The following is a 230,686-nucleotide window of genomic DNA, read 5'->3' on the forward strand; positions in this document are numbered from 1 at the left end:
CGCCAGGCTGCGTGAGCGCCTCGCGCCCTCGCTGCCCGGGGCGACCTGGTACGAGGTGGGCGGCGGCACCCTGGACGACGCGGTCCGGCTGGCCGACGCCATGAAGTCCGGCCGCTACGACGCGGTCGTGGGCCTGGGCGGCGGCAAGGTCATCGACTGCGCGAAGTACTCCGCGGCGCGCATCGGCCTGCCCATGGTCGCCGTCGCCACCAACCTCTCCCACGACGGCATCTGCTCGCCCGTCTCCATCCTGGACAACGACGCGGGCCGCGGCTCCTACGGTGTGCCGACCCCCATCGCCCTCCTCATCGACCTGGACGTGATCCGCGAGGCGCCGATACGTTTCGTGCGCGCCGGCATCGGTGACGCCCTGTCCAACATCTCCGCGGTCGCGGACTGGGAGCTGGCCAATCGCGTCAACGGAGAACAGATCGACGGTCTGGCCGCCGCCATGGCGCGCCAGGCGGGCCAGGCCGTGTTGCGGCATCCGGGCGGATGCGGCGACGACGGGTTCCTGACCGTGCTGTCCGAGGGGCTCGTGCTCTCGGGCATCGCCATGTCGATCGCCGGACACACCCGCCCCTCCTCCGGCGCCTGCCACGAGATCAGCCACGCGCTCGACCTGCTGTACCCCAGGCGCGCCGCCGCCCACGGTGAGCAGGTGGGGCTGGGTGCCGCCTTCGCGATGCATCTGCGGGGCGACGAGGAGGGCTCCCTCCTGACGGCCGAGGCGCTCCGCCGGCACGGGCTGCCGGTGGTGGCGGAGGAGATCGGATTCAGCGACGACGAGTTCGTCCGCGCCGTGGAGTTCGCCCCGGAGACCCGGCCCGGTCGCTACACCATCCTGGAACACCTCGACCTGTCGCCGAAGGGCATCAGGAGGGCGTACGCGGCCTACACGGCCACGGTCGCCGGCTGAGCCCGGCCCGGTTTGACCCCTAGGGTCCGGGCCCGTAACCTTGACCGTCGGCGTGTCCACTGAACATGCCACATCCCCGTAAACCTCTTCCTCCCGGGCACACGGTTGGCCGGGAGAGGTCGTCCGCGTTGTTTCTGGGCGGCTGGCCTGCGGGGGTGCCGTTTCTTCGAGCGAAAGAGAGATCCGCGTGTACGCCATCGTGCGCAGCGGTGGTCGCCAGCACAAGGTTGCTGTCGGCGACATCGTTGAGGTTGACAAGATTTCCACTGCCAAGGTTGGCGACACGGTCGAGCTCTCGACCCTGCTCGTTGTCGACGGCGACTCCGTGACCAGCGACCCGTGGGTGCTGGCCGGCATCAAGGTCCAGGCCGAGGTCGTGGACCACCACAAGGGCCAGAAGATCGACATTCTGCGCTACAAGAACAAGACCGGCTACCGCCGTCGGCAGGGCCACCGCCAGCAGTACACGGCGATCAAGGTCACGTCGATCCCCGCGGCTGCGAAGTAAGGGACTGAGGAGAAATGGCACACAAGAAGGGCGCATCGTCCACCCGGAACGGTCGCGACTCCAATGCCCAGCGGCTCGGCGTGAAGCGCTTCGGCGGTCAGGTCGTGAACGCGGGTGAGATCCTGGTCCGCCAGCGCGGCACCCACTTCCACCCCGGCGCCGGTGTCGGCCGTGGCGGCGACGACACGCTGTTCGCCCTGCAGGCCGGTGCGGTGGAGTTCGGTACCCACCGTGGCCGCAAGGTCGTGAACATCGTTCCGGTCGCCTGAATCACCTGATTCGGCATCGAACGCTTTCGCGAGGCGGACCTCACTTCCCGGTCGGGAAGGCGGGTCCGCCTTTCGCGTGTTAAGAGAGAAACACCCGTACTTTCTGGAGGCACTGAATGACCACCTTCGTGGACCGCGTCGAGCTGCATGTCGCCGCGGGTAACGGAGGTCACGGCTGTGCCTCCGTCCACCGCGAGAAGTTCAAGCCGCTCGGCGGCCCGGACGGCGGCAACGGCGGGCGTGGCGGTGACGTCATCCTGACCGTCGACCAGTCGGTGACCACGCTTCTCGACTACCACCACTCCCCGCACCGCAAGGCCACCAACGGCAAGCCCGGCGAGGGCGGCAACCGCTCCGGCAAGGACGGCCAGGACCTCGTCCTGCCGGTGCCCGACGGCACGGTCGTCCTGGACAAGGCGGGCAACGTGCTCGCCGACATGGTCGGCCACGGGACGTCGTACGTCGCCGCACAGGGCGGCCGCGGCGGCCTCGGCAACGCGGCGCTGGCCTCCGCCCGCCGCAAGGCACCCGGCTTCGCGCTGCTCGGCGAGCCCGGGGACCTCCAGGACATCGTCCTGGAGCTGAAGACCGTCGCCGACGTGGCCCTGGTGGGTTACCCGAGCGCCGGCAAGTCCTCGCTGATCTCCGTGCTCAGCGCGGCCAAGCCGAAGATCGCCGACTACCCGTTCACGACGCTCGTGCCGAACCTGGGCGTGGTGACCGCCGGCTCGACCGTGTACACCGTCGCCGACGTGCCCGGCCTGATCCCCGGCGCCAGCCAGGGCAGGGGCCTCGGCCTGGAGTTCCTGCGGCACGTGGAGCGGTGCAGTGTGCTGGTGCACGTGCTGGACACCGCGACCCTGGAGTCCGACCGCGACCCCGTCTCCGACCTGGACATCATCGAGGAAGAGCTGCGGCAGTACGGCGGCCTCGACAACCGGCCCCGGATCGTCGTCCTGAACAAGGTCGACGTGCCCGACGGCAAGGACCTCGCCGAGATGGTCCGCCCCGACCTGGAGGCGCGCGGCTACCGCGTCTTCGAGGTGTCGGCCGTCGCCCACATCGGGCTGCGGGAGCTGTCCTTCGCGCTCGGCGAGCTGGTCGGCACGGCGCGTGCCGCCAAGCCGAAGGAGGAGGCGACGCGGATCGTCATCCGGCCCAAGGCCGTGGACGACGCGGGCTTCACCGTCACCCGCGAGGAGGCCGGCGGCGAGCCGCTGTTCCGAGTGCGCGGCGAGAAGCCCGAACGCTGGGTCCGCCAGACCGACTTCAACAACGACGAGGCTGTCGGCTACCTCGCCGACCGCCTCAACCGCCTCGGTGTGGAAGAGGAGTTGATGAAGGCGGGCGCCCGTTCCGGTGACGGTGTCGCCATCGGCCCGGAGGAGAACGCGGTCGTCTTCGACTGGGAGCCGACGGTCATGGCCGGCGCGGAGATGCTGGGCCGCCGAGGCGAGGACCACCGCCTGGAAGCGCCTCGGCCCGCGGCGCAACGCCGTAAGGACCGGCAGGCCGAACACGACGACGCACAGCGCGAGTTCGACGACTTCGAGCCCTTCTAGCCGCTGCGTCACGGTGGTTCGGCTGTTACAGCACCTTTACAGCACTTTGCGCCAACCGCCGTACGAGTGACATCAAGCCGACCCGGGGGCGGCGGTACGGTGACATGACGGATGAGGGTGAGGAGCGTCTGACCGGCGCTCCTCACCCCGTGTACGTCGTGTTCCATGGGGGAAAGAAATATGGGCTCCGCGCCCGGCAACCGTCCCGTCGTTTCTGTGATCGTTCCGGTCTACAACGTCGCCCGCCACCTGCCGGAATGTTTGCGATCCATAGCCGGCCAGTCGATCGGGTTCGATCGGCTGGAGATCGTCGCGGTGGACGACGGCTCCACCGACGGCAGCGGCGACCTGCTCGACGCGTGGGCGGAGCGCCACCCCGCCCGGGTCCGGGTGGTGCACCAGGAGAACTCCGGCGCGCCGGGCGGCCCGCGCAACCGGGCCATCGGGATGGCCGAGGGTGAGTTCCTGTTCTTCGCCGATCCCGACGACTATCTGGGCACCGAGGCGCTGGAACGCATGGTCGCCGCCGCCGAGCGCAACAACTCCGACGTGGTGCTGGGGAAGATCAAGGGCGTGGGGCGCAAGGCCCCGGTGACCCCGTTCCGGGCGAACGTGGACGCTGGGGACATCTTCACCTCCAAGGGCGTCTGGTCCCTCACCGCGCACAAGCTCTTCCGGCGCTCGCTGGTCGAGGAGCACGGACTGCGGTTCGCGGAGGGCATCCGGCTGGCCGAGGAACAGGTCTTCGTCGTGTCCGCCTACCTGCACGCCCGGTCGATCTCCGTGGTGTCCGACTACGACTGCTACTACCTGGTCCGCCGCGACGACTTCCCGCACCTCACGCAGGAGGTCCCGGACCCGGCCCCGTTCTACGCGAACGTCCGTGACGTGCTGAACATCGTGGTGGCGCAGGTCCCGCCCGGCGGCCGCCGCAACAAGCTGCTCTACCGGTGGCTCACCCTGGAGATCCTCGGCCGGTTCGACGGGCGCTTCGCCGACCTGCCCGAGGAGACCCGTGGTCTGCACGTGAAGCTGGCCGGGGACCTGCTGCGCGCGTACATGCCGCAGGCGCTCGTGGACCAGCTGCCGCCGCTGTCCCGGCTGCGCTGCCTGCTGATCTCCCAGGGGCTCGTCGAGGAACTCACCGCTCTCACCACGCTGGTCCCCAGACCCGAGCCGAAACCGAATCCCGACCGGCAGCCCGAGCCCGCCGCCGAACCGGCCCGGCCGGCGCCCAGGCCGCCCGGGGGGCTCGGCCGGTACACCCCCGCCAAGGTGCTCAAGGGCGTCAGACGGCGTCTGCGCCGCAGGCGTTGACGAAACTCTGCCGGACGGCGAAGGGCGGGGCCCGGAGGACACTCCTCCGGGCCCCGCCCTTTCGTGCTCGCTCAGAGCTCCTTGGCCTGCTCCAGCATCCGGTTCACGACCCGCGCCGACGCGTTGCCGTCGTCCAGGTCACAGAACAGGTGGTGGAAGCGGTCGAAGCGGTCCTGGTACTCGACGGACACCTTGTCGATGTCCCGGATCGCGTCGACCAGCTCCTTCGACGTGAAGACCAGCGGGCCGGGCGAGTCCTGCTCGAAGTCGAAGTAGAACCCGCGCAGGGTGTCCCGGTAGTGCTCCAGGTCGTAGGTGAAGAAGAGCATCGGCCGCTTCAGGTGGGCGTAGTCGAACATGACCGACGAGTAGTCCGTGATCATGATGTCGGCCGCCAGGTACAGCTCGGCGATGTCCGGGTACTCGGACACGTCCCACACGAAACCGTTGCCGGCACCGGGCACCGCGTCCACGACGTTGGAATGGCGGCGGATGAGCAGGACATGGTCGTCACCCAGACGCCGCTGCGCGTCCTCGATGTCGATCCGCAGGTCGAACAGGTACTGACCCTGGCTGTGCGCCTGGTCGTCCCGCCAGGTCGGTGCGTACAGCACGACCTTCTTGCCCTCCGGCAGACCGAGGTGCTTCTTCACCCGCTCGGCGATGGCGTCCTTGTCCGGCGAGTACAGGTAGTCGTTGCGGGGGTAACCCGCCTCCAGTATCTCCCCGTCATAGGAGAAGGCACGCTTCAGGATCGGCGTGCTGAACCGGTTGGAGGACACCACCATGCTCCACTGCTTCGCCTCCAGCGCCAGCTTCTCCTGGTAGCGGCGGTCGAAGTGCAGCGTGTCGATGTCGTGGCCGATCTTCTTCAGCATCGTGCCGTGCCAGGTCTGGACGATGACCTGGCCGGGGCGCCGCTCGATCCAGTCCGGCAGGTGGCCGTTGGTGACGATGTAGCGGCTGGAGGCCAGCGCCTCGTACCACTCGCGGCCCCACATCCGGACCCGCTCCACGCCCTCGGGCAGGACGACCTGTCCGTCGCGCACGGCCCACAGGTGCTTGAGCTGCGAGCCACGGGCCACCAGCTCCTCGTACATCGCCCGCGGGCTGTCGGAGAACTGCTTGCCGTTGTAGCTGAGGTAGAAGACCTGGTCCTTCAGCGGCTGCTGCCGCAGGGGCCCGTAGACCTCCTGGCGCAGCTGGCGCTGCCGGTACGGGCCGCGCTCCAGGTCGTCCAGCTCGGAACGGCAGTTCAGCTGCGGGAAGTCGGCCCAGCGGTTCTCCAGCCAGTAGCGGCGGCCGCCCAGTTCGGCGCGGAGCGGGAACTGTCCTGCCGCGAGGCGATCGGTGACGAAGGGGACGTCGGCGCTGCCGTCGGCCGGGCGCAGGAAGAGGTTCCAACGGCCCGCGCGCAGCGGCACGTCGCCGTTGCCGCCGAGCGTGGAGGGGTCGAAGGCGACCTCGAAGCGGCCGTCCTCGAACCAGCGCGGCTGCACGAAGCGCTCCTCGAAGCGGGCACGGGGCTTGAGCAGCAGCCGGGCACCGGTGAGCCGGGCGTCGGTGCGCGCGGTGATGGTGATCCGGCCGTCCTCCAGACCGACCCGGTCGATCACGGCCCGCCGGGTGCGGCCGGCCAGCTTCAGATAACCGTTGTGCCCGCCGATCACTGCCAGTTCACGCAGCTCGGCGTGCTCGCCCAGCGAAGCGGGCAGGTCGAACCGCCCGTCGGCCAGGCCCTCCTGCAGCACGGTGCTGAACTGGCGCTCACCGCCCTTCGGGTCCGTGGCCACCAGCACGGTGGACCAGATGCGCTTCTCCGGCTGGGCCAGGGCGTCCACACCCTCGTGGAACATCAGCGCCACGTCGGCCACCGGGACCTGGACCGAGAACCGGCGGGTGCCGCCCTCCTCGGTCACGTCGACCGGGTACTCGTGGACCTCGGCGCCCTTCTGGTTCTTCACCCGCAGTGCCACGCGCTCGCCCGCTGCCAGGGGAACCCGGATCTCGCCGGTCACGCGCAGCAGGTCGCCCTCCAGCGTCCAGCCGGTGATCAGCGCGCGGACCTTCTCGACGCGCAGCTTGAGCGCGCCGCGCTCGACCGACGGCAGCATCCGGAAGTCGGGGCTCAGCCAGCGGTACGGCGGGAAGTTGCAGGCGGCGCCGCCGCTGGACTGCACGGCGGCACGGCGCACCAGGCCGGAGGCGTACAGGCCGAGGCCCACATGCCACAGGCCCTCCTGCCATTCACCGCCCTTGCGCAGCTTCGCCGGGTCGATGGCGACCGTCCAGCCGGCCCAGTCGTAGTTGTACCGGTCCTGGCCGGAGTCGGTGGTGCGCTCGGGGGACTCCACGTTCCGGGTGGGCAGCACCATGCGGCGGCGGGACTTGTCCTTGCGCAGTTGCAGGACCTTGACGGACGAGCGCTTCGAGGGCAGGTCGATCTTGTCGATCCAGGCGTGTCCGGACAGCACCAGCTTGCCCTCGGACCAGCTGACGTCCTGCAGGGGAGCCCGCATGCGCAGGTACTGGTCGATGCGCAGCGCCTTGCGCGGGACGTCCAGGTCGGCGTCGGCCAGGGCCGGGAAGGAGGCGTACTTGCGCACCAGGCCGCTGACCTCTATGGCCTCCTTCCGCCGCTGCGACGCCAGCAGGAGGATCAGCTCGTCGAGCTGGTGCTTGCGGACCAGCAGCCACTGCACCCGCAGGTGGGTCGGCAGGGCCATGACGACCTTGGGGTCGATGTGGTCCAGGAAGCGGTTGGCCGACCGGAGGAACTCGGCGCGGTACTCCTCGTCACCGTCGGGCACCACGTTGAGGAACAGCCGCAGGTCGTCGACGAGGACCCGGGTGTCGTACTCCTGCTTGAGGCGGGCGAAGGTCTCGCCGGGCTGCCTGGCCAGGAAGTCGCTGATCTCCAGGACGGAGGTGACGCGGTCGCGCACACCCGCCGGGTCGGTACGGCGCTGCGTGATGGAGGGGGCGGACTCACCCTCGCGCAGCCGCCAGTAGTAGCAGGGCTCGGAGATCACGTCGACGGCGTCGGCGAGGTAGTGCGCCCGCATGGTGACGGGCGTGTCCTCGTACAGGCGGCCCTCGGGGAAGGCGAAGCCGTGCTTCTCCCAGAACGCCCGGCGGAACACCTTGTTGCAGGCTATTCGGTCGGCGACGAGCTTGGCGTAGTCGGCGATGTGGGTGCGCTGGCGTGCTTCGCCCGCGAGCATCCGCATCAGCGGGACCTGCCAGGTCTTCTCCCCCTTGAGGTGGAAGACGTTGCCGGTGGCGAAGTCGGAGCCGGTCTCGTCGAGGCTGCCCACCATCAGACGGTAGGCGTCCGGCGGGATGAGGTCGTCGCTGTCGACGAACGTCAGGAACTCCGCCTCGGGGGACATGTGGGAGATACCGGTGTTACGGGCGGCCCCCAGCCCTCCGTTCTCCTTGCGGATCAGCCGGAACCGCGGGTCGCGCGCCGCGTAGGACTCGGCGATCGCCGCGGAGCCGTCGGGTGAACCATCGTCCACCATCAGGACCTCGAAGTCCTGGAAGGTCTGTGCCGCCAGCGAGTCGAGACAGGCCGGCAGATAGTGCTCGACGTCGTACATGGGGACGATGACACTGAGCCGAGGGGCCATGCTTGTCGATCTCCTTCTCGGGGTCAGGCCCGCTCGACGGCTGCGAGCGCCTGGGCGGGGGTCGGTGCGTGGGAACGCTCTGCGAACGGCACGAAGGGCAACGGCCGCGTCTCGCCGAGGAAGACGCGCCGTACCACGCGTTCGGCGGCGTGCCCGTCGTCGAACTCGCAGAACCGACGGCGGAAGGCGTCGCGGCGCGCGGCCGCGTCCCGCCCGCGATACTCGTCCGATCCGAGCAGCTGGATCAGCTCGGCCTGCGAGGTGGCCACCGCGCCCGGCGACTCCTGGAGCAGGTCGAAGTAGGTGCCGCGCACGGCGGAGTAGATGTCCCAGTCAGGCGCGTAGATGATGATCGGCCGGTCCAGGACGGCGTAGTCGAACATCGCGGAGGAGTAGTCCGTGATCAGCGCGTCCGCGGCGAGATACAGCTCCTCCACCCGGGCGTGCCCCGACACGTCGACGATCCGCCCGCTGCGGCGCAGCTCGGCCACATGGGCTGAGCTGCCGTAGAAGTAGTGGCCGCGCACCAGCAGGGTCACGTCCGGCCCCAGCTCGTCGGCGAGGCGGGCGAGATCGAGGCTCGGCACGAAGCCGGGCTGGTACTCCCGGTGCGTGGGCATGTACAGGAACGCCTTGGTGCCGTCGGCGAGCCCCAGCGCCGTGCGGGCCCGGCGCACATCCTCGGACGTGCCGTTGACGAGGATGTCGTTGCGGGGGTAGCCGGTCTCCAGCGAGACATAGGAACACGGGTACACCCGCTCCCAGACGGCGGTGGAGAAGCGGTTGGAGCTGATGCTGAAGTCCCAGCGGTCGCAGCGCTCCAGGAGCTTGTCGAAGTCCATGTCCGTCGAGGCGGGGTACTTGCGCTGGTCGAGACCCATGGTCTTCAACGGAGTGCCGTGGTGGGTCTGCAGATGGACCTGGCCCTCGCGCTTGACCACGCTGTCGGCGAAGTTGACGTTGTTGACCAGGTACTTGGCGCGTGCGAGCGCGGCCCAGAACTCCTTGGAGCCGACCCGGACGTAACTCACGCCCTCGGGCACCCGGTCCACCGCGTCCGGCCGGACGGCCCAGACCCGGCGGATGTGCGGGGCGAGCCGGGCGACTTCGGCGTCGATGGCCGCCGGGTTGCAGGAGACGCTGCGGCTCCAGTAGGCGGAGAAGAGCGCCAGGTTCTCGTCGAGCGGCAGCCGGAGCTGCGACTGGTAGAAGACGCCCATCGCGCTGCGCTTGGACCGGTTGATGGCCGTGCGGGTGCGGGTCCTGACCGCCTTGCGGAGCTTCACTGCGGCGGTGGCACCGGCCATGGCGGTGTACGCGTCCTTTTCCAGCATCGCGTACTTGTGGCCGCGGCCTCCACCGGGCCGCTGGAAACCCTGGGGGAGCCGGGCGCGGTAGTCGGCGGCGGCGCGGTGGAAGAACTCCGCCCGCGCGTCCGCCGGCAGGCGGTCGGGCCGCTCCAGGATGGTCAGGAAGTGGTCGACCATCTTGCGGAACAGCGGCTCCCGCCACTTGGCGAGTTCCGGGTGGGCGTCGAGGTGGTCGAAGACGCGGCGGTACTGGTCGAAGACGTCGAAGTGCTTGCGGCTGACCGTCTTCAGGATGTTTCCGCCCTCGCGGCGCTGGCGGTACATCACGCAGACCCGGTTCAGCACCGCGATGCGCTCGGCACTGATCATGGAGCAGAACGTCCAGGGGGCGTCCTCGTAGTAACCGGGCGGGAAGGTGAGGTCGTTCCGGGTGACGAAGTCCCGGCGGTAGGCCTTGTTCCAGACGATCTGCAGCAGGTTCAGCAGCTGCGGCCGCTCGGAGAGCGGGAACACTTCCGGGCCGTCGGGCTGGAGCAGTTCGGCGCGCTGGTTGGGGCGGACCCGGCCGTCCCAGTAGCTGCGGGCGTAGTCGTAGACGAGTATCTCGGGGTCCCCGGCGGCTTCCAGCCGCTCGGATATCGCCCGCAGCGCGCCGTCCGTCAAGGTGTCGTCGCTGTCCAGGAACAGTATGTAGTCGCCCTGGGCCTTCTCCATGCCCGCGTTGCGCGCGCGTCCCAGCCCCACGTTCTCCGTGAGGTGAATCACGTGAATGCGTGGGTCACGTTCCGCGTATTCGTCGAGAATGGCGCCCGAACCGTCCGGCGAGCAGTCGTCGACCGCGATGACCTCGAAGTCCGTGTAGTCCTGCCCGAGCACCGAGTCCAGGCACTCGGTGAGGTAGCCCTGCACCTTGTAGGCAGGGATGACGAGAGAGAGTCTGGGCATCCTTACAACCTGTTCCGAGACTGATCACGAGAGCGTGGGCCGAGGCCAGAGCACGCTCCGCCCGCCGGCGGGCCTGCAGCGCGCCGTCGCATCAGCGTAAGGGATTCACTTGAAGTTTCCGTGAGCAAGGTAGCCGGGCGGTCGGGTCACGGAACAGTCGCAGAGACCATACCTCTGCTCCCTCGGGACATTCTTCCATCCGGACCGGCGGAGCAGCTTCCCCCTCATCGCCATCCCTGAGAGTTTTCGCCGCAGTTGTCCGGAATGGCCCGACTCGATTTTCCGCAGCCCATGAACGAGTCTGCTGTCCACTGACGGAGACCTAGGAGGCACGGGAATGAGCTGGCTGGTCACGGGCGGCGCCGGGTACATCGGTGCGCATGTGGTGCGCGCCATGACGGAGAACGGCGAGCACGTGGTCGTGTACGACGACCTGTCGACCGGCAGCGCCGACCGGGTGCCCAGTGGTGTCCCGCTGGTCGTGGGCAGCGTGCTGGACCAGGCTCTCCTGGAGCGGACGATTCGTGACCATGCCGTGACGGGTGTGGTGCACATCGCAGCCAAGAAGCAGGTGGGGGAGTCGGTGGAGCGGCCGCTCCATTACTACCGCGAGAACGTCACCGGTCTGCAGACCCTGCTGGAGGCGATGGCCGCCACCGGTGTCGGCCGGATCGTCTTCTCCTCGTCCGCCGCCGTCTACGGCATGCCGGACGTCGACCTCGTGACCGAGGACACCCCCTGCGCCCCCATGAGCCCCTACGGCGAGACGAAACTGATCGGCGAGTGGCTGATCGACGCCGCCGCCAAGGCCCACGGCATCCGGGCCGTGTCCCTGCGCTATTTCAACGTGGCCGGTGCGGCCGCCCCGGAGCTGTCCGACGCGGGTGTCTTCAACCTCATCCCCATGGTGTTCGAGCGGCTCGAGGCCGGCGAGGCGCCCCGGATCTTCGGCGACGACTACACGACGCCGGACGGCACCTGCGTACGTGACTACATTCACGTCCAGGACATCGCCTCCGCCCACCAGGCGGCCGCGGCACGTCTGCGTGAGGCCCCGGAGGGAACCTCCCTGGTGCTCAACATCGGCCGGGGCGAGGGCAGCTCGGTCCGGCAGATGGTGGACCGCATCCTGAAGGTGACCGGCAACGAGCACCTGGCGCCCGAGGTGACCGGCCGCCGCCCCGGAGACCCGGCGAGGGTGGTCGCATCGGCGGACCGCATCCACACGGAACTGGGCTGGACCGCTCGCCTCGGCCTGGACGACATGATCGAGTCCGCCTGGCTGGGGTGGCGTCACCGGCACGCCTGAGCGACGGGCCGCGGCAGCGGGCCGCCGACTCGGCCTGCGGCCGCCGGGCTTTCAGCGCCGGCCTGCTCCTGCCTTGCCGTGTGCCCCGTCAGGCCTTCAACTCCGCGCTGTCCCCCATCACCACGACGGGGCGCAGCTTGGGGTCGAGGGTGCGCAGCAGGTACCGCATCGCCGACTCGGACTGGCTCACACACGCCGACGTGCCGCTGCCGTGGTCCATGTGCAGCCAGATGCCGCCGCCCTTCGACTGCCCCTGCGGCCGGGTCGGGTCATTGGGCGCAGTGCCCTTGACGCGGTTGTAGTCGATGGCGATGACGTAGTCGAAGTCGTGCCAGTACGCCTTCTTCCAGTACCGGGGGGCCTGGAAGGCCGCGGACCGGGTGTACGGCAGCTTGGCCCCCGGCGCGGCGAGCACACCGCCCGCGTCGCTCAGCGTGAACACTCCCACCGGGCTGCGCAGGTCCCCCTCGTGATGGTCCGTCGTCCAGCCCTTCCGCCCGTTGTGCGCCGGCCAGGAACGCTCCTGCTTCCAGACGGAGCCGTGCTTGGTGAAGAGAGCGACGGTGGAGTCGGGGGAGTTCCTGCCCGCGCCGTACACGGCGACCACCTGGCGGGAGTCGGCCGGTACGCGTCGCCACAACCGGTCCCCGACGCCGGGTACGCGCTTCAGCACGGTCTTCCGCGGCTGGGCGTCGTCGGCCCGGTCGCGCGCGGCGGCGGTCCCGTGGTCCGAAACGCCGCACGCCGCGAGCGACATCACCAACAGCCCACCGCAGACCCCGCCCAGGGCGGCCCGTGTCGAACCTCGTTTCCGCATGGGATCCATGGTCGCAGACCACCGAACGAACGCGTGTCGCCCTGCCGCGGTCTCAGACCAGTACGTCCGTGCGGCAGATGCGGCCTTCTTGCGCGCGTCCCTGCCGGAGGTCTGGGAAGCGAGGTCGCGAAGCTCGCCGTCTCCCCGGCCGTGGCCAAGCGGAGCGAGCGCTTCACGTGCGACGAGCTGAACCGGCTCGCCCATGCGTGGACCACCGAGGCCGTCGGCGGTTGCTCGGGCGCGGCCACGCCGGACCCGGGGAGCGGCCTCGACCCGTACGGACCAGTCCTACGCGGCGACGACCTCGGCAACCTGATGTCCGGCCCTGGGGCCGCCCTCACCCTGGTCGTGTCGGGGTACGGCCGCATGCCGGTGTACGCGTTCGGCCGCGCTCTGACGGGCTGGGCCCGGCGGGACGCCGTCGCGGAGGACTGATCCGCCGCCGGGACGCCACCGTCCCGAGGGCCGGAAACGGCTTCGGGAAACGCAGCACGATCGGGCTTCCGGAGCGGCTCGGGCCCGGTCCCACCGCCGCGCTCCTCCTCGTGGCCATCGTCGCCTCGGCAGCCCGCCGACGCCGGTCCGCGTGCTGGACGAATGGGCGGGATCCGCTGCTCTTCGCGTAGATTGCCGTCGAGAGAGCCGACTGGCGAATGGGCGTGTTGCGCGAGCGAAGGGGACGAGGACCGCAGGTGGCAAGGGCAAGGCAGGCCGTGGGTGAGGCCCGCAGGATCGTCGTCAAGGTGGGGTCCTCCTCCCTGACCACCGCCGCCGGAGGCCTCGACGCCGACCGCGTCGACGCGCTCGTCGACGTGCTGGCCAAGAGCCGCAGCGGGGGAGAGAAGGAGGTCGTTCTCGTCTCCTCCGGTGCCATCGCCGCCGGTCTCGCCCCGCTGGGTCTGCGCCGTCGCCCCAAGGATCTCGCCCGGCAGCAGGCCGCCGCCAGCGTCGGCCAGGGACTGCTCGTCGCCCGCTACACCGCGTCCTTCGCCCGGTACGGCGTCCGCGTCGGCCAGGTGCTGCTCACCAGTGACGACATGAGCCGGCGCGCCCACCACCGCAACGCCTCCCGCACCCTCGACAAGCTGCTCGCGATGGGTGCCCTCCCGATCGTCAACGAGAACGACACCGTCGCCACCGACGAGATCCGCTTCGGCGACAACGACCGTCTCGCCGCCCTCGTCGCCCACCTCGTCCACGCCGACCTGCTGGTCCTCCTCTCCGACGTCGACGGCGTCTACGACGGCGACCCCGGCAAGCCCGGCACCTCACGGATAGCGGAGGTACGGGGCCCCGAGGACCTCGCCGGCGTCGAGATCGGCAGCGCGGGCAAGGCCGGCGTGGGCACCGGCGGCATGGTCACCAAGGTCGAGGCCGCCCGCATCGCGGCCGCCGCCGGTATCCCGGTGGTGCTGACCAGCGCCGTCCACGCTGCCGAGGCGCTCGCCGGCGGTGACACCGGCACCTATTTCCACCCCACCGCCAAGCGCTCCGCCGACCGGCTCCTCTGGCTCCAGCACGCCTCCACCCCGCAGGGCGCGCTGACGCTGGACGACGGCGCTGTGGACGCGGTCGTGAAACGCCGCACGTCGCTGCTGCCCGCCGGAATCGCCGCCGTGGAGGGCGAGTTCAGCGCCGGCGACCCCGTCGAACTGCGGGACGCGACGGGCCGCGCGGTGGCCAGGGGGATCGTCAACTTCGACGCCAAGGAGATCCCCCGGCTGATCGGGCGTTCGACCCGGGAGCTGGCGCGCGAGCTGGGCCCGGCGTACGAACGCGAGGTCGTACACCGGGACGACCTGGTGCTCCTGCACGTGTAACCCTTGCGGAACCGCTCGTAAAACGGGGCGTAAGGACCGCCCCCGGTGGGGGACGTTCCGTAAAACCACCACGCGGAGCCCGGCGGCCTGCTCAACTTTGTCTCGTGGACATGTTGAAGGGGCACGTTCCGTCAAGGGGCCATGCGAGGCATGCGTGAAGGAGGCCGTCGTGAGACGAGTGCGCCCTGGGGCGGCGTCCCGCGGTGCTCTGACGAGCGTCGCGGCCGGGGACACCTACGAGGATCCCAAGGACCTGCCCCGCCTGTGGCATGTCACCCTCAGCGTCTCCGGTGAGAAGGTCCCGCTGCCGGAACTGCGGCGAGCCCTGGAACAGCTCGCCAACGACCACCCCTTCCTGCTGACCAGCCGATACGCGACGGACCACGCGGAGATCCGCTACTGGGAAGAAGCCCGCGACCTGCACGACGCCGCCGCCGTGGCGCTGCGCCTGTGGGGCGAGCACAGGCAGAGCGCCGGACTGCCGGCCTGGGAGATCGTCGGCCTGGAGGTCATCGACCGGGAGACGTACCACCAGCGCATCGCCGAGGGGTACGGCCCGGCCCCCGCCACCCCCGTCGGTGTCCACCCCTTCTGACCTCCTTCCGCTCCCGCGGCGGGCCCCGGGCCCCGCGTCTGGCCCCGCCGGCCCTGCCGGTAGGTTCGGCTGGACGCATGTGGATCATGTGTCCAGCCGAACCACCGCCACACAAGGGGGACCATGCAGCAGCACACCATCGGACGCCGGGGAATCCTGCGGGCCGCGGGCGGTCTGGGGATCGCCGCGCTCGGCGTGGGGGCCACCTCGGGCACGGCGTCCGCCGCCATCGCCGGCTCGCCGCGCTTCGATCTCACCGCGCCCTCCTACGACCTGTTCCGCAACCGGCGGCTGCACGACGACACCGTGCAGCAGGGCTTCGCCTTCGACAGCGTCAACAAGCGCCTGTTCGTCGCGCAGCGACGCAACGGCAGCGGCGAGACCTCCGGCGACCTCTGCATCACCGAACTGGACCTCGCCGGCAACTACGTCTCCGCCATGCACCTGAAGGGCTTCGGCCACGGCGTCTCCTTCGGTGTCGAGCCGCGGGGCCGCGACAGCTGGCTGTGGACAGAGGTGGACGCGAACAAGCACGGTTACGGCACCCGGCTCGGCCGCTTCAAGTTCGTGCGGGGCGGCACGCTCTCCCACACCTCCTCCGCGATCAGGAAGTACCGCCCGGTGGCGAGCGCCGTGGAGTTCACCTGCTCCATCGACCACGTGCACGGCATCATGCTCGTCCGCCACCACAAGAACGGCGCCAAGTACCTCGCCGCCTACCGCATGAGCCAGGCCACCGCCGGTGACTTCAGCGAGCCGGTGGCGTACCTCAAGCAGCCTTCGATCCCGGGCACCGCGCAGGGATACACCTCCTACGGCCGCTACATGTACTACCTGACGGGCAACTCCTACTCCGCGCACAACCCCCGGCCCGGAAACACCCGCCTCACCTGCGTCGACCTGAATTCGGGCGCCGTCAAGCAGGGGCCCGTCCTCACCAAGGCGGGCGAGAGTCTCTCCTTCCGCGAGCCGGAGGGCCTGGCCGTCCACCGCACGGACTCGGGCCAGGCCCGCCTCTTCCTCGGCTTCGCCTCCGGCACCGGGGGCGACCGCCGCTCCAACCTCTTCTACAAGAAGGCCCTGGTCTGATCGCCCTGTGAGGCCGCAGCCGCCGGTGACGCCCCTGGGAGCGCATGGCCCGGGGGCGTGCCGTCTCGGCTTACGGGACGATTGCCGCGCCCCGCCTCCGGGCGCACTACCCTGCGTGTATGACCACGCTCTCGCCCTACGACTCGATGTCCCCGGTCACCCAGGCCGCCTACCGGGCCAAGGCCGCCGCCGCCGACCTCGCGCCGCTGCCGCGTGCCGTCAAGGACGACGCGCTGCTCGCCATCGCCGACGCCCTGGAGGTCCGGACCGCCGAGATCGTCGAGGCCAATGCCAGGGACGTGGCCAAGGCCCGGGAGAACGGCACCAGCGAGGCCATCGTCGACCGGCTCACCCTCACCCCCGAGCGGGTCCGCGCCATCGCCTCCGACGTCCGGGACGTCGCGAAGCTGCCCGACCCGGTCGGCGAGGTCGTCCGCGGCTCCACCCTCCCCAACGGCATCGACCTGCGCCAGGTCCGCGTCCCGCTCGGCGTCGTCGGCATCATCTACGAGGCCCGCCCCAACGTCACCGTCGACGCCGCCGCCCTCTGCCTCAAGTCCGGCAACGCCGTCCTGCTGCGTGGCTCCGCCTCCGCCTACGAGTCCAACACCGCCCTGGTCCGGGTGATCCGGGACGCCGTCGGCGGTGCCGGGCTGCCCGCCGACGCCGTCCAACTGGTGCCCGGTGAGAGCCGCGAGTCCGTGCGCGAGCTGATGCGCGCCCGCGGCCTGGTCGACGTCCTCATCCCGCGCGGCGGCGCCTCCCTGATCCAGACCGTGGTGAACGAGTCCATCGTCCCCGTCATCGAGACCGGCACGGGCAACTGCCACGTCTACGTCGACGCCCAGGCCGACATCGACACGGCGATCGAGATCCTGATCAACTCCAAGGCCCAGCGGGTCAGCGTCTGCAACGCCGCCGAGACCCTCCTGGTCCACCAGGACATCGCCGCCGCGTTCCTGCCGCGCGCCCTGGACGCCCTCGCCGAGGCCGGTGTCACCGTCCACGCTGACGAGCGGGTCATGGCCCACGCCAAGGAGTCCAAGGCCACCGTGGTCGAGGCGACCCCCGAGGACTGGGAGACCGAGTACCTCTCCCACGACATCGCCGCCGCCGTCGTCGACTCCCTGGACCGGGCCGTCGAGCACATCCGGCTGTGGACCTCCGGGCACACCGAGGCGATCGTCACCACCTCCCAGCAGGCCGCCCGCCGCTTCACCCAGCTGGTCGACTCCACCACCGTCGCCGTCAACGCCTCCACCCGCTTCACCGACGGCGGCCAGTTCGGCTTCGGCGCGGAGATCGGCATCTCCACCCAGAAGCTGCACGCCCGGGGGCCCATGGGCCTGCCGGAGCTGACCAGCACCAAGTACATCGTCACCGGCGACGGCCACATCCGCCGCTGAGGTCCACCTTTCCGGCCGCGCCGCACCGGGAACGCCCTCGGCGCGGCCGAAAGGCGTCTCATCAGGCGGATGAATTTGCGTACCGTCTGCCCAAATTGACCCCCCAGGACTACTCTGGATCCGTGCCGGAGGACGTGGGGGGCACGCCGTTCCCTGACGGCTGGGAGCCCGACGACGACCACGACCATGGGGTGTCGGACGAAGAGTTCGCCTCCGTGGTCTTCGACGAGGCCTTCATACAGGCGGCCCCGGTCCATGAGCCGACCGCCGTCGAACGCCTCCTGGCCGCCGCGCAGGCCAGAGCCGAGGCCTCCGAGGCGGAGGCCCGCCGCGCCCACGCCAGAGGCGACCGCTACGACGACGCCTACGGCCCCGAGGGGACCGGATCCGGTCAAGATCGGGACGATGCCGAACCGGACGCCACCTACGTCCTCGGCGACCACCACGGCCTCTTCGGCCCCTACGGCAAGCAGATCCGCTGGCATCGCCCCGTGGCCTGGGTGCTCGCCGTCGTGATGGGCATCGGCATGGTCGCCCTGGCCTTCGCCGCGGTCTACCGGGGAGCCTCCTCAGGCACCCGCGACCGGGTGCCCGCGCCCGCTTCGACCGGCCTGGAACAGGGGAGCGCGGCCGCTCCGTCCGTCTCCGCCGACTACTCCCGGCCGGCTGCCCCGGTCATCCCGCGCTCCCCCTGAGCGCGGCCGCCCGCGCCGGGTGAGAACCTGTCAGAACTTGTCCCGTAGCAGGGCGTTTACCCAAGGCCCCCGAGACCTACCCTGAAAGTATGGGCGGGCCTGGAGACCCACCGGAGGGGACACCCGAGGGCGGCCCCGGCGGTGCAGAGGACGAGTACCGATCCGTCGTGTTCGACGAATCGTTCGTCCGTGCTGCCCGCCTCCAGGAGTACTCGGCCCAGGAGCGGATGGCCGATCGCGCTCCCGCCGTACGCCGCCGGCCGCCCCTGCACCGCGGTCTCACCCGGCAGGTGCTGATCCTCGCCATGCTGATCGCCGTCGCCTTCGGTACAGCGATCTACATGGGCGTCCGCCACCCCTACAGCTCCCCGCAGGTCCGGCGGCTCATCGAGCCCCTGCGGATGACGGTCATCCCGCTCGCCCCGCAGGGCAAGGTGCCCGGTGCCGCCGACGCCGAGAGCCTGTTCGCGCACAGCCCCGCCGCCCAGTTCGAGATCGGTGCCGAGGGCATACCGCTGCCGGCCTCCCACAGCACCGCCCACTTCTCCCACAGCCAGGTCGTGGCCGCGCTCAGCACCGCCAAGAACTACGTCGTCCGCTCCTCGCTCTACCCCGAGGTGCTGACCGGCCGCCAGGTCGGCCCCGCCCGGTCCCTCCTCGACCCCGACCAGCTCGACCAGTTCGACCAGAGCCTCGACCACCCGGCGGCGGACGGCCGGCACGCCCCCACCGGCTGGCTGGTCCGCCTCGACCCCTCCCTCGCTCAGCTGGCCGACGACAAGATCCGCGTCCGGGGCAGCCTCCAGGCCACCGAGAGCGACTCGGCCACCCTGGAGATCACCGCCGACCACACCTTCGTCTACGCCCTGCGCCCCACCGGCGCCGCCGATGCGCCCGTGTCCCTCTTCACGGTTCGCCGGGAGGTGACCTTCCGCTTCCACCGCGACGACCTGCGCACCCACCAGGTCCAGCTCGTCACGTCCTCCGTCCAGGCAGGCCCGCTGTCCTGCGCCGAGGACGCCAGCGCCTACCTCCACCCCCTCCTGGCCGGCCAGACGGCCAAGCCGGGCGGCCCCGCGGGCACCAACCCCTACGCGCCGGACAACACCCCGGCCCTGTGCGGCACGCTGGCCACCGGAGCCCAGCCGAGAGGGTGAGCGGTGCCGAACGGGCAGGGCCTCCCGGCGGCTACTCCCCGTCCCCTCGCGGAGTGTCCGCGGGACCGCCGTCGGCCGGCGGCGGGCTCCTGAAGCCGTCGAAGCCGCGCCGGACCCGGCCTCCCAGGTCGCCCGCACCGCCCGCGAGGTCCGTGACCAGCTTCATCAGCGGGTCCTTGGAGCCCTTCACATCGCTGGCGTAGCTGGCCGCGGACTCACGGAAGGAGTCGCTGACGGAGGTGTCGTTGTCCCCGCTGCGCCGCGGGTAGTGGCCGTCCATGATCCGCTGGTGGTCCCGGGACTCGGCCCACTTCTTGAGCTCGGCCGCCCGCACGGTGGTGAACGGGTGTGAGCGGGGGAGCACGTTCAGGATCTTCAGCACCGAGTCGCGCAGGTCGCCCCCGGAGTCGTACTCCTCGGCCTGCTCCAGGAACGCGTCCACGTTCATCTCGTGCAGATGGTTGCCGCCCGCGATCTTCATCAGGCCCCGCATCGAGGCCCGGACGTCCTGGCCCACCAGCAGCCCCGCCCGGTCGGCGGACAGCTCCGACTTGCGGAACCACTCCCTGAGCGCCGTGACGATCGCCATGATCGCCAGGTTGCCCAGCGGGATCCAGGCGACCTTCAGCGCGAGACTGGTCAGGAACAGCAGGATCGTGCGGTACACCGAGTGCCCGGACAGCGCGTGTCCCACCTCGTGCCCGACGACCGCCCGCATCTCCTCCTCGTCGAGCAGCTCGACGAGCCCGGTCGTGACCACGATGATCGGCTCGTCCAGGCCGATGCACATGGCGTTCGGCTGCGGGTCCTGCGTGACGTACATCGGCGGGACCTTCTCCAGGTCCAGGATGTAACAGGCGTCCAGCAGCATGTCGTGCAGGTGCGAGAACTGCCGCTCGGAGACCCGCACCGAGTCGGACAGGAACAACAGCCTCAGGCTCCGCTCCGGCAGCAGCCCGCTGAGCGCCTTGAAGACCGTGTCGAACCCGCTCAGCTTGCGCAGCGCGACCAGGGCCGACCGGTCGGCGGGGTGCTCGTACGCACGCGAGGAGATCCCCGGAAAGCGCCTGCGCTGCCTGCTGGGCACGCGCTCGTGCCCGGTCTGCTGATGGCCGTCGTCGGACATGTCTTCCCCCATGTACGTGTGAGTGCCCACTGTGCCCCCGAGGCGGGGCCCAGCCTAAGCGGAGATACCGTGGACGGGCAGTACTGCCGAAGGAGTCCACGTCATGGAGCACCACCTCGCAGCCGCACGGCTGACCGAGGCCGCAGCGAGCGCCGTCCAGCAGCACGGATCGGGCAATCTGCTCCGCATCGTCCTCATCGTGATGGTCCTGGGCTGTGTACTGACCGCCTGGTTCCTGCTGCGCGGCTACAAGCGAAAGGACGACTGACAGGCGGCGGAAGTTCCCCGCCGGCAGGCGGTGAACGTTCCCGCCCGCGGGCGCCCTCCGGTCGCCGCCCGTCACCGACGGCGGAGTCGGCGTGATCGCCGCGCGGCCGCCCGCTTACCATGAGCCGACATCTTTATCCCGCCCACACGCGATAGGTCCTGCCGAAGATGAGCTTCCACAGCGTCGCAGCCCAGTTGGTCACCCTTGCCGCCGAGGGCGAGGAGCACGGCGGAAACCACAACAGCCTGAACCCGGCCGTCACCGGCGGCGGCGCCCTGATCATCCTGCTCCTGCTGCTGTGGATCACCACGCGCTTCAACCGCGACCGCTGAGCGGGAAGCCCGTCCCCGGCCGGACGCCCGAGGCCGGGCCGGTAGGGTCTGCACGCATGGGAGAGCAGGACATGCCTACCGGTCCGGCGCACGAGACCGCCGATGACACGGTGAAGCACCCGCAGAACCGGCCGGGCGACGGACCCGTCCACACGGGCAAGCGGCGCCTGGGCGTCATGGGCGGGACCTTCGACCCGATCCACCACGGGCACCTCGTGGCGGCCAGCGAGGTCGCCGCGCAGTTCCAGCTGGACGAGGTGGTGTTCGTGCCCACCGGCCAGCCGTGGCAGAAGTCCCACCGCAAGGTCTCCCCGGCCGAGGACCGCTACCTGATGACGGTCATCGCGACCGCCGAGAACCCCCAGTTCTCCGTCAGCCGCATCGACATCGACCGCGGCGGACCCACCTACACCGTGGACACCCTGCGTGACCTGCGCGCCCTCAACCCCGACACCGACCTGTTCTTCATCACCGGTGCCGACGCCCTCGCCCAGCTGCTGACCTGGCGCGACTCGAGGGAGCTGTTCTCCCTCGCGCACTTCATCGGCGTGACCCGCCCCGGCCACCACCTGAGCAACCCGGGCCTGCCGGAAGGTGGTGTCTCGCTCGTCGAGGTGCCGGCACTGGCCATCTCCTCCACGGACTGCCGTGCGAGAGTCGCCAAGGGAGACCCCATCTGGTACATGGTGCCGGACGGAGTCGTGCGCTACATCGACAAGCGCGAGCTGTACCGCGGCGAGTGAGCCGAGAGGGGCACCGGTGAACGACCGATACGACGCGGGGGACGCCAGCTACGGCGCGGGCCCGTACGAAGTCGTCGGCTACGACGAGTACGGCCGGCCCGTGTACCGGCATGTCCCGGCCCAGCAGTCCCCGCAGGCGGCCTACGACCCGTACGCCCAGCAGCAGGGCGGCTACGGCTACGAGCCGTACGCCACCGGCCGGCAGTCACCGGTGTCCTCCTACGGCTCCGCCCAGCAGCCGCCCGCCTACGACCCCTACGGCTCCCAGGCCCCGTACGACCCCTACGGCACCGGCGCCCACGACACCGCCTCCTACGACCCCTACGGGCAGGCCGCGAGCAGCGGGCAGCAGCCCCGGGTCGCCGAACAGACCGCCTACATCCCGCAGCAGGCCGGCCCGGCGGAGGACACGCACGCCCCGGAGGAGCCCGAGCGGCAGAGTGACTCGGGCGAACCGGACCACGGCACCGAGCAGTTCGCGTTCGTCGAGGAGCCGGACGGCGACTCCGAGGACGTCATCGACTGGCTGAAGTTCACCGAGAACCGCACCGAGCGCCGCGAGGAGGCCCGCCGCCGAGCCCGCAGCCGGATCGTCGCCCTCGTCGTCGTGTTCGCCCTCGTCGCCGTCGGCGGTGCCGGCTACCTCTGGTACGCCGGGAAACTGCCCGGTCTGTCCTCCTCCGGCGCCAAGAGCGGCACGGGCACGCCCGTCGCCGCCCAGAAACGCGACGTGATCGTCGTTCACCTGCACAACACCGGCAAGGGCGGCACCTCCACGGTGCTGCTGGTCGACAACACCACCACCCGGCAGGGCACCACCGTCCTGCTGCCCAACTCCCTCGCGCTGGCCGGGGACGACGGCTCCGCCACCACCCTCGCCAAGTCGGTCGACGTCGACGGTTCCTCCGGCACCCGCGACCAGCTCGACACCGTCCTCGGCACCGACATCCAGGGCACCTGGCGCCTCGACACCCCCTACCTGCAGAACCTCGTCGATCTCGTCGGCAGCATCGATGTCGACACCGACACCGACGTGCCGGACCCGGACACCAGGAAGAAGGGCACCGCGCCCCTCGTCCACAGGGGCACCGGCCAGACCCTCAGCGGCAAGATGGCCGTCGCCTACGCCACCTACCGCGCCGCCGGCGAGTCCCAGAACGCCCAGCTGGAGCGCTTCGGCCAGGTCATGCAGGGCGTCCTGCGCAAGATGTCCTCCGAACCGTCCTCGGCCACCACCACCGTCCAGACCCTGGCGCAGATCCTCGACCCGCCGCTCACCGACAAGGACCTCGGCGCCTTCCTCGCCAAGCTCGCCGACCTCGCCAAGGACGGCGACTACAAGACCGCCCTGCTGCCCGTTCAGGCCGACGGCACGCTGAGCGCCAAGACCAGCGACAGCGTGGTCAAGGACATCCTCGGTGGCGCCGCCAAGAGCCCCGAGGCCGGCTCCGCGGTCCGGGTCTCCGTCCAGAACGCCACCGGCGTGAAGGACGACTCCGAGAAGGCTCGCGTGGCGCTCCTCAACGGCGGCTTCACCTTCCTGGAGGGCGGCAGCGCCTCCGGCACCCAGGCCGCCTCCAAGGTGAGCTACGCGGACGCCTCCCACAAGGCCGACGCCACGGAGGTCGCCAAGACCCTCGGCCTGTCCGCCGGCTCCGTGACCAAGGGCAGCGTCTCCTCAGGCGCCGACGTCTCGGTCGTCCTCGGAGCCGACTACGAGCCCGCCGCCTCCTGAAGGCGGAGCGACGACGGCCGGGGCACCCGACGTGATGCCGTCATCACGTCGGGTGCCCCGCGCGGTCCGTGAGACCCTTGAGGTCCAGTGACCGCCGACGGAAAGCCATGTAGTGACCGCCACCGACCGTTCCCTTGAGCTCATCAACAGCGCCGCCCAGGCGGCCGCCGACAAGCTCGCCCACGACGTCATCGCCTACGACGTCAGCGACGTGCTGTCGATCACGGACGCCTTCCTGCTGGCATCCGCGCCGAACGACCGCCAGGTCAAGGCCATCGTCGACGAGATCGAGGAGCGCCTGCTGAAGGAACTCGACGCCAAGCCGGTACGCCGCGAGGGTGACCGCGAGTCCCGCTGGATCCTGCTCGACTACGTCGACATCGTCGTCCACGTCCAGCACAGCGAGGAGCGCGTCTTCTACGCCCTGGAGCGGCTGTGGAAGGACTGCCCCGAGCTGGAGCTGCCCGCCGACGCCAAGGCCACCCGTGGCAAGGCCGAGGAGCACGCCAAGCTGCAGGCCGCCGAGGCCGACCGGGAGCCGGGCGGGGAGTGGCGATGAGCGTCACCGGTGAGGTGAGCGACCCCAGGGTCCGCGGCCGCCGCGTCATCCTGTGGCGGCACGGCCAGACCTCGTGGAACGTGGAGCGCCGCTTCCAGGGCAGCACGGACGTCGAGCTGACCGAGACCGGCATCGGCCAGGCCCGCCGCGCCGCCCGGCTGCTCGCCTCCCTGGGACCCCACGCGATCATCTCCTCGGACCTGCAGCGGGCCGCGAACACGGCCGCCGAGCTGGCCGCCCTCACCGGTCTCGACGTCACCCAGGACGAGGGCCTGCGGGAGACCTACGCGGGCGTCTGGCAGGGTCTGACGCACGAGGAGATCATCGCCCGCCACGGCGAGGAGTACGCCGCCTGGAAGCGTGGTGAGCCGGTCCGCCGCGGCGGCGGCGAACTGGAGACCGAGGTCGCAGACCGCGCCGCCCCCGTCGTGCTGCGGCACGCCGAGAAGCTTCCCGAGGACGGCACCCTGGTCGTCGTCAGCCACGGCGGCACCATCCGCACCACCATCGGCCGCCTCCTCGGCCTGGAGCCCCGGCACTGGGAGAGCCTCGGCGGCCTCTCCAACTGCTGCTGGTCCGTGCTCGGCGAGGGCGCCCGCGGCTGGCGCCTGCTCGAGCACAACGCGGGCACCCTCCCGGAGCCCGTCCTCGGCGACGACGACTGAGCGTCCCGAGACCCCGGGCCCCGGATTTCACTTTCCGGCAGGTCACAGGCTAAAGTTCTTCTTGTTCGCCCCGCCGAGCGGGAAGAACACCAGGGGCTATAGCTCAGTTGGTAGAGCGCCTGCATGGCATGCAGGAGGTCAGGAGTTCAATTCTCCTTAGCTCCACTGGTCGACACTCTGTTGAGTTGTCAAAGATCGGTGATGAGGATCCCGTCCCCTTCAAGGGGGCGGGATTTCTTGTGTTCAGGCCCGGATCATCGCGTCGGCCACCATGTCCCTCGGCGGCCACACCGGCCGTCTGTGCTCCCTCAGCACCACGACCTTCCGGTGCGCCGCGTCGTCCGCCGGTCTGTAGACCACGATCCGGCACTCGGGCATCCCGTCGACGGACAGCGACTGGGAGGTCATCCGCATCTCGCCCACCGCCTCGTGCCGGAAGGTCTTCACCCGGGGCCCCGGAGGCGTCACCTCGCCGCTCGCCCACAACTCGGCGAAGTACGGGCTGGCCGCGCACAGCGCGCGTATGTACTCCTCCCACGCCGGCTCTCCCACGTGTCTGCCGTACGAGGACCGCAGCGTCGCCACCATCACCGGCAGCTCGCGTTCCCGGTGCACCATCGGGCAGGTGTCCTCCGGCATGGTGAAAAGCGTCCACAGCACGTTGGGCACGCCTGTCGCGCGGGTCTCGGGCACCACGAACAGATCACGGTAGGCCGGGTTCGTGGCCAGAACGTCGTACCGTGCGTTGTAGACCACCGCCAACAGAGGGTCCAGGGCGTCGATGATGGCCTGCACCTCCGGTCCGACCTGCCGGATCAAGCCCTCCGCGTCCGGCTCGAACGGCACCTCCGCCAGCCGGTACAGGTGCTCCCGCTCCGGCGGATCCAGTCGAAGCGTCCGCGCGACCGCGTCCAGCACCTGCGGCGAGGCGTTGATCGGCCGGCCCTGCTCAAGCCACGTGTACCAGGTCACGCCCACCCCGGAGAGCTGGGCGACCTCCTCCCGGCGCAGCCCGGGCGTGCGCCGCCGCAGCCCCGGCGGCATGCCCACGTCGGCCGGGGTCACCCGGGCCCGCCTGCTGCGCAGAAAGGCCGCCAGCTCCGGCCTGCGGCGTTGTGCCGTCGTCCCCATTCCCATGCCCCCCGTCGTCCCATCCCATCGTCGGCACCCGGGCCGCGTGCTGCCAGGTGCTGTCAGTACCAGCATCGGCGGGCACTCGGCACCCGTACCGGCTCGCCGCCAGGCTCGACGCCATGACGACGACACCTCGAACCGGGCCGAGTCCCGCGCCCGCTCCGATCCTTGCGACCAGTGAACCAGCCACCACGGACAGTGAAACATCCGCCACTGACAACCGGTCCCGGCTGCTGCTCTGGGTCCTCCTGTCCGCCCTGTTCATGGCGGCCCTCGATGTCTTCATCGTGAACGTCGCCGCCCCCACCATCGGTTCCGAGCTCCACGCCTCGGGTGCCGACCTGCAACTGGTGATCGCCGGCTACGCCATCTCCTACTCCGTCCTGCTGATCACCGGCGCGCGGCTCGGCGAGCGGCTCGGCCACGGCCGGGTCCACCTCGCCGGACTCGTCCTGTTCACCGCGGCCTCGCTCGCCTGTGGTCTGGCGCGGGGAGCGACCGGGCTGATCGTGTTCCGGCTGGTGCAGGGCGCCGGCGCTGCGCTGGCGATACCGCAGGTGCTCAGCCTGATCCAGCGCACTTTCACCGGCGAGGCACGGGCGCGGGCGCTGGGGGCCTACTCGGCGGTCCTCGCCGTCGGTGCGGCGGCCGGGCAGATCGTGGGCGGGGTGGTGGTCAGCGCCGACCTGTTCGGCACCGGCTGGCGACCGGTGTTCCTGGTCAACGTGCCGGTGGGCGTGCTCCTGCTGGTGCTGGGCAGGCGGGTCCTGCCCCTGGGGCGCGAGACAGGACCCGAGCGGGCACGCGCCCTCGACCTGCCGGGACTGGTGCTGCTCGGCGCGTCCGTGTCCCTGCTGACCGTGCCGCTCGTGCTCGGGCAGGAGGAGAACTGGCCGCTGTGGTCCTGGCTGTCGCTGGCCGCCGCCTTGGTGCTGTTCGCGGCGTTCTGCGGTTACGAGTCCCGGCTGGCCCGGCGTGGCGGCGCCCCGTTGATCGCACCGCGGGTCCTGCGTCATCCGGGGATCGGTCTGGCCGTGTTCCGCATCCTGGCCGTCATGTCGGTCAACGCCGGATTCCTCTTCGCGCTGACCCTGCACGTCCAGGGCGGTCTCGGCCACAGCGCCCTGCGGGCCGGGCTGGGTTTCGCGCCGACCGCGGTCGTCTTCGGGGCCGTCAGCGTGACCTGGCGGAGGTGGCCCGCGGCCTGGCAGCGGGCGCTCACCCCGGCCGGCTTCGCGCTCACGGCGGTGTCGGCGGCCGTCGTGGGCCTGGCCTTCCACGGCGGCGGCGACGGGGGAGTGCTGCTGTACCCGGGCTATGTCGGCATGGGCGGCGGGCTCGCGCTCGCCTTCAGCCCGACGCTGACCGGAGCGCTGGCCACCGTGCGGCCCGAGGACGCGGCGGACGCCGGCGGGCTGCTGGCCACGGTCGCCCAGCTCGGTCAGCTGATCGGGGTGGCCGCGTTCGGCACACTGTTCCTGAACCGGCTTGAGTCACTCGGGGCCCTGCGGTCGTATACCTCCGCGGAGGCGTTCTCGCTGTGTGCCTGGGCGCTGGCCGGAACGGCCATGGTGGGTGCTGTGTCCGGACTGGTACTGAGGCGTCGCTGACCGTATTGCTCCGGCCGTGGCAGAATCAAACGGCCGGAAGGGGGCGCGACCCGACGGGAGGGAGTAGCGATGCCTGCGAGCATCCTTGAGGAGGTCGGCCACCTCCTCGGTGCGGCGTTGATACGGGACACGACCCCCCGGCTCAGCTGCCCTTCCTGCGGTTCCGCGCACGTGGCCCAGGTACTCGGCGACAACGGCGGAATCTCCTACGTGTGCACGGCCTGCGGCCACAGCTGGAGCTGATCGATGGGTGCACACAGGCGAAAGTGCGACTGGTGCGGCAGTGGTACGCCGATCGTCCGTGACATGGAGCCGATCAATCCCGACTACCAGTACTGGTGCGAGGAATGCGCGCGGGCGCTGATCATAAAAGGCGATCCGATCGAGACGTACCGGGAACTGGAGGGCGAGCCGATCTACGGCCGTCTCCTCGAGGAGCACTGCACGCTCAAGAGGTTCTATTCCTTCGTCACGGCTTGACGCGGACCACACCCGGGCCGGGCCTCGGCAACGATGTCCACGCCAGCACGAGGAAGAGCGCACCGGCTCCCCCGTAGAGGGCCGAAAGCGTCAACTCCACGCTGCCCTGGTGCATTTCGGGGCGCCCGGCGCCGTGGGGAACCCACCATGGCGTGTACGAGCAGAACACCAGCAGCGAGCCCAGGGCCGCCGCCCTGTGCCCGCGTGTCCACAGCAGCAGGACCAGTGGCACGCACCACACCCAGTGGTGCGTCCAGGACACCGGGCTGATCAGCAGCGCGGTGACCGCGCAGGCGCACACCGCCCAGGGCCGCCGTCCGCGCAACTCCGCCGCCACCGCCACCGCGAGGCCCATCGCGGCCGTCACGGCCGCAAGGACGGCCCAGAGCGCTCCCGGGTCCGGTGTGTGCAGAAGGCGGGCCAGAACGCCGCGCAGGGCCTGATTGGCGGTGTCCTCGGCGTGTCCGACCCGGCCCGCGCGGAAGGCCATGTCCGTCCAGAACCGCCAGGAGTCGTACGGAAGGGCGGCCGCAGCCAGCAGCGTCGCCCCGGCGAACGCGACGGCGGCCCCGCGAGCGTGCCGCAGCCATGGCCCTCCGTCCCTGCCGCCGAGCCGGGCCGCGACGCCCGTGACGAGCAGGAACACCGGGAACAGCGCGGGTGTCAGCTTCACCGCGGCAGCCAGCCCCAGACCCACACCGGCCCAGCGATCGCGGCGGCCGGTGGGGCGGCGTGGCAGGTCCCACAGCACCAGGACGGCCAGCAGCAGATTGACCTGCCCATAGCGCAGGGTCGTCCACACCGGCTCGCACCACACCGCCGGTGCCGCGACCCACCAGACGGTCTCCACGCGCGTGTGGCCTACGAGTTTCAGCGACAGCCGCACGAACGCCACCAGCAGAGCGAGGTTGCCTGCCGTCGCCAGCGTGCGCAGGGGAGCGGTGTCCAGCAGGGACAACGGTGTGAACAGCAGGGCCGCGAACGGCGGATAGGTGGTGGGCAGGTGCGCGGCCGTCGCCCGCAGCGCGTAGAGGTCGCCGCCGGCCCGCACGGTGGCGCCCTCGGCCCGGTAGACCATCAGGTCGATCATCGACACGTGCGCGGCCCGCTGCGCGACCCAGAAGGCCGTGAACGACACCAGGCACACGCTCAGGGCGACCGGCACCCGGCGGGCTGCTGCGGAGAACGCGATCACCCTCACGAAAGCCGACATTAGCGCCCGAATGAGAGCAGAGCGGAAACCGATTTGGTACTGCACCCCCCGGACCGTGTAATGTTGGCGTCGCCGCCGGGGAAACCGGGCGGCACGGTCGAATACGCGGCTCCGCCGCAAGACCGCAAGGGGCTATAGCTCAGTTGGTAGAGCGCTTGCATGGCATGCAAGAGGTCAGGAGTTCAATTCTCCTTAGCTCCACAGAAGTCGAAGGCGGACCATCCCTACGGATGGTCCGCCTTCGGCGTGTTCCGGAACGGAACGAAACACCCGAACGGCAGCGGCGGGTCACCCGGCTCGGATGACCCGCCGTTCTCGGTTCAGCGGCCGAGAGCGCGCCGGCCGCGGCCCTGGGAGAGGACCGGCAGGTTGCGTGACGGCGCCTGCCCGCGGGTGTCCTCCTCGATGCGCAGGGCGAGCGCCGGGCAGCGGCGCACGGCGCGCAGCGCCTTCGCCTCCGCATAGCGCGGCACCTGCGCCTGCGCCACGGTCGGGAAACCGTCCGCGCCCAGTTCGAAGACCTCCGGGAGGATGTCGGCGCACAGGCCGTGGCCCCGGCACAGCGTCCAGTCGACGTAGATCTTCTGGCGGCTGGCGCCGGTCTCCTCGGGCTCTCCGCCGCCCGAGATGCCCGCAAGGGCCCTGCCCCCCTCGAAGAGCGGCAGAACGCCCTCCACGGGTCGTCCGCAGCCGTTTCCGAGGACGTGGGCGGCCAGGTCGTCGGTGAACGCCTTGATGGTCGATTCCAGGAACATCGCCGAACCGTCCGGGTGCGAACACGCCCCGCGCCGCTTGACGTTCTTCGCGACCTGCTTCAGCGCCTCCAGGGCGGCCGGTCCGCCGCCGTTCAGGATGTCCTCCAGGCCCCGCGCGGCGGCGGGCAGTCCGAGGTAGCAGGGGCCGCACTGGCCGGCGCTCTCCTCGGCCAGCCACTGCGCCACCCGCAGCGACTCGCCCAGCGGGCAGGTCTCCTGGGTGATCGGCAGGATCGCACCGGCACCCAGCGAACCGCCCACCGCGTCCAGCGAATTGCGGGAGACGATCGCCTCGTTGACGGTCGCCGCGTCGATCCACTTGCCGTGGTAGCCGCCGGTCAGCACGCCCTGTGGCACCGGCGGGGCCCCGGCCAGCTGGAGCACATAGCGCAGCGGCACGCCCGTCGGGACCTCGAGCACCATCGGGCGGGCCACCGCGCCGGAGACCGTCAGCATGACGGTCCCCGGCTCGTCGTACAGGCCGGTGTTGCCGTAGCGCTCGGGGCCGATGCGGGCGGCGATGGCCAGCTGCGCGAACGTCTCCGCGTTCGACAGCAGTGTGGGTGCGCCGCCGACGCCGCTCTGCGAGGCACTGATCTTGCGGCCGGGCGGGATCGCCGGGCCGCCGTCGATCGAGCGGATCAGCGAGGCGGCGGCACCGGTGACCATGCGCACCGGATTGCGCTGCACCCAGGCGCGTAGCGCCGATCTACGGCTGTTGCTCAGACCCCGTTCGGCGAGCGCGGCCTCCATGGAGCGTTGCGTGGACTCCCGCGTGACACCGATCACGAGCGTGCGCGCACCGAGCGCCTCGGCGCACAGCAGCGCGCCGTCCAGGATGAGGTGCGGGGCACGGTTGATGAGCACCGTGTCCTTGCGGCAGGCGGGTTCGTCCTCGCTGCCGTTGACCACGACGACCGGCCGCACCCCGCGCTTGATCGCCGACTCGGCGACCGAGCGCAGTTTCCTGTGGAAGGGGAATCCCGCACCGCCCCGGCCCTTGAGGTTGATGCGTTCGGCGAGCTGCGCGAGCTGTTCGCCGCCCAGCGGGTCGAGCGGCCCGTGCACCTTCAGGTGCATGGGCAGGTCGAGCCGTTCCACAAGGTCGAAGCCCGACGTGAGCTGCGGAAGTCCGACTACGCGGACTTCGGGGACGTCGGGCAGGGCCTCGTTCACCTATAGCCTCCGGAAGGCATGTTCCAAGGTTCGCCCGAACCCGGCGCGTCGTAGGAGGCGCCGGGGGTTGGTTCAGTGGCGGGACCGCTGTTGAACGTGTCACTCGGGTTGTACGTGCCGTAGAAGCCGTTTGTCTCACCGGTGTCGTACACGTCACTCCCGCCGTATCCGGTCGTGCCCGGATTGCCGTAGACCGGGATGGTGTATCCGGTGTCCTGGAGCGGGTCGTACGCGGACGGCGGGGCCTCGCCGACCGGCGGCGGGGACGGGATCGGCCAGCTGCCCGAGGTGCTGGAGGGGCCGTCCACGTGCGGGATGGCCTCCGTGGGCTGGAGGTCCAGCGGCAGGTCCATGCGCGCGGTCTGGCCGGCCGCGAACGGCTGCTGAGACCGGCCCGGTGTGGACACCGCGCGGTAGGCGGCAGCGAAGCCGGACGCGGGCTCCGCGGCGGGGGCGGGGGACTGGTACAGGGGTGCGGAGGAGAAAGCCGTCGAGCCGGCGGGCGACGGCTTCGGCTCCCAGCGGCCCTCGTAGCCCGGCAGGGCCGAGTCGGCCACCCGGGAACGGCTCGCGTCCAGCTCCTCGAGGCCCGGCCGCTCCGAGCTGCCGAACAGCGCCACCAGCCGGTCGGCGACCTTGCGCTTGACCGGGCGCGGGGCGGCGCGCAGTGCGAGGGCGCCCATCACGCCGAGCAAGGACAGGCTGTACAGGATCACGAAGATCGGCTTGGCCGCGCGACCCGCGTAGAGCCCGTGGATCAGCGCCGCACACCAGGCCGGGTAGGCCAGCATGTGCATGGCCCGCCAGCGGGCGGCGACCGGGGCCGGGGTGGCGAAATTGCTGCGCAGGGCGCCGGTGACGCCCACGAAGATCATCAGCAGGCCCGCCAGCGAGCCCAGGCCGATCAGGCCGGCGACTCCGGTGACACCGAGCGAGAACGGGATGATCGCCGCGATCAGCTGCGTGTGGCCGAGCGCGACCTTCGTGGTGATGTGGAGCAGCAGGAACGCGATGGAGGCGACCGCGGTCGACCGGTGCACCGCCTGGCCGATGATCCGCTGCCGCGTGTTCAGGAAGATCCGGTCCTGGGCGAACAGGCCCCAGATCACCGAGCAGCTCAGCGAGACGAGGGACAGCACGCCCGCGCCGAAGTTCAGGAACTCGCGGAACTGGCTGCCTCCGACCAGCACGACCACGGGTATGAGCAGCAGGACGACAGCGGACGCCATCCCATAGGCCGAGCGGCCCGGCTTGGGGAGCGAGCTGGTACTACGACGAGGGTTCATGGGGGCAACTCCGAGCAGTTCCGGGAAAGCGGTCCCGCTGCCGAACTCTAAGTGGCGCCATACCGATCAGTACGGGGTTTGAGTTATTGCGTTGTTATCAACGGACAATGTGACTTGAGCGATGTCCCTTGGTGGACGGTACGCGAAGTGATCGTTGACCTTGATTCAGCTCCGGGCATGGTTCCTGGCATGTCCACCACTCATACGCAAGCGCGTCGCGGCTTGCTCAAGCGCTGCGGTACCCTAACGCCATGCGTGCCGTACGCCTTCTGCTTAGCGGGCCGCGCTGAAGTACCGACCCCCGGTCCAGCCGTGAGGTCGGCATCGGCGCGGCGTCCCCTCCTGTGTGAGGGGATTTTTCGTTTCCGCAGGCAGAGACGATCGATGGAGCTTTGAGGATCATGAGCGAGACGAACCCCGCTGCCGCCGCTGCTACGTCGGCGGAGGCCGCGCCGCACCGCTACACGGCCGCCATGGCAGCCGAGATCGAGGCACGCTGGCAGGACGCCTGGGACGCCGACGGCACCTATGCGGCGCCGAACCCCACGGGTGACCTGGCCGGCGATCCGGAGCTGGTCGCCAGGCCCAAGAAGTTCATCATGGACATGTTCCCGTACCCCTCCGGTGCGGGCCTGCACGTCGGCCACCCGCTGGGCTACATCGCCACCGACGTCTACGCCCGGTTCCAGCGCATGACCGGCCACAACGTCCTGCACACCCTGGGCTTCGACGCCTTCGGCCTGCCCGCCGAGCAGTACGCCGTGCAGACCGGCACGCACCCACGTGTGTCCACCGAGGCCAACATCGAGAACATGAAAGCCCAGCTGCGCCGGCTGGGCCTGGGCCACGACAAGCGCCGGTCCTTCGCCACGATCGACCCGGACTACTACAAGTGGACCCAGTGGATCTTCCTGCAGATCTTCAACTCCTGGTACGACGAGAAGGCGCAGAAGGCCCGCCCGATCTCCGAGCTGATCGCCCGGTTCGAGTCCGGTGAGCGGCCGATCCCGGGGACCACGCGCGCGTGGAGTGAGCTGAGCGGCACCGAGCGCGCCGACATCCTGGGCGAGTACCGCCTGGCCTACGCCTCCGACGCGCCGGTCAACTGGTGCCCCGGTCTGGGCACCGTACTGGCCAACGAGGAGGTCACCGCCGACGGCCGCTCCGAGCGCGGCAACTTCCCCGTCTTCAAGGCCAAGCTGCGCCAGTGGAACATGCGCATCACCGCCTACGCCGACCGGCTGCTGGAGGACCTGGAGGAGCTGGACTGGCCCGAGGCCATCAAGCTGCAGCAGCGCAACTGGATCGGCCGCAGCGAGGGCGCCCGCGTCGACTTCCCGATCGACGGCGAGCACATCACGATCTTCACCACCCGCCAGGACACCCTGTTCGGCGCGACCTACATGGTGCTGGCGCCCGAGCACCCGCTGGTCGAGAAGTTCACCCCCGAGGCGTGGCCCGAGGGCACGCACGAGGTGTGGACCGGCGGCCACGCCACCCCGGCCGAGGCCGTCGCCGCCTACCGCGCGCAGGCCGCCTCGAAGTCCGACGTCGAGCGCCAGGCCGAGGCCAAGGACAAGACCGGCGTCTTCACCGGTGCCTTCGCGACCAACCCGGTCAACGGCGAGCAGGTCCCCGTCTTCATCGCCGACTACGTCCTGATGGGCTACGGCACCGGCGCGATCATGGCCGTCCCCGCCCACGACACCCGCGACTTCGCCTTCGCGCGCGCCTTCGAGCTGCCGATCCGCTGCGTGGTCGAGCCGGCCGACGGCCGTGGCACGGACACCTCCACCTGGGACGACGCCTTCGTGTCGCACGACGCGAAGATCGTCAACTCGCACGGCGAGGACGTCTCCCTGGACGGCCTGGGTGTGGTCGAGGCCAAAGCCCGCATCACCGAGTGGCTGCAGGCCAAGGGCATCGGCGAGGGCACCGTCAACTTCCGGCTGCGTGACTGGCTGTTCAGCCGCCAGCGCTACTGGGGCGAGCCCTTCCCGATCGTCTACGACGAGGACGGCGTCGCCCACGCGCTGCCCGAGTCGATGCTGCCGCTGGAGCTGCCGGAGGTCGAGGACTACAGCCCGCGCACCTTCGACCCGGACGACGCCGACACACAGCCCGAGACGCCGCTGTCGCGCAATGAGGAGTGGGTCAACGTCACCCTGGACCTGGGCGACGGGCCGAAGAAGTACCGCCGCGAGACCAACACCATGCCCAACTGGGCCGGTTCCTGCTGGTACGAATTCCGCTACCTGGACCCGCACAACGACCAGAAGCTGGTCGACCCCGAGATCGAGCAGTACTGGATGGGCCCGCGCGAGGGCCAGCCGCACGGCGGTGTCGACCTGTACGTCGGCGGCGCCGAGCACGCCGTCCTGCACCTGCTGTACGCGCGCTTCTGGTCCAAGGTCCTGTACGACCTGGGCCACGTCTCCTCCGCGGAGCCGTTCCACAAGCTGTTCAACCAGGGCATGATCCAGGCGTACGTCTACCGCGACAGCCGCGGTATCGCGGTGCCGGCCGCCGAGGTGGAGGAGCGCGACGGCGCCTACTACCACCAGGGCGAGAAGGTCAGCCGCCTGCTGGGCAAGATGGGCAAGTCCCTGAAGAACGCGGTGACGCCGGACGAGATCGCCGCCGAGTACGGTGCCGACACGCTGCGCCTGTACGAGATGGCCATGGGCCCGCTGGACGTCTCCCGCCCGTGGGACACGCGCGCGGTGGTCGGCCAGTTCCGTCTGCTGCAGCGGCTGTGGCGCAACATCGTCGACGAGAACACCGGCGAGGTCACCGTCAGCGACGCCGAGCCGGACGAGGAGACGCTGCGCGCCCTGCACAAGGCGATCGACGGCGTCCGCCAGGACCTGGAGGGCCTGCGGTTCAACACCGCCATCGCCAAGGTCACCGAGCTGAACAACCACCTGACCAAGGCCTATGGTGGCGGCGGGGCCGCAGGCACCTCAGCTGAGGGTGGCGGCGGGCGACGGGCGGGCGCGGTGCCGCGGTCCGTCGCCGCGCCGCTGGTGCTGCTGATCGCGCCGCTGGCCCCGCACATCGCCGAGGAGCTGTGGCGCAAGCTGGGCCACACCGACTCGGTCGTCCACCAGGACTTCCCGGTCGCCGACCCGCGGTACGTGGTGGACGAGACCGTGACCTGCGTCGTGCAGATCAAGGGCAAGGTCAAGGCCCGCCTGGAGGTGCCGCCGGCCATCTCCGAGGAGGAGCTGGAGAAGGTGGCGCTGTCCGACGAGAAGGTCGTCGCGGCACTGGACGGCGCGGGCATCCGCAAGGTGATCGTGCGGGCGCCGAAGCTGGTGAACATCGTTCCGGCGTGACGGCCGGGCACCGGCTGGATCCGGCGTCGGGGTAGTCCCCTACGGGCAGGTTCGGGGTTCTTCCGGAACTCCGGGCCTGCCCGCTGCGTTTACCGTGGAGAGCACAGCGGCTTGTGCCGTGCCGGTCGGAGGAGGAGCGTCGTGGAAGCAGTGATCGCCGTGTTCGCCCTGCTCTTCCTGCTCTTCATCGGCCTGGGCGCCTACGCCACGGTCAAGGCGGTCGCCGCCGCCAAGCGCGGGGTGGACCGGACGATCGCACAGGCCCGCCGCACGGTGGAGGACCACACGCTGCGCGCCAAGTCCTTCGCCCCGATCGGCCCGGCAGGCGAGGTCGCCCAACTGCGGCTCGCACTGCGCACCTCCATGCGCGCCACGCAGGACGCGCTGTACGCGGGCGCGGCCGAGGACGAGTCGCTCAAGGAGTCCCTCGGCCTGTTCGAGCGGCTCAGTGCGCACGGCCACGAGCTGGACGCGGACCTCAAGCGCCTGGAGTCCGAGCCGGACCGGTCCGCGCTCGCCGCGCGCCTGCCCGAGCTGCGCAGCCGCACCGAGCGCATCACCAACTCGGCCGACTCGCTGCGCTGGGCCGTCCGCGACCGGGCGCACCGCTTCGCCGACGAGGATCTGGGTTCGCTCAGCGCCCAGATAGACATCGAAGCGGACGCCCTGCGCCACTGGACGCGTACCGAGAACACCCAGACACCCCCGCGGTGGCCGGACGCCCCTCCCGCCGCCGACGGTTCGGCGGCGCGGCAGACGGGGCAGCAGACACCCGGCTCGCGCGCGGCCGAGGAACCGGCTCCCCACGCCATCACCTCACCGCCCCCGCGCCCCGCGTTCTTCTGGCAGAAGAAGCCTCGCCCCGAGAGCACCACCTGACCGAGGGCCGCTCCGGCCGGCAGGGGCCGGGCTGCCGCGCGAGCGCTACGCCAGGTAACCTCCAGCTCATGTCCCGCCATGTCGCGATCGTTACCGATTCAACGGCCTACCTGCCGCCACGGACGATGGAGCGCCACGGCATCACAGCGGTACCCCTGACCGTGGTCCTCGGCGACCAGGCGCTCGAAGAGGGCACAGAGATCTCGACCCGCTCCCTGGCCCAGGCACTGCAGAAGCGGCGTTCCGTCACCACCTCCCGGCCCAGCCCCCAGGTCTTCGCGGAGACCTACCGCAGGATCGCCGAGTCCGGCGCGACCGGCATCGTCTCCCTGCACCTGTCCGCGGAGCTGTCCGGCACCTACGACGCGGCGGTCCTCGCGGCGCGCGAGGCACCGGTGCCCGTGCGGGTGGTGGACACCGGGATGGTCGCGATGGCCCTCGGCTTCTGCGCGCTCGCCGCTGCCGAGGTGGCGGGGGCCGGCGGCACGGTGGACGAGGCCGTCGCAGCCGCCGAGAAACGGGCGGCGGGCACGTCCGCCTATTTCTACGTCGACACCCTCGACTATCTGCGCCGCGGCGGCCGCATCGGGGCCGCGCAGGCTCTCCTCGGCTCCGCACTCGCCGTCAAGCCCCTGCTGCAGCTGAACGGCGGCCGCATCGAGCTGCTCGAGAAGGTCCGTACGGCGTCCAAGGCGATCGCCCGGCTGGAGGAGATCGCCGCCGAGCGGGCGGGCAGCGCGGAGGTCGACATCGCCGTCCACCACCTCGCCGCCGCCGACCGGGCCGCCGCACTCGCCGACCGGCTGCGGGTACGGGTGCCGGGGCTGGCCGATCTGCATGTCAGTGAGATCGGAGCGGTGATCGGGGCGCACACGGGACCCGGGCTGCTGGGAGCGGTGGTCTCGCCCCGCTGACGGCGCCCGGACTTCCTCGTCCTGCTTCACTCGTGCGGGTGGCGAAGTTTTCCACAACCGGGCGGTTTCCCCCCGGAATCGACCATGATCACCGCGAGTCGGCGGGATGTTCCATCCTCGTCGCATGGCACTTCGATCACGTTCACGCACAGCCACTCCGACCAGCGGCCCCGGCCGCGGCCCCGCCTCCGACGGCCGCATCCGCAACCGCCGCGGCACCGACCACCGCCGCGCCCGTCACCGCCCGCCCGCACCCGCGGAGGAGCTGCGCCGCCGGGCGGAACTCCTCTTCGGTGAACGAGCCGTGCGCCGACGGGAATCGGGAAACGGACCGCCGGACGGGGACCGGCCCGCGAGCACGGCGACGGCGACGGTTACGGGCCCGGCCCCCGGGCTGAGCCCGGCGCGGACGGCAGCTGCGGACGCACCAGGACTGATGGTGACCGCTGAGCCCGAACCGGCCGGATCCATGGCGCCGTCGGAGCCGGACGCACCCGTCGCGCCGGACTGGCGGGAGCGGGCCGGGCTGGCGCTGCGCGAGCGGATGCCGGTGTGGTTGCAGGCGCGGTGCGGGGTGGAGCGGCGGGGGGTCGTGGCACTCGCCGTGGTGCTCGTGGCCGCCGCCGTGTTCGCCGTGCAGCACTTCTGGACCGGCCGCACCCAGTCCGTGCGCGCCCCTCAAGTGGTGCGCGCCGAGGCGTCCTACGCCCATCCGCACGAAGACGCGAAGGGTGGCGCCGCCGTGGGCGCCTCGGCGGCACCGGGCGGGGTGATCGTCGTGGACGTCAGCGGCAAGGTACGGAAACCGGGCATCCGGCGGTTGCCGGCCGGTTCCCGGGTGGCCGACGCGCTGCGGGCCGCGGGCGGCGTCCGGCCCGGCGTGAGCACCGAGGGCCTCAACCGGGCCCGCTTCCTTGCCGACGGCGAACAGGTCGTCGTCGGCACATCCGCCGGGGCGCCGGCTCCGCCCGGCCCGGTGGGCGAAGTGGCCTCCGTACCGGCGGGCACGGCCCCAACGGCCCCGGTCTCCCTCAACACGGCCACCGCGGACCAGCTCGACACCCTGCCCGGAGTCGGCCCGGTACTGGCCCAGCACATCATCGACTACCGCACCCGGCACGGCGGTTTCCGCTCGGTGGACGAACTGCGCGAGGTGAACGGCATCGGCGACCGCCGCTTCACCGACCTCCGGAACCTGGTACGGCCATGAGCCGCGCGCTCGACGAAGTCACCCCCGGTTCCGGGCCGCAGGAGCGCGTGAGTACGCGCGCGGACCGGGCGGGCCCCATGGACCTGCGCCTGGTCCCGCCCACCCTCGCGGCGTGGGCCACGGCGGCCCTGACACTGGACGCATCAGCGCGCTGGAGCGCCGGGATCGCGGTCGTCTGCTTGACCGGCGGGCTCTTCCTGCTGTCGGTGCGGTGGTCGGGACGGGGTGCGCGGGCGGCTCGGGGCCTACGGGCCGCAGGGGGCGGAGAGTTACCGCAGGGTGTACGGGTGAGGCAGGCCGAGCCTGTCGGGCAAGCCCAGGAGCACAGGCAAGCCGAGGGGGTCGGGCAAGCCGGGCGCGCCGAGCGGCCGGAGCAGGTCTGGCGGGCCAGGCCGGCCGACGGGGTCCGGCGAGCCGGGCGGGGAGAGCGGGCCGGGCGGGCGGTGCTGGTCGGGCGGAGCCGGCGAGTGGTCGGACGGAGCTCGCGCACCGCAGGACCGGAGCGTGCACGCGGCCGGTTCGCATGGGTCCGCGCGTCGGTCGCCGCGGTGCTGCTCTGCGTCGCCGCGGCCGCCGCCTCCGCCGGGCTGCACGGCGCGGACGTGCGGCGCGGCCCGGTGCCCGAGCTGGCCCGCCGGTTCGCGATCGTGACCGCCGAGGTCGAGGTGAGCGGCGACCCCTGGCTGAGCCGGCCACGGGTGCGCGGCGATCACGCGGCGCCCATGGCGGTGCTGGTCCGGGCGGAGGTGAGGCGGGTCGAGAAGAGCGATGGGACGAGTGCGCGGACCCGGACTCCCGTGCTGTTGGTCGTCGACGCGGACGTGCCGGCCCCGCGGGGGAGCGGAGTGCGGAGCGGGAGTTCCGAGGAGCAGCCGGCGACCGCTGCCCGGGGAGTGCCGGGTGGGCGTGGCATGCGGAGTGGGGCTTCCGAGGAGTCACAGGTCATGGCCGTCCGCGGGCCGCGTGGCCGTGCCGCCTGGCTCGGGCTGTTGCCGTCCACGCGGCTGCGGGTGGGCGGGCGGCTGGCACCTGCGCTGACGGGCGGTGACCGGACCGCGGCCGTGCTGCGGGTGCGCGGCCGGCCGGGGCCGCGGATCGTGGGGGGCCCGAGCGGGCCGCAACGGCTGGCGGGGCGGCTCAGGGCGGGGCTGCGAGAGGCGACCGGTGGTCTGCGGGGCGACGCGCGGGCGCTGCTTCCCGGACTGGTCGTCGGGGACACCTCACGGATCACGCCCGAACTGGACGAGGCCTTCAAGGAGACGGACCTGGCGCACACGCTCGCCGTCTCCGGCAGCAACCTCACCGTCCTGCTCACCCTGCTCATCGGGCCGCCCGGTCTGGCCCAGCGGACCGAGCGCCGCGGCCTCGCCCCGCGCCTGGGGCTCTCACTGCGAGCGACCGCCCTGGCCGCGGGAGCGCTGACGCTGGGATTCGTGGTCGTGTGCCGGCCCGACCCCAGCGTGCTGCGGGCCGCCGCGTGCGGTGCGGTCGCGCTGCTCGCCCTGGCCACCGGGCGCCGCAGATCCCTGGTGCCGGCACTGGCCACGGCCGTCCTGCTGCTGGTGCTGTACGACCCGTGGCTGGCCCGCAGTTACGGCTTCCTGCTCTCCGTACTGGCCACCGGCGCGCTGCTCGTCCTGGCACCCGGCTGGAGCGAGGCGCTGCGGCGGCGCCGGGTGCCCCCGCGGCTCGCCGAGGCGCTGGCGGCGGCCGCCGCCGCGCAGGCCGTGTGCGCGCCGGTGGTGGCGGTGCTGTCGGCCAGGGTGAGCCTGGTGGCGGTGCCGTGCAACCTGCTGGCCGAGGCGGCGGTGGCGCCGGCCACGGTACTGGGGTTCGCGGCGCTCGCGGCGGCACCGGTGGCGATGCCGGTGGCCACGGCGCTGGCATGGTGCGCGAGTTGGCCGGCCGGGTGGATCGCCGGAGTGGCCCGGAACGGGGCGGCGCTGCCCGGTGCGGGAGTGGACTGGCCGGGGAGCTGGGCTGGAGCGCTGGCACTCGCGGTGGTGACGGGAGCCGTGCTCCTGGCCGGACGGAGGCTCCTGCGGCATCGGTGGTGGTGCGGGCTGCTCGGGGCGCTGCTCCTGCTGGTGGTCGTCCGGCCGGCGCCCCTGACCCGGGTGATCACGGGGTGGCCACCACCGGGGTGGCGGTTCGCGATGTGCGATGTCGGGCAGGGCGACGCGACCGTGCTGGCGGCCGGGGAGGGCGCCGGGGTGGTCGTGGACGCCGGGCCCGATCCGGCGCCGGTCGACCGCTGCCTGCGGCAGCTGGGCATCACCCGCATCCCCCTCCTCGTCCTCACCCACTTCCACGCCGACCATGTGGCGGGCCTGCCCGGGGTGCTGCGGGGCCGCTCGGTGGCGGAGATCGAGACGACGGGCTTCGAGGAGCCCGCCGGGCAGGCCGCGTTCGTCAGAAGGGAGGCGGCCGAACGGCACATCCCGGTCACGCGGGCCGTCGCGGGGGAGGAGCGGCGCACCGGACCGCTGGCCTGGCGCGTCCTGTGGCCCCCACCGAGCGGGCGGCTGCCCACGACCGCACAAGGGCCCCCGGCATGGCCGGGCGCCTTGCCGGAGCCGGACGGTCCGAACGACGCCAGTGTCGCGCTGCTCGTCCGCACGGGCGGACTGCGGATGCTGTTGCTCGGCGACCTCGAACCACCGGCTCAGCAGGCGTTGCTGAGAACACCGGCGGCTGCCGAGCTGGCCGGTGTGGACGTCCTGAAAGTGGCCCACCACGGTTCGGCCTACCAGGACCCGGAGCTGATGAGGCTCACGGCTCCCCGGGTGGCCCTCGTCTCCGCGGGCGCCGACAATCCGTACGGTCACCCGGCTCCGTCGACCGTCGCCGCGCTGCGGGCCGGTGGTGCGGTGGTGCTGCGCACCGACCGGGACGGAGCGCTCGCGGTCGGGGGCACCGGAGGGGCGGGCGGGGAGGTGCGGGTGACGAGAGAATGAGGCGGCACGAGCCGCACGCCGCCGCGCCGGCCCGGCGCAGGTGCCAGGGCGACACTCGTCCAGACTGGAGCCATGAACTCAGCACTGGTTGATGCCTATCTCCTCCGGCTCGGGGCGGCGCGCCCGCAACGGCCCAGCAGCGAGGCCCTGCGTGAGCTGCACCTTCGTCATCTGAGGACCGTTCCCTTCGAGAACCTTTCCGTCCACCTCGGCGAGGAGATCGTGCTGGAGGAGAAGCGGCTGCTGGACAAGGTGACCGGGACCCGGCGGGGCGGCTTCTGCTACGAACTGAACGGCGCGTTCGCGGCGTTGCTCGCCGCTCTCGGTTACGAGGTGGAGCTGCTCGCGGCACGCGTGTACGACGACGAGGGGCGCCCCGGGATCCCCTACGACCATCTCGCGCTGCGGGTGCGGACGGAGGAAGGAGACACCTGGCTCGCCGACGTCGGGTTCGGGGCACACAGTCACTATCCGCTGGTGTTCGCCGAACGCGGGGAGCAGGACGACCCGGGCGGGAGGTTCCGCCTCGTGGACGCCGGTCCCGACGCGGCCGGGATACGGGGCGGGGATGACTCCTCGGGCGCCGGGGACCTGGACGTCCTACGGGACGGCAGGCCGCAGTACCGGCTGGAGACGCGGACCCGGGTGCTCGCGGATTTCGCGGCCGGTGCGTGGTGGCACAGCACCTCGCCGCTGTCGCACTTCACCCGCTCGCTGGTCTGCTCACGGATCACCGAGGACGGAGGAAGGATCACGCTCGGCGGGCGCACGCTGACGACGACGACCGCCGACGGCGTGCGCGAGAAGCGGGAGTTGGACGCGGACGAGGAGGTGCTGGCGGTGTACCGGGAGCGGTTCGGGATCGAGCTGGACCGGGTGCCGACCGTGCGAAATCGCAACCTTACTTAGCAAGAGCGTCCGCCAGTAGGTGGTTATCGGATGCGGGGTGTGCGGGGGCATGGTCTCAGCGGTGGGCGTACCACTTTCCTGACGATCACAGAGCGTGGACAACTCCATGATCATCAAGTTCGAGTCCGCGTGTCCCCCCATCCCGCCGTGTCCATGATCTACTGGCGGACGGTTCCGTTCGGTTCCGCTCAGTCGAGATGTCCTTCGAATCGCCAGGGTTGCAGGTTCCTGAGCGTCTCGCTGCCCGGGCAGCCCTTCTGGCTCACCGCGCCGACACAGCCCCAGCCGGTCCCCGGAACCCAGGTGAAGTACTGGACGGGCTGTTCCGGTACGGCCTCGGTGGTGAGGGTGCCGGTGCCGCGCGGGATGCGCTGCCTGTGGGAGCCGGACGTGTCGGTGTAGGAGGCGTCGATGTGCCAGTCACACGTCTGGGTGGACACTTCGGGCTGGATGCGCAGGGCCATGTTCGACTGGCCGTTGCCCAAGTCGACGGCGTTGCGGCGGAAGTAGAGCTGCCCCTGGGACTCGCCCTCGTCCAGGACGTACGGCCCGTGTGGCCTGTCTGCCTTCCCGCCGGTCAGGTCCCACTTGAGTCCCCGGCGGGTTTCGGATCCCGCCGGTGGGATGTCGACTACGGTCCGCGCGGTGGGCGCGCCGCACGCGTCCTTCACGGCGGTCATGTCGTTGATGGTGAGTCCGGCGTCGCGGTCGCTGTTCAGGTTCAGGTTGAACGTCTGCGCCATGCCGTTCGCGTCCCGGCGGCCGTCTTCCAAAGGCTTCCTGAGCGGCGACGTGTACTCGACCACGCGTCCGCCGAGAGGCTTCAGGAACGCCCAGACTTGCGCGTTGCCCTTCTTCGCTTTGAGGCCATCCTGTTCGCTCGCGGTCAGCGGCCGGTCGAGGAGCACGGCGATGGACCCAGGCATGTCCTGCGTGTAGTCGCGCGGGGTGACGGTGGAGACGAAGGCAGGCTGTTCGCCATCGATGCTCTTCTGCGCGTTCTTGTCCGAGCGGGCTCGGCCGACGGCCGTGCCCTGGTCGAGCGCGTAGTTCGTGAAGTAGGCGAGGACGAGACCGCCCACGACCACTACCGCCGCAATCGCCAGGTACAGCACCCGGTGTCTCGGTGAAAGCCTGCGAAGTCCGGGCAGACGCTCGTCGGCAAGGACGTGCCAGGCGGTCGGGTCCACACGTGGTGCCGAGGGCTCGGGTTCGGGGGCGCCGTTGTGGATCCGGTCCGGGGTGGCGGGCGCAGGCGCGGGGGTTGAGGTGTTTTCGCCGGGGTCCGGTGGACCGCCCGAGCTTGATGGCGGTGGAGGGGTGGGTGGAGTTGTGGCCATGGAATTCCCCCGGTCATCGGTGTGGGTGAGGCCTGGTCGTGTGGCCTGACTGTCACGTCGCCGTCCCCGTGGGCGCCGCACCGGGGGGTGAGGACGATGCCGGGATCCGTGGGCCCGCCCCCGTCGCCGCGTTCAGGGCGTACACGCTTCCGTCGTTGCTGCCCACGTACAACATCCCGCCGGCCAGCGCGGGCGACGACTGGACCTCGGCGCCGGTGGTGAAGGCCCACTTCTTCGCGCCGGTCGCCGCGTTCAGCGCGTACACGTTCTTGTCGTCGCTGCCGATGTACACCACTCCCCTGACCACCGCCGCCGACGAGAAGAGGATTTCACCACGGGTGGCAAAGGACCACTTCCTGGCGCCGGTCGCCGCGTCCAGGGCGTAGATCCTCCCGGAGCCGATGTAGACCACCCCGTCGGCCACCGTCGGCGACGCGGTCACCGCGCCGCCGATGGTGGAGGACCATCTCTTGGCGCCCGTGGCGGCGTCCAGGGCGTATACCTTTCCGTCGCGGCTGCCGACGTACACCAGGCCGTCGGCGACCGCCGGTCTCGAACCGAGGATCTCGCCGCCGGTGGCGTAGGACCACTTCCTCGCGCCGGTCGCCGCGTCCAGGGCGTACACCTTCTTGGTGAAGCCACCGATGTACACGACCCCGTCGGCCACCGTCGCCGACGAGCTGAGCCAGCCGCCGGTGGTGAAGGCCCACTTCTTGGCGCCGGTGGCTGAGTCCAAGGCGTACACGACCCCGTTGTAGCAGCCGACGTACACCACCCCGCCGACGACCGCGGGCGACGACTTGACCCAAGCGCCCGCGCTAAAGGCCCATCTCCTGGCCCCCGTGACGGCGTCCAGGGCGTACACCTTGCCGTCGTCGCTGCCGATGTACACCACTCCGTCGACCACCGCAGGCGACGACACGACCCGCTCGCGGGCGGTGAAGGCCCATTTCTCGGCGCCGGTGGCCGCGTCGAAGGCGTACACGTTCTCGCCGCGTCCGTCGCCGCCGATGAAGACCACTCCGTCGACCACCGCCGGTGACGACTGGATCCACGCGCCGATGGTGCGGCGCCATGGACGGGGTGGGGCGGTGTCCCCGCCGCTGGGGTGCCCGCCACCGCGACTGTCTCCGACGTGATCGTCGGCGCTGTCGCATCCGGCGGTGGTGAGGCCGACTCCGGCTGCGGCGGCGGTGCCGAGGCCCCATCGCAGGGCCGCGCGGCGGGTGAGGTGCGGGCGGAAGGCATCTGCAGGACGATCCACGATTCGACGATAGGGTCCCCCCTTCTGTCCGACAGTGGTTTCGGTGAACGTTCACGCCGTCTCCCCGTGCGCCAACTGCGGTTCCGAAAGCGCCAGTAGAGTCTCCGGGACCGGCGCGCCGCACCCACCTCACCCGTACGCGCTGGTTCGCGAGGCCGTGCCGCACGACGCGTCCACGCCGATCTCGCCGCGCGCGGCATCACCGGCCGGATCGCCCAACGGGGCAGCAGGGCCCGATCCAGAGGGACAGCCGCTGGTGGTGCAGCGCACGAACTCGTGGAGGGACAACTTCGGCAAGCTCCACCGCAACACCCCGGATCTGCACCGCGTTCCACGTCGTCCTCGTCCTCGTCCTCGTCACCGCCACCATCACTGTCCGTAGCCTGACTCGCAGGGCCTGTGCACCCGCACCGGCGCCTCCCCCCAGGCGCCGGGGCCCGGCGCCCCTCGGCTTCTGTCCGGTGCCGGAGAATGGGCCCGTGAGCGATGTGAGACACGTGCTGGTGCTGCCCGACCGCGATGCCGCCGAGGAGGCGGCCGAGGCGGTGAGGGAGCGCTTCGGGATCGACGAGGAGCCTCGGCTCGTTCGGGACGCGCTGGCCGGCGAGGACGACGCCGAGGACGCCCAGTGGTTGGTGGTCCTGCGTGACGAGAGGGAGCGGCTGGACCCGGCGGAGCTGGACGCGTTCGCGGGGGAGTGGGACGGCTGGCGCGAGGAGCCCTGACCCTGAGACGGACTCCGGGTGCGGCTGGGGCCCGGCCAGGGTGGCACGGCCGGTTCGTTGTCAGTGCCGCGTGGGATGCTGTAGTCGATGGCCAGGAAGACTGCGAATGACGACCCTCTCGCCCCGGTGACGCTCGCCGTGGGCCAGGAGGACCTCCTGCTCGACCGTGCCGTGCAGGAGGTGGTGGCCGCCGCCAGGGCCGCCGACGCCGACACGGACGTACGGGACCTCGCCCCGGACCAGTTGCAGCCCGGCACGCTCGCCGAGCTGACCAGTCCGTCGCTCTTCGCCGAGCGCAAGGTGGTGGTCGTACGCAACGCGCAAGACCTGTCCGCCGACACGGTCAAGGACGTGAAGGCGTATCTCGGAGCGCCCGCCGAGGAGATCACGCTCGTGCTGCTGCACGCCGGCGGCGTCAAGGGCAAGGGGCTGCTGGACGCCGCGCGCAAGGCGGGGGCGCGGGAGGTGGCCTGCCCGAAGATGACCAAGCCGGCGGACCGGCTGGCCTTCGTCCGGGGGGAGTTCCGTTCGTTCGGGCGGTCGGCCACGCCCGAGGCGTGCCAGGCGCTGTGTGACGCGATCGGCAGCGACCTGCGGGAGCTGGCCTCGGCGGTCTCGCAGCTGGTCGCCGACGTGGAAGGGACGATCGACGAGGCGATCGTCGGGCGGTACTACACCGGCCGGGCCGAGGCCTCCAGCTTCACGGTCGCCGACCGGGCCGTGGAGGGGCGGACGGCGGAGGCGCTGGAGGCGCTCAGATGGTCGCTGGCAACCGGAGTGGCACCGGTCATGATCACCAGTGCGCTGGCGCAGGGCGTGCGGGCGATCGGGAAGCTGTCCTCCGCGCGCGGGGGACGTCCGGCCGACCTGGCGCGCGAGCTGGGCATGCCGCCGTGGAAGATCGACCGGGTGCGGCAGCAGATGCGGGGCTGGACGCCCGACGGCGTCGCGATGGCGATGCGTGCGGTCGCCGAGGCCGACGCGGGCGTGAAGGGCGGCGGCGACGACCCCGGGTACGCCCTGGAGAAGGCGGTCGTGACGATCGCCCGGGCCGCGCGGTCCAGGGGCCGGGCCTGATCCGGCCGTCACCTGGGCGGTGATCGGGTCGCTGCGCGGCCCGACGAGGAGAACCGTACGTATCGGCCGTACATCGCCGGCGCCCCGGGACGCCTTCTCCCGCGGGGCCATGGAGACCCTGCGGGCTGTCGGCGGCGGATGCCACGCATGCGTCGGGGGTATCGACAGGGCCGACGAGTCTCCCGGCCGAGGCCCGGCGCATGCGGAAGGCCCCGTCGCCCACCCTGGGGAAGGGAGGGCACCGGGGCCTTCGTAACAAGCTCATGGACTCGTACCCGCGTGGCGAACGCAGGCCGCGTACGAATCCGGGGTGCCGGACGGGAGCGGATGAGAGAGGGCCCGCTCTGGGTCCTTCCGGCGGTCAGATCAAAAGGAGGTTTCAGCCCTTGAGGGACGCGACCTTGGAAGCAAGCGCCGACTTCTTGTTGGCGGCCTGGTTCTTGTGGATGACGCCCTTCGAGACGGCCTTGTCGAGCGCACGCGCGGCAGCGCGCTGCAGCTCGGTGGCCTTCTCGACGTCACCCGCGGCAGCGGCCTCACGGGCCTTGCGGATCGCGGTCTTCAGGGAGGACTTGACGGCCTTGTTGCGCAGCCGGGCCTTCTCGTTGGTCTTGATCCGCTTGATCTGGGACTTGATGTTCGCCACGAAGGAGCCTTTACAGGTTCAGGCGCGGGGCCGCACGGGTCCCGTACCGGTGATCCAAACTTTTCTGTCGCGCCTCGTGCTGAGAGGGCATGAGGCACAGCCATCTACAGTACCAGTGGCCCTCCGGACGGCCCAAAACGGCCTCCGGTCCCTGCCCGTGGGACCATGGAGACTACGTATCGATCCGACCCGAGGCATAAGGCGCCTCAAGAGACAGGACCCTGCGTGCCCGCGACCCCTAACCATGTGCCCGAGCCGAGCCGTACCGCCCCGGCTCTGATCCGCAATTTCTGCATCATCGCGCACATCGACCACGGCAAGTCCACGCTCGCCGACCGGATGCTCCAGCTGACCGGTGTGGTCGAGCAGCGGCAGATGCGTGCTCAGTACCTCGACCGGATGGACATCGAGCGCGAGCGCGGCATCACGATCAAGTCCCAGGCGGTGCGTCTGCCCTGGGCCCCGACCGAGGGCCCCGACCAGGGCACGACGCACATCCTCAACATGATCGACACTCCGGGGCACGTCGACTTCACCTACGAGGTCTCGCGGTCGCTGGCCGCCTGCGAGGGGACCATCCTCCTCGTCGACGCCGCCCAGGGCATCGAGGCGCAGACCCTCGCCAACCTCTACCTGGCGATGGAGAACGACCTCGCGATCATCCCGGTGCTCAACAAGATCGACCTGCCGGCGGCGCAGCCGGAAAAGTTCGCCGAGGAGCTGGCGAACCTGGTCGGCTGTGACCCGGAGGACGTGCTCAAGGTCTCCGCGAAGACCGGTCTCGGCGTCGACGCGCTGCTCAACAAGGTCGTGCGGGACGTCCCGGCGCCGGTCGGCGTCGCCGACGCGCCCGCCCGCGCAATGATCTTCGACTCGGTCTACGACTCCTACCGCGGTGTCGTGACGTACGTCCGTGTCATCGACGGCCAGCTCAACAAGCGCGAGCGCATCCGCATGATGTCGACGAACGCCACACACGAGCTGCTGGAGATCGGCACCAACTCGCCCGAGATGCTGCCCGCCGACGGACTCGGCGTGGGTGAGGTGGGCTACCTCATCACCGGTGTGAAGGACGTCCGCCAGTCCAAGGTCGGTGACACCATCACCAGCCAGAGCAAGGGGGCCACGGAGCCGCTCGGCGGCTACAAGGACCCCAAGCCGATGGTCTTCTCGGGCCTGTATCCGCTGGACGGCTCCGACTACCCCGAGCTGCGCGACGCCCTCGACAAGCTGCAGCTCAACGACGCCGCTCTCGTCTACGAGCCGGAGACCTCCGCCGCTCTCGGCTTCGGTTTCCGGGTCGGCTTCCTCGGCCTGCTGCACCTCGACGTGATCCGCGAGCGGCTGGAGCGCGAGTTCGGCCTCGACCTGATCGCCACCGCGCCGAACGTGGTCTACCGCGTGCTCATGGAGGACGGCAGCGAGCACACGGTCACCAACCCGAGCGAGTTCCCCGAGGGGAAGATCGGCGAGGTGTACGAGCCGGTCGTGCGCGCCACCATCCTGGCGCCCAGCGAGTTCATCGGCTCGATCATGGAGCTGTGCCAGACCCGGCGCGGCACCCTGCTCGGCATGGACTACCTCTCCGAGGACCGCGTCGAGATCCGCTACACCCTCCCGCTCGCCGAGATCGTCTTCGACTTCTTCGATCAGCTGAAGTCCAAGACCCGCGGCTATGCCTCCCTCGACTACGAGCCCACCGGCGAGCAGACGTCCAGCCTGGTGAAGGTCGACATCCTGCTGCACGGCGACAAGGTGGACGCCTTCTCCGCGATCACCCACAAGGACGCGGCCTACGCGTACGGCGTACGGCTCGTGGCCAAGCTGCGCGAGCTGATCCCGCGGCAGGCCTTCGAGGTGCCCATCCAGGCCGCCATCGGCTCCCGGGTCATCGCCCGCGAGACCATCCGCGCCATCCGCAAGGACGTCCTCGCCAAGTGCTACGGCGGTGACATCTCCCGTAAGCGGAAGCTGCTGGAGAAGCAGAAGGAAGGCAAGAAGCGGATGAAGATGGTGGGTTCCGTGGAGGTTCCGCAGGAAGCCTTCATCGCCGTCCTGTCCAGCGATGACAGCGCGGGTTCGGCCAAGGGCAAGAAGTAACCGCTGGTAACAAAGGGTTACGCCTGTAAAACGGGCACACCGGGGCCCGCCGTGCGAAAGTGCGGCGGGCCCCTACGCGTGCGTAGTGTCGCTCTGCGTGGAAAGTGACAGGCCGAGGCCCCTTACGCAGCGGCCGGTCGCGGCTTACTCTGATCCCTGCTCGATAGTTACTCGCGAGTTAAACAACAGCTGAAACCCCCACTGTGAGTTAACCCAGCCGCACCGAGTCAGCCGCGCTGCCGCGGGCCCCGGAGGATGTCGTGAGCGACACACAGACTTTGATCGAGAACCGTTCGCCCTCCGTGGCGGCCCTCTTCCTGGAGCGCGTGGCGGCCACACCGGACGCCGAGGCCTACCGCTACCCGGTCCCGCCGGTCTCCGGTCAGGGCCCCGACGACTGGAAGTCGCTCAGCTGGGCGCAGGCGGCCGACCGGGTGTACGCGATCGCGGCCGGGCTCATCGAGCTGGGCCTCCAGCCGGAGCAGCGGGTCTCACTCGCGTCCTCGACCCGCGTCGAATGGATCCTCGCCGACCTCGGCATCATGTGTGCCGGTGGCGCCACGACCACCATCTACCCGCAGACCAACGCCGACGAGTCGGCCTTCATCCTCTCCGACTCCGAGAGCCGGGTGCTGATCGCCGAGGACGCGGCCCAGGTCGCCAAGGCGGTCGAGAAGCGCGCAGAACTGCCCGACCTGACCAAGGTCGTCGTCATCGACCCGGCCGGTGTCGAGACGAACGACTGGGTGATCAGCCTCGCCGAGCTGGAGCAGCGCGGCGCCGCCTACCTGGAGAAGCACCCGCAGCTGATCAAGGAGCGGGTCGGCGCGATCACCAAGGACCAGCTCGCCACCCTCATCTACACCTCCGGGACCACCGGCCGCCCCAAGGGCGTGCGCCTGCCGCACGACAACTGGGCGTATCTGGCGAAGGCGATCACCGCGACCGGCCTGATCAGCGGCGAGGACGTCCAGTACCTGTGGCTGCCGCTCGCCCACGTCTTCGGCAAGGTGCTCACCTCCGGCCAGATCGAGGTCGGGCACGTCACCGCCGTCGACGGACGCGTCGACAAGATCATCACGAACCTTCCGGTGGTGCAGCCGACATACATGGCGGCCGTGCCGCGGATCTTCGAGAAGGTGTACAACGGCGTCGTGGCCAAGGCCCGCGAGGGCGGCGGGGCCAAGTACAAGATCTTCCAGTGGGCCGCCGAGGTCGCCCGCGAGTACGCCAAGGTCAGCCAGGACAACTTCCGGCGCACCGGCACCGCCGCCGTGCCCTTCGGCCTCGCCGCCAAGCACAAGGTCGCCGACACGCTCGTCTACGGCAAGCTCCGCGAGGCCTTCGGCGGCCGGCTGCGCGCCTGCGTCTCGGGCGCCTCCGCGCTCGCCCCGGAGATCGGCTACTTCTTCGCCGGCGCCGGCATCCACATCCTGGAGGGCTACGGCCTCACCGAGTCCTCCGCGGCCTCCTTCGTCAACCCCGGCGAGGCCTACCGCACCGGCACGGTCGGCAAGCCGCTGCCCGGCACCGAGGTCCGCATCGCCGACGACGGCGAGATCCTGCTGCGGGGCCCCGGCATCATGGAGGGCTACCACAAGCTGCCCGAGAAGACCGCCGAGGTACTGGAGTCCGACGGCTGGTTCCACACCGGCGACATCGGCGAGCTGTCGCCCGACGGCTATCTGCGCATCACCGACCGCAAGAAGGACCTCATCAAGACCTCCGGCGGCAAGTACGTCGCCCCCGCCGAGGTCGAGGGGCAGTTCAAGGCGGTGTGCCCGTACGTCTCCAACATCCTCGTGCACGGTGCCGACCGGAACTACTGCACCGCCCTCATCGCCCTGGACGAACTAGCGATCCAGGACTGGGCGAAGGACAACGGCCTGGCGGGCAAGTCGTACGCCGAGATCGTCGCGGCCCCGCAGACGGTCGAGCTGGTCGGCGGCTACGTCCAGCAGCTCAACGCCGGTCTCCAGCGCTGGCAGACCATCAAGAAGTTCCGGCTGCTGCCGCGTGACCTCGACGTGGAACACGGCGAGATCACGCCGAGCCTGAAGCTGAAGCGGCCGGTGGTGGAGCGGGAGTACAAGCACCTCATCGATGAGATGTACGCGGGGACCCGGGAGGCCTAGCGAGGTCTCGCGGAGTGGCGGGGGCGCCGGCGGCCGCGTCCGCGGCCTGTCGCGCCCGTGCGGCGCGGCCGCACAGGGACGCGGTCCCGCGCCCCGCAGCACATTGCGCTCAGCCCCGCTCGAAAATAGGCGTCTTCTGGCGCAGCCGCAGCACGGTTCTCAGCCATTGCTGCCCGCTTGGGTGACTCAGCGCTCATGGATGCACCCGGTCTGTCACCCTGGCCGCATGGACATGGCGGCCATACCGACGCAGCGCGAGAGCGAGGCCCCGGACCGTGAGGTGCGGGGGCGGGCCACGCTGCCCGGGAATCCTCTCGCACCGGGGTCGGCCCGCGCGCTGGTACGGGCGGCGCTGGCCGAGGCGCCCGGGGTGTCCGCCCGGCTCGCCGACGACGCCACGGCCGTCGTCAGCGAACTGGTCACCAACGCCGTCGTGCACGCCGGTACCGGCCTGGAGGTCGACTGGCGCCTGGAGGAGACCGGGGCGTTCGTCGTGGAGGTGTGCGACCGGCACCCCTCCCGCGCCCCGCGCGATCCCGTCGGCGGCGACGCGCCGTACGAGACGGCCGAGTACGGGCGCGGACTGCGGCTGGTCGCCACCCTCGCGGAGTCCTGGGGCGTCACCTACCGCACCGGCGCCAAGACGGTGTGGGCGCGGCTGCCTCCGGGCGGCAGCGAGACCGCGGACGGACCCGCCCCGCGCCCGGCCCTGGGGGTCGCCGAGGACCTGGCCCCGCAGCCGCACCGCGCCGACGGCGACCGGGACTGGCTCGGCCGGGGGGCCCTGTCCTTCCTCGCCGAGGCCTCCGACCTGCTCGCCGGACAGCTGGACGAGACCCTGGTCGCCGCCCTCACCGGTCAGCTGATCGTGCCCCGGCTCGCCGACTGGTGCGCGGTGTGGCTGGAGGACGAGGCGACCGTGCGCGGCGGCACGGGCGGCGGCCCGGCCCGGGTCTGGCACGCCAGCGAGGCCCGTATCGAGGAACTGCGGTGCGCCCTGGAGAAGGAGCCGCCGTGCCCGCGGGATGGGCTGCGCTCCGGCCCCGAGCCGTACCCCTGGCCCGGCGACGCGCTCGGTGAGCAGGGCGCTCACGGCACGGCGCTCGCGTACCGGCTGATCGCGGGCGGCCGGCCGCTCGGCACCCTGGTCATCGGCCGGTGCGGGCTGACCCGTTTCCCCGACGAGGTCACCGGGCTCGTCGAGGATCTCGCCCGGCGGGTCGCCCTCGCCATCGGCGCGGCCCGCCAGTACGCCCGCCAGGCCACCATCAGCGCCGTCCTGCAGCGCGGCCTGCTGCCCGGCGCGGTCGCCGAGATCCCCGGCGTGCACAGCGCGCTCGTCCACGAGCCCTGCGACAAGGGCGGCCCCAGCGGCGACTTCTACGACCTGTTCCCGGCCGGCGACGGCCGCTGGTGCTTCGCCGTGGGCGACGTCCAGGGCAAGGGCCCCGAGGCGGCGGTGGTGATCGGCCTCGCCCGCCCCTGGCTGCGCCTCCTCGCCCGCGAGGGCTACCGCGTGGCCGACGTCCTCGACCGCCTCAACCAGCTCCTGCTGGACGACGCCACCGAGGCCGCCGACGCCGCCGCCCGCGCCCTGGTCGCCGCCGGCGGCCGGCCCGTGGTGACCGGGGACGGCCCGCAGACCCGCTTCCTGTCCCTGCTCTACGGCGAGCTGGTCCCGCACGACGGCGGTGTCCGCTGCACGCTCGCCTCCGCCGGGCACCCGCTGCCGCTCGTCCTCAGCCCCGACGGCACCGTGCGCACCGCCGCCCGCCCGCAGACCCTGCTCGGCGTGGTCGAGGACGAGACCTACACCAGCGAGACCCTCGACCTGCGGCCCGGCGACACGCTGCTGTGCGTCACCGACGGGGTGACCGAGCGCCGCTCCGGCTCCCGCCAGTTCGACGACGGCGACGGGCTCGCGCGGGCCCTGTCCGGCTGCGCGGGCCTGAACGCCGAGCTGATCGCGGAAAGGATCCGCCGCATGGTGCACGACTTCGGCGGCGGTCTCCCGGAGGACGACCTGGCCCTGCTGGTGCTGCAGGCCGGGTAACCGTCGCCGTACGGGACAATGGGGGACATGCCTTCCGCACTCCCCGACGGCGAGCCCGTCCCCGCCGACGGCGCGCTGCCCGCCGCCGCGCTCGCCGGGGCCGCCGACCGCCCCCTCGGGTTCTACCTGCACGTCCCGTACTGCGCGTCCCGCTGCGGCTACTGCGACTTCAACACCTACACCGCGACCGAGCTGCGCGGCACGGGTGGGGTGCTCGCGTCCCGGGACAACTACGCGGACACACTGATCGACGAGATCCGCCTGGCCCGCAAGGTGCTCGGCGACGACCCGCGCGAGGTCCGCACGGTCTTCGTCGGCGGCGGCACGCCGACGCTGCTGGCCGCGGGCGATCTCGTACGGATGCTGGGCGCGATCCGCGACGAGTTCGGGCTGGCGCCGGACGCGGAGATCACTACGGAGGCGAACCCGGAGTCGGTGGGCCCGGCCTACCTCTCCGCTCTGCGCGAGGGCGGCTTCAACCGGATCTCCTTCGGCATGCAGAGCGCGAAGCAGCATGTGCTGAAGGTGCTGGACCGCACGCACACCCCGGGCCGCCCCGAGGCGTGCGTGGCGGAGGCGCGGGCGGCCGGCTTCGGGCACGTCAACCTCGACCTGATCTACGGCACGCCGGGGGAGAGCGACGACGACTGGCGGGCGTCCCTGGACGCGGCGATCGGCGCCGGACCCGACCACGTCAGCGCCTACGCCCTGATCGTCGAGGAGGGCACGCAGCTCGCCCGCCGCGTTCGCCGGGGCGAGGTCCCGATGACCGACGACGACGTCCACGCCGACCGCTACCTGATCGCCGAGGAGCGGCTGTCGGCGGCGGGCTTCGCCTGGTACGAGGTGTCGAACTGGGCCACGTCCGAGGCGGCCCGCTGCCTGCACAACGAGCTGTACTGGCGGGGCGCCGACTGGTGGGGCGCGGGACCGGGCGCGCACAGCCATGTGGGCGGGGTGCGCTGGTGGAACGTGAAGCATCCGGGGGCGTATGCGGCGGCGCTGGCCTCGGGGCGGTCCCCGGGTGCGGGCCGGGAGATCCTCCCGGACGAGGACCGCCGGGTGGAGCGGGTCCTGCTGGAGCTGCGGCTGCGGGAGGGCGTTTTGCTGTCACTGCTGAAGGAGGAGGGGCTCGCGGCTTCCCGGCGGGCGCTGGCGGACGGCCTGCTGGAGCCCGGTCCGTACGAGGAGGGGCGCGCGGTGCTGACGCTGCGGGGGCGGTTGCTGGCGGACGCGGTGGTGCGGGATCTGGTGGACTGATCACCCCGGCGGGTGCGTCGGGGCGGAACGCCGGCTCGCTCCCCGACCCGGTTCGTAGGCTGCCGCCCACAGGACGCGGAGGATGCGGAGGCCACGGGGATGACCGCTGTTCCGGGACTCGAGCCGGGCACCAGTGACGTCGGAACCTTCCCCGGCGTCAGACCCCACCACTGTCCGTGACGAAGTCGATCAGTTCCTCCACCCGCCCCAGCAACTCCGGCTCCAGATCCTTGTAGGACCGCACCCGCCCCAGAATCCCCTGCCAGGCCGCCCCCGTGTTCTCCGGCCACCCCAGCGCCCGGCACACCCCCGTCTTCCAGTCCTGCCCGCGCGGCACCCGCGGCCAGCCGGGAATCCCCACGGACGACGGCTTCACCGCCTCCCAGATGTCGATGTACGGGTGGCCCACCACCAGCGCGTGCTCACTCGTCACCGACTCCGCGATGCGCCACTCCTTCGTGCCCGGCACCAGGTGGTCCACGAGCACCCCCAGCCGCGCGTCCGGCCCCGGCCCGAACTCCGCCACGATCGACGGCAGGTCGTCCACGCCCTCCAGGTACTCCACGACCACGCCCTCGATGCGCAGGTCGTCACCCCACACCTTCTCGACCAGTTCGGCGTCGTGCCGGCCCTCGACGTAGATGCGTCCGGCACGGGCGACACGCGCGCGTGCGCCGGGGACGGCCACCGAACCGGATGCCGTACGGGTGGGGCGCACGGGACCCGAGGACGGACGTACGAGGGTCACGGCCCTGCCCTCCAGCAGGAAGCCGCGCGGCTCCATCGGGAACACCCGATGCTTGCCGAAGCGGTCCTCCAGGGTCACCGTGCCCGCCTCGCAGCGGATCACCGCACCGCAGAATCCGGTGCCGGGCTCCTCCACCACCAGCCCCGGCTCGGCCGGTACCTCCGGGACCGGCTTCGGCTTCTTCCACGGCGGAGTCAGGTCGGCGGAGTACTGGCGCATTCGGATGACGATAGGAGAAGCCGCACACCAAGGCTCACGACACGCCGAAACGCGTGGCCAGCTCGTCGCGCTGCCGTCGTACGAACCCCGCGTCCACCGCCGCCCCGTGCCCGGGCACGTACAGCGCGTCCTCGCCGCCCAGCGCCAGCAGCCGGTCCAGCGCGTCCGGCCAGCGGGACGGGACCGCGTCCGGGCCCGCCTGGGGCTCGCCGGACTCCTCGACCAGGTCGCCGCAGAAGACCACCTCGGGGGAGCCGGGGACCAGGACGGCAAGGTCGTGGGCGGTGTGCCCGGGTCCCACGTTGGCCAGCAGGGCCTGGCGGCCGCCGCCGAGGTCGAGGGTCCACTCGCCGGAGACCAGGTGCCGAGGGGGGCTCAGCGCGTCCACCGCCTCGTCCGCGTCGGCCACCGGCAGCCCGTTGCGGATCGCGTCCAGACGCAGCTCCTCGCGTGCGTACGCGAACACCGTGTCGATGCCCACCGCCGCGTACACCTCGGTCCCGGCGTACGCGGCCATGCCGAAGACATGGTCGAAGTGCGGGTGGGTGAGCGCGAGATGGGTCACACGCCCGCCGGACAGCTCCTCGGCCCGGGCCCGCAGCCGAGCCCCTTCGGCCGGACTCGACCCGGCGTCGACCATCAGCGCCGTACCCTCGCCGAGGACCAGGCCCACCGTGCAGTCCCAGCCGGGCAGCCGGCACCGCCCGACGCCGGCGGCCAGCCGTTCCCAGCCCAGCTCTTCCCAAGTCACCGTCATACCGCGACGCTAGCGGTACGAGCCGGGACCGGACCGGCCTTGCCCAGTGCGTACCTGACAGCCGTACACTGGGCCGGGGAACGCTGGCACTCGCATGGGAAGAGTGCCAGGCGGACGACCCGAAGGGACGAGGGGACGACGTGCTGGAGGTGCGCGCGAATGCTGAGTGAACGCAGGCTTCAGGTGCTGCGCGCCATCGTCCAGGACTATGTGGGCACCGAGGAGCCGGTGGGTTCCAAGGCGCTCACCGAGCGGCACAACCTCGGTGTCTCCCCGGCGACCGTCCGCAACGACATGGCGGCCCTGGAGGACGAGGGGTACATCGCCCAGCCGCACACCAGTGCCGGGCGCATTCCCACCGACAAGGGCTACCGCCTGTTCGTGGACAAGCTCGCGGGCGTCAAGCCGATGACCGCGCCCGAGCGGCGGGCGATCCAGAGCTTCCTGGAGGGCGCCGTCGACCTCGACGACGTCGTGGCGCGCACGGTGCGGCTGCTCGCGCAGCTGACCCGGCAGGTGGCCGTCGTGCAGTATCCGTCGCTGACCCGGTCCACCGTCCGGCACGTGGAGCTGCTCTCGCTCGCTCCCGCGCGCGTGATGCTCGTGCTGATCACGGACACCGGCCGGGTCGAGCAGCGGATGGTCGACTGTCCCGCGCCGTTCGGCGAGGCCTCGCTGGCGGATCTGCGGGCACGGCTGAACAGCCGCGTCGCGGGCCGCCGGTTCACCGACGTGCCGCGGCTGGTCGAGGACCTCCCGGAGGCCTTCGAAGCCGAGGACCGCGGTACGGTCTCCATGGTGCTCTCCACCCTCCTGGAGACACTCGTCGAGGAGAACGAGGAGCGGCTGATGATCGGCGGCACCGCCAATCTCACCCGCTTCGGGCATGACTTCCCTCTCACGATCCGGCCCGTCCTGGAGGCCCTTGAGGAGCACGTCGTGCTCCTCAAGCTCCTCGGCGAGGCGAAGGATCCGGGCGTGACCGTGCGCATCGGCCACGAGAACGCCCATGCAGGACTCAACTCCACCTCCGTGGTGTCGGTCGGTTACGGTTCGGGCGGCGAGGCGGTTGCCAAGCTCGGCGTGGTCGGACCGACCCGCATGGACTACCCGGGAACGATGGGAGCGGTACGCGCAGTGGCACGGTACGTCGGACAGATCCTGGCGGAGTCGTAAGTGGCCACGGACTACTACGCCGTTCTCGGCGTGCGCCGCGACGCGTCGCAGGATGAGATCAAGAAGGCGTTCCGCCGGCTCGCGCGCGAGCTGCACCCGGACGTCAATCCCGATCCGAAGACCCAGGAGCGGTTCAAGGAGATCAACGCCGCCTACGAGGTGCTGTCGGACCCGCAGAAGAAGCAGGTCTACGACCTCGGCGGCGACCCGCTCTCCCAGTCGGGCGGCGCCGGTGCGGGCGGTTTCGGGGCCGGTGGCTTCGGCAACTTCTCCGACATCATGGACGCGTTCTTCGGTACGGCGTCGCAGCGCGGGCCGCGCTCGCGCACCCGGCGCGGCCAGGACGCGATGATCCGCATCGAGATCGAGCTGGACGAGGCCGCCTTCGGTACGACCAAGGACATCCAGGTCGACACCGCGGTCGTCTGCAACACCTGCAACGGTGAGGGCGCGGCTCCGGGCACGTCCGCCCAGACGTGTGACATGTGCCGCGGCCGGGGTGAGGTGTCGCAGGTCACCCGGTCCTTCCTGGGCCAGGTCATGACCTCGCGGCCCTGCCCCCAGTGCCAGGGCTTCGGAACCGTGGTGCCGACACCGTGCCCGGAGTGCGCCGGCGACGGTCGCGTACGGTCGCGGCGCACCCTCACCGTGAAGATCCCGGCCGGTGTCGACAACGGCACACGGATCCAGCTCGCCGGTGAGGGCGAGGTCGGGCCGGGCGGCGGTCCGGCCGGTGACCTGTACGTCGAGATCCACGAGCTGCCGCACCACACCTTCCAGCGGCGCGGCGACGATCTGCACTGCACGGTCACGATCCCGATGACCGCGGCGGCGCTCGGTACGAAGGTGCCGCTGGAGACGCTGGACGGGGTGGAGGAGGTCGACATCCGGCCCGGCACCCAGTCCGGTCAGTCGATCCCGCTGCACGGCCGTGGCGTCACGCATCTGCGGGGCGGCGGCCGGGGTGATCTGATCGTCCACGTCGAGGTGCAGACTCCGAGCAAGCTGGACCCCGAGCAGGAGCGGTTGCTGCGGGAGCTGGCGAAGCTGAGGGGTGAGGAGCGGCCGCAGGGGCAGTTTCAGCCGGGTCAGCAGGGACTGTTCTCGCGGCTGAAGGACGCGTTCAACGGGCGGTGAGGGCAAGGGGCTCCGCCCCTGGGACCCCTCCAGGGGCTCCGCCCCCCGGGCCCCTGCCCACCACCGGCTCGGTCGGCCGGGAAGCGGCCCGTGCGCCCCGGCTCGGGCGGGTGAGAAGTGGCATGTGCCAAGGGGAAGGCCCGATTCGGTGTTGTTCGGAGGACGTGACAACATGCGGTCATGTCCTCCGCGCTGACCGATCTCGTCCCTCACCCGATCGTGCAGGCCCCCATGGCGGGCGGTGTCTCCGTCCCGCAGCTCGCCGCCGCCGTCTCCGAGGCCGGTGGTCTCGGGTTCCTCGCCGCCGGATACAAGACCGCCGACGGCATGTACCAGGAGATCAAGCAGCTGCGGGGGCTCACGAGCCGCCCCTTCGGCGTGAACGTGTTCGTGCCGCAGCCCGAGTACCCCGAGTCCGGTGCCGTGGAGGTGTACGCGCACCAGCTGGCCGGGGAGGCCGCCTGGTACGAGACCGAGCTGGGTGACCCGGACAGCGGCCGGGACGACGGCTACGACGCCAAGCTCGCCGTCCTCCTCGACAACCCGGTGCCGGTGGTCTCCTTCCACTTCGGCGTGCCGGGCCGGGAGGCGCTGGACTCGCTGCGCCGGGCCGGAACGTTCACACTGGTCACCGCCACCACCGCCGAGGAGGCCCGAGCGGTCGAGCGGGCCGGGGCGGACGCGGTGATCGCGCAGGGCGTGGAGGCCGGCGGCCACCAGGGAACACACCGGGACATCCCCGAGAACGACGGCTGCGGCATCGGACTGCTGTCGCTGATCGCGCAGATCCGCGAGGCCGTGAGCATCCCGGTCGTCGCCGCCGGCGGCATCATGCGCGGCGGCCAGATCGCCGCCGCCCTCGCGGCGGGCGCGAGCGCGGCCCAGCTGGGCACCGCCTTCCTCGCCGCCCCCGAGTCGGGGGCCCACGCCCTGCACAAGCGGGCGCTGACCGACCCCCTGTTCGCCCGTACCGAGCTGACCCGCGCCTTCTCCGGCCGCCCGGCGCGCGGACTGGTCAACCGCTTCCTGCGCGAGCACGGCCCGTACGCCCCTGCCGCCTACCCGGAGATCCACCACCTCACCTCCCCGCTGCGCAAGGCCGCCGCCAAGGCCGGGGACGCGCAGGGCATGGCCCTGTGGGCGGGCCAGGGCCACCGGCTGGCCCGGGAGCTGCCGGCCGGCCGGCTGGTGGAGGTGCTGAGGGCCGAACTCGCCGAGGCACGGACAGCGTTGTCGGACCTCGCCGGGCCCGGAGGTGACCGGCGATGACCGCGCCCGTCTTCGTCGTGGACCGACTCGACCGCGTCGGCCGGGAGTTCGTGCTCGACGGCCCCGAGGGGCGGCACGCCGTGTCCGTGAAGCGGCTGCGGCCGGGCGAGGACGTGGTCCTCACCGACGGGCGCGGCCGCTGGGCCGAGGGCGTCGTCAAGGCGGCCGAGGGCAAGGACCGGCTGGTGGTCATGGACCTGGAGTCCGTCCACGAGGAGCCCCCGGCCACCCCGCGGATCACCGTCGTCCAGGCCCTGCCCAAGGGCGACCGCGGCGAGCTGGCGGTGGAGATGATGACCGAGGTCGGTGTCGACGCCGTCGTGCCCTGGCAGGCGTCCCGCTGCATCACCCAGTGGAAGGGCGACCGCGGGCTGAAGGCCCTCGGCAAGTGGCGGGCCACCGCCCGCGAGGCCGGCAAGCAGTCCCGCCGGGTCCGCTTCCCCGAGGTCGCGGACGCCGCGACGACCAAGCAGGTTGGCGCACTTCTGGCCAAGGCGGACTTCGCGGCCGTCCTCCACGAGAGCGGCGAGGAGCGGCTCGCCACCGCCGAACTGCCCGCCCACGGCGAGATCGTGCTGGTCGTCGGTCCCGAAGGCGGAGTCTCCCCGGAGGAGTTGGCGCTTTTCGCGGGGGCGGGTGCGAAGCCGTACGTCCTCGGTCCTACCGTGTTGCGCACATCGACCGCCGGCACCGCCGCCGCGGCCCTGCTGCTGGGCCGCACCGGCCGCTGGTCCTGACACCACCTGGGGGACACCGTGGAACTCGCCCAAGTCCGGCTCCTGGTAACCGACTTCGCCGCCTGCTACCGCTTCTACGCCGACGTCCTCGGCCTCAAGCCGCAGTCCGGCGCGACCGAGGGGCCGTACGAGAAGTTCAGCCCGCATGCCGGATCCGCGGGGATCGCGCTGCAGGACCGGGTAATGATGGCCGAGGTCCTGCAGGAGCTGGACGAGACAGCCACCGGCCACCGCTCCCTGGTCGTGCTGCGCGTGGACGACCTCGACGCCTACTGCGCGGAGATCACCTCCCGGGGTGCCACCCTGCTGCACGGACCGGCCCCCATGGCCGAGCGCATGCGTGTGGCCCACCTCAAGGACCCTGAGGGCAACCTGGTCGAACTCCAGGAGTGGCTGCTGCTGCGCGGCTGACCGCGACGGCGGGCAGCGGCTCCCAGCCGTCCACCTCACCCGGCGCCGGCCCACGGCGCGGGATCCGCCGCCGAACGCCCGCAGGAACCGGGTTGGTGCAGGTCGACCTCGTATCCGCGGTCGTCGGCGACAAGTCCGCAACACCGGTGCCCGCCGGCGGCGACTCCCCGGAAGACGAGCCGCGTCTCGACCCCGTCCCGGTACGGCGCGAGCGCCTTCGGCAGGACTCTCCGTCCGCGTGCGGGCGCCGATCCTCCACCGGAAGACGGTCCCGTCCCGCCACGACGAGCCGCCTGAGCCTGCGTTTACCGGGCAGGGTCGGGCCGGGGCAGAAAAGACGGCGCCGGGCCGGGTGCCCTGAACGGGTGAGTGGCCGCTTGTGCCCTACCGCCGGGGCCCGGCCGGTGGCACGCTGCCCTCCATGGGGGCATGGAAGCTGATTCGGCATCGGCCGCGACCCGTACGGGTCGCGGCCGTGGCGGGGCTCGTGGTGCTGGCCGGAGGCGCGGTGGTGGCCTGTGATCCGGGCGGGCTGAGTTCCGCCACGGTCGCGTACACCACCGACAAGACCGCGACCGACGAGCTGCAACGGCGGCACGTGGACGTGAGTTGGCTCACCTGCACCGGCAGCTACGGCAAGGGCGGTCACCCGTCCGGGAAGTCGCCCTCGCCGACCGAGACCACCGTCGTCTCCGTCGACTGCCGTGGTGAGACCGAGGACGGGCGGAAGATCACCGTCACCGGCAAGGTGACCAAGGCCGTCGGCGGTGCCTGCGTGCGCGGGGACCTGACCGCCGAGGTCGGCGGCAGACAGGTGTTCCACGTGGGCGGACTCGGCGACTGCGACGCCACCCCCGGGCCGACGTACCGCCCGCCCACCGGAGGGCAGCCGCGGCCGGCCGTGACGGTCACCGTCACCCGGACCGTCTGGTGCACGGGCGATCCCACCTGCTGGCCCGTCGAGGGCAAGTGATCGGAACCGGGAGCGGGGCACACCGGCCGCTGCGTACAGTGACGGGGTGACTCAGGGCGCTTCGACGGGAACCACGGAACCATCCGCCTATCTTCGGTTTCCCCATCTGCACGGTGACTTGGTGACGTTCGTCGCCGAGGACGACGTCTGGCTCGCGCCCCTCGACGGCGGCCGCGCCTGGCGGGTCAGCGCCGACAACATGCCGGTGACCCTGCCCCGGATATCGCCGGACGGGCGGTACCTCGCCTGGACCTCCACCCGGGACGGCGCGCCCGAGGTGCATGTCGCCCCCGTCGACGGGGGCCCCGCCGAGCGGCTGACGTACTGGGGCAACAGCCGTACCGAGGTGCGTGGCTGGACGACGGACGGGCGGGTGCTCGCGCTCGGCGCGCAGGGCCGGCCCAGCTTCCGCCACAGCTGGGCACACGCCGTCCCGCTGGACGGCGGACCGGCCGAGACCCTCCCCTACGGGCCCGTCGGCGATGTGGCGTTCGGGCCGGCCACCGTACTGCTGTCCGCGCCGATGGGCCGCGAGGCCGCCCACTGGAAGCGCTACCGGGGCGGCACGGCGGGCAAGTTGTGGATCGACCGCGACGGCAGCGGCGAGTTCGTGCGGCTGCACGAGGAGATCGACGGGAACATCGAGTGCCCGGTGTGGGTGGGGGACCGGATCGCGTTCCTCTCCGACCACGAGGGCACCGGCGCGCTGTACTCCTCCCTCCCCGACGGCTCCGACCTGCGCCGGCACACGCCACATGGGGGCACCTCCCGCTCGGGCGAAGCCGGGAGCGGGGGAGTGTTCTACGCCCGGCACGCGGCAGGAGACGGCAGCCGGGTCGTCTACAGCCGCGCCGGCGAACTCTGGTTGCTGGACGACCTTGACGGGGCCGAGCCACGCCGGCTGGAGGTACGGCTCGGCGGACCCCGGACGGACCTGCGGCCGTATCCGGTCCACGCCTCCCACTGGGTCGGGGAAGCCTCCCCGGACCACACCGCCCGGGGCAGCGCCGTCTGCGTGCGGGGCGGTGTCCACTGGGTCACCCACCGCTCCGGTCCCGCCCGCGCCCTCGCCGCCACCCCCGGCGTCCGCGCCCGGATGCCCCGCACCTTCCGCGCCGAGGGCGAGGAGTGGGTGGTGTGGGTGACGGACGCGGAGGGTGACGACGCCCTGGAGTTCGCCCCCGCGACCGGCACCGTGCCCGGCGCCCCGCCCCGCCGGCTCGCCGCCGGACGGCTCGGCCGGGTCCTGGAGCTGGCCGTGTCACCCGACGGCAGCCGGGCCGCCGTCGCCGCGCACGACGGGCGGCTGCTGCTCGTCGAGCGGGAGACCGGCGAGGTCCGCGAGGTCGACCGCAGCGACGACGGCGAGGTCTCCGGCCTCGCCTTCTCACCCGACTCCGCCTGGCTGGCCTGGGCCCACCCCGGCCCGCGTCCGCTGTCCCAGCTGCGGATCGCCCACACCACCGACCTGTCGGTCACCGAGGCGACCCCGCTGCGCTTCCAGGACTACGCGCCCGCCTTCACCCTCGACGGAAAACACCTCGCCTTCCTCTCCAACCGCGCCTTCGACCCGGTCTACGACGAGCACGTCTTCGACCTCGCGTTCGTGGTCGGTGCCCGACCGCACCTGATCACGCTGGCCGCCATCACCCCGTCCCCGTTCGGTCCGCAGCGGCACGGCCGCCCGTTCGAGACCCCTGACAAGGACGAGACCCCCGACAGCGAGGGCACTCCCGCCACCCGCATCGACCTCGAAGGCCTCGCCGACCGGATCGTGCCCTTCCCGGTCGAGGCCGGCCGCTACTCCACCCTGCGCGCCGCCAAGGACGGTGTCCTCTGGCTGCGCCACCCCGTGCACGGCGTCCTCGGCGCCTCCCGAGCCCACCCCGAGGATCCCGACCCGCACACCGAGCTGGAGCGCTACGACCTGGCCGAGCGCCGCCTGGAGCATCTGGCCTCCGACGCCGACCACTTCGAGGTCAGCGGTGACGGCAAACGCGTCCTGCTGTGGAGCGACGGCCGGCTCCGGGTGGTCCCCAGCGACCGCCGTACCGGCACCGACGACGGCGACGGCGGCGTCACCGTCGACCTCGCCCGGGTCCGGCAGACCGTCGACCCGGCCGCCGAATGGCGGCAGATGTACGACGAGACCGGCCGCCTCATGCGCGACCACTTCTGGCGTCCCGACCTCGGCGGCGTCGACTGGGACGGCGTCCTCGGCCGCTACCGGCCGCTGCTGGCCCGGCTCGCCACCCACAGCGACCTGGTCGACCTGCTGTGGGAGGTGCAGGGCGAACTCGGCACCTCGCACGCCTACGTCAGCCCGCGCGGGGGCCGCGGCGGCGGCGCCCGGCACGGCCTGCTCGGCGCCGACATCTCCCGGCACGAGGACGGCGGTTGGCGCATCGACCGCATCCTGCCCGCGGAGACCTCCGACCCGGACGCCCGCTCCCCGCTCGCCGCGCCCGGCGTCGCCGTACGCCCCGGCGACGCGATCATCGCCGTCGCCGGGCAACCGGTCGACCCGGTGACCGGCCCCGGCCCGCTCCTCGTCGGCACGGCCGGCCACCCCGTCGAGCTGACCGTCTCCCCGGCGGGCGGCGGCGAGCCGCGCCACACGGTCGTCGTCCCCGTCGCCGACGAGGAACCGCTGCGCTACCACGCCTGGGTCGCCGACCGCCGGGCCCACGTCCACGCGGCCTCCGCCGGCCGGCTCGGCTACCTCCACGTCCCCGACATGCAGGCCCCCGGCTGGGCGCAGATCCACCGCGACCTGCGCGTGGAAGTCGCCCGGGAGGGACTTGTGGTCGACGTCCGCGAGAACCGCGGCGGCCACACCTCCCAGCTCGTGGTCGAGAAGCTGGCCCGCCGGATCATCGGCTGGGACCTCGCGCGCGGCATGCGCCCCACCAGCTACCCGCTCGACGCGCCCCGCGGGCCCGTCGTCGCCGTCGCCAACGAGTTCTCCGGCTCCGACGGCGACATCGTCAACGCGGCCATCAAGGCACTCGGTATCGGCCCGGTCGTCGGCACCCGCACCTGGGGCGGCGTCATCGGCATCGACAGCCGCTACCACCTGGTCGACGGCACCCTCGTCACCCAGCCCAAGTACGCGATCTGGCTGGAGGGCCACGGCTGGGACGTCGAGAACCACGGCGTGGAACCGGACGTGGAGGTCGTACAGAGGCCGCAGGACTGGGCGGAGGGCAGAGACGCCCAACTGGACGCGGCGATCGCCCTCGCGCTGGAGAAACTGGAGTCGGCTCCCGCGAAGACACCGCCGAGCATGCCGGCCTGAGGGGCGCGGGGCCGTGTCGGTATGCGGCTTCCGCCGCATGGGCGCGACAAGCCACCGACGACCCGCAGCCGAACGACTAACATGCACCCGTACTGATCACCGGCGAAAGCGAGCGCACGCGCATGGCAGGGGAACCGCAGAACGACTGCCTGTTCTGCAAGATCGTCGCGGGCCACATCCCGGCGACGATCGTCCGTGAGACCGAGACGACCATCGCCTTCCGGGACATAAACCCCCAGGCCCCCACCCACGTCCTGGTGATTCCCAAGGCCCACTACGAGAACGCGGCCAAACTCGCCGCGGGTGCCCCGCAGATCGCCGCCGACGTCCTCGCCGAGACCCAGGCCGTCGCCGACGAGGAGAAGCTGGACAGCTACCGCATCGTCTTCAACACGGGCAGCGGCGCCGGCCAGACCGTCTGGCACGCCCACGCCCACGTCCTCGGTGGCCGTGGCCTCGAATGGCCCCCCGGATAAGTCGCGATGTCCGTCCGTGAACTGGTGGTCCTCGGTACCGCCAGCCAGGTCCCGACCCGGCACCGCAACCACAACGGCTACCTGCTGAGGTGGGACGGCGAGGGCATCCTGTTCGACCCCGGCGAGGGCACGCAGCGGCAGATGCTGCGCGCCGGGGTCGCCGCGCACGACCTCAACCGGCTCTGCGTCACGCACTTCCACGGCGACCACTCCCTCGGCCTCGCCGGGGTCATCCAGCGGATCAACCTCGACCAGGTGCCGCACGAGGTCACCGCGCACTACCCGCGCTCCGGGCAGCGCTTCTTCGACCGGCTGCGGTACGCGACCGCCTACCGGGAGACCGTCCGGCTCAGCGAGGCCCCGGTCGCCGCCGACGGCATCCTGGCGGTGACCCCCTCGTACACCCTGGAAGCCCGCAAGCTGTCCCACCCGGTCGAGTCCTACGGCTACCGCCTGATCGAACCCGACGGCCGCCGGATGCTGCCGGACCGCCTGGCCGCGCACGGGATCAAGGGTCCGGACGTGGGCCTCCTCCAGCGCGAGGGCCGGCTCGGGGACGTCACGCTGGAGGACGTCAGCGAGGTACGGCGCGGGCAGCGGTTCGCGTTCGTCATGGACACCCGGCTGTGCGAGGGCGTGCACGCCCTCGCCGAGGGCTGCGACCTGCTCGTCATCGAGTCCACCTTCCTCGACGAGGACGCCGAACTGGCGCTGGACCACGGCCACCTGACGGCGGGTCAGGCGGCCTCGGTGGCCCGGGACGCGGGCGTGCGGCACCTGGTCCTCACCCACTTCAGCCAGCGCTACTCCGCCCCCGACGAGTTCGAGCGGCAGGCGCGGGCGGCCGGGTTCGAGGGGGAGCTGACCGTGGCGCACGACCTACAGAGAGTGCCGGTCCCCAAGCGCAGGTGAAACCGCAGGTGAGGGGCCGTACGATGCGTTGATGCCCCTCCCGAAAGCAGAACTGCACCTCCACATCGAAGGCACCCTGGAGCCCGAGCTGGCGTTCGAGCTGGCCGCCCGCAACCGCGTCGAGCTGCCCTATGCCGACACGGACGCGCTGCGCGAGGCGTACCGGTTCGAGGACCTCCAGTCCTTCCTGGACCTGTACTACGAGCTGATGGCCGTGCTGCGCACCGAGCAGGACTTCGCGGACCTGGCGGACGCCTACCTCGCCCGGGCCGCCGCGCAGGGTGTGCGGCACGCGGAGATCTTCTTCGACCCGCAGGCCCACCTGGCCCGGGGCGTGTCCATGGGCACGGTCGTGGAGGGCCTGTGGCGGGCGCTCGGCCGCAGCGAGGAGAACCACGGGATCTCCACCAGGCTCATCCTCTGCTTCCTGCGCGACGAGTCGGCCGAGTCGGCACTGGAGACCCTCCAGGCCGCCGAGCCGTTTCTGGACCGGATCACCGGGGTCGGTCTGGACTCCGCCGAGGTCGGGCATCCGCCGGTGAAGTTCCGGGAGGTGTACGAGGCCGCCGCCGCGCTCGGGCTGCGCCGCGTCGCGCACGCCGGTGAGGAGGGGCCGCCGGAGTACATCACCGAGGCGCTGGACGTGCTCGGCGTGGAGCGCGTGGACCACGGCCTGCGCTGCGTGGAGGACCCCGCGCTGGTCGAGCGGCTGGTCCGGGACCGCGTCCCGCTCACCCTGTGCCCGCTGTCCAACGTCCGGCTGCGCACCGTGGACACATTGGCCGACCACCCGCTGCCGGCCATGCTCGACGCCGGCCTGCTGTGCACGGTGAACTCCGACGACCCGGCGTACTTCGGCGGGTACGCGGGCGACAACTTCGAGGCGGTGCGCTCGACGCTGGGCCTCGGGGAGGACCGCCTGCGCGAGCTGGCCCGCAACTCCTTCCTCGCCTCTTTCCTGGAGGACGACGAGGAGCGCCGGGCCCGTTACCTCGCCGAGGTGGACGCGTACGAGTTCGGGGAAGCGGTGTCGTAGTCCTGCCGGGCGGCCACGGGCGTCTCCAGCGGGAGTTCCACGACCGGCAGGGGACGCGTGCCCGTGCGCAGGGCCACCGCCGTCAGCGGCACGGCGATCACGAGCAGCCCGGCGCCGAGGAGCAGGCCCATCGCCGGGAACCCCGCCCACCCCGCCAGCACACTCCCGGTCAGCGGGCCCGCCGCGGTGCCCAGGGACGACGCCGAGCCGACCAGGACCGCCCAGCGGCCCCGGGGGTCCAGGGAGGCGGCGAGGCCGATGACGTACGACAGCACGACCGGGTAGAGCAGGTTCCAGGAGATCTCGCCCGCGGCGAAGGCCGTGAGGTCCGTCGCCGACGCGCTGAGCGCGATGCAGCCGGCGATGAGCGCCGTACCGGCGCCGATGGGTACCGCCCGGCCCAGCCGCGGGCCGAGCGCGCCCGCGCCCAGCACCCCGAGCAGCCCGGCGCCGAGCGCGGCCGCGAAGACCGCGCAGACGGTGACCTCGGAGAGATGGGCCTGGGTGAGGCCGATGCGGCCGCTGACGCCCCACAGGGAGTTCTGGGCGAGGGACCAGCAGAGCATGGCGGCGGCGAGCGGCAGGCCGGCGCGGGGGTGGGGCGGACGGCCGTACCCGGCGGGCGTGCGGGCCGGTGCCGTACGGGCGGGCAGGCCCCCGGTGAGGGGCCAGACGGCGAGCGCGGTCAGCGCGATGGCGGCCAGGGGGAGCCCATGACCGTGGCCGAGGTGGGGGATCGTCAGATAGAGGACGCCCGCGAGGGCGGAGACACCGAGCAGGCCGAGCGTGGTGACGCGGTGCGGGTCGCTCCCCCCAGTTCTCGCCTTCGTTCGGGCAGGGGGCACCCCCATGGCCGCGATGCCGCTCGCGGCGACCGCCGTGACCGTACCCGAGCCGAAGCCGCCGGCGAGCGCGCCCGCGACGACGGCCGGTACGGACCCGGTGAGGGCGGCACCGCCGTACCCGAGGAAGGCGAGCGTGACGCCGGCGCGGGCGAGCGTGCGGGGGCCGATCCGGTCCACCCGGGTGGCGAGCAGGAAGCCCGCCGTCGCCGAACTCAGCAGGAGGGCACTGCCGATGGCCCCGGCCTCGGTGGCGGTGAGTGGAAGCCCGCTGTCGAGTCTGCCGACGGTGGTCGGCAGCAGGTAGGGGGCGAGATATCCGGCCGTGAAAAGGGCGACGAGGGGCCAGGGCAGAGTGCGGGGGGCGGACACGGGCGTTCCCAGGGCAGGCGGAAGGAGCGGCTCGAAAGAGGGATGAGGGGCGACGACCGTCGACGGACAACAACGCGCGAGCAAGTTGTATCAAGCACGCGGTTCCGGAAGAAGATCGGGGGGCGTGATCCGGGTCACCTTCGGTTTACGGGTGAACTGCGGGGGTAGCAATGACGGTTCACGTGTCGGGTTCCGGCGTCCGGTTCTCGCGCGCGGTCGAGGGGGTTTCCCGGATGGGCTATAGTTGATCACGTCCTGGTCGCCGGAACTCCCGGTAACCGGCCGTGCGTTGGTGGTCCAAGGAAAGACGCCCCGCTTCCTGCGGGGAGATGCAGGTGCAAGGCCTGCCCGGCGCTCCGAATGAGCCCCATCCCGCTGTGTGCGGGGTGGGGCTCTTTTTTGTGTCCAGTTCGCTGCCCGGATGGCGGGCCCCATTGACGCTCCGTGTCCATGTACCTAGCCTCTGTTCTCATACATGGACGATGTTCTTAAGAGGAGATGGTCCAGTGGGCGGTGACCCGGCTCCGCGGAGCGTGGCGCGGCGACTGCGGGAGGGAATGAAGCGAGGCGTGCTGTCCTTCCCGCTCACCGCCTTGCATGACGACGGCTCTCTCGATCCCGACGGATTCCGCGCCCACGTGGCCGACCGGCTCGCCGCCGGACCCGGGGCCGTCTTCCCGGCGTGCGGCACCGGCGAGTTCTTCTCGCTGGACGAGGGCGAGTACCGGACGGTCGTCGGCATCACCGTCGAGGAGGCGGCCAAGGGAGTCCCCCCGGGCGAGGGTGTTCGAGCGTGCGGGAGAGTGCCCGTCGTGGCCGGCACCGGGTACGGCCGGGCGCAGGCCGCCCGGTTCGCGCGGATCGCCGAGGAGGCCGGCGCCGACGCCCTGCTCGTACTGCCGCACTACCTCGTCGACGCCCCGCAGGACGGCCTCGCCGCACAGCTGGAGCAGCTCGCCACCCGCACCCGGCTTCCGCTGATCGCCTACCAGCGCGGCCAAGTCGCCTACACCACCGGCTCGCTGCGGCGCATCGCCCGCATCCCGAACGTCATCGGCCTCAAGGACGGCCACGGTGACCTCGACCGGCTCCAGCGCCTCACCCTCGCCGCCCCCGACGGCTTCCTCTTCTTCAACGGCGCCGCCACCGCCGAGATCCAGGCTCGCGCCTACGCCACCGTCGGCGTCCCCGCCTACTCCTCCGCGGTGCACGCCTTCGCCCCCGAGATCGCCGGCACCTTCTTCACCGCGCTCCGGGACGGCGACCACGAGACCGCCGGCAAGCCTGCGCGCGTTCTACGTCCCCTTCGTCGAACTCCGCGACCGCGCGCCCGGCTACGCGGTGTCCCTGGTGAAGGCGGCGGCCCGGCTGCGCGGGCAGCGGGTCGGCCCGGTGCGCGCCCCGCTCGCCGAGCCCTCACCCGCCGACCTCAAGGCCCTCCTCACCGCCGGACTCGATCTCGTAGGAGCCTCCCTGTGACCCGTGACCTGACCATCACCGAGGTGCGGCTGACGCCGATCCTGGTCGCCGACCCGCCGCTGCTCAACACCCAGGGCGTGCACCAGCCGTACACGCCCCGGCTGATCGTGGAGATCGTGACGGCCGACGGGATCACCGGGCTCGGTGAGACGTACGGTGACACCGGGTACCTGAAGCTGGCCCGCCCGCTGGCCGAGCGACTCCCCGGCCGGTCGGTCACGGATGTGAACGGCCTCTTCGCGATCGACCTCGAGGTGGACGAGTCGCGGGTCAGGGGCGCCGTGGACGCGGGCGGGCTGCGCGGGGTGCAGAGCGCCGACAAACTGCGGCTGTCCGTGCTGTCCGCCTTCGAGGTCGCCTGCCTGGACGCCCAGGGCAGGGCGCTCGGGCTGCCGGTGCACGCGCTGCTCGGCGGCAAGGTCCGCGACGCCGTCGAATACAGCGCCTACCTCTTCTACAAGTGGGCCCGGCATCCGGCGGGCGTTCCGGCCCCGGCGGACGAGTGGGGCGCCGCCCTCGACCCGGCGGGAATCGTCGCGCAGGCAGGGGAGTTCCAGCGGCGGCACGGGTTCGGCTCGTTCAAGCTCAAGGGCGGTGTCTTCCCGCCCGACGAGGAGATCGCCGCCGTACGGGCCCTCGCCGCCGCCTTCCCCGGGCACCCGCTGCGGCTCGACCCCAACGGCGCCTGGTCCGTCGCGACCTCGCTGAAGGTGGCGAAGGAACTCGGGGACGTCCTGGAGTACCTGGAGGACCCGACGCTGGGCACGCCCGCCATGGCCCAGGTGTCCGCGGGCACGCACGTACCCCTTGCCACCAACATGTGTGTGACCGCCTTCGGCGAGATCAAGGAGGCGTTCACCAAGGACGCCGTCCAGGTCGTGCTCTGCGACCACCACTACTGGGGCGGGCTGCGCAGCACCCAGCACCTCGCCGCGCTCTGCGCCGCCTTCGGTGTCGGGGTGTCCATGCACTCCAACACCCACCTCGGCATCAGCCTCGCCGCCATGACCCATGTGGCGTCGACCGTGCCGAACCTGCACCACGCCTGCGACTCCCACTACCCCTGGCAGTCGGAGGACGTCCTCACCGAGCGGCTCGCCTTCACCGACGGCCGGGTCGCGGTGTCCGACGCGCCCGGCCTCGGCGTCGAACTCGACCGGGACGAACTGGCCCGGCTGCACCGGCGGTGGGCCGAGGACGACGGCTCGCTGCGGGACCGCGACGACGCGGCGGCGATGCGGGCGGGCGAACCGGCGTGGCGGACACCGGTGATGCCCCGCTGGTGACGGGCGCCGCGGGCGGTTCCGGTGGGTGACCTGGTGCAGACTGGCCAGAACCGCACCATGTCAGGGAGCGCACCGTGACCCCGTCGCACACGATCGCCGGAGAGGAACCGGAACACCTCACGCAGGCCGCACGCCGTCAGGCCCAGGTCGACCCGCTCGCCGGGGTGCGCGCCCCCGGCGACCCGCCCTGGGACGTCTACCTCACGGGCACGGTCTTCCTCGACATCATCTTCACCGGCCTGGACTCGGCGCCCGTGCGCGGCACCGAGTCGTGGGCCCGGGGAATGGGCTCCAGCCCCGGCGGCGTCGCCAACATGGCCGCCGCCCTCGCCCGCCTCGGTCTGAAGACCTCCCTCGCCGCGGCCTTCGGCGACGACCACTACGGCGACTACTGCTGGGACGCGCTCGCCCAGGGGGAGGGCATCGACCTGTCGCCCTCGCGGACCGTGCCCGGCTGGCACTCCCCGGTGACCGTCTCCATGGCCTACGAGGGCGAGCGCACGATGGTGTCCCACGGGCACGAGCCGCCCCCGGAGGAGCCGGCGCCGGACTTCCCGCCCCGGGCACGCGCGGCCGTCGCCTCCCTCACCCCGGGGCGCAGAGCGCCGTGGATCGCGCAGGCCGCCCGCGCGGGCACCCGGATCTTCGCCGACGTCGGCTGGGACGAGACCGGCGCGTGGGATCTGTCCGGCCTCGCCGACCTGGAGCACTGCGAGGCGTTCCTGCCCAACGCGCAGGAGGCGATGCGGTACACCGGTGCCGCCTGTCCGCGGGCCGCTGCGCACGCGTTGACCGAGCATGTGCCGGTGGCCGTGGTGACCCTGGGCTCCGAGGGGGCCTATGCGGTGGACCGGCGTACGGCGGAGGCCGCGGAGGTGCCGGCGATCGCCGTGGAGGCGCTGGATCCGACGGGGGCGGGGGATGTGTTCGTCGCCGGTTTCGTGACGGGCTCCCTGGCGGGGTGGCCGCTGGCTGACCGGCTGGCCTTCGCGGGGCTTACGGCGGCGCTGTCGGTCCAGGAGTTCGGGGGCTCGCTCTCCGCGCCGGGGTGGTCGGAGATCGGGGCGTGGTGGCGGCGGGTGCAGTCCCTTCCGGGGCAGGAACCGAGGGCGTTGCGTAGGTATGCGTTTCTCGAGGGGCTGGTGCCGGAGGAACTGGATCGGCCGTGGCCGCTGCGGCGGGCCGTGCCGACCATCGGATTCCGTAGGTCCGGCTGAGCGACTCGGGGCTCCGCCCACCCGCCACACGGGAGGCAACCCGGAGAAAAGTCCTACAGGCTTGTCAGCCCCCCGTCGTACCCTGGAGTCGCGAGGCCGCCCTCAGCTATGCGGCCGTGACGAGGAGGAAGCGCAGGCCTTAAGCGCCGGCCCATGACTGAGACACCCACAGCTCGCACCCCCGCGCAGGAACAGGCGAGAGCGCAGTTCACCGTCCCCGCCCAGCACCCCATGGTGACCGTGCTGGGATCCGGAGACTCCCTCCTGCGTGTGATCGAGAGGGCCTTCCCGGCGGCCGACATCCACGTCCGGGGCAATGAGATCAGCGCGGTCGGCGACCCCGTGGACGTCGCCCTCATCGCGCGCGTGTTCGACGAGATGATGCTGGTGCTCCGCACCGGACAGCCGATGACGGAGGACGCAGTGGAACGCTCGATCGCCATGCTCAAGGCGAGCGAGAACGGGACGAGCGACGGCCCGGAGACCCCGGCGCAGGTGCTGACGCAGAACATCCTGTCCTCGCGCGGCCGCACGATCCGCCCGAAGACCCTCAACCAGAAGCGGTACGTCGACGCGATCGACAAGCACACGATCGTCTTCGGCATCGGCCCCGCCGGTACCGGCAAGACCTACCTGGCCATGGCCAAGGCCGTGCAGGCCCTGCAGTCCAAGCAGGTCAACCGGATCATCCTGACCCGTCCGGCGGTCGAGGCCGGTGAGCGGCTCGGCTTCCTGCCCGGCACGCTCTACGAGAAGATCGACCCCTACCTGCGCCCGCTGTACGACGCACTGCACGACATGCTCGACCCGGACTCGATTCCGCGGCTGATGGCCGCCGGGACGATCGAGGTCGCGCCGCTCGCGTACATGCGTGGCCGTACGCTCAACGACGCCTTCATCATCCTGGACGAGGCCCAGAACACGAGCCCCGAACAGATGAAGATGTTCCTCACCCGCCTCGGCTTCGACTCGAAGATCGTGATCACGGGTGACGTGACCCAGGTCGACCTGCCCAACGGCCAGAAGTCGGGCCTGAGGCAGGTGCAGGAGATCCTGGAGGGCGTCGAGGACGTCCATTTCTCCCGGCTGTCGTCCCAGGATGTCGTACGGCACAAGCTGGTGGGCCGTATCGTCGACGCGTACGAGCAGTACGACAGCAAGTACGGCACCGAGAACGGCGCTCCCAAGAGCGGCCGCGGCAAGTCCGGTGCCAAGGGCATCAAGGGGAAGTAGACCAGCACGACCATGTCGATCGACGTCAACAACGAGTCCGGCACCGAGGTAGACGAGCAGGCGATCCTCGACATCGCCCGCTACGCGCTCGCGCGGATGCGCATCCACCCGCTCTCCGAGCTCTCGGTGATCGTCGTGGACGCCGACGCCATGGAGCAGCTGCACATCCAGTGGATGGACCTGCCCGGGCCCACCGATGTCATGTCGTTCCCGATGGACGAGCTGCGGCCGCCCACGAAGGACGACGACGAGCCGCCGCAGGGGCTGCTCGGCGACATCGTGCTGTGCCCGGAGGTCGCCGCCAAGCAGGGGGCCGAGGCGCCCACGCAGCACTCCATGGACGAGGAGCTGCACCTGCTCACCGTCCACGGGGTGCTGCACCTGCTCGGGTACGACCACGAGGAGCCCGACGAGAAGGCCGAGATGTTCGGGCTCCAGGCCGCCATCGTGGACGGATGGCGGGCCGAGCGCGGCCTGACCGGGCCGTCCCCGGCGCCGACCGTCTCGTAAGCGGGCCGTATGTCTGTGCAGATCGTGGTCGGCGCGATCGCGCTGGTCGTCGTCGCCTGGCTCGCCGCCTGCGCGGAGGCGGGCCTGGCACGGGTCTCCAGCTTCCGCGCCGAGGAGGCCGTCAAGTCCGGCCGGCGTGGCAGCGGCAGGCTCGCCCAGATCGCCGCCGACCCCACCCGCTACCTCAACGTGGCCCTGCTGGTCCGCGTCGCCTGCGAGATGGCGGCCGCCGCCCTGATCACCTACGCCTGCCTGCAGGAGTTCGACGCGACCTGGCAGGCCCTGCTCGTCGCCATCGGCGTGATGGTCCTGGTGTCGTACGTCGCCGTAGGCGTCTCCCCGCGCACCATCGGCCGCCAGCACCCGCTGCACACCGCGACCGCGGCGGCGTACGTGCTGCTGCCGCTCGCCCGGATCATGGGACCCATCCCGTCCCTGCTCATCCTGATCGGTAACGCCCTCACCCCGGGCAAGGGCTTCCGGCACGGCCCCTTCGCCTCCGAGGCGGAACTGCGCGCGCTGGTCGACCTCGCCGAGAAGGAGTCCCTGATCGAGGACGACGAGCGCCGGATGGTGCACTCGGTCTTCGAGCTGGGCGACACCCTCGTACGCGAGGTCATGGTCCCGCGGACGGACCTCGTCGTCATCGAGCGGTACAAGACCATCCGGCAGGCCCTCACCCTCGCCCTGCGCTCCGGGTTCTCCCGCATCCCGGTCACCGGTGAGAGCGAGGACGACATCGTCGGGATCGTGTATCTGAAGGACCTGGTCCGCAAGACGCACATCAGCCGGGACGCGGAGGGCGACCTGGTGTCCACGGCCATGCGCCCGGCCGCCTTCGTACCTGACACCAAGAACGCCGGTGACCTGCTGCGCGAGATGCAGAAGGACCGCAACCACGTCGCCGTCGTCATCGACGAGTACGGCGGCACCGCCGGGATCGTCACCATCGAGGACATCCTGGAGGAGATCGTCGGCGAGATCACCGACGAGTACGACCGGGAACTCCCGCCCGTCGAGGACCTCGGCGAGGACCGTCACCGGGTCACCGCCCGCCTCGACATCACCGACCTCGGCGAGCTGTACGGCCTGGAGGAGTACGACGACGAGGACGTGGAGACCGTCGGCGGACTGCTCGCCAAGGCCCTCGGCCGGGTCCCCATCGCCGGCGCGTCCGCCGAGGTCGCACTGCCCGACGGGCGCAGCCTGAAGCTGACCGCGGAGGCCGCGGCCGGACGCCGGAACAAGATCGTCACGGTCCTGGTGGAACCGGTCCCCGTGCCGGTCGCCGAGGAGGAGGGGCCCGAGTGACGCCCAAGGAGCTGCGCGCCTTCTGCCTGTCCTTCAACGCGGTCGTGGAGGACTTCCCGTTCAACCCGGAGACCTCGGTGTTCAAGGTGCTGGGCAAGATGTTCGCCCTGACGAACCTGGACGCGCGGCCCCTGACGGTCAACCTCAAGTGCGAGCCGGAGGACGCGATCCGGCTGCGCGGCGAGCACGAGGGACTGATCGTCCCCGGCTGGCACATGAACAAGCGGCACTGGAACACCGTGACCGTCGACGGCGGGCTGCCGGACCGGCTGGTCCGCGAGCTGATCGAGGACTCCTACGATCTTGTCGTCGCGGGGCTGCCGAGGGCGGAGCGGCTGCGGCTGGACCGGCGGTAATTCCCTTGCCGGGGCCGGCTGACCGCATGTCAGAATCCGGCGCATGACTGTTCGATACCCGCGCCCGCTGCGCCCCGGTGACCGTATCGGTGTGACCTCCCCGTCCAGCGGGGTGGCCGAGGCGTTGCGCGGGCGCCTCGACGTCGCGCTACACGATCTCGAGGCGCGTGGGTACGAGGTGGTCGTCGGCGGGTGCATGGACGGCTCGGCGCACCTCAGCGCCCCGGCCGCCGAGCGCGCCGCCGAACTGACCGACCTGCTGACCGACCCCACGATCCGGGCCGTGGTGCCTCCGTGGGGCGGGGAGACCGCGATCGACCTGATGCCGCTGCTCGACTTCGAGCGGATCGGGCGGGCGGAGCCGACATGGATGGTCGGCTGGTCCGACATCTCCACGATCATCACGCCGCTGACCCTGCTCACCGGGGTCGCGACCGTGCACGGCAACAACCTCATGGACACCCCGTACCGGACGCCCGAGGGGCTGAAGTCCTGGCTGGACATCGTGGCCGCGCCGCGGGGAGCGACGTTCGCGCAGACACCGCCCGGGCGGCACCGGTCCGGCGGCTGGGACGACTGGGCCCGGCAGCCGGAGATCCGCGACCTCACGCTGGACGCCGAGGGGACCTGGACCCGGCTCGACGGCCCCGGTGACGTGGAGGTCGAGGGCCGGCTGATCGGCGGCTGCATCGAGACGATCGGCCACCTCGCGGGGACGCCGTACCTGGACACCTCGCGCTTCGCCGGGGACGAGCCGCTGCTCGTCTACGTCGAGGCCTCCGAGGACAACGCCTTCACCGTCTGCCGCCACCTGCACGGCATGCGCCTCGCCGGATTCTTCGACCGCGCGGCCGCCGTCCTCGTGGGCCGCACCCACGCCCCCGCCGGCCCCACCCTCACCCAGCACGAGGCCGTGCTCGACGCGCTCGGCCCACTGGGCGTGCCGATCGTCGCCGATGTCGAGTGCGGGCATGTCGCACCCCACCTTCCGCTGGTCAACGGCGCGCGCGGCCGTGTGGTGCACACGGCCGCGCGGAGCGAGATCGTTCAGACCCTCTGCTGACCCCGGCGCAGCCCCAGGCCGACCACGGCGGCGGCGGCGAGCACGATCACCGCGTCCAGGGCGAGGACCGTGTGGACGCCCGCCAGCAGATCGCCGGAGGTGGTGGCCAGCACACCCAGCAGCGGGATGCCGACCGTGATGCCGACCTGCTGGGTGGAGGTCACCAGACCGGTGGCCAGGCCCTGCTCCTCGTCCGGGACACCGGAGGTGACGGTGAGGCCGTACGAGATGATCGCGCCCAGGTGGCACATGCTCGCCAGGGACACGGCGGCCGTGGCGAGCCAGACCGACCAGATGTGGGCGTTCAGCGGCAGCAGGGCCGCCACCAGCGCGCCCTGGCCGGTCAGTGAGCCGACCAGGGTGCGACGGGCGCCGAAGCGGCCGATCACCTTCGGGGCGAGGGTGCCGGCGACGGCCGACAGCACGCCCTGAAAGCCGAAGACCAGACCGGTCTCGAAAGCCGACAGGCGCAGGACCTCCTGCAGATACAGGGTCAGAACGAAGATGACCGTCGACATCATCGAGAAGGTGACCAGACCGCCCACGTTGCCCCACGCCACCGTGCGGCGGCGCAGCATGGGAAGGGAGACGAGGGGGGACGCCGCGCGGGACTCCACGACCGTGAACGCGGTCAGCAGCAGGATGCCGGCGATCAGGGTGGTGATGACGTCGGTGCGGCCGAAGCCGTGGTCGGCGGCCGTGGACAGGGCGTAGATCAGGGAGAGCAGCCCCCCGGTGACGGTGACCGCGCCGGGCACGTCCAGGCGCGGGCGGTCCGGGGTGCGGGACTCCGGCAGCAGTCCCGGGGCCAGCGGCAGCACGATCAGCGCGAACACCGAGAGCAGGGCCATCGTGGAGCGCCAGCCGAGCGCGTCGGTCAGCACACCGCCCGCGACCATGCCGACCGTGAAGCCCAGCGACAGCAGCGTGCCGGAGATGCCGAGGGCGCGGTCGCGGGCCGGGCCCTCCGGGAAGGTGGTGGTCAGCAGGGACATGCCCGTCGGTACGATCGCCGCCGCGCCGAGGCCCTGCAGGGCGCGCCCGGCGAGGAAGGAGGCCGGGTCCCAGGCCAGGGTCGCCAGCAGCGAGGCCGCGCCGAACAGGCTCAGACCGGCCAGGAACAGCTTGCGGCGGCCGTACAGGTCGCCCATGCGGCCGAAGAGGAGCAGGAAGCCGCCGGACGGCAGCGCGAACGCGGTGACCGCCCACTGCAGGGCGGACCGGCTCATACCGAGGTCGTTCCCGAGTTCCGGCAGGGCCACGTTCAGGACGGAGAAGTCCAGCGCGACCATGAACTGGGCCGCGCACAGCACGAAGAGGACGAGCTTGTCACGCGTCGACAGCCGGGGGGTGTCGAGCGGACCGCCCGCGCGGGCGGTGGGTGGGGTGGTGGTGTCGATCGCCATGGCAAGAGCTTCCAGCGGCCGGAACAATGCTGGGGAGTCGGAACTTATGGTGGTGGTGGCACCACCAGACACGACGGGGGAGGAGCGGTACGTGCCTGCTGCTGAGGTGATGAGGAGTCAACGGCGCAGCGAGCTGCGCGAGTTCCTGATGAGCCGGCGGGCCCGGGTCAGTCCCGAGGAGGCCGGGCTGCCGGGCGGCGGCGGCCGGCGCCGTACGCCGGGACTGCGCCGGGAGGAGGTCGCCGTGCTCGCCGGCGTGGGCGCCTCCTGGTACCAGTGGCTGGAGCAGGGGCGGGACATCTCGGTCTCCCCGCAGGTCCTCGACGCCGTCGCCCGGGTGCTCCGGCTCAGCGACGCCGAACGCCGGCACCTGTACCTGCTGGCCGGGCTGAACCCGCCCGCGCCCGAAGTGGCGCCGGGCAAGCGGGACATGTGCGACGGGCTGCGGCGGCTGATCGACACCTGGATGCCGTACCCGGCGCACATCATGGACCCCTACTACAACTGCGTGATGTACAACGACGCGGCGGCGCTGGTCCTCGGCATGCGGCCGGACGTCACCCAGAACTGCCTCGTCGACTTCTTCGTCGATCCGCTGTACCGGTCGCGCAGCAACAGCTGGGAGCGGAACGCGCGGACGGTCGTGGCACAGTTCCGGGCCGCGTGCGCGGCACGGCCGGACGACGAGGGGTTCCAGGCGGTGCTCGCCGAGGTGTCGGCCCGCAGTCCCGAGTTCGTGGCGCTGTGGGCCGAGCGGGACATCGAGGACCAGGGGCAGGTCCGCAAGGAGCTGGACCATCCGCTGGTCGGGCTGCTGGTGGTGGAGTCGACGGTGATGAAGGTGCCGGCCCGGCCCGACCTGATGATCGTGCTGCACACGCCGCTGGACGAGGCGAACACCGCGGCGAAGCTGGAGTGGCTGGCGTCTCCGGAGGGCCGGCGGGGCGCCATGTACCCCGTGGCGGGGTGAACCTTCCGCGGCTTCGTATGCTCTGGGCATGACCGAGAGCAACGCACTTGACGCAGAGGACCGCAAGATCGTCACCCTGGCCCGTTCCGCGCGGGCCCGTAACGGTGTGCCCGAGGGGGCGGCCGTACGGGACGAGACCGGGCGTACGTATGTCGCCGGGTCGGTGGAGCTTGCCTCGCTGAAGCTGAGCGCTCTGCGGACCGCGGTTGCGATGGCCGTGGCTTCGGGGGCGCGGTCCCTGGAGGCGGCGGCGGTGGTGAGTGAGTCGGAGTCGGTTGCCGCGGAGGACCTGGCCGCCGTTGCCGACCTCGGTGGTGCGGGGACGCCTGTGCTGCTCGCCTCTCCGGACGGCGCTGTCCGGCTGACCGTTTCCGCGGGCTGAGCCACCAGGGGGCCCCGCCCCCTGGACCCCCGTCGTGCCCGCCACGTCCCTCTGTCCCGGTCGGCCGAGAAGGCGCCGGCCGAACAAGAGGTCGGCTGGAATTCAACCTTGTTGGGCTGTTGCTCCCGCGCATCAATGGAACCGTAGGTTCCGACGACCCGTCAGATCCGCACCGCCGGTGCCGTGTGCCCGCATCCACCCGCCCGGCCTGCCGTTCGTCGGCGCGCCTTCCGACCATCCCCACATGGCATCCCCACAGGGAAGGGAAGCGGATCCCCATGAGAGGCAAGCGCACGGCAACGGGTGCGGCGATGATCGCCGGGGCCTTCGCGGTCACCGGACTCGCCTTCGCGCCCACCGCGGCCGCCGTCACTCCCCAGTCGGCGACCATCACCGCGGGCTGCGGCATCTTCGGCGGCGGCGCGGCCACGCTCACCGCCACGCAGAGCGGCACCTCGGCCACCCTCACCCTCACCTCCTCCGCGATCAGCGCGCCGGTCGCGGTGGTCAAGGACTCGATCGCCTCCACGCTCACCCTGGCCAAGGCGGGCGGCGGCGTCGTCGTGTTCAGCGGGACGAAGAACCCGGCCATGAGCACCGGTGACCCGGTCAGCGTCGGTCCGCTCAGCGGCACCGTCGCCTCCGGTGACAGCCTCGACGCCTACGGCGGCTCGCTGAAGATGGTGATCTTCGGGGTCCCCGTGACCTGTACGGCGAGTGGTCCGCAGTCTCCCGGCCCGTTCGTCTTCAGCTGAGCGATCTGTTCCGGATGCCGCAGAAACTGATGATCCGTCAGATTTCTGCGGCATCTGCATTGACTTCTCACCCCCGCTCCACATCAATGCCCCCTGTCGGCGCAGATGAGCCGCTGCGCCCGCAACCCTCAGGAGGGGGCCCCATGGGTTCGACACCCCGAAGATCCCGACGGTGGCGCTGGGCGTCACTGTTCGGGGCGACCGCCCTCGCGGTCACCGCGGGCGGGGCGCTGGCCTGTCCGGCCGGTGCCGCCGGCACGAACGTGGACTTCGCCACGCACTGCATCCCGCCCGCCGTCTCGGGTCTTCCGCCGATCGACGGCACCACCACCGCGAGCGTGTCGGTGGACGACACCAGCCCGAAGGTCGGCGACACGGTCACCGTGACCTACACGGTGGTCACGGCCGCCGCGAGCAATCCCACCGACCTGGCTCTGCCGGCCGACATCATGACCCCGACCGGCAAGGTCACCCTCGGTGGCGCCCAGACCGGTGCCGTCACCGTCGCCGGGCCGAAGAAGAACCCGCCGGTGCCGGGGAAGGCCGCCTTCCCGTCCTTCTCCATGACCGGCACCTTCACCGTCACCAAGGCCGGGCAGATCACCCTCTCGCCCGGCGACTACAACATCCACACCAGCTACATCCTGGAACTGGACACCCCGTGCACGGTCACCAACCCGCCCGCCCCGGTGTCGGTCACCGTCAAGGCGAGCGATGGCACTCCGGCCAACACCCGCGCCATCTCGCTGGGTTCGGCCTCCGGTGACGCCGGTGCCCGGGTCACCGTCAGCGGCAGCGGCTTCACACCGGGCGCGACGGTCACCCTGGCCGGGCGGGCCGGGGACACCCAGACCGCGGACACCGCCACCGTGACCGCGAACGCCCAGGGAGCCTTCAGCGGTTCCCTCGTCGTCAACGACAGGACGACGACCGGGATCGTGGCCTACGAGGGCGGCTCCTGGAGCGCGGACAAGGGCGCGGGCCCCGCGGCCTACGTCGTCAAGGACAGCACACCCGTCCCGGCCGGCAGCCAGAAGCTGACGACCACCGTCAAGGCGGGCACGCTGTCCATGTCCCAGGCCGGGGACTCCGTCGCGCTGTCGGCGGCCGACTTCGGCAAGGGCGGGGCCTCGACCGGCAACCTGCGGACGGTGACCGTCAAGGACTTCCGCGGCGGTCCCGCGGGCTGGTCCCTGACCGGCAAGGTCACCGACTTCACCGGTCCCGGCGCCAAGATCGACGCGAGCAGGCTGAGCTGGACCCCCGCCTGCGCGACCAAGCCGGGCAGCCCCAGCACCTGCAAGGCCGGTTCGGCGGGCACCGTGGGCACCTCGGGAGCGACCCTCGCGTCGACCCCCGACGGCTCGGTGACCGGCGGCGAGTTCACCGTCGACGCCGGGCTCTCCCTGGACGTACCGGCGTTCACACCCCCGGGCTCGTACTCCGGCGTCCTGACCCTCACCCTCACCTGACCCAACCATCGAAACCGGTGGCCGGGCGCCCCTGCGACCGGGGCCGCACCCGCCCGACCGCCACCACCCCGATTCCATGGGGGGTCCGCACCCATGCGCAAGCCGTACGTCCTCCTCCTGAGCCTGCTCCCGCTCCTCCTCGGCCTGCCCGGCACGCCCGCGTGCGCCGCCGACAACGGCAGCTGGTCCGTCTACCCGGTCGCCTCCGAGGCCGCCGCGCGCCCCTACTTCTCTCTCTCCGCCGAGCCCGGCCAGACCCTCACCGACAAGGTCGTCGTCCAGAACAGGACCGGCAGGCCGCTCACCTTCCGGCTGTATGCGGCCGACGCCTACAACACCGCCCGCGACGGCGGGTTCGCCGTGCGGACGGTCGAGGAGACGATGCGCGGGGTGGGCGCCTGGGCGAAGCCCGCGAAGTCACGGGTCACCGTGCCCGGCCACAGGACCGTCACCGTGCCCTTCACCCTGCGCGTCCCCGAGGGGGCCGAGCCCGGAGACCACCCGGGGGCCGTCGTCGCCCTCGACGAGCGGATCGACCAGGGCAGCGGCAAGCCGGCACTCGGTGTGCGGCGAGCCGTCGGCGCCCGGGTCTATCTCCGGGTCGGCGGGACCACGCTCCCCGCGCTCTCCGTCGAGCACGTACGGATCAGCCACCACCAGCCCCCGATGCCGGGCCTCGGTGACAGCACGGCGACCATCTCCTACACCCTGCGCAACACCGGGAACCTCACCCTCCACCCCAAGGCCGAGCTGAAGGCGCGCGGGCTGTTCGGGCGTACCCTGCTCCACCGCGACCTGACCGGGGTCCCCTCCGAGCTGCTGCCCGGACAGCGGGTGCGGCTCACCGAGGCCTGGCGCGGGGCGCCCCAGCTCGACCGGGGCGACGTGACGTTGACCGTGCGGGCGCCGGGCATCCGGGAGTCGGCGAGCGCCTCCTTCTTCGCGCTGCCCTGGCTGCTCGCGACGCTGGTGTCCGGCGCGGGCCTGGTGACCGGGGTGCTTCTGGTCAGAGCGCGTCGGGGCCGCGCTCGCCGGTCCGCACCCGCACGACCGTCTCCACGGGAACGGCCCACACCTTCCCGTCCCCGATCTTCCCCGTCTGCGCGGCCCTGACGACCGCGTCGATCACGTCGTCCGCCACCGCGTCCTCCACCACGACCTCGATGCGCGCCTTCGGCACCAGGTCGACCCGGTACTCGGCGCCCCGGTACACCTCGGTGTGGCCGCGCTGCCGGCCGTAGCCGCTCGCCTCGGTCACGGTCAGACCCTGCACGCCCAGCTCCTGCAGGGCGGTCTTGACCTCGTCCAGACGGTACGGCTTGACGATCGCGGTGATGAGCTTCATACCTGGGTCTTGACCTTCTGAGCAGTGGGGAGGACGGAGTGGGAGACCGGGGCGCCGTGGCCCAGGACTCCGTGATCGTAGGCCGTCTCGGCGTGCACCGTAAGGTCCAGGCCGGTGTGCTCCTCCTCCTCGCTCGCGCGGAAGCCCATCGCCCTGTCGATCAGCTTGCCGAGGCCGTACGTCACCGCGAAGGCGTACACGCCTACGACCACCACGGCGAGGAACTGTTTGCCCAGCGGGACGAGCCCGCCGCCGTAGAAGAGCCCCTCCGCGCCACCGGTCATCGCCTTCTGGGCGAACAGGCCGATCAGCAGGGTGCCGATGATGCCGCCGACCAGGTGAACGCCGACGACGTCCAGGGAGTCGTCGTAGTTCAGCCTGAACTTCCAGCTCACCGCGTGGGAGCAGACGACCCCGGCGGCCAGACCCACGACCAGTGCGCCGAGCAGGGACACCGTGCCGCAGGACGGGGTGATCGCGACCAGGCCGGCCACGGAGCCGGAGGCCGCGCCCAGGGTGGTCGGGTGGCCGTCGCGCCTCTGCTCCACGAAGAGCCAGCCGAGCAGGCCGGTGCAGCCGGCGGCGAGGGTGTTGAGGAAGGCGGCGGCGGCGAGGCCGTTCGCGCCGAGCGCGCTGCCCGCGTTGAAGCCGAACCAGCCGAACCAGAGCAGACCGGCGCCGAGGACCACCATGGGCAGGTTGTGCGGCCGCATGGCGTCCTTCTTGAATCCGAGCCGCGGCCCGAGGACCAGGCAAAGGGCCAGTCCGGAGGCACCGGAGGTGATCTCGACCGGCAGACCGCCCGCGAAGTCCAGGGCGCCGAGCCTGTCCAGGATCCAGCCGCCCGGGCCCCACACCCAGTGCGTCACGGGAACGTATACGAGAAGCGTCCAGACCGGTACAAACACCAGCCAGGCCGAGAATTTCGTCCGGTCGGCCACGGCACCGCTGATCAGCGCGGCCGTGATGATCGCGAAGGTCAGCTGGAAGGTGGCGAACAGGAGGGTCGGGACCGAGCCGTGGACGCTGTCCGGGCCGAGGCCGCTCATGCCGGAGTGGTCCAGGTTGCCGATGAGCCCGGCGAAGGCGTCGGTCCCGAAGGCCAGCGAGTAGCCGGCGACCAGCCACACCACCGTGACCAGGGCGATCGACACAAAGCTCATCATCAGCATGTTGAGGACGCTCTTCGTGCGGACCATGCCGCCGTAGAACAGGGCCAGGCCCGGGGTCATCAGCAGGACGAGAGCGGTCGCGGCGAGCAGCCAGGCGGTGTCGCCGGTGTTCAGATCGGCTGTGGCGAGGGTCACGGGCGTCTCCAACGGTGCGGGGCTCGTCAGAGGGTCACCGGTGTGCGTTACCGGTCGCGTACGGGTGTGTTTCCATGACGTTTCGTTGCGTGCGGGTTTCCGGAAGCTCACACGGAGACGCGGTGGCGGCGACTGGTACGGCACGGCTTCGTGGATCAGGGAGAATGGTCGCCATGAGCGTTCGTACCCAGTCATCCGAGCAGCCGGCCGAGTCCGTCCACCGCGCCGGCTTCGCCTGCTTCGTGGGCCGCCCCAACGCGGGCAAGTCCACCCTCACGAACGCTCTGGTCGGGCAGAAGGTGGCGATCACGTCCAACCGCCCGCAGACGACCCGGCACACGGTACGGGGCATCGTGCACCGTCCGGAGGCCCAGCTGATCCTGGTGGACACCCCCGGTCTGCACAAGCCGCGCACGCTGCTCGGTGAGCGCCTGAACGACGTGGTCCGCGCCACCTGGGCCGAGGTCGACGTGATCGGCTTCTGCCTGCCCGCGGACCAGAAGCTCGGTCCCGGTGACCGCTTCATCGCGAAGGAACTGGCCGGGGTCAAGAGGACCCCGAAGGTCGCCATCGTCACCAAGACCGACCTGGTCGACTCCAAGGCGCTCGCCGAGCAGCTGATCGCGATCGACCAGCTGGGCAAGGAGCTGGGGATCGAGTGGGCGGAGATCGTGCCGGTGTCGGCGGTGGGCTCCAAGCAGGTGGACCTCCTGGCCGACCTGCTGATCCCCCTCCTCCCCGAGGGCCCCGCCCTCTATCCCGAGGGTGACCTGACGGACGAGCCCGAGCAGGTGATGGTGGCCGAGCTGATCCGTGAGGCGGCGCTGGAAGGCGTCCGCGACGAACTGCCGCACTCCATCGCGGTGGTCGTGGAGGAGATGCTCCCGCGCGAGGACCGCCCCGCGGACCGGCCCCTGCTGGACATCCACGCCAACGTCTACATCGAACGCCCCAGCCAGAAGGGCATCATCATCGGCCCCAAGGGCAAGCGCCTGAAAGAGGTCGGCATCAAGTCCCGCAAGCACATCGAGGCGCTGCTGGGAACACCCGTCTTCCTGGACCTCCATGTGAAGGTCGCGAAGGACTGGCAGCGGGACCCGAAGCAGCTGCGCAGGCTGGGCTTCTAGACCGCCTTTCGCCCATGCGCCCATCCGGCTCGGCGGGCTGAGGAGCAGTCAGGCCGGGTGGGCGGGGGCGCGGTGGTGGCCGTCCTCGCGTGTGCGCGGCTGGGTGTCGTGCGTCTTCGAAGAACCAGTCGTGGATCTCTTCCGAGGACGTCCCAGACTTCTTCGGCGCCGGGCGCAGACGGGCCCCAGGCCCGGCTTACGGCAGATCAGCGCGGCCTGGCCACTTCGGCCTGACTGGCACCCCGTCGGGGTATCGCTCTTCGGACGGCGAGGCGGGCGGCATCGTTTCCACCGGCTCCGGCTGGGTGGCCTCGCGTCTGTCCGTCGACTTCATCGTGGCCTCGCCCGCATTCGTCGGCTTCGCCGGTGCGGCGGTGTCCTCCAGCAACTCCGCGACCGTGTACCGAGTGCCCGAGGACCGCCAGGCGGCGTCATCGACGACCATCAGGAAGTCGTCGCCGTTTCGGAAGAACCGGCGGCGCCTTCGCTTCTTGGGGTGATGAGCCATTGAGCGCCGAGCATGCCGCTCCAGCTCCGCCAGAGCTTCTTCGTACGTGCCTTCCACATATGCCGACACGTGTGTCTCCGTGATGTAGCCGTCCCAGTGCTACACGTTCGTCCCGCGGATCAGCCCCAGGTCGCCATCGGCACTCCTTCCCCGAAGAACAGCACGTCATCGACCCCGGAGTCCCAGCTCGGACACCATCAGCCGGTTCGACGCCGAACCCCCGTATCGGCGTCACCACCAGCGTGCCGGGCAACCGGCGGTGTGTCGCTAGCGGAGAGTCCACACCTGCTTGGCGTTGCGTCTACTCGGCGGCAGCGACGGTGCCCGGGGTCAGCTGTGACTCCTGCAGGTTCGCGGCCCAGGATCCGCAGCGGGCCGAACCCGCCCACCCGGATCGCCCCGTCGGCCGGCGGCGGCGCGGCCGTCCAGCCCCGGCCGGCCCGGTCCGCGGGCTCGGCCGGGGCGGCCGAGGGGCGGACGGTGGTCATCTCTGCGCCCGCAGCACGTCCCGGAACCAGTGGTAGGAGGCCTTCGGGGTGCGCCGCTGGGTGGCGTAGTCGATGTGGACCAGGCCGAAGCGGCGCGCGTAGCCCTCCGCCCACTCGAAGTTGTCCATCAGGGACCACACGAAGTAGCCGCGCACGTCCACTCCGGCGTCCAGGGCCGTGTGCAGGGCGCGCAGATGGGCGTCCAGGTAGGCGATGCGGTCCTGGTCGTCGATCCCCTCGTAGGAGCAGCCGTTCTCGGTGATGACGATCGGCGGGAGCCGGTCGCCGTAGTGCTCGTGGAAGCCGCACAGCAGCTCGGTGAGGCCTTCCGGGACGACCGGCCAGCCGAAGTCGGTCTTCGGGCGGCCCTCGATCTCCCGCACGGAGAAGGGGAGTTCGGCGGGCAGGGCCAGCCCGCCGTACGCGGCGTCGCCGTCCCCGGGGGCCCCGATCCTGGTCGGCGCGTAGTAGTTGATCCCGTACCAGTCGAGCGGCTCGGCGATGACCTCCAGGTCGGACGCCACGTCCCCGGGCATCAACTCGGCCATGCCGTCGGGGTACCGCCCCAGGATGACCGGCTCGGCGAACAGGCGGTTGAGCAGGAGGTCGTAGAAGCCCGCCGCCTCCACGTCGGCCGGCTCGCCGGAGGCGGGCCAGGCCGGGCCGTGGGAGTTGGCGATGCCGATGTCCGCCGCGCCGGCCGCGCGCAGGGCCCGTACCGCGAGTCCGTGGGCGAGGAGCTGGTGGTGGGCGACCGGGAGGGCGTCGAAGAGCAGCCGTCTGCCGGGGGCGTGGGCACCGATCGCGTGACCGAGGAGGGTGTGCTCGGCGGGCTCGTTGAGGGTGATCCACTTCGTGACCCGGTCGCCGAGGCGCCCGGCCACCTCGGTCACATGGTCGGCGAACCGGGCCGCCGTGTCCCGCTGGAGCCAGTCCAGCGAGGCGGGCAGGTCCCAGTGGAAGAGGGTGGGCACGGGCCGTACGCCCGCCGCGCACAGCTCGTCCACGAGGCGGTCGTAGAAGTCCAGGCCGCCGGGGGAGTTCACCCGGGGCCAGGAGACCGAGAAGCGGTACGCGTCCACGCCGAGGCCGGCGAGGAGGGCCACGTCCTCCGGGTAGCGGTGGTAGTGGTCGCAGGCCACCGCCGCCGTCGAGCCGTCCTTCACCCGCCCCGGCTCGGCCGTGAACACGTCCCACACGGAACGCTCGCGCTTCTCGGCCGCCCCCTCGATCTGATGGGCCGAGGTCGAGACGCCCCACAGGAAGCCGTCCGGGAAACGGGGTATCGGATCGCCTGCGTCAGTCGCCATGGCCGGATCATCCTTACCCCCGGTAACGGAAGTCAACGCCCGGACGGCACCGCGGGTGCCCGATCGGCACGGCCCCCCGTCGAAGTCCGCGCGGACAAGGCGTACTTCTCCGCTGATCACCTTGCCTGGCTGCGTGGCCGCGGCCTGGTCCGCACATCGCGCGTACGGGTACCGAGTCCGGCGAGCGGCTCGGTCGGCACCGCCGGAAGATCGAGCGGTCGATCGCCTGATTGTTCGGCTACCGCCGCCTCACCGTCCGGTACGAGCGAAAGGGCAGTCACTTCCTCGCCTTCCTCGGCCTGGCCGCGGCCCTCACCTTCGACAAGAGACTCGCGGGACCCACCACGTGAGACGACCTCTGAGCGACTCGCCAACTGACGGGCGGTCAAAGAATGTGGCAGTAGCGTCACTTGAGTTAAGATCAAATATCCGTTCGATCAAGGAAAGGGGGACTTCGTATGAGCATGCTCAGGAAAAGTCTGACGCTGGCGGCTGTGACCGGTGCGTTGTTGGGCGGCGCGTTCGTCCCGCCGGCTGCGGCCGATCCAAACACCTGCCCGCAGGGGTATGCATGTGGATGGTCGGGGGCGAACAGGACCGGAACCAGGCACGTCAACTCTCTGACGCCCGGCTGCTATCCCCTCCAGAGGGTCAATCGGTCCGTCTCGAACCAGACGTCCTATCGCGTGGAACTCTGGCACATCACCACCGGCTGCGGCCATGGCACCAAGCTGGCTACTCTGAATCCGGGCCACTACGCGGACAATCCCGGCGCCGTTACAGGGATCGCGGTCTACAAGATCTAGCGCTGCGGCCCTTCACAGAGAAGGCCGAGCCCGAGGTGCGCCGACGCTGCTCCGCCCGTCACGGGCGGAGCAGCGCGCTCAAGCACCCTCCTTCAGCACCCGGGTCACCAGTTCCCGTTCGTCCTCGGTGAGTCGGGGGTCGGCCGCGTGGACCGTGCGGCCGTCGACGGTGATCTCGTAGCGGAAGCCGTCCGGGACCCCCGTCGGGGGTGTGCCCCGGCCGGACGCGAGGACGCGTTGGGCCAGGGTCTGCAACTCATGGGCGTCGGGCCGGCCCGAGGTGTCCACCTCGGCCCGGCGCTCGATGCCCGCGAAACCGCCTGTGCGCCGTACTCGAATACGCATGGGTCTCTGTGTAGTACGGAACTACAGCGTCCGCACCCCGACCTGTCCCCACGCCTTCTGCACGGCCTGGAGTTCGTCCCCGGCGCCGTACCGCTCCCGCGCGGCCTTCACCGTCAGCGTGGCGAAGTCGGTGAACCGGGCGTCCTCCTTCAGTTCGCCGCCGGTCAGCACGTCGTACCAGATCTGGCCGGCCTTCTCCCAGGAGTGACCGCCGAGGGCCGTCGCGACCAGGTAGAAGGCGTGGTTCGGGATGCCGGAGTTGATGTGCACGCCGCCGTTGTCGCGGCCGGTGTGGACGTAGTCCTCCATCCGGGCCGGCTGCGGGTCCTTGCCGAGCACGTCGTCGTCGTACGCCGTGCCCGGCGCCTTCATCGAGCGCAGGGCGGTGCCGGTGACACGCGGCGCGAGGAGCCCCGCGCCGATCAGCCAGTCGGCCTCGGCGGCGGTCTGGCCGAGCGTGTACTGCTTGATCAGCGAGCCGAAGACATCGGAGACCGACTCGTTGAGCGCGCCGGACTGGCCGAAGTAGGCCAGGTTGGCGGTGTGCTGGGTGACGCCGTGGGTCAGCTCGTGGCCGATGACGTCGACCGGGATGGTGAAGTCGAGGAAGATCTCGTTGTCCCCGTCGCCGAACACCATCTGCTCGCCGTTCCAGAAGGCGTTGTCGTAGCCCTCGCCGAAGTGCACGGTGGCGTCCAGCGGGAGGCCGTTGTCGTCGATGGAGTGCCGGCCGTACGCCTTCAGGTACAGCTCGAAGGTGGCGCCGAGGCCCGCGTAGGCGCGGTTGACGGTGGCGTCGGAGCCGGGCTCCGAGCCCTCCGCGCGGACCTCGGTGCCGGGCAGGTCCTGGGTGTGTTCGGCGTCGTAGATGGTGCGGTGCGGCTGGTCGGCGGCGGCACCGGCGGGCGGGGAGACGGCGGGCGCGCCGATCACCGTGGTCAGGCGGCGCTTGGTGCGCTGGTAGGCGTCGTGCTCCAGGGACCGGCGGGCCGGTCCGGCGAGCGCGGGGTCCTCGGCCTGGGAGAGCCTGTCGAGGACGTGCGGCGGCACGATCGTGCAGAAGACGGGCACAGAGCCCCCGTTGGTCGTCATACCCGAACCATTGCACTGTGTGACATGCATGTCACTAGGAGCAACCATGATTGGTGAAATACGCGGACATTCGTCGTCGCTCTGTGTCACTCGATGGTATGGCTGCGTGCGGCGAAGTGACGTCGCGCACTTTTTGTCCCGTTTGCGCCCCTGGTTTCGCATACTGATACGGGCCCGCGCACCCGGCGCGGCTCGGCTAGGCTGCGGAGCATCATGCGTTTCGGGCTGCTTCTTCTTAGCTGCCGCGGCGAGGGCCTGTAGTCAAGGCCGACTCCCTCCCCGCGGAGCTTTGGCGTTGCGTCGTCGGCCGTCCACCGGACCCGCGGACCCGCGGACCTTCTCGAGGAGCCCACGCAATCATGGCCAACCGCCAGCAGCCCAGTTCCCTGCCGATCCACAAGTACGGCCGTTACGAGCAGGTCGACATCCCGGACCGCACCTGGCCCGGGAAGCGGATCACCGTCGCTCCCCGCTGGCTCTCCACCGACCTGCGCGACGGCAACCAGGCCCTGATCGACCCCATGTCGCCCGAGCGCAAGCGGCGCATGTTCGACCAGCTGGTCAAGATGGGCTACAAGGAGATCGAGGTCGGCTTCCCCGCCTCCGGCCAGACCGACTTCGACTTCGTGCGCTCGATCATCGAGGAAGAGGGCGCGATCCCCGAGGACGTGACGATCTCCGTCCTGACCCAGGCCCGCGAGGACCTGATCGAGCGGACCGTGGAGTCCCTCAAGGGCGCCCGCCGGGCCACCGTCCACCTGTACAACGCCACCGCCCCGGTCTTCCGCCGGGTCGTCTTCCGCGGCTCCAAGGACGACATCAAGCAGATCGCCGTGGACGGCACCCGCCTGGTGATGGAGTACGCCGAGAAGCTGCTGGGCCCCGAGACCGAGTTCGGCTACCAGTACAGCCCCGAGATCTTCACCGACACCGAGCTGGACTTCGCGCTGGAGGTCTGCGAGGCGGTCATGGACGTCTACCAGCCGGGCCCGGACCGCGAGATCATCCTCAACCTGCCCGCCACCGTGGAGCGTTCGACCCCGTCCACGCACGCGGACCGCTTCGAGTGGATGCACCGCAACCTCTCCCGCCGCGAGTACGTCTGTCTGTCCGTCCACCCGCACAACGACCGCGGTACGGCCGTGGCGGCGGCCGAGCTGGCGCTGATGGCGGGCGCCGACCGCGTCGAGGGCTGCCTGTTCGGGCAGGGCGAGCGCACCGGCAACGTCGACCTGGTCACCCTGGGCATGAACCTGTTCTCCCAGGGCGTCGACCCGCAGATCGACTTCTCCGACATCGACGAGATCCGTCGGACGTGGGAGTACTGCAACCAGATGGAGGTCCACCCGCGCCACCCGTACGTGGGCGACCTGGTCTACACGTCCTTCTCCGGCTCCCACCAGGACGCCATCAAGAAGGGCTTCGACGCCATGGAGGCCGACGCGCAGGCCAAGGGCGTCACGGTGGACGACATCGAGTGGGCGGTGCCGTACCTGCCGATCGACCCCAAGGACGTCGGCCGCTCCTACGAGGCCGTCATCCGCGTCAACTCGCAGTCCGGCAAGGGCGGTATCTCCTACGTCCTGAAGAACGACCACAAGCTGGACCTGCCGCGCCGGATGCAGATCGAGTTCTCCCGGCTCATCCAGGCGAAGACGGACGCCGAGGGCGGCGAGATCACGCCGAAGGAGATCTGGGCGGTCTTCCAGGACGAGTACCTGCCGAACCCCGAGAACCCGTGGGGCCGCATCCAGCTCAGGACCGGCCAGTCGACCACCGACACCGACGGCGTGGACACCCTCACCGTCGAGGCCACGGTCGACGGCGAGGACCGGGTCCTGTCCGGTACCGGCAACGGTCCGATCTCGGCCTTCTTCGACGCCCTGCAGTCCATCGGCATCGACGTACGCCTGCTGGACTACCAGGAGCACACGATGAGCGAGGGTGCCTCCGCGCAGGCCGCCTCCTACATCGAGTGCGCGATCGACGGCAAGGTCCTCTGGGGCATCGGCATCGACGCGAACACGACGCGTGCGTCGCTGAAGGCGGTCGTCTCCGCGGTGAACCGCGCCGCCCGCTGACGCCTCTGAACGGCGCTTTCAAGGCCCTGACCGTGGTGTACGACGGTCAGGGCCCATCGTTTATCGGCCATCGCGCCCCCGAGGTCACGGAAAGGTCTCGTACGGGGTACTGACTCAGCCGCCAGGATGTGGCTAACATCACGCCAGCGCGGCGATGCTGCCGCGTGGTTACGGAGGTGCGACGTGCTGCCAGTACGGGGACGAGACGGCCGTGCCGCCAGGGCTGCGCGCATCCTGGGCACCCGCACCGCATGGACACCCGTGGGAGACGGCGAGTTCTTCTGCCCCGGCTGCGGAGGCGACCGCAACTACCAGCGGCTCACCGGACGCCGCCGTCTCACCCTGCTCGGTGTGCCCCTGCTGCCGCGCGGGGTGACCGGACCGCTCGTGGAGTGCGCGTCCTGTCGCCACCACTTCGGCACCGACGCCCTCGACCACCCCACCACCCGCCGTTTCTGGGCGATGCTCCGCGACGCCGTGCACACCGTCGCCCTCGCCGTGCTCGCCGCGGGCGGCACCTGCTCCCGTACGGCCCTGGAGACGGCCGCCGGCGCGGTCCGCGGGGCCGGCTTCGACGACTGCACCGAGGACCAGTTGGCCGCCCTGGTCGATGCCCTGGCCGCCGACACCGGCCGCGTCTTCGAACAGCCGTGCGGCGCGGGCCTGACCATAGAGCTGCACGAGGCCCTGGACCCGCTCGCCCCGCACCTGGCCCCGGCCGGCCGCGAGTCCCTGCTCCTGCAGGCCGCCCGCATCGCCCTCGCCGACGGCCCCTACACCCCGGCCGAACGCGACGCCCTCACCACGATCGGCGCGGCTCTGACCATGTGCGCCGCCGACGTGAACAGACTGCTGGCCGCAGCGCGGACGCCGTCCTGATACTCCCGGGGGAGTAACGCGACGGCGGCCGCACCTGGCACCTTCGTTTCTCTGACGTCGGCTACGGCGGTGTGACCGACGCCAACGAGTGCAGTGCCGCCCGACTCCCTGACGGCCGCCTCCGCTTAGCTCCCGCGACCAGAACGGCCGGGCCCCCGGCAACCGCCTCGACGCCCACTCCAGCGACGGCGGCCGGACCCTCGGCCAAGCTGCTCACCCTCTCGGACCAGCGGGCCGCCTGCTCCGGCCTCGTCCGACTCGCCACCGACACGCTCGGCATCCTGTACGAGACCGGCGTCTACAGACCCTCGGTTCCGCAGAGTGCGCCTGCCTCAGAGCAGGCCGGCCGCCGCCAGGTGCTTGGCGACCTTTTCGACCTCCTCGCCGGACAGGGGGACCTGTGGCTCGGCCGTCACCGGGCAGTCGATGACGCCGCGCAGGTGCAGTGCCGCCTTGAACGCGCCCAGGGCCGAGGAGCTGCCCCCCATCCGGGCCGGGTCGCCGACGCCGGTGATGCCGAACAGCGCACACAGCCGCTCCTGTTCGGCCCGCGCGCCCTCCCCGTCGCCCGCCCGGCACTGCCGGTAGAGGCGGACGTATCCGTGCGGGTCGACGTTGGCCAGGCCCGGCACCGCCCCGTCGGCACCCAGCGCCAGGGCGGAGTCGGTGATCAGCTCGGAACCGGTCAGGACGCTGAACCCGGGGTGTGCGCGGGCGCCCGTGACGACGTCCCGGAAGGCCGCCAGATCGCCGCTGGAGTCCTTGAGCCCGGCCAGTACGCCGTCCCCGGCGAGCCCCAGCACCAGGTCGGCGGGGAGCTTGCTGTGCACGGCCACGGGGATGTCGTAGGCGATGACCGGGACCGGGCTGGCGGCCGCGATCCGGCGGTAGTGGTGGACGATCTCCGCGCGGTGGGTACGGGCGTAGAAGGGTGCGGTGACGACGACGGCCTGGGCGCCGGCCGCGGTGACGGCGGTGACGTGGTCCAGGACGCGCGGGGTGGTCATGTCGATGGCGCCCGCGAGAACGGGCAGCTGACCCCCCACGTGTGCCGTGACGGCCTCCACGACCTGCCTGCGCTGCCGGTCCGTCAGGAAGGCCGCCTCCGAGGTCGAGCCGAGCAGGAACAGCCCGTGCACCCCGGCCTCCACCAGATGGCCGACCAGCCGGAGCAGCGAGCGCACGTCCACCTCGCGCTCCGGGGTCAGGGGCGTACAGACGGGCGGGACGACACCGGTGAGCGGGGTGGGGAAGGGCATTCAGGGCTCCTGGCGTGCTAGGTCGCGGGTCGGCTGGTCCTCCTCCACAGGATGGTGACAGCGGTAGCGGTGTCCGGGCCGCGACGCGGCCGAGAAGCCCGGCATCGCCTCGGCGCACAGCCCGTCGGCCTTCCAGCACCGGGTGCGGAACGGGCAGCCGCTCGGCGGTCGGGTGGCCGAGGGCACCGGCCCGGTCAGCGGGATCGGGGTGCTGGGGTCCAGCAGTCCGGGCGTGGCGGAGAACAGGGCACGGGTGTACGGGTGCCGGGCGCTGTCGGTGACCCGGTCGGCCGGGGCATCCTCCACGATCCGGCCGAGGTACATGGTGACCACCCGGTCGCTCATCCGCCGGACCGTCTGGATGTCGTGCGAGACGAACACCAGGGCGAGACCGAGGCGTTCCCTCAGGTCGAGGAGGAGGTTGAGGATCTGGGCGCGGACCGAGACGTCCAGGGCGCTGGTCGGCTCGTCGGCGACGACCAGGGCGGGGTCGAGGGCGAGCGCGCGGGCGATGGCGACGCGCTGCCGCTGCCCACCCGACAGCTGTCCGGGCAGGGCGTCGGCGAGGGCGCGGGGAAGGCCCACCAGGGTCATCAGCTCCCGCACACGGTCCGCCCGTTCCTGCTTCGTGCCGCGCCGGTGGACATCGAGCGGGTCGCGCAGGATGCGCCGTACCGGCAGCCGGCGGTTCAGGGCCGTCGACGGGTCCTGGAAGATCATCCCGGTGCCCGCGCCGACCGTGGTCCGGCGCTCGGCGGGTGGCATCGTCCACAGGTCGCGGCCCTGGAACGACACCGTCCCCGAGGCCGGCCGCTGGATGCCGACCAGCACCCTCGCCAGCGTCGACTTCCCGCACCCCGACTCACCGACCACACCCACCGTCTCACCCGGGGCGACGGAGAGGGCGGCACCGGTGAGGGCGTGGACCCGGTCGCGGGTGAACGGGCCTGCGCCGCGGGCCTTGTGGACGACGTGGGCGTCCCGTACCTCGACGACAGGGGTCACTGCAGGGCCTCCTCGCTCTCGGCCGACGTCAGCCGCACCGCCGGGTGGTGGCAGGCGGCCGTGTGCGCCGGGCGGCCCGCGAGGACGGGGGTGTGCGCGTGGCACACCCCGGTGGCGAGTGGGCAGCGGTCGGCGAAGCGGCAGCCCGCGGGGAAGTCGGCCGGGGCCGGGACGGCCCCCCTGATCTGTGTCATCCTCCCCTCCGCGGACTCCAGCGAGAGCACACTGCCGAGCAGGCCGCGCGTGTAGTGGTGGGCCGGCGCCGCCACCAGGTCGGCGGTCACGCCGGTCTCCACGATCTGCCCCCCGTACATCACCACCACCCGGTCGGTGACGTCGGCGACCAGCGCCAGGTCGTGCGAGACCAGGATCAGTGCGAAGCCCAGCTCCTCGCGCAGTCGCAGCAGCAGCTCCATGACCTGCGCCTGCACGGTGACGTCCAGCGCGGTCGTCGGCTCGTCGGCGACGATCAGACCAGGGTCGCGGGACAGCGCCATGGCGATGAGCACGCGCTGACACTGACCGCCGGAGAGTTCGTGCGGATAGCTGCGCAGGGTGCGGCCGGGGTCCAGGCCGACCAGCTCCAGCAGCTCCCGTGGGCTGCGCCGGCCGCCGCGCCGGACCAGCTGCTTCAGCTGGGCGCGGATGGTCATCGCCGGGTTCAGCGAGGACAGGGCGTCCTGGTGGATCATCGCCATCTCGTGGCCCAGCAGCCGGCGCCGTACCCGCATCGGCTCGGCGAGCAGGTCCCGCTGCCGAAAGCGCACCTGCCCGCGGACCCGGGCGCCCTTCGGCTGGAGCCCCATGACGGCCGACGCGGTCAGCGACTTCCCGCAGCCCGACTCGCCCACCAGGCCCAGCACCTCACCGGGGCGCACTTCGAAGCTGACGCCGTCGACGATGTCGACGCCCCGGTGCCGGTCCGGGAAGCCGATGGCGAGGCTCTCCACGGCGAGCACCGGCTGACCGCCGGGGGCGGGCAGAGGCCGGGCGCGGGAGCGCAGCCGCCGGGCGGCCTCGGTCAGGCCGGGGAGCGGGAGCGCCTCGCCCGTGCCGGGTTCCGGTGTCTCCAGGCGGTCCGCGGGCGCCTCCACCTCCCGGGCGGCCGGGGCGGCCCACGCGTCGGACACGCCCTCGGAGAGGATGTTCAGCGAGAGGACCGTCAGCAGGATCAGCAGCCCGGGGAAGACGGTCGCCCACCAGCCGCCGGTCAGCACCATGTTCTTGCCGTCGGCGATGACACTGCCCCAGGACGGGTCCGGAGGCCGGACGCCCGCGCCGATGAAGGACAGCGACGCCTCGAACACGATGGCCTCGGCGACCTGGACCGTGCAGAACACCAGTACCGGGGCGGCACAGTTGACGGCCACGTGCCGCAGCACGATGTGCGGGGCGCGGGCACCGATCACCCGTTCCGCGGTGACGTAGTCCTCCCCGTACTGGTCGAGCACATTGGCCCGGACGACCCGTGCCACCGGCGGGGTGAAGAGGAAGGCGATCGCGCAGATCAGCACTCCGATACCGCCACCGAAGACGGCCACCAGCACGGCGGCGAGCGCGATTCCCGGGAACGCCATCACCACGTCGAGGCAGCGCATCAGCGTCTCGTCCACGGCCTTGCGGGAGGTGGCGGCGAGGGCACCGGTGAGAGCGCCGACGACCAGGGCGAGCGCGGTCGCGCCCAGCCCGATCGCGAGCGACCAGCGGGCGCCGTACATCAGCCGGCTGAGGACGTCCCGGCCGAGGCTGTCCTGCCCCATCCAGTGCGCGGCGGACGGGTGCCCGGTGCCGCCGGCCGGGTCCTGCTGGTCCAGCGGGTCGTCCGGGGCGAGCAGCGGGGCGAACACGGCGACCAGGACGACCAGCGCCAGGAAACAGACGGCGGCCTTGGACAGCGGCGGCAGCCGACGCCGGCCGCGCAGCCGGACGCCGGGCCGGGAGAGCCGCTCGGCGAGGCTCGCACGCGTGACCATCAAGCCGCCCTCAGACGTGGGTTGACGAGTAGATAGAGGATGTCGATGGCGAGGTTGACGACGACGAACCCGGTCGCCGTGGTGAGGACGACCCCCTGCACGACCGCCGGGTCACCGTTCTGCACGGCGTCGATCATCAGCTTGCCCATGCCGGGCAGCGAGAAGACCGTCTCGATGACGACGGCACCGCCGAGGAGGTAGCCGACGCGCAGGCCGAGCACGGTCAGGGGATTGATCAGGGCGTTCCTGAGGACGTTCCGGCCGACGACCACCCGGGGCGGAAGCCCGCTCCCGATCGCCGTACGGACGTAGTCCTTGTCCAGTTCCTCCACCACCGACGTCCGCACGATCCGGGTCAGCTGGGCGGCCACCGGCAGGGAGAGGGCGATGGCGGGCAGGGCCATGGTCTTCAGCCAGCCGCTGACGGAGTCGGCCGGGTTGATGTAGCCGCCGGTCGGGAACCAGCCCCGGTCCACCGCCAGGTACTGGATCATCAGCAGCGCCAGCCAGAATCCGGGCGCGGCCACCCCGAGCAGCGAGACGACCCGGATGACCTGGTCCGGCAGCCGGTCCCGGTACACGGCCGCCGTGACCCCGCCGACCAGCGCCAGCACCACCGCGATGCCGAGGCCCAGGAAGGTCAGCTGGAGGGTGAGCGGCAACGCGGTGGTGACCTGGCCGACGACCGGGGCACGGGTCAGGGCGCTGGTGCCGAGGTCGCCGTGGAGCAGGTCACCGAGGAAGTGGACGTACCGCACGGGCAGCGGATCCAGCAGTCCGTTGCGCTCCCGGAAGTCGTGCAGTTGCCGGGGGGTCGGATTGGCGCCCTGGAAGAACGCGGACGCCGGGTCCACGTCCGAGAACCGCATCACCAGGAACACGAACAGCACGATCCCGAGCAGCAGCGGCACGAGCAGGGCGACCCGGCGGAGCAGGATCCGGACGACGGCCGTCATGCCGTCAGGCCCATCCGGCCTGGAGGAGGTTGACGCCGGGATAGGGCTGCGCCCTTATACCGGTGAGCTTGCGCGGGTCCCAGGCGGTCATCAGCTCGTTGTGGACCACCGGATAGAGCACGGCCTGTTCGGCGACGACGTCGATGTACTCCTGGACCATCGCCTTCTTCTTCGCCGGGTCCGGCTCCCGGGTCGCCCGGTCCATGTCCCTGAAGAGCCGCTCGGCGACCGGGTGGCCGGCCCACCGGGTGTAGCGCATCCACAGGTTCTGGGGGCCGTAGTTGTAGTGCATGATCAGGTCGGCGTCGAGCCCGAACTGGTTCGGGTTGGAGGCCGCCGCCACCACCTGGTAGTCCTGCCTCTGGTCCAGCTTGGTGAACACGGCCGTGGTCTCCTGCGGCGCCAGGGTCGTCTCCGCGCCGATCGCGTCCCAGGAGGACTTGATGGTCGGCAGGCAGTCCACGATCCAACTCACGTTGACGGCCAGAAGGCCGACCTTGAGATCCTTGACCCCGGCGGCCTTCAGCAGCGCCTTCGCCTTGGCGGGGTCGTAGTCGTAGACGGTTCTGGCCCGCCGGTGACCGGGGTTGCCCTCGTCGAGGAACGAGGACGCGGGCTTCCCGTGCCCCTTGAGCGCGACCTGCACCATCTTCTCGGTGTCGATGGCGTAGTGCAGGGCCTGACGGACCCGTACGTCGTCGAAGGGCTTGTGCCGGGTGTTGAACATCAGGAAGAGGTTGTTCATCCCCGCGCCGCCCACGACCTTCAGACCGCCCTGCTCCAGGCGGGGCACGTTGGCGTAGGGGATGTTGTCGGCGATCTGGGCGCCCGCGCCGGCCCCGGAGATCTTCGCGACCCGCGGGGCCGCGTCCACGATGGTCAGCCAGTTCATCCGCTTGAAGGCGGGCTTGCGCGGGCCGTTGTAGGCGGCGAAGGCCTCGAAGGTGGTGTTCGACTTCGGGTGGTGCGCGGTCTGCCGGTACGGCCCCGAACCCACCGCCAGCCCCTTGATCGCGTCGTCCCAGGCGCCGGGCCGGGAGAACACGTGCTTCGGCATGATCTTGGCGAGGGTGAGCCGCGAAAGCCCTTCGGGGAAGGGGAACTTGAGGATCAGCTCGACGGTGCGCGAGTCGACTTCGCGGACGTCCTGCAGCCAGCCGGCGAAGAATCCCTTGGCGAGGGTCTGGGTCTTCGGGTCCAGGATCCGGTCGAAGACGAACACGACGTCGTCGGCGGTGACGGGCTTGCCGTCGTGGAAGGTGGCACCGGAGCGGAGCGTGAACCGCCAGGTGGTGGCGTTCCGGTCGCCCGGGATCGCGGTGGCGAGCGCCGGATACGGCACCCGGGTGATCGGGTCGGTGTCCAGCAGCCCCTCGTAGATGTGGTTGTTGGCGGCCATCGCGAACGCCGACGCCGTCTGTGTGGGATCCCAGCCGCCGTCGTTGCCGTAGCCGATCACGGCGGTCAGCGTCCGGTCCCTGCCGCTGCCGCCGCTTCCGGTGTCGTTCGTGGACTCGGGGCCGGCGGAACAGGCGGCCAGGGCGGGCGGCAGAGCGGCGGACAGACCGAGCACGCCGACGCCCTTCAGAACGGACCGGCGGTGCGGGGCGGGCACGTCGTGGCTTGCGTCGCGGGTCACGTCGTCGCGCACGGGTCCTCCAGCGGGGTCGGGGGGAGGGAGAGGTACGACGTCCTACGTCCGGTTTGGTCAGCGCGACCATAGGAGGGCCCCGGGGGGCGGTCAAGGGCGCGCACACGAATGGCGTAGCCGCCAGAGGTCTCACCAATGGCGGCGCCAAAACGCGCTCCCGCAGGGGATGTTGGGGGTTTTCCGGGCAAAGTGCTGTGCAGGTGCCGGTAAGGCGCTACGGTCTCAGACCTACCGGCAGGCGATGAACGACAGCAGGGGGACGCATGCTGCCCGAGGCGTTGACGGCATTGGCCGCGGCAGGGGGTTCCGCGGTGGTGCAGGCGGCGGGAAGTGACGCGTGGGAGGGACTGCGCGGGCGAATGGCGCGGTGGTTCGGCCGCGGAGACGCGGAGCGTGAACGCGGCGAGCTGGAGCGGCTGGACCGCGCCGCGGCCGAGCTGGCCGCCGCCGAAGGTGGCACCGCCGAGCGGGTGAGGGCACGGCAGGAGGCCGTGTGGCAGACCCGCATCGAGGCTCTGCTGGAAGACATCGTGGACGAGGAGCAGCGCGCCCGGACCGCCGCCGAGCTGGAGCAACTGCTCCAAGAGGCCGCCCCGCCCGCCTCCGGCGGGGGCGGGCTGGTGTCCGGCAACACCTTCCACGGCCCGACCGCCGTGCAGGCCGGCAACCACAACCGGCAGGACGTGCGCTTCGGTACCCGGGAGTGACCCGATGACCAGCCCCGAGGGGGCTCCCGGCGGCCGGGGCGGCGGGGTGCGCGGCAACACGTTCCACGGTCCGACCGCGATCCTCGGCGGCGACCACGGCACCCAGCATGTCCAATTCGTCTACCAGTGGAAGCCCGCCTACCGGATCGAGGACGTTCCCACCGCGCCCCGGCCGGTGTCCGCCCGGATGCTGGCCGAGCAGCCGTCCCGGCTGCTGCGGGCGGTGCATGAGGTGGTGCCGTTCACAGGCCGCCACCAGGACCTGGACCAGTTGACCCGCTGGCGCGACGACCCGGCGGAGGCACTGGCCGTCCGGCTGGTGCACGGTCCCGGTGGGCAGGGCAAGACCCGCCTGGCTGCCCACTTCGCCGCCCTGGGCCGGGCGGCGGGATGGGCGGTGTGGCAGGCGGTCGTCAACGAAACCGGCGCTGACCCGGTCACCACCAGCCCGCCCTCCGAGACGGGCACCGGCACCGGCGTTCTCCTGGTGGTCGACTACGCCGAACGCTGGCCCACGCCCGATCTGCGCCGGCTCCTGCAGGACCCGTTGCTGTCCCGCACCGGCACTCCCGTGCGCGTGCTGCTGCTGGCCCGTCCGGCCGGAATCTGGTGGGAGAGTCTGGAGACCTGGATCGGCGACACGCTCGACGCCCCCGCCGAGGCCCATGCCCTACGGCCGCTCGCCGGCGACCCGACCGCACGCGCCGTGCTGTTCCGCCAGGCCCGCGACCGCTTCGCCGGCCACCTCGGCCTGCCCGCCGACCGCGCCGGGCGGATCCTCCCTCCCCCGGACCTGGACACCGACGAGGACTACACCCAGATCCTGACCATCCACATCGCCGCCCTGGCCGCCGTCGACGCCCACCTGCACGACGACCCCGCGCCCGTCGACCCGGCCCGCGCCTCCGCCTACCTCCTCAAACGCGAACGGGCCCACTGGGGCACCCTGCCGCTGTCCACCACGCCCCAGGCGATGGGCCGCACGGTGCTGACGGCCACGCTCACCCGTCCCCTGGCCCGCACCCACGGCGCGACCGCCCTGGTCCGGGCCGGTCTCGCCGACTCGCCCGCCGCGGCCAACACTCTCCTGGACGACCACCGTCACTGCTATCCCCCGGCCCACGCCGACCCCGCCCGCACGGTCACGGTCCTGGAGCCGCTCTACCCCGACCGCCTCGGCGAGGACTTCCTCGGCCTGACCACGCCGGCCGCGCCCGACGTGCCCCACCCGGTGCCCGGTGCGATCACCGACGACTGGGCTCACGGGGTCGCCGAACGCCTCCTCCTCGCGGACGCCGACACCAGCACACCGGCGCCGTGGACCCGCGACACCCTGACCGTCCTGATCGAAACCGCCCGCCGCTGGCCCCACATCGCCACCGGCCAGCTCCACCCTCTGCTCAGGAAGCACCCCGAACTCGCCCTGCACGCGGGTGGAAACGCCCTGGCCACGCTGGCAAGCCTGGACACGACCGACATCACGCTCCTTGAGGCCATCGAACCTCACTTCCCCCAGAGGCGGCACGTCGACCTGGACATCGGGATCGCCGCCGTCACCAAGTGTCTGGCCGATCACCGCCTGGCAACCCACCAGGACCCCGCCGCACGCGCCCGCACGTACGAGATCCTCGCGATACGCCAGTCACGTGTCGGCCTGCACGACGAAGCGGTCACCGCCGGCCGGGAAGCCGTGCGGGCTTGGCGCGACCTCGCCGGCGCCGACCCCGCACGCCAGGTCGACCTGGCCCGCTCGCTGTCCAACTTCGGGGCTTGGCTGGTGGACGTGGGGCGGCGGGAGGAGGCCCTGACGGCCTGCGCGGAGGCGGTGGAGATCTGGCGTGGGCTGGCGCCGGGCGATCCGGAGTACGGGCCCTCTCTGGCATCCTCGCTCTCCAACCTCGGCGCCTTGTTCTGGGAGGTGGGGCGGCAGGACGAGGCCCTGACGGCCTGCGCGGAGGCGGTGGAGATCTGGCGTGGGCTGGCGCCGGGCGATCCGGCCAGGCGGGAGCCCGACTTCGCGGCGTCGTTGTCCAATTTCGGCGTTCTGCTGTGGGATGCGGGGCGGGAGGACGAGGCGCTCACCGTGCTTCATGAGGCGGTGGGGATCCGGCGCGGGCTGATGTCGAGGGATCCGGCCGCGTATGCGCCGGCGCTCGCCACCTCGTTGTGCAATTTCGGGCCCTTGCTGTCGGATGCGGGGCGGGAGGACGAGGCGCTCACCGTGCTTCAGGAGGCGGTCGGGATTCGCCGCGGGCTGGCAACCGGCAACCCGGCCGCGTACGCGCCGGATCTCGCCGTAGCGCTGTCCAACCTCGGAACCGCGCTGTTCCGGGTCGGGCGGCGGGAAGAGGCTCTCGCCACCACTCAGGAGGCGGTCGAGATGTTCCGCCGGCTGACGGCGGCCAATCCGGCTGCGTACGGACCCGGCTTCGCCACCGCGCTGTACGTGTGGGCGGCGGCTCGTTATGAGACGCGGCAGAACCTCGCGGAGGCGCTGCGAGCGACGGGGGAAGCGGTGGAGACCTACCGCAAGCTCGTGTCCGCCGCACCTGCGCGGTTCCTCTCACCGCTCGTCAATGTGCTGAACCTGCAGGCGGACCTGCTTCTCGGCCTGGGGCGCCTGCGAGAGGCGCAGAGCATCCGTGGCTGGCTCGCAGCACTCAGCGAGCCGGAGCGCCGATGAACTCCGCCCAGCCGCCCGCGCCGAGCCGGAGGCGTCCCCGGCCCTGATCGAATCGGCGGCGGAGCCGGCGGGGAGTCCTGGAACTCCATGAGCCGCATCAGCTTGACCGTCTCCGGGTGCGCGCCCGCTGTGAACGGGCTGTGCGGCCCGCCACCCCCGCCGAGCGGATGAGTGCGGCGACGGCCTACGCCGACACCCGTGGTCGGGGCGAGGTGCCCTGGCCGGCCGTTCCCGGGTGCCGCATGCGCGAGAATGGGTCCATGAGTCTGTTCCGCGACGACGGCATCGTGCTGCGCACCCAGAAGCTGGGTGAGGCGGACCGGATCATCACGCTGCTCACGCGGGGGCACGGGCGGGTGCGGGCCGTGGCCCGCGGCGTGCGGCGGACCAAGTCGAAGTTCGGGGCCCGGCTGGAGCCCTTCTCCCATGTGGACGTGCAGTTCTTCGCGCGGGGCAGCGAGCTGATCGGGCGCGGGCTGCCCCTGTGCACACAGAGCGAGACCATCGCTCCCTACGGTGGCGGGATCGTCACCGACTACGCCCGCTACACCGCCGGCACGGCCATGCTGGAGACCGCCGAGCGGTTCACCGATCATGAGGGCGAGCCCGCGGTGCAGCAGTATCTGCTGCTGGTGGGGGCGCTGCGGACGCTCGCCCGGGGCGAGCACGCGCCGCACCTCGTCCTCGACGCCTTCCTCCTGCGCTCCCTCGCCGTCAACGGTTACGCGCCCAGCTTCGGCGACTGCGCGAAGTGCGGTATGCCCGGCCCGAACCGCTTCTTCTCGGTCGCCTCCGGCGGCTCCGTCTGCGTCGACTGCCGGGTGCCCGGCAGTGTCGTACCGTCCCCGCAGACCCTGGTACTGCTCGGGGCGCTGCTTACGGGAGACTGGGAGACGGCGGACGCGTGCGAGCCGCGGTACGTGCGGGAGGGCAGCGGGCTGGTGTCCGCCTACCTGCACTGGCATCTGGAGCGCGGACTGCGCTCACTCCGGTACGTCGAGAAGTCGTAGCGAAACCCCTAGATCACAGAGGGAGACGAGAAGCACATGGTGGTACGCGGGATCCTCGGGCGCCAGCGGCGCGAGTACAGGGCGCCGGAGCCGCACCCGTCGGGCGCCCGTGCGCCGAAGCTCCCCGGCGAGCTGGTCCCGAACCACGTGGCGATCGTCATGGACGGCAACGGCCGCTGGGCCAAGGAGCGCGGGCTGCCCCGGACCGAGGGGCACAAGGTGGGTGCCGAGCGGGTGCTCGACGTCCTCCAGGGCTCCATCGAGATCGGTGTGCGCAACATCTCCCTGTACGCCTTCTCCACCGAGAACTGGAAGCGCTCGCCCGACGAGGTCCGCTTCCTGATGAACTTCAACCGCGACTTCATCCGCAAGACCCGCGACCAGCTCGACGAACTCGGCATCCGGGTGCGCTGGGTGGGCCGTATGCCCAGGCTGTGGAAGTCGGTCGCCAAGGAACTGCAGGTCGCCCAGGAACAGACCAAGGGCAACGACCTGCTCACGCTGTACTTCTGCATGAACTACGGCGGCCGGGCCGAGATCGCGGACGCCGCGCGGGCCCTCGCCGAGGACGTGAAGGCGGGCCGCCTCGACCCGTCCAAGGTCAACGAGAAAACGCTCCAGAAGTACCTGTACTACCCGGACATGCCGGACGTCGACCTGTTCCTGCGTCCGAGCGGCGAGCAGCGCACCTCCAACTACCTGCTGTGGCAGAGCGCGTACGCCGAGATGGTCTTCCAGGACGTGCTGTGGCCCGACTTCGACCGGCGCCACCTGTGGCGGGCCTGCATCGAGTTCGCGTCCCGTGACCGTCGGTTCGGCGGCGCGATCCCGAACGAGGAGCTGCTGGGCATGGAGGGCAGGTCGGACGCCTGAGCCGATCACCTGAGCCGCCGGTCACCTGGTGGCCACCGGCGGTTCATGCGGGCCGCCGAGGATGCGGGACTCATGAGACGACTCAGCCCTGTCCTCACCCTCGGCGTCCTGCTGCTCACCGCGCTGCCCGCGTCCGCGGCGGACGGCCCCGCGCACCGCGAGAGCTACGGCACGAAGGCGCCGTACTCCGCCCGGAACCCGCGCCACCACCAGAAGGCTCCCGCCGGCTTCGTTCCCGTCTTCACGGAGAACGTCTCCCGGCACGGCTCCCGCGCGGCCAGCGACAGCGAGGACGGCGACCTGATCCTCGCGCTGTGGGACAAGGCCGAGGCCGAGGGGCACTGACCGCCATGGGCAAGGAGTTCGGGCCGAAGGTCCGCGCCCTGCAGGCCGCCATGGCGAAGGCCGGCTACGGCAACCTCAGCGGGCGCGGCAAGCAGGAGCTGACGGACACGGCCGTGCGCCTGGAGCAGCGACTGCCGTCACTGTTCGGGAGGATCGCCGACCAGGGCGGGAGGATCGACGTCGTCAGCTCCGGGCAGGGGCGGGCCGTGGACAGCGGCAACGTGTTCGCGGGTGCCCTCGCCGACGCCGACCCGGCGCTCGGGCCGTCGATCGGGCCCACCGGCACCGACAAGGACCTGTTGTACTTCCACAAGACGACGGGCGGTGCGGCCTACCGCGACCACATCGAGAACGACCGGCGCCTCAAGGACACCCTGGAGGGCATCACCGACCAGCCCAGGACGAGGCAGGCCGCCCGCAGCGTCCTGCGCGGGATCTTCACGGCCTCCTTCGTCGAGCGGATCCCCGACCAGGCCGGCGCCGCCGAGGCCGTCTACAACCTGTAGCCATCGCCCCCGCGATGAGCGAGGAGAGCCCGGACGGTGCGGGCTGGGGCATGGAGCGCTACGTCTCCCGCAGGGACGCGGCCTGGTTCGGCTACCTCGGCGACGCCGAGGACTTCTACGAGAAGGGCCCCGGCTTCGCCGACAGCGACATCACCTACAAGATGGCGGGCGTCCTCCTCGACGACCTCTTCAAGCAGGTCGAGGCCAAGCGCGCCGGCACCAGCGACCTCGGAGCCGAGCTGCGCTTCACCCACGCCGAGGAGATCATCCCGCTGGCCGCGCTGATGGGCCTGCCCGGTAGCACGAAGCCGGCCGACCCGGACGAGCCGTACACCTACACCGGCAACCCGTGGCGCGGCGCCGCCGTCTCCCCGCTGGGCGCGAACATCCAGTGGGACGTCTTCAGGAAGGGCGACCGCTACCTGGTCCGCATGCTCTACAACGAGCAGGAGACGCCCTTCAAGGCAGCCTGCCGTCCCCTCGGCAAAGGCAGCGCCTTCTACGACCTGGACGAGCTGGAGCGCTGCTTCGGGCGCGGCTGAGAGGACGGGCGCCGCCCCATCGGCTCAACCGGCGGCGCACTCCGCGCATGTGCCGAAGATCTCCACCGTGTGGGCCACGTTCACATACCCGTGCTCCACGGCGATTGCCTCCGCCCACTTCTCCACAGCCGGACCCTCGACCTCCACCGCCTTGCCGCAGGCGCGGCAGACCAGGTGGTGGTGGTGTTCGCCGGTAGAGCAACGGCGGTAGACGGACTCGCCGTCGGAGGTGCGCAGGACGTCGACCTCACCGGCCTCGGCGAGGGACTGCAGGGTGCGGTAGACGGTGGTGAGCCCGACCGAATCGCCCTTGTGCTTGAGCATGTCGTGCAGTTCCTGCGCGCTGCGGAACTCGTCGACCTCGTCCAGGGCCGCCGCCACGGCTGCACGCTGCCGGGTCGCGCGGCCCTTCACGGGCGGTCCAGCGGTCGTCACCGGTTGCCTCCTCAGTCTGGCGTCTGCCCGGGCCATTGTGCCAGTCCGGGCTGTGCGCGGTCAGACGCCGATCTCGTCCCCGGCTCCCCGCGTGGCCGGAATCGAGCACTCCGCCGGGTCCCCGGCGGGCTGTGCCGCGGCTGCCGCGCGGGCGCGTCGGCGGGCCAGCGGGGTGGCCAGGGCCGTCAGCGCGATGAACGCGGCGATGGTCAGCAGGACGATCGTCGCGCCGGGCGGGACGTCCTGGTAGTACGACGTGATCGTGCCGCTGACGGTCACGGCCACGCCGATCGCGACGGCGATCACGAACGTCGCCGTGAAACTCCGGCTGAGCTGCTGGGCCGCCGCCACCGGCACCACCATCAGCGCCGACACCAGCAGCAGGCCGACCACCCGCATCGCGACCGTCACGGTGACGGCTGCGGTGACCGCCGTGAGCAGGTTCAGCGCGCGCACCGGCAGACCCGTGACCCGCGCGAACTCCTCGTCCTGGCTGACCGCGAACAGCTGGCGGCGCAGGCCCAGCGTGACCAGCAGCACCAACGCGGCGAGCACGCAGATCGCGGTCACGTCGGACTGCGACACCGTCGACAGGGAGCCGAACAGGTACGACGTCAGGTTGGCGTTGGAGCCGCCCGGCGCCAGGTTGATCAGCATCACACCGCCGGCCATGCCGCCGTAGAAGAGCATGGCGAGGGCGATGTCGCCGCGGGTCCTGCCGTACCAGCGGATCAGCTCCATCAGCACCGCGCCGAGCACGGAGACGGCGGTCGCCATCCACACGGGGGAGGTGGACAGCAGGAAGCCGAGGCCGACGCCCGTCATGGCCACGTGCCCGATGCCGTCGCCCATCAGGGCCTGGCGGCGCTGGACCAAGTAGATGCCGACCGCGGGCGCGGTGATGCCGACCAGCACGGCGGCCAGCAGCGCCCGCTGCATGAAGGCGTAGTTCAGGAAGTCCATCAGCTCAGCAGTCCCGTGCGGATCGGTTCGGTACCCGCCGGTGCGTGCGGGTGTACGTGGTCGTGGCCGGGCAGTGCGTGCTGGCCGACCGCGCGGGGCGGTGGCCCGTCGTGCAGCACACAGCCGTCCCGCAGGACGACCGCCCGGTCGATCAGGGGCTCCAGCGGGCCCAGCTCGTGCAGCACGAGAAGGACGGTCGCGCCCGCTTCCACCTGCTGCTTCAGCGTCCGAGCGAGCACCTCCTGGCTGGCCAGGTCGACGCCCGCCATCGGCTCGTCCATGATCAGCAGTTCGGGCTCGGCGACCAGTGCGCGGGCGATCAGCACCCGCTGGTGCTGGCCACCGGACAGGGCGCCCGCCGAGTCCTTGGCGCGGTCCGCCATGCCGACCAGCTCCAGGGCGTGGTGCACGGCTTCCCGGTCGGCCTTGCGGAAGACACCGAAGCGGGTGCGGGACAGCCGGCCGGAGGAGACGATCTCGGTCACCGTCGCCGGCACCCCGCCCGCGGCGGTGGTGCGCTGCGGTACGTAGCCCACGCGCGCCCAGTCCCGGAAGGACCGGCGCGGGGCGCCGAACAGTTCGATGGTGCCGGAGCTGACGGGCACCTGGCCGATGAGGGCGCGTACGGCCGTCGACTTGCCGGAGCCGTTGGCGCCGAGCAGGGCGACGACCTCGCCGCGGCCGACGGTGAGATCGATGCCCCGCAGCACGGGACGCGCGCCGAGTTCGGCGGTCACCCCGCGCAGGGCTATGACGGGCTCGCCCATGGTCCTGCCCTCCCTGCCGGTCACTTGGCGCCCAGCGCCTGCTGGAGCGCCCTGAGGTTGGCCTGCTGGACCGAGAAGTAGTCCTTGCCGCGGGACTTGTCGGTGATGCCCTCGATCGGGTCGAGGACGTCCGTCTTCAGGCCCGCGTCCCCCGCGACGGTCCGCGCGGTCTTGTCGCTGACGAGCGTCTCGTAGAAGACGGTGGTCACACCGTCCGCCTCGGCCATCTTCTCCAGGTCCTTCACGCGCGCGGCGCTGGGCTCCGACTCGGGGTCGAGGCCGTTGATGGCCTCCTCGGTGAGGCCGTAGCGCTCGGCGAGGTAGCCGAAGGCGGCGTGCGTGGTGATGAAGACCTTCTTCTTGCTGCCGGCGAGGCCGGCCCTGAACTGCCTGTCCAGGTCGTTCAGCTTCCTGACCAGGTCCGTGGTGTTCTTCCTGTAGGCGGCCGCGTGATCCGGGTCGGCCTTCTCGAAGGCCTTGCCGACGCCCTCTGCGACCTGGGCGTAGCGCACCGGGTCGAGCCAGATGTGCGGATCCTTGCCCGCGGACTCCCCGCCCTCGTCGGCGTCGTGCGCGGCCGCGTGACCGCCGACCTCGTTGCCGTGGTCCTCCAGCGTGGTCAGGGAGGCGGCCTCGATCTTCGTCCTGAGCGAGGACTGGGCCACCGCGTCGTCGACGGAGGGCTGGAGGTTCTTCAGGTACAGGACCGCGTCGGACTCCTCCAGCGTGGCGATCTGCCGGGGACCGATCTCCAGGTCGTGCGGTTCCTGGCCGGGGGAGGTGAGAGTGGTGACGTGGACGTGGCCGCCGCCGATCTGCTCGGCGAGGAAGGCCATCGGGTAGAACGACGCGACGACGTCGAACTTGCCGGTGTTGGCCGCTGCCGCGCTGTCGCCGGAGCAGGCGGAGAGCGTGCCGATCCCGAGAGCGGTGACCGCGGTGACCGCGGCGGCGGGTATGAGGCGTCCTCGTACGTTCATGACAGTCATTTTCAACAAATATGGAAACCGTTGTCAACAACCGCCGGTGAGGGCCGTAGGCAGGGGCCGATTTGGTCGTGGGGGAGCCTGCGCCGGTAACCTGAATCATTCGCTGGAAGCATCTCGCTTCAACGCCCGTCGTCGTAATGAAGAGAGCACCGTGGCCGCCGACAAGATCGACACCATCGTCAGCCTGAGCAAGCGCCGTGGCTTCGTTTTCCCGTGCAGTGAGATCTACGGCGGTCAGCGTGCCGCCTGGGACTACGGACCGCTGGGTGTCGAGCTCAAGGAGAACATCAAGCGCCAGTGGTGGCGCTACATGGTGACGTCGCGCGAGGACGTGGTCGGTATCGACTCGTCCGTCATCCTGGCCTCCGAGGTCTGGGTCGCCTCCGGCCACGTCGCCACCTTCACGGACCCGCTGACCGAGTGCACCTCGTGTCACAAGCGGTTCCGCGCCGACCACCTGGAAGAGGCGTACGAGGAGAAGAAGGGACACGCCCCGGCGAACGGCCTGGCCGACATCAACTGCCCGAACTGCGGCAACAAGGGCCAGTTCACCGAGCCCAAGCAGTTCTCGGGTCTGCTCTCCACCCACCTCGGCCCGACCCAGGACTCCGGTTCCGTCGCCTACCTGCGCCCCGAGACCGCCCAGGGCATCTTCACCAACTTCGCCCAGGTGCAGACCACCTCGCGCCGCAAGCCGCCGTTCGGCATCGCGCAGATGGGCAAGTCCTTCCGCAACGAGATCACGCCCGGCAACTTCATCTTCCGCACCCGTGAGTTCGAGCAGATGGAGATGGAGTTCTTCGTCAAGCCGGGCGAGGACGAGAAGTGGCAGGAGTACTGGATGGAGCAGCGCTGGAGCTGGTACACCGGCCTGGGTCTCCGTGAGGAGAACATGCGCTGGTACGAGCACCCGAAGGAGAAGCTCTCCCACTACTCCAAGCGCACCGCCGACATCGAGTACCGCTTCCAGTTCGGCGGCAGCGAGTGGGGCGAGCTGGAGGGCGTCGCCAACCGCACCGACTACGACCTCGGCGCGCACTCCAAGGCCTCCGGCCAGGACCTCTCCTACTTCGACCAGGAGGCCGGCGAGCGCTGGACGCCGTACGTCATCGAGCCCGCGGCCGGTGTCGGCCGCACCATGCTGGCCTTCCTGCTCGACGCCTACGTCGAGGACGAGGCGCCGAACGCCAAGGGCAAGATGGAGAAGCGCACGGTCCTCCGCCTGGACCACCGTCTGGCCCCGGTGAAGGTCGCGGTGCTCCCGCTGTCCCGCAACCCGGAGCTGTCCCCGAAGGCCAAGGGTCTCGCCCAGGCGCTGCGGCAGAACTGGAACATCGAGTTCGACGACGCCGGTGCCATCGGCCGCCGCTACCGTCGTCAGGACGAGATCGGTACGCCGTACTGCGTGACCGTCGACTTCGACACGCTCGAGGACAACGCGGTGACCGTGCGCGAGCGTGACTCCATGAAGCAGGAGCGTGTGTCCCTGGACCAGATCGAGGGGTACCTGGCCAGCCGCCTGCTGGGCTGCTGACGCCGGCCGGCGCTTTCTCGCCCACCCGCCAGCCCGGAACTCCCGGCTGGTGGGTGGGCCTTTTTCGGTGTTCATGGCCTGGCGGCGGCGACACGCGAGCTGTCCACGCAGTCGCGGACGCGCGTGATCAGCCCGCCGTGAACGCGGAGGACGAGGGGGCCGGGCATGGTGAAGCCGGCCACCAGCTCCTCGGTCTGGCCCCTCTTAGTGACGCCCCGGCCGACCGCGTCGCCGCTCTGCTCCGGCCGGCCGTCAGGGCCTTGGTGGACCCGCCCGCCCGAGCCGGCCGACGCCGTCAACGGCCCTGAAGCGCCCTGACGTTGTCGCCGAAGGTCCAGTTCTTCGAGCCGTCCCAGTTGATCGACCAGGTCATCAGGCCCTTGAGCGCGGTGCCGTAGTGCTTCCAGGCCTGGGAGACCAGCGAGGGTGACATGTGGCCGCCGCCCGCGCCAGGCTGTGCGGGCAGGCCCGGGACCTGCCTGTCATAGGGCACCTTGATCGTCGTGCCCTGTACCACCAGTCCCTTGTTCAGGCAGTCGGTCTGGGTGGTGAAGCCCTGTACCGTGCCCGCCGAGTAGGAGTCGCCGGAGCAGCCGTACATGCTGCCGTTGTAGTACTGCATGTTCAGCCACCACAGGCGGCCGTTGTCCACGTACTTCTTGATGATCGGCAGATAGGCGCCCCAGATCGAGCCGTAGGTCACGCTGCCGCCGGTGACGTAGGCGGTCTCCGGGGCCATCGTCAGGCCGAAACCGGACGGCATCCGGCCGAGGATTCCGTCGATGATGCGGATCAGGTTGGCCTGGGACGGGGAGAGCCGGTCGATGTTTCCGCTGCCCACCAGTCCCGTCTCGATGTCGATGTCGATGCCGTCGAAGTTGTACTCCTTCAGGATCGGCACGACCGTCGCCACGAAGCGGTCGGCCACGGCCGAGGACGACAGGTCGATGCCGGCCGCCGCGCCGCCGATGGACAGCAGGATCGTCTGGCCGGACGCCTTGGCCTGGCACATCTGGGCGGGCGTGGCCACCTTCACGCCGGCGTCCATGCCGTCCTCCCACAGGGCCGTGCCGTCCGACCGGATCACCGGGAAGGCGGCGTTGATCACGTTGTAGCCGTGTGCGGGGATGCGGGAGTCGGTGATCGGGGTCCAGCCGAAGGGGGGATGGACGCCGTTGGCGGAGCCGTCCCAGTTCTCCCAGTAGCCCTGGAGCACCTTGCCGGCCGGCCGTGACTTCACCGCGCAGGTGTCGGCGGCGGATGCGGTGGGCGCGGTGGCGATCGCCAGCGGGGCGAGAACGGCCGTGGTGACGGCGGTGGTGAGCAGTCGCAGCGTGCGGCGGAGCATGCGGGCCTCCCGGTGGGATGCGGTGAGGTGTCGTAGGCATGACAGTTTCGGGCTATGACAGTGCGCGTGGTCCAGACCTTTCGTCAATAGGTCTGGACCAGATTGCCCGACACTCGGTTACATAGATGGAATGACAGATATTGAAATCTGTCAGCTGTCATGGCAGGGTGAAGTCATGACGATGCGAACCCGAACCCTCGGAACCACCGGTCCCCGGGTCTCCGCCCTCGGCCTCGGCTGCATGGGCATGTCCGCCCTCTACGGCGACACCGACCGCGCGGAGTCCATCGCGACCGTCCACGCCGCCCTGGAGGCGGGCGTGACCCTGCTGGACACCGGCGACTTCTACGCCATGGGCCACAACGAGATGCTCATCGGCGAGGCCCTGCGCACCGCCCCGCCGGCCCGCCGGGAGCAGGCCCGGACCAGCGTGAAGTTCGGCGCCCTGCGCGATCCCGACGGCGACTGGAGCGGCTACGACGGCCGCCCCGCCGCCGTGAAGAACTTCGCCGCCTACTCCCTGCAGCGTCTCGGCGTCGACCACATCGACGTCTACCGGATCGCCCGTCTCGACCCGGACGTGCCGATCGAGGAGACCGTCGGCGCGATCAGCGAACTCGTCGAGAAGGGATACGTGCGCCACGTCGGCCTCAGTGAGGTCGGCGCCGAGACCATCCGCCGGGCCGCGGCCACCGCCCCGATCGCGGACCTGCAGATCGAGTACTCGCTCGTCTCGCGCGGCATCGAGCAGGAAATCCTGCCCACCACCCGCGAGCTGGGCATCGGCATCACCGCCTACGGCGTGCTCTCCCGGGGCCTGATCTCCGGCCACTTCTCCCGCGACCGGCAGCTGGCCGCGAACGACCTCCGCGCCCACTCGCCCCGCTTCCAGGGCGACAACCTCCGGCACAACCTGAACCTGGTCGAGGCCCTGCGCAAGATCGCCGAGCAGAAGGGTGTCAGCGTCGCGCAGATCGCCATCGGCTGGGTGCTCTCCCGAGGCGAGGACATCGTGCCGCTGATCGGCGCCCGCACCCGCGAGCGGCTGACCGAGTCGCTGGGCGCACTGGACGTGACCCTGGACGCGGCCGACCTGGCGGCGATCGAGCAGGCCGTCCCCGCGGACGCGGCGGCCGGCGACCGCTATCCGACCGCGCAGATGGCACACCTCGACAGCGAGCGCTGAGCCCGCCGCCCGGTACGGTCTAGAGCATGCCACCGACCAGCCAGACCCTGACCGCCGAGCGCATCCTCGAAGCGACCGAGGAGGTGCTGCGCCGCCACGGCCCGGCCAAGGCCACCGTGGTCGACGTGGCCCGCGCGCTCGGCGTCAGCCACGGCAGCGTCTACCGGCACTTCCGGACCAAGGCGGCGCTGCGGGAGGCCGTCACCAAGCGCTGGCTGGACCGCACGTCGCAGAAGCTCGCCGGGATCGCCACCGCCGACGGCAGCCCCGCGGAGCGGCTGCGGGCCTGGCTCGCGGCCCTCTTCGAGGCCAAGCGGCACAAGGCGGGCGACGACCCCGAACTGTTCGCCACCTACACCGTGCTGACCGACGAGAACGGCACGGTCGTCGGCGAGCACATCGCCGACCTGACCGCACAGCTGACCCGGATCATCGCGGCGGGGGCCGGGTCGGGCGCCTTCTCCGTGCCCGACCCGGCCGCCGCGGCCCGTGCCGTCTTCCAGGCCACCGGCCGCTTCCACGACCCGTGCTACGCCCGGGAGTGGACCGCCCCCGGCGTCGACGAGGAGTTCACGGCCGTGGTGGACCTGCTGATACGCGGGCTCGGCTCACCGGCACGGTGACGCGGGCGACCAGACCTTTGGCAGACTGCACGGATGATCGACGGCCTTCCTGCCGGTCTGACGGCCCGGCACCCGGCGGCAGCGGACCACGTACTCGCGGTGCTGGACGCGTGGTGGGGCGGACTCAAGGGGGAGGCGGGGGCGGCGGAACGGGCACTGCCGCTACTCCGCGACAGCATCCGCAGGCCCGCGTGCAGGGCGTCGAGGCGGGTTCGACGCGGCGGGGTTCGTACCACAGGAGGGTCGGCAGGGCCGTCAGGGCGATCGCGGCGACGGGGCCCGTCGTGCCCGGCCCCGTGTCCGGCGCCTCGGTGATCGCGTAGGCCGGCGAGCGAACAGGGCGATCACCGGCAGCCGGCCGACCGGGTCGGGGCGGCGGCCCTTGGGCGCGCGGCGCTCGGGGACGAGGCGGAGGGAGTGGCAGGAGGCCGCGCCGATCTCCCCGCACGTCGAGCGGTAGCGGCATCAGCGGGTCGGCCCGTCCGGCTGGAGCACCGCAGCATGGGGCCGGCCCCACAGGCACCGGCCCACCGGGTGGCGCCCACCTGCCCGCCGACGAGGAGAGCGAGGAGCGGCTGGCGGAACCGGCGGACGAGTGACGCGCGGGGTGAGGGACAATGGGTGCTTGCCCTGTGCCGTACATCCGTCCCGGAGCCCCGCGATGACCCACCCGCTCTCCATCGGCCCGCACGCCGTGGTGCCGCCCGTCGTGCTCGCACCCATGGCGGGGATCACCAACGCTCCCTTCCGCACCCTGTGCCGGGAGTACAGCGGCGGCAAGGGGCTCTTCGTCAGCGAGATGATCACGACCCGGGCGCTGGTCGAGCGCAACGAGAAGACCATGCAGCTGATCAGGTTCGACGCGAGCGAGCAGCCCCGCTCGATCCAGTTGTACGGCGTCGACCCGGCGACCGTCGGCAAGGCCGTCCGCATGATCGCGGAGGAGGACCTCGCCGACCACATCGACCTGAACTTCGGCTGCCCGGTCCCGAAGGTCACGCGGAAGGGCGGCGGCTCCGCCCTCCCGTACAAGCGGAACCTGCTGCGGGCGATCCTGCGCGAGGCGGTCTCGGGCGCCGGTGACCTGCCGGTGACCATGAAGATGCGCAAGGGCATCGACGACGACCACATCACCTACCTCGACGCGGGCCGCATCGCCGTCGAGGAGGGGGTCACGGCGATCGCGCTGCATGGTCGTACGGCCGCCCAGCACTACGGCGGCACCGCCGACTGGGACGCCATCGCCCGCTTGAAGGAGCACGTCCCGGAGATCCCGGTGCTCGGCAACGGCGACATCTGGTCGGCGCAGGACGCCCTGCGGATGGTGCGGGAAACCGGCTGCGACGGGGTGGTCGTGGGCCGCGGGTGCCTGGGGCGGCCGTGGCTGTTCGCGGACCTGGTGGCGGCGTTCGAGGGGCGGGACGACTACCGGAAGCCCACCCTCCGCGAAGTGTCCGACGTCATGGTCCGGCACGCCACCCTCCTCGGCGAGTGGATCGGTGACGAGTCCAAGGGGGTCGTCGACTTCCGCAAGCACGTGGCCTGGTACCTGAAGGGCTTCGCGGTCGGCTCGGAGATGCGCAAGCGGCTGGCCGTCACCTCCTCGCTGGAGGAACTGCGGGCCGGCCTCGACGAGCTGGACCTCGACCAGCCGTGGCCGGCCGGCGCGGACGAGCCCCGGGGCCGTACGTCCGGCAACAACCGTGTCGTGCTGCCGGACGGCTGGCTGAAGGACCCGTACGACTGCGCGGGCGTCGGTGAGGACGCGGAACTGGACACCTCCGGCGGCTGAGCGGCCTTTCCGCCCATCAGGTCCGGTGGGCTCCAAGGCGCGGTGCGCTGGGGTCAGCCCCTGTCGGGGTGCGGCGTCGAGCCGTACGCCGTCAGGAAGCGGTCGCGGAAGGAACTCATCTTCCAGACGGGCGCGTCGTGCGCGGGGCGCAGGCCGTCGGTCCAGCCCCAGTCCGCGATCTTGTCCAGGACCCCGGGATCCCTGGCGACGATCGAGACCGGCACGTCACGGCTGGCGTGGTTGCCGCTGACCCGGGCGATCGGCTGGTGGTCACCGAGGAACACCAGGACGGTGTTGTCGTTGCCGTAGCGTTCCAGCCACTGGGTGAGCGCGGTCACCGAGTACTGGATCGACTTGCCGTACTCCTGGCGGGACTTGCTCGTGTCGGCGATGACGTCGGCCGGCTTGTTGCCCGCCGCCTGGATGTCCTTGAACACCGAGCCGTCGCCGAGCCGGTCCCAGCCGACCATCTTCGGGATGGGCGCCCACGGCTGATGGCTGGAGGTGAGGATGAGCAGCGACATCAGCGGCTTGCCGTCGGCCCGCTTCTTGCTGTGCACCCGCTCCTGGTACTGCTGCAGCGCATACTGGTCCGGCATGGTCGACCAGCTGAACTTCGGCCCCCGGTAGCCGAGCTGGAAGGCGTTGTAGACCTTCTCCAGGCCGTACCACTTCTGCTCCGGCCACGCCTTCTGCACACCCGGCATCACCCCGACCGTGTCCCAGGCGCCGGTCTTGGCGAAGGCCTCGGTGAGGCTGAGGTGGTCGCTGGCCATGACAGTGCGGTAGCGCTGCTGGTTGCTGATCCACAGGCCCGACATGGTGGTGGAGTGGCCGAGCCAGCTGCTGCCGCCATAGGTCGCCGAGGTCAGCCAGCCGCTCCGGGCGTGGAAACCGGCCTTGGCCAGCGCCTTGGTCCGGGCGTCGAGCGTCCGGTCCACGCCGGGCGCCATGACCGGGTCCTCGATCGCGCTGCGGCCGTAGCTCTCGATGAACGTGAAGATCATGTCCTTGCCGCGCAGATCCGGGACCAGCTGGCTGCCCGGGGTGTTCCCGAAGGCGTCGACCCGGGCCACCTTCCGGAACTCCGCCTCGTCCTCGAGGGTGTCCGAGATCCGGCGGGCCTGGACCTTCAGCGCGGTGGCCGTGCGGTCGGACGCGATCGGCACGCCGGATATCTGCAGACCGAGCGAGGAGCAGGTGATCCAGACGACCCCGGCGATCAGCGTGCCCCGGGTCGCGGTGCCGGTGTGCCGGGCGAGCAGGTTGCTCAGCCGAACCATGGACAGCGCCAGCAGAACGAAGAGGAGCAGGACGAGGGTGATCACGCCGGCCACGGCGGCGAGGGTGGAGGTGCGGCCGAGGGAGTCCTCCAGATACGACTCGGCGTCGCCGAACAGGCTCCAGTCGAGGACGACGTTGAAGCTGCGGCCGAGGTACTGGTTGAAGCCCATGTCGAGCAGGTTCAGCACGGTCATGGCCCCGAGCGCCACCCCGGACACCGCCGCCAGCGCCACCCGCGGCCGGCGCGGCAGCGCGAGCATCACGGCGGCCCCGATGACGGCTTCCCCCGGTATGCGCACGAACCTGGCCGGCCTGAGCCCCACGACGGTGTTCGGCAGCACGAGCGCGGCGACGACGAGCGCCGCGGCGAGCACGGTGACCGTGACGGACAGGGCCTGTGCCGCCGCCGGGTGCCGCTCCCGCCGGCGCCGGAGCCACGCCGACCAGACGGCCCAGGGGCGGCGGAAGGGCCGGGGAGTGGCCGCGGGGATCTCCTCGGGTGCGGTCTCCGGTGCCTCGGCTTCCAGCAGCTCGCCGTCTTCCGGGGCGCCCTCGGTCCCCCCCGCCGCCGTATCCGCCGGCCGGCGCGTGCTCGTGTGCTGAGACAACCCGAAGGTCCTTCCGTGCGAGACCCGTGACGCAATCCCGTACGGCTGTCCCCGCGCCCCTGTTCACAGCTTCCGGCAAACACCGGGCAAACCTCGGCGCCCCGGAAGGGGCGCGGGGCTGTGGCGCTGTGCGGCTCCGTCGCGTGGGCGCGACCAGCCACACACCATCCGCACCCGCGGCCAAGGCACGGCACACCCCGACGGCGCCCCCTACACGCCCCCCACCGCCGTCAGCAGCGCGAGCGGCGCAGCCGCGGCGCGGGACTCGCGCACGCACGCATGCGGGTACGGAACCGGCTCCGGGTGGGTGTCGCGGCCGTAGCCCGCCAGCACCTCCGGCAGCCGGTGCCCGGTCGCCGTCGCCGCGTCGACCAGCGCGTGGGCCACCGTACGGGCTTCGTCGTGCAGGCCGTAGCGGGCCAGGCCCAGGGTGATCAGCGCGTTGTCGTGCGGCCAGACCGAGCCGCGGTGGTAGGAGAGCGGATGGTACGCCGGCTGCCCGGAGGCCAGCGTGCGGACGCCCCAGCCGGAGAAGAAGTCCGGTTCGAGGAGCCGCCGGCCCACCACCTCGCCGTACTCCTTGTCCAGCAGCCCCGACCACAACAGGTGCCCGGCGTCGGACGCCAGCGCGTCGATCTGGTGGCCCGCTCCGTCCAGCGCGAGCGCCGGGAAGGAGTGCTCCCGCATCCAGAAGTCCCGCTGGAAACGGTCCCGGAGGTCGGTCGCCGCCTGCTCCAGCAGGGCCGCGTAGGTCTCGTCGGCCCACACCGTGCGCGCCACCCACGCCGTGCGGCGCAGCGCGTCGTACGCGTAGCCCTGGGCGCCCGCCGCCATCACCGCCCCGGTGGGCCGGGTGCCGTCGGCGCAGCAGATCGCGCCGGGTGAGTCCTTCCAGTTCTGGTTGGCGAGGCCGCCCTCGTCCGCGCGGTAGACGAGGTAGCCGCGCGAGGTGAGGCCGCCGTGGTCGAGCATCCAGCCGATGGCGGCTCGGGCGTGCGGCTCCAGGCTGCGGGCCAGGGCGGTGTCCGACGTCCGCTCGACGTACGCGCCGAGCAGGATCAGGAACAGCGGGGTGGCGTCGACCGAGCCGTAGTAGCGCCCGAACGGGACCTGCCCGAAGTGCGCCAGCTCGCCGTGCCGCACCTCGTGCACGATCTTGCCGGGCTGGGCGACCGGGGACCCGCCGGTGCCGGTCGCCTGGGTCGCGGCGAGCGCGGGGAGCGTGGCGGCGGCCAGTCGCGGGCGGTACGGCAGCGCGAACAGGGAGGCGAGCAGGGCGTCCCGGCCGAGAAGCGTGAGGAACCAAGGGGCGCCCGCGGCCGGTACGCGCAGTTCCTCACCGTCCGGTCCGGTGGCCGGTACCTGGAGCGCGGCCAGGTCGGCGAGGCCCCGGGCGCAGGCCGCCGCCAGCTCCGGCCAGCCGGTCGGGAAGGCCACACCCTCCACGAACGCGGCCTCCTGCGCGCGGAGTTGCCCGTGCACGGCGGCCGGATCGCGTGGCACGCGCAGGGCGCGCTTCTCGCCGTGCGGGCGGGCGATCACGCGCAGCACCAGCCGGGTCGTGCCGTGCGGTGCCAGGTCGAGGGTCCACACCAGGCGCCGGGCGCCCGTGCCCGTCTCCTCCACGGTGTCGGGGGCCGGGTCGGCCGTGATGGTCGTACAGGACCGCCATTCGGCGCGCCGGTAGGTGAACTCTATTCCGTCGTCGAGGACTTCGCGGGCACGGAGGGCGCCGGCCTTGACGTAGGTGCGGTGGTCGGAGCGGAGTTCGAACTGGTCGGTGAAGTCGGCGTCGACGGTGAGGGCGAGCCGGATCGTCGTGGGCACCGGGCGGTTGCTGGTCACCCGGAGCGACTCGACGAACGAACTGTCGCCGACAGCCTGTTCACGGAAGAGGGTGTGTGCCGGGGGCTCCTGCCGGCCGCCGCGCGGGACCAGCACACAGCCGGCCGCGTCCCCGTCCGCGACCGGGCTGAGCACCTCGGGCACCGCGCCGTCGACGGTGAGCTGCCAGCGGCTGAGGTGCCGTGCGTCCCGTACGAATAACCCGTCCGGGTAGCTGCCGCCCCGGACCCCGCTGATGTCGCCCCGGTCGCCCACGGCGGCGAACGTCGCCCCGTGCACGAGCAGATGATGCCGGTCCGTCATCCCCGGCCCCCTCCCTTGTCGCTCCTGTCGAACGTGCCGGTGCCCGTTGGGGAAACGCCCTGTCCGGGGCGCTCATGAAGCTCGTGGTGCCGCTCCTGGTGCAGGTCCAGCGCGAGCGCCGCCGTCCAGCCGAAGCCGGTCGCGCCGCAGGCCTCGCCGGTGTACGGGTCGACGTACTCGGCGAAGTCGGTGGCGTCGGCGAGGTGCAGCACCGCCTCGCGCAGGGCGTCGGCCTGGTCCCGCTCGCCGTGCGTGCGCAGCCCGCGCTCCAGCAGCCAGTTGGTGTTGAACCAGGCCGGGCCGCGCCAGTACCGGTGCGGGTCGAAGGCCTCGCCGAGGAGGTCGTAGCTCGGGACGAGCCGGGTGCGGTCGCCGAGCGAGAAGTGGGGCCCCCGGACGGTGCGGACGAGCGCGGCGGCGATGTCCCGGGGCAGGCCCGGGAGCAGCAGCGGGACCAGTCCGGAGACACCGCGTTCGCGGATGAGCCCGTCGCCGCGCAGGTCCCGGCACAGGAACATCCCGGCCGCCGGGTCCCACAGCCGCTCCACCAGCGCCGCCGTCAGCCGCTCGGCGCGCGCGTGCCGGGCGGTGCCGGAGGCGCCCAGTTCCTCGGCGATCCGTGCCAGCGCGTGTTCGGAGGCGATGAGGAGGGCGTTGAACGCCGGGTCCTCCACGGCGAACCGGCCCGCCCGGCTGTCACCGCCGCCCTCGGCCGAGGTCCTGCGGGCCGCCCCCTTGTCCGCCCCGTCCGCGTACCCCGCGTCCCGGTAGTCGGCGGCCAGCCGCACGTACCGCCCGTAGTCCAGATCCGTCGGCCGGTCCTCGGGTGCGCCGTGGTCGAGGTCGGCGCGGCGGAAGGAGCGGGCCGGGGCGGGAGTGATCCGGGCGAGCGGGGCGTCCCAGCAGGGGCTGTTGTCCATGCCCTGCTCCCACGGGTGGACCACGGACACCAGCCCGCCGCCGCCCAGGTCGCGCCGGTGCAGCAGATACCGGTGCCAGGCGGCCAGCCGTGGATGGACCCGGGCGAGGAAGCCCCGGGCCCGGGACAGGCCGGGGTCGGCGCGGTGCACCAGCCAGGCCGCCAGCGCGTGCACCGGCGGCTGCACGATGCCGGACGTCTGTACGGTGCGCGGGGCCCCCGCACGGTGGCCGGCGACGGAGGAGCGCCAGAAGTCGGGGCTGGGGAAGTAGGCGTCGAGCGGTACGGAGGGGTTGAAGACGATGTGCGGGACGCGCCCGTCGGCCCACTGGGCCGCGAGCAGGGTCTCCAGCTCGGTCTGGGCCCGCGACGGCGAGACGTGCCGCAGGCCGATCGCGATGAACGCCGAGTCCCACGACCACTGGTGGGGGTACAGGTTCCGGGAGGGGACCGTGGCGCCGCCCGTCCAGTTCGCGTCGAGCACCCGGGCCGCCCTGACGTGCAGGGAGATGCCGGAGGGCGGCGGATCGTATGCCGTGTCGTACTGCGTGAGGCGGGCAGTGAGCTGGGCAGTGCGATCCACTCGGGGCTCCCCGAAAGACGTCCGGCCGACCGGGTTTGGTGGTGGCTACCGTAGAGTTACGTCTATTTAACACGCAAAACCCAATATGTAATGCAGGCTTGAGGAACACAAGGGGGTGCGCATGACCGGACGTCCGGGAAGGGCCGGAAAGACCTCGAAGGGCGGCAGTCAGGCCGGCGCCGGCGATCTGCTCCAACTGGTGCGCAGTGGACGGGCGGTGACACGGGGTGCGCTCCAGCAGGCGACCGGACTGTCCCGCGCCACCGTCGGCCAGCGCCTGGACCGGCTGTTCCGGGCCGGCTGGCTGCGCGAGGGCGCCGGCGGCCCGGTCGACTCACCGCTCGGCGGACGCCCCGCCATCACCCTGGAGTTCGACGACTCCCATGCCGTGGTCCTCGCCGCCGACCTCGACACCCGGCACGCGCGCGCGGCCGTCCTCACCCTGACCGGCGAGATCCTGGCCGAACACTCCGGCACGCTCGTGGTCGAGGACGGACCGGATGCGGTGCTCGGCGAACTCGGGCGCTGGTTCGCCGAGTTGCTGGAAAAGGCCGGGCACCACGCGGCGGAGGTCTGCGGGATCGGGCTCGGGGTGCCCGGTCCGGTGGACCGCGAGACCGGCCGGGTGGTGCAGCCCCCGATCATGCCGGGCTGGGACGGGTACGACATAAGAGCCCGCCTCTCCCGCGCCTTCACCGAGCACACCGGCGCCCGGACCGTGCCGGTCCTCGTGGACAACGACGCCAACCTCATGGCCTACGGCGAACAGCGCACCGGACACCCGGACTGTACGGCGCTCGTGCTGGTCAAGGTGTCCACCGGGATCGGCGCCGGGGTCGTGGTCGGCGGTTCGATCTACCGGGGCGCCGACGGCGGAGCGGGCGACATCGGGCATATCCGGGTCGGCGCGGACGCGCTGTGCCGGTGCGGCTCGCACGGCTGTCTCGCCGCCGTCGCGAGCGGGGGTGCCGTGGCCCGGCGGCTGGCCGAGTCCGGGGTGCCGGCCGCGTCCGGCTCGGACGTACGGGACCTGCTGGCCGCCGGGCACCCGGAGGCCGCCGCGCTGGCCCGGGAGGCCGGGCGCCGGGTCGGCGACGTGCTGGCGACCGTCGTGACCCTGCTCAACCCGGGTGTGCTGGTGATCGCGGGCGATCTGGCCGGAACGCCCTTCCTCACAGGCGTACGCGAACTGCTCTACCAGCGGGCGCTGCCCCGCTCCACGGCCCACCTGGACGTCGTCACGTCCCGGCTGGGGGAGCGGGCCGCGCTCATCGGAGCGGGGGCGCTGGTCGTGGAGTACCTGTACGCGCCGGCACGGGTGGAGGAGCGGCTCGTGGCGATGGGCGTGTGACGTCGGCGTTTCGCTCCTGTCTCGCGTCCGCATGGTGAAATCCGCCCCGCTGTGGCAGCGTGATTCTCGCCACCCTTGATAAGGGCTGCGCTCAGATGAGCGGATCATGGGCGACTGCACTTCTCCAAGGGGTGGCACTCCGTGCCACCCCTTGATCGTTCATCGATCGAAATCAAACGTGGCAGGCGATGCTCATGTGAGCGAAGAATCGCATCTGTAGAGGTTCATGCGTTCAAGAAGTGAAAACATAGGCGCATGGCGACTTGCCAAGCCTTGACTTTCAATCCGCTGGCGGACGAGTGGTTACAGGCGCATGACGCGCAAGCAGACGTACCCACAGGCCTTCGATCTGGGTATGTTCCTCGCCGTCAGGGCAGCCACCGCGGCCTCAAGGAGTCGAGACCCGTGTCGGAAATCAAAGAACCCCTCGTAGCGAAGTTCGTTTACGACTTCACCGAGGGCAACAAGGACCTCAAGGACCTCCTGGGCGGCAAGGGTGCCAACCTCGCCGAGATGACCAACCTCGGTCTTCCGGTCCCTCCCGGCTTCACCATCACCACCGAGGCCTGCAAGGTCTACCTGGAGAGCGGTGAGGAGCCCGCGGCACTGCGTGACGAGGTGAGTGCGCACCTCGACGCCCTCGAGCAGAAGATGGGCAAAAAGCTCGGCCAGGCCGATAATCCCCTCCTCGTGTCGGTCCGTTCCGGTGCCAAGTTCTCCATGCCCGGAATGATGGACACCGTCCTGAACATCGGCCTCTCCGACAAGTCGGTGCAGGGCCTGGCCAAGCAGGCCGGCGACGAGCGGTTCGCCTGGGACTCCTACCGCCGCCTCATCCAGATGTTCGGCAAGACCGTCCTCGGTGTCGACGGCGACCTCTTCGAGGAGGCCATCGACAAGGCCAAGGAGGCCAAGAAGGTCACGGTCGACACCGACCTGGAGGCCGCCGACCTCAAGAAGCTGGTCACCACCTTCAAGAAGATCGTCAAGAAGGAGGCCGGCCGGGACTTCCCGCAGGACCCGCGCGAGCAGATGGACCTCGCCATCAAGGCGGTCTTCGACTCGTGGAACGGCGACCGCGCGAAGCTGTACCGCCGCCAGGAGCGCATCCCGCACGACCTTGGCACGGCCGTCAACGTCTGTTCCATGGTCTTCGGCAACCTCGGCCCCGACTCCGGCACCGGCGTCGCCTTCACCCGTGACCCCGCCTCCGGCCACCAGGGCGTCTACGGCGACTACCTGCAGAACGCCCAGGGCGAGGACGTGGTCGCGGGCATCCGCAACACCGTCCCCCTTGCCGAGCTGGAGCAGATCGACAAGAAGTCGTACGACCAGCTCATGCAGATCATGGAGACCCTGGAGAACCACTACAAGGATCTCTGCGACATCGAGTTCACCATCGAGCGCGGCCAGCTCTGGATGCTGCAGACCCGAGTCGGCAAGCGCACCGCCGGCGCGGCCTTCCGTATCGCGACCCAGCTGGTGGACCAGGGCCTGATCGACGAGACCGAGGCGCTCCAGCGCGTCACCGGCGCCCAGCTCGCGCAGCTGATGTTCCCGCGCTTCGACGAGCACGCCAGGACCGAGCAGGTCGGCCGGGGCATCGCCGCCTCCCCGGGGGCCGCGGTCGGCAAGGCGGTCTTCGACTCGTACACCGCCGTGAAGTGGTCCCGCTCGGGCGAGAAGGTCATCCTCGTCCGCCGTGAGACCAACCCCGACGACCTGGACGGCATGATCGCCGCCGAGGGCATTCTGACCTCGCGCGGCGGCAAGACCTCCCACGCGGCCGTCGTCGCGCGCGGCATGGGCAAGACCTGTGTCTGCGGCGCCGAGGAGCTGGAGGTCGACACCAAGCGCCGCCGTATGACGGTCCCCGGTGGACACGTCGTCGAGGAGGGCGACGTCATCTCCATCGACGGTTCGAGCGGCAAGGTCTACCTCGGCGAGGTCCCGGTCGTCCCGTCCCCGGTCGTGGAGTACTTCGAGGGCCGGATGCACCCGGGCGCCGACGACGCGGACGAGCTGGTCGAGGCGGTCCACCGCATGATGGCCTTCGCCGACCGCAAGCGCCGCCTCCGGGTGCGCGCCAACGCCGACAACGCCGAGGACGCGCTGCGCGCCCGCCGCTTCGGCGCCCAGGGCATCGGCCTGTGCCGCACGGAGCACATGTTCCTCGGCGACCGCCGCGAACTGGTCGAGCGCCTGATCCTGGCGGACACGGAGGAGGAACGCGAGGCGTCCCTCAAGGCTTTGCTGCCGCTGCAGAAGAAGGACTTCGTCGAACTCTTCGAGGCGATGGACGGGCTCCCGGTCACGATCCGGTTGCTGGACCCCCCGCTGCACGAGTTCCTCCCGGACATCACCGAGCTGTCGGTCCGCGTGGCCCTCGCCGAGTCCCGTCAGGAGCCGCACGAGAACGACCTCCGTCTGCTCCAGGCGGTCCACCGTCTGCACGAGCAGAACCCGATGCTGGGCCTGCGCGGCGTACGCCTCGGCCTGGTCATCCCCGGCCTGTTCACCATGCAGGTCCGCGCGATCGCCGAGGCCGCGGCCGAGCGCAAGAGCGCCAAGGGCGACCCGCGCGCCGAGATCATGATCCCGCTCGTCGGCACGGTCCAGGAGCTGGAGATCGTCCGCGAGGAGGCCGACAAGGTCATCGCCGAGGTGCAGGCGGCCACCGGCACCGAGCTGAAGCTGGCGATCGGCACGATGATCGAGCTGCCGCGCGCCGCGCTGACGGCGGGCCAGATCGCGGAAGCCGCGGAGTTCTTCAGCTTCGGCACGAACGACCTGACCCAGACGGTGTGGGGCTTCAGCCGCGACGACGTGGAGGCCTCGTTCTTCACGGCATACCTGGAGAAGGGCATCTTCGGCGTCTCCCCGTTCGAGACGATCGACAAGGACGGTGTCGGCTCCCTGGTGAAGGCGGCGGCGGAGGCGGGCCGGCGTACCCGCCCCGACCTCAAGCTCGGCGTCTGCGGTGAGCACGGCGGTGACCCGGAGTCGGTCCACTTCTTCCACGAGGTCGGCCTGGACTACGTCTCCTGCTCGCCGTTCCGTATCCCGGTCGCCCGCCTCGAAGCGGGGCGCGCGGCCACCCAGTCCGCGGGCAGCGACCACCGCTAGGCCCTCGTGGCCGGTTGAACCCCGGAGCCGCCGTCGGTCCCCGACCCTCAACCGATCGGCGGCGGCTCCGGCGCACGAAAGAGGAGGGGCGGCACCCTGTGCGGGGGTGCCGTCCCTCTGGCGTGCGGTCACGCGCGGCCGGCCCGCCGACCCGGCGTGCCCCACCCCGCGGTCGCGCCCCGGTCCCGGCCCACGAGGCAGCTCACCGAAGGAGGGCATGCGTGGGCACCCCGTCTTCCAGGCTGTGGCAGCACGACCCTGACCAAGAAGCGGGCGGCCGAACTCCTCGACTCCGCGACGACGGTCACCGCCGAGAAGGGGCAGGGTGACGAGCGGACCCGCCTAGCCTCTGTCTCCTCGATCGTCTGTGGGTGGGAGGGCTTGCGGATCTTCCAGGGTGGTGCCGTCCGGCCTCCGTCCGAAGGCGGCCGCGAGAACGGCGGGGAGGTCGGCCTCGGGGACCGTGGGGCGCACCTCCGCCAGGACCTGAGGGAAGTCGTCATCACTGATGACACCCAGGAACTCCTGGCGCAATCGGTGAATGACCTCGACCAGCTCGGGCCGCAGCCGCATCCAGCCGCGGGACGTGCGAATCTCCTCCTCGACCTGCTCCATGAACCAGCGCATGACCTTGTAGGGGACGTCCAGGTGTTCCGCGGGGGGATCGAAGCACACCGTCGGCTCCCGGGCCGGGTCCTCGTCGGGGACGATCGCGGTCACCAGTCTTCGCTGACCGGCAACGAGGTCCAGTTCCAGGTACCACGCGTCGTCGGGTACGGAGTACATCGTGGTGATCGAGAAAACGCCGTCAGGGTGCGGAAGGGCCATGGCCTCATGCTGTCAGGCCGTCCGTGGGCGCCCTGCTCCCCGTGCCTTGCCGGGGGCCCGTGCGGGCGGGCACCGCGTGGTCGTGCCCGGGGCCGCCGGCACCGTCTGGACCCGGACGCCACCAGCGGCTCGATGCCGGTCACCCCGCGCCCCGGCACATGCCGTCTGGGGCTCTGACCGGGAACGTTCGCCACATCGGGGAACAGCAGGGGATACCCGAACCGTTCGGTAATGTGTTCGTCCGGGGAGGGTCCGAACGGTTGCTGCCAGGCGGCACCGGCAGCCACAGCCGTAGACACGTCCCATGACCACGGACGTCGGCACGGCCTCCGGCCCCTCATCCCAGAGGACGGGCCACGAGATGGACGGGGGAACACCGTTGACGACCGCTCACGCCGTATCCGGGGTTGGGGGCAGCCCACCGCCGGAGAGCGACACGGTCATCGCCGTACGCGAGCTGCGGATGCGCTACCGCAGCCAGGACGTACTGAAGGGCGTCGGCTTCACGGCCCGGCGAGGCAAGATCGTCGTGCTGCTCGGCCCGAACGGCGCGGGCAAGACGACCACGATCGAGGTCTTGGAGGGCTTCCGGATGCGCTCGGCCGGTGACGTGGCCGTCCTCGGCACCGATCCGGCTCGCGGGGACGAGCGGTGGCGTGCGCGCCTCGGCATCGTGCTGCAGTCCTGGCGCGACCACGGCAAGTGGCGGGTACGGGAACTGCTGTCCCATCTCGGCTCGTACTACGCGCCGTACTCCACCACCCGCGTGCGGCGCCCGTGGGACGTTGACGAGCTCCTCGCCGCGGTGGGGCTGACCGAGCAGGCGGACAAGCGGGTCGGAACCCTGTCCGGCGGGCAGCGCAGGCGTTTCGACGTGGCCGTCGGCATCGTAGGCAGACCCGAGCTGCTGTTTCTGGACGAGCCGACGGCCGGTCTGGACCCGGAGGCCAGGAACGAGTTCCACGGCCTGGTACGCGGGCTCGCGGACGAGAACACCACCGTTCTGCTCACCACGCACGACCTCGCCGAGGCGGAGAGGCTCGCCGACCGGATCCTCATTCTGGCTGGTGGCCGTATCGTGGCCGATGGCTCGGCCGAGGAACTGTCCCGGCAGGTATCGGCCGAGGCCACCGTGCGCTGGACGCGGGACGGGCAGCCCTTCGAGCAGGCGACGGCCGAGCCCACCCGGTTCGTCCGTCGGTTGTTCGAGGAGCACGGCGAGGCGATCGGCGGGCTGGAGGTGCGCCGGGCGAGCCTGGAAGACACCTACCTGACGATGGTGCGGGAGCTGGAGGCGGGGAGCGTTCCCGGTGAGCGGGCGGCACATGCTTTCGGGGAGGGATCGCGATGAGTCCGGTGTGGTACGCGGTGGGAGTCGGAGTGCGGCGCGGCTGGACGGAACTCCGGCAGACCCTGACCACCGGCCAGGACGTGTTCGGGTACGTGCTCTGGACGGTCCTGCTCATCGTTCCGCTGTTCTTGGTCCGGGACGATCCGCTGAAGGGCGCCGGCGTCTCGGTCGGCGCGTTCATGCTGCCGAGCATGGTGGGGATGACGCTTGCGTTCACCGGGATGATGACCACGGCGCAGCTCCTCGCGACCGAGCGCGAAGACGGCACGCTGCTGCGGGCCAAGGCCGTGCCCCACGGCATGGTCGGCCACCTGGTCGGCAAGGTCATCATGGTGTCGGGGACGGCTCTCGTCTCCATGGCGCTCCCCTTTGCCGTTGGCGTCTTCCTCGTCGACGGGGTTGCCCGACAGGGCGGCGGAGCGTTGCTGACGCTGGTGTGGGTGGTGCCGCTGGGTCTGCTGGCAACCCTGCCGATGGGCGCCGTCATCGGCTCACTCGTCGCCAGTCCGCGCACCGTCGGGTTGCTGATGCTTCCGGTGATGGGGCTCGTCGTGATCTCGGGGGTCTACTTCCCCCTGTCGAGGCTGCCCGAGTGGCTTCAGACCGTCGGGCAGATCTTCCCCGTGTACTGGCTCGGCCTCGGCCTACGGGCCGCCTTGCTGCCGGCCGAAGCGGTCGCCGCCGAGATCGGCGAATCCTGGCGGCACCTGGAGACAGCCGGCGTGCTGGGTGCCTGGGCGGTCGCCGGGCTGCTCCTCGCACCGTCCGTCCTGCGCAGGATGGCCCGCCGCGAGTCCGGCGCCGCGATGGCGGAACGGCACCGGAAGGCGATGCAGCGAGTCGGTTAGTGATGTGACGGGGATGCCGGCCCGGTTCCCGGTCAGACCGCGCTGGACAGAGGGCGCCCGCCCCAGCGGATGTTCTTCTCGCCGCGGATGCGGGCGCGTGCCTTGCGCTGGGCGGCGAGCACGTCGGGGTGACGGGCGTGGGCGTTGCGCCGGCGCGGACAGCGGTGCAGGGGTCCGGCCCTGCGCGGGACGGCGGAACGTCACCTCCTGTCCAACCGGTCCCGCCACCGACCCGGCGACCTGTGCGGTCCCGGCACTAGGCTGGGCGGACCACCCGATGCGGAGGGAGCCTGCCCATGGCCGGCTGGACCACGACCGACATCCCCGACCTGACCGGCCGCGTCGCCGTCGTCACCGGGGCCAACAGCGGGCTCGGGTACGTCACCGCCCGGGAGCTGGCCCGTCGGGGAGCGCGGGTGGTGCTGGGGTGCCGGAGCGAGGCGCGGGGGAGGCAGGCCGTCGAGCGGCTCGTGGGAGAAGTGCCTCAGGCGTCCGTCGAACTCGGACGGCTCGATCTCGGGGATCTCGCGTCCGTGCGGGAGTTCGCGGACCGGCTGCCCCACGACCGGCTCGATCTGCTCGTCAACAACGCCGGCCTGATGGCCGTGCCGTACGGGACCACCGCCGACGGGTTCGAGACGCAGTTCGGGGTCAACCACCTCGGGCACTTCGCGCTCACCGGACTGCTCCTGCCCCGGCTGCTGGCCGCCCCGGGCGCCCGGATCGTGACCGTCTCCAGCATGATGCACGCCCTCGCCAACATCGACATCCGGGATCTCGACAGCCGGCGCCGGTACGGGCGTTGGATCGCCTACGCGCGGTCCAAGAGCGCCAATCTGCTCTTCACGCACGAGCTGGCACGCAGGCTGGCGGCCCAGGGCGCCGATGCCGTCGCGGCCGCGGCCCACCCCGGGTACGCCGCCACCGATCTCCAGACCGCCGGGCCGCGCGCCGAGGGGCGCCGGGCGGCGGAGTGGATGATGAAGGCCGCCAATCGGCTCTTCGCCCAGCCCGCCGGGGCCGGAGCCCTGCCCACGCTGTACGCGGCGACCGCGCCCGGCGTGCGGCCCGACTCCTACTTCGGGCCCTCGTTCGCGATGTGGCGGGGTGCGCCGGTGCCGTCCCGGCGGGCGCCCTGGACCGTCGACGACGCTGTTTCCCGCAGGCTCTGGCAGCAATCGGTGCGGCTGACCGGCGTGTCCTACGACGGCCTCGAGGAGTGACACAGCGCCGCAACACCCCTTTCGTAATCGCCGCGCATGGTTGATCGTTGGGCCGTGCATCGATGACGAGCGTCAGGGGGCACACGATGACGATCAGCCGCAGGGCACTGCTGGTCGCGGGCGCGGGGACCGGGCTCCTCACCGCCTGCGGATCGAACACCGGACGGGGCGGTGATGACGGCGGGGGCCCGGGGCCGGTGCTGTCGCAGTGGTATCACCAGTACGGCGAGGCCGGTACCGAGCAGGCGGTCGAGCGGTACGCCGCCTCCTACGGGAAGGCACGCGTCAAAGTCCAGTGGCGGCCGGGGAACTACGACCAGCAGACCGCCGCGGCACTGCTCACCGGCTCCGGACCGGACGTCTTCGAGGGCGGGCCCACGCTCGACCAGATCCAGGGCGGCCAGGTCGTCGACCTCACCGACCTCCTGGACGGCGTCAAGGACGACTTCACCCCGGCCGTGCTCACGCCGAAGACGTACGACGGGAAGATCTGGGGCATCCCTCAGGTCATCGACATGCAGCTCCTCTACTACCGCAAGAGCCTGTTACGGGACGCCGGAGTGGAGCCGCCCACCACTCTGGACGCGCTCGTCGACGCCGCCCGGAAGCTCACCGGCAGCAAGGCCAAGGGGCTCTTCCTCGGCAACGACGGGGGAGCCGGTGTGCTCGGCGGAACGCCCTTGTACGCGGCGGGACTCGAGATCGTCACCGAGGACGGCAAGGTCGGCTTCGACGACCCGGCCGCCGCCCGCACCCTCGGCAAGCTGCACCAGCTGTACGCCGACAAGTCCCTCCTGCTCGGTGCCCCGGCCGACTGGTCCGACCCGTCCGCCTTCCTCCAGGGGCTGACCGCGATGCAGTGGTCCGGGTTGTGGGCGCTGCCGCAGGTGCAGAAGGAACTCGGCGACGACTTCGGGGTGCTGCCGTTTCCCCGGGACGGAGGCCACGGCCGTCCCGCGGTGCCCGTCGGCGCGTACGGGTCCGCCGTCAGCGCCCGCAGCACACGGCGGGCGGCGGCCAAGGAGTTCGTGAAGTGGCTGTGGGTCGAACGGACCGACCACCAGCAGGACTTCGCCCTCTCCTACGGCTTCCACATCCCCGCCCGGATCTCCCTCGCCAGGAAGGCCGGCAGGCTCAGGTCGGGCGCCGCCGCCGACGCCGTCCGCTTCACCACCGAGCACGGCCACACCGCCCAGCCGCTGCTGTGGACCCCGGCGAGCCAGACCGCCTACCAGGACGCGCTCAGCCGGATCATCAAGAGCGGGGCCGATCCGGAGAGCGAGCTGAAGACGGTCGTACGGAAGGTGTCGGACGAACTCGACCGGGTCAAGAAGAAGTCGTGAGGCGCCGACGGGCACGGTGGTTCTGGGTGTTCGTCGGGCCCTTCGCCCTGGGGCTCACGCTGTTCACCTACGTTCCGCTGCTGTGGAGCGTGGGCCTGAGTTTCTTCGACGCGCACAACACCGTCACGCCCACGCACTTCGTCGGAGTGGACAACTACACGGCGATGCTGCGGGACGACGCGTTCGTCGACAGCCTGTGGACCTTCCTCCTCTTCACCGCCTTCATCGTGCCCGCGACCTACGTGTCCGCCCTCTCCCTCGCCCTGATGGTCAACCGCGTCGGGCGCGCCCGGGCCTTCTTCCGGTCGGTGTTCTTCCTTCCCGCCGCGTGCAGTTATGTCGTGGCCGCCCTGATCTGGAAGATGTCGATCTTCAACGGGGTGCGCTTCGGGCTGGCCAACACGGTGCTCGGCTGGTTCGGCGGCGATCCCGTGGCCTGGCTGTCCACCACCGATCCGCCCTGGTACTGGCTGGTCATCGTCACCGTGCGACTGTGGCTCCAGGCCGGGTTCTACATGATCCTGTTCCTCGCCGGGCTGCAACGCATCGACCCGGTGCTGTACGAGGCGGCCGCCGTGGACGGGGCGCGGCCCGGCTGGACGGTGCTGCGGCACATCACCCTGCCCCAGCTGCGCGCCACCTCGGTCGCGGTGGTGCTGCTGCTCGTCGTCAACGCCTTCCAGGCCTTCGACGAGTTCTACAACCTGCTGTCCGACGCGCGGGGTTATCCACCGTACGCCCGGCCGCCGCTCGTCTACCTCTACTACACCGCCCTCGGGCAGGGGCAGGACCTGGGGAGCGGCAGCGCGGGCGCGGTGCTCCTGGCGCTGGTGATCGCCCTGGTCACGGTGGGTCAGGCGCGCTGGCTGAAGCTGGGAAGGACGGACGCCGATGGATGACGCCCTGGTACGGGCCGGGCGGGCGCTGCGGCTGGTGCTGCTGATCGTGCTCGCCCTGCTCTTCCTGATCCCGTTCTACCTGCTGGTCCGCAACGGACTGGCCAGCGAGCAGGACATCACCTCGCCCGAGTGGACCTTCCTTCCGGGTGAGCCGAGGTGGGGGAACGTCCGGGAGCTGTTCGGTGATCCGTCCGTGCCCTTCGCCCGGTCCCTGCTCAACTCCGCGCTGATCGCGGTCGCGACGACGCTCGGCACGCTGCTCCTGGCCTCCCTCGCGGGCTACGGCCTCGCCCGCATCCCGTACCGGCATGCGAACAAGGTCTTCTACGGCATTCTCGGCACCCTGCTGGTTCCGGCCGCCGTGACCTTCGTACCGAGCTTCGTGCTGGTGTCGTCGCTGGGCTGGATCTCCACCCTCCGCGGACTGATCGTGCCGACCCTCTTCCCCGCCTTCGCCTGCTTCGTCTTCCGGCAGTGCTTCCTGGGTTTCCCGCGGGAGCTGGAGGACGCGGCGCAGGTCGACGGGCTCGGCTACTGGCGTACGTACTGGCTGGTGGTCGTGCCGAACGCGCGGCCGGTGTTCGCGGCGGTCGGGACGATCGTGTTCCTGGGCGCCTGGAACTCCTTCCTGTGGCCGCTGGTGATCGGGCAGGACCGGAACGCCTGGACGGTGCAGGTGGCGCTGTCGTCGTTCACCACGTCCCAGGTCATCCGGCTGCACGAGCTGTTCGTGGCGGCGTCCGTGTCGATCCTGCCGCTGCTGCTGGTGTTCCTGTGCTTCCAGCGGTGGATCGTGGCGGGGGTGGAGCGGTCGGGGATCGACTAGGCCGGCGGAACACGGCTCACAGGGAGCCGCCGCTGTCCACCACCAGGTCGGTGCCGACGACCGAGGCCGCGTCGTCCGAGGCCAGGTAGAGGACGGCGGCGGCAACCTCCTGGGTGGTGGCGATCCGGCCCAGCGGGAGGGTGGCCCGGGCGCGTTCGGCCCGGTCCGTCTCCGTCTCGCCGGGGCGCAGGGACATGGAGGTCTCGGTGGCACCCGGGCTGACCACGTTGATACGGACCCCGTCCCGGATGTGGTCCAGCGCGGCGCCCCGGCTGAGCGCGGTCACGGCGGCCTTGGTGGCGGAGTAGGCGGCGGCCCCGGGGGAGGCCGCGTGCAGGCCGAAGGTGGAGGAGACGGTGACGATCGCACCGCCCGCCGGCTGGGTGCGCATCTGGCGGATCTGGGCCCGGAGGGCCAGGTACACGCCGGTGACGTTGGTCGCGAGCTGGGTGTGCCAGTCGTGCTCCGGGAGGTCGGCGAGGGGCGGGCCGCCCCGGAAGACGCCCGCGTTGTTGACCGCCACGTCGAGTGAGCCGAAGTGCTCGACGGCGGCTCGCACCAGGGCCTCGGCGTCGGCCGCGAGAGAGACGTCGGCGCTCATCGCGAGGGCCTTGCCGCCCTGCTCCTCGATCAGCCGGACGGTCTCGGCAAGGGGTTCCGGTCGTCGCCCGGCCGCGACGACCCGCGCTCCCTCGGTGGCGAGAGCGAGGGCGACGGTCCGGCCGATGCCGGATCCGGCGCCGGTGACGAGGGCCGTGCGGCCGGTGAAGCGGTCCCGTGCGGTGGTCATGCTCTCCCCTTATTCTTGACTGATCGGTTCAGTATTCGATGCGGAAAAAGGCCCTCCCGTGGAGGGCGCACATCGGGTGGTTCAGTCGAGCAGCGCCAGGGCCTGCTCCGCCGCGTCCCGGACCCGGGCCGGGTCCGCCGACGCCTTGCCGACGACCCGCAGGCCCTGCATCAGCACCAGCAGGGTGCGTGCGAGGGTGAGCGGGTCGCGGTCGGCGGGCAGCTCGCCCTGGGCCTGGGCGCGGGTCAGGGCCGAGTGCAGCACGGTCTCCATATGGTCCCAGTTGCGCTCCACGCGCCGTGTGGCGGCGGCGTCGTGCGGCGCCAGCTCGGCCGCCGTGTTGGTGATCATGCAGCCGTTCAGGCGGAGTTCGTCGTCGGCGGACTCCGCCGCATAGCGCCGCACGACCGCTCGCACGGCCGGCAGCGCGGGGCCCGGCTGGGACAGCTCGCGCACGATCCCGGTGAGCCCCGTCTGCTCGTACCGGTCCAGCGCCTTCAGGTACAGCTCGTGCTTGCTGCCGAAGGTGGCGTACAGGCTGGCCCTGCCGATGCCCAGGTGCCCGACCAGGTCGGCCATCGAGGTCGCCTCGTAGCCGCGCCGCCAGAACAGCTCCAGGGCTGACTGCAGCGCGGCATCGGGGTCGAACTCCTTGGTCCTGGCCATGTGTCGCAGCCTAGGCGTTTCTGGAACGATCAGTCAAGCATTCCGGTCGGGGACGGGTCAGGCGGCCCGCACCTGGTAGGCGGCCACCCGTACCGACTCGTCGTCCAGGCACTGCCCGCTGGTCAGGTCGAAGCGCTGCTTCAGCAGGGGGGACGCCACGAACGGGCGGCCCTGATCGGTGCCGGTCAGGCCCCGGGCGAGGACGGCCGCGCCGGTGAAGGGGTCGACGTTGTCGATGGCGTACAGCTGGTCGGAACGGTCGCGGAAGAGGGCCACCTGGCGGCCGTCCGGCAGAAGGGCGGCCACCCCACGGCCCGGGATCAGCGCGCTCAGGTCACAGACCGTGAACCAGCCGTCGCCAAGCTGCAGTTGGACCTTCAGGTCGGTGGTCTCGAGGGCCAGGGTCATCGCTGGGCGGTTCCTTCCAGGACGTCGGCGGGCCGCGTGCCGATGGTGAGCAGCGGCAGGTCGGGCTTGATCTGGTCGCGCTCGGGGACGAAGGCGACGACGGGGTCGGGGGTGTCAGGGGCGTTCACGAAGGACACGAACCGGGCGAGCTTCTCGGGGTCGTTGATGGTCTCGGCCCACTCGTCGCGGTAGCTGCCGACGTGCGCCGCCATGAGCGCCTCCAGCTCCTCGCAGATGCCGAGCGAGTCGTGCACCACCACGTCCCGTACGTGGTCCAGGCCGCCCGGGATCCGCTCCAGCCAGGCCGAGGTGCGCTCCAGCCGGTCGGCGGTGCGGATGTAGAACATCAGGAACCGGTCGATCAGCCGGACGAGTTCGGCGTCGGACAGGTCCTGGGCGAGGAGGTCCGCATGGCGCGGGGTCGCGCCGCCGTTGCCGCCGACGTACAGGTTCCAGCCGTTGGCCGTGGCGATCACGCCGAAGTCCTTGGACTGGGCCTCGGCGCACTCGCGGGCGCACCCGGAGACCGCCGACTTGAGCTTGTGCGGCGACCTGAGGCCCCGGTAGCGCAGCTCCAGGTCGATCGCCATGCGGACCGAGTCCTGCACGCCGTAGCGGCACCAGGTCTGCCCTACACAGGACTTCACCGTGCGCAGCGACTTGCCGTAGGCGTGCCCGGACTCGAAGCCGGCGTCCACCAGCCTGGCCCAGATCAGGGGAAGCTGCTCCACCCGGGCGCCGAACATGTCGATCCGCTGGCCGCCGGTGATCTTCGTGTAGAGGCCGAAGTCCCGGGCGATCTCACCGATCACGATCAGTTTCTCGGGCGCGATCTCCCCGCCGGGGATGCGCGGCACGACCGAGTACGAGCCGTTCTTCTGCAGGTTGGCGAGGAAGTGGTCGTTGGTGTCCTGCAGGGCCGCCTGCTCGCCGTCGAGGACGTAACCGCTCGCGCCGATCGTCGGGGCGAGGGAGGCGATGATCGAGGCCACCGCCGGCTTGCAGACCTCGCAGCCGTCGCCACCCCGGGCGCCCTCGCGGCCGTGGCGGTCCAGCAGGTCCTGGTACGAGGTGATGCGCAGGGCGAGGACGACCTCGTACAGCTCCTCGCGGGTCTGCGCGAAGCAGCCGCACAGGCCCTTGTCGACCTCGATACCGGACGCCTCCAGCTCGGTGGTGACCAGCTGGCCGAGTACCTTCACGCAACTGCCGCAGCCGGTACCGGCCTTGGTGCACTTCTTCACCTCGGGAACGGTGGTGCACTTGTGCTCGGTGACCGCGCCGCGGATCGTGCCCTTGCTGACGTTGTGGCAGGAGCAGACGATCGCCTCGTCCGGCAGGGCCGACGGGCCGAGCTGGGCCCCCGAGTCCGCTCCGGCGGGCAGGACCAGGGACTCGGGGGAGATCGGTGGCACGGAACCCGTCAGTGCGCGCAGCGTGCCGTACGCCTCCGCGTCACCGACCAGGATGCCGCCGAGCAGCGTGCCGTCGCGGCCGATGACCAGCTTCTTGTACAGCCCCGCGCGGGAGTCGGAGTAGACGACGTCCAGGCAGTCCTCGGTGGTGCCGTGCGCGTCGCCGAAGGAGGCCACGTCCACGCCGAGCAGCTTGAGCTTGGTGGACAGGTCGGCGCCGGTGAAGGACGCCTCGTCCTCGGCGATGGTCGCGGCGACCGTCTGGGCCTGCTCGTAACCGGGGGCGACCAGGCCGTACACCCGGCCGTCCGACGCCAGCGCACACTCTCCGATGGCGAAGACGTGCGGGTCGGTGACCGTACGGCACTGCTCGTCGACGGAGATGCCGCCGCGCTCGCCGACCGCCAGACCGCAGTCGCGGGCCAGCTGGTCGCGGGGGCGGACACCGGCGCTGAACACCACCATGTCGCTGGCGAGTTCGGAGCCGTCGGACAGCTTCATGCCGGTGACGGCGCCCGAGGCGTCCGTCAGGATCTCCTGGGTGCCCACGCCGGTGTGGACCGTCAGGCCCATGTCCTCGATGGTGCGCAGCAGGGCAGCGCCACCGCCGTCGTCCACCTGCACCGGCATCAGGCGCGGCGCGAACTCCACGATGTGGGCGTTCAGCCCGAGGCCCTTCAGCGCACCGGCCGCCTCCAGACCGAGCAGACCACCGCCGACCACCGCACCGGTCGTGGCGCGGGACTTGGCGTACTCCTCGATCGCGAGCAGGTCCTCGATGGTGCGGTAGACGAAGCAGCCGGTGGCGTCCTTGTTCGGCACCGGCGGTACGAACGGATAGGAGCCGGTGGCCAGGACGAGGACGTCGTAGTCGACGACCAGACCCGAGCGGGCGGTCACCTTCTTCGCCTCGCGGTCGATCGTCTCCGCCGGGTCGCCGACGTACAGCTCGATGCCGTGGTCCTTGATGAACTCCATGTCGGTCATGGAGAGGTCTTCCGGCGTCCGGCCCGAGAAGTACGAGGTCAGCTGCACGCGGTCGTAGGCCGGACGCGGCTCCTCGCACAGTACGACCACGCGGTGCGTGGCGGTCAGGCCGCGCTCGGCGAGCGCTTCGAGGAAGCGCTGGCCGACCATGCCGTGGCCGACGAGCACGATCGTGGGGTTGGCCCCCAGGGTGGCGGTCATTCAGGAGCCTCCATCGTTGGTGAGCAGGTGGAGCAGAGGGCCGTCGTCGGGGAGCGGCTCTGCTCCCTCCCAGGCGCGGGCGAGCGCGCCGACGGTCCCGAGTTCGCCGACGAGAACCCCGCCGACCAGGCGGTCGTCGCGGACGACGACCTTGCGGTAGGTGCCCCGGGTGGCGTCGGTGATCCGCACCACGTCGTCGCCGGGGCGCGCCTCGGTCTCGCCGAACGCGGCGAGGTCGAAGGGGGAACCCGGGCCGGTCAGGGTCAGCCGGGTCAGGGAACGCGTGCCCACGTAGCGGGCGTGCGCGTCACCCGCGAGCAACTCCGCGAGCCGCTCGGCCTGTTCCAGGGCGGGGGCGGCCAGCCCGTAGACCGTGCCGTCGTGCTGGACGCAGTCGCCGATGGCGTGGATGTGCGGGTCCGAGGTGCGCAGCCGGTCGTCGACGAGGATGCCTTTGTGGACGGCGAGCCCCGCCTGCTCCGCCAGGCCGGTGCGCGGGCGCACCCCGCAGGCGACCACCACGAGGTCGGCGTCGAGGGCGTAGCCGTCGGCCAGCTCCACCGAGCGGACCGCGCCCGCGACACAGCGCACGTCCCGCACCCGGCACTCGGTGTGCACCTCGACGCCCAGGTCCGTCAGGTGCCGCAGCACCAGCCGGGAGGCGTCCGGGTCCAGCTGGCGCTCCATGAGCCGCTCTGCCTGCTGGGCGAGGACCACCTGCGCGCCGCGCACGGCGAGCGCGCGGGCGGCCGACACCCCCAGCAGCCCGCCCCCGATGACGACCGCGCGCACCCCCGGCCGGACCGCCTTGGCCAGCCCCAGGCAGTCGTCCATCGTGCGGAACGCGTGGACGCCCTCGGGGAGTTGGTGGTCGGGCGTGAACAGGCCGCGCAGCGGCGGCAGTACCGGGTTGGAGCCGGTGGCCAGGACCAGGGTGTCGTATGCGATCCGGGTGCCGTCGGCGCAGTCGATGCTCCGGGCGGCACGGTCGATGCCGGTGACCCGGGCGCGCAGCAGGCCCTCGGGTGCCGGGAGGCCGATCACCTCCGGGGCGTACCGGCCGGCCAGCACCTCGGCGAGCAGCACCCGGTTGTACGGCGGGTGCTCCTCTTCGCCGACGAGCAGCGCGGGCGTGCCCAGCTCGCCGAGCCGCCGGGCGAGCCGCACGCCCGCGAGGCCGGTGCCGATCACCACCACACGCGTATTCGAGGTCATGTCCATGAGCGTGCGACCTCGACGTTACCCGGCAGCATCACTCCTGTTTCCCGCGAGGAACGCTGCCCTCAGCGGGAGCGCGCGGGGGGTGTGAGGGTCCCGTGCGCGCGACGGGTCGGGCTGTGAGGAGGCCCGGGCCAGGCGGAAAGCCTCAGAAGCCGCTCAGATGCGTGGACGGCACAATCATCCGCTGCCTAGGGTCGCCCTCATGCCCGACATACCCGTGACCGTCGTCGCCCTGCTCTGCGTGGCCGCCCTCGCGGCCGGCTGGATCGACGCGGTGGTGGGCGGGGGCGGGCTGCTGCTGTTGCCGGCGCTGCTGCTCGGGCTCCCTTCGGCCACCCCGGCCGTGTACGCGCTGGGCACCAACAAGGCGATCGCGATCGTCGGCACCACCGGCGCGGCGGTGACCTACACCCGCGGGGCTCCGGTGGACGTCGGTACGGCCGTACGCATCGGCCTCGCCGCCCTCGCCGGTTCCTCGGCGGGCGCGTTCTTCGCGGCCGGTATGAGCACGGACGTCCTCAAACCGGTGATCATGGTGGTGCTGCTCGGGGTCGCCGCCTTCGTGATCCTGCGCCCCGCCTTCGGCACGGCGCCCGCCTCCGGTCCCGCCACCCGCCGGCAGAAGCTCGCCGCGATCGGCCTGGCCGGCCTCGGCATCGGCTTCTACGACGGTCTGATCGGCCCCGGCACCGGCACGTTCCTGGTCCTGGCGCTGACCGCGGTCCTCCGGCTGGACCTGGTCACGGCCTCCGCCACCGCGAAGATCGTCAACTGCTGCACCAACGCGGGCGCCCTCGCCATGTTCGCCTGGCAGGGCACGGTGCTGTGGCGATTCGCGGCCCTGCTCGCCGTCTTCAACCTCGCGGGCGGCACCCTCGGCGCACGTACCGCGCTCAAGCAGGGCAGCGGCTTCGTCCGGGCCGTCCTGCTGACGGTCGTCTTCGCGCTGGTGGCGAACCTGGCGTACGAACAGTGGCCGGCCTGACCGTCGGATCACGCCCGCAGCAGGTCGACCAGCCCGGCGGTGTCCTCCTCCCCGTGCCCGTCGGCCGGCCGGCGGCGCATGAGGTCCAGGAACGGTGTGAGCAGTTCGCCGCTCACCCCCTGTTCCTCCGCCGTCCGCAGGAGGGTGCCGGCGCCGGCGCCGGCGACCTGCATGGCGAGGTGGGAGACGACCCCGCTCGTGTAGTCGCCGCTCGCCGCTCGCCAGTCGCTCGGCCGCCTGGTGAGCCGTCTCGGCCATCGCCCTCAGCCAGGGCACGAGCGGTGCGGCGACTCCTCGGGCGCCACGTCCTCCCCGCGCACCAGCGCGAAGGCGTGCGTGATGCCGGAGAACATGCCGTACATCCCGCTCAGCAACGCCACGTCGTGCAGCGCGGCGAGGCCGGGGTCGGTGCCCACGTACCGGGTGCCGGCCGGGACGGCATCCGGTTCCACGGTCCGGCCGCCGTGACGGAGCGGGACGGGCGGGCCGGGGAGCGGCCGCGCGTCAGCACGTTGCGGACCGTGCGGAGGACCCTGGCCGTGGTCCGCCGGTCGGCAGCGGCTCGTTCCGCAGGCGCTCTGCGCTAACGGCTCCCCGTCAGGTGTGCGAACACCACCACGTTGCCCTGGTAGCCGGTCGTCCTCGAGTAGCCGCCGCCGCAGGTGATGACGCGCAGTTCGGGGCGGGGGGCCGCGCCGTACACCTTCTGGTCGGGGAAGTTGTGGGCCGCGTACACCTCCACCGCGTCCACGGTGAACACGGCCACCGTGCCGTCCTGGCGGTCCACCTCGATGCGGGCGCCCCGCTTCAGCGCGCCCAGGTCGTAGAAGACGGCGGGGCCCTCGGCGTTGTCGACGTGGCCGGCGACGACCGCGGTGCCCGTCTCGCCGGGAAGGGTGCCGGCCTCGTACCAGCCGGCGAGGTTCTTCTTCTCGGCGGGCGGCACGTCCAGGCTGCCGGAGCGGGTGAGGGCCAGGCCCGTCAGCGGGGCGTTCACGCGGATCGCGGGGATGCGGATGCGGGTGGGCGGGGAGGGCGCGAGCGCGGCGGCCGCGAGCCGCTCACCGCCCGGATCGGGGCGGCCCTCGACGGCTGACGGCTGCGGCGGCGTGTGCGTTCCGGTACCGCCGCCGAGCAACCACACCGCCGAACCGAGGGCCACGACGGTGACCGCGGCTATGGCGGTGTCGCCGAGCCTGTCGCGCCTGGCGCTCCTGCGCATGGGAACCCCTCTCCCGGGGGCGGGCCCCCGAAGGCCCCCTCCCCCTCCGGGCCTCGAGGGGCATCGGACCCGGAGGGGGTGGGACGTGCGGTACCGGCGGACGGACAGCGGAGGGTGTCCGTCAGATCCCGTCGCCTCTCGCCCGGCGATGCAGGAGCCAGGTACCGCCCGCGGCGGCGACGGCCAGGGCCGCCACACCCGCCGCGGTCTGCACGGGGTCGGGGCCGAGTGCGCCGCCGACCCCCGTCTTCACGCTTCCTCGCGGCTGCACCTGCTCGTACACCGCGCTCAATGCCACCATCAGGTCGCCCTTCACCTGCCGGTTGCCCTCGGCACACCTGGCGACGATCTCGTACGTCCCCGGCTGTGCGCTCGGCGGCACCCGGAACTGGCCGATCGCCTCGCCCTCGTGCGCGCTGGGTGCCAGCGTGAAGGTGCCGGCGCCCACCGCACCCGCGTCCCCGGTCGCGGCACCCCTGTCCCCGCACGCGGCGGTGTTCACCGTGACCTGTGCCCCGGGTGCCACGGTGGAGGGGTACACGTCCAGGCGGCCGGTGTCGCCGGCGTAGGCGGGCCCCGCGACGGCCACGGCGAGCGCGGTACCGGTCAGCAGACGGGCGGTGCGTCGCATGGTGCTCCCCAGAGCTTGTCCGACTCGTGCCCTACCGAGATAAGTGGCTCCCGGCTCCGTTCGCCCCCTGAGGGATGGTCAGAAATGCGGTGAACGGGTGCCCGCCGCGCCCCCCACACGGGTTAGTCCGTGGGAGGTTCCGGCAGGTCATGGGCGTGTCCGGGGGTGGGGGAGACAGCGGTACGAAGAGAACACGAATGGAGCGGCGGGTGCGGGTGAACGGGTGATGACGTGTCAGTGCACCCGCGCCGGCCGCGTCAGTGCTCCGGAGGAGGCGGGCCGGACTGACGGGGCCGCGTCGCAGCGGAGGCCGGTGCCCGCCCAGGGGCACCGGCCTTGCCGCCGTCGCCGCCGGGTCAGTTCACGTTGACCGCGCTCCAGGCGGCGGCCACCGCGTTGTACTCGGTGCTCCCCGCGCCGTAGAGGTCCTTCGCGGCGTTCAGGGTGGCCGTGCGGGCGCCCTTGTAGTTCGTGGAGGACGTCATGTAGACCGTCAGCGCCCGGTACCAGATCTTGCCGACCTTCTCCCGGCCGATGCCGGTGACCGTCGAGCCGTTGTACGTCGGCGAGTCGTAGCTGACCCCGTTGATGCTCTTCGCGCCGCTGCCCTCCGCGAGGAGGTACGCGAAGTGGTTGGCGACGCCCGAGGAGTAGTGGACGTCGAGGTTCCCGACCGACGAACTCCAGTAGTCCGCGGAGCTGCCGTCCTTGGACGGCTTGTCCATGAAGCGCAGGGCCGCCTTGCCGAAGCCGGAGCGGACGATCTTCTCGCCGATGAGGTAGTCACCGGTGTCGGAGGGGTTGTTGGCGTACCACTCGACCATCGTGCCGAGGATGTCGGAGGTCGCCTCGTTCAGCCCGCCGGACTCGCCCGAGTAGGTCAGCGCGGCCGTCTTGGACGTCACGCCGTGCGACATCTCGTGCCCGGCGACGTCGAGGGCGACCAGCGGTCCGAAGGTGGTCCCGTCACCGTCGCCGTACGTCATGCAGAAGCAACTGTCGTCCCAGAAGGCGTTGTTGTATTTGCTGCCGTAGTGGACGCGGTTGTACGAGCCCTTCCCGTCGTTCGCGATGCCGTTGCGGCCGTGGACGTTCTTGTAGTAGTCCCAGGTCTCGTTGGTGCCGTACTGGGCGTCGACGGCGGCCGAGGAGCGGTCGGCGGTGCCGCCCGTGCCCCAGTGGTTGTCGGCGTCCGCGAACAGGGTCGCGGGGGCCCGGCTGAAGCAGATGCCGAAGAAGCACAGATCGGTCTTGTTCTCGGCGTCACCGGTGTAGGTGTTGCCGCGCGTCGGGTCCTTCAGCTGGTACGACGATCCCGACTGGGTGGTCTCCAGCGGCACCGTCCCGCTGTACAGCGCCTTGCCGTCGCCGGTGGCCGTCTCGATGCTGTCCCAGGCGTCGATCTGGGTCCCGGTGCGGGCGTCGGTCAGTACGGTCCGGGCGACCGGGTTGCCGAGCGAGTCGAGACCGGCGGCGATGGTGCGCCAGGCCAGCTTCGGGGAGCCGTGCAGGGCGTCGACGACCAGCTCCGGCTTGGCCTTGACCCGCTTGAGCTTCGTGCCGAGGTGGGCGGCGCGCAGCGCGTTCACCGCCAGGTCGGCGGCCTTCGGGCCGGACACCTTGGGAGCGACGGAGGACAGGGATATCCGGCTGCGCGTCGCCCGGTCGGCACCGCGGAAGGCACCGTCGGATGTCAGGTGGACGACGAAGTCGCCGCCGAGGACCGGAAGTTGCTGGTAGGTGCGGTCATAGCGGACGTGCTGGGTGCCGTCCTTGTCCACGATCACGTCCCGGACGCTGGTGTCCTGGGTGGAGGTGAGTCCCAGGCCGGCGGCATGGGCGGCGAGTGCCGACGCCGCGTTCTCGACCGCGGTGGCCCGGGTCGGTCTGCCGTCGGCGTGGGCGGCGGGGGAGAGAGCGGCGGCCAGCAGGGTCGCGGTGGTGGCGGCGACACCGGCGGTGGCGAGACGACGGGTTCCTCGGACGTGCTGCCGTATCCGGCTCATCTGTCTCCTCGGGGAGGCGCCAACGAAGGCGTGGGGGTGGCGCTGATGACGAGAGAGATTTAAAAGGCCATGACATGTCATGTCCATAGCGCGTTCATGGAGATGTGTGAGGAGCCGGAGAGGGTACAGAATCGGTTCCGTGATCGCTGAGGACTCCCGGCTGCCGTTCTTCGTCTACGGCACCCTGCGCCCCGGCGAGGTGAACCACGACCTGTTCCTGCGGGGCCGGACCGCCGCGGAGGAACCGGGACGCCTCACGGACGCCGTGCTGTACGACGGCCCCGGCTACCCCTACGCCACCGAAGGGCCCGGGGGAGAGGTGCGCGGGGAGCTGGTGACCGCCCGGCCGGAGGCATACGAGGACCTGCTCACGGCCCTGGACCGGCTGGAGGAGTACGTGCCCGGCGACCCCCGCAATCTGTACGTGCGCGTCGCCCGGGACGTCGTACGCGCCGACGGCAGCGCCGTGCGGGCCTGGGTGTACCTGGCCGCCCCCCGCGTCGCCGCCCGGCTGCGTACCGCCGGCACCCGCATCGAGAACGGCGACTGGCTCGCCCGCCGCTGAGTCAGCCCAGCAGCCTCAGCCCCTCGGGCACCTCGATCCCGAACCCCTCCTCCACCACGCGACGCGCCTCCGCCTCGTCCGCCAACTCGCGTTCGGTCACCGTGCCGTCGGCGCGGGTCTCGGTCAGCCGGCTCCCGTCCAGGACGAGATGACGCTCGGCGGTGGTCCGCTGCAGATAGGCGCGGCGGGTGAACGGCGAACGCGGGTTGGTGCCGACATGCCAGTTGAACACCTCGAAGTCCGTGACGGCGAACGGCTCCAGCGTGAACGCGTACTGACTCACCCAGTCCCGCGCCACCCGGTCGTACGCCTGCAACGCCCACAGCTCCAGCGGCCCGTCGTGCGGCAGGACCGCGAACCGGTGCCGCCGCCCCTCGCCCTCGGACTCCTGGCCGAGGGCCAGCGGCACCGGCACCAGCAGCGAGCCGACCGCCCCGAAGCCGACATCCGCCAGATACGGCTGGGGGTCGCCCGGCACCTCGACCCGCAGCATCGCGTGCGTCCGCGGCCGGCTCTCCGGCGTCGCGGCTCCCAGCACCACCCGCGCCGCCAGCGCGGTCACGCGGAAGCCGAGCGCTTCCAGCGCCAGCCACAGGAGGATGTTGTGCTCGTAGCAGTAGCCGCCGCGCCGGCCGTGGACCATCTTGGCCATCAGGTCGGCGGGGTCGAGCGACGGGGCCCTGCCGGACAGGGCGTCCAGGTTCTCGAAGGGCAGGGCCAGGGCGTGGGCCAGATGCACCCCCCGCAGAGTCGCCGGATCGGCCCGCCTTGCCGCGTGCCATCCGATACGTCCCAGATAGGCGTCGAGGTCGAACCTCTCGAAGTCGGACATGCCACGAATCTACGCGAGCCCCACCCGCCCCAGCCGCGTCCCAGGGACCGAACCGCCCTACTCCTCTGGTCCCAGGACCTCCACCCGTACCGCGCACGACTTGAACTCCGGCATGCGGGACGTCGGATCGAGGGCCGGGTTGGTGAGGGTGTTGGCGCGGCCCTCGCCCGGCCAGTGGAAGGGCATGAAGACGGTGTCCGGGCGGATGGTGCCGGTGATCCGCGCGGGCGCCACGGCCCGGCCCCGCCGGGAGACCACCGCCAGCCGGTCGCCGTCGGCCGCGCCCAGACGGGCCGCGAGGCGCGGGTGCAGCTCCACGAACGGGCCGGGGGCCGCCGTGTTCAGTTCCGCCACGCGCCGGGTCTGCGCCCCCGACTGGTACTGCGACACCACGCGGCCGGTGGTCAGCAGCAGGGGGTAGTCGGCATCCGGCTCCTCCGCCGTCGCCCGGTGGGTCACGGCGACGAACCGGGCCCGGCCGTCGGCGGTCGCGAAACGGTCCAGGAAGAGGCGCGGGGTGCCGGGGTGCACGGCGGTCCCGGCCGGTCGTCGCGGGTCCTCCGGGCACGGCCAGAACACGCCGTCCTCCTCCACCAGGCGCCGATAGGTGATGCCCGAGTAGTCGGCGGGGCCGCCCGCGCTCGCCCGGCGCAGTTCGCCGAAGACCTCCTCCGGATCGGTGGGGAAGCCCTTCTCCACCCCGAGGCGGGCGGCGAGTTCGTGCAGGACGTACAGGTCGCTGCGGACGCCGGGCGGGGGAGTGACCGCCTGGCGGCGCAGCAGGACCCTGCCCTCCAGGCTGGTCGTCGTGCCCGTCTCCTCCGCCCACTGCGTCACCGGCAGCACGACGTCCGCCAGCTCCGCCGTCTCCGACAGGACGACGTCCGCCACCGCGAGGAAGTCCAGCGAGCGCAGCCGTTCCTCGATGTGGGCCGCGCGCGGAGCCGACACCACCGGGTTGGAGCCCATCAGCAGCAGCGCCCGGATGTCCGAACCGAGGGCGTCCAGGAGTTCGTACGCGCTGCGTCCGGGCCCCGGCAGGCTGTCCGGGTCCACGCCCCACACCCCGGCCACGTGCCGCCGCGCCGCAGGGTCGTCCAGCTTGCGGTAACCGGGCAACTGGTCGGCCTTCTGACCGTGCTCCCGCCCGCCCTGCCCGTTGCCCTGCCCGGTCAGGCAGCCGTACCCGGACAGCGGACGGCCCGCACGGCCGGTCGCCAGGCACAAATTGATCCACGCGCCCACCGTGTCCGTGCCCTTGGACTGCTGCTCGGGCCCGCGCGCGGTGAGCACCATCGCCGACTCGGGTTCGCAGAACAGGCGTACCGTCTCGCGGAGTTGCGGCACGGGGACGCCGGTTATCCGCTCGACGTACTCCGGCCAGTGCGCCATCGCCGCCGCGCGGGCCTCCTCCCAGCCGGTGGTCCGCTCCTGGATGTACGCCTCGTCCGTCCGCCCCTCGGCGATCACCAGGTGCAGCAGGCCGAGGGCCAGGGCGAGATCGGTGCCGGGGCGGGGCGCCAGATGCAGGTCGGCCTGCTCGGCGGTCCGCGTCCGCCGCGGGTCCACGACGATCAACGTGCCGCCGTTCTCGCGCAGTTCGGAGAAGAAGCGCAGAGACGGCGGCATGGTCTCGGCCAGGTTCGACCCGACGAGGATCACGCACCCGGTCCGCGGGATGTCCTCCAGCGGGAACGGCAGCCCCCGGTCGAGCCCGAACGCCTTCATGCCGGCCGCCGCGGCCGAGGACATGCAGAAGCGGCCGTTGTAGTCGATCTGCGAGGTGCCGAGCGCCACCCGCGCGAACTTGCCGAGCGCGTACGCCTTCTCGTTGGTCAGCCCGCCCCCGCCGAACACCCCGAGCGCGTCGGCACCGTACTCCTCCCGTGTGCTGCCGAGCCGCTCGGCGATCCGGTCCAGCGCCTCCGCCCAGCTCGCCTCGACCAGCCGGCCACCGGACCGCACCAGCGGCGCGGTCAGCCGCACCGCCGGCGACAGCACCTGGGCCGCCGTACGCCCCTTGCCGCACAGCGCGCCCCGGTTCACCGGGAAGTCGGCGCGCTCGGACACCTCGACACCCCCCTGCGGCAGGGGCGTGACGGTCATCCCGCATTGCAGGGCGCAGTACGGGCAGTGGGTGGGCGTCGAGGTGCTCTCCATGCCGCCCAGCGTGCTGCGGGCGTGTTACACCCCGTGCGGTGTCCTGTTACGGCGGTGTGGTGCTGACCTCCCCGGGGACCGCACCCCGGCGTGAGGCAGGGGTGACCCTCCCTCCGGCCGTCGCCGGGCCACACCGGGGACCCCGTGGTGTGGCGGGCCACCAGGAGGGATCCGGGTGCGTGGTCCGAACCGGAGTCACCCGTCCGCCGCCAGCGCCCGCGCCACCCCCGGCTCCTTCGGCCCCAGGAACCGCGGGTCCGGCCGGAACACCGCGTCCAGCGCCGCCTTGCCGGCCGCGAAGACCTCCCTGGTGCCCCCGTAGTACCAGGTCACGTCGTGCTGGGCAGCCACCCCGACCCCGTACGAGTCGATCCCCGCCGCCTCGCACAGCGCCACCGCCCGCCGGATGTGGAAGTCCTGGCTGATCAGCACCGCCCGGTCGACCCCGAAGATCTTCCTGGCCCGCACACAGGAGTCCCAGGTGTCGAACCCGGCGTAGTCGCTGACGATCCGCGCGTCCGGCACGCCGTGCTTCGCCAGATAGGCGCGCATGGCGTCGGGCTCGTCGTAGTCCTCGCGGCTGTTGTCCCCCGTGACGAGGACCACCTCGATCCGCCCCTCCCGGTACAGCGTGGCCGCCGCGTCCAGCCGGTGCGCGAGGTAAGGCGACGGCTCCCCCTCCCACAGGCCGGCCCCGAAGACGACGGCGACCTCGGTGTGCGGCACGTCCGCCGTCGTACGGAGCCGGTCCGCCGTCGACACGTACAGCCAGGTCGCCGGCAGCAGCGCCAGCACGCACCCGGCCATCACGGCCTGCACCAGCCGCCGCTGCCCGGCACGGGTACGCGGCAGCCGCGGTCGACGGATCTTCATACGGCCCCCCGAAAGAAGTGGTCGCTCACGACCAAGGAGACGCGGGCGACCCGGATCCGGTTCGCCTCACGGCGCGCGCCCGCCCGCCGTGAAGCCGTGGAAAACACCCGTGACGGCCCGGCAACGGCGGCGCAACCTCGACCCGCCAGGATCGTTCCATGACGGCGTCGCATCTTCCCCGCTCCGAGTCCCGAGTCCACCTCGACAGCTCGGCGCACCTCATGGAGAGCATCGGCAGCGAGCTCGCCGGCCGGCTCCGCCTCGTCTCGCCGACAGGGCACCGCCGCCCGGTCCCGCCGGCCCTCGTCCTGGTCGCCCACGGCAGCCGGGACCCGCGCGCGCTCGGCACCGCACGGGCCCTGATGGCACGGGTACGCGAGCTGCGCCCCGCCCTCGCCGTCCACCTGGGCCACATCGAGCTGAACGAACCCCTGCTCCCGGACACGCTCGCCGCCCTCGGCGACACCCCCGCCGTTCTCGTCCCGTTGCTCCTCGGCCGTGGGTACCACGTCAAACAGGACATCCCCGAGATGGCGGCCGCCGCACCGGCACGCGCACGCGTGGCCGCCCCGCTCGGCCCGCACCCGCTCCTCGTGGACACCCTGTACGACCGACTGGCCGAGGCCGGCTGGCCCACGGTCATGGACCCCGGCACCCGCCGCACGAGCGCGGTCGTCCTGGCCGCGGCCGGCTCCCGCGACCCCGACTCGGCGACCGACACCCGCCGCACCGCCCGCCTCCTCGCCGACCGCCTGGGCGTCCCGGTCATCCCCGCCTACGCCTCGGCGGCGACCCCGGCACTCCCGACGGCACTGCGTGCGCTGGCGGCCCGCGGCCGGCACCGGGTGGCGGTGGCGTCGTACTTCACGGCCCCGGGCCGCTTCGCGACCCAGTGTGCGCAGGCAGCACCATGGATCGCCTCCGCTCCCCTGGGTGCCCATCCCGCGATGGCCCACCTGGTCCTCCACCGCTACGACCAGGCACGGGCGACGGCGGGGGCGGAACTCGCTTCGGCGTGAAGCGCGCGGCGGGCCCAGTGACAGAACCCGGGCCGGATGCCCAGGCGGCCGGCACCCCCCGAATGTCACTGCCGACGCTTACTGTCGAATCATGGAAGGCACCGCAGGTACCGGCATCGCACCCCCCGTCAGCTACGACCCGTCCGGTCTGGAGCGCTGGGCCCCCGAGCCGGACAAACGCCCGGGCCGCACCGCCTTCCAGCGCGACCGCGCCCGCATCCTCCACTCAGCGGCCCTACGACGCCTCGCGGGCAAGACCCAGGTGGTGACACCAGGAGCCCTCACCCCCCTCTGGGACGCGAGCCCAAGGACCCGGCTCACCCACTCCCTGGAGTGCGCCCAGGTCGGCCGCGAGCTGGGCGCGGCCCTCGGCTGCGACCCCGACCTGGTCGAGGCGGCCTGCCTCTCCCACGACCTCGGCCACCCCCCGTTCGGCCACAACGGCGAACAGGCCCTGAACGAGTTCGCCGACGACTGCGGCGGTTTCGAGGGCAACGCCCAGTCCCTGAGGCTCCTCACCCGCATCGAGCCCAAGCGCTTCACCCCGCAGGGCTCCGTCGGTCTCAACCTCACCCGCGCCACGCTCGACGCCGCCACCAAGTACCCCTGGCCGCGCGGCGCCCACCCCAAGGACCCGGCGTCGAGGAAGTTCGGGGTGTACGAGGACGACCGCCCGGTGTTCGACTGGGTCCGGGCCCACGCCCCCGGCACCCGGACCTGCTTTGAGGCGCAGGTCATGGACTGGTCGGACGACGTGGCCTACTCGGTCCACGACGTCGAGGACGGCCTGCACGCCGGCCACCTCGACCCCGACTGCCTGCACGCCGAACCCGAACGGCAGGCGGTGTTCGAGGTCGCCATCGGCCGCTACGTCCCAGCGGACACCGACCCGGCCGAACTCGCCGCGGCCCTCGACCGCCTCCAGGACCAGGAGTGGTGGCCGCACGGCTACGACGGCACGGCGGTCGCCCAGGCCCGCCTCAAGGACGCCACCAGCCAGCTCATCGGCCGGTTCTGCCTGGCCGCCGAGGGCGCCACCCGCGCCGCGTACGGCAGCGGCCGGCTCACCCGCTACGGCGCCGAACTCGTCGTACCCCGCGAGACCCGCATGGAGTGCGCGGTGCTCAAGGCGGTCGCCGACCGGTACGTGATGCAGCGCGCCGAGCAGGAGCGGCTGCGCGCCGACCAGCGGGTGATCGTCGCGGAGCTGGCCGAGGCGCTCACCGCCCGCGCGCCGGACGGCCTGGACCCACAGTTCCGGACCCTGTTCGACAGAGCGCCCGACGACCACGCGCGCAAGCGGGTGATCGTCGACCAGATCGCCTCCCTCACCGACGCCTCCGCGCGCTCGCTGCACGCGAGACTGACGGGCCGCGTGTGACCGCTCCCTCTCGGACATCGGTGCCGCGTGTGAGGAATATGCCCGGGACTGGCCTGAACGGGGCACTCCCTCTTCCCGCAGCCCGCCCCGTGCGGGACGCTCGCATGTGGCGGCACCCTTACGAGGAGGCATCAAGTGGTCGACGCGGATCAGACATTCGTCATCGTCGGAGGCGGTCTCGCCGGTGCGAAGGCGGCCGAGACGCTCCGGACGGAGGGCTTCAGCGGCCGCGTGATACTGATCTGCGACGAACGTGACCATCCCTACGAGCGCCCGCCGCTGTCCAAGGGCTATTTGCTCGGCAAGGAGGAACGCGACAGCGTCTTCGTGCACGAGCCCGCCTGGTACGCGCAGAACGACATCGAGCTGCACCTCGGCCAGACCGTCGACCGCATCGACCGTACGCTGAAGACGGTCCGGTTCGGCGACGACGGCACCCTCGTCCGCTACGACAAGCTGCTCCTGGTCACCGGCGCCGAACCGCGCCGCCTCGACATCCCGGGCACCGGCCTGGCGGGCGTCCACCACCTGCGCCGGCTCGCCCACGCCGAGCGGCTCAAGGGCGTGCTGGCATCCCTCGGCCGGGACAACGGGCACATCGTGATCGCCGGCGCCGGCTGGATCGGCCTGGAGGTCGCGGCGGCGGCCCGTGAGTACGGCGCGGAGGTTACGGTGATCGAACCGGCGCCGACCCCGCTGCACGGCGTCCTCGGCCCCGAGCTGGGCAACGTCTTCGCCGAGCTGCACCGCGGGCACGGCGTCCGGTTCCGCTTCGGCGTCCAGCTCACCGAGATCGTCGGCCAGGACGGCATGGTCCTCGCGGCCCGCACGGACGACGGCGAGGAGCATCCGGCGCACGACGTGCTCGCGGCGATCGGCGCGGCCCCCCGGACCGGTCTCGCCGAGGCGGCGGGCCTGGAGATCGCCGACCGGGCGCACGGCGGCGGCATCGTCGTCGATGAGCGGCTGCGCACCTCCGACCCCGACATCTACGCCGCCGGCGACGTGGCGTCCTTCCCGCACGCCCTCCTGGGCACCCGGCTCCGCGTGGAGCACTGGGCCAACGCGCTGAACGGCGGCCCGGCCGCGGCCCGCTCGATGCTCGGCAAGGAGCTGACCTACGACCGGGTCCCCTACTTCTTCACCGACCAGTACGACCTGGGCATGGAGTACAGCGGGTGGGCGCCGCCGGGGTCGTACGACGAGGTGGTGATCCGCGGCGACGCCGGGAAGCGGGAGTTCATCGCGTTCTGGATGAAGGAGGGGAGGGTGCTGGCCGGGATGAACGTGAACGTGTGGGATGTCACAGAACAGATCCAGCAGCTCATCCGTTCCCAGGCCCAGGTGAACACCGAAGCGCTCTCGGACCCGCACGTACCGCTCGACGGCCTCACCTCCTGACCTCTCCGAGCCCGAGGACTGTCACCCCGTCCCCGTAGAATTCACGCGTGGCAGGACGGATCAACGACGAGGACGTGAAGGCGGTACGGGACGCGGTCCCGATCGACGCCGTGGTCTCCGAGTACCTCCAGCTGCGCAACGCGGGCGGCGGCAACCTCAAGGGGCTGTGCCCGTTCCACGACGAGAAGTCGCCGTCCTTCCAGGTCAGCCCCAGCAAGGGACTCTTCCACTGCTTCGGCTGCCAGGAGGGCGGGGACACCATCACCTTCGTGATGAAGGTGGACCACCTCTCCTTCTCGGAGGCGGTCGAGCGCCTCGCCGCCCAGGCCGGCATCACGCTGCGGTACGAGGAGGGCGGGTACAACCCGGCTCACCAGCGCGGCGAGCGCATCCGCCTGGTCGAGGCGCACAAGATCGCCGCCCAGTGGTACGCCGAGCAGCTCGCCACCGGCCCCGAGGCCGAGGCCGGCCGGATCTTCCTCGCCGAGCGCGGCTTCGACCAGGCCGCCGCCGTCCACTTCGGCGTCGGCTACAGCCCCCAGGGCTGGGACCACCTCACCCGCTACCTGCGCGGCAAGGGCTTCACCGACAAGGAACTGATCCTCTCCGGACTCTCCCAGGAAGGCCGCCGCGGCCCGATCGACCGCTTCCGGGGCCGGCTGATGTGGCCCATCCGGGACATCGGCGGCGAGGTCGTCGGCTTCGGCGCCCGCAAGCTGTACGAGGCGGACAACGGCCCGAAGTACCTGAACACGCCGGACACCGCGATCTACCGGAAGAGCCAGGTGCTCTACGGCATCGACCTGGCGAAGAAGGAGATCGCCAAGTCCAGCAGGGCCGTCGTCGTCGAGGGTTACACCGACGTCATGGCCTGCCATCTGGCCGGGGTGACGACGGCCATCGCGACCTGCGGCACGGCCTTCGGCGGCGAGCACATCAAGATCCTGCGCCGGCTGCTGATGGACAACGGCTCGGCCCGCGTGATCTTCACCTTCGACGGTGACGCGGCCGGGCAGAAGGCCGCCCTGCGAGCCTTCGAGGACGACCAGAAGTTCGCCGCCGAGACGTACATCGCGGTCGCGCCCGACGGCATGGACCCATGCGAGCTGCGCCTGGCCAAGGGCGACGAGGCGGTCGCCGACCTGGTGGAACCCCGCACGCCGCTCTTCGAGTTCGCGCTCCGCCAGATCCTCGGCCGCTACGACCTCGACACCCCGGCGGGCCGCGCCGCCGCCCTGGACGAGGCCGCCCCGATCGTCGCCCGCATCAAGAACAGCGGCGCCCAGCACGAGGTCGCCGTCGAACTCGCCGGCATGCTCGGCATCCTCGACACCCAGTTCGTGGTCCGGCGTGTGGCCCAGCTGGCCCGCTGGGCCCGCGACCGCGGCGGCCAGGGCGGCGGCCCGCAGCAGGGCCGGCCCCGCACCGCCGACCAGCAGTGGACCGACACCCCGCGTCCCACGAACTCCGGCCCGGCGCTGACCCTGCGCAATCCCGTCTACGCCGCCGAACGCGAACTGCTCAAACTCGCCCTCCAGCGCCCCGAACTGGTCTCCCCGGCCTTCGACGCCTACGGCCTGGACGAGTTCACCGCCCCGCCGTACGCCGCCGTACGCCAGGCCGTCGCGGAAGCGGGCGGCGCCGAGTACGGCGTCTCCGACCCGCAGGAGTACCTGGTCCGCGTCCGCGAGGCCGCGCCCGACGACACCGTCCGCGCGATGGTCACCGAGCTGGCCGTCGAACCGATCCTGCGCCGCACGGTCGACGAGACGTACGCCGGCACGGTCCTGGTGCAGATCCGCCGCCGGGCCGTCGAGCGCCGCATCCGGGACATCCAGTCCCAGATGACCCGCCTGTCCACCGGCGGCGACCCCGTCCAGCTGGCCGCCGTGCAGAACGAGATGTGGGTGCTCCAGCAGTACGACCAGGCACTGCGCGAGCGGGGCGCGGAAGCGCTCTAGCCGGAGTCGGGCGGGAAGGCCGGTGCCACCGCCCGCACCAGCCGGTCCGCGAACTCCCGCTTCCGCCCGGCGAACCGGGGGTACTCGGTGGCGAAGTGCCGCCACTCGACGCACACGCTCGCCTCCTCGACGTCCCGCAGCGGGATCGGCCGCTCCGGGAAGGAGTTCGGCCACTCGCCCGACGCCCGGACCACCTCCTGCAGCAGCTCATGAGAGAGCGGATGGCCCTCGGCGAGGAGGACGGCGTCGTACAGGTCCTTGCCCTGCGGATGCAGGTCCGTGAGCAGCCACATGAGCTTCCAGGCGAGCGACAGCGCGGGCGTCGCCGCGAGCAGGACCGGGCCGCCCGGCAGCGTCACGGGCTCCGGTGCCTCGGGCAGCGGCTCGTTGAAGACGAAGTCGAGCTGGACATGCCCGCCGGGCAGTCCCGGCGCCGACCAGGGCAGGACCATACGGCGGCCGGGCACCCGATCGTAGGTCCAGATGTCCTCGACGACCGCGTCCCGCGCCGAGAAGCGGACGGCGCCGTCCCGGGCCTCGGCAGCCTCCGCGATCCCGCGGATCATCCGGTCCGTCCGCTCCTCGTCGATCCGCCAGGCGGCCGGTACGACGACGAAGTCCAGGTCACCGGGTTCGCGGGCGGCCTCCCCGAACCACACTGACAGCAGCATGCTGCCGCGCAGCACCAGCGCGTCCACCCACGCGGAGTCCGCGATGGCCGCCAGGACGAGGTGCAGCGCCTGCCGCCGGGCCGTATGCCATGCCTCGCCGAGTACCGGGTCGGCGAAGACCGGATCGCCGGCCCGGTAGGCGTTCTGATACTGCTTCAGCGCCGGCTCGAAGACTGGCCGCTGCCGCACACCGTCGCCGGGCACCCAGGTCAGCGTCCTCGGCAGTCCCTTCGCCCGGCGGGTCGCCTCGTCCAGCGGCTCCTGCGGGACCTGCTCGCTCCGCCACCCGAACTCCTGCCACGTCCCGCTCATCCGCGCACCTCCTGCTCCTCGATCCATCCGTCGTCCACCGACTCGTCGCTGTCATGGAGGACGAACTCCCGCTCCACGGAGAGCAGGTGGAATCCGTCCAGCTCCGCGAGCAGCCGCTCCAGTGCCCGCCCGGCCTCCGCGCCGGAAACGCCCCGGCAGCGCTGCGTCACGAACCGCTCGTGCCGCCCGCTCCCGTGCACCCGCCGCGCGTTCCACGACAGATGCGCTCCGTGCGGCGCGACCCGTGCGGCCAGCGCGTCGAGACCGGTGCCGGCGTCCAGCAGCAGCTTCACGTGGTGCTCGAAGTACTGCCCGCCACCGCACCGCCCGTCCGGCACTTCCGGCGCCCACGGGGCCGACTCGGTCTTCACCCGCACCGGCAGGAAGCCGTCCGCCCGCAGGACGGCCACGGTCCGGGCCGCCCGCGCCGAGTCCTCGGCGTACGACGCCGAACCGGCGAGGGTGAGCATCGGCTGCTGCCGCATCCGGCCGCGGGCCAGCACGATGTGCGTGAGCTTGAGCCCGGCCAGGTCCGCCCAGCCACGCAGCCGTTCCGTCTCGGCGGGGTCGGCGCAGTGGACGGTCACATGGGTTTCGTACACAAGTCCGGACACCCGGGGATCCTCCCAGATCAGGTTCGGACGAGGCGCCCGGTTTTCCGGGCCAGATCACCAGCCCGTCACGGACCGGACGCAAAAAGTCACCGCACGCCCCTCGTGGCGGGGATGTGTCGTACTCCACACTGGGGTCGGTGCCCGAGTCCTCGGAGCGCAGGCCGTCGACTCTCCGCTCCCGAAGTACCGCTGCCGCACACCTTCAGCAGCGATCATCCTGGAGGTCGCCCCCGTGCAGACCCAGACCCTCACCCAGACCGACAGCAGCACCGGCACCCCCGCGGAGGAGCCGGACGCGGAGCCGGACGTCCTCATGGCCGTGCCCCCGCAGGGCCGTGCCGCCCTGCACCCGGAAGCGATGCCCGGCGAGCCGGGGGAACCGCCCGCCGAGGCGCTCGCGGAGGACCCCCAGGAGCCCGACGGGTCCGGGGGGATCGAGGAGGCCGCCGAGCCCGCCGGGGCGCCGGCCGCCGCCCGCGCCGAGTCCGGCGGCCCTTCGGCCGATCTGTTCCGCCAGTACCTGCGCGAGATCGGCCGCATCCCGCTGCTCACCGCCGCCGAGGAGGTCGAACTCGCCCGCCGGGTCGAGGCCGGCCTGTTCGCCGAGGAGAAGCTGAGCAACACCCCGGATCTGGACAGCCGGTTGGCGAGCGAGCTGGACCGGCTCGTGGTCATGGGCCGGATGGCCAAGCGCCGGCTCATCGAGGCCAACCTGCGGCTCGTGGTCTCCGTCGCCAAGCGGTACGTCGGCCGCGGCCTGACCATGCTCGACCTCGTCCAGGAGGGCAACCTCGGCCTGATCCGCGCGGTGGAGAAGTTCGACTACGCGCGCGGCTACAAGTTCTCCACCTACGCCACCTGGTGGATCCGCCAGGCCATGTCACGGGCCCTGGCCGACCAGGCCCGCACCATCCGCGTCCCGGTCCACGTCGTGGAACTGATCAACCGGGTCGTCCGCGTCCAGCGCCGCATGCTGCAGGAGCGGGGCCACGAGCCGACTCCCGAAGAGGTCGCCGCCCATCTGGACCTGCCGCCGGAGCGGATCGGCGAGGTCCTGCGCCTCGCCCAGGAGCCGGTCTCGCTCCACGCTCCGGTCGGCGAGGAGGACGACGTGGCCCTCGGCGACCTCATCGAGGACGGCGACGCGGCGAGCCCCGTCGAGTCCGCCGCGTTCCTCCTGCTCAAGGAACACCTGGAAGCGGTCCTGTCCACGCTGGGCGAGCGCGAGCGCAAGGTCGTCCAGCTCCGCTACGGCCTCATCGACGGCCGCCCCCGCACCCTGGAGGACATAGGCCGCCTGTTCGGCGTCACTCGGGAGCGGATACGCCAGATCGAGTCGAAGACCCTGAACAAACTCAGGGACCACGCTTTCGCGGACCAGCTGAGGGGTTACCTGGACTGAGAGGGGGCCGCCGGCCGGCGGCCCCCCGTGCCTAGTCCACCTCGGCCACAGCCTGCGCGAACTGCGCCTTGTACAGCCGCGCGTACGGCCCGTCGGCCGCCAACAGCTCCGTGTGCGCTCCCTGTTCGACGATGGACCCGTTCTCCATCACGAGGATCGTGTCCGCGTCCCGGATCGTCGACAGCCGGTGCGCGATCACGAACGACGTCCGCCCGGCCGCCAGCTTGGCCATCGCCTTCTGGATCAGCACCTCGGTGCGGGTGTCCACGGAACTCGTCGCCTCGTCCAGCACCAGGATCACCGGATCGGACAGGAACGCCCGTGCGATGGTGATGAGCTGCTTCTCACCGGCGCTGACACCCGTGCCCTCGTCGTCGATCACGGTGTCGTACCCGTCGGGCAGGGTCCGGATGAACCGGTCGGCGTGCGCGGCCCGCGCGGCCTCCTCGATCTCGCCCCGGGTGACCTCCCGCGCGGCGCCGTACGCGATGTTCTCAGCGATGGTGCCGCCGAACAGCCAGGTGTCCTGGAGCACCATGCCGATCCCGGACCGGAGTTCGTCCCGGGTCATCTTCCGGATGTCCACCCCGTCGAGGGTGATCCGCCCGCCGGAGACGTCGTAGAACCGCATCAGCAGGTTGACCAGCGTGGTCTTGCCCGCGCCGGTCGGGCCGACGATGGCGACCGTTTCCCCCGGTTCCACGGTGAGCGACAGGTCCTCGATCAGCGGCTTCTCCGGGTCGTACCGGAACGCCACCTGCTCGAGCCGCACCCGCCCGCGCAGTTCCTGCGGCCGCTCGCCCGGTACCGGATCCGCCTCCTGCTCCTCCGCGTCCAGGAGTTCGAAGATCCGCTCGGCCGAGGCGACACCGGACTGCACGAGGTTCGCCATCGACGCGACCTGCGTCAGCGGCATGGAGAACTGCCGCGAGTACTGGATGAACGCCTGGACATCGCCGATGGACAGGGTGCCGGACGCGACCCTGAGGCCGCCGACGACCGCGACCAGCACGTAATTGATGTTCGATACGAACATCATCAGCGGCTGCATCACACCGCTGTTGAACTGCGCCTTGAACCCTGCCTCGTACAGCGCCTCGTTCTGCTCGGCGAACTGCCTCGCCGACTCCTCCTGCCGCCCGAACACCTTCACCAGGGTGTGCCCGGTGTACATCTCCTCCACGTGCGCGTTGAGCTTGCCGGTGGAGCGCCACTGCTGCACGAAGTGCGGCTGCGACCGCTTGCCGACCCGGGTGGCCACCACGAACGACAGCGGCACGGTGGCGAGGGCGACCAGCGCGAGGATCCAGGAGACGTAGAACATCATCACGAGCACGCCGACGATGGTCAGCAGCGAGTTGATCAGCTGGCCCATCGACTGCTGGAGCGTCTGCCCGATGTTGTCGATGTCGTTGGTGGCGCGGGACAGCACCTCGCCGCGCTGGCGCTTGTCGAAGTACGACAGCGGCAGCCGCGACAGCTTCCCCTGTACGGCCTCCCGCAGCCGGTACATCGTCCGGTTCACGGCCCGGTTGGTCAGCCTGGTCGCGACCGCCATCAGCAGGCCGGCGACCAGGAACGTACAGAGCGCGAACAGCAGGACGCTCCCGACGGCACCGAAGTCGATGCCCTTGCCGGGGGTGAAGTCGGTGCTCTTCAGCATGTCCGCGATCTGCCCCTGGCCGCGCTCGTGCATCGACCGGAGCACCTGCTCCTTGCTGGCCCCGGCCGGCATCTGCCGGCCGATGATGCCCGCGAAGACCAGGTCGGTGGCCTTGCCGAGGATCTTCGGGCCGATCACGGTCAGGCCCACGCTGGCGACCGTACAGAACAGCAGGCCGTAGAGGGTGAGCCGTTCGGGCTTGAACTGGGCGATGAGCCGCTTGCCCGATCCCTTGAAGTCCATCGAGCGCTGGTCCGGGCCGCCCCCGGCCATCATGCGTCCCATGGGCCCGGCCATCAGGCGGCCTCCGCTTCCGTCAGCTGGGAGAGCACGATCTCCCGGTAGGTCTCGTTGGATGCCATCAGCTCGTGATGCCGGCCGAAGCCGACGACCCGGCCCTCGTCCAGCACGATGATCCGGTCGGCGTCCCGGATGGTCGCCACCCGCTGGGCGACGATGACGACGGTCGCCTCGGCGGTCTCCTCGGCGAGCGCGCCGCGCAGCGCCGCGTCCGTGGCGTAGTCGAGAGCGGAGAAGGAGTCGTCGAAGAGGTAGATCTCCGGGCGCTGCACCAGCGTGCGGGCGATGGCGAGACGCTGCCGCTGACCGCCCGACACGTTCGTGCCGCCCTGCGCGATCGGGGCGTCGAGCCCGCCCTCCAGCTTTCGCACGAAGTTCCCCGCCTGTGCCACCTCCAGCGCGTGCCACAGCTCCTCGTCGGTGGCGTCCGGATTGCCGTAGCGGAGGTTGGTGGCGACCGTGCCCGCGAACAGGTACGGCCTCTGCGGCACGAGCCCGACCGTCCGCGCCAGCAGCTCCGGGCCGACGTTCCGCACGTCCACGCCGTTGACCAGCACCTCGCCCTCGGTGGCGTCGAACAGCCTGGGGACGAGCCCGAGCAGCGTCGACTTGCCGCTGCCGGTGGAGCCGATCACGGCCGTCGTCTCACCCGGCCGGGCCTCCAGGTCGATGGACTTCAGCACCGGTTCCTCGGCACCCGGATAGCGGAAGCCCGCGCCCCGGATCTCCAGGTGCCCGTGCCGGCGCAGCTCGGTGACCGGCGCCACCGGCGGCACCACGCTGGAGTCGGTCTCCAGAACCTCCTGGATGCGCTCGGCACACACCTCGGCGCGCGGCACCATCATGAACATGAACGTGGCCATCATCACAGACATGACAATCTGCATCAGATAGGCCAGGAACGCGGTCAGATCACCGATCGCCATCCCGCCGCTGTCGATCCGATGGGCACCGAACCACACGACCGCGATCGACGACACGTTCACCACTGTCATGACGATCGGGAACATCAGCGCGAGCATCCGGCCGGTGGCCAGCTGCATCTCGGTCAGCTCGCCGTTGGCCCTCCCGAACCGGCCCTGCTCGTACTCGTCCCGGACGAAGGCGCGGATCACCCGGTTGCCGGTGATCTGCTCGCGCAGCACCCGGTTCACCGTGTCGAGCCGGACCTGCATGGTGCGGAACAGCGGCCGCAGCCGCCGCACGATCAGCGTCACAGAGATGCCGAGCACCGGGACGACCGCGACGAGCACCGCGGACAGCGGCACGTCCAGCCCGAGGGCGAGCACGATACCGCCGACACACATGATGGGCGCCGACACCATCAGGGTGAACGTCATCAGGGCCAGCATCTGGACCTGCTGTACGTCGTTCGTCGTACGGGTGATGAGCGAGGGCGCCCCGAAGTGACCCACCTCACGGGCGGAGAAGGACTGCACCCGGTCGAAGACCGCGCCGCGCACGTCCCGGCCGAGCGCCGAGGCGGTCCGGGCACCGTAGTACACGGCACCGATGTTGCACACGACCTGCGCCAGCGAGATGCCGATCATCAGGGCGCCGAAGGACAGGATGTAACCCGTGTCGCCCTTCACGACACCGTTGTCGATGATGTCGGCGTTCAGCGTGGGCAGGTAGAGGGTGGCGCAGGTCTGCAGGAACTGCAGCGCCACCAGGAAGGCGATGGGTTTCTTATAGGGCCTGAGATAGGTCCGTAGAAGTCGTATGAGCACGCTACGTCTCTCGGAGTCGGCGGTAGGGGCGGGGTGTGCCCCTGCCCCTATCGTTGAACACTCCACCCGCGTTACCTCAAGCGATTAACCCGACCAGCGGCACGCTCACGGGCCGGCGGTCCTCGGCGTTACAGGTGGAAGGCCCCGGGGTGGGTCTGCTCCCGCACCGCCGTGAACTGCTGCCGCACCGCCTGCCCCACCGCCAGTTCGTCGCCCGGCTCCAGCACCTGCGCCGCCGCGCCCTGCCAGGCCGGCGGGGTGCGCGGGTCGCGTCCGCCCTGCGACACCCCGAGCGCCCATGCGGCCTGCCGGGCCGCGCCGATCGCCGCGTAGTCCGCGGGCTGCGGTACGACGACCTGCGTGCCGAACAGCGACGGCGCCGCGGCCTGCACGGCGGACAACTCGGCGGCCGGCCCGAGCAGGAAGATCCGCCGCACCTCCACGCCCCGCCCGCGCAGCACGTCCAGCGCGTCGGCGAGCCCGCACAGCATGCCCTCGAACGCCGCCCGCGCCAGATGCTCGGGCTTCATCGACTCGCGTCGCAGCCCGGCGAGCGTCCCCGCGGTGTGCGGCAGATTCGGCGTCCGCTCGCCCTCCAGATAGGGGAGCAGCACCAGCCCATGGGCCCCCGGCGTGGACTTCATCGCCAGCTCGGACAGGCTCTCCAGGTCCGGCAGCCCGAGGAGTTCGGCGGTGCCGCGCAGGGCCCGCACCGCGTTCAGGGTGGTGACGACCGGCAGGTGCATGCCGGTGGCGTCGGCGAGGGAGGTGATCATCCCGGAGTGGTCGGCGAGCGCCTCCGGGTGCACGGCCATCACGGACCCGGACGCCCCGAGGGACACGACCGCGTCCCCGAGCCCGATCCCGAGGCCGAACGCGGCGGCCATGGTCTCCCCGGTCCCGGCCGAGATCAGCAGCCCCTCCGGCGTCGTACCGGCCGCATCCGCCGGGCCGATCACCTCGGGCAGCATCGTCTGGTGCCCGAGGGCCAGCTCGACCAGGTCGGGCCGGTAGGCGCCGGTGGCCGCGGACCAGTACCCGGTGCCCGAGGCGCCACCACGGTCGGTGGTCCGCCGCACGGGCCGCCCGAGCAGCTGCCAGACCAGCCAGTCATGGGCCTGGAGCAGTACGGCCGTCCGCAGCGCGTTCTCGGGTTCGTTCTTGGCGAGCCAGCGCAGCTTGGTCACGGGCTGCGCGGCCTGCGGCACACACCCCACCGCCTGCGCCCAGGCCTCCCTGCCGCCCAGCGCGTCGACGAGGTCGGCGGCCGCGACCTGCGCCCGCTTGTCGCCGCCGACCAGCGCCGGGCGCACGGTGTTGCCCTGGGCGTCCAGCGGGACCAGCGCGTTCTGCTGCGCGGACACGCCGATGGCCTGCACGCCTTCCAGCAGGCCGCCCCCCGCGGCCTCGCCCAGGGACAGCAGCCAGGCCTGCGGATCCACGTCGCTGGGCCGTCCGCCCCCGCCGTCCCGTGCCTCGACCGGATGCGGGGCATACCCCTGCCTGAGCACGGCGCCCGTGTCCGTGTCGCAGACGACGATGCGAGTGAAATCGGGCGAGCTGTCCAACCCGGCGACTATCCCCATACCGAGAATTTTGCCGTACCGCCGCGCCGGCTTTGGCCGAGGGCGCTCAGGGGGAGGGCTGCGCCCGTCGTTCGGCGGGTGCGGGCCGTGGGAGGGGGCCTCACGAGAGAAGTGCACCTACGTGTTGCTGGTGCCCCAGTCGTCCTCCGCCGTTCCGTTGATGTTGCGTTCCCGCAGGGAGCGGACTCGCTGGGCGACCGAGGCCGGGACGCGGTCGCCGACCTTGTCGCTGACCGTGTGGAAGGCCTTGCCCGCGTACACGCGGCCCTGCTGGGCGGCGGTCTCGGCGGTGTTGCGGACGGCGGGGTTCTGCGCGATCTGCCGAGCGGACTTCTTCAGCTGCTCGTAGCGCTCGCGTCCGGCCCTTGTGCCTAGTACGTAACCGAGGGCCAGTCCGGCGACGAACGTGAGCCGGTAGCGCATGGCTGCCACCCTTTCCTTGCCTAGGTCTCTGGTGCGGCGTCGGCGCCAGGGGATACCGATTGGCGGAGCACCCCCCTGCTTGCGCTAATGTATGTGTCGCAGCGAGCGCCCGCCCACTGGCGAATACCCAGGTAGGCACGTTCGATGCAATCGAGGCGATCCTCCGTAGCTCAATTGGCAGAGCAGCCGGCTGTTAACCGGCAGGTTACTGGTTCGAGTCCAGTCGGGGGAGCTTCGGTCCTCCGTAGCTCAATTGGCAGAGCAGCCGGCTGTTAACCGGCAGGTTACTGGTTCGAGTCCAGTCGGGGGAGCACGCTGAACGAGGGCCCCTCAGGGGTCCTTTTTCATGTCCGCGGGAACCGCCGCGCCTGCGGCGATGTCCTCAAGGCCATGAGCAGCGCGGAAGCCGACCATCCGAAGCAGGAGATCGTATGAGCGGCTATGCTGCGGCAGACGGCGCGCACACATGTACGCGACACGCCGCTATGGGGCGGTAGCTCAGCCGGTTAGAGCAGCGGACTCATAATCCGTCGGCCGTGGGTTCGAGTCCCACCCGCCCCACCAAGCGCAGGTCGGAGAAACGTTCTGACCTGCGCAAACGTTTCTTCGGGTGGCCGGGTTCGGGACTCTGGGGCGACGGATCCACCCCGCTGGCCGTTGCTTCGGTGAACGCATGGGGCTTGGGACGCGTCTGTGCTGACCTGCGGTGATGAAGTGACCGGCGTCCAAGCGGGCGGGGCCTACAGCCAGGCGGCAGGTGGCGTCAGGTCGCTGGCAGAGGCGGAGAGCATCGTTCGGTCGCCTCGGCGCGCGGGCTCGCCTCGTGGGCCGGGCTCACCTCGGCGGTGCGGATCTCGAACCGCAGCGTGTGTGTTCTCGCGCGCTGGGCTGCCGCGGTGCTGGGGGCGCCGCCTCAGCGTTATGCGCGCTTCGGGACCGGCGAAGCTTCCTCGGGCCGTGTCAGTAGTGGTATCGAGCCTGGACGACGATCAACTCCTCGTCGGTCGGCCTGTACACGAGCCGGTGTGTGTCGTCGATTCTCCGGGACCGGTAGCTATGGCACGAGTCTTGATCGGTCCACAAGGCAGCCCCAGTCGAGCCCGACGCGCCTCAGCTCGGGATGGGCACCGAGAGCATCGCTTGCGGCCCCTCATGGGGGGATGGCTGAGATCTTCGGGACTCCCCGACCCGCCTTCCGCGGTTGCATACCGGTGTGGCACCGGAAGTGGTGGGGTTCGGCGAGGACGATGTGAGGGCGCTGGCCGGGACTCGGTCCTTCGAGCGAGGGCTGGGGTACCTGGACGCGGTGAGCGGGCTGGAGGTGGGGGAGGGCTCGGTCACCGCGGTGGTGCACGGTACGGATGTCTACGAGGTGCAGCTCACCCTCGGCGGTGACGGGCTCTCGGGGTGGTGCGACTGCCCGTACGGGCAGGAGGGCAACTTCTGCAAGCACTGTGTGGCGGTCGGGCTGACCGTGCTGCGGCGGGCGAAGACCATCCCGCACCAGCGAGCCGCGGCACGGGCGCGGACTTCCGGCTTGGAGGCGTGGCTTTCGGCGCTGTCACGTGACGAACTCCTGGCGCTGGTGCGGGAGCAGGTTGCCGAGGACCGGGAGCTGCGTCGGCGCTTGGAGCTGCGGGCCGCCGCTGCTCGTTCCGACCTCGGTACGGTCCGGGAGCGGATCATGGTCCTGATCGATCCACGGCCGTTCGCCCGGTACGGGTACGTCGAGTACGCGGATGCCGCGGGGTATGGGCGACAGGTGGCCGAGGCGGCGGCCGCGCTGCGCGCCCTGACCACCGACGGGCAGGCGGCGCAGGCGGTCGGTCTGGCCGAGGAGGCGATCCGGGTGCTGGGGAAGGACTACGGGGACATCGACGACTCCGACGGGGTGGTCGGGCAGGCCGCCGCCGCGGTGGCCGAGGCCCATCTGGAGGCCTGTCGAGTCGCCCGACCCGATCCGAAGCGGCTGGCAGAGTGGCTGGCCGGCACGGTGCTCGACGACAGCAATGACGTGACGGACCTGGATCCGCTCGACTACGCCGACGTCCTGGGCTCGAGCGGACTGGCCCGCATGCGGCAGCTGGCGAACGAGGCATTCCGGAGCGGGCCGTCCGGCTGGGCGGCGCGGTACCTGATGGAACGCCTGGTCAAGGCGGAAGGCGAGGTCGACGCGCTGGTCGCGCTGCACGCGCAGGACCTCGACCCGTCCGGTGCCACACATCTGCTCATCGCCGAGGAACTGGAATCGGCAGGCCGCGCGGACGAGGCGCTCGCCTGGGCGGAGCGGGGGCTGCGGGACTGCGCCACCGAGACGTACATCGACGGCCGTCTGGTCGACTACGTGTGCGTGCGGTACGCGAAGGCGGGGCGGGCGGCCGACGCGGTCGCGGTGCGCCGGGACCGGTTCCGTCACGAGCGGTCCCTGGCCGCCTACCGGCAGCTGCGTTCCGCCGCCCGGGCTGCGGACTGCTGGGAGGCCGAGCGCGCGGCGGCGCTGGCCACCTTGGAGGAGGACGCCCGTCGTGAGCAGGGCGGCCGATACGGCGGGCCGGTGCTGATCGACGCGTTGCTCGACGACGGCGACCTGGACGCCGCCTGGCGTGAGGCGGCCGGCCGCGCGGACGACCGGCAGTGGGAGCGACTCGCCGACCTGTCGCGCGAGATGTGCCCGGCCGAGGCGCTCGGCGTGTACCTGCGGCTGGTCGAGCGATCGAAGGAGCCGACCGGCGACCGCGCCTACGAGCACCTGGCACGGCTGCTGCTGGGTGCACGTGAGTGCCATCGTGCCCTGGGGACCGAGGACCCGTTCACCGCATATCTCGCCGGCCTGCGGACGGAACTGAAACGCAGGCGCAAGCTGATGACCATCCTCGACCGGTACGGGCTGTGAAGCGGGTGCGGTCCCGGCGCCCGCTCACTGCGTGCCGGACGGCGCTTCTGATTCCCTGAGGCCGATCATGCGTACGGGCTGTCCGGTCGCACGGGCGATCGCCTCGAAGTCACGGTCGTGGTGGAGCAGTGTTCACGCCCGGACACCACCCGGCCCGACCAGCCCACACCCCTTGCCGGGGACCTTGAAGGCGGCGTCCACCCGCGTCGGGGCCGGAGCCGGTGCGCCGGCTCCCCCGGGCAGATCGCGGTCACCGGGTGGCATCCGGCCGCTGCGCAGGGTGGCGACGTGTCAGGCCGGCGCCATACCCTGGGCACAGGGCGGCGAAGCCCGACCACCCCGCTCCGACGAGGAGTTGGGGAGGCCGCGGCCGAGACGGGGGGACGTTTGTACAGCGAAGGAAATGGCGGTCACACGCCAGGACTCGAGCGTGAGCTGGTTGATCAGATGTGCGCGGTGACGGGACTCGATGCACCGGAGGGGCGCGATCTCTTGATCAGTATGCTGGCGAGCCGGTTACCCGAGTTAGGCGACATCCGGCGGCACGGCCGGACGCGGCTCGAGATGCTGGAGATCGTCCGCGCATGCCTGCAGGAGCCTCGCGGGCTGCCCGAGCTGCTCGCCACCCTGCACGACTACGCGCCCCATTCGCCTCCCGTGCTCAGGATGCGGGAACTCGTCGTCGCCTCCCCGGTGCTGGCGGTCCTGTCCGAAGCCGAGTTACGGGAGGCGCACTCGCTGTTGGCCCGTGTCCGTCATCTCGACGTGCGGGGTGTGCTGTACGCGGCGGCCGGTGACCTGACGCTCCGGGACCAGCGGGTGTCCACCCTTGGGGAGGCCTTCGACCTCCTCGCCGGGGTCAACGCCCGCGCCGACGGCCTGCTCCCCGTGATGGCACTGGTCGAGCACGTGCTCGCGGCGCTCGAGGAGTCCGACGTCCACCGGCCCGTCGCCGACGGCCTGCGCGACTGGAACGACGCCCAGGCCGCCAAGCTCGGCCTGGGTGCGCAGCTCAAGGCGTTGCGCGCGGAGATCGCTCAGGGCCCGGCGGCACAACCGGCTCCCGCCTGCCTCGTTATCCAGCTGAGCAGACACGGGATGAGCCCGGACCGGTATCTGCTGTCGTACTGGCATCAGATACGTCCGGGCCCCTGGCGGCCGGAGCGGGGAGAGGACCAGATCGTGGCCCTGAGCGACGTGGAGGCCACCGTCGAGCGGCTGGTCGTCCGCGCCGAGAAGGAGTGGGCCGGCCGCCCCGGCCGGCCGGTGCTGGAGTTCGTCCTGCCCTTCCATCTGCTGAACCAACCGATGGAGTGGCTGCCGATGGCCTCGCAGTCCCCCTCCGCGACCGCCCTGTGCCTGAGTTATCCGGTGGTGCTCCGCAGCCTTGAGCGCATGCGGGCCCGAGAGTTCCACCGGCGGTGGCACAACCGCTGGCAGCAGATGATGGACGACGCCGGCATCGTCTGCCACTGGGACACCACCGGCCGGCGCGGCCACGACCCCGTCCAGTGGACCAGCAGGCTGACCGCCGACGAGCGGCTGGTCTCCGTCGCGCTCAACGCGCCTCCGCTGCCGGGACCCGGCGGCAGCCAGGCCTCGCTGGAGGCCGCCCTGCGCGCCGGGGTGCCCCTGGCGGTCTGGGACCGCCGGCCGACGCCACCGGGTGAGTTCAAGAGACGGGTCAAAAAGCTGATCAAAGGAAAGGCCATCGAACTGCCGGAGCGAGTCCAGAAGTTGCGGAACGAGGCGGCCACCGCCGCCGCGTCGCAACGGGATGCGCACGCAGGCCGCCATCTCGCGGTTCTCTTCGACGACCCGAACCGCATCGTCGACTGGTCATCCCCAGGGACGGACCCCGGGAGCGCGCGTGGCGGACACAACGCCGAGGGGGATTCATGAGCGGTGTCCATCACCCGGTCCACAGCACCGGGAAGGGAGGGCCCGTCAGCAGCCGCAGCTGGTGGATCTACCGAGGCACCGGGCAGCCGTTGACCGACATCCGCCTCGCCGACATACTGCCCCCGCCGCCGGCCTGGAGGAACTTCGACGGCGGCCCGGTTCTGCCGCCCGTGCCCGCCGAGAGCTCCGAGACCGACCGCCGGCTCGGTGCCCTGGGCCGCGCCACCCCCCGGCAGAACACGCATGACATCGACATGATCAACACGGCCCTGCTGCTGCGCCGTCCGCTACTCGTGACGGGCCGGCCCGGCATCGGCAAGTCGACGCTGGCCTACCTCGTCGCGCGCGAGCTGGGCCTCGGCCGCGTACTGCACTGGGGAATCACCTCCCGGAGCACCCTGCGCTCCGGTCTGTACGAGTACGACGCCATCGGCCGGGCCCAGGCCTCCCTCGGGCGTGGCCCGGCCGGTGCCCCGATGCCGCCCGGAGTACCGGGCACCCCCGGCGGCACAGCCGAGCCGGCCGCGGACGGCGGCAGCGGCGGGGGACCACGGATCGGGGACTTCGTGCGGCTGGGCCCCCTGGGCACCGCGCTCCTGCCGTACGAGCTGCCCCGCGTTCTGCTCATCGACGAGCTGGACAAGAGCGACATCGATCTGCCCAGTGACCTCCTGCACGTGCTGGAGAACGGCTCGTATGACATCCCGGAGCTGGTCCGCGCCCGTCAGTGGGAGAGGCACGCGCAGGTGTTCACGGACGACCCGGACGGCACGGTCACCGTGACCGACGGCCGGGTACGGTGCCGGGCCTTCCCGTTCGTCGTCATCACCAGCAACGGAGAACGGCAGTTCCCGCCGGCCTTCCTCCGCCGCTGCGTCAGGCTGAATGTCTCACCGCCGCGCGAGGAACAGCTCGCCGCGATGATCGCGGCCCACTTCCGGGACCAGGACGGCCGGCACGACGCCCTGATCCGCGCGTTCGTGGAGCGCAGCCGGGAGAACGGGGGACTGGCCACGGACCAGTTGCTGAACGCCGTCTTCCTGCGGACGGCCGGCGTCCGTGAGGAAGACGAGTCCTGGGAAGCGCTGCTGGACGCTCTGTGGCGTGAACTGTCGGGGGCGCCCTGATGGGTGAGGACCCGCGTCCGTACCCGGAACCCTTCGAGCTGGCGGAGGCGCTGTGGCTGCACGCGTACCAGACGATGGCGGCCCGGCTGCCCTCGTCCGCCCGTCCGCCACAGCCCCGGCCGCCGACGCTGTCAGGGCTCTCCGGACCGCTTGAAGCGCCAGGGTGGTTCCCGACGGGCGCGGCCGTGCCCGACGACGTGCCCGGCGCGACGGCAGACCACGCGGGGACGGACCAAACGGGGGCCGACCGCGCGGCAGCCGGAACGGCGGACCGCGCGACGGACGAGGGGGCCGGTGACGCGCGGCCGGAGCCGTCACCGCCGGGCGGCCCGGCCCGGGTGCCGTTGCGGCTGCTGTCCGCGGCATCGGCGGTGTCCGTGCCCGGGCCCGAGCGGGAGTTCCAGGTCGCGTACCTCCGGGCCGAGGAGGCCGCGCCAGGGCCGGATCTGCGCGACGCGCCGGAGATCAGCCGCCGGCTGCGGCCGCTGAAACAGTTGGTGCCCTCGGCGTTCGACATCGAACTGGACGAGGAGGCCACCGCCGAGCACGCCGCCGAGGACGGCCTCTGGCTGCCCTACATCCGGTCGGCGGACGAACGCCGCTTCGATCTGGTGCTGGTGGTGGACGATCACCCGACCATGGTGATCTGGCAGCAGACGATCACGGAGTTCACCGCCGTGGCGGAGCAGCTGGGGGCCTTCCGTGATGTGCGGGTGCGCCGGCTGGGCCCGCGCGAGGGCCACGAGGACGGGGAAGCGGTGCTGCTCGGCCCGTACGGGGACGACGACCCCATCGGTGTGCCCGGCGAGCTGGTGGACCAGACGGGCCGCCGGATCATCCTGGTACTCACCGACGGCCTGGGGCCGTTGTGGCGGACCGGGGCCGGCCGGAGGGCGTTGCAGCTATGGTCGGCGGCCGGGCCGGTGGCGGTGGTGCATCTGCTGTCCCAGCGGGACTGGCACCGCACCGCCCTGGTGCCCCGTCGGGTGCGGCTGCACAGCCCGCGCGTGGGGGCCCGCAACACCGAACTGTCCGTGGACTTCCCGGCGGAGCAGCGCGACCCGTTCGACCCGCCACCCGACAAGTGGACGGTGGCCGTCCCCGTGCTGGAGCTGGACGCCGACTGGCTGGGCCGGTGGGCCGGTCTCGTGGCCGGTGAGGAGTCCGGCTGGGTCGACGCCTCCGTGCTGCTGCTGGGCGTTGCGGACCGGCCCGGACCGGATGTCTCCGAGCCCCCGTTCACACCTCCGGCGCCCTCGGTGCGGGAGCGCATCCGGCGCTTTCGCAGCCACGCCACACCCACCGCTTTCCGGCTGGCCACCCATCTGGCCGCCGCGATCCTCGAACCCCGCCTGGTGCGGGACGTACAGCGCAAGCTGGTGCCGGAAGCCCAACCGGTTCATCTCGCCGAGCTGTTCCTGAGCGGTCTGCTCGAGCAGACGCCGCCCGGCGAACCGCAGGGTGACGACTCCCGCATCCCCCTGGACTTCGTCGACGGCGCGCGCGAGGAGTTGCTGTCCGCCGCCATGCGCGCGGACACCGCCCGGGTGGTGAGTTCGGTGTCCGATTTCTACGGTGACCGTTTCGAGGCGGCCCGTCGGTTGCACGGCGCACTGCTCGCCCCGGAAGAGGTGCCTGATCCTCCGGTGACGGCGGAGAGCCTGCCGTTCGTGCGCGTGGAACTGGCCGTTCTCCGTGCCCTCTCAGGGCCTTACCTGCTCCGCGCCCGACGGATCAGCGCAGCTCTGGAAGGGGCTCTGCCTGGAGCGTCGATCACGCGGAACAAGGAGCGGATAGTCCACGATGTCAGTAATGAACACATAAATTCCGACACGGACGGCCTGAACATGACCGACACCACTGCCCATCAGCATCAGCGTGAAGACGGGTCCACCCCGAACAGGACCCCGGTCAAGGGGATCCCGGTCCCGAACTCCGACGGGCGGCCGGGCGCGGAGTCCTCATCTCATGGCACACAGGTCCCGGGCCCGGCCGCACAGCGATCCTCCCAGCTCCAGCCGCGCACCTCCGTGCCTGCCGTCTGGGGCAACATCCCCCCGAACAACCCCAATTTCGTCGGACGGGAGGATCTGCTCGCGCAAGTACGGGAGCAGCTGGTGACCGGCGACACCTCTGCCGTGCTGCCGCACGCCCTGCACGGCATGGGCGGTGTCGGAAAGTCGCAGATCGCCATCGAATACGTGTACCGGTATGCGTCCGAGTACGACGTCGTGTGGTGGATCCCGTCCGAACAGCCCACGATGATCCTCACCGCCCTCACCGAACTCGCCCACCAGCTCGGCCTGAACGTGAGCAGCGAAGCCAACCGGGCCGTCCCCGCGGTCCGCGAGGCACTGCGCCGCGGCCATCCGTACGACCGATGGCTCCTGGTGTTCGACAACGCGGAGAACGTCGAGGCCGTACGTCCCTACTTCCCGACCGGCGGCACCGGGAAGATCCTCATCACCTCCCGCAACCAGGAGTGGGACCGGGTGGCCAGGACGCTGTCCGTCGACGTCTTCACCCGCGAGGAGAGCAAGGCACTGCTCCGCCGCCGTGCCCGCGACCTGAGCGACGGCGACGCCGACCGGCTCGCCGAGGCCCTGGGCGACCTGCCGCTCGCCATCGAGCAGGCGGCGGCCTGGCAGGCGGTCACCGGGATGTCCGTGCCGGAGTACCTGCGGCTGATCAACGAGAAGATCGCCGAGCTGATGCTCGAACTCGTTCCCTCGCCGGACTATCCCATGTCGGTGGCCGCGGCCTGGGACGTCTCGCTGCGCCAGCTCGAGCAGCGCAACCCCACGGCGCTCCAGCTCCTCCAGGTCTCCTCCTTCTTCGCTCCCGAGCCGATCTCCCGGAGCCTGTTCAACAACGCGCGGAGCACCACCATCGCCCCCGAACTGGACGCGGCTCTGCGCGACCCGATCAAACTCGGCCGGGCCATCCGCGAGATCAACGTCTACGCCCTGGCCCGTATCGAGCACCGGCACGACACCATCCAGCTGCACCGTCTCGTCCAGGCGGTGCTGGTCAACCGCATGTCCCCGCAGCAGCAGGCGGACATGCGGCACGGTGCGCACCTGCTCCTCGCCGACGCAAACCCCAACAGCCCCGGCTCGCGGGAACTCTGGCCGCGGTACCAGGCGCTGCTGCCGCACGTGGTGGTGTCACGGGCCGTGGAATGCGAGTCGCCCTGGGTGCGCTGCCTGGTACGAGGCATCGTGGAGTTCCTCTACATCTGGGGCGACCACGACGGCGCGGCGTCGATGGCCCGCGAGGCACTGGAGATCTGGACCGAGAAGTACGGCGCCGAGGACCAGCAGACGCTGGAGATGGCCAAGTGGCTGGCCTTCATCCTGCGCGTGCTCGGTGAGTACCGCGAAGCCGCCGAGATGATGCAGCGCACCGCCGACATCTACATCCGGATCGCGGGCGAGGACGACGAGGGCACCCTCGACGCCCTCATCCAGCTGTGCAGCGGCCTGCGGTTGAGGGCAGAGATGGCGCGGGCGCTGGACATCAACCGGTCGGTCTACGAACGCTCACTGCGGGCCTTCGGGGAGGACGACCCGGCCACGCTCCGCGCGGCCCACAGCCTGGGCGTCGGCCTGCGGCTGATGGGCCTGTACAAGGAGGCACGGGAATACGACACGGAGACGGCCCGGCTGCGCGCTCTCACGCTCGGCGAGAACCACCTCGACACCCTGAGCACCCTCAGCGGACTGTCCATCGACATGCGCGAGAGCGGCGACTACCCGGGAGCCGTCGTCCATCAGGAGGACGTCTACGCCCGCTATGTCGACAACTACGGCGAGGACAACCCCGCCAGCGTCAGCTGCGCCCGCGTTCTGGCGGTGTGCCGCCGGCGCGCGGGGGACCACGACGGGGCGCTGCGACTCGGGGAACTGGCGTTGTCGAAGTTCGAGAGCCGCTACGGCGCCGACCACCCGGACGCCGTCGCCTGCGCGGCCAACCTGGTCAACGACCTCCGGCAGGACGGCCAGTTGAGGCGCTCCCGGGAACTGGGCGAGGCCACCATCGCCCGCTACGCGGCGAAGCTCGGCAGCGCCCATCCCTACACCTTGTCGGCCCGTACGAACGTGGCCATCACCCTGCGCCATCTGGGAGACCTCGACGCCGCCGGGGAACACCTCGCCGCGGCGCTGCCGGGCCTGCGCGAGTCGCTGGGCGACGAGCACATCCTCACCCTGACCACCGTCATCGGTATGGCCACCCAGCACAGCGCCCACGAGCGTCATGCGGAAGCCCTGGAACTGGACCGGCAGGCCCTGGAGGTCCTGACCCGGAACCACGGCGAGGACCACCCGACCACTCTCGCCTGCGCCAACAACGTGGTCCTCGACCTGCGCGCGCTGGGCCGCGAGGACGAGGCCACGGCTTTGCACACCGAGACCCTGATGCGCTTCCGCCGCACGCTCGGCGAAAGCCACCCGGCGACCGCCGCCGCCGCCAGCAGCCAGCGGGCCGAGGTCGACATCGCCCCGGTGCCCTTCTAGCTCCTCCGGCCGGCCGGAAGCCTCTCCGGCCGGCTCGACACGGCAGTGGCGCTACGGCTGGGGTGCCGGTTCGGCGTCGGCGGTGGGGGGCTGGCCCGGATCCGGTCCGGGCCGGATGTCCGGCGCCGCCTTCTGCGCACCGGTCCGGATGCCGGTATGTCCGGCCGGTGATGTGCCGGCCGGACGGCGCAGCAGCGCGAGCAACGGTCCGGTGGCCGCTGTGGTGAGGAGCGCCATGACGACCAGCAGCGCGTAGAGCCGCTCGCCGATCACCCCGGCCCGCAAGCCGACGTTCAGGACGATGAGTTCGGTCAGCCCGCGGGTGTTGAGCAGCACGCCGATCACCAGCGAATCACGCCAGGGCACGCGGGCGACGCGGGCCGACAGCGAGCCGGCGGCCACCTTCCCCACGATCGCGGCGGCACATATCACCACCAGGAGCAGCAGGTCGGACATGCGCAGTCCGCCGAGCTCGACCGCCATCCCGGAGAGCGTGAAGAACACCGGCAGCAACAGGCCGCCGGTCTCCTGGAGCGGGCGCAACAACTGGTTGTCCGGAACACCGTCGCGCTGGCGGGGCATGATGATCCCGGCCAGTAGGGCGCCGAAGATCACATGCAGCCCGAGCGCGCTGGTGGCACCGGCCGATCCGAGCGCCACGGCGACGGCGACGGGGACATGATTGGCCATCAGGGCGCCGGGTCGGTGAGTCCACCACACCAGCAGGGGCCGTACGGCGAAGAGCATCACCAGCATGTACACGGCCAGCAGCGCCACCCTGACGGTCCAGGTCTGCGCCGAGCCGTGCGCACCACCCACCAGCACCACGGCCAGCACCGGCCAGCTCAGCGCGTCGATGACACCGGCGGAGGCCATGGCGATCGTGCCCGGCCTGCTGCCGGCCAGCCCCTGGTCCCTGATGATGCTGGCCAGCACGGGAACCGCCGTGATGGACAGGGCGACCGCCATATAGAGGGTTAATGTGGCATCGACCGGATGCCCGCCGTTGGCGGAGGTGAATCCGCCGGGGAAGAGCAGGACGACTCCGGCGCCCATCAGCATGGGAATCGCGAACCCGCCCAGGGAGACGGCGGTCACCGCACCTTGACCGCGCAGTAGACGCAGGTCCAGTTCATAGCCGACCGCGAAGAGAAAGAACACCAGCGCCACTTGTGCCAGGGCGGTCAGAATGGGCTGGATCTGCTCCGGGAAGAGGGTTTCGTAAACCCGCCCCGGTGCCAGACCCAGCAGGCTGGGACCGAGTGCGATGCCTGCGAATAACTGCCCGATCACCGACGGCTGACCGAGCTTGCGGGCCGCCGCGCCCAGGGCGTGGGAGGCCGCGATCACCACCGCGAGAGCCGCGACGACGTGCGTGACCAAGGAGTCGGTGCTCACCGGCAGCCCCCTTCCGGCACGTGCCGCCCACTGTGGCACTGTCTGTACGGAGTGTAGCCGGGCCTTCGGTGGACAGCCTATTGTTGAGTGCACTTGGTATATGCCGCCATGAGCGGGGGGTCAGCGGTGACGACGGTGTTATTCGTACACGGCACGGGAGTACGCGAGCCAGGATTGAGCGAAACTCTGGAACGCATAAAGGAGGGTTTCCGGCCGTTACGGCCTGAAATCCGCATAACTTCCTGCTATTGGGCGGGAACCGCAGGATCGGTGCTTCATTCGAACGGTATCTCCGTACCGGGGTACGCGACCCGGCGTGGCATACCGGAAGCGGGCGCTCCCGATACGGGGGACGACGAACTCGACACGGACATCGAGTTCTGGGGGCTTCTTTATCTCGACCCGCTGCTCGAACTGCGCCTGCTCACCACGGAAACCACCGCCCGGGCCGAACTGGCACCGGGTACGCGGCCGCCGGGCGAGGCCCTCTCCACGGCGGCCCTGGCGCTCACCCGGGACGCCCACCTGCGCCGGCTGCTGGACGCCGCGGGGATCGGGGAGGACTTCCCCGCCGCCGTGGCCGCCGTACTCACCGCACCCGACTGCCGGCGCTTCCTGCGTGCTCCCGCCGCGGATGACGAGGCGGACGCGCTGGCCAGAGCGTTCGTGGCCGAGTCGGTACGCCGGCGGGCCGGGAGGGAGGGACCGGCACCGGCCTTCGACGGCACGGCCCGCGACGAGGCGGTCGCCCGGATCGTCGCGCTGCTCCCCGGGACCGCCCCCGGTGCGGACGCGCCCGGAACGCACCGCGGCCCGGTGACCCGCCGGGTCAAGCGGCTGGCCGGACGGCTGGCGCTCGGGCTGGCCTCCGCCCAGGCGGTGAAACGGCGCTCCGCACTCACCGACGCGGCCCATCCGGCGGCCGGTGACGTGCTGCTCTACCTGGCCCGGGGCGCCGCGATCCGCGAGGCCGTCACAAAGGCGGTGAGGACGGCCGAACCGCCGGTCGTCCTGCTCGCGCACAGCCTCGGCGGCATCGCCTCGCTGGACCTGCTGGTGCTGCGCCCGCTGCCGGAGGTCACGCTGCTGGTGACCGTCGGCTCGCAGGCGCCGTTCCTGTACGAGCTGGGCGCGCTGCCCAGCCTGGAACACGGCACCCCGCTGCCCGCGCACGTACCGCGCTGGCTGAACGTGTACGACCGGCGGGACCTGCTCAGTTATGTCGGCGCCGGGGTCTTCCCCGGCCGGGTCCACGACATCGCCGTCGACGGCCGGCAGCCCTTCCCCCTCTCCCACAGCGCCTACTGGAGCAATCCGGAGCTGTACCGCCTCCTCGCGGAGGAGCTGCCGTGACCGCCGCCGCCCGCCCGGACCGTACATACGCCGTCGTCGTCGGCGTGGAACGGTATGCCGCCGGGCCGTCCTGGGACCTGTCGGGCCCCGCCGCCGATGCCCGCCGCTTCACCTCCTGGCTGCGCGGGTGCGGAGTGCCCGCGGCCCATATCTTCCTGCTGCTCGATCCGCTGCCCGGAGCCGGCGGACCGGAGGTCGACGTCACCGCGGGCGCCGCCGGGCGGGAGGCGGTGCAGGAGGTGCTGACGCGCCGGCTGCCCACGCTGGACGGCGATCTGCTCTGGGTGTTCTGGGGCGGCCATGGCGTCACCGACCCGCAGGGCCACCGCAGGCTCTTCTACGCCGACGCCGCCGACGACGACAAGCGGAACCTGGACCTGGACGCCTGGCTGAACGCCTTCACCACCGATCTGCTGCCCGGTTTCCGGCGCCAGATCTGGCTGGTGGACTCCTGCCAGACCTTCGTCGAGGACCTCGGCTTCGCCCGCTCGCTGCCCGCCGAACTCCCCCCGGGCGGCGACCGGCTGCCGGGCCGGGAACAGTTCGTCCTGCTGGCCTCCGGCCCGGGGCAGCGGGCGGTCAACGACCCCACGCGGCAGACCGGGGCGTTCTCCCGGGCCGCGCTCGCCGCCCTGGCCGCCGCGGACGGCGCGGACTGGCCACCCGGCATGAGCGCGGTCGCGGAGACCGTGATCGGGCAGTTCACCGAGGGAGCCCAGCGGCCCACCTCCCTCTGGTACCGGTCCTGGACCAGCGACGTACGCCACCTGACCTTCCCCGCCGCACGGCGCCGGGAGGAAGCGGTGCCGGACGCGGCCCTGAGCGAGCTGATCAACCTTCTGGCGGGGTGGCCCGGCATGACGGACCGGGACCAGCGTCAGCTCGTGCTCGGCATGCTGCCCGCCGACCTGTCCGGCGCCGTTCCCCGGCTGGGGGCGCCGCGTCCCGACATCATCAGCATCGTCCGTACCTGCCGCCGCTATCCGGGGGGTCTGGCCGCCCTGGTCGAGGCGGTCGCCCTGGTCGAGCCGGGCTCGCCGGAGCAACGAGAGCTGAAGGACTGGGCGGCCCGCTGGCTGACGCCGGAACCGGGCGCCTGACCGGCTGATCACGCTCTTCCCGAACACTTCCGCGATGCGTCATCATGAAGTCATCGGGATGCAGGACGTTGTCAGGGGGATGTCGCATGGATACGTCCGCGGAGTTCATGGGATCCGAACTGGTCGATCTCAGCGACATCCCACTCTCCACCCTTCGGTCGCAGAACCCGGATGTCTACGCGCGCTCACTGACCAGGTTGCTGCGTCAGGTCGAGCGGCCACGGGTCAACTTCTCCGGTGGCGATACGCAACCCGGACGGGCTGACTGACCGTTCCCCGGGGAGGAGACCCGTGCACACAGACGGACGTTCCGGCCCCGCCCGTGCCGCGCACCACCTCGTACCCTCGGCGTATTTCCGCGACCTGGCCGCGGGCCGGGGCGGTCCCGAGACGATCCGTTTCCTGCGGACGACCGAGTACAGCAGGCGGCTTCTGCTGCTGAGAACCCTGCTCGACACCATCGCCGCGACCCCCGGCGCGCTGGGCCCGCTGCCACCCGTGGACAGCGCGTGGGACATCCTCACGGCGGTCCAGGAGCATGCTCCGGACGACTTTCAGGACCTGCTGCTCCACCCCCAGATCGGCATCTGGCTGGGGCACGGTCTGCGGCGGCTGTCCCGCACGGCCTGGGGCGACGGGCCACTGTGGACCGACCTCGGCCATCTGTACGCGGTGTGCTCCGTCGCCGCGCTGCGAGCGGGGCTGCCGTTGCGCACCACCGTGCCGTTGCGTGACGGCGCCGCGATGTTCCCCACCCTGGGCCTGGCCCGCTTATCGGGCCGCCCGCGCTGGGGGACGGCGGAGGTGGTGGTGGAGGCGGGCCGGCTGCGGGTCGACCCGTACGGCGCACGCGTGGGCCCGCCCGAGCCGCCCGGGGCGCCCGACGGCGACGCTCCGGGATGGCAGGCACTGCGCAGGCTGCGGGCGGATGCGGCGGGGCGGCCGGCAAGGGTCTGGCTGGACGATATCGACCCCTACCGGGACCTCGGTGAACCTCTGCCCGCGGAACGCCTCGACAAGGAGGAGATCGCCCGCTGGCGGGAGCGGTTCGGCCACGCGATGACCCTGCTCACCCGCAGCGACCCATGCATGGCCGCCGCCGTCGCGGAGGGACTGCGCACCGTCACACCGGTACGACCGGCCAAGACCGGGGTGGTCGTCAGCGCCTCCTCCGGCGACGCCTTCGGCGGCATGCTGACGTCACTGCCGCCGGATCCGGCCACCTTGGCGGTCACCGTGGTCCACGAGTTCCAGCACACCAAACTGGGCGGGCTGCTCCACCTCCTGACGCTGGAGCAGGACGGCGGAGCCGAACGGCACTACGCCCCCTGGCGGGACGATCCCCGTCCCCTGAGCGGCCTGCTCCAAGGGGCGTACGCGTTCCTGGGCATCACCGACTTCTGGTGCAGGTACCTGGACCAGGCGCCGCGGGCCGAACGGCCGGTGGCCCAGTTCGAGTTCGCCCTGCACAGGCGGCAGACCCAGGACGCCGTCCGCACCCTCGGTGCCGATCCCGCGCTGACCGCCCACGGACGCCGCTTTCTGCGGGGCATGGCGGCGCGGCTGCCCTCCTGGTGGGCGGACGGCCGGATCCGGCCGGACATCACCGCACTCGCCGAATTCGCCGCCACCGATCACCGCACCGGCTGGCGGATCCGGCACCTGACCCCCGCCCCGGACGACGTCCGTGCCCTGGCGAGGGCTTTTGCCGCCGGTGCTCCGGCCGACTGCCACATCGCCGAGTCCTCGGTCGTCCCGGACCCCGCCGCGTCCTGGTCCCACGCCCGTACCGGCCTGATCCGGCAGAGTCTCGGCGGACCGCCCGACGGCCGCCGGCTGGAGCCGTCCGCTGCCGACCGTGCCCTCGTCACCGGGGACCCCGCCGCCTCGGACGCATACGCCCGCCTCCTGGCCGACGACCCGGAAGCCCCCGAGCCCTGGACCGGCCTCATCCTCGCCCTCGCCGCCGGTGACCCGGCCGCCGGCCCACTGCTCCGGCGGCCCGAGTTGCCCCACGCGATCCACCGCGAGCTGCGCGTCACCGGCACGGCCGCCGACCCACGGGACGTCGCCCGCTGGCTCGCCGCGGGCATGTCCCGGCGAGACCGCGGGCGCTGATCACGCCCGCTCGGCCCCCACCGGAGTGCCCGGCTGCCCCAACTCCGCTCGCACCGGGGACCTTTGGGGCACACACGCACAGGCTGGGGCGGGCCGGAGCCTGCCATCACGGGCCGTCATCGATCTTTCACAGGTTCCGGGCCGAGAGCGTCGAACACATTGCTGGTTTGCCGATAAGCTCGGGCGAGACCGGAAACGGCCACCGGGCGTCGCGGATGTGACGCAGGACGACAGGACCGCGTACCCGGAGGACACTGTGCCCGCCGCCCTCCCTGCCTTATCCGGCAGGCCCGTTCACCTCGGCCGTATCCGCGTCGTGGTGGCCACCGGCGTCGTAGCCGGCACAACCGCTGTGCACACCTCCCCCTTCGTGACCGCCGGTCAGAGCCTCGCCGCGGTTCCACCCCCCGGCGTCACCCGCCAGATCGCGGGTCCGCGAGGTTTACGGGCTTACGCCTGTCATGCCCGCATCCAGAACGATGCCGTGGCGGCAGCCGGTGGCACCACCTCGTCCGGTCGTGGCACCCGGCGTCGGCCGGTTCGCGAGCCGGACACCTTGGAGAGGACTTGATGACCGATCTGATACTGGCCGCCAGTACCGTGGTCGCTCTGGCGGCCGCGGGGACCACCTGGCACTTCCAGCGCTCGTACCGACGCGAGCGAAGCAGGGCCGACCAGTTCCAGGGCCGGGCCGAGCAGCTCACCCAGCAGCTGCGTGCCGCGGAGTACGTCCTGGGGCAACTGGCCGCGAGCGTACCCGCGTTGGGTACCGCCGCCCGGCCCGGCGAGCACCGCGGCGGCGACCTCGCCCTGCCCCCGCCACTGGCGCGTACCGCCCTCGCCGACCGGCTCCGCGACCTCACCGGCCAGGTGACCGCCACCGTGACGCGGGTGCGGGAGACCACGCGGGCCTCGGCCGACCAGGAGATCGCGAAGGCGCGCCGGCAGTCGCAGGAGGCCACCCGGGCCGCCGTGCGCAGTTTCGCGTCCAACGTGGTGGCCCGGGCGTCCAGGCTGAGCCGGGAGATCAGCCAGGGCGTGCGCTCCCACCAGGACGACGAGGCGTACGCGACCCTGGTGCACATCGACCACATCGCGCAGCAGATGCTGCTCACCGCGCAGGGCTACGCGGTCCTGGCCGGCGACAAGCTCTCCCGGCGTTGGCCACGCACCTCCCTGACCGATGTGATCCGCGCGGCGATGGGCCGGATCGAGGGCTACCAGCGGGTGGAGCACCACGAGTTGGACACCGTCGCGGTGCAGAGCCGGGCGGTCGAAGCCGTCGTGCACACCTTGGCGTTGCTGCTGGACAACGCCCTGCGGTACTCGCCGCCGGCCGCGCGGGTGCATGTCTCCGTCGAGGAAGGCCATCACGCCTGCTTCCTGATCGTCGACGACGCCGGCCTGCGGATGGACGACGAGCGGCTGCTGTGGGCCAGCGACATCATGTCCGGCAAACAGCGCGACGACATCACACAACTCGGCGCACACCCGCAGACGGGCCTGCGGGTCGCCTCGCTGCTCGCCGAGAACTACGGCTTCCGGGTCGAGCTGACCGCGCCGAACATCTACCAGGGGACACGGGCCGTACTGGTGCTGCCGAAGAGCCTCCTGGTCTTCCCCGCCGCCGTGTCCGGGCCCGCCGCCGTGTCCGGGCCCGCCGCCGTGTCCGGGCCGGCCGCCGTGTCCGGGCCGGCGGCCTTGCCGGCCGCGCGGGAAGCCGCCGCCCCGGTGCCTGCCGTGACCACCGCGAGCGGCCTGACCGTCCGTCAACGCCCGGCCAGGATGCGCAACACGCCCCCGTCGCCGCCCGAGGCACCGGTCGTGCCGGGCCGGCCGAGCGTCGCCGCCGCCTGGGCGGCGGGCACCCGCCGGGGACGCCAGACCCAGGAAAACAACGGACCCATCGAAGGACACTGACCATGCGCGACACGCACAGCAACAGCCTGGGGTGGCTGCTCGACCAGGAACTCGGCTCCGTCGAGGGCGTCGAGTACGCGGTGCTGATGAGCAGCGACGGCCTCCTGCAGGCCCGCACGCAGACGATCGGCCAGGAGGACGCGGAGAAACTCGCCGCCGTGACCGCATCACTGCGCGCCGCCGGCAAGGCGTGGGACGAGCACGTCGGCGGCAAGGGGATGTGCCAGCTGCTGATCGAGTCGCAGGGCCGCATCGGGCTGACGACCGCGGCCGCGAGGAATTCCATGCTCTCGGTGGTCACCACCGGCCCCGAGGCCGACGTCGGTCTGATCACCCACCACATGGTGCGGCTGGCGACCCGGCTCGGCCACGAGTTGGAAGTCGGGGACCGCCGCCCTGCCGCGGAAGGCGGCACCGCGACGTGACGGGTCCGCGGCACGACCCGGACCTGATCAGGCCCTACGTCCGTACCGGCGGACGGAACCGCCCCAGCCGGGATGTCCGCCTGGAGACAGTGGTCATCGCCGCGTCCGGCCCCACCGAAGCGCTGGGGCCGGACGCCCGCAGGGTGATGCGGCTGTTCGCCGGCGGGCGCGGCGGCCTGGCCGTGGCGGACATCGCCGCCGCGCTGGAACTGCCGCCCTCCACCGTACGGATCCTCGTCTCCGCGCTGATGGACGGCGGCCATCTGGCCAGTCCGGCCCCCGTCGAGGAGGGCCGGCCCGGACTCGACCTGCTACAGGAGGTGCTGCGTGGACTCCGCGAACTGGTCTGACCAGCCGGCCCCCCACTACCTGGCCCCCGCCGTCGCCCGGTCGGCGAAGATCGTCGTCGCCGGGGCGTTCGGGGTCGGCAAGACCACCTTCGTCGGCAGCGTCTCCGAGGTGACACCGCTGCGCATGGAGGAGCCGATCACCGAGGCGAGCGTCGGTGTGGACGATCTGCGCGGCACACCGCACAAGACGACCACGACGGTCGCCATGGACTTCGGCCGCATCCATCTGCTCGGCGACCGCCTGGTGCTGTACCTGTTCGGCACTCCGGGCCAGACCCGGTTCCGCCCCCTGTGGGAGGGGCTGACCGAAGGCGCGCTGGGTGCCGTGGTCCTGGTCGACACCCGGGACCTCGACGGCTGCCACGAGGTGCTGAGCCTGCTTGAGGAGCAGCAGACGCCGTACGCCGTCGTCATCAACGTCTTCCCCGACGCGCCCCGCTATCCCCTCCACGAGATCCGGCAGGCGCTCGCGCTGGATCCCGGCACACCGCTGACCGAATGCGACGCGCGTGACCGCCGGTCCTGCGTCCACGCGCTCATCACCCTCATCGAATTCCTGACCACTCGCCACACCCCCGCCTCTCTTGTGGAGCCCCGTACATGACCACCCCCTACCCCGGCACCGCAAGCCCCCCGACGCGCGTCGCGCTCCACGCCGCCGAGTTCGCCGACGATCCCCACACGGCGTACGAGCGCATGCGCCGCGTCTTCGGCCCGCTGGTCCCCGTGGATCTCGCCCCGGGCGTCCCCGCGACCCTGGTCATCGGCTTCCACCAGGCCCGGCGCATCCTCAACGACCCGCTGCACTTTCCCGCCGACCCGCGGATCTGGCAGCAGGCCGTACCCGAGACCTGCCCGGTCCGGCCGATGATGGAATGGCGTCCCAACGCGCTGCGCTCGGCCGGCGCCGAGCACACCCGCTACCGGGCGGCCAACACCGCGAGCCTGCAGGCGGTCGACCAGCACGAGCTGCGGGCCCTGGTGGAGAAGGTCGCCTCCGCAGCGATCGGCGACTTCCGCTCGCTGGGCCACGCCGACCTGCTCGTCCAGTACTCGTGGCCCATCGCCTTCCGCGTTCTGAGCGCACTGCTGGGCTGTCCGGACGAGATCGGCCGGCGCATCGCCGACGGCATGGCCAAGATCTTCGAGTCGGAGGCCGAGACGGCCGCCCAGGGCAACGAGATCCTCGGCCGGGCGGTCGCCGAACTCGTCGCCCTGCGGCGGCGGCAGCCCGGGGACGACGTCACCTCACGGCTGATCGCCCACTCCGCCCGCCTGGACGACATCGAGATGGCCCACCAGCTCGTCACGCTGTACGGCGCGGGCATCGAGCCGTTGACCAACCTGATCAGCAACACCGTGCTCAGGATCCTCACCGACGAGCAGTTCTCCGCCGGCCTCCACTCCGGCCAGCCCGTCCGGGACGCCCTCGACACCGTCCTGTACACCGACCCGCCGCTGGCCAACTACTGCATCACCTACCCGCCGTACCCGATCGACATCGAAGGCGTGCTGCTTCCCGCCCATCAGCCCGTCGTCATCTCCATGGCCGCCTGCAACAACGACCCGGCCGTCACCGGCGGTGTCACCGTCGCCGAACTGACCGGCAACCGCGCCCACCTGTCCTGGAGCATCGGCCCGCACACCTGCCCGGCCCGGACCCACGCCTACCTCATCGCCGAGACCGCCATCACCTGCCTCCTGGACGCTCTTCCCGAGATCGACCTGGCCTGCCCCGAGTCCGAACTGGCCTGGCGGCCCGGCCCGTTCCACCGCGCCCTGGAAGCCCTGCCCGTCCGTTTCCCCGCTGTCGCCTGAAGGAGACCGGCCATGTCCCAGCACACCCCGCTCGTCATCGACCCGACCGGCGCCGCCGCGCACCTGGAGCATCGGGCCCTGCGCGCGCAGGGCCCGGCCGCCCGCGTGGACATCCTCGGCGTCCAGGCCTGGTCCGTCACCGACCCCGTCCTGCTCAAGCAGCTGCTGACCAGCCCCTCCGTCTCCAAGGACGCACGCGCGCACTGGCCCGACTTCGAGCAGCGGGCCACGACGTGGCCGCTCGCCCTGTGGATCGCGGTGAAGAACATGTTCACCGCCTACGGCGCCGACCACCGCAGGCTGCGGCGGATGGTCGCCCCCGCCTTCAGCGCACGGCGCATCGCCGAACTGCGCCCGGCCGTCGAGAACATGGTCACCGAGCTGATCGACGCCCTCGCCGCGCGGCCCGCCGGACAGATCGTGGACCTGCGCGAGCACCTGGCCTACCCGCTGCCCATCTCCGTGATCGGCCATCTGATGGGCGTACCGGAGAACCAGCGGGCCGATTTCCGGCAGCTCGTGGACGGTGTCTTCGACACCACGCTCACCCCGGAGCAGTCCCAGGCCAACGCCGTCCGCCTCTACGGCATCCTCGACGAGCTGATCGCCACGAAGACCGATGCCCCCGGCGACGACATGACATCCCTGCTCATCGCCGCCCGTGACGAGGAAACGGACGGCACCGGCTTCACCGGCGAGGAACTCCGCGACACCCTCCTGCTGATGATCAGCGCCGGGTACGAGACCACCGTCAACGTCATCGACCAGGCCATCGTCGCCCTGCTGACCTCTCCCGACCAGCTCGATCTGGTCCGCACCGGCAAGGCCGGCTGGGACGACGTCGTGGAGGAGACCCTGCGGCACGAACCCGCCGTCAAGCATCTGCCGCTGCGCTACGCCGTCACCGACATCGAGCTGCCCGGCGGGCAGACCATCGCCCAGGGCGAGGCCATCCTCGCCTCGTACGCCGCCGCCAACCGCCACCCGGACTGGCACGGCGACAGCGCCGACACCTTCGACGTCACCCGCACCGTCAAGGAACACCTGGCCTTCGGCCACGGTGTGCACTTCTGCCTCGGCGCTCCCTTGGCCCGCCTGGAGGTCGCCGAGGCCCTCCGGCAGCTCTTCGGCCGCTTCCCCGGCCTGTCCCTCGCGGTCCCGGCCGGGGACCTGCGGCCGGTGCCTTCCCTCATCAGCAACGGCCACCAGGAACTCCCCGTACGCCTGACCCCCGCATAGCGCCGGCGAGGACCGGGCCGGACCCGGCCGGGCTACGCAGCCGCCGTCCGCGCGCCGGCGCGGGCGGGCGCGGCCCTGGACCGGGCCGGCCCGCCCGGGGAGTTCGCGAGCCTGCCGAGCGACTGGGCGCCCACCCGACGCCGGGGTCGGACGCGGCGGACCGGTGGTCGACCTCGGAACGACCGCGGCAGTCACCGCCTGCTCGCCGACATCCGTGTGCGAAGCAGTACTTGACCCGTTCGCGCTTGAACGAGCCGTGTCCTGGGCACGGACCCCCTACCGGCGTCCACCGCCGGGCCGTACCGGCAGGAGGAGGGCGTCATGGACCGTCGGATCCGGGTGCGTGTCAGCCGGCGCCCAGCCGCCCCGCGCGGGCAGGAGATCGACCGCAGGACACCCTCGGGGCGCATCCTGCCGTACTGACCGGTGACCGGTGCCGCCGTGGTGAGCGCGGTGGGAGGTCAGCGGGCGTGGCGGGCCGCCGCCGCGCGCAGTGCCGTACGCAGCGGCTCCGGCGGAGCGGGCCCGTCGGGCACGGCGCTCGCCGTGACCGCCGCCGCCACCTGCCGCAGCTTGGTGTTGGTCCGCTGGGAGGCCTCCCGCAGGATGTCCCACGCCTGGTCCGGGGTGCAGGCGTGGGCGGCCATCAGGATGCCGCGGGCCTGGTCGATCACCGGGCGCGAGTCGATCGCGTGCCGGAGCTGCTCGATCTCCAGGCGCAGCATCTCCAGTTGCTCGGCGCGCTCCTGGGCCACCGCCGAGGCGGTGCGGGCGGCGGAGTCGGCGGGCGGTGCGGCGCGCAGCGGGTCCATGGGGTCCATGCCCACCAGTTCCAGGACGCGGCGCGGCTGCCCCCGCCAGCCGGTGGCCGAGACCGGTACGCCGTGCCGGTGGCCGTACTCGCTCAGCAGGTCCAGGAACGTCAGACCCGCGGTGTCCATGAAGGACACCTCCGTGACGTCCAGCTCGATCCGGGCGACGCCCGGCGGCAGCGCGGCCAGGGTTCCGGCCAGGGTGTCCGTACAGCCGAGGACCAGCTCGCCCCGGGCCCGGAGGAGGACCCGGCCCCCCTCGGCCCGGCCTTCCACGACCAGCGTGTCCAGCCGCCCGGTGTGCGGTGCGCGTGCCGCTGAGATCATGTCTCCGTCCTGTCCGGTCCTCGGGCTCCCCCGTCCGTCGCCTGCCCCTTCCGCTCAGGGCTACACCCCCGTCCGTGGCGGATCGCGTCCCCGTGCGGGAGATGTGAGGCGCATACTGGGCACCATGTCCTGTGCAGCTGGGAGAAGGCGTGAGCGGACCTGAGCCGGTGCCGCCCCCGCGGGCCGGTACGGTGCCGATGCCCGCGATGCCGCGGCTCGACGTGTACCCGCTGACCGGGCGGACCGGAATCCGGGCGGCGGGCGAGGTGAGCCTGCCGACGCGCGACATCTGGGAGCGTGCGCTGGAGCGGGCGGTTCGCGAGGGCGAGGACGTGTACTACTTGGAACTTTCCGCGCTGACCTTCGTCGACGTCGCGGGTGCCGGCGCGCTCGCGGACGCCGCCCGGCGCCTCGGCGGGCAGCGGCGGCTGGTGCTGGACCGTCCGCCGCCCGGGCTGTCGCGCATACTCGGGCTGCTGTGGCCCGGGCTTCCGGCGATCGAGGTGTCGACGTCATGACCACGACGGCCGAACCCTTCATCCATCCGGCGCTCTTCTACGCGGACCCGCAGGAGTACCTGGCCGGCACCGTCCCCTTCGTGCGGGAGGGGCTTGCCGCGGGCGAACCCGTCGCGATCGCCGTCCCCGGCGAGAACCTGCGGCTCATCCAGGACGAGCTGGGCGCCGACGGCGACACCGTACGGTTCCTGGACATGCGGGAGGCGGGACGCAACCCCGGACGGATCATCCCCGGCGTGCTGCGTGCCTTCGCCGACGCACAGCCGCCCGGCCGTCGGGTGAGGATCATCGGCGAGCCGATCTGGGCGGGCCGCAGCGCGGCCGAGTACCCGGCCTGCGCCCAGCACGAGGCACTGATAAACGCCGCGTTCCAGGGCCGCGAGGTCAGCATCCTGTGCCCGTACGACACCGCCCGGCTGGACGAGCGGGTACTCGCCGACGCCCACGCCACCCACCCCGTGGTCATCCCGGCCGGCGCGGGCGGGGAGCGGCCCAGCGAGGCCTACGATCCGGAGGGCGTGGTCGCCCGCTACAACGAGCCGCTGCCGCCCGCCCCCGACGCCCTTGCGGACGTCCTCTCCGTCACCTTCGAGGAGGACGCGCTCTCCGTCGTACGGCACCTGGCCACCGATTACGGTGCCCGGCTGGGCCTGACCGGGCTGGCCCTGGAGAACCTGGCCCTGATCACCGCCGAGCTGACCACCAACAGCGTCCTCCACGGCGGCGGCACGGGCGTGCTCAGGGTGTGGTCCGAGAACGGGTACGTGCTGTGCGAGGTCCGTGACAAGGGCCGCCTCACCGACCTGCTGGCCGGCCGCCGGCCCGCCTCCCGCGACCAGCGCGGCGGACGCGGCCTGCTGCTGGTCAACCTGGTGGCGGACCTGGTGCGGATACACACCGGACCGGACGGGACGACGATCCGCTCCTACCTGGCGCGGTGAGCCGGAGCCCCCGCGGCGGTCAGGAAGCGCGGGCGCGGGTCACCTCCGGCAGCGGGTCCCGCGGCCGGCCACGTCACCGCCGGCCGCAGGGCCGCCCACCCGCCCGGCCGGGTCGCCGTCGGGTCGACGGCCACCGCGACACGAAAGACGTGCCGGTGGCGGGCGGCGGTCGCGAGGGTCCGGCGCAGCACGGCGAGCAGATGCCCGGCGTACGGGCGGTCGCCGCGCCGGCGCGGCAATGCGAGCGTGCCGATGAGCCGCCCCCGGCTCCCCGCCGAGCCGCTGCGCCGGCACCGCGCCGCCCGGCGCGATGACCCCGCACCGACGATGTCCCCGGGGTCGTGTGACGCGCGGTCCCGGATCGGAGCCGACCCCGAGGGCGGCTTCGACCATGGCGGCGGGTGGGGGGCCGGACCGCCGGCCGTACGGCGTGCCGGGTGCGGCTCAGGCGGCCAACGGGTTCAGCATCAGCGGCTCGATCCGGCCCTCCAGCATGGCGCCCAGGCCCTGCGCCGCGCAGATGCCGGGCTGCTCGGCGATGTGCACCGGCATTCCGGTGGCCCGCCGCAGCATCTGGTCGAACCCGGGCAGCAGCGCGGAGCCGCCGACCATCGTGAGCCCGCTGTCGGCGAGGTCGGCCACCAGGTCGGGCGGGCAGTCGCGCAGCACCTTGCCGATCCCGTCCAGGACGGACGTCAGCGGGGTCTGGATGGCATCGCGCACGGCGGAGGTGTCGATCCGCACGCTGCGGGCGAGCCCCGTGGACACGTCCAGCCCGTGGATCTCCGTCGAGAGCGGTCCGTGCGGGGTGAGCCCGTTGCCGGAGAGCGCCAGTTGCAGCGGCCGTACGGCCTGGCTGGGCAGCATCAGCTCGTGCTCGTGCCGCAGGTGTTGCACGATCGCGCGGTCCACGGCCTCCCCGCCCACCGGGATCCGCTCGGCGGTGACGATGGACCCCAGCGAGAGCACCGCGACCTGCGTGGCCGCCGCCCCGCACACCATGATCATGGTGGCCTCGGGGCGCTCGACGGGCAGCCCGCAGCCCACGGCGGCCGCGATCAGCGTGTCCACCAGCTCGACCCTGCGCGCCCCCAGTCCGACCAGCGTCTCGATCGTCGCCCGCTGGGCCAGCGGGTCGGCGCCGTGCGGGGTGCAGGCCGCCGCGCGCAGCCGGGGCTTGCGGCGCAGGGCCCGGCGCATCCTGTCGCCCAGCAGGTGCCGCAGCATGCGCTGGGCCATCTCGATGTCGACCACGGTGCCACCGGAGATGGGCCGTACGACCCTGATGTAGCTCGGCGTCCGCCCCGTCATCTTCTCCGCGAACTCGCCCACCGCGATGAGCGCGCCGGTACGGGTGTTCACCGCCGCGACCGAGGGCTGGTCGACGACGAGACCGGCGCCCTTCACATACATCCGGGTGCGGGCCGCACCCAGGTCGACGGCGAAATGGCAGCGGCGCAACTGCTCCAGGCTGACGGTCACGGCGGAACCTCCCGAGTGCGCGGGCCTTGGGCGCCCGGCCGGTTGGCGGGCCTTATGTCTGCATCCTGCGGGGGACGCGGGGTGGGCGCCTTCTGGAGGGGACCGGGAGGGGCACCGCTGAACGGGGGTATTTTCCGGCCCTCCCGGCGTGTCGGCCGCGTCAGAAGGAGCGGGCGGTCTCCAGCAGTGGTTCGAGGGACGAGACGGTGACATCGCTGCCTCCCTCACGCAGGCGCCGGCGCCCGGCGGCGGTGGGGGCGTAGCCGACGAAGCGGAGGCCGAGCTGCTGGGCGGCGGTGAGTTCGGCGACCGAGGAGCTGATCAGGATGCCGCTGCGGGCCGGTGCGCCGAGGGCGTCCAGGGCGCGCAGCAGGCAGTCCGGGTGGGGCGTCAGCAGGCCGAGGTCGTCACGGCGGCCGTGGATGCCCGCGAGGGGCAGGTGGTAGGGCTCCAGGTAGCGGTGGACGGCCTGGGTGCACACGTCCGTCACCACGCTGACGCGACGGCCGGACCGGTGCAGGGCGCGGACGAGCGCGAGGGAGCGGTGCGTCGTGGGCGCGTCGGGAACGGCACGCAGTTCGAGGTCGTCGAGGCGCGCCCGCAACAGGGGCCCGAGCCGGTCGTGGGCGAAGGCGCGCAGCAGATCCAGCGGATGCGTGAACGCCTCCCGGCCGGCGGCGCTCGCGCGGGGCAGCGGCCGGCCCGTCAGTGCGTCCTGCGGATCGCGGTGATCGGCCACGACGGACAGCAGGTCGAGAACGGCCTCCCGGGCCGTCTGCGCCGGGAACAGCCGGGCGAGGGGCCCGTCGAAGCCGATCAGCACCGTCTCGGCCTCGGTGAGGAGGGCCGACAGCCGCCGGCGCGACGGAACGGGCGGCTCCGCCGCCGGCTCGGGCGCCCACTCAGGGACCAGCTGAACGGTGTACGACACCGCCAGCCCCGGCACCGGCCAGTCGTCCACCCCGGCGTTCACCGCCCGTTGGGCCGCGCCCGCACGGCGCAGCGGATGGCGGCGCGTGAGGGGGGCCGCCGCGGCGCACAGATACCGCAACAGCAGCCCGGGGACACCGGTGGTCTCGGCGCGGACGAAGGCGACCGGATCGTCGACCCGCCAGGACAGCTTGACCGCGGCTTTGAACACGCCCTTGCCGGAACTCGGCAGGGACACGAGCTGACGGGTCTCGTGCGGGGTGAGGTCGACCGAGTAGTACGTCTCCGGACGGGGCGGACGCGTGCCGTACGGCTGGATCGGGTCGAGGAGCGTGAGCGGGCCGTCGGGGAGCGTGTGGACGATGGCCGTGCGGCCCGGGGTGGGGATGCCCAGCTCGTGCAGGTCGGGCGCGATGAAGGGGCCCTGGACCAGGTCGCGTTCCCCGGGCTCGGGGGACCTCGGCCCGACAAGGCAGTACCAGGCGGCCGGTGGGCTGTCCGGGGCGCTGTCGTGGAAGAGCGGCAGGAAGCGCTGGGAGCGCCGGGCGGCGGAGCTGGCGGCGAAGTCGTCGTACACCGCGGGCGGTACGACGACCACGACGTCCGCGGCTGCCTCCGGTGGCTGGACGGACGGTTGTCCGAACGTCACCCGCAGCCGCGGCGGATCGGTCAGCCGGGTGAGTGCCTGGGGGAGTTCCCGCAGGACGGCGATGAGGACGGGCAGGAGAAAGGCGTTGGGCTCGGTGCGCACCAGGTAGCCGTCCGGGCGGACGTCCACCTCGTACTGGCGGGGGGTGAGGGAGCCGCGCGAGAGGATCTCGTGCACGGCGGCTTCGAGGGTGATGCGGGCTTCCGGGCGGCCGGTGAGTTCGTCGGCCGCGAAGCGGATCTCGGGGCGGGCGACGACGTCCTCGTCTTCGGCCGGGATCGCGCTGAGCGTGCGGCGGAGGGCGTCGAGCCCGGCCCGGGTGTCCCGAGCGGCGGGGCCGGGAACCCCGTCCAGGGCTTCACCCCTCCACAACTGAAGTGCTTGGTCCGCCAGTTGGCGACCGCGTGCCAGGTCCCCGGCGGCACGGGCCTGCTCGGCCTCGGCGGCCAGCCGGCGGAAGCGGAAGACGTCGACGTCGTCGGGGGCGCTGACGCGGCCGAGGTGCAGGGCGTAGCCGTTCTCGGTGGTCAGAACGTCCGGGCCGAGAAGGTGGCGCAGGTGGGCGAGGTACCTCTCCAGAAGGTCGGGTGAGCGGTGGCGCCCGGCGGAGCCCCAGAGGCCGGTGGCCAGCTCGTCGCGCGTGGCGGGCTCGCCCTCGCGGAGCAGCAGCATGCACAGGAGAGCCTGCTCGGCGGCCTCGTCGACGGCGAGCGTCGCGCCGTCCCGGGTGACGCGGAGCGGACCGAGGAGGGAGAAACCGAGGGTGTGCTCCCGGTGCCGGGGCAGGCGGCGCAGCCGGTCGGCGCCGCGCAGTTGCGCCTCCAGGCGGTCGGAGAGGAGTTCGGCCACGGCCGCGTCCAGTTCCTCTTCGAGCTGCTGCGGAAGGGACGGGTTCTCCGGGGGGAGCGGGAGCTGCGGTGTGGAGGCCGGGCCCCGGTGCATGGCACGCACCATCCGCCCCAGCGCGCGCAGATCGCCCGTGCGGCTCGCTTTGCCGAAGGTCCTGACGTCCAGGCAGGTCAGAACCGGTCCATGGGGTGTGAGGATGACGTACGACGCGTCCAGCCGGCCGTGCGGCCCTCCCTGCGTGTGCAGGGCGTCCACGGCCTCGGCGAGCGGCGGGATAAGGGTGATGAGTTCCGCGGGGGGCAGGCCGTGCGGCGCGCTCGTGAGCCGCTGGCGCAGACTGCGGCCGTCGGCGAACTCCCGTACCAGGTAGGGGACGTCGCCCTCGACGCCGTGATCCGTGACCGCCGCGATACCGGGATGGCGGATCCCGCTGAGCCGCTGCGCGATGTCCGTGAAGCGGTGCCGGAGCCACTGCGGGGGACGCCGGTACTGCCGTACCAGCACCGTCTCGTCCTCCCGCCGTGTGTCCTGAGCGAGCCAGTCCGTACCCTGCGATCCGGTCTGCCGCACCAGCCGGTAACGCCCCGCGAACAGCCCCCCGGTGTCCGCCGCCGAAAGCCGCCGCACGCTGTCCTCGCTGACCGTGGCGAACGGATCGTCCTCCACGGCCGCCCCCGTCCCCTGCGCGGAAGGGACCGACGCCCGGAACTCGCCCGGCGCCCGGCCCGCCCTGCGGTCGATGAACGCACCGATGTCGTGCAGCAGTCCGATGGTGCGGTGGCGGGCGGTGCGCGGCAGGCCGAGCAGGAGCAGGTCCCGTACACCGTCCCGGAAGGCGTAGGAGCCGGGAGGGCCGCCCGGGACGGTGCTGAGCATGCCGCTGAGGATGACCTCGGCCAGGTGCTGGGGGCGCGGATCGGGTTCCACGGCGGCCTGGACCAGCCGCATGACCGGCAGGTCCGGGCGCCCCACCGCCAGATGGCCGGCCAGCCGGAACGCCTCGGGGGAGGCGGTCGCGCGGAACCGCAGGACCAGCTCCTCGGCCGACAGCAGGCCGACGTCCGTCCGGTTCTCGGTGTCCGCCGGCAGCGGACGGCCCAACGGGGCGACCGCCGCGGGGAGACCGGCACCTCCCGGCGTCGTGAGCAGCGCGGCCCAGTGCGCCAGCCACCGCGGCTCCGGCTCCAGCACGGGGAGGGGGACGGCACGGCCGGTCATGACGGGCTCGTGCTGCTCGTACGGGGTGAAGGCGAGCGTCGCCGTGGGCGCCGCGGGGTGCGGGGCCGACAGCCGGCCCGGGGTGGTGGGCAGGGCCGTGTCCCGCCACAGGTGCTCCGGGAGCGGCTGTACGACGGCCAGGGGCATCCGGCGTGCCCAGCGGTGCAGGGTGGCGTACCAGCGGGTGCCGGCGGGGCCCTCCCGCCACTGCGGGCCCATGCAGTCGCTGATCAGGAGGGTGACGGTACGGCCGTCGCCGGGGGCGTGCGCGCTGGAGCCGCACACCGTACCGTCGGCCGCGGCGCGGTGCAGGGAGACCGTGCGGAAAGCGCCCGACTGCGCCAGGGCCGCGTGCAGTTCGCGGATCAGGGGGCGCCAGACCGGCATGGTGGGGCCGGCGTCGTACACCAGGTTCAGGCGCAGCCAGCGCTCCCGCGCGGGGCGCATCACCGGCACCCACCACTCGGGGTCGGCGCCCAGGCGGGCGATGCGGTCGGCGGTCGCCCGCTCGTCCAGTTCGCGGCCCACGGGCGCGTCGACACGGCGCCCCAGCGGGCGGAGCGAGCGTTGCAGCGCGAGCGGGTGGCGCAGCATCGGGGGCGCCGGGGCGAGGAGGGTGGTGTGGGGCCGGTCCGCCGCCGCTGGGGCGGGACGGCGGGAGGGGAGGTGCAGGGGGACGCGGCAGGGCGGCTCGGCGGCCGGGGTGGGTTCGCGGGCAGGGGCGGGCTCCGGCTCCCGGTCCCCTTCCGGGGACGGCCCGGGCGAGGGCGGTTCCGCGGGCGGGGGCGGTGGTTCCTGCTCCGGGCCCGCCTGCCCGGCGGCGTCCTGGCCGGCGGCCTCGTGCCCGGGGTCATCGGGGCTCATATGCCGGGCCAGCCACAGCAGTTCGGCCAGTTCGAGCGGGGTCGGGGATACCCCGTGGGCCGCCTCGGCCAGGACGTCGGCGAGGCGGGCCAGGGGATCCGGCGAGCCGGGGGCTTCAGAAGGCATCGGGCTGCGCGCTCTGCCCCAGGTAGGGCATCAGCTGTTCGGCCAGCCGGTCGAGGGAGCCGGCGTCCAGGTCGGCGGAGCGGGCCAGGTAGATCGCGTTGAGGAGCTGGTCGGTGGCCAGATCACCGACGCCCGCCCGGGCCAGGAAGCGCTCGATCAGGGTCTGCGTGTACGCGTCGGGTTCGCCCAGGTGGGCGCGGACGATCTCGGCGAGGTGCCGGTCGTCCGGCTGCCGCAGATGCAGCGTGACACAGCGGCGCAGGAAGGCGGGCGGGAACTCGCGCTCGCCGTTGCTGGTGAGGACCACGAAGGGGAAGGCCCGGCAGCGGACCCGGCCGCGGGCGACCGGGACCCGCTCGTCGGTGCCGTCGGCCAGCACCTCGGCGATGCCGTCGGGGGCGAGCCGGGAGGCGCGCACCAGCTCGGGGATCTCGTACTGGCCCTCCTCCAGCACGTTCAGCAGGTCGTTGGGCAGGTCGAGGTCGCTCTTGTCGATCTCGTCGATCAGCAGCGCACGGGGGCGGGCGTACGGCAGGAGTGCGGTGCCGAGAGGTCCCAGGCGCAGATGGTGCTCGATGCCCGACCCGTCGGCCGTCTCCTCCGCCCGGTCCGGCCGGGCGGCCTCCTGCCGGGCCGCGTACAGCCGCGAGAGTGGGTCGTACTGGTAGAGGCCGTCGTGGAGCGTACTGCGGCTGGTGATGTTCCAGCGCAGGACCGGGCCGAGCCGCAGCTCGCGGGCGACCGCGTACGCCAGTGAGGACTTGCCGGTGCCCGGTGGGCCGGTGACCAGCAGCGGACGGCGCAGATACAGGGCCGCGTTGACCAGTTGGACCGTCTGCTCCGTGGCCTGGTACGTCTCGGCGCGGTGCATGCGGTCCGGAGAAACGGCGGCGCCGTCGGCGGACGCGCCGGGTGCCCCGAGCACCGGCCCGCCGTCGAAGGCCCGCCAGGGTGGTGGCGGGGGCAGCTTCTCGATGCCGTCGTGCGGCTCGTTCATACCGGTGTAGACGGGCCACAGTGGCATGGGCTCTCTTCTCCATGGGGGAGCGTTCGGTCGTGCGGTCGGTCAGGCGACGGGGGAGCGCAGGCTCGCGATGGTCTCGGGGAAGCAGCGCGGATCGTCCCAGAGCAGCTGCAGCTCTCTCGCCCAGTGCAGGTCCGGATCGTCGGCGGCGTCCGCGGTCAGCCGCAACGACAGGATGTGACGGGGGAGTTCGGCCGGTGGGACATCGGCGATCGAGGCGGTGAGCTGGTCGAGGAACGCGCTTCCGGGACAGGGCGGCTCCTCGTGTCCGGTCCCGGAGCAGGGCGGAACCCCGTGTGCGCTCCCGGAGGAGGGCTGCTCCTCCTGCCCGGTGCCGGGGCAGCCGGTCCGGGACCAGAGCAACACCGGGACCGGTACGGTGAGGCCGACCTCGAAGTGCTGCCGTGCCGCCGTGGGCGGGGCCGCGAAGCCCGCCAGTCCGGCGTCGCCGTCCCACAGCCGCTTGCGCAGGCTCTGCGGCCGCTCAGGGTTGCCGCACTCGACGCGGTGCACCTCGACTCCGCGTCCGGCGGCCAGCCTCTGCCACTTCTTGCGTAACTGGTGGCGCAAGCGGCCACTGTGGTGGCGCGCGCGGTCGGTCACCACGAGGGGATAGGCGCAACCGAGGGGCGTGCTGTCCTCGGCGCTGCACTCCCAGTGGGCCACCGCCTCGTTGAGCCACTCGCGCGGCAGGACGAACGTCACCAGCTCGTCGGCGTCCGGGGCGAGATGGGCGACGGCCTCGTCGATGCGGCTCTGGACGTAGGCCCGCACCTCGGTCCGCGGCAGCCGGCGCGCGCCCACCGGCCGGCGCCGTCCGTCGCGGTAGGCGGACACCTCCACGGTCACCTGGTCGGGACCGGCGCCACTGTGATCGATCTCCACGACGACCGGGGACCAGGCCGGGGCCGCCGGGCACGCCGGGGTTCCTGCGGGGCTTCCGTCGAGCAGTTCCCGGAGCCGGTCGGCGAACCGGCTCACCGCCTCCGGGTCCGGAACCTCCCACTGGAGATAGGCGGCAGCCGCCCACAGCGAGGTGAACCCGCCCGGAGGCAGGGGCGGCCCGAAGGCGCCCACCGCGTCCACGTACAGCCGGTTCGGATCGCACACCCGGTCGGCGCCCGCGGACCGCCGCAGCAGCGCGTACAGCCGCCGCCGAGCGTCGCCCCGATGGCCGGGGGTGGGCACCAGTTCGCCCAATTCGGGCCAGTACCGGACCATGACGTCCAGCGGCAGCATCCGGCCCTTGCGTACATCCGGCGTCCCCGACGCCGCGGTGACCATGCCGACCACCCTGCCGTCCGGCAGGGTCGCCGCCGCCCCGCTGAATCCGGCCACGAGCGGCTGCCCGTGGCCGTTCCACGCCACCAGCTCCAGCCACTCGTCGGCGATCAACTGGCCCGAGACCGCCTGGTATTCGGCGAGCGTTCCTTCGTCGTAGCCCTCGGGGAAGCCGTAGGCGATCAGTTTGGGGCACGGCTCGGCGTACGCGGCGTCGGGCGGTGCGAAACCGGCCGGGGCGAGGGGGACGTCACGGGACAGTTCGAGTACGGCGACGTCGCCGGGATCGGTGACGTCACCCGCCCAGCCGCCATGGGCGACGACCGACGCGGACAGCTCGCCCAACTCCCTGGCGTGCGGGAAGGTGACGGTCACCGCCGCCCTGCCGCTCCACCTGACGACGTGGGCACAGGTGAGCACCCGGCGGCCGGCGATCAGGAATCCGGCTCCCACCTCGTCGCCGCAGACGATCCGGGCATGCCAGGCAGCACTGCTCATCACCGGTCGACGGACTCCGGGCCCGGCACGGCCTGCCCCGGCACGGGCTGCGCCGGAGGCTGCCCGGGGGACCAGCTGAGTTTGACGACCAGGTGGCCTTCCGTCGATCCCTTCGCGATGACGGCACCGGCCTCCGCGGACAGCCGCACACCGAACTCGATCTCCACCGCGTCGGGGCGCAGGGTCCCGTCCCGGAAGACCCGCAGCGCGGCCGAGGCCGCCGCCCGTACGCCCTCCAGCGCTCCCTCGAAGGTGCGCGCCGCCTGCGCCGGTCCGTCACCGCGCGAGACAAGGCGGGCGCCGGATCTGGTGGCGACGTCCTCCACCACGACGAGCGCACCATCCTCGGTCCTGAACTCCACCAACCCGTCCATGGCGACGCTCGCTCCCCCGTCGTACCTGACCACTGACCAACTCTTATGTTACGGAAGGTGCTTCGGCTGTCACACCTTTGAAGGCGGGTGGTGGGGCATCCGCCGAGGTTGGCGAGAACCCGCCACTGCGCCATCCGCCGCCTCCGGTCGACTCCGTTGTGGCTCGGGCCCTCACCGACGCCGGGACCGAAGCGCTGCCACTGATCGTGACCTACGGCAGGAGCACACGGGCCGCGGCCCCGGCCGGCGCCGAGAAGACCCGCAGCCTGCACCGGGCGGCCGTGGAGGCGGACAAGGGGCGCACCTTCTGGCGGTCCTTCACCCGGACCTCCGGTATCGACAAGATGTGGCTCGACGGGCGGGTGACAGCGGACCTGGCCCAGAGCAACGCCCAGATCGGCACGCCGACGGCCTGGGACCCGGGGCTCACCGGCACGGGCGTCACGGTCGCCGTCCTCGACACCGGCGTGGACCTGGACCACCCCGATCTGCCCGACCGGGTGAGCCGGACCCGGAGCTTCGTCGACGGGCAGGAGGCCGCCGACCGCAACGGCCACGGCACGTTCACCTCCACGGTGGGCGGCAGCGCAGCGGCCTCCGACGGCATGGAGAAGGGGGTGGCGCCGGGCGCCACGCTCGCCGTCGGCAAGGTGCTCGGCGACCAGGGCTCGGGCAGCGAGTCCCAGATCATCGCCGGGATGGAGTGGGCGGCCCGGGACGTGCACGCCAGGATCGTCTCCATGAGCCTGGGCTCCACCGAGCCGAGCGACGGCACCGACCCGATGGCCGAGGCGGTGGACACCCTCTCCGAGGAGACCGGCGCGCGATTCGCAGTCGCCGGAAACACCGGCGCCCCGTCCTCCATCGGCTCGCCCGGTGCCGCCGACTCCGCCCTCACCGCGGGCGCGGTGGACGCCGACGACCAGGCGGCCTACTTCACCAGCGCCGGCCCCCGCTACGGCGACAACGCCCTGAAGCCCGACCTCTCGGCCCCCGGCGTCGACATCCCCGTCTCGCTGCGGGCCTCGGCCCAGGACGACAAGGGCGGCTCGGTGACCCAGGAGACCATCCGGGCGGTGGCGGTGAAGTGACCTACGGCCGGGGGCGGTCCGCGTGGCCGACGATGCCCCGGACCACCCCCAGCGTCACCAGGTCCTGCGGGCGGATCCGCAGCTGCCCGGCGGTCGCCTCCACCTCCCGCAGGGGGCGTTTGAGGATGGCCGCCGCGAGTTCCGGGGCGATCACCGAGAAGTAACTGTCCGGTGTGGCCCAGGTGTTGCCGGGTGCGGCCAGCGCGAGTGCCCCGCCGGAGCCGCCCTCGCCCACGACGAGCGTGGTGACCGGGACCCGGGCGGCGGCCACCGCCCCGAACGCCTCGGCGATCGCCGCCCCGGCGCCCTGCCGTTCCGCCTCCGCGTCGTTCGCGGCGCCGGGGGTGTCCACCACCGTCAGCACCGGGATGCCGAGCCGGTCCGCCAGCCGCACCAGCCGGGCCGCGGTGCGATACCCCGCGGGCCGGGTCGCCGTACCGGTCTGCGCCGCGTAGGCCACGGTACGGCCGTCCCGTTCACCGAACCCGCACAGCATGCCGTCGGGGTCGGTACCGCCGCACCGGTCACCGCTGAGGGCGACACGGTACGTGAAGTAGGCGTCCAGGTAGGCCTGGGCGCGGGGGCGTTCGGGGGAGCGCGCGCGGCGGACGGCGTCCCAGCCGGTTGCGGGCAGAACGGCGCCGCCCAGGGCGGCCGGGACCGGAGCGGGCTCGATGTGCCGCTCGCGCGCACCGGGCGCCGTGCGCTCTTCCGTGTGCTCGGAGGACTCGGCCGGGTGCGCGGCCGGCGTCGCGGTGCCGGGAGCGCTGTCGCGATGCACGGGTACCGCCGCCGTGCCGGAAGCACCGCCGGGCCGCCCGGCCGCCCCGCCGGAGAGCAGCCGCAGCCACGACCCCAGCACCCCCTTCAGCTCCGCCGGATCCACCACCGCGTCCACCGATCCCGCCGACACCTGGGCCTCCGCCGTGTACGCGGCCGGGTCGGCGTCCGGTGGCCGGACCCGGGAGCCGGCGAAGCCCACCTGGGCGCCGGGCAGGGCCAGGACGATGTCCGCGCCCGCGCCGAGCGTGGCCCAGCCGCCGCCCGTCGTCGGGTCCCGCAGGACCGCGATCTGCGCCAGGCCCGCCTCCCGGGTGAGCGCCGACTGCCGGGCCACGCGCTGGAGCTGGGTCAGCGCGAGCATGCCCTCCTGCATCCGGCTGCCCCCGGTCGCGATCAACGGCACGACCGGCAGCCGGTGGTCCCGGGCATACGTGTACGCCGCCTCCAGCCGGTCGCCGGTGCGCTCGCCCAGCGAGCCGCCCAGGAAGCCGAACTCGAAGGCGACCAGCACGGCACGGGTGCCGTCGACGCGCGCGGTGCCGCAGACGACCGACTCCTCCTCGCCCGTGCGCTCGGCGGCCCGGGCGCGCGAGGCGTCGTAGCCCTGCCAGCCGAGGGGTCCGTCCCGCGTCGTCTCCCTTGGGGCGCACGGGAGTTCCGTGAAGCTCCCGGTGTCCGTGAGGAGCGCCAGCATCTGCCGTGCCGACCGTCGTTCAGGCATCGGCCAGGGCCCGCTTCATGATCTTCCCCATGTCGTTGCGGGGCAGCGCGTCCAGGTAGCGGACGACCCGCGGCCGCTTGTGCGGGGCCAGCCGCCGGGCCACATGGTCCGCCAGTTCCTCGGCGGCGGGCGGTGCTTTCCCGTCCACCGGGACGATCCAGGCCACGATCCGCTCGCCCAGGTCCGTGTCCGGCTCCCCGGTGACCGCCGCCTCGCGCACCCCCGGGTGCTCCAGCAGCGCGTTCTCGATCTCACCCGCCCCGATCTTGTATCCGCCGCTCTTGATCAGGTCGGTGGCCTTGCGGCCGACGATGCGGACGTACCCGTCGGGCTCGCGTACCGCCATGTCCCCGGTGCGGAACCAGCCGTCCTCGGTGAACGCGTCGGCTGTGGCGTCGGGCCGGTTCAGGTACTCGGTGAACAGGTTCGGGCCGCGGACCTGGATCTCGCCGACACTCTCCCCGTCGTACACGGCGATCCGCGTACCGTCCTCCTCCACCAGCCGCAGCTCCACGCCGGGCAGCGGTACCCCGACCGTACCCGCCCGGGCCTCCCCGTCGGCCCGCACACTGGTGTTCATCAGCGTCTCGGTCATGCCGTACCGCTCGATCACCCGTCGCCCGGTCGCCGCCGCGATCCGCTCGTGGTCGTGCACGGGCAGCGCGGCCGAACCCGAGACCAGCAGCCGGGCCCGGCCGAGCGCCTCGGCCAGCACCGGGTCCTGCGGCAGCGCCTCGGCGATGCGGTGGTACATCGTCGGCACCCCGAACAGCATGGTCGCGCCGCTGTTCAGTTCCCGTGCCACCCCCTCGGGGCTGAACCGCCCCAGGTGCCGCACCGAACCGCCGCGCCGCAGCGGGCCCAGAATGCCCAGCACGAGCCCGTGCACATGGAACAGCGGCAGCCCGTGCACGAGCACGTCCTCCCCGGTCCACCGCCAGGCGTCGGCGAGGGCGTCCAGGGTCGTCGCGAGCGCCCGTCGCGGGAGCACCGCGCCCTTGGGCGGGCCGGTGGTGCCGGAGGTGTAGACGACCAGCGCCGGATCGCCGTCGCAGGCCCGCTCCTCGGGGGCGGTGCCGGTGGTGGCGGAAGCGTCGACGACGACCCGCTCCAACGCGCCGAAGACGGGCGGCAGTTCGGTGCCGGGCGCGGCGAGAACGAGGGACGGCGCGCTGTCGGAGAGGATGTGCGCCAGCTCCTTCTCGCCCGACTTGGGGTTCAGCGGCACCGCGGCCACCCCGGCGAGCAGCGCGCCCGTCACGGCGACGGCGGTCTCCAGCTCCGGGGTGGCCCACACGGCGACCCTTCCCCAGGCTCCCGACCCCGCCCGAGCAGGAGGGACCCCCAAGGTCTCCCGCAGCCGCGCGGCCAGCGCACCGGCGGCCCCCGCGAGCTCGCCGTACGTCAACGACCGTTCGCCGAACCGCAGGGCGATCCGTTCGCCCGGACCGTCCGCCAGGGCGGGGAAGAGGGAGGACACGGGGCGCACTCCTTACTGCCGACGCGGGGCCGGCTGTCGGGGACGACAACACCCTTCCTACACCAGGAGTCTTGTGCCCACGACCGTGCTCAGGTCGGGGGCGAGCCGCAGTTCGGCCGCCCGCAGCGCGGGGTGCTCCAGCCAGTGCAGCCGGGCCCGGTCGACCTCGCCCTCGTGCAGCGGCGGCCAGCCGGTCGCCGGGGTGAAGTCGTCCACGACGACCGTCCCGCCCGGCACCAGCAACCGCTCGACGTCGGCGGGCCGGTCCCCGGGCGCCTTGCCCTGCCCGCCCCCGTCGAGGACGAGCAGGTCGAACGGGCCGTACCCCTCGATCCGCCGCCAGTCGCCGGTGAGTACGGTGACGCCGGGCCGGCCGGCGAAGACCCCGGCGGCCGCCCGCGCCCGCTCCGGGTCCCGCTCCACGCCGTACAGCCGCACGCCCTGGCCCGCCCCCGCGGCCAGCCAGGCCAGCCCCACCCCGAGCCCGGTACCGGTCTCCCCGACACGGAACGGCGCTCCACCCGCCAACGCGTAGAGCAGACGGCCCTGTTCGGGGCGGCAGGAGTGGGGGAAGCGGTGCGCCCGGGCGGCGGCCAAGGCGTGCCGGACGAGGGGCGGGAGCGTGTCGGCTCCGGTGTACGCGTCGGTTCCGCCGGCTGCCATGGTCCTTTCCTACCGGAGCACCGAGCCCTCGTGCCACCGCGGCCTGTCTGGCCCCCGCGCCGATTGTTAGCCTCACCGGTGATCGAACCGTCGTACGACAGGGAGGCCGCCGTGCCCCGCATCGCCCTCGCCACCTACGACCCCGGAGCCGGGCCCAGCCACGACAAGGACCTGTCGGTGCTGGCGCGGGCGCTCACGGACGCGGGCGCCGAGGCCGAGGCCCGGTACTGGGACGACCCGGACGCGGACTGGGGCGGCTACGACCTCGTCGTCATCCGTTCCACCTGGGACTACAGCTGGCGGGCCGAGGAGTTCACGGCCTGGGTGGAGCGGGTCGGCGCGCTGACCCGGCTCGTCAATCCGGCCCCGGTGGTGCGCTGGAACACCGACAAGCGGTACCTGGGCGAACTGGCGGCGGCCGGTGTGCCCACCGTCCCCACGCGCTACATCGCCCCGGGCGAGCCGGCCGACCTGCCCGCCGACCACGAGTACGTCGTCAAGCCGACGTCCGGCGCGGGCGCCCGGTTCGCCGCCCGCTACACACCCGCCGAGCACGACACGGCGCTACGGCAGCTCGCGGCGATGCACGCGGAGGGGTTCACCGCGATGGTGCAGCCGTATGTGCGGGGCATCGACGTCAGCGGGGAGCGCGCGCTGCAGTTCTTCGGCGGGGGCCTGCTGCACGCCAGCCGCAAGGGCGCCGTCCTCGCGCCCGGCACCCCTTACGACGCCGACAAGGTGGCCCACCCCGACCTGGAGCCCTGGCAGCCCACGGACGAAGAACTCGCCGTCGCCGAAAAGGCGTTGGCGGCCGTACCCGGCGGGCCCGGACTGCTGTACGCGCGCGTGGACCTCGTCGACGGCGAGGACGGCGAACCCCGCCTGATGGAGCTGGAGCTGATCGAGCCCAACCTGTTCCTGTGGCTCCACCCGGACTCCCTGTCCCGCGTGACGGAGGCGATCCTGGCAGCGACCGAGCACGACTAGCGCAACCCCGCTCCCGCGGTACAACCGGTGCGGTTCCCGCGGTGGTGATCGGTCTGCCGCCACGGTGTTCGGCCGGTGCGGTCTCTGCGGTGGTGACCGGTGCGCACGCCACCGTGGCGTCTAGCGTGCTCCCACCGTGGCCCGGCACGCCTCGGCGTACGCCCGGACCAGCGGCCGTCGGCCGTCCTCGCGGCGCCAGGCCAGCGCGTACCGGCTGGGGCCGATGCCCCGCACCGGGCGGGTGGTGACACCGCCCAGGCTGATCAGGGGGGCGTTGCCCACGGCGACCAGGCAGACCCCGAGGCCCGCGACCAGCGCTTCGTACGTCTCCTCCGCGCCCGCGATCTCCGCGCCGACCCGGGGCGGCCGGCCCGCCCGGGCGTCCACGGCCAGCCAGTGATCGCGCAGCGCGCCCGCGCTCTTCGGCAGAGCCAGGAACGGCTCGTCCAGAAGGTCCGCGAAGTCGATCTCGGCGCGGGCGGTGAGCGGATGCGTATCGGGCAGCGCGAGCAGGCGCTGTTCCTCGGCGACCACCGTCCAGGAGTAGCGCTCCTCGCCGGGCAGCGGCAGCCAGACGAAGGCGATGTCCGTCTCACCGTCCGCCAGGCCCGCGGTCGGGTCGTCCCAGCTCAGCTGGCGCAGCCGGACCGTGACATCGGGGTGCGCGGTGGTGAAGCGGGAGCGGATGGCGGGCAACAGGCCGCCCCGGCCCGGGCTGGTGCTCATGCCGACCAGGAGCGTGCTGCGCTGCACCGCCTTGGCCGCCTCCACCGCCGCCGCTCCGGCCTCCCAGGCGGCCAGCACCTTCCGGGCGTGCGGCAGCAGCGCCTCGCCGACCGCCGTCAGTGCCACCCCGTGCTGATCCCGCCGGAACAGCTCCGTTCCCAACTGCCGCTCCAGCACCCGGATCTGCTTGCTCAGCGCGGGCTGCGACACGTAGAGCCGCGCGGCGGCGCGTGTGAAGTGCAGTTCCTGCGCGACCGCGAGGAAGTACCGCAGGTCCCGTGCGTGGACGTCGCTCGTCATAGCCATTGGTTACCACCGCGGATCTTGGACGGGCAACGGCACTCGGCGGCAGGCTGATCCATGTCGGACGACGAGTTCGGAAGACGACGAGTTCGCAAGACCACGAGTTCGCAAGATCACGAGTTCGCAAGATCACGAATACGGGGAATCGACATGAACAAGGTATGGCTGGTGACCGGTGCGAGCAGCGGCTTCGGGCGGGCTGTCACCGAGGCGGCCGTGGCCGCCGGCGATGTGGTGATCGGCGCGGCCCGGCGCCCGGAGGCCCTCGACGACTTGGTGGCAACCCACCCCGACCAGGTGGAGGCGCTGCGCCTGGACGTCACCGACACGGCCACGATCGATGCGGCCGTACGGGATGTGGTGGCCCGGCACGGGCGGATCGACGTGCTGGTCAACAACGCGGGCCGCACGCACGTCGGCGCGGTCGAGGAGACCACCGAGCAGGAACTCCGGGACCTGTTCGACCTGCATGTCTTCGGCCCGACGGCCCTCGTGCGGGCGGTGCTGCCGCACATGCGGGAGCGGCGCTCGGGCGCGATCGTCCAGATGAGCAGCATGGGCGGGCAGATGTCCTTCGCGGGCTTCGGGGCCTACAGCGGGACCAAGTTCGCGCTGGAGGGCATCTCCGAGGCGCTCGCGGACGAGGTGGCCGAGTTCGGGATCAAGGTGCTGATCGTGGAGCCGGGCGCGTTCCGGACCTCGCTGTTCGGCACCGGCCGGGCCGGGGCCAGCCCCGACAGCGGCGTGTATTCGAAGGTGGGCGATACCCGCGGCTTCGTGTCCGGCGGCGACGGCACCCAGCCCGGCGACCCGGCCAAGGCGGCGGCCCTGATCCTGGCCGCGCTGGAGGCGGAGCACACTCCGCTGCGGCTGCCGCTCGGCGACGACGGGGTGAGCGCCGTGCTGGCCCACCTCGACCAGGTCCGCGAGGACATCACCACGTGGGAGAAGCGGACCAGGGCGACGGGCTTCGGCGACTGAGCGCGGTTCAGGCGACGACCGCCGTCCGCTGCAGCAGCCCCCAGGTGAACTCGGCGACCACCTCGTGCCCCGCACCGTCCCGGTCGGGCGCGGTGAAGGCGAGTCCCCACCGGGTGGGCGCCGTGCCCTCCAGCGGGCGGGCCGGGGCGAAGGCGCGGGCGGCCTCGTCCACCGTGCAGGACCAGGGGACGAGGTCGTCCAGGGTGGCCAACGCGGGCGCCGGAGCACCCGGCGCCCGCACCAGCCACTCGTTCCAGACCGCCCCGCCGGGCCCGACCAGCACCTCGAAGCGCAGGTCGGGCCAGAGGGGCAGGGCCCACCGCCGGGCCTCGCAGCCGACGTCACCGAGGCGGCGCGGGACGACGGCCTCCGGTTCGCCGAGGACCGAGCGGTACCGGGCGGCGGCGGACCGCGATCTCGGCGAACGGACCATGGCCTGCCAGCGCCTGTTGGTCTCCCGCATATCCGCGATCGACACCCCGAGCCGCCGGCGGGCGTCCTCGACCAGCTCCGGATTGTGGTCGGCCATGCGGCGCAGCAGCACCAGCTGGAAGTCGAGTGGCATGTCCCCATGGTGCCCCTGGGCAGGGGCGTGGTTCCCGACCATTGCCCGCGCAGGCCTCACTGACTAGCCTGTGTTCGTCATGCCGATCGCCTGTTGATATGTCGAACATCTCGACGTCGATTTCTCCGACAGGCGCTTAGACCCAAGGGAGGGGGCCGGACGTGGGACGCCTCGTGCCTGCCGTGACCCGGGCTCTCGACATTCTTGAGCTGTTCCTCGACGGGGACGGGACGCTCTCCGCCCCCGACATCGTGCGCAAGCTGCGGCTGCCGCGCACCACCGTGCACGAGCTGGTCACCACGCTCGCCGCACGGTCGTACATCGTGCAGGTGCCCGGACAGCCCGGACGCTACCGGCTCGGCGTACGCCCGTACCAGCTCGGCAGCCGCTACGCCGAGCAGCTCGACCTCGCCGCCGAGGGCCAGCAGGTGGCCCGCTCGGTCGCCGAGACCTGCGACGAGACGGTGCACGTGGCCATCCTCGAGGGCACCGACGTCATCTACATCGCCAAGGTCGACTCCACGCACGCCGTGCGCATGGTCTCGGCCGCCGGCCGCCGGCTCCCCGCCCACTGCACCTCCGTCGGCAAGATGCTGCTGGCCTCGCTGCCGGAACAGGAGCTGGCCGCGCGCATCCCGGACGGCGCCGAGCTGACCGCGATGACCCCGAACAGCGTCACCGAACCCGCCGTGCTGCGCGAGGCGGTGGCGGAGATCCGGCAGCGGGGCATCGCGGTGGAGAACCGCGAGTCCAACCCGGACGTCTCCTGCGTGGCCGCGCCGGTCCGCGACCGCACCGGCCAGGTCGTCGCCGCCCTGTCCATCTCCGTCCCGATGATCCGCTGGAGCGAGGAACGCCGGGCCGAGCTGGAACAACTCGCCGTGAAGGGCGCCGCCGAGCTGTCGGAGCGGCTGGGCCACCGGAGCGCGGTATGACGGCGTACGAGGTCGCGGTACGGGCCGAGGCGACGCTGGGCGAGGGCCCGGCCTGGGACCCGGCGTCCGGGCGGCTGATCTGGCTCGACATCCTGGGCATGCGCGTCCACACCTACGACCCCGCGACGGGCCGCCGTACGGTGCGTACGACCGAACAGCACATCGGCGCGGCCAAGCCCCGGGCAGGGGGCGGCCTGGTGCTCAACCTCCGGGACGGGGTCGGCCTGCTGGACCCCGACGACACCTTCCGCTGGCTGCACCACGAGCCGGTCGCGGGCCGCCGGGCGAACGACGCGGCGGTGGCCCCCGACGGCTCCCTCTGGGCGGGCACGATGCGGTACGACGAGGCGACGGGCGGCGGCACGCTGTCCCGGCTGGCCGGGGACGGCACCGTGCGGACGGTCCTGCCCTCCGTCACGGTCAGCAACGGCACCGGCTGGAGCCCGGACGGCCGCCTGATGTACTACGTCGACACCCCGACGCGCCGCGTGGACGTCTTCGACCACGACGGGGAGGGCGTGTGCAACCGCCGCCCGCTGACGGAGATCGAGGAGGGCGCGGGTTTCCCGGACGGCCTCACGGTCGACGCGGACGGGTGCGTGTGGGTGGCGCTGTGGGACGGGGGAGCGGTGCGCCGCTACACGCCTGCCGGCGAGCTGGACCGAGTGATCACCTTGCCGACGCCGCGTACGACGGCCTGCGCGTTCGGCGGCGCCGACCTGACCGACCTGTACATCACGACGGCCCGGACGGGACTGCCGGCGCCGCATCCCACCGCCGGCTCACTGCTGGTGGTACCCGGCGCGGGGAAGGGCCTGCCCCAACCGGCGTTCACCGGCTGACCGTCGTCTGCGTCCTCCCGCCGAAACGGCACCCAGCGCTCTCCTCACGCGACACGGGGCTGATGGCTGATCTCTGTCACGCTCGTCGTCGCCCGTGCCCGGACTTCGGCGACGTCCTCACGGCGCCGTAGGGCGCGGGAGATCGCGGCGATCTCCTGGAGGAGGCTCGTGGGGTCGGGCCCGGCCGCCGGCTCCGGCGCGTGGGCGGCCCTGCTCTCGACGGCGTCCAGAATGCCCACCGCCGCGGCCAGCGCCCGCGCCCGGTCGGGTGGATGGCCGAGGGCGAGCGCGGCGTCGTACGAGCGCCTGCCGAGGCCCGTGTCGATGTGCCGGGCCAACGGCAGCAGCACGTCCCGGATGAAGGTCTCCCGCCGGGTCAGCCGCAGCTCCGGCGTGGCCCGCAGCACGAACGGCACGCCCTCGCCGCTCACGGCCCGCATCAGCCGGTACAGCGGCCGCAGTTCGCGGCAGGCGAGCCTGATCCGGCAGCGGTCGTGGAGATACTGGCCGGCGTGCGGCAGGATGAAGCCGGCCGCGACCAGGATCGCGGACAGCGACGCGACCGGCGGAGCCAGGTTCGTGCTCAGCCAGTCCAGGTCCCGCCCGCACCAGCGCGCGACGACGGCGGTCAGCTTGGCCCCGTCGAAGACCAGGTTCAGCGCGTACCCGGCGCCCAGCAGCTTCAGCCCCCAGCGCAGCCAGGCGTCCAGGCCCGCGGTGTGACCCCAGTTCCAGATGAGCCGGAAGGTGATCAGGCAGGCCACGCCGTGTGCGGCCAGGTAGAGCAGGATCTCCTCGCGCATGAAGGGTGTGTTGGCGTAGTACGTGTCCAGATCCCGGATCCGTTCCACGGGTGCGTCGGCGAGCAGGAACAGCGCCCACAGCGCGACGATCACCCCGCAGTACACCGAGGCCACCCGGCGCAGTGCGTGCCGGGTGGCCACCGAGCGGTCGGACAGGCCGTTGCGCCAGGTGATGATCAGCAGCAGGCAGGAGCCGGACATCGCGGTGATCAGCGAGTAGCACCAGGGCGCCGCGAAGTTGGGCACGCCGGTCAGCCGGTTCATCCGGGCGATCGTGGACGGCGTGCAGAACACGAACACCGCGCAGGCGAGCACCAGCAGTCCGCCGACGGCACGCAGCAGCGGGTCCCGCCACAGCCGGATGATCGTGGGCAGCTTGATCACCAGGGCGACCGTGAGCACCACGGTGGGGACCCAGAAGGAGATGTAGAACTCGTCTAAAAGTGCGGAGGGGTCGAGGGCCAGCCGGGTCACCGCGCGGTTCCTCCCCGTCCGCGGTAGCCGAGAGTGCGCTGCACGGGGCCTGGCGGGGCATCACCCGACCCGGTCACGTGCGAGCGGAACAGGGTGGCCAGGCGGTGCCCGAAGTCGTCGGCCTCGGCCTCGTCGGCTTCCCGGGAGCCGTTGCGGGCGGCCACCGTGAGCGCCATGTCCCGCCAGCCGGGCGTCTCGGCGAACGCGCGGGCCGCCGCGGCCCCGGCCAGGTGGTGATGCCGGTGCCCGGCGTGCAGGTGCCACAACTCGTGTCCGAGGATGACCAGTTGCTGTACGGCCTCGGCCCGCTCCTCCACGATGACCAGGTCGAAGTCGGCGAACTCCATCCAGAGTCCGGTGACCTCGATCTCGTCCGGGAACCGTTCGAAGCGCAGCTCCACGGGCCGTCCGCCGCGCAGCGCGCTCATCTCCTCGCAGAGTGCCCGGCCCAACTCCCGTACGCCGTCGGGTGTCCCGGGCCGGGCGTGGACGGCGGCGGCGAGGTCGCCGGCCAGGGAGCGCATCGCCGAGGCCGGGTGGGAGCGCCGCAGTCGTGCGGCCAGGCGTGCTGCCCTCTCTCGCGCGCCCCCGAAGCTCATCGGTCTCCCTTCCCACCGCGGTGTGCGGCCGGTCCGAGCGTACGCGCCTGGGTGTGTCCGCGTCATGCGATCCAGCGACCGCCGTTCAACGGGGAACCACCTATGAGCTGGTGTGCAACCCAGGGACGCGGAAGCGCTTCGCACCCACGGTCCCGTTCGAAGCACGAGCGTCATTCGATATCCCGCCAATGGCACTGCTGACCGGACCTGACGACCGTCACCGAAGACAGCGCGCTCTCGGACGCCGACCCCGACGCCCGCAACACCCTCGACGACCCCCAGCGGGTCGCCCCGCACACCGTCGAGGGCGCCGCCCTGGAGGACGGCACCCTCACCGCCGTACTGGAGCCGCTGTCCGGGAACGTGATCCGGCGGGCGTGACTCGGTCGGCGCGGCTCAGTGGCCGGGGGAGGGGACCGGGGTCACCGGTACTCCTCCGGCCGCCCCGCCCAGCAGGGTCAGGCTCACCTTGCCCGGCCCGGACAGCGTGGTGAACTCCGAAAGGACCGCCAAGGCCAGGGAGTTGGTGCCCCGGGTGCGCAGGACGCCGTTGGGCAGGACGAAGGTGTGCTGCGGGCCGACGTTGTTGATGTACTGGCCCATGTTCCAGCCGTTGAGGAAGATCTGCGCCCGGTAGGCCCGGTACGGGTCGTCCTCCAGGACCAGGCCGATCGAGGCGTCGACGTCGGCCGGCACCGACAGCCGGAACGTCGTCCGGTACCAGGTCACGCCCTGGTACCGAGCGGCCCGCGGGAAGGTCACCGCCTCCCAGTCCCGGTCCGGGAGGCCGGGCAGATGCCAGCCCTCCCGCTCCCCGTACAACCCGCCGTTGTTCATGGGTCCGCGCACCGCGTCCGCGGCCGCCTCGCCCTGGATGCGCCATGTGATGTCGGGTGACGCCCCCTTGAAGGAGGCCGCGGTCAGTCCGCGGGCGACCTTGTGGGTGTCGAGCGCAGTGCCGTCCTGGTCGTGCTGCATCCGCCGGACCAGCACCGACAGCACGTGCCGGCCGGGGGAGCGCAGCTGCTCGCGGACCGGGAAGACGGCCGTGTCCGCCCAGCTGCCCTTGCGGATGGTGGTGGTCTTGTCCGGCACCGGCATCCGGTGCGTGCCCAGCGGTTCACCGTCCAGCCACGCCATCAACAGGCCCTGGGTGCCGGTGCTGTAGCCGAGCGAGACCTCCTTCAGGCCCCTGGAGTCGGTGAAGGATCCCCGGTACCAGACGTCCCCGTAGTGGAAGCCGTAGTCATCGGCGAACAGCACCGGTCCGCCGTCCGGCACGGCCGTCGTGCTGTACGACGAGGTCTTGTCGGCTACCTTCCACGACGAGTCGTCGAAACCCGGACCCGCCTCCGGGTTCTCCCTGCCCATCCGCCAGCCGCCCAGCTCGGGCAGCCGCACCTCGGGGGCCGCGGGCAGCAGGCCGGTGGTCATCACGCTGCCGGAGAGGGTGACACGGGTGGGCAGGGTGCGCCCGTTCCACACCAGCGTGTCGATCCCGCGGGGCCCCCACACCTCCACGCCCGTCGTCTCGGTGACGTCACCCGTCAAGTGGACGGCCGAGCCCCGCACTTCGGCGTGCCGCAGCAGCTTCGGCCCGTATACCAGCAGGGTTCCGGACGGGGTGTCGTACGGGAACAGGCGGACGGCGGTGGCGTCGTCGGTGAAGAGCAGCAGCAGCGGAGTGTCGCTCTCGCCCTTCTGCACCAGCACCCGCGTCAGTCCGCCCTCGCCCAGGGGCGCGTTCACGTGCAGTTCGTTCCGGTCGTAGACCCAGGCGGCCTCCGGATCCAGCCGCTGGACGCTCGGCTCGGCCGGGCACTTCAGTACCAGCTCCGCCATGTCGCCTTGCCGCCCCGAGAACAGGGCGATGTCCTGCCGGCCCGTCGTCAGGCACAGCACCGGCTCGGCGGTGGAGTACTTCAGTGTCCGCCGGCCCAGCGACAGCCCGGTGGTCAGCAGTCTGGCGTCCTTGCCGGGCACGGTGATCCGCAGGTCACCGGCGTCGGTCGGCAGGTCGGTGGTGACGGGCTTCGTGCCGTCGTTGCGGGCGATGTACACCTGGGCGCCGGTGTCCGGATTGGCCAGGTGGTACACCTTCAGGCCCTCGGCCCTCACCTCCGCCGCCTTGTCCAGCTTGGCGAAGTCGGGCACACGTTGCAGCAGATGGCCGAGCTGGTGCATCGGGACGATCTTGTCGGTGACGTTCCGGCCCTCGTCGATCGCGGCGCCGTAGTCGTACGACGTGTAGACGACCGGCGCGGGCAGCCAGCCCCACGAGGTCCCGCCGAAGGTCATGTACACGTTGTGCAGGGTGAGCCCGTTGGCGAGGTTGGTCAGGTAGAAGCGGCGCTCGTAGGCCGCGTCCCGGGTGCGCCGCGACTCGGCGTACCCCTTGCCGTCGAACCAGGCCCCGCCCCAGGGGTCGAACCAGCCGCCCCCGAACTCGGGGACGAACCCGGGTGTCGACGGCGAGGCGGTGGCGCCGCCCTTGAGCCCGCCGGGCCCGTAGTGCCCCCAGTCCGGCGGCGTCTGGGAGGGCGACGGATACCCGTCGAACCCGTACAGCCAACCGCCCTTCTCCCCGCCGGTGTCGAACGCCCCCGGGGTCCAGTAGCCGTTCCGCCCCTTGTCGTTGTGGAACAGCGGCACGTCGATGCCGTCCGCCCGCACCTTCTTGTACAGGTGGGACATGTAGTTCCGGCCGGTGGCCTCGGTGACGTGGGAGTCGTACTCGTTCTCGATCTGGTAGAGCAGGATCGTGCCGGTGCCCTGCGTGAACAGATGCCTGCACGCGATCCGGTTCACCTGTGACAGCCACTCGTCCACATGTGAGAGGTAGGTCGGGTCGTCGGTGCGTGCCGTGCCCTTCGTCGCCGTCAGCCAGCCCGGGAAGCCGCCGCCGTCGACCTCGGCGTTGATGTACGGACCGGGCCGCAGGATGACGTACAGGCCGGTCTCGGCGGCCATGCGCAGAAACAGGTCCAGGTCCCGGACGCCGGTGAAGTCGTACCGGCCGGGCGCGGGGGAGTGGTAGTTCCAGGCCACGTAGATACTGACCGCGTTGTAACCGTGGGCCCGCATCTTCTGCAGCACGTCCCGCCACAGGGAGGGGCTCGGCAGCCGGAAGGGGTGCAGCTCACCGGACCACACGACCAGGCGCCTGCCGTCGACGAGCAGGGAGTAACGGTCGTACCCGATGGTGTGCCGCTCCCCGTCGGCGCCCGGCGGGGCGGGCGCCGGGCCGGTCGGCACACTGCGCGCCGCGTACGCCGAGGAGGCCCCGGGGCCACCGCTGCCGCCCAGGGCGAGGCCGAGCGCGGCCGAGCCGGTCAGGGAACTGAAGGTACGTCTGCTGAGCGCCAAGGTGGATCCTCCCGAGCGATCTTACGGGGGCGCGGATCCGGTCATTCTCCATGGAAGTACCCCCCACAATGGACCCATGAGGATCTCGGCGCGGGCGGATTACGCGGTACGGGCGGTTCTGGAGCTGGCCGTACGGCAGGGTGACGGCCCGGTGAAGGCGGAGGAAATCGCCGCCGTACAGGGCATCCCCCACAAGTTCCTGGAAGGGATCCTGGGCGACCTCCGACGCGCGGGAATCGTCGACAGCCGGCGCGGCGGGGGCGGCGGCTACCGGCTGGCCCGTGACGCGGCGGCGATCACGGTCGCGGACGTGATCCGCGCGGTCGACGGCCCGATCGTCTCCGTCCGCGGCGAACGCCCGACGGGCCTCGCCTACACCGGCACCGCACAGCCCCTCCTGCCCCTGTGGATCGCCCTGCGCGCCAACGTCCGCCGCATCCTGGAGGGCGTCACCCTCGCCGACCTCGCGGCGGACGCGCTCCCCGAGCCGATCCGGGCGCTGGCGGCGGAACCGGCGGCCTGGGAGAACCCCTAGAAGGCCGCAGAGCCACGGTGTGTCCGGCGGGGCAGGTCACGGTGGCGGCGGTGGTGTCGATGGTGAAGTCGTCGAGGGGCCCGCCTCGCTCCAGCCACCCCATGACGAAGAGGGACCACCGGCCTCCGGCCGGACAGCCCGTCAACAAGATCTTCATGAGCCTTCTGGGGTCTGTCGCCGCCGCCGACGGTCGACCGCCTCACCACATGTGCGGATGATCTTCCGCAAGCTCTCCTTGCGGACCCGAGACACCCCGTCGGTGCGGATCGACGGACTCGGCCTGAGCCGCTCGTGACACGACACACGCGCGGCGGCCGGCGTCATTACCTGCCAGGTCATCGACCCCGACCCGCCCCCGACGGCAGGATCGTGGACGTCGAAAGCCGATACGGCCGGAAGGAAGCCATGTCCGCCTACGCGATAGCCCACCTGCAGGAAGCCGCCCCGCACCCGGAGGTCGCCGAATACATGGCGCGCATCACCGCGACCTTCGAACCGTACGGCGGCCGTTTCCTCGTGCACGGCGCCCCGCACGAGGTGAAGGAGGGCACCTGGCCCGGACACGTCGTCGTGATCGGTTTCCCGTCGATCGCCCAGGCACGAGCCTGGTGGGACTCGGACGCGTACCGGGAGATCGCGCCCCTGCGCTCGCGTCACATCGACGGCGACATCATCCTGGTGCCCGGCGTGCCCGAGGGCTACGACGCGACCGCCACCGCGAAGGCGATGCTGGCGGCGTTCCCCATCGACCGGACCGCCTCCGGGAGTTGATCGAGCGGGCCGGCGGCTCGCCTGTGCGGCGACCGCAAGTGAAAACCCCGGTGTGAATGGCCGGAGATCCCTCTCCCCGGCCCGGGCGGGGCTCCCTACGCTACCCACGCCTCCCTTCCTCCTTCACAGATGACGCACGGTTTCTTCAAAGGTGAACGGGTGGACGGGAGGTGCACCCCCCACTCGACGACAAGGGAGAAACCATGGCTGGTGGACTCCTCCTGAGCGGCGCCGTAGCCGCTCTCCTCACCACCGTGCTACCCGCTCAGTCCCCGTCCCCCGTGTTCGACGACCCGCCACCGGACAAGATCGTCATCGACGTGGCGACGGTGAACGGCTCGGGCTGTCCCGCGGGTACGGCCGCCGTGGCCGTGTCCCCGGACAACACGGCCTTCACGGTGACGTACAGCAGTTACCTGGCCCAGGCCGGCGGTAACTCCGATCCCACGGCCTTCCGTAAGAACTGCCAGCTCAACCTGGTGGTCCACGTGCCCCAGGGCTTCACCTACGCCGTCGCCAGCGTGGACTACCGGGGCTTCCTCTCGCTCCAGCCCGGTGCGACCGGCACACAGAAGGCCTCGTACTACTTCCAGGGCTCCTCGAGCACCGTGCCGAGAAGCCACCCCTTCAACGGCCCCTACAACGACGACTGGCAGGCCACCGACAGCACGGACTGGGCCCAACTGGTCTGGGCGCCCTGCGGTGTCCTCCGCAACTTCAACATCAACACCGAACTGAGAGTGAACGCCGGGACGTCGGCCCCGGGCAAGGTCAGCTTCATGACCATGGACTCGACGGACGGGGACATCAGCACGGTCTACCACCTGGCGTGGAAGGAGTGCCCGCGGCCCTAGCCCTGGCGCTGCTGCCGTGGGCGGGGTGGGCCCGCTGTGGATCACACGGGCCCACCCCGCCCACGATCGAAATCATCGCTCGGGGAGCGCCGTTGCCGAACTCCATGAGCGGGACGAGGGTTTCGGTACCCACAAGCGCTTTCCCGTGGTGGTGCCAGGGCGCTCGGCATGGGGATTCCTCCCCGTTTCCAGCGCTCCAGCCACTCGATCCGGCCGGGAACGGCAGGCCTGATTCCGGCCCGCGTGTGCCGCCGGCCGGGGACATGACCGGCTGTCCTTCCCAGCCGGCCTAACCCGCCTGCCCCATGCCCGCCGCGTTCGGCCAGCTCTGGGCGTTGGGCCAGCCCGTCGCCGGGGCGGGCGTCAGGCCCGTGGCGGGAGCCGGGGCCGTCATGCCCCGTACCTGGGCCGCGGTGAGGCCGCCGCGGGCCGGGACGCCGGGCGGGGTGGGCGCGGCGGCGGCCGCGGGTGCCGGTACCGGTGTGGGGGCCGGCACCGGTGCCGGGATGGGGGCGGGCGTCGGGAGCGGTGACGGCTGCGGTGACGGCTGTGGTACGGGCTGTGGCGTGGGTGCCGGTGCCATCGGCTGCTGGGTCGGCAGGGGTGCGGGCACCGGCGTCGGCGTGGGTGCCCGCATCGGCGTGGGCACCGGGGTCGGCGGGGGCGTCGGGGTCGGCGTGGGCACGGGTGCCGGCTGGGCTGCCGCCGGCATCGGCATCCCGGCGCCGGGCTGCACGGCGGCGGGGAGCGGCATGCCGGTGCCGGCGGCCGGGGCGGGAGCGGAAGCGGCGGTGGCCTGTGCGGCGAGCCCCCGCGTACCGGACCCGTTGGTCGCACTCATCAGCCGGTCCACGGCCGCCGTACCCGAGCTGTAGCTGGTCCCGGTGCCCAGCTCGGGTACGGCGGCTCCCCTCCTGGACCCGTAGAGCACCTGCTCCAGGCCGGACACCAGGCGACGCACGTCGACCTGGGGGCGCACCACGAGTCTCAGGAAGCGGCTGGAGGAACCGATCTTGTTGCCGCACTCGCGGACCAGGATCCGGTGCTCGGTGAGCATCCGGTCCCGGACCACCGTGCCCTCGGCGCCGACGGGAAGGCGGATGAAGAGGAAGTTGCCCTGGGAGGGGTAGACCGTGAGCCCGGGGAGCGCGGAGAGCTGGCTGGCCATCTCCAGACGGTCGCGGCGGACCTGCTGGAGGCTCTGCGCGTACTCGGCGCCGTGCTCCTTCAGCATGAACACCACGTGCTCGGCGAAGGAGTTGAGGTTCCACTTGGGCAGCATCGAGCGGACCTTGCCCGCGAGCGCCGGGTTGGCGACCAGGTAGCCGAAGCGTATGCCGTGCAGGCCGAAGTTCTTTCCGAGGCTGCGGAGCACGACCACGTTGGGGCGGAGCATCGCCTCCTGGACGACGCTCGGTTCGGCCTCCGCGTCGGCGAACTCGAGGAAGGACTCGTCCACGACCACCAGGTCGAGGTCGGCCATGGCGTCCATGAACTGCACCACCGCCTGCTTGCGCAGATAGCCGCCGTCGGGGTTGTTGGGGTTGCAGATCACGGCCACGCGCGTGCCCCGGGCACGGATGAACTCGGCGTACTGGGCGAGGTCCAGGGCGAAGCCGTTCGCCTCCTGGAGCGGGAACATGTCGACCCGCTTGCCCGTCTCCATCGGCTGGTCGGTCCAGCGGCCGAAGGTGGGGACCGGGATCGCCAGGGACTCACGGACGAGGAGGTGGTCGATCCAGGTGATCAGCTCCGTGGAGCCGTTGCCCATCGCCACGCACTGCGGGGGAAGTTGCAGCAGGCTGCACAGCTCAGCCGTGATGGTGTCGGCGCTGCTGGGGTAGTACGTGACGATCTCGCGCAACCGGGCCGACATCTCGTCGAACATCGCCGGAGTGGGGAAGTACGGGTTGCACGGGATGCAGAAGTCCACCGGGCCGGCCCCGTCGCCGCCCTCCCGCGTCAGCGCCGCCATCGAAGGGCTGTGCGCGGCGGTGCCGCGGAACAACGAGGTGACGTTGCCGGACAAGGGAACCTCCGTTCAGGTGGCCCGTGCGGGGGAGCACGGGCCGCCCTTGGATACGGAGGGCACGGCAGTGGTGTTCAACTCACCGGCCGTGTGAGCCGGTTCACGCCCCGAACGTGTGGATCGTCGTCGTCCGGTACGTCTGCCCGGGCCGGAGTACGGTCGACGGGAAACCGGCGTGGTGGGGCGAGTCGGGGAAGTGCTGTGTCTCCAGGCAGAGCGCGTCGCCCTGGCGGTAGGTGCGGCCGCCGGTGCCGGTGAGGGTGCCGTCGAGGAAGTTGCCGGAGTAGAACTGCAGGCCCGGCTGGTCGGTGGCGATCTTCAGGGTGCGGCCGGAGCGGGGATCACGCAGGGTCGCGACGCGCTCCGGCTCGGCCGTGATGCCCTTGTCCAGGACCCAGTTGTGGTCGAAACCCTTGGCCTGTACCAGCTGATCATGGCCGACGCGGATGTCCCGGCCGATCGGCTTGGCGTGCCGGAAGTCAAAGGGGGTGCCCGCGACCTCGGCCAGTTCGCCGGTAGGGATCAGGCCCGAGTCGGTGGGGGTGTAGCGGGAGGCGGCGATGCGCAGTTCGTGGTCCTCGATCGTGCCGCTGCCCTCGCCGGCCAGGTTCCAGTAGACGTGACTGGTGAGGTTGACGATGGTCGCCTTGTCGGTGGTGGCCTCGTAGTCGATGCGCCATGCGCCGTGCTGGGTGAGGGTGTACGTCACCTTGGTCTTGAGCGTGCCCGGGTAGCCCATCTCGCCGTCGACGCTCGTGTAGTGCAGGTGCAGGCCGACGTCGGAGCCCTTGGTGAACGGCTCCACGTCCCACACGTGCTTGTCGAAGCCCTTGGCTCCTCCGTGCAGGCTGTTCGCGCCGTCGTTGACGGACAGCTGGTGGCTCTTGCCGTCGAGGGTGAACTGCCCCTTGCCGATGCGGTTGCCGTAGCGGCCGATCAGCGCGCCGAAGTACGGGCTCTTCGCCACGTAGTCGGCGATGTTGTCGAAGCCCGCGACGACGTTGGCGTGGCGGCCGTACCGGTCGGGGATCTCCAGGGTCTGGACGATGCCACCGTAGGAGAGGACCTTCAGGCGGGTGCCGCCGTTCTCCAGGGACCAGCGATGGATCCTGGTGCCGTCGGCGAGCTTGCCGAAGGGTTCCTTCACCGGCTTCCTGCCTCCGGAGGAGGCCTGGGCGGTGCCCGTGCCGAGGGTGGTGGCGGCGAGGCTGGCCGCCGCGGCTCCGGCGATGACCGTGCGTCTGTTCAGTTCCATGGCTGCGGCTCCCGCAAAAGGAGGGGCCCCACCGGATCACCGGCGGGACCCGATCTGACTTACGAACCGGACTTGCGCTTGTTCCACACGTCGAACCCGACCGCCAGCAGCAGGGCCAGGCCCTTGATGACCTGCTGCCAGTCGGTGCCGACGCTGAGGAGGTTCATGCCGTTGTTCAGCACGCCGAGGACGAGACCGCCGATGATGGCGCCGAGGACGGTGCCGACACCGCCGCTCATGGACGCGCCACCGATGAACGAGGAGGCGATGGCCTCCAGTTCGAAGTTGACGCCCGCCTTCGGCGAGGCCGCGTTCAGACGGGCGGCGACCACCATGCCCGCCAGGGCCGCGAGCACGCCCATGTTCAGGAAGACGTAGAAGGTGACCTTCTTGTCCTTCACGCCGGACAGCTTGGCCGCCGGGAGGTTACCGCCGATCGCGTAGACGTGTCGGCCGAACACCGCGTTGCGCATCACGTAGCCGTAGCCGACCACCAGCGCGCCGAGGATGATCAGCACGATCGGGGCGCCCTTGTAGCTGGCGAGCAGCAGGGTCAGGACGAGGATCGCGGCGACCAGGGCCGTCAGCTTGAGCAGGAAGAGCCGGGTCGGCACGACGTCCAGGGAGAACTCCTGCTGGCGGCGGCGGTCCCGGAACTCCTGCCACACCACAGCCGCGACCAGGACGAGCCCGAGCAGCAGGGTCAGGTTGTGGTAGTTGGTGTTCGGGCCGGCCTCGGGCAGGAAGCCGTTGCCGAGCTTCTGCAGGCCGTCGGGGAAGGGGCCGAGGGTCTGGCCCTTGAGCAGGATCTCCGTCAGGCCGCGGAAGAGCAGCATCCCGGCGAGGGTGACGATGAAGGACGGTATACCGAGATAGGCGATCAGGAAGCCCTGGACCGCGCCCGCCGCCGCGCCCACCAGCAGGCACAGCACCAGCGCGATCGGCCAGGACACGCCGTGATGCACGGTGAGCACGGCCGCGAAGGCGCCGACGAAGGCCGTGAGCGAGCCGACCGAGAGGTCGATGTGCCCGGCGATGATCACCAGCATCATGCCGATCGCGAGGATCAGGATGTAGCTGTTCTGCAGCACCAGGTTGGAGACGTTGCGCGGCAGCAGCAGGTCACCGTCGGTCCAGATCGCGAAGAGGACCACGATCAGGCCGAGCGCGATCAGCATGCCGTACTGGCGCATGTTGCCGCGCAGGCCGCTCAGCACCAAGCCGAGCAGCCCCCCGTCGGCGGCCGATCCGCTCTTGCCCGGAGGCGCGGGGGCCGAACTCCTGGCGGTCACATCCGTGCTCATCGCGTTACCTCTTTGTCCTTCGTCATATGGCGCATCAGCACTTCCTGCGTGGCCTCGGCCCGCGGCACCTCACCGGTCAGCCGCCCGGCGGCCATCGTGTAGATGCGGTCGCACATGCCGAGCAGTTCGGGCAGCTCGGAGGAGATGAAGACGACCGCCTTGCCCTGGGCGGCGAGCTGGTCGATGACCGTGTAGATCTCGTACTTGGCGCCCACGTCGATGCCACGGGTCGGTTCGTCCAGGATCAGCACATCGGTCCCGGCGAAGATCCACTTGCTGAGGACGACCTTCTGCTGGTTGCCGCCGGACAGCTTGCCCACCGGCTCGAACACGGTCGGCGCCTTGATGTTCATGGACTTGCGGAAGCCCTCCGCGACCTGCCGTTCCTCGTGCTCGTCCACCACGCCCCGCTTGGCGACCTTCTTCAGCGCGGTCAGCGAGATGTTGCGGTTGATGGTGTCGATGAGGTTGAGGCCGTAGTGCTTGCGGTCCTCGGTGACGTACGCGATGCCGTGCCCGACCGCCTCCGCGACGGTCTTCGTACGGATCTGCCTGCCGTCCTTGAGGACCGTGCCGTCCGCGTACCGGCCGTAGGCGCGTCCGAAGACGCTCATCGCCAGCTCGGTGCGGCCGGCGCCCATCAGGCCCGCGATGCCGACGATCTCCCCGCGGCGCACGTGGAGCGACACATCGTCGACGACCTTGCGCTGCTGGTCGATCGGGTGGAACACGGTCCAGCCGCGGATCTCCAGCGCCGGTGCCGCGCCCTCCTCCGGCTGGTGCGGGGTGCGCTCCGGGAAGCGGTGGTCGAGGTCGCGGCCGACCATGCCGGCGATGATCCGCTCCTCGGTCATCTCCGGTGCCCTCACATCGAGGGTCTCGATGGAACGGCCGTCCCGGATGATCGTCACCGAGTCGGCGACCTTGCGGATCTCGTTGAGCTTGTGGGAGATGATGATCGAAGTGATGCCCTGGTTCTTCAACTCCAGGATGAGATCAAGGAGTTTGCCGCTGTCCTCGTCGTTCAGGGCCGCCGTCGGCTCGTCGAGGATGAGCAGCTTCACCTCCTTCGACAGCGCCTTGGCGATCTCCACCAGCTGCTGCTTGCCCACGCCGATGTCGGCGACGCGGGTCTCCGGGTGCTCGTCCAGACCGACCCGGCGCAGCAGCCGGGTGGCGTGGCGCAGCGTCTCGCGCCAGTTGATGAGTCCCCGGCTGGCGTGCTCGTTGCCGAGGAAGAGGTTCTCCGCGATGGACAGGTGCGGTACCAGGGCCAGTTCCTGGTGGATGATGACGATGCCGTGCTGCTCGCTCGCCCGGATGTCCCTGAACTGGCAGAACTCTCCTTCGAAGAGGATGTCCCCCTCGTAACTGCCGTACGGGTGGACGCCGGAGAGCACCTTCATCAGGGTGGACTTGCCGGCGCCGTTCTCCCCGCAGATGGCGTGGACCTCGCCCTGCCGGACGGTCAGGGTGACGTCCGACAGCGCCTTGACACCGGGAAAGGTCTTGACGATCGAGCGCATTTCCAGGACGGGTCCCGCCATGGTCGTGCCTTCCAATCCATAGGAAAAGGGCGGGTTACTTGAGATCGGCCTCGGTGTAGTAACCGCCGTCGACCAGCACCTGCTTGTAGTTGCTCTTGTCGACGCTCACCGGCTGGAGCAGGTAGGCGGGCACGACCTTGGTCCCGTTGTCGTAGGTCTTGGTGTCGTTGACCTCGGGCTTCTTGCCCTTAAGGACGTCGTCGACCATGGTCGCGGCGACCTCGGCGAGCTTCCGCAGGTCCTTGTAGACGGTCTGCGTCTGCTGACCAGCGGTGATCGACTTCACCGAGGCCAGCTCGGCGTCCTGGCCGGTGATGACCGGCAGCGGCTTGTCGGCCGAGCCGTAACCGTCCGACTTCAGCGCGGACAGGATGCCGATGGAGATGCCGTCGTAGGGGGAGAGGACCGCGTCGACCCGGCCGGTCTTGTAGGAGGAGGTGAGGATGTCCTCCATGCGCTTCTGCGCGGTCGTGCCGTCCCAGCGCAGGGTGGTGACCTTGTTGAGCGCGGTCTGACCGGACCTGACCACCAGCTGCTTCTTGTCGAGGTACGGCTGCAGCACGCTCATCGCGCCGCCGAAGAAGTACTTGGTGTTGTTGTCGTCGTTGGAGCCGGCGAAGAGCTCGATGTTGAACGGGCCCTTCCTGCCCTTGCTCAGCCCGAGCTTGTCGACGATGTACTGGCCCTGGAGCTTGCCGACCTTCTCGTTGTCGAACGAGGCGTAGTAGTCGATGTTCTCGGTGCCGAGGATCAGCCGGTCGTAGGAGATGACCGGGATGTGCGCGTCCGCGGCCTCCTGGAGCACGTTGTTCAGCGACTTGTTGTCGATCGCCGCGACGATCAGGCCCTTCACGCCCTGCGTGATGAGGTTCTCGATCTGCGAGACCTGGGTGGCCGAGTCGTCCTCGCCGTAGACCAGCTTGGTCTTGTACCCCTTGGCCTCCAGGTCCTTGACGACGTTCTCGCCGTCGGAGATCCAGCGCTCGGAGGACTTGGTCGGCATGGCGATGCCGATGGTGGCGCCCTTGACGTCGTTCGTCTTCTCCTTGCTGCCGCCCTCGCCGCTCTGCCCGCAGGCGGTCAGGGTCAGGGTGAGGGAAGCGGCTCCGGCTATCGCGGCGAGTGCGGCTCTGCGGTTGCGCATGGGATCAGTCCTTGGTCGTCTCGTCGTTGAGAGGGGTCACGCGTTGCTGGGAAAGCGGTTCAGTGGGCCGGGCAGGCGGGAGCCGAGCGGCGCCATGTCGCCGTCCGCGCCGTGCCGGGCGAGCAGGTCCAGGGCGAGCCGGCCGCGCCGCACCCGCTCCCGGGCGGTGTCCAGGGTCACGTCCCGCAGATGGGTGCCCCACGGGTAGAGACCGGGAGCCTTGGACAGACCGAACTTCAGGTAGAGCGGTGCGCCGCGCCGGATCAGCTCGGCGACCTCGTACATCCGCACATAGCCGCCGAGATCGTCGGGGGCCTCGATGTACATGTCCATGGGAGCGCCCGACACCCGGCGGATCTCGGTGAGGTGATCCAGCGTCAGATCGCTGGGCACGTTGATGGAGTCGGCGCCGAGCCGCTCGTAGACGACGTACGCGGCCGGGTTGACGGGGCCGATCAGCGCCGAGACCTTCAGGGTGGTGCCGGCCGGGATGATCCCGGTCGCACGGGCCCGGTTAAGGGTCCACAGCACGCCCTCGTCTGCGACCAGCAGGCATGTGACGCCCAGCTCGGTCGCCCGGACGGCGTCTTCGACGCAGCCCGCCACGGCGTCGTGGCCCCGTGCGCGCACTCCGGCCCCCCGCGAGTCGGACCGCACCGAGCCACCGATGTCCCAGGTGCCGCGCGGGCCGGTGAACAGGCACAGCTCGATGTCGCGTTCGGCGGTGGCCTCGACCATCTCGGTGATCTCGGCGTCGGTGAGCATCCAGACCCCGCTGCCCTGGCTGATCCGGTGGATCGGCACATCGAGGCGGGAGGCCTCCTTGAGCACGACCGCCAGCGCTTCGGGCCCCTCGCACGAGGGGATCTCGGTGCGCCAGCGGCCGCCGCCCGGGAAGCCGTGGGAGGAGGTGTCGGCGGGGTCGAGGGCGGGCGCGCCCAGGCCGAGTGCGGCGAGCACCTGCTCGCCGGGCCTGCGGGCTGCCGGGGCGGAAGCGTCGGTCACAAGCTGTCCTTAGTGTCCTGAGTGTTCGAAATATCGGACGAGGTTCGCTGATCAGAGCGGGGAGAGGCCCCGGTGGCGCCGCGAAGAAAAGCCGTGGTGGTCCGGTCAGGGCGCCGTCAGGTCACGCCCCGACCGGCGTACGGCTAGGGGCGGAGCAGCACCTTGCCGACCTTCGGGTCGCCGGCCCCGACCAGCTCGATGGCCTGCGAGAACTCGGTCAGCGGCAGCTCGTGCGTGACCAGCGGCAGCGGGTCAAGCAACCCGGCGCCGAACACCCGCACGGTGTGCGCCCAGGCGTCCGGCGGCGCCCCGAAGACGGTGTGCACCTCCAGCTGCCGTACGACGAGATCGGTCGGGTCGAGCCCGTCCGCGCCCGGCGCCGGGATGCCGGTCAGGACCAGGCGACCGCCGCGCCTGAGCAGCGAGGCGGCGGTGCGCGCGGCGGACGCGGACCCGGCGGTCTCGATCACCACGTCGAAGTCGTCGGGTAGTTCCCGGTCCCTGAGCCGGAAGTCGGTGGCCCCGAACCGCCGGGACAGCGCCTCCCGGTCGTTCCGCGTGCCCACCACCAGCACCTCCGCCGGCGAGACCGCCTTCAGGAACTGCACGGCGAACATCCCGAGCGTGCCCGTGCCGACCACGGCGACCCGTTCGCCCGGCCGGGCGCCCGCCTTGAGCGCGGCGGCCGCGATGCAGGCGGCCGGCTCCAGCAGCGCGGCCGCGGTGAGGTCGGCGTCGTCCGCCAGGACGTGCAGCAGCCGCGCGGGCAGGGTGAGCGTGGTGGCCATGGCGCCCGGCTGGGTGAACCCGGTCTCCTCGTAGCCGTCCGTGCACAGCGTGGTCTCGCCCGCGTGGCAGCGGTCGCACACCTGGCAGTTGCGGAAGCCCTCACCGACGACCTTGCGCCCGACGAGCGTGCCGGGCACCCCCGCGCCCACCCCCGTGACCGTCCCGGACCATTCGTGGCCGGGCGTGAGCGGGTAACGGACGTACCCCTCGGGGCGGTTTCCCTGGTACACCTCGCGGTCGCTGCCGCAGATGCCGACCGCGTGCACGGCCACCAGCGCCTCGCCCGGGCCGGGCTCGCGAGGCGTGTGCGCCTCGACCCGGTGCACGCCCGGTGCCTCGACCAGGACCTGGGAACTCATTTGGTGCCCTTCGGCTTTCGCTGCTCCCAGCCCTCGGCCCACAGGTCGAACCGCGCCTGCTGCTGCGGGAACTCGGCCGCCGCGTCGACGTCCAGCTCGACACCCAGGCCCGGCGCGTCGGACAGGTGGAAGTACCCGTCGACGACCTCGGGGGCGCCCTTGACCACCTTCTTGATCTCCGCGTCCGCGAAGTCGTTGAAGTGCTCGAGAATCTTGAAGTTCGGTGAGGTGAAGCCCACGTGGAGGGAGGCGGCGGTCAGCACCGACCCGCCCACGTTGTGCGGCGCGACGAGCATGTAGTGGGTCTCGGCGGTCGCGGCCAGCTTCCGCGTCTCCCAGATGCCGCCGATGTGGCCCACGTCGGGCTGGATGATGTCCACGGCCTGGCTCTCGAACAGCTCGCGGAACTCGATCCGGTCGTGGATCCGCTCACCGGTGGCGACCGGGATGTCGACCTTGGCGGCGACCTTCTCCAGCGCCTTGAGGTTCTCCGGCGGCACGGGCTCCTCCAGCCAGGCGGGCTTGAAGGGGGCGAGTTCGCGCGCGAGCCGTACCGCGGTGGCGGGGGAGAAGCGGCCGTGCATCTCCAGCATCAGCTCGGCGTCGGGGCCGATCGCATCACGCACGGCCTCGATGAGCGAGACGGCGTACAGGGTCTGCCCGTGGTCGAGTTCGAAGTGCCCGGTACCGAACGGATCGATCTTCAGCGCCTTGTAGCCGCGCTCCATGACCGCCTGGGCGGCCTTGTGGTAGGCCTCCGGGGTGCGCTCGGTCGTGTACCACCCGTTGGCGTAGGCCTTCACCTTGTCGGTGACCTTGCCGCCGAGCAGCTGCCAGACCGGCACGCCGAGGGCCTTGCCCTTGATGTCCCAGCACGCCATCTCGACGACCGCGATGCCGGACATCACGATCTCGCCGGCGCGGCCGTAGTCGCCGTACTTCATGCGGCGTACGAGATCCTCGACGGCGAACGGGTCGGATCCGAGAACATGGTTGGCCTCGGCTTCCCGCAGGTAGCCGATCAGCGCGTCGGTGTGTCCGAGCATCCGGGTCTCGCCGACTCCCGTGATCCCCTCGTCGGTGTGCACCTGGACGTAGGTCAGGTTGCGCCACGGCGTGCCGACCACGTGCGTGCTGATTCCGGTGATGCGCACGGCAGTTGCCCCTCAGCTGTTCGATATTTCGTCACACGTTCGAAATGCTGGCGTGACAGTAAGGACGGTGTGGTGGAGGTGTCAATGGGTCGAACAGGTAACGGTTTCGGTGCGGCTTTCGAGAATTCTTTCGGTCCCCTACGAAACCTTCACAGGGGTGGCTAGGAACGTGACCCGCGTGGACCTTAGTCTTCCCGCGTCATGGACTACTGCCACCCGTGCCAACGGCACCTCAACGGCGCCCTGGCCTGCCCGGGGTGCGGCGCACCGGCCGAGCGGCTCGCCGTGTCCACACCGGTCCCGGTCGCGCACGCGGGTGCGGGTGAGACATACGGGGGCCGGATCCCGGCGCAGGGGTACGGCGGCCAGGTCCCTGCCGCGGGGTACGGCGAGCACGTCGCATCCGCGGGCTACGGCGCGCGCATCCCCACCCAGCGGTACGGCGGTGACGCCCCTGCCGGGGACTACGGCGTCCACGAAGGGCACGGCGTCCACGAAGGCCACGGCGTCCACGAAGGCCACGGCGTCCACGAAGGGCACCGCGTCACCCAGGAATACGAGCCGAGCGGACCGGAAGAGCCGGAAGAAACCGAAGAGCCGGAAGGACCCGTGGAACCGGAAGAGCCGGAGCCGCGGGGTGAGCCCGAGGCCGGTGGCCGGGCCGCCCGGCGCAGGGCGCGCGGCACCGCCACCGCGAGCCCCGTCGAGGCCGACTCCAGCCGGCGTGACCGCAAGGCCGCCGCGCACCGGCGCCGCCGGCGCCGTACGGTGCTGGTCGCCGCGGGCTTCGTCCTGGCCGCAGGCGGGCTCAGCCTCGCCGAACTGGGCACGGACGCGCCCTTCTCGCCCTTCTCCGGTGACACGCCGGCCCCGGCCGGGGACACCACGGCGGACGGCGGCTCGTCCTCCACGGCGCCGGACCGCACGGCCGACCCGCTCGAGGACACCGCCGGCGCCACCCCGGGCGCCTCCGCCTCCCCGGACGCCTCGGCCTCCGCGTCCGCTTCCGAGTCCCCCAAGGACAAGGACTCCGCGTCCCCGTCCGCCAAGGACACCACCAAGGCGCAGCAGTCGGCCGCGGCGGACGCCGACACGACCGCCACCGCCCCCGCCACCTCGGCCACGACCGGGCCCGCCGCCACCCCGACCGCGGATCCGACGACCTCCGAGCCGACCCCGGAACCGTCGCCCACCAAGACCTGCGACCGCGTCTTGTGGTGGTGCACCTGAGCCGCGCCCGAGGCGTGCCCCGCATCACCCCCTCCCCTCCGCCGGCGAAGGTACCGGCACCCGCAGGCCCGTGCGGTGGTTGAGTCGAACAGGTGTGTCTCGCCGTACCGATCCCGGAACCGCCCGGACCGGGCGTGGGTGTTGTGCCGAGAGGGAGACGCGGGCAGCGGCTCAGTTGAGGAGAGCGGATGACGCAGGAGATCACCGTCCACGGCACGGTCGCCGAGGGCTTCGAGGCGGTGCGCGAGGAGTTCGCCGCCTTCGTCGCCGGGGAACGGGACGACTACGAGGGCCAGTTGTGCGCGTACGTCCATGGGCGCCGCGTCGTGGACCTGTGGGCGGGCGAGGGCGTGACGGGCGAGTCGCTCTACGGCGTGTACTCGGCCACGAAGGGCGCGGCGCACCTGGTCGCGGCGCTGCTCGTGCAGGACGGTACGTTGGAGCTGGATCGCAAAGTCACCTACTACTGGCCGGAGTTCGCCGCCGAGGGCAAGGGTGCGCTGACCCTGCGGGACCTGCTGGCGCACCGCGCGGGGCTCATCGGCACCGGTACCGGTTTCACCCTCGCGGAGCTCGCCGACGACCGGGCGATCGCCGAACGCCTCGCCGACGAGCGGCCGTTCTGGCGGCCGGGCACGGCCTTCGGCTACCACGCCCTGGTCATCGGCGCGCTGACCGGCGAGGCCGTCCGGCGGGCCACGGGCCGGACCCTCCAGGAGCTGTACGAGGAGCGAATCCGCGCGCCCTACGGCCTCGACTTCCACCTGGGCCTGCCGGCCGACCGGGAGCCGCGTTTCCGTACCGTCCAGCCGATGCTCCCGACCGCCGAGCAGCAAGCCCTCCTCGATGGGCTGCCGACCGGTCCGCACACCCTCGCCGCGATCGCCTTCAATCGGCACGGCGCCGAGCCGACCGACCTGGAAGGCCTGCTCAACGAGCGGCGGATCCGCGCCAAGGGCCCGGCCTCGGTGGGCGCGGTCGCCTCGGCGCGCGGCCTGGCGGGCATGTACGCGGCGGCCATCAGCGAGGTCGACGGCAAGGCCCCGCTGCTCAAGGAGGACACGCTGGCGGAGTTCGGGCAGATCCACTCCGCCGGCTACGACCTGGTGGCCCGCGCCCACGGATCCTTCGGCCTCGGCTTCCAGGCGACCGCCGACACCTGGCACCCCTTCCTCGGTGCCGGCGCGATCGGCCACAGCGGCGCGAACGGCGTACAGTCCTTCGCCGACCCCCGCAGTGGCCTCGCCTACGGCTACACGCGTCGCCGCTTCGTCTTTCCGGGAGGGGCGGCGCCGGAGAACGACAGGCTGGCGGCGGCGGTGCACAGGGCGGCGCTGGCGGGTGACTGACGCCCGCTTGTCCCTTACGGGGCGGAGGCCCACCTGAGGGCGTGCGGGGCTGTGTCGACGTGCCGCTTGGCCGCGGGGGCGCGAGCAACCCACGACGACCCGCGGCCGCGATCTCACCGCACCCGGCAGCCGCGCAAGCACGGCAGCCGCACCCCACGTCCAAGGATGCGGCTGCCGTAGTACGCAACGACCGACGTCAGACCAGCGTCACGGTGACGTTCCCCCGCGTCGCCTTCGAGTAGGGGCACACCTGGTGAGCCTTCTCGATCAGAGCCCGCGCGGTGCTCTCGTCGGCGCCGGGAATCTCCGCCGAGATCTCCACGATGATCCCGAAACCGTCCTCGTTCCTGCCGATGCCGACCTTCGCGGTGACGGTCGAACCGGAGACGTCGGCGCCCTCCTGGCGGGCGACCACGGCGAGCGCGCCCTGGAAGCAGGCGCTGTATCCCGCGGCGAACAACTGCTCCGGGTTGGTGCCGTCGCCGCTGCCGCCCATCTCCCTGGGCGGGTTCACGAGGACGTCGAGCTTTCCGTCGTCGGTGGCGACGCGGCCGTCCCGGCCGTTCTGGGCGGTGGCGACAGCCGTGTACAGGACGTCGGACTGCTGAATGGGCATGCGGTTGTCTTCCTCCTCGGTCCGCCGCGACTCGCGCCCACGATCGACGGCGGATTTCGGAAAGAAACTACCGCATGCCGGAAAGCCTAGGCCAGGGGTCAGAGCCTGACGATCATCTTGCCGGTGTTGTCGCCGCGCAGGACCCCGAGGAACGCCTCCAGGTTGTTCTCGATGCCCTCGACGACCGTCTCGCGGTACTTCAGCGCGCCCGAGGCGACCCAGGGGCCGACCTCCTGGACGAACTGCGGCTGCAGGTCGTAGTGGTCGCCGACCAGGAAGCCCTCGATGCGGCCGCGGGTCTGGATGAGGCGGGCGAGGTTCTTCGGGCCGGGGGCGGGCTCGGTGTCGTTGTAGACGGAGATCATGCCGCAGACGGCGATCCGGCCGCCCTCGTTCAGCGAGCCGATGGCGGCCTCCAGGTGGTCACCGCCGACGTTGTCGAAGTACACGTCGATCCCGTCGGGCGCCGCCTCGCGCAGTTGCTCGCCCACCGGGCCGTTCTTGTAGTTGAACGCGGCGTCGAAGCCGTACTCCTCGACCAGCAGCTTGACCTTCTCGTCGGACCCGGCCGAGCCGATGACCCGCGAGGCGCCCTTGAGCTTGGCGATCTGCCCGACCTGGCTGCCCACGGCGCCCGCCGCGCCGGAGACGAAGACGACGTCGCCCTCCTTGAAGGAGGCGGTGCGCAGCAGACCGGCGTAGGCGGTCAGACCGGTCATGCCGAGGACGCCGAGGTACGTCGACAGCGGCGCGGTCCCGGGGTCGACCTTGACGGCGTTCTTCGCGTCCACGGCGGCGTACTCGCGCCAGCCGAAGAAGTGCAGGACGTGGTCGCCGACCGCGATGCCCTCGGCGTTGGAGGCGACGACCTCGCCGACCGCGCCGCCCTGCATGACCTTGCCCAGTTCGAAGGGGGCGACGTACGACTTGGCGGCGCTCATCCGGCCGCGCATGTACGGGTCGACGGAGAGGTAGGTGTTCCGCACCAGTACCTGGCCCTCGCCCGGAGTCGGGACCGGCACCTCGACCAGGGCGAAGTCCTCGGGCTTCGGCCAGCCGACCGGGCGGCTGAGCAGGTGCCACTCGCGGCTGACGGCGGGGAGTGCGGGGGACTCGGACATGGTGCGTGACCTT

The 230,686-nt window shown here is 71.6% G+C and carries 183 protein-coding genes, 5 tRNA genes and 10 pseudogenes; 118 read left to right on the plus strand and 80 right to left on the minus strand.

Going from position 1 to position 230,686, the window contains the following annotated elements; genetic code table 11:
• The 5 genes from ABZ079_RS03120 to ABZ079_RS03140 all read left to right on the plus strand — a co-directional run.
• On the plus strand, positions 1-919 hold a 919-nt coding region (locus ABZ079_RS03120; protein ID WP_356937662.1), incomplete at its 5' end, for an iron-containing alcohol dehydrogenase family protein.
• 187 nt (positions 920-1,106) lie between these two features.
• The gene (gene rplU, locus ABZ079_RS03125) at positions 1,107-1,427 is read left to right on the plus strand and encodes a 50S ribosomal protein L21 (RefSeq protein WP_030653874.1); all 321 of its coding nucleotides are present in this window, start codon (positions 1,107-1,109) and stop codon (positions 1,425-1,427) included.
• Positions 1,428-1,441: 14 nt separating this feature from the next.
• Complete coding sequence (gene rpmA, locus ABZ079_RS03130) at positions 1,442-1,696, plus strand: 50S ribosomal protein L27 (RefSeq protein ID WP_023550764.1); 255 nt, start codon at positions 1,442-1,444, stop codon at positions 1,694-1,696.
• A gap of 116 nt (positions 1,697-1,812) precedes the next feature.
• On the plus strand, positions 1,813-3,258 hold the full coding sequence (obgE, locus tag ABZ079_RS03135; protein WP_356937663.1) for a GTPase ObgE: 1,446 nt from the start codon (positions 1,813-1,815) through the stop codon (positions 3,256-3,258).
• Between the two features lie 180 nt (positions 3,259-3,438).
• Positions 3,439-4,575 carry a glycosyltransferase gene (locus ABZ079_RS03140; protein WP_356937664.1) on the plus strand — a complete coding sequence of 379 codons (1,137 nt, stop codon included), beginning with the start codon at positions 3,439-3,441 and terminating at the stop codon, positions 4,573-4,575.
• Positions 4,576-4,646: 71 nt separating this feature from the next.
• Here ABZ079_RS03140 and ABZ079_RS03145 read toward each other — a convergent pair whose 3' ends face one another.
• Positions 4,647-8,207, minus strand: coding sequence for a bifunctional glycosyltransferase family 2 protein/CDP-glycerol:glycerophosphate glycerophosphotransferase (locus ABZ079_RS03145; protein WP_356937665.1), 3,561 nt, complete (start codon positions 8,205-8,207; stop codon positions 4,647-4,649).
• A 23-nt stretch (positions 8,208-8,230) separates the two neighbouring features.
• Positions 8,231-10,462 carry a bifunctional glycosyltransferase family 2 protein/CDP-glycerol:glycerophosphate glycerophosphotransferase gene (locus tag ABZ079_RS03150; protein WP_356937666.1) on the minus strand — a complete coding sequence of 744 codons (2,232 nt, stop codon included), beginning with the start codon at positions 10,460-10,462 and terminating at the stop codon, positions 8,231-8,233.
• Positions 10,463-10,799: 337 nt separating this feature from the next.
• On the opposite strand from ABZ079_RS03150, the gene galE reads away from it, so the two are divergent.
• Positions 10,800-11,771, plus strand: a complete 972-nt coding sequence (gene galE, locus ABZ079_RS03155; RefSeq protein ID WP_356937667.1) for a UDP-glucose 4-epimerase GalE — start codon at positions 10,800-10,802, stop codon at positions 11,769-11,771.
• Positions 11,772-11,859: 88 nt separating this feature from the next.
• Here galE and ABZ079_RS03160 read toward each other — a convergent pair whose 3' ends face one another.
• On the minus strand, positions 11,860-12,588 hold the full coding sequence (locus ABZ079_RS03160) for a L,D-transpeptidase family protein (protein WP_356937668.1): 729 nt from the start codon (positions 12,586-12,588) through the stop codon (positions 11,860-11,862).
• Positions 12,589-12,738: 150 nt separating this feature from the next.
• Between ABZ079_RS03160 and ABZ079_RS03165 the strand changes: the two genes are divergently transcribed.
• The 7 genes from ABZ079_RS03165 to ABZ079_RS03195 all read left to right on the plus strand — a co-directional run bounded on the left by ABZ079_RS03165 (position 12,739) and on the right by ABZ079_RS03195 (position 19,350).
• Entirely contained in the window at positions 12,739-13,023 is a 285-nt protein-coding gene (locus ABZ079_RS03165; RefSeq protein ID WP_356937669.1) for a hypothetical protein, read from the plus strand.
• Between the two features lie 278 nt (positions 13,024-13,301).
• Positions 13,302-14,408, plus strand: coding sequence for a glutamate 5-kinase (proB, locus tag ABZ079_RS03170; RefSeq protein ID WP_356938106.1), 1,107 nt, complete (start codon positions 13,302-13,304; stop codon positions 14,406-14,408).
• A gap of 169 nt (positions 14,409-14,577) precedes the next feature.
• A complete protein-coding gene (locus ABZ079_RS03175; RefSeq protein WP_356937670.1) occupies positions 14,578-15,003 on the plus strand; it encodes a hypothetical protein in 426 nt (141 codons plus the stop codon).
• A 123-nt stretch (positions 15,004-15,126) separates the two neighbouring features.
• A complete protein-coding gene (locus ABZ079_RS03180; protein WP_356937671.1) occupies positions 15,127-16,092 on the plus strand; it encodes a teichoic acid biosynthesis protein C in 966 nt (321 codons plus the stop codon).
• A gap of 119 nt (positions 16,093-16,211) precedes the next feature.
• On the plus strand, positions 16,212-17,498 hold the full coding sequence (locus ABZ079_RS03185) for a glutamate-5-semialdehyde dehydrogenase (protein ID WP_356937672.1): 1,287 nt from the start codon (positions 16,212-16,214) through the stop codon (positions 17,496-17,498).
• Between the two features lie 95 nt (positions 17,499-17,593).
• Positions 17,594-18,193, plus strand: coding sequence for a hypothetical protein (locus ABZ079_RS03190; RefSeq protein WP_356937673.1), 600 nt, complete (start codon positions 17,594-17,596; stop codon positions 18,191-18,193).
• An 89-nt stretch (positions 18,194-18,282) separates the two neighbouring features.
• The gene (locus ABZ079_RS03195) at positions 18,283-19,350 is read left to right on the plus strand and encodes a hypothetical protein (protein ID WP_356937674.1); all 1,068 of its coding nucleotides are present in this window, start codon (positions 18,283-18,285) and stop codon (positions 19,348-19,350) included.
• A 31-nt stretch (positions 19,351-19,381) separates the two neighbouring features.
• Here the strand turns inward: ABZ079_RS03195 and ABZ079_RS03200 are convergent, their stop codons facing one another.
• Positions 19,382-20,476 carry a M48 family metallopeptidase gene (locus ABZ079_RS03200; protein WP_356937675.1) on the minus strand — a complete coding sequence of 365 codons (1,095 nt, stop codon included), beginning with the start codon at positions 20,474-20,476 and terminating at the stop codon, positions 19,382-19,384.
• A 103-nt stretch (positions 20,477-20,579) separates the two neighbouring features.
• On the opposite strand from ABZ079_RS03200, the gene ABZ079_RS03205 reads away from it, so the two are divergent.
• The 7 genes from ABZ079_RS03205 (at position 20,580) to ABZ079_RS03235 (ending at position 24,943) form a co-directional block, all read left to right on the plus strand.
• A complete protein-coding gene (locus tag ABZ079_RS03205; protein ID WP_356937676.1) occupies positions 20,580-20,744 on the plus strand; it encodes a hypothetical protein in 165 nt (54 codons plus the stop codon).
• 167 nt (positions 20,745-20,911) lie between these two features.
• The gene (locus tag ABZ079_RS03210; RefSeq protein ID WP_356937677.1) at positions 20,912-21,076 is read left to right on the plus strand and encodes a hypothetical protein; all 165 of its coding nucleotides are present in this window, start codon (positions 20,912-20,914) and stop codon (positions 21,074-21,076) included.
• Positions 21,077-21,132: 56 nt separating this feature from the next.
• Positions 21,133-21,819 (plus strand): nicotinate-nucleotide adenylyltransferase, encoded by a 687-nt coding sequence (nadD, locus tag ABZ079_RS03215; RefSeq protein ID WP_356937678.1) that lies wholly within the window; start codon positions 21,133-21,135, stop codon positions 21,817-21,819.
• A gap of 16 nt (positions 21,820-21,835) precedes the next feature.
• Positions 21,836-23,554, plus strand: a complete 1,719-nt coding sequence (locus tag ABZ079_RS03220; RefSeq protein ID WP_356937679.1) for a LytR C-terminal domain-containing protein — start codon at positions 21,836-21,838, stop codon at positions 23,552-23,554.
• Positions 23,555-23,666: 112 nt separating this feature from the next.
• Positions 23,667-24,113 carry a ribosome silencing factor gene (gene rsfS / locus ABZ079_RS03225; protein WP_356937680.1) on the plus strand — a complete coding sequence of 149 codons (447 nt, stop codon included), beginning with the start codon at positions 23,667-23,669 and terminating at the stop codon, positions 24,111-24,113.
• Positions 24,110-24,778: a histidine phosphatase family protein gene (locus tag ABZ079_RS03230; protein WP_356937681.1), complete on the plus strand. Its 669-nt coding sequence runs from the start codon at positions 24,110-24,112 to the stop codon at positions 24,776-24,778. Before rsfS ends, ABZ079_RS03230 begins: the two co-directional genes overlap by 4 nt.
• A gap of 92 nt (positions 24,779-24,870) precedes the next feature.
• A tRNA-Ala gene (locus ABZ079_RS03235) sits at positions 24,871-24,943 on the plus strand.
• Between the two features lie 78 nt (positions 24,944-25,021).
• On the opposite strand, the gene ABZ079_RS03240 is transcribed toward ABZ079_RS03235, so the two are convergent.
• Positions 25,022-25,909, minus strand: coding sequence for a helix-turn-helix transcriptional regulator (locus ABZ079_RS03240; protein ID WP_356937682.1), 888 nt, complete (start codon positions 25,907-25,909; stop codon positions 25,022-25,024).
• A 236-nt stretch (positions 25,910-26,145) separates the two neighbouring features.
• Between ABZ079_RS03240 and ABZ079_RS03245 the strand changes: the two genes are divergently transcribed.
• From ABZ079_RS03245 to ABZ079_RS03255, 3 genes are all read left to right on the plus strand, one after another.
• Complete coding sequence (locus tag ABZ079_RS03245) at positions 26,146-27,522, plus strand: MFS transporter (RefSeq protein ID WP_356938107.1); 1,377 nt, start codon at positions 26,146-26,148, stop codon at positions 27,520-27,522.
• A 69-nt stretch (positions 27,523-27,591) separates the two neighbouring features.
• Positions 27,592-27,765, plus strand: a complete 174-nt coding sequence (locus ABZ079_RS03250) for a hypothetical protein (protein WP_356937683.1) — start codon at positions 27,592-27,594, stop codon at positions 27,763-27,765.
• Positions 27,766-27,768: 3 nt separating this feature from the next.
• On the plus strand, positions 27,769-28,002 hold the full coding sequence (locus ABZ079_RS03255) for a hypothetical protein (RefSeq protein WP_006136074.1): 234 nt from the start codon (positions 27,769-27,771) through the stop codon (positions 28,000-28,002).
• Here ABZ079_RS03255 and ABZ079_RS03260 read toward each other — a convergent pair.
• Positions 27,992-29,203 carry a glycosyltransferase 87 family protein gene (locus tag ABZ079_RS03260; RefSeq protein WP_356937684.1) on the minus strand — a complete coding sequence of 404 codons (1,212 nt, stop codon included), beginning with the start codon at positions 29,201-29,203 and terminating at the stop codon, positions 27,992-27,994. The genes ABZ079_RS03255 and ABZ079_RS03260 overlap by 11 nt on opposite strands.
• Before the next feature lie 140 nt (positions 29,204-29,343).
• Here ABZ079_RS03260 and ABZ079_RS03265 point away from each other — a divergent pair.
• Positions 29,344-29,416 (plus strand) — tRNA-Ala (locus ABZ079_RS03265).
• 119 nt (positions 29,417-29,535) lie between these two features.
• On the opposite strand, the gene ABZ079_RS03270 is transcribed toward ABZ079_RS03265, so the two are convergent.
• Positions 29,536-31,146, minus strand: coding sequence for an NADH-ubiquinone oxidoreductase-F iron-sulfur binding region domain-containing protein (locus tag ABZ079_RS03270; RefSeq protein WP_356937685.1), 1,611 nt, complete (start codon positions 31,144-31,146; stop codon positions 29,536-29,538).
• Entirely contained in the window at positions 31,143-32,432 is a 1,290-nt protein-coding gene (locus tag ABZ079_RS03275; protein ID WP_356937686.1) for a cytochrome b/b6 domain-containing protein, read from the minus strand. Before ABZ079_RS03275 ends, ABZ079_RS03270 begins: the two co-directional genes overlap by 4 nt.
• 401 nt (positions 32,433-32,833) lie before the next feature.
• Here ABZ079_RS03275 and leuS point away from each other — a divergent pair, with 401 nt between their 5' ends.
• From leuS to ABZ079_RS03305, 6 genes are all read left to right on the plus strand, one after another.
• Complete coding sequence (leuS, locus tag ABZ079_RS03280) at positions 32,834-35,770, plus strand: leucine--tRNA ligase (protein WP_356937687.1); 2,937 nt, start codon at positions 32,834-32,836, stop codon at positions 35,768-35,770.
• 141 nt (positions 35,771-35,911) lie between these two features.
• Positions 35,912-36,649, plus strand: coding sequence for a hypothetical protein (locus ABZ079_RS03285; RefSeq protein ID WP_356937688.1), 738 nt, complete (start codon positions 35,912-35,914; stop codon positions 36,647-36,649).
• A 68-nt stretch (positions 36,650-36,717) separates the two neighbouring features.
• Positions 36,718-37,563 carry a DegV family protein gene (locus tag ABZ079_RS03290; protein ID WP_356937689.1) on the plus strand — a complete coding sequence of 282 codons (846 nt, stop codon included), beginning with the start codon at positions 36,718-36,720 and terminating at the stop codon, positions 37,561-37,563.
• A 124-nt stretch (positions 37,564-37,687) separates the two neighbouring features.
• Positions 37,688-38,773, plus strand: a complete 1,086-nt coding sequence (locus ABZ079_RS03295; protein ID WP_356937690.1) for a ComEA family DNA-binding protein — start codon at positions 37,688-37,690, stop codon at positions 38,771-38,773.
• Between the two features lie 617 nt (positions 38,774-39,390).
• The gene (locus tag ABZ079_RS03300) at positions 39,391-41,730 is read left to right on the plus strand and encodes a ComEC/Rec2 family competence protein (RefSeq protein WP_356938108.1); all 2,340 of its coding nucleotides are present in this window, start codon (positions 39,391-39,393) and stop codon (positions 41,728-41,730) included.
• Between the two features lie 72 nt (positions 41,731-41,802).
• Positions 41,803-42,639: an arylamine N-acetyltransferase gene (locus ABZ079_RS03305; protein WP_356937691.1), complete on the plus strand. Its 837-nt coding sequence runs from the start codon at positions 41,803-41,805 to the stop codon at positions 42,637-42,639.
• Positions 42,640-42,827: 188 nt separating this feature from the next.
• Here the strand turns inward: ABZ079_RS03305 and ABZ079_RS03310 are convergent, their stop codons facing one another.
• Both ABZ079_RS03310 and ABZ079_RS03315 read right to left on the minus strand, forming a co-directional pair.
• Positions 42,828-43,829, minus strand: a complete 1,002-nt coding sequence (locus ABZ079_RS03310; RefSeq protein ID WP_356937692.1) for a hypothetical protein — start codon at positions 43,827-43,829, stop codon at positions 42,828-42,830.
• A gap of 202 nt (positions 43,830-44,031) precedes the next feature.
• Positions 44,032-45,243 (minus strand): PQQ-binding-like beta-propeller repeat protein, encoded by a 1,212-nt coding sequence (locus tag ABZ079_RS03315; RefSeq protein WP_356937693.1) that lies wholly within the window; start codon positions 45,241-45,243, stop codon positions 44,032-44,034.
• Between the two features lie 479 nt (positions 45,244-45,722).
• On the opposite strand from ABZ079_RS03315, the gene ABZ079_RS03320 reads away from it, so the two are divergent.
• Positions 45,723-45,968 carry a hypothetical protein gene (locus ABZ079_RS03320; protein ID WP_356937694.1) on the plus strand — a complete coding sequence of 82 codons (246 nt, stop codon included), beginning with the start codon at positions 45,723-45,725 and terminating at the stop codon, positions 45,966-45,968.
• An 87-nt stretch (positions 45,969-46,055) separates the two neighbouring features.
• Entirely contained in the window at positions 46,056-47,045 is a 990-nt protein-coding gene (gene holA, locus ABZ079_RS03325; protein WP_356937695.1) for a DNA polymerase III subunit delta, read from the plus strand.
• 379 nt (positions 47,046-47,424) lie between these two features.
• Here the strand turns inward: holA and rpsT are convergent, their stop codons facing one another.
• Complete coding sequence (gene rpsT / locus ABZ079_RS03330) at positions 47,425-47,691, minus strand: 30S ribosomal protein S20 (RefSeq protein WP_004001350.1); 267 nt, start codon at positions 47,689-47,691, stop codon at positions 47,425-47,427.
• 225 nt (positions 47,692-47,916) lie between these two features.
• On the opposite strand from rpsT, the gene lepA reads away from it, so the two are divergent.
• The 4 genes from lepA to hemW all read left to right on the plus strand — a co-directional run bounded on the left by lepA (position 47,917) and on the right by hemW (position 55,239).
• Positions 47,917-49,791, plus strand: coding sequence for a translation elongation factor 4 (gene lepA, locus ABZ079_RS03335; protein WP_356937696.1), 1,875 nt, complete (start codon positions 47,917-47,919; stop codon positions 49,789-49,791).
• 260 nt (positions 49,792-50,051) lie between these two features.
• Complete coding sequence (locus ABZ079_RS03340; RefSeq protein ID WP_356937697.1) at positions 50,052-51,926, plus strand: AMP-dependent synthetase/ligase; 1,875 nt, start codon at positions 50,052-50,054, stop codon at positions 51,924-51,926.
• Positions 51,927-52,158: 232 nt separating this feature from the next.
• Positions 52,159-53,979 carry a SpoIIE family protein phosphatase gene (locus ABZ079_RS03345; RefSeq protein WP_356938109.1) on the plus strand — a complete coding sequence of 607 codons (1,821 nt, stop codon included), beginning with the start codon at positions 52,159-52,161 and terminating at the stop codon, positions 53,977-53,979.
• Between the two features lie 27 nt (positions 53,980-54,006).
• Positions 54,007-55,239 (plus strand): radical SAM family heme chaperone HemW, encoded by a 1,233-nt coding sequence (hemW, locus tag ABZ079_RS03350; RefSeq protein ID WP_356937698.1) that lies wholly within the window; start codon positions 54,007-54,009, stop codon positions 55,237-55,239.
• A gap of 157 nt (positions 55,240-55,396) precedes the next feature.
• Here hemW and ABZ079_RS03355 read toward each other — a convergent pair whose 3' ends face one another.
• Both ABZ079_RS03355 and ABZ079_RS03360 read right to left on the minus strand, forming a co-directional pair.
• The gene (locus ABZ079_RS03355; RefSeq protein ID WP_356937699.1) at positions 55,397-56,206 is read right to left on the minus strand and encodes a DUF3097 domain-containing protein; all 810 of its coding nucleotides are present in this window, start codon (positions 56,204-56,206) and stop codon (positions 55,397-55,399) included.
• 34 nt (positions 56,207-56,240) lie between these two features.
• Positions 56,241-56,963 (minus strand): MBL fold metallo-hydrolase, encoded by a 723-nt coding sequence (locus tag ABZ079_RS03360; protein ID WP_356937700.1) that lies wholly within the window; start codon positions 56,961-56,963, stop codon positions 56,241-56,243.
• Positions 56,964-57,122: 159 nt separating this feature from the next.
• Here ABZ079_RS03360 and hrcA point away from each other — a divergent pair, with 159 nt between their 5' ends.
• The 10 genes from hrcA (at position 57,123) to ABZ079_RS03410 (ending at position 68,388) form a co-directional block, all read left to right on the plus strand.
• Positions 57,123-58,139 carry a heat-inducible transcriptional repressor HrcA gene (gene hrcA / locus ABZ079_RS03365; RefSeq protein ID WP_356937701.1) on the plus strand — a complete coding sequence of 339 codons (1,017 nt, stop codon included), beginning with the start codon at positions 57,123-57,125 and terminating at the stop codon, positions 58,137-58,139.
• Positions 58,140-59,276: a molecular chaperone DnaJ gene (gene dnaJ / locus ABZ079_RS03370; protein ID WP_356937702.1), complete on the plus strand. Its 1,137-nt coding sequence runs from the start codon at positions 58,140-58,142 to the stop codon at positions 59,274-59,276.
• A gap of 180 nt (positions 59,277-59,456) precedes the next feature.
• Positions 59,457-60,545 carry a nitronate monooxygenase gene (locus tag ABZ079_RS03375; protein WP_356937703.1) on the plus strand — a complete coding sequence of 363 codons (1,089 nt, stop codon included), beginning with the start codon at positions 59,457-59,459 and terminating at the stop codon, positions 60,543-60,545.
• Complete coding sequence (locus ABZ079_RS03380) at positions 60,542-61,282, plus strand: 16S rRNA (uracil(1498)-N(3))-methyltransferase (RefSeq protein WP_356937704.1); 741 nt, start codon at positions 60,542-60,544, stop codon at positions 61,280-61,282. Before ABZ079_RS03375 ends, ABZ079_RS03380 begins: the two co-directional genes overlap by 4 nt.
• Positions 61,283-61,300: 18 nt before the next feature.
• Positions 61,301-61,693, plus strand: coding sequence for a VOC family protein (locus tag ABZ079_RS03385; RefSeq protein ID WP_356937705.1), 393 nt, complete (start codon positions 61,301-61,303; stop codon positions 61,691-61,693).
• A 421-nt stretch (positions 61,694-62,114) separates the two neighbouring features.
• Positions 62,115-62,666, plus strand: a complete 552-nt coding sequence (locus ABZ079_RS03390) for a hypothetical protein (RefSeq protein WP_356937706.1) — start codon at positions 62,115-62,117, stop codon at positions 62,664-62,666.
• Between the two features lie 118 nt (positions 62,667-62,784).
• A complete protein-coding gene (locus tag ABZ079_RS03395) occupies positions 62,785-65,964 on the plus strand; it encodes a PDZ domain-containing protein (RefSeq protein ID WP_356938110.1) in 3,180 nt (1,059 codons plus the stop codon).
• A 122-nt stretch (positions 65,965-66,086) separates the two neighbouring features.
• The gene (locus tag ABZ079_RS03400; RefSeq protein WP_356937707.1) at positions 66,087-66,440 is read left to right on the plus strand and encodes a histidine triad nucleotide-binding protein; all 354 of its coding nucleotides are present in this window, start codon (positions 66,087-66,089) and stop codon (positions 66,438-66,440) included.
• A 6-nt stretch (positions 66,441-66,446) separates the two neighbouring features.
• Entirely contained in the window at positions 66,447-67,352 is a 906-nt protein-coding gene (locus ABZ079_RS03405) for a ribonuclease Z (protein ID WP_356937708.1), read from the plus strand.
• A 31-nt stretch (positions 67,353-67,383) separates the two neighbouring features.
• Positions 67,384-68,388 carry an adenosine deaminase gene (locus ABZ079_RS03410; protein WP_356937709.1) on the plus strand — a complete coding sequence of 335 codons (1,005 nt, stop codon included), beginning with the start codon at positions 67,384-67,386 and terminating at the stop codon, positions 68,386-68,388.
• On the opposite strand, the gene ABZ079_RS03415 is transcribed toward ABZ079_RS03410, so the two are convergent.
• A complete protein-coding gene (locus tag ABZ079_RS03415) occupies positions 68,340-69,602 on the minus strand; it encodes an MFS transporter (RefSeq protein ID WP_356937710.1) in 1,263 nt (420 codons plus the stop codon). The genes ABZ079_RS03410 and ABZ079_RS03415 overlap by 49 nt on opposite strands.
• 482 nt (positions 69,603-70,084) lie before the next feature.
• On the opposite strand from ABZ079_RS03415, the pseudogene ABZ079_RS03420 reads away from it, so the two are divergent.
• The 8 genes and pseudogenes from ABZ079_RS03420 (at position 70,085) to ABZ079_RS03455 (ending at position 78,057) form a co-directional block, all read left to right on the plus strand.
• A pseudogene (locus ABZ079_RS03420) lies at positions 70,085-71,081 on the plus strand (5-dehydro-4-deoxyglucarate dehydratase).
• The gene (locus ABZ079_RS03425; protein ID WP_356937711.1) at positions 71,078-72,367 is read left to right on the plus strand and encodes a glucarate dehydratase family protein; all 1,290 of its coding nucleotides are present in this window, start codon (positions 71,078-71,080) and stop codon (positions 72,365-72,367) included. Before ABZ079_RS03420 ends, ABZ079_RS03425 begins: the two are co-directional and overlap by 4 nt.
• Before the next feature lie 92 nt (positions 72,368-72,459).
• A complete protein-coding gene (locus tag ABZ079_RS03430; RefSeq protein WP_356938111.1) occupies positions 72,460-73,584 on the plus strand; it encodes a PfkB family carbohydrate kinase in 1,125 nt (374 codons plus the stop codon).
• Positions 73,585-73,737: 153 nt separating this feature from the next.
• Positions 73,738-74,817 carry a PhoH family protein gene (locus ABZ079_RS03435; RefSeq protein WP_356937712.1) on the plus strand — a complete coding sequence of 360 codons (1,080 nt, stop codon included), beginning with the start codon at positions 73,738-73,740 and terminating at the stop codon, positions 74,815-74,817.
• Between the two features lie 12 nt (positions 74,818-74,829).
• On the plus strand, positions 74,830-75,327 hold the full coding sequence (ybeY, locus tag ABZ079_RS03440) for an rRNA maturation RNase YbeY (protein ID WP_356937713.1): 498 nt from the start codon (positions 74,830-74,832) through the stop codon (positions 75,325-75,327).
• A 9-nt stretch (positions 75,328-75,336) separates the two neighbouring features.
• Positions 75,337-76,638 carry a hemolysin family protein gene (locus ABZ079_RS03445; protein WP_356937714.1) on the plus strand — a complete coding sequence of 434 codons (1,302 nt, stop codon included), beginning with the start codon at positions 75,337-75,339 and terminating at the stop codon, positions 76,636-76,638.
• On the plus strand, positions 76,635-76,994 hold the full coding sequence (locus tag ABZ079_RS03450; protein WP_356937715.1) for an MmcQ/YjbR family DNA-binding protein: 360 nt from the start codon (positions 76,635-76,637) through the stop codon (positions 76,992-76,994). Before ABZ079_RS03445 ends, ABZ079_RS03450 begins: the two co-directional genes overlap by 4 nt.
• 43 nt (positions 76,995-77,037) lie before the next feature.
• Positions 77,038-78,057 (plus strand): S66 peptidase family protein, encoded by a 1,020-nt coding sequence (locus ABZ079_RS03455; protein WP_356937716.1) that lies wholly within the window; start codon positions 77,038-77,040, stop codon positions 78,055-78,057.
• Here ABZ079_RS03455 and ABZ079_RS03460 read toward each other — a convergent pair.
• Entirely contained in the window at positions 78,042-79,463 is a 1,422-nt protein-coding gene (locus ABZ079_RS03460; protein WP_356937717.1) for an MFS transporter, read from the minus strand. The genes ABZ079_RS03455 and ABZ079_RS03460 overlap by 16 nt on opposite strands.
• A 109-nt stretch (positions 79,464-79,572) precedes the next feature.
• Here ABZ079_RS03460 and ABZ079_RS03465 point away from each other — a divergent pair, with 109 nt between their 5' ends.
• The 5 genes from ABZ079_RS03465 to ABZ079_RS03485 all read left to right on the plus strand — a co-directional run bounded on the left by ABZ079_RS03465 (position 79,573) and on the right by ABZ079_RS03485 (position 84,155).
• Positions 79,573-80,433, plus strand: a complete 861-nt coding sequence (locus tag ABZ079_RS03465) for a helix-turn-helix transcriptional regulator (protein WP_356938112.1) — start codon at positions 79,573-79,575, stop codon at positions 80,431-80,433.
• Positions 80,434-80,461: 28 nt separating this feature from the next.
• Positions 80,462-80,815: a cytidine deaminase gene (locus tag ABZ079_RS03470; RefSeq protein ID WP_356937718.1), complete on the plus strand. Its 354-nt coding sequence runs from the start codon at positions 80,462-80,464 to the stop codon at positions 80,813-80,815.
• 278 nt (positions 80,816-81,093) lie between these two features.
• The gene (locus ABZ079_RS03475) at positions 81,094-81,570 is read left to right on the plus strand and encodes a hypothetical protein (RefSeq protein WP_356937719.1); all 477 of its coding nucleotides are present in this window, start codon (positions 81,094-81,096) and stop codon (positions 81,568-81,570) included.
• 143 nt (positions 81,571-81,713) lie between these two features.
• On the plus strand, positions 81,714-83,042 hold the full coding sequence (locus tag ABZ079_RS03480) for a beta-xylosidase (RefSeq protein WP_356937720.1): 1,329 nt from the start codon (positions 81,714-81,716) through the stop codon (positions 83,040-83,042).
• A 93-nt stretch (positions 83,043-83,135) separates the two neighbouring features.
• Positions 83,136-84,155: a DUF916 domain-containing protein gene (locus ABZ079_RS03485; RefSeq protein ID WP_356937721.1), complete on the plus strand. Its 1,020-nt coding sequence runs from the start codon at positions 83,136-83,138 to the stop codon at positions 84,153-84,155.
• On the opposite strand, the gene ABZ079_RS03490 is transcribed toward ABZ079_RS03485, so the two are convergent.
• Together ABZ079_RS03490 and ABZ079_RS03495 are read right to left on the minus strand one after the other, a co-directional pair.
• Positions 84,049-84,387 carry a P-II family nitrogen regulator gene (locus tag ABZ079_RS03490; protein WP_356937722.1) on the minus strand — a complete coding sequence of 113 codons (339 nt, stop codon included), beginning with the start codon at positions 84,385-84,387 and terminating at the stop codon, positions 84,049-84,051. The genes ABZ079_RS03485 and ABZ079_RS03490 overlap by 107 nt on opposite strands.
• Positions 84,384-85,694 carry an ammonium transporter gene (locus ABZ079_RS03495; RefSeq protein ID WP_356937723.1) on the minus strand — a complete coding sequence of 437 codons (1,311 nt, stop codon included), beginning with the start codon at positions 85,692-85,694 and terminating at the stop codon, positions 84,384-84,386. The genes ABZ079_RS03490 and ABZ079_RS03495 overlap by 4 nt, the downstream gene beginning before the upstream one ends.
• 173 nt (positions 85,695-85,867) lie before the next feature.
• Between ABZ079_RS03495 and era the strand changes: the two genes are divergently transcribed.
• Positions 85,868-86,821: a GTPase Era gene (gene era, locus ABZ079_RS03500; RefSeq protein WP_356937724.1), complete on the plus strand. Its 954-nt coding sequence runs from the start codon at positions 85,868-85,870 to the stop codon at positions 86,819-86,821.
• 196 nt (positions 86,822-87,017) lie between these two features.
• Here the strand turns inward: era and ABZ079_RS03505 are convergent, their stop codons facing one another.
• Together ABZ079_RS03505 and ABZ079_RS03510 are read right to left on the minus strand one after the other, a co-directional pair.
• Complete coding sequence (locus ABZ079_RS03505) at positions 87,018-87,386, minus strand: hypothetical protein (protein WP_356937725.1); 369 nt, start codon at positions 87,384-87,386, stop codon at positions 87,018-87,020.
• A 427-nt stretch (positions 87,387-87,813) separates the two neighbouring features.
• A complete protein-coding gene (locus ABZ079_RS03510; RefSeq protein WP_356937726.1) occupies positions 87,814-89,127 on the minus strand; it encodes a GH1 family beta-glucosidase in 1,314 nt (437 codons plus the stop codon).
• A gap of 126 nt (positions 89,128-89,253) precedes the next feature.
• Here ABZ079_RS03510 and ABZ079_RS03515 point away from each other — a divergent pair.
• Together ABZ079_RS03515 and ABZ079_RS03520 are read left to right on the plus strand one after the other, a co-directional pair.
• Positions 89,254-89,477 (plus strand): annotated as a pseudogene (locus tag ABZ079_RS03515) (IS5/IS1182 family transposase); the annotation flags it as partial.
• Positions 89,478-89,585: 108 nt separating this feature from the next.
• A complete protein-coding gene (locus tag ABZ079_RS03520; protein WP_356937727.1) occupies positions 89,586-89,933 on the plus strand; it encodes a peptidase inhibitor family I36 protein in 348 nt (115 codons plus the stop codon).
• Between the two features lie 78 nt (positions 89,934-90,011).
• On the opposite strand, the gene ABZ079_RS03525 is transcribed toward ABZ079_RS03520, so the two are convergent.
• Both ABZ079_RS03525 and ABZ079_RS03530 read right to left on the minus strand, forming a co-directional pair.
• Positions 90,012-90,278, minus strand: coding sequence for a protealysin inhibitor emfourin (locus ABZ079_RS03525; RefSeq protein ID WP_356937728.1), 267 nt, complete (start codon positions 90,276-90,278; stop codon positions 90,012-90,014).
• A 21-nt stretch (positions 90,279-90,299) separates the two neighbouring features.
• Positions 90,300-91,370: a M4 family metallopeptidase gene (locus ABZ079_RS03530; RefSeq protein ID WP_356937729.1), complete on the minus strand. Its 1,071-nt coding sequence runs from the start codon at positions 91,368-91,370 to the stop codon at positions 90,300-90,302.
• A gap of 359 nt (positions 91,371-91,729) precedes the next feature.
• Between ABZ079_RS03530 and leuA the strand changes: the two genes are divergently transcribed.
• From leuA to ABZ079_RS03545, 3 genes and pseudogenes are all read left to right on the plus strand, one after another.
• A complete protein-coding gene (leuA, locus tag ABZ079_RS03535) occupies positions 91,730-93,451 on the plus strand; it encodes a 2-isopropylmalate synthase (protein ID WP_356937730.1) in 1,722 nt (573 codons plus the stop codon).
• A gap of 183 nt (positions 93,452-93,634) precedes the next feature.
• Positions 93,635-94,330, plus strand: coding sequence for a TerB family tellurite resistance protein (locus ABZ079_RS03540; protein ID WP_356937731.1), 696 nt, complete (start codon positions 93,635-93,637; stop codon positions 94,328-94,330).
• A gap of 20 nt (positions 94,331-94,350) precedes the next feature.
• Positions 94,351-94,626, plus strand: a pseudogene (locus ABZ079_RS03545) (sialidase family protein); the annotation flags it as partial.
• A 36-nt stretch (positions 94,627-94,662) separates the two neighbouring features.
• Here ABZ079_RS03545 and ABZ079_RS03550 read toward each other — a convergent pair.
• Genes ABZ079_RS03550 through ABZ079_RS03570 form a run of 5 tightly spaced genes read right to left on the minus strand, consistent with a single transcriptional unit; the run spans position 94,663 to position 101,174 of the window.
• Positions 94,663-95,589 (minus strand): dihydrodipicolinate synthase family protein, encoded by a 927-nt coding sequence (locus ABZ079_RS03550; protein ID WP_356937732.1) that lies wholly within the window; start codon positions 95,587-95,589, stop codon positions 94,663-94,665.
• Positions 95,590-96,594 carry an ABC transporter ATP-binding protein gene (locus ABZ079_RS03555; protein ID WP_356937733.1) on the minus strand — a complete coding sequence of 335 codons (1,005 nt, stop codon included), beginning with the start codon at positions 96,592-96,594 and terminating at the stop codon, positions 95,590-95,592.
• A complete protein-coding gene (locus tag ABZ079_RS03560; RefSeq protein WP_356937734.1) occupies positions 96,591-98,567 on the minus strand; it encodes a dipeptide/oligopeptide/nickel ABC transporter permease/ATP-binding protein in 1,977 nt (658 codons plus the stop codon). The genes ABZ079_RS03555 and ABZ079_RS03560 overlap by 4 nt, the downstream gene beginning before the upstream one ends.
• Positions 98,567-99,523 (minus strand): ABC transporter permease, encoded by a 957-nt coding sequence (locus ABZ079_RS03565; protein WP_356937735.1) that lies wholly within the window; start codon positions 99,521-99,523, stop codon positions 98,567-98,569. Before ABZ079_RS03565 ends, ABZ079_RS03560 begins: the two co-directional genes overlap by 1 nt.
• A 4-nt stretch (positions 99,524-99,527) precedes the next feature.
• A complete protein-coding gene (locus ABZ079_RS03570) occupies positions 99,528-101,174 on the minus strand; it encodes an ABC transporter substrate-binding protein (protein WP_356937736.1) in 1,647 nt (548 codons plus the stop codon).
• A 359-nt stretch (positions 101,175-101,533) separates the two neighbouring features.
• Here ABZ079_RS03570 and ABZ079_RS03575 point away from each other — a divergent pair, with 359 nt between their 5' ends.
• The 5 genes and pseudogenes from ABZ079_RS03575 to ABZ079_RS03595 all read left to right on the plus strand — a co-directional run bounded on the left by ABZ079_RS03575 (position 101,534) and on the right by ABZ079_RS03595 (position 107,840).
• Complete coding sequence (locus tag ABZ079_RS03575) at positions 101,534-101,881, plus strand: hypothetical protein (protein WP_356937737.1); 348 nt, start codon at positions 101,534-101,536, stop codon at positions 101,879-101,881.
• A gap of 4 nt (positions 101,882-101,885) precedes the next feature.
• Complete coding sequence (locus ABZ079_RS03580; RefSeq protein ID WP_356937738.1) at positions 101,886-104,564, plus strand: tetratricopeptide repeat protein; 2,679 nt, start codon at positions 101,886-101,888, stop codon at positions 104,562-104,564.
• A 260-nt stretch (positions 104,565-104,824) separates the two neighbouring features.
• Positions 104,825-105,574 carry a DNA repair protein RecO gene (gene recO, locus ABZ079_RS03585; protein WP_356938113.1) on the plus strand — a complete coding sequence of 250 codons (750 nt, stop codon included), beginning with the start codon at positions 104,825-104,827 and terminating at the stop codon, positions 105,572-105,574.
• A gap of 36 nt (positions 105,575-105,610) precedes the next feature.
• Positions 105,611-106,447: an isoprenyl transferase gene (locus tag ABZ079_RS03590; protein WP_356937739.1), complete on the plus strand. Its 837-nt coding sequence runs from the start codon at positions 105,611-105,613 to the stop codon at positions 106,445-106,447.
• A 72-nt stretch (positions 106,448-106,519) separates the two neighbouring features.
• Positions 106,520-107,840: pseudogene (locus tag ABZ079_RS03595) on the plus strand (histidine-type phosphatase).
• A gap of 24 nt (positions 107,841-107,864) precedes the next feature.
• Here the strand turns inward: ABZ079_RS03595 and ABZ079_RS03600 are convergent.
• From ABZ079_RS03600 to ABZ079_RS03615, 4 genes are read right to left on the minus strand one after another with little or no spacing between them, the layout of a single operon-like run.
• On the minus strand, positions 107,865-108,275 hold the full coding sequence (locus ABZ079_RS03600) for a transcriptional repressor (protein WP_356937740.1): 411 nt from the start codon (positions 108,273-108,275) through the stop codon (positions 107,865-107,867).
• Positions 108,276-108,335: 60 nt separating this feature from the next.
• Positions 108,336-109,238 (minus strand): metal ABC transporter permease, encoded by a 903-nt coding sequence (locus ABZ079_RS03605; RefSeq protein ID WP_356937741.1) that lies wholly within the window; start codon positions 109,236-109,238, stop codon positions 108,336-108,338.
• Positions 109,238-110,005, minus strand: a complete 768-nt coding sequence (locus ABZ079_RS03610; protein ID WP_356937742.1) for a metal ABC transporter ATP-binding protein — start codon at positions 110,003-110,005, stop codon at positions 109,238-109,240. Before ABZ079_RS03610 ends, ABZ079_RS03605 begins: the two co-directional genes overlap by 1 nt.
• 20 nt (positions 110,006-110,025) lie before the next feature.
• Positions 110,026-110,985, minus strand: a complete 960-nt coding sequence (locus ABZ079_RS03615) for a metal ABC transporter substrate-binding protein (RefSeq protein WP_356937743.1) — start codon at positions 110,983-110,985, stop codon at positions 110,026-110,028.
• Positions 110,986-111,145: 160 nt separating this feature from the next.
• On the opposite strand from ABZ079_RS03615, the gene ABZ079_RS03620 reads away from it, so the two are divergent.
• Positions 111,146-112,528, plus strand: coding sequence for a glycine--tRNA ligase (locus ABZ079_RS03620; RefSeq protein WP_356937744.1), 1,383 nt, complete (start codon positions 111,146-111,148; stop codon positions 112,526-112,528).
• A 295-nt stretch (positions 112,529-112,823) separates the two neighbouring features.
• On the opposite strand, the gene ABZ079_RS03625 is transcribed toward ABZ079_RS03620, so the two are convergent.
• Positions 112,824-113,876: a chitinase gene (locus ABZ079_RS03625; protein ID WP_356937745.1), complete on the minus strand. Its 1,053-nt coding sequence runs from the start codon at positions 113,874-113,876 to the stop codon at positions 112,824-112,826.
• A gap of 175 nt (positions 113,877-114,051) precedes the next feature.
• Here ABZ079_RS03625 and ABZ079_RS03630 point away from each other — a divergent pair, with 175 nt between their 5' ends.
• From ABZ079_RS03630 to dusB, 3 genes are all read left to right on the plus strand, one after another.
• Positions 114,052-115,062: an aldo/keto reductase gene (locus tag ABZ079_RS03630; protein ID WP_356937746.1), complete on the plus strand. Its 1,011-nt coding sequence runs from the start codon at positions 114,052-114,054 to the stop codon at positions 115,060-115,062.
• 26 nt (positions 115,063-115,088) lie between these two features.
• Positions 115,089-115,685 (plus strand): TetR family transcriptional regulator, encoded by a 597-nt coding sequence (locus ABZ079_RS03635; RefSeq protein ID WP_356937747.1) that lies wholly within the window; start codon positions 115,089-115,091, stop codon positions 115,683-115,685.
• A 661-nt stretch (positions 115,686-116,346) separates the two neighbouring features.
• Positions 116,347-117,477, plus strand: coding sequence for a tRNA dihydrouridine synthase DusB (dusB, locus tag ABZ079_RS03640; RefSeq protein ID WP_356937748.1), 1,131 nt, complete (start codon positions 116,347-116,349; stop codon positions 117,475-117,477).
• 53 nt (positions 117,478-117,530) lie between these two features.
• On the opposite strand, the gene ABZ079_RS03645 is transcribed toward dusB, so the two are convergent.
• From ABZ079_RS03645 to ABZ079_RS03655, 3 genes are all read right to left on the minus strand, one after another.
• Entirely contained in the window at positions 117,531-119,135 is a 1,605-nt protein-coding gene (locus ABZ079_RS03645; RefSeq protein ID WP_356938114.1) for a CDP-alcohol phosphatidyltransferase, read from the minus strand.
• A gap of 444 nt (positions 119,136-119,579) precedes the next feature.
• The gene (locus tag ABZ079_RS03650) at positions 119,580-121,517 is read right to left on the minus strand and encodes a glycogen debranching N-terminal domain-containing protein (protein ID WP_356937749.1); all 1,938 of its coding nucleotides are present in this window, start codon (positions 121,515-121,517) and stop codon (positions 119,580-119,582) included.
• Complete coding sequence (locus ABZ079_RS03655; RefSeq protein ID WP_356937750.1) at positions 121,514-123,019, minus strand: hypothetical protein; 1,506 nt, start codon at positions 123,017-123,019, stop codon at positions 121,514-121,516. The genes ABZ079_RS03650 and ABZ079_RS03655 overlap by 4 nt, the downstream gene beginning before the upstream one ends.
• Positions 123,020-123,140: 121 nt before the next feature.
• Here ABZ079_RS03655 and ABZ079_RS03660 point away from each other — a divergent pair, with 121 nt between their 5' ends.
• Positions 123,141-124,370: an ROK family protein gene (locus tag ABZ079_RS03660; protein WP_356937751.1), complete on the plus strand. Its 1,230-nt coding sequence runs from the start codon at positions 123,141-123,143 to the stop codon at positions 124,368-124,370.
• A 405-nt stretch (positions 124,371-124,775) separates the two neighbouring features.
• On the plus strand, positions 124,776-127,496 hold the full coding sequence (gene ppdK / locus ABZ079_RS03665) for a pyruvate, phosphate dikinase (RefSeq protein ID WP_356937752.1): 2,721 nt from the start codon (positions 124,776-124,778) through the stop codon (positions 127,494-127,496).
• Between the two features lie 342 nt (positions 127,497-127,838).
• Here ppdK and ABZ079_RS03670 read toward each other — a convergent pair whose 3' ends face one another.
• Entirely contained in the window at positions 127,839-128,324 is a 486-nt protein-coding gene (locus ABZ079_RS03670) for a hypothetical protein (RefSeq protein WP_356937753.1), read from the minus strand.
• A gap of 463 nt (positions 128,325-128,787) precedes the next feature.
• On the opposite strand from ABZ079_RS03670, the gene ABZ079_RS03675 reads away from it, so the two are divergent.
• Complete coding sequence (locus ABZ079_RS03675; protein ID WP_356938115.1) at positions 128,788-129,675, plus strand: ABC transporter ATP-binding protein; 888 nt, start codon at positions 128,788-128,790, stop codon at positions 129,673-129,675.
• Positions 129,672-130,523, plus strand: a complete 852-nt coding sequence (locus tag ABZ079_RS03680; RefSeq protein ID WP_356937754.1) for an ABC transporter permease — start codon at positions 129,672-129,674, stop codon at positions 130,521-130,523. The genes ABZ079_RS03675 and ABZ079_RS03680 overlap by 4 nt, the downstream gene beginning before the upstream one ends.
• A gap of 32 nt (positions 130,524-130,555) precedes the next feature.
• Here ABZ079_RS03680 and ABZ079_RS03685 read toward each other — a convergent pair.
• Positions 130,556-130,678, minus strand: a pseudogene (locus ABZ079_RS03685) (IS630 family transposase); the annotation flags it as partial.
• A gap of 141 nt (positions 130,679-130,819) precedes the next feature.
• On the opposite strand from ABZ079_RS03685, the gene ABZ079_RS03690 reads away from it, so the two are divergent.
• From ABZ079_RS03690 to ABZ079_RS03705, 4 genes are all read left to right on the plus strand, one after another.
• The gene (locus ABZ079_RS03690; protein WP_356937755.1) at positions 130,820-131,746 is read left to right on the plus strand and encodes an oxidoreductase; all 927 of its coding nucleotides are present in this window, start codon (positions 130,820-130,822) and stop codon (positions 131,744-131,746) included.
• Between the two features lie 86 nt (positions 131,747-131,832).
• Positions 131,833-133,089, plus strand: coding sequence for a sugar ABC transporter substrate-binding protein (locus ABZ079_RS03695; RefSeq protein WP_356937756.1), 1,257 nt, complete (start codon positions 131,833-131,835; stop codon positions 133,087-133,089).
• Positions 133,086-133,988, plus strand: a complete 903-nt coding sequence (locus ABZ079_RS03700) for a sugar ABC transporter permease (RefSeq protein WP_356937757.1) — start codon at positions 133,086-133,088, stop codon at positions 133,986-133,988. Before ABZ079_RS03695 ends, ABZ079_RS03700 begins: the two co-directional genes overlap by 4 nt.
• Positions 133,981-134,814: a carbohydrate ABC transporter permease gene (locus tag ABZ079_RS03705; protein ID WP_356937758.1), complete on the plus strand. Its 834-nt coding sequence runs from the start codon at positions 133,981-133,983 to the stop codon at positions 134,812-134,814. Before ABZ079_RS03700 ends, ABZ079_RS03705 begins: the two co-directional genes overlap by 8 nt.
• A gap of 16 nt (positions 134,815-134,830) precedes the next feature.
• Here the strand turns inward: ABZ079_RS03705 and ABZ079_RS03710 are convergent, their stop codons facing one another.
• The 5 genes from ABZ079_RS03710 to ABZ079_RS03730 all read right to left on the minus strand — a co-directional run bounded on the left by ABZ079_RS03710 (position 134,831) and on the right by ABZ079_RS03730 (position 140,496).
• The gene (locus ABZ079_RS03710) at positions 134,831-135,604 is read right to left on the minus strand and encodes a glucose 1-dehydrogenase (protein WP_356937759.1); all 774 of its coding nucleotides are present in this window, start codon (positions 135,602-135,604) and stop codon (positions 134,831-134,833) included.
• Positions 135,605-135,685: 81 nt separating this feature from the next.
• Positions 135,686-136,270 carry a TetR/AcrR family transcriptional regulator gene (locus ABZ079_RS03715; RefSeq protein ID WP_356937760.1) on the minus strand — a complete coding sequence of 195 codons (585 nt, stop codon included), beginning with the start codon at positions 136,268-136,270 and terminating at the stop codon, positions 135,686-135,688.
• Between the two features lie 57 nt (positions 136,271-136,327).
• On the minus strand, positions 136,328-136,678 hold the full coding sequence (nirD, locus tag ABZ079_RS03720; RefSeq protein ID WP_356937761.1) for a nitrite reductase small subunit NirD: 351 nt from the start codon (positions 136,676-136,678) through the stop codon (positions 136,328-136,330).
• On the minus strand, positions 136,675-139,281 hold the full coding sequence (gene nirB / locus ABZ079_RS03725; RefSeq protein ID WP_356937762.1) for a nitrite reductase large subunit NirB: 2,607 nt from the start codon (positions 139,279-139,281) through the stop codon (positions 136,675-136,677). The genes nirD and nirB overlap by 4 nt, the downstream gene beginning before the upstream one ends.
• Positions 139,282-140,496 carry an FAD-dependent oxidoreductase gene (locus tag ABZ079_RS03730; protein WP_356937763.1) on the minus strand — a complete coding sequence of 405 codons (1,215 nt, stop codon included), beginning with the start codon at positions 140,494-140,496 and terminating at the stop codon, positions 139,282-139,284.
• Positions 140,497-140,704: 208 nt separating this feature from the next.
• On the opposite strand from ABZ079_RS03730, the gene ABZ079_RS03735 reads away from it, so the two are divergent.
• Positions 140,705-141,487, plus strand: coding sequence for a sulfite exporter TauE/SafE family protein (locus tag ABZ079_RS03735; RefSeq protein WP_356937764.1), 783 nt, complete (start codon positions 140,705-140,707; stop codon positions 141,485-141,487).
• Positions 141,488-141,495: 8 nt separating this feature from the next.
• Here the strand turns inward: ABZ079_RS03735 and ABZ079_RS03740 are convergent.
• The 4 genes and pseudogenes from ABZ079_RS03740 to ABZ079_RS03755 form a co-directional block, all read right to left on the minus strand.
• A pseudogene (locus tag ABZ079_RS03740) lies at positions 141,496-141,849 on the minus strand (hypothetical protein).
• A gap of 221 nt (positions 141,850-142,070) precedes the next feature.
• Positions 142,071-142,709, minus strand: coding sequence for a class F sortase (locus ABZ079_RS03745; protein WP_356937765.1), 639 nt, complete (start codon positions 142,707-142,709; stop codon positions 142,071-142,073).
• 121 nt (positions 142,710-142,830) lie between these two features.
• Positions 142,831-143,340 (minus strand): hypothetical protein, encoded by a 510-nt coding sequence (locus tag ABZ079_RS03750; RefSeq protein WP_356937766.1) that lies wholly within the window; start codon positions 143,338-143,340, stop codon positions 142,831-142,833.
• Positions 143,341-143,696: 356 nt separating this feature from the next.
• Positions 143,697-145,346: a M4 family metallopeptidase gene (locus ABZ079_RS03755; RefSeq protein ID WP_356937767.1), complete on the minus strand. Its 1,650-nt coding sequence runs from the start codon at positions 145,344-145,346 to the stop codon at positions 143,697-143,699.
• 139 nt (positions 145,347-145,485) lie between these two features.
• Here ABZ079_RS03755 and ABZ079_RS03760 point away from each other — a divergent pair, with 139 nt between their 5' ends.
• Entirely contained in the window at positions 145,486-145,911 is a 426-nt protein-coding gene (locus ABZ079_RS03760) for a gamma-glutamylcyclotransferase family protein (RefSeq protein WP_356937768.1), read from the plus strand.
• A 1-nt stretch (position 145,912) separates the two neighbouring features.
• Here the strand turns inward: ABZ079_RS03760 and ABZ079_RS03765 are convergent, their stop codons facing one another.
• The 3 genes from ABZ079_RS03765 to ABZ079_RS03775 form a co-directional block, all read right to left on the minus strand.
• Entirely contained in the window at positions 145,913-146,743 is an 831-nt protein-coding gene (locus tag ABZ079_RS03765) for an arylamine N-acetyltransferase (protein WP_356937769.1), read from the minus strand.
• Positions 146,744-146,800: 57 nt separating this feature from the next.
• Positions 146,801-148,903, minus strand: a complete 2,103-nt coding sequence (locus ABZ079_RS03770) for a molybdopterin oxidoreductase family protein (RefSeq protein ID WP_356937770.1) — start codon at positions 148,901-148,903, stop codon at positions 146,801-146,803.
• Between the two features lie 195 nt (positions 148,904-149,098).
• Positions 149,099-149,776, minus strand: coding sequence for an ElyC/SanA/YdcF family protein (locus ABZ079_RS03775; protein ID WP_356937771.1), 678 nt, complete (start codon positions 149,774-149,776; stop codon positions 149,099-149,101).
• 158 nt (positions 149,777-149,934) lie between these two features.
• Between ABZ079_RS03775 and ABZ079_RS03780 the strand changes: the two genes are divergently transcribed.
• The 4 genes from ABZ079_RS03780 (at position 149,935) to dnaG (ending at position 155,538) form a co-directional block, all read left to right on the plus strand.
• Positions 149,935-150,795 carry a sirohydrochlorin chelatase gene (locus ABZ079_RS03780; RefSeq protein ID WP_356937772.1) on the plus strand — a complete coding sequence of 287 codons (861 nt, stop codon included), beginning with the start codon at positions 149,935-149,937 and terminating at the stop codon, positions 150,793-150,795.
• Between the two features lie 91 nt (positions 150,796-150,886).
• Positions 150,887-152,176 (plus strand): deoxyguanosinetriphosphate triphosphohydrolase, encoded by a 1,290-nt coding sequence (locus ABZ079_RS03785; protein ID WP_356937773.1) that lies wholly within the window; start codon positions 150,887-150,889, stop codon positions 152,174-152,176.
• Positions 152,177-152,311: 135 nt separating this feature from the next.
• The gene (locus ABZ079_RS03790; protein WP_356937774.1) at positions 152,312-153,577 is read left to right on the plus strand and encodes an FAD-dependent oxidoreductase; all 1,266 of its coding nucleotides are present in this window, start codon (positions 152,312-152,314) and stop codon (positions 153,575-153,577) included.
• A 47-nt stretch (positions 153,578-153,624) separates the two neighbouring features.
• A complete protein-coding gene (gene dnaG, locus ABZ079_RS03795; protein WP_356937775.1) occupies positions 153,625-155,538 on the plus strand; it encodes a DNA primase in 1,914 nt (637 codons plus the stop codon).
• On the opposite strand, the gene ABZ079_RS03800 is transcribed toward dnaG, so the two are convergent.
• Positions 155,535-156,521 (minus strand): nucleotidyl transferase AbiEii/AbiGii toxin family protein, encoded by a 987-nt coding sequence (locus ABZ079_RS03800; protein ID WP_356937776.1) that lies wholly within the window; start codon positions 156,519-156,521, stop codon positions 155,535-155,537. The two genes, dnaG and ABZ079_RS03800, sit on opposite strands and share 4 nt — an antisense overlap.
• The gene (locus tag ABZ079_RS03805) at positions 156,518-157,135 is read right to left on the minus strand and encodes a hypothetical protein (RefSeq protein WP_356937777.1); all 618 of its coding nucleotides are present in this window, start codon (positions 157,133-157,135) and stop codon (positions 156,518-156,520) included. Before ABZ079_RS03805 ends, ABZ079_RS03800 begins: the two co-directional genes overlap by 4 nt.
• Before the next feature lie 111 nt (positions 157,136-157,246).
• Between ABZ079_RS03805 and ABZ079_RS03810 the strand changes: the two are divergent.
• Positions 157,247-158,537: pseudogene (locus ABZ079_RS03810) on the plus strand (sigma-70 family RNA polymerase sigma factor).
• Between the two features lie 31 nt (positions 158,538-158,568).
• Here the strand turns inward: ABZ079_RS03810 and ABZ079_RS03815 are convergent.
• From ABZ079_RS03815 to ABZ079_RS03830, 4 genes are all read right to left on the minus strand, one after another.
• A complete protein-coding gene (locus tag ABZ079_RS03815) occupies positions 158,569-160,497 on the minus strand; it encodes an ABC transporter ATP-binding protein (protein ID WP_356937778.1) in 1,929 nt (642 codons plus the stop codon).
• Positions 160,497-162,230 carry an ABC transporter ATP-binding protein gene (locus tag ABZ079_RS03820; RefSeq protein WP_356937779.1) on the minus strand — a complete coding sequence of 578 codons (1,734 nt, stop codon included), beginning with the start codon at positions 162,228-162,230 and terminating at the stop codon, positions 160,497-160,499. The genes ABZ079_RS03815 and ABZ079_RS03820 overlap by 1 nt, the downstream gene beginning before the upstream one ends.
• 128 nt (positions 162,231-162,358) lie before the next feature.
• Positions 162,359-163,816 carry an FGGY family carbohydrate kinase gene (locus ABZ079_RS03825; RefSeq protein ID WP_356937780.1) on the minus strand — a complete coding sequence of 486 codons (1,458 nt, stop codon included), beginning with the start codon at positions 163,814-163,816 and terminating at the stop codon, positions 162,359-162,361.
• A gap of 117 nt (positions 163,817-163,933) precedes the next feature.
• Positions 163,934-164,239: a YtxH domain-containing protein gene (locus ABZ079_RS03830; RefSeq protein ID WP_356937781.1), complete on the minus strand. Its 306-nt coding sequence runs from the start codon at positions 164,237-164,239 to the stop codon at positions 163,934-163,936.
• A gap of 159 nt (positions 164,240-164,398) precedes the next feature.
• On the opposite strand from ABZ079_RS03830, the gene ABZ079_RS03835 reads away from it, so the two are divergent.
• The 3 genes from ABZ079_RS03835 (at position 164,399) to ABZ079_RS03845 (ending at position 164,803) form a co-directional block, all read left to right on the plus strand.
• Positions 164,399-164,471, plus strand: a tRNA-Asn gene (locus ABZ079_RS03835).
• Positions 164,472-164,477: 6 nt separating this feature from the next.
• A tRNA-Asn gene (locus tag ABZ079_RS03840) sits at positions 164,478-164,550 on the plus strand.
• Between the two features lie 176 nt (positions 164,551-164,726).
• Positions 164,727-164,803, plus strand: a tRNA-Ile gene (locus tag ABZ079_RS03845).
• A gap of 396 nt (positions 164,804-165,199) precedes the next feature.
• On the opposite strand, the pseudogene ABZ079_RS03850 reads toward ABZ079_RS03845, so the two are convergent.
• Positions 165,200-165,292, minus strand: a pseudogene (locus tag ABZ079_RS03850) (type II toxin-antitoxin system YoeB family toxin); the annotation flags it as partial.
• Between the two features lie 160 nt (positions 165,293-165,452).
• Here ABZ079_RS03850 and ABZ079_RS03855 point away from each other — a divergent pair.
• From ABZ079_RS03855 to fxsT, 4 genes are all read left to right on the plus strand, one after another.
• The gene (locus ABZ079_RS03855; protein WP_356937782.1) at positions 165,453-167,132 is read left to right on the plus strand and encodes an SWIM zinc finger family protein; all 1,680 of its coding nucleotides are present in this window, start codon (positions 165,453-165,455) and stop codon (positions 167,130-167,132) included.
• Between the two features lie 447 nt (positions 167,133-167,579).
• On the plus strand, positions 167,580-169,034 hold the full coding sequence (locus tag ABZ079_RS03860) for a hypothetical protein (protein WP_356937783.1): 1,455 nt from the start codon (positions 167,580-167,582) through the stop codon (positions 169,032-169,034).
• Positions 169,031-170,161 carry a MoxR family ATPase gene (locus ABZ079_RS03865; RefSeq protein WP_356937784.1) on the plus strand — a complete coding sequence of 377 codons (1,131 nt, stop codon included), beginning with the start codon at positions 169,031-169,033 and terminating at the stop codon, positions 170,159-170,161. Before ABZ079_RS03860 ends, ABZ079_RS03865 begins: the two co-directional genes overlap by 4 nt.
• A complete protein-coding gene (gene fxsT, locus ABZ079_RS03870; protein WP_356937785.1) occupies positions 170,161-174,678 on the plus strand; it encodes an FxSxx-COOH system tetratricopeptide repeat protein in 4,518 nt (1,505 codons plus the stop codon). The genes ABZ079_RS03865 and fxsT overlap by 1 nt, the downstream gene beginning before the upstream one ends.
• A gap of 51 nt (positions 174,679-174,729) precedes the next feature.
• On the opposite strand, the gene ABZ079_RS03875 is transcribed toward fxsT, so the two are convergent.
• A complete protein-coding gene (locus ABZ079_RS03875) occupies positions 174,730-176,076 on the minus strand; it encodes a cation:proton antiporter (protein WP_356937786.1) in 1,347 nt (448 codons plus the stop codon).
• Between the two features lie 270 nt (positions 176,077-176,346).
• Here ABZ079_RS03875 and ABZ079_RS03880 point away from each other — a divergent pair, with 270 nt between their 5' ends.
• The 9 genes from ABZ079_RS03880 to ABZ079_RS03920 all read left to right on the plus strand — a co-directional run bounded on the left by ABZ079_RS03880 (position 176,347) and on the right by ABZ079_RS03920 (position 186,399).
• The gene (locus ABZ079_RS03880) at positions 176,347-177,429 is read left to right on the plus strand and encodes a hypothetical protein (RefSeq protein WP_356937787.1); all 1,083 of its coding nucleotides are present in this window, start codon (positions 176,347-176,349) and stop codon (positions 177,427-177,429) included.
• Positions 177,426-178,529 carry a caspase family protein gene (locus ABZ079_RS03885; protein WP_356937788.1) on the plus strand — a complete coding sequence of 368 codons (1,104 nt, stop codon included), beginning with the start codon at positions 177,426-177,428 and terminating at the stop codon, positions 178,527-178,529. The genes ABZ079_RS03880 and ABZ079_RS03885 overlap by 4 nt, the downstream gene beginning before the upstream one ends.
• 291 nt (positions 178,530-178,820) lie before the next feature.
• The gene (locus ABZ079_RS03890; protein ID WP_356937789.1) at positions 178,821-180,647 is read left to right on the plus strand and encodes an HEXXH motif domain-containing protein; all 1,827 of its coding nucleotides are present in this window, start codon (positions 178,821-178,823) and stop codon (positions 180,645-180,647) included.
• A gap of 570 nt (positions 180,648-181,217) precedes the next feature.
• Positions 181,218-182,567 carry an ATP-binding protein gene (locus tag ABZ079_RS03895; protein ID WP_356937790.1) on the plus strand — a complete coding sequence of 450 codons (1,350 nt, stop codon included), beginning with the start codon at positions 181,218-181,220 and terminating at the stop codon, positions 182,565-182,567.
• Between the two features lie 2 nt (positions 182,568-182,569).
• On the plus strand, positions 182,570-182,992 hold the full coding sequence (locus tag ABZ079_RS03900) for a roadblock/LC7 domain-containing protein (RefSeq protein WP_356937791.1): 423 nt from the start codon (positions 182,570-182,572) through the stop codon (positions 182,990-182,992).
• Positions 182,989-183,342: a DUF742 domain-containing protein gene (locus ABZ079_RS03905; protein ID WP_356937792.1), complete on the plus strand. Its 354-nt coding sequence runs from the start codon at positions 182,989-182,991 to the stop codon at positions 183,340-183,342. Before ABZ079_RS03900 ends, ABZ079_RS03905 begins: the two co-directional genes overlap by 4 nt.
• Positions 183,320-183,946, plus strand: coding sequence for an ATP/GTP-binding protein (locus ABZ079_RS03910; RefSeq protein WP_356937793.1), 627 nt, complete (start codon positions 183,320-183,322; stop codon positions 183,944-183,946). The genes ABZ079_RS03905 and ABZ079_RS03910 overlap by 23 nt, the downstream gene beginning before the upstream one ends.
• Positions 183,943-185,160: a cytochrome P450 gene (locus tag ABZ079_RS03915; protein ID WP_356937794.1), complete on the plus strand. Its 1,218-nt coding sequence runs from the start codon at positions 183,943-183,945 to the stop codon at positions 185,158-185,160. Before ABZ079_RS03910 ends, ABZ079_RS03915 begins: the two co-directional genes overlap by 4 nt.
• 12 nt (positions 185,161-185,172) lie before the next feature.
• Positions 185,173-186,399 carry a cytochrome P450 gene (locus ABZ079_RS03920; RefSeq protein ID WP_356937795.1) on the plus strand — a complete coding sequence of 409 codons (1,227 nt, stop codon included), beginning with the start codon at positions 185,173-185,175 and terminating at the stop codon, positions 186,397-186,399.
• A gap of 461 nt (positions 186,400-186,860) precedes the next feature.
• On the opposite strand, the gene ABZ079_RS03925 is transcribed toward ABZ079_RS03920, so the two are convergent.
• Complete coding sequence (locus ABZ079_RS03925; protein WP_356937796.1) at positions 186,861-187,538, minus strand: ANTAR domain-containing protein; 678 nt, start codon at positions 187,536-187,538, stop codon at positions 186,861-186,863.
• 197 nt (positions 187,539-187,735) lie between these two features.
• Here ABZ079_RS03925 and ABZ079_RS03930 point away from each other — a divergent pair, with 197 nt between their 5' ends.
• Together ABZ079_RS03930 and ABZ079_RS03935 are read left to right on the plus strand one after the other, a co-directional pair.
• A complete protein-coding gene (locus ABZ079_RS03930; RefSeq protein ID WP_356938116.1) occupies positions 187,736-188,056 on the plus strand; it encodes an STAS domain-containing protein in 321 nt (106 codons plus the stop codon).
• Positions 188,053-188,997 (plus strand): anti-sigma factor RsbA family regulatory protein, encoded by a 945-nt coding sequence (locus ABZ079_RS03935; protein ID WP_356937797.1) that lies wholly within the window; start codon positions 188,053-188,055, stop codon positions 188,995-188,997. Before ABZ079_RS03930 ends, ABZ079_RS03935 begins: the two co-directional genes overlap by 4 nt.
• Positions 188,998-189,441: 444 nt before the next feature.
• Here the strand turns inward: ABZ079_RS03935 and ABZ079_RS03940 are convergent, their stop codons facing one another.
• From ABZ079_RS03940 to ABZ079_RS03960, 5 genes are all read right to left on the minus strand, one after another.
• The gene (locus ABZ079_RS03940) at positions 189,442-190,479 is read right to left on the minus strand and encodes a rod shape-determining protein (RefSeq protein ID WP_356937798.1); all 1,038 of its coding nucleotides are present in this window, start codon (positions 190,477-190,479) and stop codon (positions 189,442-189,444) included.
• Positions 190,480-190,639: 160 nt separating this feature from the next.
• On the minus strand, positions 190,640-195,115 hold the full coding sequence (locus tag ABZ079_RS03945; RefSeq protein ID WP_356937799.1) for an SAV_2336 N-terminal domain-related protein: 4,476 nt from the start codon (positions 195,113-195,115) through the stop codon (positions 190,640-190,642).
• A complete protein-coding gene (locus tag ABZ079_RS03950; protein ID WP_356937800.1) occupies positions 195,105-196,139 on the minus strand; it encodes a MoxR family ATPase in 1,035 nt (344 codons plus the stop codon). Before ABZ079_RS03950 ends, ABZ079_RS03945 begins: the two co-directional genes overlap by 11 nt.
• Before the next feature lie 42 nt (positions 196,140-196,181).
• Entirely contained in the window at positions 196,182-197,918 is a 1,737-nt protein-coding gene (locus ABZ079_RS03955; protein ID WP_356937801.1) for a trypsin-like peptidase domain-containing protein, read from the minus strand.
• On the minus strand, positions 197,918-198,292 hold the full coding sequence (locus ABZ079_RS03960; protein WP_356937802.1) for a CU044_2847 family protein: 375 nt from the start codon (positions 198,290-198,292) through the stop codon (positions 197,918-197,920). Before ABZ079_RS03960 ends, ABZ079_RS03955 begins: the two co-directional genes overlap by 1 nt.
• A 146-nt stretch (positions 198,293-198,438) precedes the next feature.
• On the opposite strand from ABZ079_RS03960, the pseudogene ABZ079_RS03965 reads away from it, so the two are divergent.
• A pseudogene (locus tag ABZ079_RS03965) lies at positions 198,439-199,362 on the plus strand (S8 family serine peptidase); the annotation flags it as partial.
• A gap of 22 nt (positions 199,363-199,384) precedes the next feature.
• On the opposite strand, the gene ABZ079_RS03970 reads toward ABZ079_RS03965, so the two are convergent.
• The 3 genes from ABZ079_RS03970 to ABZ079_RS03980 are packed head-to-tail and all read right to left on the minus strand — an operon-like array spanning position 199,385 to position 203,030.
• On the minus strand, positions 199,385-200,887 hold the full coding sequence (locus ABZ079_RS03970) for a carboxyl transferase domain-containing protein (RefSeq protein ID WP_356937803.1): 1,503 nt from the start codon (positions 200,885-200,887) through the stop codon (positions 199,385-199,387).
• On the minus strand, positions 200,880-202,367 hold the full coding sequence (locus tag ABZ079_RS03975; RefSeq protein WP_356937804.1) for an acyl-CoA synthetase: 1,488 nt from the start codon (positions 202,365-202,367) through the stop codon (positions 200,880-200,882). Before ABZ079_RS03975 ends, ABZ079_RS03970 begins: the two co-directional genes overlap by 8 nt.
• Before the next feature lie 57 nt (positions 202,368-202,424).
• A complete protein-coding gene (locus tag ABZ079_RS03980) occupies positions 202,425-203,030 on the minus strand; it encodes a class I SAM-dependent methyltransferase (RefSeq protein ID WP_356937805.1) in 606 nt (201 codons plus the stop codon).
• Between the two features lie 111 nt (positions 203,031-203,141).
• Between ABZ079_RS03980 and ABZ079_RS03985 the strand changes: the two genes are divergently transcribed.
• Positions 203,142-204,017 carry a hypothetical protein gene (locus ABZ079_RS03985; RefSeq protein ID WP_356938117.1) on the plus strand — a complete coding sequence of 292 codons (876 nt, stop codon included), beginning with the start codon at positions 203,142-203,144 and terminating at the stop codon, positions 204,015-204,017.
• A gap of 120 nt (positions 204,018-204,137) precedes the next feature.
• Here the strand turns inward: ABZ079_RS03985 and ABZ079_RS03990 are convergent, their stop codons facing one another.
• Entirely contained in the window at positions 204,138-205,049 is a 912-nt protein-coding gene (locus ABZ079_RS03990) for a LysR substrate-binding domain-containing protein (RefSeq protein WP_356937806.1), read from the minus strand.
• Between the two features lie 147 nt (positions 205,050-205,196).
• On the opposite strand from ABZ079_RS03990, the gene ABZ079_RS03995 reads away from it, so the two are divergent.
• Positions 205,197-206,027, plus strand: coding sequence for an oxidoreductase (locus ABZ079_RS03995; RefSeq protein ID WP_356937807.1), 831 nt, complete (start codon positions 205,197-205,199; stop codon positions 206,025-206,027).
• Between the two features lie 7 nt (positions 206,028-206,034).
• Here the strand turns inward: ABZ079_RS03995 and ABZ079_RS04000 are convergent, their stop codons facing one another.
• Positions 206,035-206,592, minus strand: a complete 558-nt coding sequence (locus tag ABZ079_RS04000; protein ID WP_356937808.1) for a hypothetical protein — start codon at positions 206,590-206,592, stop codon at positions 206,035-206,037.
• A 161-nt stretch (positions 206,593-206,753) separates the two neighbouring features.
• On the opposite strand from ABZ079_RS04000, the gene ABZ079_RS04005 reads away from it, so the two are divergent.
• A complete protein-coding gene (locus ABZ079_RS04005) occupies positions 206,754-207,527 on the plus strand; it encodes an IclR family transcriptional regulator (RefSeq protein WP_356937809.1) in 774 nt (257 codons plus the stop codon).
• A complete protein-coding gene (locus ABZ079_RS04010; protein ID WP_356937810.1) occupies positions 207,524-208,369 on the plus strand; it encodes an SMP-30/gluconolactonase/LRE family protein in 846 nt (281 codons plus the stop codon). The genes ABZ079_RS04005 and ABZ079_RS04010 overlap by 4 nt, the downstream gene beginning before the upstream one ends.
• 44 nt (positions 208,370-208,413) lie before the next feature.
• On the opposite strand, the gene ABZ079_RS04015 is transcribed toward ABZ079_RS04010, so the two are convergent.
• Together ABZ079_RS04015 and ABZ079_RS04020 are read right to left on the minus strand one after the other, a co-directional pair.
• Positions 208,414-209,646 carry an MAB_1171c family putative transporter gene (locus ABZ079_RS04015; protein ID WP_356937811.1) on the minus strand — a complete coding sequence of 411 codons (1,233 nt, stop codon included), beginning with the start codon at positions 209,644-209,646 and terminating at the stop codon, positions 208,414-208,416.
• Positions 209,643-210,245, minus strand: coding sequence for a toxin-antitoxin system, toxin component family protein (locus tag ABZ079_RS04020; protein WP_356937812.1), 603 nt, complete (start codon positions 210,243-210,245; stop codon positions 209,643-209,645). The genes ABZ079_RS04015 and ABZ079_RS04020 overlap by 4 nt, the downstream gene beginning before the upstream one ends.
• A 204-nt stretch (positions 210,246-210,449) precedes the next feature.
• Between ABZ079_RS04020 and ABZ079_RS04025 the strand changes: the two are divergent.
• Positions 210,450-210,626 (plus strand): annotated as a pseudogene (locus ABZ079_RS04025) (alpha-L-arabinofuranosidase C-terminal domain-containing protein); the annotation flags it as partial.
• A gap of 15 nt (positions 210,627-210,641) precedes the next feature.
• On the opposite strand, the gene ABZ079_RS04030 reads toward ABZ079_RS04025, so the two are convergent.
• Complete coding sequence (locus tag ABZ079_RS04030; RefSeq protein ID WP_356937813.1) at positions 210,642-213,611, minus strand: beta-galactosidase; 2,970 nt, start codon at positions 213,609-213,611, stop codon at positions 210,642-210,644.
• 76 nt (positions 213,612-213,687) lie between these two features.
• On the opposite strand from ABZ079_RS04030, the gene ABZ079_RS04035 reads away from it, so the two are divergent.
• The 3 genes from ABZ079_RS04035 to ABZ079_RS04045 all read left to right on the plus strand — a co-directional run bounded on the left by ABZ079_RS04035 (position 213,688) and on the right by ABZ079_RS04045 (position 215,771).
• Entirely contained in the window at positions 213,688-214,146 is a 459-nt protein-coding gene (locus tag ABZ079_RS04035; RefSeq protein ID WP_356937814.1) for an Rrf2 family transcriptional regulator, read from the plus strand.
• 405 nt (positions 214,147-214,551) lie between these two features.
• Entirely contained in the window at positions 214,552-214,917 is a 366-nt protein-coding gene (locus tag ABZ079_RS04040) for a DUF1330 domain-containing protein (protein ID WP_356937815.1), read from the plus strand.
• A 203-nt stretch (positions 214,918-215,120) separates the two neighbouring features.
• Positions 215,121-215,771 (plus strand): DUF4360 domain-containing protein, encoded by a 651-nt coding sequence (locus ABZ079_RS04045; RefSeq protein ID WP_356937816.1) that lies wholly within the window; start codon positions 215,121-215,123, stop codon positions 215,769-215,771.
• A 289-nt stretch (positions 215,772-216,060) separates the two neighbouring features.
• On the opposite strand, the gene ABZ079_RS04050 is transcribed toward ABZ079_RS04045, so the two are convergent.
• The 8 genes from ABZ079_RS04050 to ABZ079_RS04085 form a co-directional block, all read right to left on the minus strand.
• Positions 216,061-217,800 carry a histidinol-phosphate transaminase gene (locus tag ABZ079_RS04050; RefSeq protein ID WP_356937817.1) on the minus strand — a complete coding sequence of 580 codons (1,740 nt, stop codon included), beginning with the start codon at positions 217,798-217,800 and terminating at the stop codon, positions 216,061-216,063.
• Between the two features lie 100 nt (positions 217,801-217,900).
• Complete coding sequence (locus ABZ079_RS04055) at positions 217,901-219,055, minus strand: aldose epimerase family protein (RefSeq protein ID WP_356937818.1); 1,155 nt, start codon at positions 219,053-219,055, stop codon at positions 217,901-217,903.
• Positions 219,056-219,114: 59 nt separating this feature from the next.
• The gene (mmsB, locus tag ABZ079_RS04060; protein WP_356937819.1) at positions 219,115-220,359 is read right to left on the minus strand and encodes a multiple monosaccharide ABC transporter permease; all 1,245 of its coding nucleotides are present in this window, start codon (positions 220,357-220,359) and stop codon (positions 219,115-219,117) included.
• Positions 220,356-221,906: a multiple monosaccharide ABC transporter ATP-binding protein gene (mmsA, locus tag ABZ079_RS04065; protein WP_356937820.1), complete on the minus strand. Its 1,551-nt coding sequence runs from the start codon at positions 221,904-221,906 to the stop codon at positions 220,356-220,358. Before mmsA ends, mmsB begins: the two co-directional genes overlap by 4 nt.
• A 34-nt stretch (positions 221,907-221,940) precedes the next feature.
• Positions 221,941-223,050 (minus strand): multiple monosaccharide ABC transporter substrate-binding protein, encoded by a 1,110-nt coding sequence (gene chvE / locus ABZ079_RS04070; RefSeq protein WP_356937821.1) that lies wholly within the window; start codon positions 223,048-223,050, stop codon positions 221,941-221,943.
• 36 nt (positions 223,051-223,086) lie between these two features.
• Positions 223,087-224,055, minus strand: a complete 969-nt coding sequence (locus ABZ079_RS04075) for a hypothetical protein (protein WP_356937822.1) — start codon at positions 224,053-224,055, stop codon at positions 223,087-223,089.
• A 143-nt stretch (positions 224,056-224,198) separates the two neighbouring features.
• Positions 224,199-225,203: an alcohol dehydrogenase catalytic domain-containing protein gene (locus ABZ079_RS04080; protein ID WP_356937823.1), complete on the minus strand. Its 1,005-nt coding sequence runs from the start codon at positions 225,201-225,203 to the stop codon at positions 224,199-224,201.
• Positions 225,200-226,357, minus strand: a complete 1,158-nt coding sequence (locus ABZ079_RS04085) for a mandelate racemase/muconate lactonizing enzyme family protein (RefSeq protein ID WP_356937824.1) — start codon at positions 226,355-226,357, stop codon at positions 225,200-225,202. The genes ABZ079_RS04080 and ABZ079_RS04085 overlap by 4 nt, the downstream gene beginning before the upstream one ends.
• A gap of 201 nt (positions 226,358-226,558) precedes the next feature.
• Here ABZ079_RS04085 and ABZ079_RS04090 point away from each other — a divergent pair, with 201 nt between their 5' ends.
• Both ABZ079_RS04090 and ABZ079_RS04095 read left to right on the plus strand, forming a co-directional pair.
• A complete protein-coding gene (locus ABZ079_RS04090) occupies positions 226,559-227,587 on the plus strand; it encodes a hypothetical protein (RefSeq protein ID WP_356937825.1) in 1,029 nt (342 codons plus the stop codon).
• A 188-nt stretch (positions 227,588-227,775) separates the two neighbouring features.
• Entirely contained in the window at positions 227,776-228,936 is a 1,161-nt protein-coding gene (locus tag ABZ079_RS04095; protein WP_356937826.1) for a serine hydrolase domain-containing protein, read from the plus strand.
• A 196-nt stretch (positions 228,937-229,132) separates the two neighbouring features.
• Here the strand turns inward: ABZ079_RS04095 and ABZ079_RS04100 are convergent, their stop codons facing one another.
• Both ABZ079_RS04100 and ABZ079_RS04105 read right to left on the minus strand, forming a co-directional pair.
• A complete protein-coding gene (locus tag ABZ079_RS04100; protein WP_356937827.1) occupies positions 229,133-229,552 on the minus strand; it encodes an organic hydroperoxide resistance protein in 420 nt (139 codons plus the stop codon).
• Between the two features lie 98 nt (positions 229,553-229,650).
• The gene (locus tag ABZ079_RS04105; RefSeq protein ID WP_356937828.1) at positions 229,651-230,673 is read right to left on the minus strand and encodes an NADP-dependent oxidoreductase; all 1,023 of its coding nucleotides are present in this window, start codon (positions 230,671-230,673) and stop codon (positions 229,651-229,653) included.
• Positions 230,674-230,686 lie beyond the last annotated feature (13 nt).

It is taken from the genome of Streptomyces sp. NPDC006314 (genome assembly GCF_040613075.1).
GTDB lineage: Bacteria > Actinomycetota > Actinomycetes > Streptomycetales > Streptomycetaceae > Streptomyces.

Excerpts from the sequence above, each read along its gene's own strand:
- rpmA (WP_023550764.1), top strand. The coding sequence starts at position 1,442 with ATGGCACACAAGAAGGGCGCATCGTCCACCCGGAACGGTCGCGACTCC.
- obgE (WP_356937663.1), top strand. The coding sequence starts at position 1,813 with ATGACCACCTTCGTGGACCGCGTCGAGCTGCATGTCGCCGCGGGTAAC.
- ABZ079_RS03140 (WP_356937664.1), top strand. The coding sequence starts at position 3,439 with ATGGGCTCCGCGCCCGGCAACCGTCCCGTCGTTTCTGTGATCGTTCCG.
- ABZ079_RS03145 (WP_356937665.1), bottom strand. The coding sequence starts at position 8,207 with ATGGCCCCTCGGCTCAGTGTCATCGTCCCCATGTACGACGTCGAGCAC.
- ABZ079_RS03150 (WP_356937666.1), bottom strand. The coding sequence starts at position 10,462 with ATGCCCAGACTCTCTCTCGTCATCCCTGCCTACAAGGTGCAGGGCTAC.
- galE (WP_356937667.1), top strand. The coding sequence starts at position 10,800 with ATGAGCTGGCTGGTCACGGGCGGCGCCGGGTACATCGGTGCGCATGTG.
- ABZ079_RS03160 (WP_356937668.1), bottom strand. The coding sequence starts at position 12,588 with ATGCGGAAACGAGGTTCGACACGGGCCGCCCTGGGCGGGGTCTGCGGT.
- ABZ079_RS03180 (WP_356937671.1), top strand. The coding sequence starts at position 15,127 with ATGCAGCAGCACACCATCGGACGCCGGGGAATCCTGCGGGCCGCGGGC.
- ABZ079_RS03185 (WP_356937672.1), top strand. The coding sequence starts at position 16,212 with ATGACCACGCTCTCGCCCTACGACTCGATGTCCCCGGTCACCCAGGCC.
- ABZ079_RS03195 (WP_356937674.1), top strand. The coding sequence starts at position 18,283 with ATGGGCGGGCCTGGAGACCCACCGGAGGGGACACCCGAGGGCGGCCCC.
- ABZ079_RS03200 (WP_356937675.1), bottom strand. The coding sequence starts at position 20,476 with ATGTCCGACGACGGCCATCAGCAGACCGGGCACGAGCGCGTGCCCAGC.
- ABZ079_RS03205 (WP_356937676.1), top strand. The coding sequence starts at position 20,580 with ATGGAGCACCACCTCGCAGCCGCACGGCTGACCGAGGCCGCAGCGAGC.
- ABZ079_RS03210 (WP_356937677.1), top strand. The coding sequence starts at position 20,912 with ATGAGCTTCCACAGCGTCGCAGCCCAGTTGGTCACCCTTGCCGCCGAG.
- nadD (WP_356937678.1), top strand. The coding sequence starts at position 21,133 with ATGGGAGAGCAGGACATGCCTACCGGTCCGGCGCACGAGACCGCCGAT.
- ABZ079_RS03230 (WP_356937681.1), top strand. The coding sequence starts at position 24,110 with ATGAGCGTCACCGGTGAGGTGAGCGACCCCAGGGTCCGCGGCCGCCGC.
- ABZ079_RS03240 (WP_356937682.1), bottom strand. The coding sequence starts at position 25,909 with ATGGGGACGACGGCACAACGCCGCAGGCCGGAGCTGGCGGCCTTTCTG.
- ABZ079_RS03250 (WP_356937683.1), top strand. The coding sequence starts at position 27,592 with ATGCCTGCGAGCATCCTTGAGGAGGTCGGCCACCTCCTCGGTGCGGCG.
- ABZ079_RS03255 (WP_006136074.1), top strand. The coding sequence starts at position 27,769 with ATGGGTGCACACAGGCGAAAGTGCGACTGGTGCGGCAGTGGTACGCCG.
- ABZ079_RS03275 (WP_356937686.1), bottom strand. The coding sequence starts at position 32,432 with ATGAACCCTCGTCGTAGTACCAGCTCGCTCCCCAAGCCGGGCCGCTCG.
- leuS (WP_356937687.1), top strand. The coding sequence starts at position 32,834 with ATGAGCGAGACGAACCCCGCTGCCGCCGCTGCTACGTCGGCGGAGGCC.
- ABZ079_RS03290 (WP_356937689.1), top strand. The coding sequence starts at position 36,718 with ATGTCCCGCCATGTCGCGATCGTTACCGATTCAACGGCCTACCTGCCG.
- ABZ079_RS03295 (WP_356937690.1), top strand. The coding sequence starts at position 37,688 with ATGGCACTTCGATCACGTTCACGCACAGCCACTCCGACCAGCGGCCCC.
- ABZ079_RS03305 (WP_356937691.1), top strand. The coding sequence starts at position 41,803 with ATGAACTCAGCACTGGTTGATGCCTATCTCCTCCGGCTCGGGGCGGCG.
- holA (WP_356937695.1), top strand. The coding sequence starts at position 46,056 with ATGGCCAGGAAGACTGCGAATGACGACCCTCTCGCCCCGGTGACGCTC.
- ABZ079_RS03345 (WP_356938109.1), top strand. The coding sequence starts at position 52,159 with ATGGCGGCCATACCGACGCAGCGCGAGAGCGAGGCCCCGGACCGTGAG.
- hemW (WP_356937698.1), top strand. The coding sequence starts at position 54,007 with ATGCCTTCCGCACTCCCCGACGGCGAGCCCGTCCCCGCCGACGGCGCG.
- ABZ079_RS03355 (WP_356937699.1), bottom strand. The coding sequence starts at position 56,206 with ATGCGCCAGTACTCCGCCGACCTGACTCCGCCGTGGAAGAAGCCGAAG.
- ABZ079_RS03360 (WP_356937700.1), bottom strand. The coding sequence starts at position 56,963 with ATGACGGTGACTTGGGAAGAGCTGGGCTGGGAACGGCTGGCCGCCGGC.
- hrcA (WP_356937701.1), top strand. The coding sequence starts at position 57,123 with ATGCTGAGTGAACGCAGGCTTCAGGTGCTGCGCGCCATCGTCCAGGAC.
- ABZ079_RS03375 (WP_356937703.1), top strand. The coding sequence starts at position 59,457 with ATGTCCTCCGCGCTGACCGATCTCGTCCCTCACCCGATCGTGCAGGCC.
- ABZ079_RS03380 (WP_356937704.1), top strand. The coding sequence starts at position 60,542 with ATGACCGCGCCCGTCTTCGTCGTGGACCGACTCGACCGCGTCGGCCGG.
- ABZ079_RS03390 (WP_356937706.1), top strand. The coding sequence starts at position 62,115 with ATGGGGGCATGGAAGCTGATTCGGCATCGGCCGCGACCCGTACGGGTC.
- ABZ079_RS03400 (WP_356937707.1), top strand. The coding sequence starts at position 66,087 with ATGGCAGGGGAACCGCAGAACGACTGCCTGTTCTGCAAGATCGTCGCG.
- ABZ079_RS03405 (WP_356937708.1), top strand. The coding sequence starts at position 66,447 with ATGTCCGTCCGTGAACTGGTGGTCCTCGGTACCGCCAGCCAGGTCCCG.
- ABZ079_RS03410 (WP_356937709.1), top strand. The coding sequence starts at position 67,384 with ATGCCCCTCCCGAAAGCAGAACTGCACCTCCACATCGAAGGCACCCTG.
- ABZ079_RS03435 (WP_356937712.1), top strand. The coding sequence starts at position 73,738 with ATGACTGAGACACCCACAGCTCGCACCCCCGCGCAGGAACAGGCGAGA.
- ybeY (WP_356937713.1), top strand. The coding sequence starts at position 74,830 with ATGTCGATCGACGTCAACAACGAGTCCGGCACCGAGGTAGACGAGCAG.
- ABZ079_RS03445 (WP_356937714.1), top strand. The coding sequence starts at position 75,337 with ATGTCTGTGCAGATCGTGGTCGGCGCGATCGCGCTGGTCGTCGTCGCC.
- ABZ079_RS03455 (WP_356937716.1), top strand. The coding sequence starts at position 77,038 with ATGACTGTTCGATACCCGCGCCCGCTGCGCCCCGGTGACCGTATCGGT.
- ABZ079_RS03460 (WP_356937717.1), bottom strand. The coding sequence starts at position 79,463 with ATGGCGATCGACACCACCACCCCACCCACCGCCCGCGCGGGCGGTCCG.
- ABZ079_RS03465 (WP_356938112.1), top strand. The coding sequence starts at position 79,573 with ATGAGGAGTCAACGGCGCAGCGAGCTGCGCGAGTTCCTGATGAGCCGG.
- ABZ079_RS03470 (WP_356937718.1), top strand. The coding sequence starts at position 80,462 with ATGACCGAGAGCAACGCACTTGACGCAGAGGACCGCAAGATCGTCACC.
- ABZ079_RS03475 (WP_356937719.1), top strand. The coding sequence starts at position 81,094 with ATGAGAGGCAAGCGCACGGCAACGGGTGCGGCGATGATCGCCGGGGCC.
- ABZ079_RS03480 (WP_356937720.1), top strand. The coding sequence starts at position 81,714 with ATGGGTTCGACACCCCGAAGATCCCGACGGTGGCGCTGGGCGTCACTG.
- ABZ079_RS03485 (WP_356937721.1), top strand. The coding sequence starts at position 83,136 with ATGCGCAAGCCGTACGTCCTCCTCCTGAGCCTGCTCCCGCTCCTCCTC.
- ABZ079_RS03490 (WP_356937722.1), bottom strand. The coding sequence starts at position 84,387 with ATGAAGCTCATCACCGCGATCGTCAAGCCGTACCGTCTGGACGAGGTC.
- era (WP_356937724.1), top strand. The coding sequence starts at position 85,868 with ATGAGCGTTCGTACCCAGTCATCCGAGCAGCCGGCCGAGTCCGTCCAC.
- ABZ079_RS03510 (WP_356937726.1), bottom strand. The coding sequence starts at position 89,127 with ATGGCGACTGACGCAGGCGATCCGATACCCCGTTTCCCGGACGGCTTC.
- ABZ079_RS03520 (WP_356937727.1), top strand. The coding sequence starts at position 89,586 with ATGAGCATGCTCAGGAAAAGTCTGACGCTGGCGGCTGTGACCGGTGCG.
- ABZ079_RS03525 (WP_356937728.1), bottom strand. The coding sequence starts at position 90,278 with ATGCGTATTCGAGTACGGCGCACAGGCGGTTTCGCGGGCATCGAGCGC.
- ABZ079_RS03530 (WP_356937729.1), bottom strand. The coding sequence starts at position 91,370 with ATGACGACCAACGGGGGCTCTGTGCCCGTCTTCTGCACGATCGTGCCG.
- leuA (WP_356937730.1), top strand. The coding sequence starts at position 91,730 with ATGGCCAACCGCCAGCAGCCCAGTTCCCTGCCGATCCACAAGTACGGC.
- ABZ079_RS03550 (WP_356937732.1), bottom strand. The coding sequence starts at position 95,589 with ATGCCCTTCCCCACCCCGCTCACCGGTGTCGTCCCGCCCGTCTGTACG.
- ABZ079_RS03560 (WP_356937734.1), bottom strand. The coding sequence starts at position 98,567 with ATGGTCACGCGTGCGAGCCTCGCCGAGCGGCTCTCCCGGCCCGGCGTC.
- ABZ079_RS03565 (WP_356937735.1), bottom strand. The coding sequence starts at position 99,523 with ATGACGGCCGTCGTCCGGATCCTGCTCCGCCGGGTCGCCCTGCTCGTG.
- ABZ079_RS03575 (WP_356937737.1), top strand. The coding sequence starts at position 101,534 with ATGGCGCGGTGGTTCGGCCGCGGAGACGCGGAGCGTGAACGCGGCGAG.
- ABZ079_RS03580 (WP_356937738.1), top strand. The coding sequence starts at position 101,886 with ATGACCAGCCCCGAGGGGGCTCCCGGCGGCCGGGGCGGCGGGGTGCGC.
- recO (WP_356938113.1), top strand. The coding sequence starts at position 104,825 with ATGAGTCTGTTCCGCGACGACGGCATCGTGCTGCGCACCCAGAAGCTG.
- ABZ079_RS03590 (WP_356937739.1), top strand. The coding sequence starts at position 105,611 with ATGGTGGTACGCGGGATCCTCGGGCGCCAGCGGCGCGAGTACAGGGCG.
- ABZ079_RS03605 (WP_356937741.1), bottom strand. The coding sequence starts at position 109,238 with ATGGACTTCCTGAACTACGCCTTCATGCAGCGGGCGCTGCTGGCCGCC.
- ABZ079_RS03610 (WP_356937742.1), bottom strand. The coding sequence starts at position 110,005 with ATGGGCGAGCCCGTCATAGCCCTGCGCGGGGTGACCGCCGAACTCGGC.
- ABZ079_RS03615 (WP_356937743.1), bottom strand. The coding sequence starts at position 110,985 with ATGAACGTACGAGGACGCCTCATACCCGCCGCCGCGGTCACCGCGGTC.
- ABZ079_RS03625 (WP_356937745.1), bottom strand. The coding sequence starts at position 113,876 with ATGCTCCGCCGCACGCTGCGACTGCTCACCACCGCCGTCACCACGGCC.
- ABZ079_RS03630 (WP_356937746.1), top strand. The coding sequence starts at position 114,052 with ATGACGATGCGAACCCGAACCCTCGGAACCACCGGTCCCCGGGTCTCC.
- ABZ079_RS03635 (WP_356937747.1), top strand. The coding sequence starts at position 115,089 with ATGCCACCGACCAGCCAGACCCTGACCGCCGAGCGCATCCTCGAAGCG.
- dusB (WP_356937748.1), top strand. The coding sequence starts at position 116,347 with ATGACCCACCCGCTCTCCATCGGCCCGCACGCCGTGGTGCCGCCCGTC.
- ABZ079_RS03650 (WP_356937749.1), bottom strand. The coding sequence starts at position 121,517 with ATGACGGACCGGCATCATCTGCTCGTGCACGGGGCGACGTTCGCCGCC.
- ABZ079_RS03660 (WP_356937751.1), top strand. The coding sequence starts at position 123,141 with ATGACCGGACGTCCGGGAAGGGCCGGAAAGACCTCGAAGGGCGGCAGT.
- ABZ079_RS03670 (WP_356937753.1), bottom strand. The coding sequence starts at position 128,324 with ATGGCCCTTCCGCACCCTGACGGCGTTTTCTCGATCACCACGATGTAC.
- ABZ079_RS03675 (WP_356938115.1), top strand. The coding sequence starts at position 128,788 with ATGCGCTACCGCAGCCAGGACGTACTGAAGGGCGTCGGCTTCACGGCC.
- ABZ079_RS03680 (WP_356937754.1), top strand. The coding sequence starts at position 129,672 with ATGAGTCCGGTGTGGTACGCGGTGGGAGTCGGAGTGCGGCGCGGCTGG.
- ABZ079_RS03690 (WP_356937755.1), top strand. The coding sequence starts at position 130,820 with ATGGCCGGCTGGACCACGACCGACATCCCCGACCTGACCGGCCGCGTC.
- ABZ079_RS03695 (WP_356937756.1), top strand. The coding sequence starts at position 131,833 with ATGACGATCAGCCGCAGGGCACTGCTGGTCGCGGGCGCGGGGACCGGG.
- ABZ079_RS03705 (WP_356937758.1), top strand. The coding sequence starts at position 133,981 with ATGGATGACGCCCTGGTACGGGCCGGGCGGGCGCTGCGGCTGGTGCTG.
- ABZ079_RS03710 (WP_356937759.1), bottom strand. The coding sequence starts at position 135,604 with ATGACCACCGCACGGGACCGCTTCACCGGCCGCACGGCCCTCGTCACC.
- ABZ079_RS03715 (WP_356937760.1), bottom strand. The coding sequence starts at position 136,270 with ATGGCCAGGACCAAGGAGTTCGACCCCGATGCCGCGCTGCAGTCAGCC.
- nirD (WP_356937761.1), bottom strand. The coding sequence starts at position 136,678 with ATGACCCTGGCCCTCGAGACCACCGACCTGAAGGTCCAACTGCAGCTT.
- nirB (WP_356937762.1), bottom strand. The coding sequence starts at position 139,281 with ATGACCGCCACCCTGGGGGCCAACCCCACGATCGTGCTCGTCGGCCAC.
- ABZ079_RS03730 (WP_356937763.1), bottom strand. The coding sequence starts at position 140,496 with ATGACCTCGAATACGCGTGTGGTGGTGATCGGCACCGGCCTCGCGGGC.
- ABZ079_RS03735 (WP_356937764.1), top strand. The coding sequence starts at position 140,705 with ATGCCCGACATACCCGTGACCGTCGTCGCCCTGCTCTGCGTGGCCGCC.
- ABZ079_RS03745 (WP_356937765.1), bottom strand. The coding sequence starts at position 142,709 with ATGCGCAGGAGCGCCAGGCGCGACAGGCTCGGCGACACCGCCATAGCC.
- ABZ079_RS03750 (WP_356937766.1), bottom strand. The coding sequence starts at position 143,340 with ATGCGACGCACCGCCCGTCTGCTGACCGGTACCGCGCTCGCCGTGGCC.
- ABZ079_RS03755 (WP_356937767.1), bottom strand. The coding sequence starts at position 145,346 with ATGAGCCGGATACGGCAGCACGTCCGAGGAACCCGTCGTCTCGCCACC.
- ABZ079_RS03765 (WP_356937769.1), bottom strand. The coding sequence starts at position 146,743 with ATGTCCGACTTCGAGAGGTTCGACCTCGACGCCTATCTGGGACGTATC.
- ABZ079_RS03770 (WP_356937770.1), bottom strand. The coding sequence starts at position 148,903 with ATGGAGAGCACCTCGACGCCCACCCACTGCCCGTACTGCGCCCTGCAA.
- ABZ079_RS03775 (WP_356937771.1), bottom strand. The coding sequence starts at position 149,776 with ATGAAGATCCGTCGACCGCGGCTGCCGCGTACCCGTGCCGGGCAGCGG.
- ABZ079_RS03780 (WP_356937772.1), top strand. The coding sequence starts at position 149,935 with ATGACGGCGTCGCATCTTCCCCGCTCCGAGTCCCGAGTCCACCTCGAC.
- ABZ079_RS03785 (WP_356937773.1), top strand. The coding sequence starts at position 150,887 with ATGGAAGGCACCGCAGGTACCGGCATCGCACCCCCCGTCAGCTACGAC.
- ABZ079_RS03800 (WP_356937776.1), bottom strand. The coding sequence starts at position 156,521 with ATGAGCGGGACGTGGCAGGAGTTCGGGTGGCGGAGCGAGCAGGTCCCG.
- ABZ079_RS03815 (WP_356937778.1), bottom strand. The coding sequence starts at position 160,497 with ATGGCCGGGCCCATGGGACGCATGATGGCCGGGGGCGGCCCGGACCAG.
- ABZ079_RS03825 (WP_356937780.1), bottom strand. The coding sequence starts at position 163,816 with ATGGGGATAGTCGCCGGGTTGGACAGCTCGCCCGATTTCACTCGCATC.
- ABZ079_RS03830 (WP_356937781.1), bottom strand. The coding sequence starts at position 164,239 with ATGCGCTACCGGCTCACGTTCGTCGCCGGACTGGCCCTCGGTTACGTA.
- ABZ079_RS03860 (WP_356937783.1), top strand. The coding sequence starts at position 167,580 with ATGTGCGCGGTGACGGGACTCGATGCACCGGAGGGGCGCGATCTCTTG.
- ABZ079_RS03865 (WP_356937784.1), top strand. The coding sequence starts at position 169,031 with ATGAGCGGTGTCCATCACCCGGTCCACAGCACCGGGAAGGGAGGGCCC.
- fxsT (WP_356937785.1), top strand. The coding sequence starts at position 170,161 with ATGGGTGAGGACCCGCGTCCGTACCCGGAACCCTTCGAGCTGGCGGAG.
- ABZ079_RS03895 (WP_356937790.1), top strand. The coding sequence starts at position 181,218 with ATGACCGATCTGATACTGGCCGCCAGTACCGTGGTCGCTCTGGCGGCC.
- ABZ079_RS03900 (WP_356937791.1), top strand. The coding sequence starts at position 182,570 with ATGCGCGACACGCACAGCAACAGCCTGGGGTGGCTGCTCGACCAGGAA.
- ABZ079_RS03915 (WP_356937794.1), top strand. The coding sequence starts at position 183,943 with ATGACCACCCCCTACCCCGGCACCGCAAGCCCCCCGACGCGCGTCGCG.
- ABZ079_RS03920 (WP_356937795.1), top strand. The coding sequence starts at position 185,173 with ATGTCCCAGCACACCCCGCTCGTCATCGACCCGACCGGCGCCGCCGCG.
- ABZ079_RS03925 (WP_356937796.1), bottom strand. The coding sequence starts at position 187,538 with ATGATCTCAGCGGCACGCGCACCGCACACCGGGCGGCTGGACACGCTG.
- ABZ079_RS03930 (WP_356938116.1), top strand. The coding sequence starts at position 187,736 with ATGCCCGCGATGCCGCGGCTCGACGTGTACCCGCTGACCGGGCGGACC.
- ABZ079_RS03935 (WP_356937797.1), top strand. The coding sequence starts at position 188,053 with ATGACCACGACGGCCGAACCCTTCATCCATCCGGCGCTCTTCTACGCG.
- ABZ079_RS03945 (WP_356937799.1), bottom strand. The coding sequence starts at position 195,115 with ATGCCTTCTGAAGCCCCCGGCTCGCCGGATCCCCTGGCCCGCCTCGCC.
- ABZ079_RS03950 (WP_356937800.1), bottom strand. The coding sequence starts at position 196,139 with ATGCCACTGTGGCCCGTCTACACCGGTATGAACGAGCCGCACGACGGC.
- ABZ079_RS03955 (WP_356937801.1), bottom strand. The coding sequence starts at position 197,918 with ATGAGCAGTGCTGCCTGGCATGCCCGGATCGTCTGCGGCGACGAGGTG.
- ABZ079_RS03960 (WP_356937802.1), bottom strand. The coding sequence starts at position 198,292 with ATGGACGGGTTGGTGGAGTTCAGGACCGAGGATGGTGCGCTCGTCGTG.
- ABZ079_RS03970 (WP_356937803.1), bottom strand. The coding sequence starts at position 200,887 with ATGCCTGAACGACGGTCGGCACGGCAGATGCTGGCGCTCCTCACGGAC.
- ABZ079_RS03980 (WP_356937805.1), bottom strand. The coding sequence starts at position 203,030 with ATGGCAGCCGGCGGAACCGACGCGTACACCGGAGCCGACACGCTCCCG.
- ABZ079_RS03990 (WP_356937806.1), bottom strand. The coding sequence starts at position 205,049 with ATGGCTATGACGAGCGACGTCCACGCACGGGACCTGCGGTACTTCCTC.
- ABZ079_RS03995 (WP_356937807.1), top strand. The coding sequence starts at position 205,197 with ATGAACAAGGTATGGCTGGTGACCGGTGCGAGCAGCGGCTTCGGGCGG.
- ABZ079_RS04000 (WP_356937808.1), bottom strand. The coding sequence starts at position 206,592 with ATGCCACTCGACTTCCAGCTGGTGCTGCTGCGCCGCATGGCCGACCAC.
- ABZ079_RS04010 (WP_356937810.1), top strand. The coding sequence starts at position 207,524 with ATGACGGCGTACGAGGTCGCGGTACGGGCCGAGGCGACGCTGGGCGAG.
- ABZ079_RS04020 (WP_356937812.1), bottom strand. The coding sequence starts at position 210,245 with ATGAGCTTCGGGGGCGCGCGAGAGAGGGCAGCACGCCTGGCCGCACGA.
- ABZ079_RS04035 (WP_356937814.1), top strand. The coding sequence starts at position 213,688 with ATGAGGATCTCGGCGCGGGCGGATTACGCGGTACGGGCGGTTCTGGAG.
- ABZ079_RS04040 (WP_356937815.1), top strand. The coding sequence starts at position 214,552 with ATGTCCGCCTACGCGATAGCCCACCTGCAGGAAGCCGCCCCGCACCCG.
- ABZ079_RS04045 (WP_356937816.1), top strand. The coding sequence starts at position 215,121 with ATGGCTGGTGGACTCCTCCTGAGCGGCGCCGTAGCCGCTCTCCTCACC.
- ABZ079_RS04055 (WP_356937818.1), bottom strand. The coding sequence starts at position 219,055 with ATGGAACTGAACAGACGCACGGTCATCGCCGGAGCCGCGGCGGCCAGC.
- mmsB (WP_356937819.1), bottom strand. The coding sequence starts at position 220,359 with ATGAGCACGGATGTGACCGCCAGGAGTTCGGCCCCCGCGCCTCCGGGC.
- mmsA (WP_356937820.1), bottom strand. The coding sequence starts at position 221,906 with ATGGCGGGACCCGTCCTGGAAATGCGCTCGATCGTCAAGACCTTTCCC.
- chvE (WP_356937821.1), bottom strand. The coding sequence starts at position 223,050 with ATGCGCAACCGCAGAGCCGCACTCGCCGCGATAGCCGGAGCCGCTTCC.
- ABZ079_RS04080 (WP_356937823.1), bottom strand. The coding sequence starts at position 225,203 with ATGAGTTCCCAGGTCCTGGTCGAGGCACCGGGCGTGCACCGGGTCGAG.
- ABZ079_RS04090 (WP_356937825.1), top strand. The coding sequence starts at position 226,559 with ATGGACTACTGCCACCCGTGCCAACGGCACCTCAACGGCGCCCTGGCC.
- ABZ079_RS04095 (WP_356937826.1), top strand. The coding sequence starts at position 227,776 with ATGACGCAGGAGATCACCGTCCACGGCACGGTCGCCGAGGGCTTCGAG.
- ABZ079_RS04100 (WP_356937827.1), bottom strand. The coding sequence starts at position 229,552 with ATGCCCATTCAGCAGTCCGACGTCCTGTACACGGCTGTCGCCACCGCC.
- ABZ079_RS04105 (WP_356937828.1), bottom strand. The coding sequence starts at position 230,673 with ATGTCCGAGTCCCCCGCACTCCCCGCCGTCAGCCGCGAGTGGCACCTG.